The organism is Pseudomonas sp. rhizo25 (genome assembly GCF_031931935.1).
Lineage (GTDB): Bacteria > Pseudomonadota > Gammaproteobacteria > Pseudomonadales > Pseudomonadaceae > Aquipseudomonas > Aquipseudomonas synxantha.
The window spans coordinates 284,259-514,944 of the sequence record NZ_JAUJXA010000004.1; the positions used below are offsets into that span (position 1 = coordinate 284,259).

Here is a 230,686-nt window from a genome sequence, read left to right on the forward strand (position 1 = left end):
CGTTCGTTGAGGCCCTTGCCGCCCAGCAGCGAGAACACCGCTGCAGCGTCCGTGGAGCCGACGATGGCGCCGATCAGCAAGCCCTGGATGATATTGAGGTCGAACAGCCAGGCCGCGGCCATGCCCGTGAGGCCGGTGGTAATCAACACCCCCACCGTAGCCAGGGACAAGGCCGGCCACAGCGCCACACGGAAGCTCGCCACCCGTGTGCGCAACCCGCCGTCGAGCAGGATCACGGCCAGGGCGAGGTTGCCCACCAGGTAGGCGGTCGGGTAGTTATCGAAAATGATGCCGCCGCCATCGACGCCGGCGGTCATGCCCACGGCCAGGATGATCACCAAAATCGGGATACCCAGGCGGGACGAAAGGGAGCTCACCAGAATGCTCGCACTCACCAGCAACGCGCCGATCAAGAACAGGCTGTTGATGGTCGTCGCATTCAAAGGCAGTACTCCAGAGCAGGGAAGACGGGGCGCAAACTGACCATGCAGTCTGCGTGCCAGGGATTCTAACCTGTTGAAATGCTGCGCTGTCAAAAAGCTTTTTCTGATTTGCGCAAAAGCAAATGTGGAAGGTGTAGGAGCGAGCTTGCTCGCGAAAAACTCCCAGGCGCCACGTTTATTCAGGACGCGCGCGTTATCGTTGGCGTTTTTCGCGAGCAAGCTCGCTCCTAGAAAGGGGGGCGGGCTTCAGGGTTATAGACGGAAGCGGCCTACCATCCCGTTCAGGTCCACCGCCAGGCGCGACAATTCGCTGCTCGCGGCGCTGGTCTGGCCGGCGCCCGTAGCGGATTGCACCGACAGATCACGAATGTTCACCAGGTTACGGTCCACTTCCCGCGCCACTTGCGCCTGCTCTTCCGCCGCGCTGGCGATGACGAGGTTGCGCTCGTTGATCTCGACAATCGCGGTGTTGATGGTATCCAGCGACATGCCCGCGCCCTTGGCAATGTTCAGCGTCGACTCGGCCCGCTCGGTGCTGTTGCGCATCGAATCGACTGCGTGCTCAGTACCGGTCTGGATGCTGCCGATCATGCGCTCGATCTCGCTGGTGGATTGCTGGGTGCGATGGGCCAGGGCCCGCACTTCATCCGCCACTACGGCGAAACCGCGCCCGGCTTCCCCGGCCCGTGCGGCTTCAATTGCTGCGTTCAGGGCCAGCAGGTTGGTCTGGTCAGCCAGGCCGCGAATCACGTCCAGCACCTTGCCGATATCCCGCGATTCATTGGCCAGGTCGCCAATCAGCGAGGCGGTGGCTTGTACGTCGGCGCTCATGCGTTCGATGGCACTGACGGTTTCCTGCACCAGGTCACGACCATCACCGGCGGAGGTGGTGGCGTTGCGCGAGGCTTCGGAAGTGCTGACCGCATTGCGCGCGACTTCTTCCACGGCGCTGGTCATCTCATTGACGGCGGTGGCCGCCTGTTCGATTTCATTGTTTTGCTGGGTCAGGCCACGGGCGCTTTCGTCGGTGACGGCGTTCAGCTCCTCGGCAGCAGAGGCCAGTTGCGTGGCGGAGCCGGCGATGTGTTGCAGGGTGTCGCGCAGCTTGTTTTGCATCTTGGCCATGGCGGCCAGCAGGCGACCGGCTTCGTCGTTGCCGTCTACGGTGATCGGGCGCGTCAGGTTACCTTCGGCCACTTCTTCGGCGGCTTCAAGCGCTCGGGCGATGGGCAGGGTGATGCTGCGGGTCAGCAGCCAGGCGAACAACACGGTCAGCGCCGTGGCAACCACCAGCAGGCCCACTACCAGGTCAAAGGCCATTTCGTACTGGTCTTTGGCTTGCTGGTTGGTGGCGTTGGCGTCGTCGTTGTTGATATCCAGCAAACGGGTCAATACGGCGTTGACCTGCTCGGAGTTGCTCAGCAACTCGGTGTTCAGCAAGTTGCGCAGCTCGTCGATCTGATTGGCGCGCGACAGGCTCTTCATGCGCTCTTCAATCTGGTGGTACTGGCCCAGCAGGCGCACGTACTCGTCGTAGGCGTTGCGTTCTTGCGTACTGGTGATGAGTTTTTCGTAGACGCCCTGGGCCGTGCGAATCTGCTGATTGCGCAACTCAAAGGCTTCCAGGGTTTTTTGCTGCACCTCAGGCTCGCGGTTGGTCAGCAAACGGTACGACAACACGCGCAAGCGCAGGGTCAGCTGGGTGAACTCGTCGAGGGCACGAATGCTGGGTACGCTGGCCGAGGTGATGTCTTCGGTGGCTACGCGGATCTTGCTCATCTGGTTCAGGGCGAACACACCGAGCAACAACATCAGGGCGCCAATAAACGCGAAGCCGAGGAAGGCCCTCGGGGCGATATTCATATTACGAAGAGACATGCTGGAATCCTGGGGAGAAGCGCGATCCATGCGGCCATGGGACGAGGTGTGCCTGCCTTATCGGCCATGGGACTAAAGTCTTAAGGGGCCGCGCGCTTTTGTCGCATCTGACGAGGGGTTGGGACGATTCAGGAACCAGATCGGGTAAATGCAGTCACTAAGGCTCGAAAGTGCGGCCCGCCCCTGGATAATCGGGCCGCACGCCGGGGATAACCCTGGCATCCGAGGTGAATTTTCTTTATCGTCACCGCCCTTTTTAAATGCCCGAGAAATCAAAATGTTAGAAGCATCCCTCAGCCAATTGGAACAACTGGTCAGCGACCTCGTACAGCAGAATCAAGAGCTGCTGGGCAGCAACGAATCCCTCAAGGCCGAACTGGCCCGTGCCAAGGATGAAAACGACAGCCTGCAACTGAACCTGATGGAGCAGGAAGAAAAGCACGGCGCCACCGCCGCTCGCATCCAGGCACTGGTTGAGCGTGTGAGCGCAGGGCCTGTCAGCGCATGAATGAAGGGATAAAGGTCGTTTCGATTCTCGGAGAGGATTACTCGATCAAGGCACCGGCCGGCGAAGATCAGACCCTGATGCACGCTGTGACCATGCTCAAGGCTTCCCTGGCAGTGACCAAGAAAAAGTACCCGACCCTGATCGGTGACAAATTATTGGTATTGGCCGCGCTGAACCTGTGCGCCGAGCAGATCGAAATGCAGCAAGCGCACCAGCAGGAACTCGACCGTTACCAAGAGCAAGTCAGCGCCACGGTTGATGTGATTTCCAAGGTGATCGGGCAGCCCTAGAACCAGTCGTCTTGCATCCCCAGGCACGTATCGTCGCGTGCCTCCAGAATCGCCAGTTCATGATGGCAGCCTGGTACTTCCCACGTCAGAAAGTACCGGGCAGCCTGGAGCTTGCCCTTATAGAAGGCCACATCGGCTGCATTGCCTTTGACCAGCCCTTCTTCGGCGCGGATCGCCTGTTCCAGCCAGCGCCAGCCGATCACCGTATGCCCGAACACCTTCAAGTACAGTGCCGAGTTCGCCAGGCTGCGGTTGACCTTGCCCTGGGCGAGATCGGTCAGCAGGCCAATGGTGACGCTTTGCAGTCGATTAACCAGTTGCTCCAATGGCTCCCTTAGTGCCGTAAGTGACGGGTGCTGCTGCGCCCGTGCACCGGTCTCGGCGATCAAGCGAATCAACTGTTTCAAACCGGCTCCACCGTTCTGTGCCAATTTGCGCCCGAGCAAGTCGAGGGACTGGATACCGTGGGTGCCTTCGTGGATCGGGTTCAAGCGGTTATCGCGATAGTACTGCTCCACCGGGTATTCGCGGGTGTAGCCATGGCCGCCGAGGATCTGGATCGCCAGTTCGTTGGCCTTGAGGCAAAACTCCGACGGCCAGGATTTGACGATAGGCGTGAGCAGATCGAGCAGTTCGTGGGCTTGTTTGCGCTCGACGTCGGAGGGCAGGGTGGTGGTGTCATCGAACAGCCGCGCCGCGTACAGACCGAGGTCGAAGGCGCCTTCCACATAGGCTTTCTGGGTCAGCAGCATGCGCTTGATGTCGGCGTGCTGGATGATCGACACCGGCGCGGTGCTCGGGTCCTTGCTGTCCGGCAGACGGCCCTGTGGGCGTTCGCGGGCGTACTCCAGCGAGTAAAGGTAGCCGGCGTAACCGAGCATCACCGCGCCCATGCCCACGCCGATGCGCGCCTCATTCATCATTTGGAACATGCAACTCAAACCCTGGTGGGGTTTGCCCACCAGATAGCCGACACAGTCACCGTTATCCCCGAAGTTCAGCGCGGTGGACGTGGTGCCGCGCCAGCCCATCTTGTGAAACAGCCCGGCCAGCAACACATCGTTGCGAGCGCCCAGGCTACCGTCATCGTTGACCAGGAACTTAGGCACGATAAACAGCGAAATACCTTTCACGCCGGCAGGGGCATCGGGCAGCTTGGCCAGCACCATATGCACGATGTTTTCCGACAGCGAGTGGTCACCGCCGGAGATGAAGATCTTGTTGCCCTTGAGTCGATAACTGCCGTCAGCCGCAGGTTCAGCGCGGGTACGAATATCCGATAGGGATGAACCAGCATGGGGCTCGGTCAGGGCCATGGTTCCGAAGAAACGTCCTTCGATCATCGGTTGCAGAAAGCGTTGTTTCTGCTCTTCGGTGCCGAAGCTTTCGATCAGGTTGGCGGCGCCCATGGTCAGGAACGGGTAGGAGGTCGATGCGGCGTTGGCCGATTGGAAGTGGGCGAAGCACGCCTGGGACAACAGTGTCGGCAGTTGCATGCCACCGGCTTCGAAACTGCGTGCGGCGTTGAGGAAACCGGCTTCCAGGAAGGCATCTACGGCGGGTTTGACCTCCGGAATCAGGATGGCCTGGCCGTCTTCATAGCGCGGTTCGTTTTCATCATTCTTGCGGTTGTGGGGGGCGAAGTACTTTTCGGCGATGTTGCGTGCGGTGCTAATGGCTGCATCGAAGGTTTCGCGATTGTGTTCGGCAAACCGCTCGCGCTGGGTCAGGCCCTCGGCATCGAGGACTTCATACAGCTCGAAAGCCAGATTGCGGGAACTGAGCAGCGACTCGGACATGGCGGCTTACCTTTGGAGGAATTGGCCTGAGTCTAAGCGCGTGAATATAGGCTGGATAGCAAGATTGATCTGGGTGATGGAAGGGCAAAACGCAGGCAGGTAATTGAAGTGCAGTCAATGTGGGAGGGGGCTTGCTCCCGATAGCAGTGTGTCAGTGTCCAATGTGCTGACTGACACTCCGCTATCGGGAGCAAGCCCCCTCCCACAGGTTTTAACCGATAGTCATCAGGCTGGCGTTACCGCCTGCCGCTGCGGTGTTGACGCTCAACGCCCGCTCGATCACCAATCGCTCCAAGGCAATGGCCGTCTCACCCTGAGACATACCATGCACCCCAACAATCGCCCCACCACGCTGCGCCACTTGCTGGCATACCGCACGCAATTGGTCGGAATCGCCGTGGTGCAGGACGGCATCGAACACCACGTCGTCCTTGGTCCAGTCAGCCACGCGCTTGATCTTCGCCTGAATATCCTTCGGCAGGCGTGCGAACAACGCTTTGGTCAGCTCGGTTTCCGGCCATACCGCCGAGCCGCCTACCGCCAACACCGCCGCCAGTTGAGTGAGCAAGTCGCCTTCCACTTCAGCCAGGCACAGCACGTGCTCGCGCGGCAGGATGGCATAGCTGTTGCGCTCACCGGTCGGGCCGGCCAGTTGGCGGGTGATACCGCTTTGCGACTGCGCGGCAAACTGCGTGCACAGCGCGCTCAGTTCACTGAACTTATTGCTGTCGGCCCAGGACTTCAGAGAGGTCAGCGCTTGGCTCATGGCATCGCGCAGACGTACATCCGGCGCCGCCAACTTGTCACCCCGTACAAAGGATTGCTCGATCGCATCGGTAGGACGAGTCGACAGCAGGCGGTACAGGTACAGCGGGCCACCGGCTTTCGGGCCGGTGCCCGACAGGCCTTCGCCGCCGAACGGTTGCACGCCGACCACGGCACCCACGATGTTGCGGTTGACGTAGACGTTACCGGCATTGACGTTGTCGATCACCTTGGCGATGGTTTCGTCGATGCGGGTGTGCACGCCCAGGGTCAGGCCGTAGCCCGACGCGTTGATCTGGCCGATCAACTGGTCGATCTCTTTGCGCTTGTAGCGCACCACGTGCAGCACCGGGCCGAAGATTTCCCGTTGCAGCTCGTCGAAGCTTTCCAGTTCGATCAGGGTTGGCGTCACGAAGGTGCCGCGCTTGATCTCTTCACCGTCGGCAATCGCCACCTGGTACACCGTGCGGCCTTTATCGCGCATGGCCTGGATGTGTTTTTCGATGCCGGCCTTGGCTTCGGCGTCGATCACCGGGCCGATGTCCACCGACAGGCGCTCAGGGTTGCCCAGGCGGCATTCAGCCATGGCGCCCTTGAGCATTTCGATCACGCGGTCTGCCGAATCTTCCTGCAGGCACAGTACACGCAGGGCCGAGCAGCGTTGGCCGGCGCTGTCGAAGGCCGAGGACACCACGTCGATCACCACCTGTTCAGTGAGTGCCGACGAGTCAACGATCATTGCGTTCTGGCCACCGGTTTCGGCGATCAGTGGGATCGGGCGACCCTGGGCGTCCAGGCGCCCGGCAACATTGCGTTGCAGCAGGCGCGCAACCTCGGTGGAGCCGGTGAACATCACGCCTTTGACGCGATCATCACCCACCAGGCGGGCACCGACGCTTTCGCCCTGGCCCGGCAGCAGTTGCAGCACGCCTTCCGGAATACCGGCTTCGAGCAGGATGCGCACGGCTTGGGCGGCGACCAGCGGGGTTTGTTCGGCAGGTTTGGCCAGTACCGGGTTACCGGCGGCCAATGCTGCAGCAACCTGGCCGCTGAAGATGGCGAGCGGGAAGTTCCATGGGCTGATGCATACCACCGGGCCCAGTGGGCGATGGGCGTCATTGGTGAAATCGTTGCGCGCCTGCACCGCGTAGTACCGCAGGAAGTCCACGGCTTCACGCACTTCGGCGATGGCGTTGGCGAAGGTCTTGCCGGCTTCGCGGGCCAGCAGGCCCATCAGCGGCTGGATCTCGCCTTCCATCAGGTCGGCGGCACGCTCCAGGATCGCGGCGCGTTCGGCGGGCGGGGTGGCCTGCCAGATCGGTGCGGCGCTGATGGCGCACTGGATCGCGTTGTCGACGTCTTCGACAGTGGCTTCCTGTACGTGGCCGACCACATCACGCAGATCAGACGGGTTCAGCACCGGCTGGGCCGCTTCCTGGCTGGAGGCGCAACCGAGCATCGGCGCGGCTTTCCAGTTGTTGTGGGCGGTAGCCAGCAAGGCGCAGGACAGCGACGCCAGGCGGTGTTCGTTGGCCAGGTCGATACCGGCCGAGTTGGCGCGGTCGCTGCCATACAGGTCACGCGGCAGCGGAATACGCGGGTGCGGCAAGCCGAAGCCACCTTCCAGCGTAGCCATCTGCTCGATGCTGGCCACTGGATCGGCCACCAGCTCCTGGATCGAGATCGATTGGTCGGCGATACGGTTGACGAATGAGGTGTTGGCGCCGTTTTCCAGCAGGCGGCGTACCAGGTAGGCCAGCAGCGTTTCGTGGGTACCGACCGGCGCGTATACGCGGCACGGACGGTTCAGCTTGCCTTCGGAAACCTTGCCCACCACTTGTTCGTACAGCGGTTCACCCATGCCGTGCAGGCATTGGAACTCGTACTGGCCGGGGTAATAGTTCTGACCGGCGATATGGTAGATGGCCGACAGGGTATGGGCGTTGTGCGTGGCGAACTGCGGGTAGATGGCTTCCGGCACCGACAGCAGTTTGCGTGCGCAGGCAATGTAGGAAACGTCGGTGTACACCTTGCGGGTGTAGACCGGGTAGCCTTCCAGGCCCTCGACCTGGGCGCGTTTGATTTCGCTGTCCCAGTACGCGCCTTTTACCAGGCGGATCATCAGGCGATGGCGGCTGCGGCGGGCCAGGTCGATGACGTAGTCGATCACATACGGGCAACGCTTCTGGTAAGCCTGGATCACAAAGCCGATGCCGTTCCAGCCAGTCAGTTGCGGCTCGAAGCACAGGCGCTCGAGCAGGTCCAGGGACAGCTCCAGGCGGTCGGCTTCTTCGGCGTCGATGTTCAGGCCGATGTCGTATTGCTTGGCCAGCAAGGTCAGCGACAGCAGGCGCGGGTACAGCTCGTCCATCACACGCTCGTACTGTGCGCGGCTGTAGCGCGGGTGCAGGGCGGAAAGCTTGATGGAGATGCCCGGGCCTTCATAGATCCCGCGGCCATGGGAGGCTTTGCCGATGGAGTGAATGGCTTGTTCGTACGAGGCCAGGTACTTCTGGGCATCGTGTTCGGTGAGTGCGGCTTCACCGAGCATATCGTAGGAATAACGGAAGCCTTTGGCTTCGAACTTGCTCGCATTGGCCAGGGCTTCGGCGATGGTTTCGCCGGTGACGAACTGCTCGCCCATCAGGCGCATGGCCATGTCGACGCCCTTGCGGATCATCGGCTCGCCGCTTTTGCCGATGATACGGCTCAGGGACGAGGTCAAGCCCGCCTCATTATGGGTAGCGACCAATTTGCCGGTCAGCAGCAGGCCCCAGGTGGCGGCGTTGACGAACAGCGACGGGCTGTTACCCAGGTGCGGCTGCCAGTTACCGGTGCTGATCTTGTCGCGGATCAGCGCGTCACGAGTGCCTTTGTCCGGGATGCGCAGCAGCGCTTCGGCCAGGCACATCAGTGCCACGCCTTCCTGGGACGACAGGGAGAATTCTTGCAGCAGGCCTTGGACGATACCGGCACGGCCACCGGCGCTCTTCTGATTGCGCAGTTTTTCGGCAATCGAGGCGGCCAGTTTGTTGGTGGCTTCGGCCATTTCGACCGGCAGGCGCGCCTGCTCGATCAGCATCGGTACCACTTCCGGCTCTGGGCGGCGGTAAGCGGCGGTGATCGAGGCGCGCAGGACCGATTGCGGCAGGATGCTTTCGGCGAACTCCAGGAAGCATTGATGGGCGTGATCGGCCTGGATCTCGCCTGCGTCTTCGGCGTCCTTGCTGCCCGAACCATTGAGCTCGGACAGGGTTGCACCACCCTCGAGTTTCTCCAGGTAATTGAAAATCGCCTGTTTGATCAGCCAGTGCGGCGTGCGATCAATTGAGGTCGCAGCGGCCTTAAGGCGTTCGCGGGTCGGGTCATCGAGTTTGACCCCAAGGGTGGTCGTTGCCATCTTTTTATCCTCATGGGTGCCACTACCGAGTGGCATCTGCTGGCCGCAAGATTAGCTTTGCCCATGCGCAGGTGCAACCGGGTGCAACCCTTTTGTTCAGTAAATTTTCGACGGTTGATCGGAAAAAATATGGCCCACGGCCGAATCCGCTTTGCATTGGTGCATTTGCTTCTGAGATCCGCTGTTCTTGCTCCGAAAAGGAGCAAAAACAGGGCGTTTATCCAGAAACACACTTGGGTGCAACTTATTCGAAAGAAACTGGTTGCACCTTATTTGCTTTGTTGAATAGCATTCGCGCACCAAGGTGCAACCATCTCTAGGGGTGGTTCATCGGCTGGCGGCTTTCCTGGGGAAACGCCAGTCATAAATGCGCGGCATGCGGGCTCGTCTATCCGGTTACTGAACCGATGGTCGTCCGACTGACCGTCGCTACATAAAAACAAAGCCAGGGCGTCACTCCTATGAGCGTTAGCAATCCAACCCTGATCACGTTCGTGATCTACATCGCAGCAATGGTGCTGATCGGCCTGATGGCCTATCGCTCCACCAACAACCTTTCCGATTACATCCTCGGCGGTCGCAGCCTCGGTAGCGTGGTAACAGCCTTGTCAGCCGGTGCTTCCGACATGAGCGGCTGGTTGTTGATGGGCTTGCCGGGCGCGATCTACATGTCCGGCCTGTCGGAAAGCTGGATTGCCATTGGCCTGATCGTCGGTGCCTACCTCAACTGGTTGTTCGTGGCCGGCCGCCTGCGGGTGCAGACCGAACACAACGGCGACGCCCTGACCTTGCCGGATTACTTCTCCAGCCGCTTCGAAGACAAAAGCGGCCTGCTGCGGATCATCTCCGCCGTGGTGATCCTGGTGTTCTTCACCATTTACTGCGCTTCCGGCATCGTCGCCGGTGCCCGCCTGTTCGAAAGCACCTTCGGCATGTCCTATGAGACTGCGCTGTGGGCCGGTGCTGCGGCGACCATTGCCTACACCTTTATCGGTGGTTTCCTGGCGGTCAGCTGGACCGACACCGTACAAGCCACACTGATGATCTTCGCGCTGATCCTGACGCCGATCATCGTGCTGCTGGCGACCGGCGGTGTAGACACCACCTTCCTGGCTATCGAAGCCAAGGACCCGACCAACTTCGACATGCTGAAGAACACCACCTTCATCGGCATCATCTCGCTGATGGGCTGGGGCCTGGGTTACTTCGGCCAGCCGCACATCCTTGCGCGTTTCATGGCAGCGGATTCGGTGAAGTCGATCGCCAAGGCGCGTCGCATCTCCATGACCTGGATGATCCTGTGCCTGGGCGGCACCGTGGCAGTGGGCTTCTTCGGTATCGCCTACTTCTCGGCGCATCCGGAAGTGGCAGGCCCGGTGACTGAAAACCCTGAGCGTGTGTTTATCGAACTGGCCAAGCTCCTGTTCAACCCATGGATTGCCGGTGTATTGCTGTCTGCGATCCTGGCGGCGGTCATGAGTACTTTGAGCTGCCAGTTGTTGGTGTGCTCCAGCGCCCTGACTGAAGACTTTTACAAAGCGTTCCTGCGCAAAGGCGCTTCCCAGCTTGAGCTGGTATGGGTCGGCCGAATCATGGTGCTGGTAGTGGCCTTGATCGCCATCGCCATGGCCGCCAACCCGGAAAACCGCGTACTGGGCCTGGTCAGCTACGCCTGGGCAGGCTTCGGCGCTGCGTTCGGCCCTGTGGTGCTGATCTCGGTGATCTGGAAAAACATGACTCGCAACGGCGCACTGGCCGGCATTCTAGTCGGCGCGATCACCGTCATCGTGTGGAAGCACTTCGAACTGCTGGGGCTGTACGAAATCATCCCAGGCTTCATCTTCGCCAGCCTGGCGATCTACTTCGTGAGCAAGATGAGCGCACCGACTGCGGGTATGGTCGAGCGCTTTGATGCGGCGGAAAAAGACTACAACCTCAACAAGTAAATCCTTGGGCGTTTAACGCCTGTTGAACGAGTGAAAAAGGCCCGCGTCCTGAGGATGCCGGGCCTTTTTTTGTGCGAGCCTTCGGCTGCTGACGAATGAAGCCAAGGGTAGGACCTTACTGATTTGCCTGCGAGGAGTCCTGGCCGGCAACAAGCTGGTGCAGAATCGACCGCCCACCCTTCGCAGAGAAACACCGGATGTTCGCTCCTGCCAATCAAAGTGCATTTACCCTGGCCCTTGATGGGGTGCCCAGCGACTTAAAGGTGTTCAAGTTCAGCGGCACCGAGGCCATCAGCCAGCCTTACCGTTTTGAACTTGAGCTGGTCAGCGAGCAACCGGATCTTGATTTGGAGGGCTTGCTGCATCGCCAGGTGTACTTGAGTTTCAATGAGCAGGGCCATGGTGTTCACGGCTTGGTTTATCGGGTCGCCCAGGGCGATTCCGGGCGGCGTCTGACGCGTTACCAGCTCAGTCTGGTGCCGCACTTGGCGTACCTGGCGCATAGCAGTCAACAGCGTGTCTTCCAGCTTAAGACGGTGCCGCAGATCATTGTGCAGGTGTTGGTGGGGCAAGGGATTCACAGCGATCGTTTCGAGTTCCGGTTGAGCGGCCATTACCCTGAGCGCGAATATTGCGTGCAGTTCGGCGAGACCGACCTGGCGTTCATCCAGCGCCTGTGCGCCGAACTGGGCATTCACTATCACTTCCAGCATTCGCCCGAAGGGCACCTGCTGGTGTTCGGCGATGACCAGACGGTGTTTGCCCAGGCGGATCAGCCCACACCTTACCGACCCGGTTCGGGAATGGTTGCCGATACCCCTGCAATCAAGCGTTTTTCGCTGCAACTGGCGACCTGTGCCACGGCGGTGAACCTGCGCGATTACGATTTTCAAAAACCGCACCTCGAGATGCAAGCCACGGCCGCTGACACGCCGTCGCCGAAGCTTGAAACGCAGCAATTCCCCGGCGCTTTTTCCGACCGGGTCCATGGCAAATATCTTGCCCAGCGTAGCTTGGAGCGGCATCGCAGCGGCTACCGGATCGCACGCGGCCAGGGGGATGAGCCGGCGTTGGCCAGCGGTAGGTTCCTGCAGTTGAGGGAGCATCCGTGCGAGGGCTGGAATGACTTGTGGTTGGTAACGCACGTGACCCATGAGGGCAAGCAGCCCCAGGTGCTGGAAGAGGCGGTCACCGAGGTGGCTGGCGGGGAGTTCCGCCAGGGGTACTGCAATGCGTTTGTCGCCACACCCTGGGATGCGATCTTCCGCCCGCCCTTGCCTGAGCGTCCACGTCCCAGCGTATCGGGTTATCAAAGCGCAGTGGTCACAGGCCCGGTTGACAGTGAAATCCATTGCGACGAGTACGGCCGGGTCAAAGTGCAGTTGGCCTGGGATCGCGTCGGTGAGCACAACGAGCATTCCAGTTGCTGGTTGCGTGTCGCCAGCGCCTGGGCCCATGACCGCTATGGTGCGGTGCTGATCCCCAGGGTCGGTATGGAGGTGCTGGTAGGTTTCGTCAATGGTGACCTGGATATGCCGCTGGTGGTGGGGTGCCTGCCCAATGCCGCCAAGCGGGTGCCGCTGGATCTGCCGGCAGACAAGACCCGCAGTATCTTGCGTAGCCAGAGCAGCCCGGGCGGTGGAGGCTACAACGAACTGCGTATCGAGGATCGCAAGGGCGCCGAAGAGATCTACCTGCGGGCCCAGCGGGACTGGACCCAACATGTGCTGCACGACCAGCAAGTGCAGGTCGATAACCTGCGGCGCGTGCGAGTGGGCGGCGAGTCGCACCATGAGTTGCAGGGTGGGGAGCAGCGCATCACCCATGGCAATCGCCTGGTTGAACTCAAGCAGGATGACCATCTGGTGGTCGGCGGTTCACAGCATCTGCGTGCGGGGCAAACTGTCCAGTTGGGGGCGGGGCAAAGCATCGTCATTGATGCGGGGGCCAGCGTGACGATTCAGGCAGGCGGGCAGTCGATCACGCTGTCGGCGGGTGGGATCTTCAGCAGTGTGCCGATCCAGCTCGGCGGGGCGCCTGCTCCAGCGGTTGCACCGCTGATGCCAGGCGCGAAGGAAACGTTGCTGGCGGTGATACCTGCCCCGTTAAGCCGCGTGCAAGTGGCCAGCCTGACGCGCAGCGCGCCGTTTTGTGAAGAGTGTGAACGCTGCAAGAACGGGCAGTGTGATGTCAGCGCCCATGCACGGAGTTTGCCCTGATGACTTCGCCCTTGACGCCCAGCGCGTGGCTGGCGCACTACCCCTTGCAGCCCAATGAACAGGTGTATGCCGTGCTCGGCAGTGCCAGCGACGCCAGGCCGTTCGCTGCCTGGCACGCCATGGCAGCTGGAAAGCCACCACAAACGATCTGGGCCGGCACGGCCTATGGCGATTGGAGTGAGGTGATGCCTTACGTGGCTATCGTCGAGCCAGGCAGCGCCTTCCTCGATTGGGTCGCTACCACCCGGGCAGTGGATTGGGGTTGGCTGGCAGTATCGCCCTGGCCGCTGGAAACCGTGATCGAGCATTTGAAGGGCGTGACCCAGGTGTACCTACCTGAAAACCAGTCAGTATTTTTGCGCTTCTGGGATGGGGCGCAGTTTTTACCGATGTTGCAGCACTTGGGTGACGAGGCGGGGCGTGTGTTACCGGTGTTCCAGCGCTATCTGATCAACGGTCAGCCGTTGTCAGTGACGCCGCGCCCGATCACGCCGGCCAAGCCCAGCCCTTGGTGGCGAGTGCCGCCGCCATTGCTGGCATACCTGGCGCAGCAGTCACCGCTGGTATTGATCGACAACCTGCTGCAATGGCTCCAAGAGCAGCGCCCCGACCTGTACACCGCGTTTACGCCAGCCACTTTGCAGCACAAGGTCGCCTACTTCGTGCGCAGGCCGGATATCAGCCAGGCAGCACTGGCTGACTACCTGGCCGCGCAGTTGAGTTGAGCCTACGGCGATAGCGCGACTCGGTACCGCCCGCCATGCGGCCCTGCACCTTTACGCCGGTAAAAGGTAAACTCCGGCCCCTGCGCAGGAGCAACCATGAACTATCGTCACGCCTTTCACGCCGGCAACCACGCCGATGTCTTCAAACACCTGACCTTGACCCGCCTCATCGCCCTGATGTCGCGCAAGGAGCAGCCGTTCGCCTACCTCGACACCCACGCCGGCATTGGCCTGTACGACCTGCAGGGCGACCAGGCCAACCGCACGGGTGAATACCTGGAGGGCATCGCCCGCCTGTGGGGAGCAAGCGACCTGCCGCCGCTCACCGCTGACTACATGCGCGTGCTGCACGAGATGAACCCGGATGGCCAGTTGCGCTATTACCCGGGCTCGCCGGAGCTGGCCCGACGCCTGACGCGGCCACAGGACCGCGTGCTGCTTAACGAAAAGCACCCGGAAGACGGCGTGCTGCTCAAGGACAACATGAAGGGTGATCGCCGCGTCAAAGTGCACCTGGGCGAAGGCTGGCACGTGCCACGCGCCATGCTGCCAGTGCCGGAAAAGCGCGCGCTGATGCTGATCGACCCGCCGTTTGAACAGCTTGATGAAATGCAGCGTTGCGCGGCGTCCCTCAAGGAAGCGGTCAGCCGTATGCGCCAGACGGTCGCGGCGATCTGGTACCCGGTGAAGGACCAGCGCATGTTGCGCCGCTTCTACCAGGACCTAGCCGGCACCGGTGCGCCGAAGTTGCTGCGGGTGGAGTTGCTGGTGCATCCCCTGGACACCCCCAACACCCTGACCGGCTCGGGCCTGGCGATTGCCAACCCGCCGTGGGGTTTGGAAGAGGAGTTGCGTGAGCTGCTGCCGTGGCTGTCCAAGAAGCTTGGCCAGACCCAGGGTGGCTGGCAGATGGATTGGCTCATCGCCGAATAACTGTTCCCAAACCAAACACAGAACCAAATGTGGGAGGGGGCTTGCTCCCGATAGCGGAGTGTCAGTTACAGCTGTAATGGCTGGCACTCCGCTATCGGGAGCAAGCTCCCTCCCACATTTTCGATTTATGGTGACCTTAGATCGGGCAGATCACGCCAGTGCCGCCGATTCCGCAGTAACCCTGCGGATTCTTCGCCAGGTACTGCTGGTGATACGCCTCGGCGAAGTACACCGTCGGTGCTTCGTCGATTTCAGTGGTAATAGTACCCACGCCGGCTTTGGTCAATTCGGCTTGATAAGCCTCGGCGCTCTCTTTCGCCGCCGCCAATTGCTCTGGCGTGGTGGCATAAATCACCGAACGGTACTGGCTGCCGATGTCATTGCCCTGGCGCATGCCCTGGGTCGGGTTATGCAGTTCCCAGAACATCTTCAACAGGTCTTCATACTTGACCTTGGCCTGGTCATACACCACCAGCACCACTTCGCTGTGGCCGGTCAGGCCAGAGCAGACTTCTTCGTAGGTCGGGTTCGGCGTGAAGCCGCCGGCATAGCCGACCACTGTGCTGACCACGCCGTCGCGTTCCCAGAATTTACGTTCCGCACCCCAGAAACACCCCAGGCCGAAGATTGCAAAGCCGACGTCATCAATGAACGGGCCCAGCAGCGGGTTGCCGTTGACGAAGTGGGTCTCTGGCAGCGCCATTGGGGTTTCACGGCCAGGCAAAGCTTGTTCTTGAGTAGGCAGCACGTTTTTGTTCACCAGAATTTCCGAGCGCAAGACCATGATCAGTCCTCTCGTCAGGTTGAGTAGCAGTAAATTGTCAGACAGCCAGTGTGCCCGAGTGTTACAGCGCTGTCAGGCGATTGGCCCGCGGGGATAGCGTTTAAGCTTCTCCAGCAGCTCTGCACCGGGGATCGGCCGGTCGAACAGGTAGCCCTGGCCCACATCGCAGCGATGCCGGCGCAGGAACGCCAATTGCTCGGCAGTCTCGATGCCTTCGGCCACCACCTTGAGCTTAAGGTTGTGGGCCATGGCGATCACCGCCGAGGTGATCTCCATGTCGTCCTGGTTATCCGGGATTTCGTGGATAAAGCTGCGATCAATCTTAATGATGTCGATGGGGAATTTTTTCAAGTAGCTCAGCGACGAGTACCCGGTGCCAAAGTCATCCATGGCCAGGGTCAGGCCGAAGCTCTTGAGCTGGTCCAGTTGCAAGCGCGTGTCTTCGGTGGCCTCCAGCAGCAAGCCTTCGGTCAGCTCCAGCTCCAGCAGGTTGGCCGGCAGTTGTTCTTCCTTGAGGATCGTGGCGATCGAGGCCACCAGGTCCGGGTCGGAAAACTGCTTGGGCGACAGATTGATCGCCACCTGCAGATTGCCCATGCCTGCAGCGCTCAACTGTCGGCTCATGCGACAGGCCTGGCGGGCGATCCATTTGCCGATGGGGATGATCAACCCGGTCTCTTCGGCCACGCTGATGAACTGGTCGGGGCGGATCATGCCCTTTTCCGGGTGGTTCCAGCGCAGCAGCGCCTCCATGCCCAGCAGGCGACCGCTGCGCAGGCACAGCTTGGGCTGGTAGAACACGTCCAGCTCGTTCTGGGTCAGGGCGCGGCGCAGGTTGTTTTCCACGAACAGCTTGTAGCTGGCCTCGGCGTTCAAGGCTTCGGTAAATACCTGCACCTGGTGCTTGCCGTTGGCCTTGGCCTTGTGCAGGGCCAGCCCGGCGTTGCGCATCAGGGTCTGCGGGTCGCGGCCATGCAGCGGCGCGCAGGCCAGGCCTACGGAACCGGTGACGCTGATCAGCTGGTTGTCGACGAACATCGGCTTGTCGAGGGTGGCCAGCAACTGGCAGGCCACCTGTTGGCCAGTCTCCAGGTCAGCGTCGTCCAGCAGCACGGCGAATTCGTTACTGGCAAAGCGTGCCAGGCTGCCGCCGCTGCTCAAGCTGTTGCGCAGGCGGCGGGCCAGGCTGATCAGCAACTTGTCGCCGGTCTGGTGGCCGAGGCTGTCGTTAATGCGCTTGAAGTTGTCGATATCCACCAGCAGCAGGCTGATCGGGCTGTCGCTGTCGCGGGCAAAGCGCTCATCGAGGTTGCGGATAAACGCCGGGCGGTTGCCCAGGTTGGTCAGGTTGTCGGTGTAGGCCAAACGTTCAATGCGCTGTTGCGCCAGCTTGGTCTGGGTGATGTCTTCGTAGATGCCGATGTAGTGGGTCAGCTCGCGGTTGTCGCCGTACACCTTGGAAATCGACAGTTGGCCCCAGTAGGGTTCCAGGTTCTTGCGCCGGCTCTTGAACTCACCCTGCCAGCTGTTGCTTTTGGCCAGGGCCGACGGCGCGTCGAACAGCAATTCGCTGAGATTTTCCAGGGCCGGTAGTTGGGCCAGGCGATGGCCGTGGACTTCTTCGGCGCTGTACTGGGTGATCGCGGTGAAGCTGGGGTTGACGTACTCCACCACGCCGTCGCAGTTGACCAGCAGAAAGGCGTTGGCGCTTTGTTCCACTGCACGCTGGAACAGGTGCAGGGCGCTGGTGGCAGTGCGGCGGTTGTGATTGTTGATCACCTGGGCGAACTGGTCAGCCAACTCGCCGGCAAACGCGATCTCATCGGACTGCCACGCCCGCGAGCTGCCGCTTTGTTCCAGGCACAGCACGCCGACTACCTGGCCGTCGACCCGAATGCTGGCGTCGAGCATCGCGTGAATATCTTTGGCGCGCAGGCTTTCGGCCATTTCCCGGGTGCGCGGGTCGCGCAGGGCATGAGTGGCGTCGATGGCACGGCTGGAGTGCAGGGCTTCCAGGTAATCCGGGAAACCACTGGCGTCGATGGTGTCGGGCAGGCGGTGCTGCTGGTCGGCACGGTGGTACGCCGAGATCGGCACCAGGCGCTGACCTTCCAAGTTCCAGATGCTGGCGCAATCGATCTGGTAGATGTCGCAGGCGCTGCGGGTAATCAGCTCGGCGGCTTCTTGCAGCGAATTGGGCGTGGTGTAGCGCTGGCGGGCCAGCAGCAGGATCAACTCCTGCTGGGCGCGTACCCGCTCCAGGTGTTGCAGCTGTTCTTGCTGGGCACGCTGGTTGAGTTCCAGGGCGATCTGCAGGCGGCTGTTCTGGTTTTCCAGGTCTGCAGTCGGGGCGGGCGCGGTGGCATCACCGAACAGCCCGTCGACCACCATCAGGTAGCCGCGCAGCAGATGGCGGTTGTGTTGTTTGTAGGCCTCGCCCATTTCCAGCAGGCTCATCGGGCCGTCATGGGTGTGCAGGGTGTAGCGCACCAGGTAATGGGGGCTATGGGTCAGTTGCTGCTGGATCGCGTCGTGCAGCTGATAGCGGGCCTGGGGCTCCATCAGGCTGGCGTAGGGCGTGCCGATCAGGGCACAGAGCTCCACCGCGGGCAGGCCAAACTGGCGCTCGCAATTGGGATCGAGGTACAGCAGGGCCCAGCTTGCCTCATTAAGCCGCTCGAAACGCAGCATACCGAGGCGCGAAGGCACCGGTAATTGCGTCACTACCTCGGCCGCCATACGGGCGACATCGGGTTGGCTTTTCATGGGGAAACTCGCTTGGGAAAATGCGCGTGGCGCCCGGCTCACGCCCTCTTTACTGTCGCCTGCGGCAAGGTTGCATCATGCGGCACGCACTGACAAGAGAGGATGAAGGCTAAGTGCTATAAGGCGGTTATCGGCCGCGCGAAGGATTTCTGCAATCGAAGTGACAGAAGGTGTACAAACCTGTCCTGTGCGTACACCGAGCGCGCAAAAAAAGCCCCGCCAAGCGGCGGGGTTGAGGTACGAGCGTGGCGCTCGGAAATCGGTGCGGCAGGGGCCTTCCCGGTGAAGGGAAGGCCCTGCGGCTTACAGCAGGATGGTGCGGATGTCGTTCAGCAGCTGGCTCAGGCGCTGGGTGAAGCGCGCCGCCGCGGCGCCGTTGATCACACGGTGATCGTAGGACAGCGACAGTGGCAGCATCAGCTTCGGCTGGAACGCTTTGCCGTCCCACACAGGCTGGATGGTGGCCTTGGAAACACCCAGGATCGCCACTTCCGGCGCGTTGACGATTGGCGTGAAGCCAGTGCCGCCAATGTGACCGAGGCTGGAGATGGTGAAGCAGGCGCCCTGCATGTCGTCCGGGGTGAGCTTCTTGTCGCGGGCCTTTGCAGCCAGTGCAGCGGCTTCGGCAGCGAGTTGCAGCAGGCTCTTCTGGTCAACGTTCTTGATGACCGGCACCAGCAGGCCATCCGGGGTGTCGACCGCGAAACCGATGTGCACGTATTTCTTGCGGATGATCGCCTTGCCACTTGGCGCCAGCGAGGCGTTGAAGTCCGGCAGTTCCTTGAGCAGATGCGCGCACGCCTTGAGCAGCAGTGGCAGCACGGTCAGCTTCACGCCGGCCTTTTCGGCCACGGCTTTCTGCGCAACGCGGAAAGCTTCCAGGTCGGTGATGTCGGCCTGGTCGAACTGGGTCACGTGCGGGATGTTCAGCCAGCTCGCGTGCAGGCCGGCCGCGCCGATTTGCATCAGGCGGGTCATCGGCACTTCTTCGATTTCGCCGAAGCGGCTGAAGTCCACGGTACGGATCGGCGGAATGCCCGAACCACCGGTAGCGCCACCGGCAGCCGGCGCTTCCTTGGCTTTTTGCATCATGGCCTTGACGTAGACCTGCACGTCTTCTTTCAGCACGCGACCGTGAGGACCCGTGGCCGACACAGCATTGAGCTCAACGCCGAACTCACGGGCCAGTTGACGCACGGCAGGGCCAGCATGCACCTTGGCACCGCTTGGCGCAGGTGCGGCAGCAGCAGGGGCGGGTGCGGCCTCGGCTTTCGCAGCAGGTGCTGGGGCAGCAGCGGCCGGAGCTGCTTCAGCCTTGGCAGCCGGAGCAGCCGCTGGTGCTGGAGCGGCTGCCGGGGCAGCACCTTGTACTTTCAGCTTGAGGATGAAGTCGCCAGTGCCGACTTCGTCTTCCAGCTTGACCGCGATGCTTTCCACCACGCCGGCAGCCGGCGAAGGGATCTCCATGGAGGCCTTGTCGGACTCCAGGGTGATCAGCGACTGGTCGGCTTCGACGGTATCGCCGACCTTGACCAGCAACTCGATGATCTTGGCCTTGCCCGACGAACCGATGTCCGGGACGTGGATATCTTGAACGGTGGCGGCGGCAGGTTCAGCAGCCGCAGCGGCAGGCGCTTCGGCTGGCTTTTCAGCGGGTGCTGGGGCAGCAGCGGCAGCAGGAGCCGCCGCCGCAGGGGCTGCATCAGCAGCGCCTTCGATTTCCAGCTCCAGCAGTTCGTCGCCTTCTTTCAGGCGGTCGCCCAGCTTCACTTTCAGGCTCTTGACCACGCCGGCCTTGGGAGCAGGGATTTCCATGCTCGCCTTGTCCGATTCCAGGGTCAGGATGCTCTGGTCGGCTTCGACGGTGTCACCGACCTTCACAAACAGCTCGATTACTTCACCTTCACCGCTGCCGATGTCAGGTACGCGAATGAGTTCGCTCACAAAAAATCTCCTCAGCAGTCCAGTGGGTTGCGTTTTTCCGGGTTGATCCCGAACTTGACGATGGCGTCAGCCACCACCTTGGGTTCGATCTCACCACGGTCAGCCAAGGCTTCCAGGGCTGCCAACACCACGAAGTGACGGTCGACTTCGAAGAAGTGACGCAGCTTCTTGCGGCTGTCACTGCGGCCGAAACCATCGGTGCCCAGGACTTTGAATTCCTTGGACGGGACCCACTGGCGAATTTGTTCAGCAAACAGTTTCATGTAGTCGGTGGAGGCGATAACCGGACCCTTACGGCCGGCCAGGCACTCTTCGACGTAGCTCAGCGCAGGCTTCTGGCCAGGGTGCAGGCGGTTGCTGCGCTCTACGGCCAGGCCGTCGCGACGCAGTTCGTTGAAGCTGGTCACGCTCCACACGTCGGCGCCGACGTTGAACTCGTCACGCAGGATCTTGGCCGCTTCACGCACTTCGCGCAGGATGGTGCCGGAGCCCATCAGTTGCACGTGGTGCGCCGCTTCCTTGGTGTCTTCTTCGAGCAGGTACATGCCCTTGATGATGCCTTCTTCCACGCCGGCCGGCATGGCAGGCTGCTGGTAGGACTCGTTCATCACGGTGATGTAGTAGAAAACGTCCTGCTGCTCTTCGGTCATCTTCTTCATGCCGTCCTGGATGATCACCGCCAGCTCGTAGCCGTAGGTTGGATCAAAGGTGCGGCAGTTCGGGATGGTGGCAGCCAGGATGTGGCTGTGACCGTCTTCGTGTTGCAGGCCTTCGCCGTTCAGCGTGGTGCGGCCGGCGGTGCCGCCGATCAGGAAACCACGGGTACGGCTGTCGCCTGCTGCCCAAGCCAGGTCGCCGATACGCTGGAAGCCGAACATCGAGTAGAAGATGTAGAACGGCAGCATCGGCTGGTTGTGGCTGGAGTACGAAGTACCGGCAGCGATGAAGGAGCTCATGGCGCCCGCTTCGTTGATGCCTTCTTCGAGGATCTGGCCCTTCTTGTCTTCCTTGTAGAACATCACCTGGTCTTTATCGACTGGCTCGTAGAGCTGGCCGACGGAAGAGTAGATGCCCAACTGGCGGAACATGCCTTCCATACCGAAGGTACGGGCTTCGTCCGGGATGATCGGCACGATGCGCGGGCCGATTTCCTTGTCCTTGACCAGTTGCGCAAGGATGCGCACGAAGGCCATGGTGGTGGAGATCTCACGATCGCCCGAGCCGTCAAGGATGGCCTTGAGGGTGCTCAGGTCCGGTGTCGGTACGCTGAAGCTGTTGGCGCGGCGCTGTGGCACGAAACCGCCCAGTGCACTGCGACGCTCGCTCAGGTAGCGGGCTTCGGCGCTGTTTGGCTCAGGCTTGAAGAACGGCAGGTTCTCCAGCTCTTCGTCCTTGACCGGGATGTCGAAGCGGTCGCGGAACAACTTCAAGCTGTCGACATCGACTTTCTTGGTGTTGTGCGCGGTGTTCTTCGCCTCGCCGGCACCGGTGCCATAACCCTTGATGGTCTTGGCCAGGATGACGGTGGGTTGTTCTTTGTGGTTGACCGCCTGGTGATACGCCGCATAGACCTTGTACGGGTCGTGGCCGCCACGGTTGAGCTTCCAGATCTCGTCGTCGGACAAGTCGGCAACCATCGCCTTGAGTTCAGGCGTGTTGAAGAAGTGCTCGCGAACGAACGCGCCGTCTTTAGCCTTGTAGTTCTGGTACTCGCCGTCGATGACTTCGTCCATGCGACGTTGCAGGATACCGTCGACGTCCTTGGCCAGCAGTGGGTCCCAGAAACGGCCCCAGATGACTTTGGTCACGTTCCAGTGGGCGCCACGGAACACGCCTTCGAGTTCCTGGATGATCTTGCCGTTGCCGCGAACCGGGCCGTCAAGGCGCTGCAGGTTGCAGTTGATGACGAAGATCAGGTTGTCGAGCTTCTCGCGGCCGGCCAGGGAGATGGCACCCAGGGATTCCGGCTCGTCGCACTCGCCGTCACCCAGGAAGCACCAGACTTTCTGCTTGCCTTCGGGGATGAAGCCGCGGGCTTCCAGGTACTTCATGAAGCGTGCCTGGTAGATCGCCTGGATCGGGCCCAGGCCCATGGAAACGGTTGGGAACTGCCAGAAATCAGGCATCAGCCAAGGGTGCGGGTAGGACGACAGGCCCTGACCGTCGACTTCCTGGCGGAAGTTGTTCATTTGTTCTTCGCTGATGCGACCTTCCATGAACGCACGGGCGTAGACGCCTGGCGAGGTGTGGCCCTGGAAGTAGATCAGGTCGCCGCCGTGTTCGTCGGTCGGGGCCTGGAAGAAGTAGTTGAAGCCGATGTCATACAGGGTTGCGCTGGAAGCGAAGCTGGAGATGTGACCGCCCAGGTCAGAATCTTTCAAGTTCGTGCGCATTACCATCGCCATGGCGTTCCAACGTACCAGCGAGCGAATGCGGCGTTCCATGAACAGGTCGCCAGGCATGCGTGCTTCGTGGGTAACGGGGATGGTGTTGCGGTATGGCGTGGTGATGGCGTAGGGCAGTTGCGAGCCGCTGCGGGTCGCGAGTTCGCCCATACGGGTCATCAGGTAGTGAGCACGGTCTTCGCCTTCTTTGTCGAGAACCGATTCCAGGGCGTCCAGCCATTCCTGGGTTTCGACGGGATCGAGGTCTTGCATGGCTTGCTCCAGGGCGGAAAGGCTACCAGAATCGGTTGCCTGAAGTTTGCGACTGGCCTTGTGGGCAGACGACATAAATTCTTGGATGGCCGAAGGTTGCTTCGGCGTCCTGTAGTTTTACTACAAATCGTCGGCCATTTCAGCCTTTCGAATGTATATACGAGTAGTAAAACTACACAAGACTGAGCGTATGGCTCGGTCTGGCTGGTGAGCATAATCGTTATTGTTGATCTTTTGCGAACAAGAAAAGGTGAAAGTTTAATGCTGTCTGCCAAGATTGATTTAATTTCAGCTATTTATAACCTTTGTTCGACAGTCCATCACCGAGGGTGGTTCTTGCGTTCACAGCCACAGGCCATTTACGCGCCGATCAAGGATAGACCATGAGCCTTCCCACGCTGGCCGAACTACCAGCCATTCTCCTGCCTTACGCCAGCCGGGCCGAGCAGTCATTTCGTGACGCAGTGGCCGCGCTGGATGACGATCATGGCCTTTCTGCGTGGACGCCGCAACGCTGGGCCGACTTCGCCCGCGTGTGCGCAGCCAGTGATTTTGTCATTGAACAGAGTGTTCGTGACCCTTTGATGTTGCTCGAACTGGCGGCCTGGGGCGAGCTGGACCGCGGCTTTGCGCCCGGTGAGCTGTGCAGCCAGATTGCTGGCGCAGTGCAACAAGCCGAAACAGAAGATGAACTGGGCCGTGTGCTGCGCCGCCAGCGCACGCGCCAGCAAGTACGCATCATCTGGCGCGACCTGACTCGCCAGGCTGACCTGGTGCAAACCTGTCGCGATCTCTCTGACATGGCCGATGCCAGCATCGACCAGGCCTACCAATGGTTGTACCAGCGCCACTGCGCCCAGTTCGGCACGCCCACCGGGCGACGCAGCGGTGAAGCCCAGCACATGGTTATCCTCGGCATGGGCAAGCTCGGTGCGGTGGAATTGAACCTGTCGTCGGATATCGACCTGATTTTTGCCTACCCTGAAGGTGGCGAAACGGTGGGTGTGAAACGCTCCCTGGATAATCAGGAGTTTTTCATCCGCCTTGGTCAGAAATTGATCAAGGCCCTCGACCCGATGACCGTCGACGGCTTTGTCTTTCGCGTGGACATGCGCTTGCGTCCCTACGGCTCGTCCGGCGCCTTGGTGCTCAGCTTCAACGCGCTGGAGCAGTACTATCAGGATCAGGGCCGGGACTGGGAACGCTACGCGATGATCAAGGCGCGGGTGGTGGCCGGCGATCAGGTGGCGGGCGCGCAGTTGCTGGATATGCTGCGGCCGTTCGTCTACCGCCGCTACCTGGATTTCTCCGCCATCGAAGCGCTGCGCACCATGAAGCAGTTGATTCAGCAGGAAGTGCGGCGCAAGGGCATGGCCGACAATATCAAGCTGGGTGCGGGCGGCATCCGCGAGGTGGAATTTATCGCCCAGGCGTTCCAGTTGATCCACGGTGGTCGCGACCTCAGCCTGCAACAGCGTCCGTTGCTGAACGTGCTGGGCACCCTGGAAGGCCAGGGTTACCTGCCGCCGGCGGTGGTCACCGAGTTGCGCAATGGCTACGAATTCCTGCGCTACACCGAACACGCGATCCAGGCGATCGCCGATCGCCAGACGCAAATGCTCCCTGATAGCCCCGAAGACCAGGCGCGTATCGCCTTTATGCTGGGTTTCAGCGATTGGGCCGCGTTCCACGAACGCCTGATGTACTGGCGTGGTCGTGTGGACTGGCACTTCCGCCAAGTGATTGCCGACCCGGATGAAGAGGAAGGCGAAGAAAGCGAGCTGGTCGTCGGTGGCGAATGGTTGCCGCTGTGGGAAGAGTCCCAGGATGAAGACGCCGCTTGCCGCCAACTGGCCGAAGGTGGTTTCACCGATGCGCCCAAGGCCCTCAAGGCCCTGGCCGGCCTGCGCGGTAGCCCGCAATTGCGTGCCATGCAGCGCCTGGGGCGTGAACGCTTGGACGCGTTTATCCCGCGCCTGCTGGCCCAGGCCGTCGAGCACGCCAACCCTGACCTGGTGCTGGAGCGTGTGTTGCCGCTGGTGGAAGCGGTCGCCCGGCGTTCGGCTTATCTGGTGTTGCTCACGGAAAACCCCGACGCCCTGCGTCGCCTGCTGACCCTGTGCGCCGCCAGCCCGTGGATCGCCGAGCAGATCACCCGTTTCCCATTGTTGCTGGATGAGTTGCTCAACGAAGGCCGTCTGTTCAAGCCGCCGCTGGCGCCGGAACTGGCCGCCGAGCTGCGCGAACGCCTTACGCGCATTCCCGAAGATGACCTTGAGCAGCAGATGGAAGCCCTACGACATTTCAAGCTGGCGCACCGCTTGCGGGTAGCCGCCTCGGAAATCGCCGGCAGCCTGCCGTTGATGAAAGTCAGCGACTACCTCACCTGGCTGGCCGAGGCGATTCTTGAACAAGTGCTGGCCCTGGCCTGGCGCCAGACTGTCGCCCGCCACGGCGCGCCGCAGCGCCTGGACGGTACCCTGTGCGATCCTGGGTTCATCATTGTCGGTTATGGGAAAGTCGGCGGCATCGAACTGGGGCATGGTTCGGACCTGGACCTGGTGTTTATCCACGATGGCGACCCCCAGGCCGAGACCGATGGCGCCAAGCCGATTGACGGCGCGCAGTTCTTTACGCGCCTGGGCCAGCGGATCATTCACCTGCTGACCACCCAGACCAACTCGGGCCAGCTCTATGAAGTGGACATGCGCCTGCGGCCTTCCGGCGCATCCGGCCTGCTGGTGAGTTCTCTGGGCGCATTCGACCGCTATCAACAAAATGAAGCCTGGACCTGGGAACATCAGGCCCTGATACGCGCGCGGGTGCTGGTCGGCAGCCAGGATGTGGGTCAGGCATTCGAGCGGGTACGCGCTAAAGTGTTGGGACGTGAACGGGACTTGGCCAAGCTGCGCCAGGAGGTCAGTGAGATGCGTGCCAAGATGCGCGATAACCTCGGTACCCGGGCCACGGCGGCCGGCCGGGGCGCCAATGCCTTCGAGGCTGCGGCGGTGTTCGATCTCAAGCAGGACGCCGGAGGTATCGTCGATATTGAATTTATGGTGCAATACGCGGCTTTGGCGTGGTCTGCGCACCATCCATCGTTGCTGCGCTACACCGATAATATTCGCATTCTGGAGGGCCTGGAGCAGGTTGGGCTGATGCCCGCCGCCGATGCCCATTTGTTACGCGAGGTGTATAAGGCCTACCGGTCCGCCGCGCACCGCCAGGCCTTGCAGAATGAGGCCGGCACGGTCGCCGGGGATCAATTTGCAGACGAGCGGCGCCAGGTGATGCGAATCTGGCAGGCGTTGGGCTTGAGCTGAAACACTATTAGGGCGGGGAGGCATAAGCCTCCCCGCATCGTTTGTGGAAACTACATGAATATTCTGATCGTTGGGCCCAGTTGGGTCGGTGACATGGTGATGGCACAGACACTGTTCCAGTGCCTGCGGCAGCGCTATCCAGACTGCCAGATCGACGTGCTCGCCCCTGAGTGGAGCCGGCCGATCCTGGAGCGCATGCCCGAGGTGCGCAAGGCCTTGAGCTTTCCGCTCGGCCACGGCGCCCTGGAACTGGCGACCCGTCGGCGCATCGGCAAGTCCATGGCCGGCCAGTACGACCAGGCGATCCTGTTGCCCAACTCGCTCAAGTCGGCGCTGGTGCCGTATTTCGCCGGCATCCCCAAGCGCACCGGCTGGCGCGGCGAGTTTCGCTATGTGCTGCTCAATGACGTGCGCACCCTGGATAAAGCCCGCTACCCGCTGATGATTGAGCGTTTCATGGCCCTGGCGTATGAGCCGGGCGCCGAGTTGCCCAAGCCCTATCCGCGCCCCAGCCTGCAGATCGACCCCGTCACCCGCGATGCGGCGCTGGCCAAGTTCGGCCTGGCTCTGGATCGGCCGGTGTTGGCCTTGTGCCCAGGCGCCGAGTTTGGCGAGTCCAAGCGCTGGCCGTCGGAGCATTACGCCAAGGTCGCCGAGACCAAGATCCGCGAAGGCTGGCAGGTGTGGCTGTTTGGTTCGAAGAACGATCATTCGGTCGGTGAAGATATTCGCCAGCGCCTGATTCCTGGCCTGCGAGAGGAAGCGACGAACCTCAGTGGCGACACGTCCCTGGCCGAGGCTATCGACCTGCTGTCCTGCGCCGACTCGGTGGTGTCCAACGACTCCGGCCTGATGCATGTGGCGGCAGCGCTGAACCGCCCGCTGGTGGCGGTGTACGGCTCCACCTCCCCAGGGTTTACCCCGCCCTTGGCCGACAAGGTCGAAGTGGTGCGCCTGGGCCTGGATTGTAGCCCCTGCTTTGACCGTACCTGCCGTTTCGGTCACTACAACTGCCTGCGCCAATTATTGCCGCAGCCGGTAACCGATGCCTTGCAGCGGTTGCAGGGCGACGTGGTCGAGGTTCGCTGAGTTGCGGGTACTGGTAGTCAAGACCTCATCCCTGGGCGATGTGATCCACGCCTTGCCGGCATTGACCGATGCAGCGCGGGCGATCCCCGGCATACGCTTTGATTGGGTGGTGGAAGAAGGCTTTGCCGAAATCCCTGCCTGGCACCCGGCGGTGGACCAGGTGATCCCGGTAGCGATCCGCCGCTGGCGCAAGAATCTCTGGCAAACCTTCAAGAGCGGCGAGTGGCGGCGCTTCAAGCAGCGTGTGCAGTCGACCAAATATGACTTGGTGATCGACGCCCAGGGTCTGCTGAAAAGCGCCTGGCTGACCCGTTATGTGCGGGCACCCGTGGCCGGGTTTGACAAGCACTCGGCCCGCGAACCGATAGCGGCACACTTCTACTCGCGGCGCCTGGCCGTGGCCCGTGGGCAACACGCGGTAGAGCGCCTGCGCCAGTTGTTCGCGGTGGCCTTGGGCTACGACCTGCCCAAAGGCCTTGGCGACTATGGCCTGAGCACCGAGAAGCTGCTTGGGCTGCCGCCAAAGAAGCCTTTTGTATTGCTGTTGCACGGCACCACCTGGGACACCAAGCACTGGCCCGAAGCCTACTGGCGCGAACTGGCCGAACGCATGGGCCGCCTGGGGGTGGACGTGAAGCTGCCCTGGGGCAACCCCGCCGAAAAGGCCCGGGCCGAACGCCTGGCCCAGGGCCTGCCCAACGCCGAAGTGCTGCCCAAGCTCAACCTGGCGGGGGTGGCCGGTGTATTGGCCAGCGCCCGGGCCTGTGTGGCCGTGGACACCGGGCTCGGCCACCTGGCTGCTGCATTGGATGTGCCGACCATTTCCCTGTTCGGTCCCACCAACCCTGGCCTGACCGGTGCCTATGGCAAGGGCCAGGTTCATCTGGCCAGCGATTGGCCGTGTGCGCCATGCCTGCAAAAAAACTGCACCTATCAACCAACGGCCGACGACCTGCGTCGGTTCGACATCCAGCGTGAGTCGCCCCTGTGTTTCACGCGCTTGAATCCTGAGCGTGTAGCAAGCCGGCTGAGCACGTTGTTACTGGCTGAGGAGCAGCACTGATGCAACTGGCTTTTGTTTTGTACAAGTACTTCCCCTTCGGTGGCTTGCAGCGCGACTTCATGCGCATCGCCCTGGAGTGCCAGCGGCGCGGCCACCAGATTCGTGTGTACACCTTGATCTGGGAGGGCGATATCCCGCCGGGCTTTGAGGTGCTGGTGGCACCGGTCAAGGCGCTGGTCAATCACCGTCGTAACGAAAAGCTGTATGCCTGGATCCAGGCTGACCTGGCCAAGCGCCCGGTGGACCGCGTGGTGGGATTCAACAAAATGCCCGGGCTGGATGTGTACTTCGCCGCCGACGGGGTGTTCGAGGACAAGGCGCAAAACCTGCGCAACCCCATGTACCGCTGGTTCGGGCGCTACAGGCACTTCGCCGAATACGAGCGTGCGGTATTCGACAAAAACGCCAAGACCCAGATCATGGTGTTGTCCGAGCATCAGCAGCAGCTCTTCACCCAGTATTACGGCACCCAGGCTGAGCGTTTCCACCTGCTGCCGCCTGGCATCGCGCGCGACCGGCGCGCCCCGCCGAACGCCGCCGAAATCCGCGCCGAGTTTCGCGGTGAATTTGGCCTGGCCGAGGATGACCTGTTGCTGGTGCAGATCGGCTCGGGCTTCAAGACCAAGGGCGTCGACCGCAGCCTCAAGGCCTTGGCCGCATTGCCTTCGAAGCTGAAGAAACGCACCCGGCTGTTTGTAATCGGCCAGGACGACCCCAAGGTATTCCAATTGCAGAGTGCAGCATTGGGACTTGGCGACCAGGTGCAGTTCTTCAAGGGCCGCAGTGATATTCCGCGCTTCCTGCTGGGTGCCGACTTGCTGATCCACCCTGCTTATAACGAGGCGGCCGGCATGGTGCTGGTCGAAGCGGTGGTCGCCGGCCTCCCGGTACTGGTGAGCCGGGTGTGTGGCTACGCGTTCTACATCGACAAGGCCCAGAGCGGTCGGGTGTTGGACGAGCCGTTCGAGCAAGCCCAGCTCAACCAGTACCTGGTGGATATGCTCGACGATCCACACGCACGCGCGACCTGGAGTCGCAATGGTCTGGCCTTCGCCGAGACGGCCGACCTCTATAGCATGCCGCAGTACGCTGCGGACCTGATTCTGGCGGAGCCAAACCGATGAAGTTGATTCTTGCCGAACCCTTCAAGACCCTCTGGGCCGGGCGCGATGCGTTCGCCGAGGTCGAGAAGCTGGACGGCCAGGTGTTCCGCGAGCTGGCCGCTCGCCGTACGTTGCGTACGGTGGTCGAAGGCCAGCCTTATTTTGTGAAGATCCACCGTGGCATCGGCTGGGGCGAAATCCTCAAGAACCTGATTACGGCCAAGTTGCCGGTATTGGGCGCGGGCCAGGAGTGGCTGGCGATCCAGCGCTTGCAGGAACTCGGCGTGCCGACCATGACCGCCGTGGCGTTTGGCGAAAAAGGCAGCAACCCGGCCGACCAGCATTCGTTTATCGTCACCCGGGAACTGACCCCGATTATCAGCCTGGAAGACTTGACCCTCGACTGGGTCAAGCAACCGCCCGTGCCAGCCATCAAGCATGCCTTGACCCTTGAGCTGGCGCGTACCGTCGGCGCGATGCACCGCGGCGGGGTCAATCATCGCGATTGCTACCTCTGCCATTTCCTGTTGCACACCGACCAGCCCATCAGCGTCGACAACCTCAAGCTGTCGGTGATCGACCTGCACCGCGCCCAGGTGCGTGCGACGATACCCATGCGTTGGCGTAATAAAGACCTGGCCGGCCTGTATTACTCCGCCCTGGAAATCGGCTTGACCCAGCGCGACAAACTGCGCTTCCTGAAGGCTTACTTCCAGCAGCCACTGCGCCAGATCCTGGCCGAGCAAACCGCGCTGTTGGCCGAATTGGAGCGCATGGCGGCAAAGCTCTATGCGCGTAAGCAGCGATACGGGGATGCGCTCTGATGGCGGGTTGGAACCTGGAACCTGCCTACGCCGCCCTGGCGGATGACTTTGGAAGCCTGGACGCGGTCTTCGCCCTGCAAGGCGAGCGGCTGACCCGCGACCCGCTGTCGGAAGTGATCCGGGTGGAGCGGGGTGGGGTCAATTATTACGTCAAGCGCTATGTGGGCGCCGGCAAAGGCTTACGCCGCTATTTGGGCCGGCCGCGGGTGAAATCCGAATGGCAGAACCTCAAGCGTTTCGCCAAATGGGGCATCCCTACGGCTGACGTAGTTGCCTGGGGCCTGGACCGCAAGGGCCTGGCCTACAACCGCGGCGCCATGATCACCCGTGAATTGCCCAGGACCGAAGACCTGTCGGTGTTGGCCGAGCGTAATGACGAACGCCTGAAGGACCCCCGTTGGGTAGATGGCATCAGCCGTCAGCTCGCCGAATACACGCGGACCATGCACGACCATCGCTTCACCCACAACGACTTGAAGTGGCGAAACCTGTTGGTGGACGACCAGCGCACCCTGTACCTGATCGACTGCCCCAACGGCGATTTCTGGCGCGGTTTCTGGCTCAAGTATCGCATCACCAAGGACCTGGCCTGCCTGGACAAAGTCGCCAAGTATCACTTGTCGGCCACCCAGCGCCTGCGCTTCTACCTGCAATATCGCCAACGTGCGCACCTGACGGCGTCGGACAAACAACGGATTCGCCACGTGGTGAAGTTTTTCGAGGGACGCGAATGAGTGACTTCCTGGCGGCCGAAGACCGCGCTTTGCTTGAGCGCAACGGCCTCGCGACGTTCGACGCCCTGTGGGCCAAGCAACTGGACGCGGTGGACGAGCCCAATACCAGCCAAGGCGGCTGGAGCAGCGTGTATCGCCTGGAACTTGAGGGTCAGGGTTACTACCTCAAGCGCCAGAGCAACTACCTGACCCGCACCTTGCACCGGCCGTTGGGCGAACCCAGTTTCGCCCGCGAGTTTCGTAACATCAGCCTGTATCGAAAGCTGGGGATCCCGGCGTTGCAGGCGGCTTTCTTCGGCGAGCGCAAGGTCGCAGGCGAACGCCGGGCGATGCTGCTTACCCGCGCCCTGGATGGTTGGAACGACCTGGATTCGTTGCTGGAACAATGGCCGCAATTGAGCGATACCCAGCAGCGCGCAATCCTGCTGGCGTGCGGCAAGCTGGCGCGGCACCTGCACGGCGTGGGTCAGGTGCACGGCTGTTTTTACCCCAAGCATATTTTCCTGCAGGCCACCGCGCAGGGTTACGCCGCGCAGTTGATCGACCTGGAGAAAACCCGCCCGCTGTTGTTCGGCTGGCGTGACCGGGTCAAGGACCTGGAACCGCTGCTGCGCCGCGCACCGCAATGGTCTGATGCGCAAGTGCGCCAACTGCTGGCGGCATACCTTGAACAGCCCGAGGACAGTGCCTTGGTATCCACTTGGCTCCAACGCTTGACCGCACGCCGCAGCCACAAGGAGAACCGCTGATGCGTCTATCCGAGCTGAAAAATGTCGGCCGTTCCCCCAGCCTGCCGTTGACTGTCGACTTGGCAGATGCCGCAGGCCCGGGGCAGTTGCAACTGCTGAGCCTATTGCGGGTGTTGCCGGGGCAGCGCTACGTGGGCGCGGCGGTTTGGCGCGGTCGCCCGGTGTTGGCCAAGCTGCTGGTGGGCAGCAAGGCGGCGCGGCATTTTCAGCGTGAGCTCAAGGGTGTGCGCTTGTTGGCCGAGCAAGGCCTGACCACGCCGTTGTTGCTGGCCGATGGCTTGCAGGAAGGCGAGGGCGGCTGGCTGCTGTTTGAATTTATCGAGGGCGCCCAAAGCCTGGCCGACGCCTGGCTCGCCGTCGAGAGCCTGCCGCCGTTGGCGGACGAACAAACCGCGGTGCTCGCCGAAGCGCTGGGCGCGATTGCCCAGATGCACGCCAAAGGCCTATGGCAGGAAGACCTGCACTTGGACAATCTGCTGCGCCAGGACGGCAAGCTGTATTTGATCGATGGCGCCGGTATTCGTGTCGAAGAGCCGGGCAAGCCGCTGTCGCGCAATCGTGTGCTGGAAAACCTCGGGGTGTTTTTTGCCCAGTTGCCGAAAAACCTCGAACCCTATACCGAAGAATTGCTGGTGTATTACCTGCTCGGCAATGGCGAGCATGCCTTGCCCCTGGAAGCCCTGGAAAAGCAGGTACGCAAAGTCAGCGCCTGGCGTTTGAAAGATTTCCTCGACAAGACCGGTCGCGAGTGCACGCTGTTCAGCGTGGTACGTGGCGCTTTTGCCCTGCGTGCGATCCGACGCGAAGAAGAGGCAGCCATGCTGCCGGTGCTGGAACAGGCGGATGCGTTGCTCGATCAGGGCCACCTGTATAAGACCGGCGGCGCGGCCAGCGTGGGCAAGGTCGAGGTGGCCGGTCGACCGCTGGTGATCAAGCGCTACAACATCAAGGGCTTTGCCCACTGGCTCAAGCGCTTCTGGCGCCCGAGCCGCGCCTGGCATTCCTGGCGCGAAGGCAACCGCCTGGCGTTCCTCGGTATTGCCACGCCCAAGCCGCTGGCGGTATTGGAGAAGCGCTTTTTATGGTTGCGCAGTGGTGCCTACCTGATCACGGAGTTCCTGCCTGGGCCGGACATCATCGAGCGCTTCGCGCCCTATGTCGAAGGCGGGGATGCGCCTGAAAACGAGCTGCTGGCGCTGGACCATCTGTTTGCCGAGCTGATTCGCGAGCGCATCAGCCACGGCGACTTCAAGGGGCATAACCTGTTTTGGAGTAACGGCCGCTGGGCGATGATCGACTTGGACGCGATGTGTCAGCACAGCTCCATCGCCAGCTTCGCTGCGGCCTATGCCAAGGATCGTGCGCGGTTTATGCGCAATTGGCCGCAGGGCAGCGCGTTGTATCAAGTGATTGATCAGCGTTTGCCTAAAGAGACGGATGTTTTGGCGGGCCTGGTTTAAGAGCACGCTTGAAGTCCAAATGTGGGAGGGGGCTTGCCCCCGATGCGGGGCGTCAGTGAATGTTTCTGTAACTGATCCACCGCTATCGGGAGCAAGCCCCCTCCCACATTAGAATTGATATTCAGCCCCACCCCCCGCGTACCACGATCGCCCCGCCGGCGTTGCTGACATACCGGCAGGTCGAGCGTCGGGCTGGCGCTGCGCGAGCCGGTGATCACGCTGGGGTCGAGGGTCAGCGTTGCGTCGCCGGCCAGGGCTGTGGTGCACGAGCCCAGTGCAAGCAGGGCGGCGGGATCGGACGGTTCCTACACAAAATTGCGCCCAGCAGAGCCTGTGGATAACGGTTCGGAGTGTTAGCTTTCAGCCCCTCAACTGGAGAAGCAAGCATGAAGACTGGAATGGCGAGGCGGTGGGCGCTGGTAGGCAGCCTGTTGCTGCTGGCCGGCTGCGGGACCGTGACAACATTGTTACGTGACGATGGTGTCGCAATCCGGGAGCTCAAGGCGAAAAAAACCTACTGCCAGTCCGTTCCACGTGTCTACAGTGGCGTGGCTTATGACTTGTGCGTATTGCATGCACCGCCCAATTCCGCAGGTGGCCTCGCGCTGGACGGTATTCCCTGGGCCTTTATCGATGTGCCGATCTCTGCCGTGCTGGACACCCTTGCCTTGCCTTACACCCTCTACCGACAAAACGCCGACGGTAGCCTCGAACTGCGGTAGCCCAGCGAGCCTGGCGCGTGCCGCTAACAGCTTCCCCCTGCTTTTAAGCTATAATCCCGCCCTTTAGCTGTTTCTCGCCCAGGCGAGAGGCACACTTTTTTCAGGCGCGACCCGCCTGCATGCAGACTAAAAGAGGCTAGACCCCTGTGGCATTGACGATTCTTGGCCTGTCCGGCGCCCTTAGCCATGATCCTTCCGCAGCCCTGTATATCGACGGCAAGCTGATTGCGGCCGCCGAAGAAGAGCGCTTCGTACGCGACAAACATGCAAAGAACCGCATGCCTTACGAGTCGGCGAAGTTCTGCCTGGAACAGGCCGGCATCAAGCCTTCCGACGTTGACGTGGTGGCGATCCCGTTCGCCCCGATCAGCCTGTTCGGCGAGGCGCGCTGGCACTACGCCAAGCGTTACTGGTATGCCCCGGACCGTGCCCTCGACGCGATCCTGATGGGCAACCGTCGCTACAAGCGCTATCGCAACAAGATCGTCTGGTGCCTGGAGCAATTGGGTTTCGACCCGAAGAAAATCAAGATCGAACCGGTTGAACACCACCTGGCCCACGCTTCCAGTGCCTACCACTGCTCGGGCTTCCAGGAAAAAACCGCGATCCTCGGCATCGACGGCAAGGGTGAATACGCCACTACCTTCTTCGGCTACGGCGAAAACGGCAAGATCCACAAGATCAAGGAATTCTACGACCCGGACTCCCTCGGCGGCCTGTACGGCGCGATCACCGAGTTCCTCGGTTTCGAGATGCTCGACGGTGAGTTCAAGGTCATGGGAATGGCGCCCTATGGCGACGCCAGCAAGTACGATTTCTCGCGCCTGGCCTCGTTTGAAAACGGCGAGCTGGTGATCAACACCGACTACGCCAACGTCATTGGCCTGCGTCGTTATAAAGAGAAGGGCAAGGGTTTCTACTTTTCGCCAAAACTGATCGAGTGGCTGGGGCCCAAGCGCGAAGGCGATATCGCCGACGAGCCTTACATCCACTACGCGGCCAGCATGCAGGCGCTGTTCGAAAAGCTGGCCCTGCAGATGATCGATTACTACCTGGGTGACATCCTCAAGGACACCGGCAAACTGGCCTTCGCCGGTGGCTGTGCGCTGAACGTCAAGCTCAACCAGAAGATCATCGCCCGTGACGACGTGAAAGAGCTGTTCGTACAGCCCGCTTCCGGCGATGCCGGTACAGCAGTCGGTGCGGCGGCCTACGTTTCTCACGCCCGTGGTGTACCGGTTGAGAAGATGGAACACGTCTACCTCGGCCCGTCCTACAGCAACGAAGATGTAATTGCCGCCTGCGCCAAGCACGCGAGCAAGCCGAACTGGCGCAAGATCGAGAACATGCCGCAGCGCATCGCCAGGATCATGGTCGACGGCAACCCCGTGGCCTGGTTCCAGGGGCGCATGGAGTTCGGCCCGCGTGCCCTGGGTGGTCGTTCGATCATCGGTTGCCCGAGCGCCACCGGCGTGGCTGACCGCATCAACCACCAGATCAAGTTCCGCGAGCGCTGGAGGCCCTTCTGCCCGTCGATGCTCGACACCGTGGCCCCGCAGATGATCAAGGTCGATCACCCGGCGCCGTTCATGACCTTCACCTTTGAAGTCGCCGAAGAGTGGAAGACCCGCGTGCCGGAAGTGGTGCATGAAGATGGCACGTCCCGCGCCCAGGTACTCAAGCGCGAATACAACCCGCGCTACTACGACATGATGAAAGAGCTGGAAGTGCTGACCGGTAATGGTGTGTCGCTGAACACCTCGCTCAACCGTCGTGGCGAAGCGATGATCTGCTCGCCGACCGACGCGCTGAACATGTTCTTCGGCTCCGACCTGCAGTACCTGATCATGGAAGACATCCTCGTGGTCAAGGACGGCGTGGACCCTTATGACGCCGTGGTTTAAATGCTGAACCGCTTCCAGGGCTGGCGTGAACGTGGCTGGGCGCCTGTCGAGGCCGAGGTTTACGCCCAGGCCTGGCAGCGTTATGGCGGCAGCGTGGCGACTCATCCACAGGTGATCGAACGGATGGCCGGGCTGGCGCAGATCCCGGTGCGATACCTGGGTTGGGAGCAAGGCGGTGAACTCAAGGGGGCGATAGCCACCTGGGGGCGCGACCTGGCCCTGTCCAAGGAGGTGCTCAAGCGCAGCGGCAAGAAAGGCCTCTTTGACCTGGGCAATGCCGAGATCATCTTGCCGATTGCCGCCGATGCGCAGGTGCCGTTGCGGCATCGTGCGCGCTACCTGTCGGCGCTGAACGAGGGGCGCGTCAGCACCCTCAAGCCCCAGGCCGAGCAATTGGCCATGGCGCGCACGCCCGAAGAACTGTCGAAGAAGTTTCGCTACAACCAGCGGCGTGAATTGCGTTTGCTGGAGGAAGCGGGCGGCGTAGCGCGGGCGGTCAGTGAGTTTTCCAGCGTGGAGCTGGCGGCGATTTATTGCGACCTGTTCCAGCGTCGCTGGGGCTTTCCCGCAGCAGGCGCGGCGCGCCTGGCCGAGGTGCTGGAGCTGCTCAAGGAGTTCCTGTTCGGCTCAGTACTGTTTCTCAATGACGCCGCGATTGCGGTGCAGTTGGTGTATCAGGTGCAGTCAAATGAGTGGTTCAGTGCCGAGTACGTCAACGGTGGCGTCGACCCGGAAAACCGCGCATTCAGCCCCGGCAGCGTGCTGAGTTTCCTCAATACCCAAAGCGCGTGGGAACAGGCGCGGGCGGCGAACAAGTCGCTGCGTTTTTCCTTCGGGCGTTCCGACCGTGAGTATAAGGAGCGCTGGTGCAACCCGGTGCCGGTGTTCAGCGTATGAGTCGCAAGCAGCAACTGCTCAAGCGCCATCGGCGCAACAAGCGCATCGCGCTGTTGATCGGCTTGCTGGTGTTGGTGGCAGCCGGCGTCCTGGTGGCTTGGTGGTTGCCGCTGCTGCTGGCGGTGCTGCTGTGGGCGGCCCATGAAGCCTGGTTTGCCGATCACCTGTTTTACTCGCCCAAAGACAGCTACGGCTATGCGTTCCCGGCCCGCAATGAACAGCCCGGCCTGCGCCTGGAGGCGGGGCGGCTGCTGTTGGACACGCCTCTGGCTGGCGATGAAACCCTGATCGTGGCTGTCGAATTGAAAAGCGCCTGGCTTGGGCGGTTCCTCGACCCTGCGGTGGACGTCTTGGGCCTGGAGGTGCCGGATCGGCAAGTCTTCGAACGCGGCGTCGCCGGACGGCGTTACCTGAACCTGACCGGCGCCGCCGAAGCCTTGGCGGCGGGCAATGTCAGGCTGCGCGGGCGTTTCTGCCGGATCAAGGGCCAGCCGACACTCTGGCGTTTTCGCCAACCGGACTATCGCCAGCAACGGGTGATGGTTATCGCGCCCCACGCCGACGATGCCGAGCTGGCGGCGTTCAGCCTTTACAGCCAGGCGCCCGAAAGCTGGATCGTGACCCTGACCGCCGGTGAAATTGAAGCCGAACATTACCAGCAAATGGGGCTGCCCAAGGCTGAAGCCGCTCGCCTCAAGGGCCGCCTGCGTGCCTGGGACAGCGTCGCCGTGCCGCGCTGGGCTGGCGTTCCCGAGACGCAGTGTGTGCAACTGGGCTACTTCTGCATGCAGTTGCAGGCCATGCAGGCTGCGCCGGATCAACCTATGGCGTCCCGCGAAGCCGACTTAAGCGATACGCGGTTGTTTCGCCAGTTCAACGGCTTTGCGCTACCGGGGGATGTGGACGGCGCACCGACCTGGCATAACCTGATTGCCGACCTGCGGGCGCTTTTGCTCAAGGCGCGGCCACAGGTAATCGTGTTGCCCACTCCATTGCTCGACCCCCACGCGGACCACATCTGCGCCCATGCGGCGATCCTTGAAGCCTTGCAAGGCCTGGAGTGGCAGCCCGACACATTGCTCGGCTACGCCAATCACCTGCATGATAATGACCGTTGGCCCATGGGTGATTCCGGGGCCGGGGTGGCGCTGCCGCCGCGTTTCGATACCACGATAGAGATGGTGCCTTGCAGCTTTGCGCTCGGCTTGAGCCAGCAGCAGGACAAGGCCATGGCCTTGGGCATGATGCATGACCTGCAGCCGCCCGCGCCGTTCAAGCGCCGGATGCGCAGGTGGTTGCAGCAACTGCTGGCGGGCCGCAAGCCGTCGCCCTACGGCGAAAACGAATTCTTCCGCAAGGCCGTGCGCCGTCACGAGTTGTTGTGGGTCCTGAAGCAGGACTGAAAGCCTATTGAAGGCAGGTCGGTATTCGCCTGTCGCCTTTTTTACCGGGCTGCGTGCCCGTAGCCAGATCGCTGCATGGAGAGTTATGAAGCCGCGTTTCAAGGTTTTGCAGTTACAGCCGGACTACAACGTCAAGACCAATGATTTCGCCGACCTGGGTGAGCAAATCGTCAAGTCCTTGCCGGCTGAGCGTTTCGAGGTGACATCCGGATTTCTCAGCGGCCGCCCGCTGCCCGGCCAGCCCCTGAGCGTGGCTGAACACTCCCATTATTTCGAGCTGCCGGAGAAGTCCCTCAAGGGCATTCGCTTCGGTGCCATGTGGCAGATCTACAAGTATTGCCGCGAGCAGAAATTCGATGTGGTCATCTGTAACCGCTTCAAGTCGGTAAACATGATGCTCTCGCTCAATCGCTGGCTGAAAATTCCGCTGTGCATCGGCATCTCCCACGGTTTCGGCGAGTACGCCCGTGGTTACCGTCGACGCCAGACCCAGCGCTGGGTCAGTCCGGCATGGCGGTTTGTCGGGGTGTCGGAGGCGGTGAAGGACTACCTGGTGAACCTCAACTGCGGCTTTACCCGCGACAACACCACCTATGTCACCAACGCCATCGACATTCCCCAGGCCGAAGCCTTGCAGTTGACCCGCGAGGACGCCCGCAAGGCCCTGGGCCTGCCAATGGACGCACGGATGATCGGCGCCCTGGGCCGCCTGGTACCGATCAAGGGCCACACCCATCTGCTGCAGGCCTTTGCCACCCTCAAGGACAAGTATCCTGAGGCGCAGGTAGGCATCATCGGCTCCGGTCGCGCCGAAGCCGACTTGCGTGCCGACATCGAGCGCCTGGGCCTGACTGGTCGCGCGCACTTGCTGGGCTTTCGCGAAGACGGCATGAAGTACGTGCGCGGCTTCGATATCTGGACCATGCCGTCGTTGTTCGAGGGCCTGGGGCTGGCGCTTCTGGAAGGCATGAGCGGCCATCTGCCGGTGATTGCCTCCAATGGCCCGGCGATGCTGCCGCTGGTGCAAGGCGCGGGTGGCCTGTCCCATGACCCGGGTAACGTTGAGCAACTGGCCGCGGCCCTGGATACCTACCTGGCGTTGAGCGATGAACAATTGCGCGCCAAGGGTGAAGAAGTGTTCCGCTACCTGCAGGCCAATCACACCCTTGACGAGTTCAAGCACAAGTACCTGACCCTGATTGAAACCGGTTTGCGTGAAGTAGGTAGAGCATGAATCAGCCACAACCCCTGGTCTCGGTGATTATCGCCTCCTATAACCACGGCCAGTACATCGAACAGAGCATCCTCAGCGTATTGGGGCAGACTTACCCCAATATCGAATTGCTGGTGGTGGATGATGGCTCCAAGGATGATAGCGTCGAACGTATCCTGCGCTTGCAGGCCGAGCACGGCTTTGATTTCCAGGTGCAACAGAACCAAGGCCTCAGCGCCACCCTGAATGGTGCGATCGCGCGCGCCAAGGGCAGCCTGATCGCACCGTTTGGCTCGGATGACATCATGCTGCCTGACCGTATAGCCACCCAGGTGGCGTATATGGATGGCAAGCCGAAGGTGGGAATGTGTGCCGGCAACATCGAGCTAATCGATGGTGATGGCAACCTGCATCCGGAGAAAAAACAACGTCGTGACCTGCCGTTTCGCAGCCTCGACTTCGACGATATTTTCATGGACCGCAAGCCGTTCCCACCGGCGCCGACCATGCTGATTCGTCGGGAAGTGCTGGAGCAAGTCGGTGGCTTCGACCCGCAGATTCCCCTGGAGGACCTGCTGATCCAGTTGAAGATCACGGCAGCGGGCTACACCATCGACGCCCTTGGCGTGGTGATGGCCAAGTATCGCCAGCACGCGAGCAACACGTACAAGAACCATCGCTACATGATCCAGAATATTCTCAAGACCTATGCCAAGTTCAGCGACCATCCTGCTTATGATGCGGTTCGCTATAACTTCCTGAACTCTATGTTCCTCAAGACCGCCGACCGCGACCGCCCACTGGCGCGGGAGATTCTCAAGCAGATCCCGTTGAAGTTCTGGGGGCGCAAGACGTTGCGCGGTTTGGTGCGTTTGTATCTGGCGCCGCTCAAGAACTGAAACGGCGCCTCACCCTGTAGGAGCGAGCTTGCTCGCGAAAAAACGGAGAACACCGCGGGCAACTTGAATGCCCGCGTCATTGTTCACGATTTTCGCGAGCAAGCTCGCTCCTACAGATGTTTAAAGGCTCTGGACCTGCTCGCGGATTTTCGCAGTGGCGGCTGGGCTTGCCACCGAGGCGTACCCTTTGACCAGTTGCTCGAAGTGCGTTTCGAACAGCCAGTTACGGTCCTGCGGATAACGCTGCATATGGCGCAGGTTACGCTGGCGCAGCGCGTAGCGCAGTGAGGACGGGTAGATGCGCAGGTCGGCCACGTCGATCAGGCCGAACTCACCGTCGTCCATCAACAGCACGTTACCCAGGTGCAGCGAGCGGAAGTACACGCCACGCTCGTGCAGTTGCGCCATGAACCGGCCAAAACGCTCCACCAGCGATTCGCGCAAGCTGCTGTCCAGGCTTTGCAAGGCCTGGCGCAGGGTGAGGCCGGGCAATGGCGTATAGGTCACGGCGCTGCTGGCATCGCTCAGGCGATAGAGCCCCAGGATTTCCGGCGTGGGGATGCCCAGGGTGCGCAACTGCTCGCTGTTGCTGGCAAAACGCTCCGAATACGGGTTGAAGCTGCCGGAGGTGTACCAGCGGCGTGGGCGGAATATCTTTAGGAAGCTGCCGTCTTCCAGGCGTAGAACTTTAGGTCCCAGGCCATCGGCTTCAATGACATGGGCATTGCTGCACATCTGCTCGAAGGCTGCGGTCTTCAGGTTTTGCACCGGCATACGCAACAGGCTGCGATGGCGCTGGGCGATGCTCAGACCGGTGATAATCGCCAGGGGAATCCACAGCAGGAACCAGTGTTCCTTGGGTCGCGAAAGAATGCCGCCGCCTTCGGTCAGGCCGGCGCCGATGCCATAAGCCAGCAGCGACGAGGCCAGGATGAACAGCGGCTGCGCGCGTTCCTTGAGGCTCTTGTACAGGGCCCAACCGAGCATGCATATCCAAGGGATAAAGCCGATGACGCCGACATAATAGAGCACGCCTAAGGCAAAGCTGTGGGGTTCGCGCAGCTCGTAGCCACTAGCCAATGTCAGATACAGCTCGGAGTCGTAGCTATGACCGATCCAGGGGTGTTCGGCGATAAGCTGCAGCGACATGCTCCATAGTTCAAGGCGGAACGAGCTGCCACGCATGATGATTGATTCAGGGTAGAAAAGTATGAGTGTGGCAACGCCCGAGGCCGCGCCGGCGATAAGCAGTATCGAACGGCGGTTACGACTGACAAAGCTCATCCACAGGATAGCCAGCCCCAACGCCACTAGAGGCGTGCGTGAGCCGGTCGCCAGCACGGCCATGGTCATGATCGCCAAGGCCGGTACGCTGAACCACAACACCTTCATGCGCTGGGTCGTCATGCAGACGTACAGCCAGTACACAGTGAAAAAACCAAAAAGGTGGGAGCTGAGCAAAGGGTTATCGAGGGCGCCAAGGCCGCCGATCATGCGCATGCCTGGTTGAAAGCCTTTGGCGAACGCCACCAGGTTGCCCAGGCTGACCGCCAGCGCAATGACAGCGGCGCTGAAGAAGATCGGCTTGAACAATTCATTGCGATAATGCAGCAACAGCCCGCACCCGCCAAACAGCATGAAAGTGTTCAGCGGTCGCTTGAACAGGTCGGTGTCGGTGCTGTGTTCCGGGCTCCAGAGCAGGCTGGTCAGCGCCCAGGCGGAAAATGCCAGGAAGGCGATCGCCAGCGGCTCGCGCAACAGATCCTTGAATTCCCTGGGGCGCATGCACAACAGAAACAAAGTCGGTACGCTGAACAGGATGTAGAAAATCCGGTGCAGTACATTACGATTGCCGACAAAGAACAGTGCACTCAGGAGCAGCAATAAGCCAACAGGCAAAATCCATAGGACCAGGAAGTCGAAAACGCGATTTGAGCCATAGTTAAGGCGCTTGGAGTGCATACAGTAGAGCCATTCCAGAAAGAGAAAGCCAACCATCTTAAGCTAGTGGCCATGTAATGTCGCCGGTCGGATCCAACCGGGCCGCGGGTTACACCGGGTGCAAGTACAACAGAGAAGCTGTGCTAAAGTCAGCCTCCTTTTTCAAAACGCCGCGTGATATGACCGACTCCAGTCCGAGCGCAAGCCCTTCGAGCTTGAAAATATACTTCCGTCTGCTCAGTTACGTTAAGCCCTATATGGGCTTGTTCGCCTTGAGTATCCTCGGATTTCTGATTTTCGCGTCGACTCAGCCGATGCTGGGTTACATCCTCAAGTACTTTGTCGACGGCCTCTCCAACCCGGAAGCCGTGCTGTTCCCGACCGTGCCATTCCTGCGCGACCTGCAACTGCTGCAGGCCGTGCCGCTGCTGATCATCCTGATCGCGGCCTGGCAGGGCCTGGGTTCGTTCCTGGGCAACTATCTGCTGGCCAAGGTTTCCCTGGGCCTGGTCCACGACCTGCGGGTGCAGTTGTTCAACAACTTGCTGACGCTGCCCAACCGTTATTTCGATAACCACAACTCCGGGCACCTGATTTCCCGCATCACCTTCAACGTGACCATGGTCACGGGGGCGGCGACCGACGCCATCAAGGTGGTAATCCGCGAAGGCATGACGGTGATCTTCCTGTTCGCCTCCCTGCTGTACATGAACTGGCGCCTGACGCTGGTGATGATCGCGATCCTGCCGTTGATTGCCGTGATGGTCAGCACCGCCAGCAAGAAATTCCGCAAGCAGAGCAAGAAGATCCAGGTGGCCATGGGCGACGTCACCCACGTGGCCTCGGAGACCATCCAGGGCTATCGCGTGGTGCGCAGCTTCGGTGGTGAAGTCTATGAAGAGAAGCGCTTCCTCAAGGCCAGCCAGAGCAACACCAACAAGCAACTGCGCATGACCCGCACCGGGGCGATCTACACCCCGGCGCTGCAGTTGGTGATCTACTCCGCCATGGCTGTGCTGATGTTCCTGGTCCTGTACCTGCGTGGCGACGCCTCTGCCGGTGACATGGTGGCCTACATCACCCTGGCCGGTTTGTTGCCCAAGCCGATCCGCCAACTGTCGGAGGTCAGCTCCACCATCCAGAAAGGTGTGGCGGGCGCCGAAAGCATTTTCGAACAACTGGACGAAGACGTTGAGGTCGACCACGGCACCATCGAGCGTGACAAGGTCAGCGGTCGCCTGGAAGTGCGCAATCTGAACTTCACCTACCCTGGCACCGAACGCCATGTGCTCAAGGACATCAGCTTCACCGCCGAGCCTGGGCAGATGATCGCCCTGGTGGGACGTTCGGGCAGCGGCAAATCAACCCTGGCCAGCCTGATCCCGCGTTTCTACCACCATGAAAGCGGCGAAATCCTGCTCGACGGCGTAGAGATCGAAGACTACAAGCTGCTCAACCTGCGCAAGCACATTGCCCAGGTCACCCAGCACGTGACCCTGTTCAGCGACACCGTCACCAACAACATCGCCTACGGCGATCTGGCCGGTGCACCTCGCGCCGACGTTGAAGCGGCGGCGGCGGATGCCAACGCCAAGGACTTCATCGACCAGTTACCCAAGGGCTTCGATACCCAGGTTGGCGAGAACGGCGTGCTGTTGTCCGGCGGCCAGCGCCAGCGCCTGGCAATTGCCCGGGCCTTGCTCAAGAATGCGCCGCTGCTGATTCTCGACGAGGCCACCTCGGCCCTCGACACCGAGTCCGAGCGGCATATCCAGGCGGCACTGGACAAGGTCATGCAAGGCCGCACGACCCTGGTGATCGCACACCGCTTGTCGACCATCGAGAAGGCTGACCTGATCCTGGTGATGGACGACGGCCGAATTGTCGAACGCGGCACCCACGGCGAGTTGCTGGCGCAGAACGGTTATTACGCTCGCCTGCATGCCATGGGGCTGGATGCGCCGGTAGCGGCTGACATCACCTGATCAACAGGCGTCACGGCTCGAATGTGGGAGGGGCTTGTCCGAAGGTTTTTTTGTAGGAGCGAGCTTGCTCGCGAAAAACGTCAACGATTACGCGTGCTTCCTGAATAAACGCGGCGCCTGTGAGTTTTTCGCGAGCAAGCTCGCTCCTACAGAGGGTAGCCCCCTCTCACATTTGCCCCTGCAGTGCGCGCAAGCGACCGCAAACCCTGTGCTAATATCGCGCCCCTGTTCATTTTGTATGTGGGTTGCTCCATGAAGTTGTCCATGCCGCGATTCAATCAAGCCGCTGTCTTGGTGGTCGGCGATGTCATGCTCGACCGTTACTGGCATGGCGGTACCTCACGGATTTCCCCTGAGGCACCGGTACCGGTAGTCAAGGTCGAGCAAATCGAAGACCGCCCAGGTGGCGCTGCCAACGTCGCCCTCAATATTGCCGCCCTCGGCGCCCCGGCCTCCCTGGTGGGGGTGACCGGTGACGACGAAGCTGCCGACAGCCTGGCCAACAGCTTGCAGGGTGCCGGCGTGCGTGCGCTGTTCCAGCGCATCGCCCATCAGCCGACTATCGTCAAGCTGCGGGTCATGAGCCGTCACCAGCAATTGCTGCGTATCGATTTCGAAGAACCCTTCGCCACCAATGCCCTGGCCCTCAGCGACCAGGTCGATGCGTGGCTCGAAGGTGTCAAGGTGCTGGTGTTGTCCGACTACGGCAAAGGCGCCTTGCAGAATCACCAGGTGTTGATCCAGGCCGCCAAGGCCCGCAACATTCCGGTGCTGGCCGACCCCAAGGGCAAGGACTTCTCGATTTATCGAGGCGCGAGCCTGCTGACGCCAAACCTCAGCGAGTTCGAGACCATCGTCGGCGGTTGCGTCGATGAACACGAGCTGGTGAGCAAGGGCGCCGCTCTGATGGCTGAACTCGACCTGGGCGCCTTGCTGGTGACCCGTGGCGAGCACGGCATGACCCTGCTGCGACCTGACCATCCGGCCATGCACCTGCCGGCGCGGGCCCGTGAAGTGTTCGACGTTACCGGTGCCGGTGACACCGTGATTTCCACCCTGGCGGCTTCTATCGCGGCCGGTGAAGAGTTGCCCCACGCCGTGGCCTTGGCCAACCTGGCGGCGGGTATTGTGGTGGGCAAGCTGGGTACCGCCGCCATCAGCGCGCCGGAATTGCGCCGTGCGATCCAACGCTCCGAAGGCTCGGAGCGCGGCGTGCTGGGCCTGGAGCAATTGCTGCTGGCGATTGACGATGCCCGCGCCCACAACGAGAGCATAGTCTTCACCAACGGCTGCTTTGACATCCTGCACGCCGGGCATGTGACTTACCTGGAGCAGGCGAGTGCCCAAGGCGATCGCCTGATCGTCGCGGTCAACGACGATGCGTCGGTCAGCCGCCTGAAAGGCCCGGGCCGTCCGATCAACAGTGTCGACCGACGCATGGCGGTGCTGGCGGGGTTGGGCGCGGTGGACTGGGTGATCAGCTTCTCCGAAGATACCCCGGAGAACCTGCTGGCCCAGGTCAAGCCCGACGTGCTGGTCAAGGGCGGTGACTATACCGTCGATAAGGTGGTCGGTGCGGATATCGTGAGTGCCTATGGCGGCACGGTCAAAGTGCTGGGGCTGGTTGAAAACAGCTCTACCACTGCTATCGTCGAAAAGATCCGCAACAACGAGTAACACCCGTGACGCCCGGGGCGAGCCTGCTCGCCCTTAGCTCTTCTTCGGCACGATCTTGCGCAGCATCTGCCGCGCCTTGCCGGTCAGACGCTTGAGTTTCGAGTCCTTTTCCGGTTCTGCCAGGCCCTGCTGCCTTAGCCAATCCTTCCAGCGAATCCGCTCATCGCGCACCAGCCAGCCTTCCTGCCGGGCGAAGCTTTCCGCTAGGTACAAACCGCGTGTGCTGGCCGGGTACAGCTGGTCTTTCTTTACGGTGTACAGCTCGGCGAGCGGCTCGCCGTCTTTCAATGGCATCAGGTACAGGTCCGGGCGCTGGCGGTCCAGGCGCGCCACCAGTTGGTCGCCTTCGAGGCGTTCATCCACATGGAACAAGCTGAGGGACTTGGCTTCCTTCGGCACTTCCAGGCGCAGGTCATAAATCAACTGCAGTGACGCCGTCGGCAGGTGCACGTAGGCCCGCGGGCGCTCGATCAATTGAGTGGTGGCGCAGCGTACCGGGCGAGCGGCACCGGACAAGGGGCTCAGGCGAAACGGCAGGGCTTCGCGGTAATGCAGGGCGGCGGAGTAGGGCGCCGGCAGCCAAGTGTCGTTGAAACGCCCGCCGAGCCAGCCTTCCGGGGTTTCGAGCAAGCATTCCTCGGCAATTTCCTGGATGGCGGTGTGCAGTGGCAGGTTCAGTTCATGGGCCGGGACGTAGCCGGAAATCAACTTGAGCACCACGTCGCCGCGGTCCTGGCGGCGTTGGCGCACCAATACCCAGTAATCCTTGTTCTGCCAATGCAGGGTCAGGCGTACCGAAACACCGAGGTTCGCCAGTTCGAGGGCGAAGCGCTCGGCGTCCGGAACCTCTACCGGCTTGCGCCGTTGCAGGGTCTGGGCAAAGTTGAGCGGCATGCCGACGCTCTGGTAGCTCAGGCCCTCGGGGGTGGCTTCGACGTGCAGCGGCAGTGTCTTGAAGTTACTCGGGTTTTTTCGAATCAGCGTTCGCGGCATGTCGGCTCCTTCTTGCGACGGGGTCGGCCGCGTCGGCGGCATCAGAGTTGACGGATGACCCGGGCAGCGGTTGCCGCATTATGGGCCAGGTGCAGCGGATTAATGGTCCCGACAATAGCACTGGCGACGCCCGTTTGCGCAAACAACAGCTTGAAACTGGCATCAATTGGATCCATTCCTGGCTCCAGGCACACGTGGCCGCTGGCCAGGGCCTTTTTCACCAGGATGCCTTTGCCATGGGCTGCTGCATAATCGATCACGGCTTTTTCGGCCTGCTCGTTGAGGTTGTAGGTCACCATCGCGCAATCACCCTGTTCCAACGCTTTTATGCCGCCTTCGACGGTCTTGCCGGAAAAACCGAAAGCGCGAATCTTGCCGTCTTTTTTCAGCTCTGCCAGGGTCTGGTAAACCTCGCAATCGTTGAGGATATGCAAGTCGTTGCCATCGGAATGCACCAGCACCAGGTCGATAAAATCCGTTTCAAGGCGTTTCAGGCTGCGTTCAATCGACATCCGCGTATGGTCCGCGCTGAAATCGTGCTGGGACACGCCATTGGCAAACTCTTCGCCGACCTTGCTGACGATTACCCAGTCCTTGCGTTGCCCGCGCAATAACGGGCCCAGGCGCTCTTCGCTCATGCCGTAGGCCGGTGCGGTGTCGATCAGGTTGATGCCCAGCGAGCGGGCCAGGAGCAGTAGCCTGCGTGCCGCTTCGTCGCTGGGGATCTGAAAGCCGCTGGGGTATTTCACCCCCTGGTCGCGGCCCAGCTTGACGGTACCCAGGCCCAGTGGCGACACCCGCAGGCCGGTGTTGCCCAAGGGTCGATGAAAGTCGTGCAGGGTTAGCATGCTCATGGCAACAGTTGCTCCCAGGCAGGTTGGCCGATAGTCGGTTTTGGCAGGTCGGGCAGCGCCTCGCCGGCGCCAGGGCGGATGCCGTCGCGCTCCAGGGCGTGCAGGACCCGGTCGGCGAAGTCCGGCGCCAGGGCCAGCTTGGTCGGCCAACCAACCAGCAGGCGGCCGTCTTCGGCGAGGAAGGCGTTATCGGGGCGGGTCAGCCCAGATTGCAGCGGTTCGGCGCGATCCACCCGCAGGGTTGCCCACCGGGTTTGGCTCATGTCGATCCAGGGCAGCAATTGCGCCAGCTCTTTCTGTGCGGTGGCGATCTGTTCCTCTGGTGTGCGTGCCACGCCATCAGCCTCGGCGATATCGCCGCCCATGTACCACACCCAGTTGCCGTCGGCAGCCGGGTGGGTGGTCACGGTGATGCGCGGCTTGGTGCCGCCGCCCAGGCAATGGGCATACAGGGGTTTGAGGCCCGGACCTTTGGCGATGATCATGTGCAGCGGGCGTTTTTGCATGGCCGGCTGGCTCAGACCCAGGGCCGTGAGCACATCGGCGGTACCGCCGCCGGCACTCAATACGATGCGCTGGGCACGGATCTCGCGGCCGTCGACTTTCAAACCCACCAGGGTGCCGTCTTCGAGCAGGGGCTCGATGTGCTGGCCGGCAAGCAAGCCGTCACCCGCCAGTTGCGCCAGGTGTTCAATCAGACTTGGCACGTCGACCACCAATTCCGCCAGGCGATAAACCTTGCCCTTGAAACGGCGGTCTTGCAGGGCTGCGGGCAACTCGTCGCCCTTGACCTGATCGACGCGGCCGCGCACGGCCTTGCTGGCGAAGAAACTGGTGAGGTTGCCGGCGAGGGTGCCCGGTGACCACAGGTAATGGGCTTGGGACAGTACGCGTACGCCGGACAGGTCGAGCTCACCGTCACCCGCCAGGGCTTCACGCCAGCGGCGCGGCATGTCGGCAATGGCTTCGGAGGCGCCGGTGAGGGCGCCGTGCAAGGCATATTTCGCGCCGCCGTGGATGATGCCCTGGGACTTCACGCTTTGCCCGCCACCCAGGGTGGCGCTTTCCACCACTACCGTGGAAAACCCCTGGCGGCGCAGGCGTGCGTTGAGCCAGAGGCCGGCAACCCCGGCGCCGACAATCAGAACGTCGGTGGAAATAACGGATGGCATCGGCGACCTCAGTGTTCAAGACAAGAGGCGCAGTATACAGGCTGTTGAGTGGTGGTCAGTGCCCCACGGTTTTCGAGAACAGCTGAATCACCACCACGCCCAGCACAATCATGCCCATGCCCAGCATCGCCGGGACATCCAGCTTCTGCCCATAGATGAACAACGCTGCGACGCTGACCATCACAATCCCCAGCCCTGCCCAGACCGCATAGGCTATGCCCACTGGCACGGTGCGCACCACCAGGGTGAGCATCCAGAATGCGACGCCATAGCCCACAATCATCAACAACAACGGGATCGGTGTGCTCAAGCCCTTGACGGCTTTCATGGAGACGGTCGCAACCACTTCCGAGCAAATGGCAATGGCCAGGTAAACGTAGGCGGCATTCATGGGGAAATCCTCGGTAGTTTCAAAATCTGTAGGAGCGAGCTTGCTCGCGAAAAACGTCAACGATTACGCGGGCTTCCTGAATAAACGCGGCGCCTGTGCGTTTTTCGCGAGCAAGCTCGCTCCTGCAGTGGTCGGCATTCTAGTTGTTTGCCAGATGCGGTAAAGTCATTACCTATCTGGATTGGAGATAGGTTGAGCCATGAGCGTGCAGTGGAACCTGGAACAGATGCGCCTGTTCGTCAGCGTCGCTGAGCGGCGTTCGTTTTCGGCCGTCGCCCGCGATCAGCGCAAGGCCCAATCGGCAATCAGCAATGGTATTGCGCTGCTGGAAGCGGACTTGGGCGTGAGCCTGTTTGAACGTAGCAGCGGCCGTCAGCCGAGTTTGACCGAGGCCGGCGCCGTATTACTGGAGGAAGCCCGTGAAGTGCTGCGCCAATGTGAGCGGCTCAACGGCCGGGCGCTGTCCTTGACCCGCGGCGAGGAAGCCTGCCTGCGGCTGGCCCAGGATGAGGCGATGTTGTTCCAGCCGGTGCTCGACAGCCTCGAGGCGCTGGCGGTGCACTACCCGCTGCTGGAAGTGCAGCTGTCCAGCGCCGCCCAGGGCGACGTGGCGCGCAAGCTGGTGGAGCGCAAGGCGGACCTGGGGCTGTTGTTCTATCACGATCAGATCCCCGAGGCCCTGGAGCGACGTGTGGTAGGCAGTGTGGAAATGGTCACGGTGTGCGGTGTGAATCACCCGCTGGCCAAGGAAAAGTACGTGACGTGCCAGCATTTGGCTCAGTTTCGGCAGTTGCTGATGTCGACCCAGACTAGCGTCTACCCTGGCAGCGAGGCGGCGAGCCCGCTGGTGTGGCGCGCCGACAGCTTCTACGTACTCGCCGAATGGCTGATGAGTGGCCTGGGCTGGGCCTGGCTGCCTCGGCATATCGTGCAATACCCAACCTATCAACAACAGATGGTCGAGTTGACCAGCGAATGGACGCCGCCGGCGCTGGTGGTCGAGTTGGTGTGGCGCCGCGATGAACATCTGGGGCCCGCCGCCCGCTTCCTCGCCAAACGTTTTGCCGAGTGCTTACAGGCGATCGACTGAAAAAGCCGATAAACTCCGCCGCCATGAATAGAACTCTCTATAGCTGTCTGTTTTACCTGGCGCTGCCGTTGGTGGCCTTGCGTTTGTGGTTGCGTGCGCGCAAGGCGCCGGCCTATGCCAAGCGTGTGGGCGAACGGTTTTCCTATGGCTTGCCGGCGATGCGTCCCGGCGGGATCTGGGTGCATGCCGTGTCGGTGGGCGAAAGCATTGCCGCCGCGCCGATGGTTCGTGGTTTGTTGGAGCGTTATCCACAGCTGCCGATCACCGTCACCTGCATGACGCCCACCGGTTCCGAGCGGATCCAGGCACTGTTCGCCAACGAGCCGCGCATCCAGCACTGCTACTTGCCTTACGACTTGCCTTGCGCCGCCAAGCGATTTCTTGATCGCGTGCAGCCCAAGCTGGCGGTGATCATGGAAACGGAGCTTTGGCCTAACCATATCCATGCCTGCGCCCAGCGCGGTATCCCGGTGGCGCTGGCCAATGCGCGATTGTCGGCGCGTTCGGCCAAGGGGTATGCGCGTTTCGCCAAGCTGACTGCGCCGATGCTCTCGCAAATGAGCCTGTTCGCTGTGCAGACTGAAACCGAGGCCGAGCGATTTCGCAGTCTTGGTGCGCGTCCTGAAACCGTGGAGGTTACCGGTTCGATCAAATTCGACCTGAGCATCGATCCGCAATTGCCGGAACGCGCCGCCGCGTTGCGTGAACAATGGGGCGCCAGTGAGCGGCCTGTGTGGATCGCTGCCAGTACCCACGAAGGCGAAGATGAAGTGGTGCTTGCGGCGCATCGCCAATTGCTCGCCAGCTACCCCAATGCGTTGCTGATTCTGGTACCGCGTCACCAGGAACGCTTTAGCCCGGTGTTTGAGCGTTGCGTTCAGCAGGGCTATGCCACGGTGCGCCGCTCCAGTGGCGAGCCGGTCAGCGCGCAAACCTCGATTTTGCTTGGCGACACCATGGGCGAATTACTGTTCCTCTACGCCTTGGCCGACAGTGCCTTTGTCGGCGGTAGCCTGGTGCCGACGGGGGGGCACAATCCGCTGGAGCCGGCGGCTTTGGGTAAGCCGGTGATCATGGGGCCCCATGTATTCAACTTCCTCGACATCACCGCGATGATGCGCGACGCCGGGGCGTTGCGCGAGGTGGATGACGCAGAAGGTTTGGCCGAAGCCGTGAGGCAACTGTTCGAACTGCCGCAGGATGCGCACAGGATGGCGCAGGCGGGGTTGAAAGTGATGCAGGCCAACCAGGGGGCGTTAAAACGCCTTTTGGACGGTTTGGAAAGATTGATCGCTCACTGACCCAACACCCATCAAATGTGGGAGGAAGCAAGCCCCCTCCCACTTTGGTTTTGCAGTGTGATCAATAACCCGGACGGGCCTTGAGCTGCTCGGCGGCGGCTTTGGCCAAATCCGGTGGCAGGAAGTCCTTGTCCGGGTTGTAGTCGGCCTTGAGGTAGCGCGCCAGGTCTTGCAAGTCCCCTGGGTTCAGGGTGCCCGCCGCTTGTTTCAAGCGCAGGTTGTCGAGGATGTAGTCGTAGCGGCTGTTGTTGTAGTTGCGCACCGAGGAGTACAGCTGGCGCTGTGCATCCAGCACGTCAACGATATTGCGCGTGCCCACCTGATAGCCGATTTCCGTGGCTTCCACCGCGCTCTGGTTGGAGATGATCGACTGGCGGCGTGCTTGTACCTGTTCTACATCGGTGTTCACAGCACGGTGCAGGTTGCGGGTGTTTTCCACCACCTGGCGGCGCAGGCCCTCGCGTTGTTGCTCGGTCTGGTCCAGGCGTGAATAGGATTCGCGCACTTGCGAGCTGGTAAGCCCGCCGCTGTAGATCGGGATGTTCAAACGCAGCCCAATTGTGCGTTGGGAGACATCACCGCCGTACGGGATGGGCAACTGATTCGGGTTGCTGAAACCCAGGGCGTCGTTGTCGCCTTTTTCGTATTGCGCGACGGCATCGAGCGTCGGCAAGTGCCCGGCCTTGCGTTGGCGCAGGGTTTCTTCGGCGGCGGTCACCGCGTAGTTGCTGGCCAGCAGGTTGAGGTTCTGGCGACCGGCCGTTTCGACCCAGGCTTTGGCGTCGTTCGGTGCCGGCGGCAGCACGGGCAGGGTGTGGACGATGCCCTGGATAGAATTGTATTGGCGATTGGTCAGGGTGATCAGCGCTTGGAAGGCGTCATCTACCTGGCGCTGGGCAACGATGCGGTTGGCCCGGGCCGTGTCATAGCTGGCCTGGGATTGCAGGACGTCGGTCTTGTCTGACAGGCCCACGTCAAAACGTTCGTTGGACTGGTCGAGCTGGCGCTTGAAGGCATTTTCTTCGGCCTTGGTCGAGGCCAGGTTGTCCTGGGCGCGCAGCACGGCGAAGTAGCTCTCGGCGCTTTGCAGGATCAGGTTCTGCTCGGTGGCCGACAGTTGCAGCGAGGCTTGTTCGTTGACGGCTTCGGCGGCTTGCAGTTGGAACCAGCGATCGGCGCGGAACAGCGGCTGGCTCAGTGTGGCGCGCCAGGAGTGGGCGTCGCGGTTGGCCGTGGCGGCCGGCTGATCGATCTGGGTGCGCACGTTATTGCTGTCGGCACCGGCCGACAGGTTTGGCAGCAAGCCGGCACGAGCCTGGGGCACTACTTCTTTTTGCGCGCCATATTGGGCGCGGGCAGCGGCCAGGTCGGCGTTGTTGTGCGCCGCTTCCTGATAGACGCTGACCAGGTCGGTGTTGGTGGACAAGGGCGCTTCAGCTGCCCAGACCATTCCATTGGTCGCACAAGACACGGCAACAGCCAGTGAGAGTTTGCGCAGCATGAGGCGATCCCTAGTTTAAATATTACGGCGATAATTTAGCGCTCAAGGCTAAGGCTGGCCATTCCTGGCGTCAAGTCCTGGGCAGTGCCCGAGTGTAGTGGCCGGATCACGGCACAACAATCCCACGATCACGCCATTCATCACGCTGAATGCACCGCTATTGGCAATTTGCCCGCGCCATGGTCTAGACTGGCCGAGTTCTTGTCGGGGTGCCTTGTTGGAAGGCTGAGATCGGTAAATACCGGATCCCGTTGAACCTGATCAGGTTAACGCCTGCGTAGGGAACAAGATTTCTCGTCACCCGGCGAGTCCTCTTGTGCTTCGTCCGGGATGTAGTTCGACCATCGAACGGCCCTCGAGTACCAAGCACAGCACTGGTTTCAGTGCGTCCATCCGTCACAGGTTCGCTCCGACAAAAATCCACCGCCTGGATAAGTTGGAGAGCCCGTGATGACGACAAAACTAAAAAATACCGTGCACCTGAGTGAATCGGCCAAGGTCGACTCCGGCTCCGTGCAGCCGTTTACCCGCTCGCAAAAAATCTACGTACAGGGCTCGCGCCCCGATATCCGCGTACCCATGCGGGAAATCAGCCTGGATGTGACTCCCACTGAGTTCGGTGGCGAAATCAACGCCCCCGTGGTGGTCTACGACACCTCCGGCCCCTACACAGACCCCAATGTTGTCATCGACGTGCGCAAGGGCCTGGCTGATGTGCGCTCGCCCTGGATCGAGGAGCGGGGCGATACGGAGCGCCTTTCCTGCCTGAGTTCCAAATACGGCCAGGAACGCCTGGATAACCCGGACCTGGCCTACCTGCGCTTTGCCCACCTGCAAAACCCGCGTCGTGCCAAGGCCGGCGCTAACGTCAGCCAGATGCACTACGCGCGCAAAGGCATCATTACGCCTGAGATGGAGTTTGTGGCCATCCGCGAAAACATGAAGCTCGAAGAAGCCCGTGCCGCCGGCCTGCTCAAGCAACAACATGCCGGGCACAGCTTTGGCGCGAGCATTCCAAAAATCATCACGCCTGAATTCGTGCGCGAAGAAATCGCCCGCGGCCGCGCAATCATCCCGGCCAACATCAACCACACCGAGCTGGAACCGATGATCATCGGCCGTAATTTCCTGGTGAAGATCAACGGCAACATCGGCAACAGCGCCCTGGGTTCGTCCATTGAAGAAGAAGTGGCGAAGATGACCTGGGGCATTCGCTGGGGCTCGGACAACATCATGGACTTGTCTACCGGCAAGCACATCCATGAAACCCGTGAATGGATCATCCGTAACTCGCCGGTGCCGATCGGTACCGTGCCGATCTACCAGGCCCTGGAAAAAGTCGACGGCGTTGCCGAGGACCTGACCTGGGAGCTGTTCCGCGACACCCTGATCGAACAGGCCGAGCAAGGTGTGGACTATTTCACCATCCATGCCGGCGTGTTGCTGCGCTATGTGCCGCTGACCGCCAACCGCGTTACCGGTATCGTCAGTCGTGGCGGCGCGATCATGGCCAAGTGGTGCCTGGCCCACCACAAGGAAAACTTCGCCTACACGCATTTCGAAGAAATCTGCGAAATCATGAAGGCTTATGACGTCAGCTTCTCCCTGGGTGACGGCCTGCGCCCGGGCTCGGTCGCCGATGCCAACGATGCCGCTCAGTTCGGCGAACTGGAAACCCTGGGCGAGCTGACCAAGATCGCCTGGAAGCACGACGTGCAAACCATGATCGAAGGCCCTGGCCACGTGCCGATGCAACTGATCAAGGAGAACATGGACAAGCAGCTGGAGTGCTGCGACGAGGCGCCGTTCTACACCCTCGGCCCGCTGACCACCGACATAGCACCGGGCTATGACCACATCACCTCGGGTATCGGTGCGGCCATGATCGGCTGGTTCGGTTGCGCCATGCTCTGCTATGTCACGCCCAAGGAGCACCTGGGTTTGCCGAACAAGGATGACGTGAAGACCGGGATCATCACCTACAAGATCGCCGCCCACGCAGCGGATCTCGCCAAAGGCCATCCGGGTGCGCAGATTCGCGATAACGCCTTGAGCAAGGCGCGCTTCGAGTTCCGCTGGGAAGACCAGTTCAACCTGGGCCTGGACCCGGACACCGCACGGGCATTCCACGACGAAACGCTGCCGAAAGAATCGGCCAAGGTCGCGCATTTCTGCTCGATGTGCGGGCCGAAATTCTGTTCGATGAAGGTGACTCACGAAGTGCGTGAGTATGCGGCCAACCAGCGTATTGAGGCGGTGGATGTGGACGTGGCCAAGGGCTTGGCTGAGCAGGCTGAGCGGTTCAAGCGCGAAGGCAGCCAGCTCTACCAAAAGGTCTGATCCGGGATTTCAGGCGCCTGTAAGGGCCTCATCGGAAGCAAGCCCCCACATTTGACTGTGTTCACAAATTCAAATGTGGGAGGGGGCTTGCCCCCGATAGCCATCTGTCAAATAACAAATGCCCCTCAGAGATAGCACCCTTGAGCTTTCAACCCAGTACTTATTCTCCCGGCACCGCGGTGCCTGCTGACAAGCGCGTCTTCGGCGCCCGCGACCTGTTCTCCCTGTGGTTCTCCCTCGGCATCGGCCTGATGGTCCTGCAAACCGGCGCTTTGCTGGCGCCGGGTCTGGGGCTGTCGGGTTCGTTACTGGCCATTTTTCTCGGCACCCTGGTCGGCGTGCTGCTGCTGGCTGCCGTTGGCGTGATCGGCAGCGACACGGGGCTGTCTGCCATGGCTGCGCTCAAACTTAGCCTCGGTAGCCGGGGCGCCAGCCTGCCGGCGCTGCTGAACCTGCTGCAACTGATCGGCTGGGGCTCGTTTGAGATCATTGTGATGCGCGACGCCGCCAGCTTGCTCGGCACGCGGGCGTTCAGCGAGGGTAGCCTGCTGGCGAACCCCTTGCTGTGGACGCTGTTTTTTGGTGGCCTGGCGACCTTGCTGGCGGTCAGCGGGCCGCTGGCGTTTGTGCGGCAGATCCTGCGCAAATGGGGCATCTGGCTGTTGCTCGCCGCCTGCCTGTGGCTGACCTGGAACCTGTTCGCCAAGGCTGACTTAGCTGCCCTCTGGGCCCAGGCCGGTGACGGTTCGATGCCGTTTGCAGTGGGGTTCGATATTGCCATCGCCATGCCGTTGTCCTGGTTGCCGCTGATTGCCGATTACTCGCGCTTCGGCAAGCGCGCAAAAAGCGTATTCGGCGGCACGGCGCTGGGGTTCTTCATCGGTAATTTCTGGCTGATGAGCCTGGGCGTGGCCTACACCCTGGCGTTTGCGCCGAGCGGTGAAGTGAATGCGTTGCTGCTGGCCCTGGCTGGCGCGGGCCTGGGGATTCCACTGCTATTGATCCTGTTGGATGAATCGGAAAACGCCTTTGCCGATATTCACTCGGCGGCGGTGTCCAGCGGGATGCTGGTGCGCTTGAAGGTCGAGCACTTGGCGTTGGCCATTGGCGTAATCTGCACCTTGATTGCCTGCCTGGCGCCCTTGGCGCAGTACCAGAACTTCCTGTTGCTGATCGGCTCAGTGTTCGCGCCGTTGTTCGGCGTAGTGCTGGTGGATCACTTCATCCTGCGTCGCCGTGCCCCTGGCGCCATCACGGCATTGCGCTGGACGGCATTGTTGGCCTGGCTGGGAGGTATCGCCACTTACCATCTGCTGGCCAACCTGTATCCGCAGGTTGGCGCAACCCTGCCGGCACTGTTGCTGGCAGGGCTGTTGCAGCTGATCCTGGGTCGGGCGTTCAGTGGCGAGCCGGCACCAGGTCAGGCTTGATCACACCGCTGAGGCGCGCATAGGGGATGGTCATTTCGATCAGCCCCATGGCGTATGGGGCGATGGTGGCGACGTTGTACTTGAGTACCACGCCGCTGCTGGTCAGGGCCACGTTCGGGGTTTTCTGGAACGGCCAGTTCTTCACGAACTCTGGGTCGCGATCCATCTGCGAGTTGATCAGCCAGGTGTTGTGGGCGACCTTCGCGGTGTTCCAGAACGCCTGTTCCTGGCCGGGCAGCAGCATGTCGGCCAGGTTCAGTTCCTTATGCAGCAGGCGTGAATAATTAATGAAGCCGCGCCCCGGCTCGCCGTGGGCAACGCCGGTGTCCAGGTAGCTGGACACTTCAATGATCACCAGTCCGTCATGCTGCTCGCGTACCTTGGCCTGCAAATACATGCTGTGGCGGTTCGGCGATTCACGCAGGAACTTGTCACGATAGGCATTCAAGGTGGCCGGTACGGCAGCACCCGGGGTGGTGCGGGTCATTTGCAGCAGGCGTTGCTCTACCAGGGTGTCGAGCTGTGGCTCGGCCGGGAAGTGCAGGGTATCGATGTTCACCAGCGGGCAGTCAGGGCTGTCGCAGCCGGGCTTGATCTGCTCCGTTTTGTCGGGGGTGGTGTCCAGTGGCTTGAGATGGCCGGGTTGGAACAGGCTTTGGCAGGCACCCAGGGTCAAGGCAATACAGGCCACGGAGGCGATTCTTAAAAGCGACATGTGTGTCCTTCGTAAATCGGTGGAAAGCGAAAAAGAGTAGCGCTTGGACTGCCGACGAGGCCGTCAGTTCGCCACTAGACTGATAAGGGTGAGTTTGACGTCCGCCGCCTGTCCCGGCAACCGGAAAGGGGCTGCATCAACGGGCATTGGCGCGTTAGGATGGCGCGAATTGCACGCAGACATTGAGGAAAAATATGACGGACATTGCCAAGTCCACGCCGAACAGGATCGAGATCGTTCAGCGCGACAATGCCTACCAGGGTTTCTACAAGCTTGATCGTGTGCAATTGCGCCACGAGAAGTTCGATGGCGGCATGAGCCGGGTGATCAACCGCGAAGTCTTCGTGCGTCATGATGCTGTGTGCGTGCTGCCCTACGACCCACAACGTGATGAGGTGGTGTTGATCGAACAGTTCCGCATCGGCGCCATGGGGCGCGCCGGCAACCCGTGGCTGGTGGAGATGGTCGCCGGCCTGATTGACAAGGATGAACAACCGGAGGAAGTTGCACACCGCGAGGCCGAGGAGGAAGCTGGGCTGACATTCTCCGCACTGTGGCCGATCACCAAGTATTTCCCGTCGCCCGGCGGCAGTACCGAATTTGTCCACCTGTACCTGGGCCGTTGCGACAGCTCGGGCGCTGGCGGCGTCCATGGACTGGAAGAAGAAGCAGAAGATATCCGCGTTACCGCCTGGGCATTCGAAGACGCCTTGCAAGCGGTGCGCGACGGCAAGATTTCCAATGCAGCCAGCATCATTGCCCTGCAGTGGCTTGCGCTTAATCGCGCGGAAGTGAGGGGGTTATGGCAGTAAAGGCACGGGAACGTTACCGAGTTGACCTGATCGGGCTGCAAGCCGCCTGCGAGGCCAACTATGCGCGGCTGATGCGCCTGCTCCCCGACATGCGCCACACCCCCGAGGCGCGGCGTATCGCGGTGACCCATGGCGACCAGATGCTCGGCGTGCTGGCCCTGGAAGTCATCCTCACCTGCCCGTACACCACGACGCTGCGCGTGCGCCAGGAGCACAGCCTGCCTTGGCTGCCGGTGCCGCAATTGGAAGTGCAGGTGTACCACGATGCGCGTATGGCCGAAGTGATCAGCGCCGAGCATGCGCGACGCTTTCGCAGCATCTATCCTTACCCGAATGTGTTCATGCACCAACCCGACGAAAAAGCACAGCTCAATGTGTTCCTCGGGGAATGGCTGAGCCACTGCCTGGCCTTGGGCCATGAGTTTGAAGTCGTGCGGTAGATGTGAACTGCGTCTGCTTACCCTGCTTTCCTCTTTGTGTCCTGCCCTAGCATAATCGCGCCACCTATCCATTCCAGTGATTGCCTTGGGAGAGCGCCTTGTCGAGCGTATCCAACGTGAACCCCGATGCCAGCGCGTTGTTGGTGCAGCTGTCCGACAGCCATTTGTTCGCCGAGGCGGACACTGCCCTGCTGGGCATGAATACCCGTGCCAGCTTGCAGCGGGTGATCGAACTGGTGTGCGAGCAACAGCCGCGGATCGATCTGGTGCTGGCCACCGGTGACTTGTCCCAGGATGGCACGCTCGAGTCATACCAGCAGTTTCGTGACATGACCCGGCCGATTGGCGCCCCGGCGCGCTGGATCCCGGGCAACCACGACGAACCGCAGGTCATGGCCCAGGCGGCCGTACACAGTGATTTACTCGAGCCGGTGGTGGATATCGGCAACTGGCGCATTACCCTGCTGGACTCTGCCGTACCTGGTTCGGTGCCGGGCTACTTGCAGGACCAGCAACTGCAGCTGCTCGCTCAGGCCCTGAGCGAAGCGCCGAGCCGCCACCACCTGGTGTGCTTGCACCATCATCCGGTGCCCATCGGTTGTGCGTGGATGGAGCCTATCGGCCTGCGCAATCCCGAGGCGCTGTTTGCTGTGCTTGACCGCTTCCCGCAAGCGCGGGCGCTGCTCTGGGGGCATGTGCACCAGGAGATCGACCGCGAGCGCAACGGGCTGCGGTTGCTGGCGTCGCCGTCCACCTGTATCCAGTTCGCGCCGGGCAGCGAGGACTTCCAGGTCAGCGAGCAAGCGCCGGGGTATCGCTGGCTGCGCTTGCATGCCGACGGACGGTTGGAGACTGGGGTGGAGCGGCTTCGGGACTTCGCGTTTACCGTCGACTACGGCAGCAACGGCTATTAAGACCTGCAAACACTGATCAAATGTGGGAGGGGGCTTGCTCCCGATGGCGGTGGGTCAGTCACAGCTATTGGGGCTGACGCACCGCCATCGGGAGCAAGCCCCCCTCCCACATGGGTTCTGCGGTGTCTGGAAGATCGGGTGCTCACACCTCACTCCGATCCCTGTAAACTGCGCCTCTTTGGCCCAAGCACGGAGAGCCCGGCATGTCCGCTTCGATCCTGTATATCCACGGTTTCAACAGTGCTCCGGCCTCCAACAAGGCCAGTCAGCTGATTACCGTGATGGGCGCCCTCGGTCTGGCCGAGCAACTGCGTGTGCCGGCTCTGCATCACCACCCGCGTCAGGCTATTCCGCAATTGGAGCAGGCCATTGACCAACTGGGACGGCCGCTGCTGGTCGGCAGCTCACTCGGCGGCTACTATGCAACCCATCTTGCCGAACGCCATGGCCTCAAGGCGCTGCTGGTCAACCCGGCGGTCAGCCCCCATCGGATGTTCGACGGCTACCTGGGCACCCAGAAGAACCTCTACACCGATGAGACCTGGGAGTTGACCCACGATCATGTCGCGGCGCTGGCCGAACTTGAAGTCCCGGCACCCCAGGATGCCGCGCGTTATCAGGTGTGGTTGCAGACCGGGGATGAAACCCTGGACTATCGCCTCGCCCAGCAGTATTACCGGGCCTGTGCATTGCGCATCCAGGCCGGTGGCGACCATGGTTACCAGGGGTTCGCCGAGCAATTGCCGGCACTGTTGAGCTTTGCCGGCATTGGCGCAGATCAGTATCAATCCTTCGATTTTTCGTCACTGTAGAAAATCGCAGGTCACTTTTTAATCGAACGACTCACGACGAGACCCCATGGCCACTCCCAGCGCTAGCTCTTATAACGCCGACGCCATCGAAGTCCTCTCGGGCCTCGACCCGGTGCGCAAACGTCCCGGTATGTACACCGACACCAGTCGGCCGAACCACCTTGCCCAGGAAGTCATCGACAACAGCGTCGACGAAGCCTTGGCCGGGCACGCGAAGTCGGTGCAAGTCATCCTTCATGCCGACCACTCCCTTGAAGTGTCCGACGATGGTCGCGGCATGCCGGTGGACATTCACCCGGAAGAGGGCGTGTCGGGCGTCGAGCTGATCCTCACCAAACTGCACGCCGGCGGCAAGTTCTCCAACAAGAACTACCAGTTCTCCGGTGGTTTGCACGGTGTGGGTATTTCGGTGGTCAACGCCCTGTCGACGCAAGTGCGGGTCAAGGTCAAGCGCGACGGCAACGAGTACCAGATGACCTTCGCCGATGGCTATAAAGCCACCGAGCTGGAAGTGGTTGGCACCGTTGGCAAGCGCAACACCGGCACCAGCGTGTACTTCGCCCCGGACCCGAAATACTTCGATTCGCCGAAATTCTCCATCAGCCGCCTCAAGCATGTGCTCAAGGCCAAGGCTGTGTTGTGCCCGGGTCTATTGGTCAGCTTTGAAGACAAGGGCACCGGCGAGAAGGTCGAGTGGCACTACGAAGACGGCCTGCGCTCGTATCTCGAAGACTCTGTCAGCGACTTCGAACGCCTGCCCAACGAGCCGTTCTGCGGCAGCCTGGCCGGTAATAAGGAAGCCGTCGACTGGGCGTTGCTGTGGTTGCCCGAAGGTGGCGACAGCGTACAGGAAAGCTACGTCAACCTGATCCCCACCGCCCAGGGCGGCACCCATGTCAACGGTTTGCGCCAGGGCTTGCTGGACGCCATGCGCGAATTCTGCGAATACCGCAGCCTGTTGCCGCGTGGTGTGAAGCTGGCGCCGGAAGACGTATGGGAGCGCATCGCGTTCGTGCTGTCGATGAAGATGCAGGAGCCGCAATTTTCCGGCCAGACCAAGGAGCGCCTGTCGTCCCGTGAAGCGGCAGCGTTTGTCTCCGGTGTGGTCAAGGACGCTTTCAGCCTGTGGCTCAACGAGCACCCGGAGCTGGGCCTGGCCCTGGCCGAATTGGCGATCAACAACGCCGGTCGGCGCTTGAAGGCCAGCAAAAAGGTTGAGCGCAAGCGCATCACCCAAGGCCCGGCATTGCCGGGCAAGCTGGCCGATTGCGCCGGGCAGGACCCGATGCGCTCCGAGCTGTTCCTGGTCGAAGGTGATTCCGCCGGCGGTTCCGCCAAGCAAGCGCGGGACAAGGAGTTCCAGGCGATCCTGCCGCTGCGCGGCAAGATCCTCAACACCTGGGAAGTCGACGGCAGCGAAGTGCTGGCCAGTCAGGAAGTGCATAACATCGCCGTGGCCATCGGGGTCGACCCGGGTGCGGCGGACATGAGCCAGCTGCGCTACGGCAAGATCTGTATCCTCGCCGACGCCGACTCCGACGGCCTGCACATCGCCACCTTGCTGTGCGCGTTGTTCGTGCAGCATTTCCGCCCGTTGGTGGATGCCGGTCACGTCTACGTCGCCATGCCGCCGCTGTATCGCATCGACCTGGGCAAGGAGATTTTCTACGCTCTGGACGAAGCTGAGCGCGATGGCATCCTTGATCGCCTGGTGGCCGAGAAGAAACGCGGTAAGCCTCAGGTCACGCGATTCAAGGGCCTGGGTGAGATGAACCCGCCCCAACTGCGCGAAACCACCATGGACCCGAACACCCGGCGCCTGGTGCAGTTGACCCTGGAAGACTTCGCCGGCACGTCGGAAATGATGGACATGCTGCTGGCGAAGAAGCGTGCGCCGGATCGCAAGGCCTGGCTGGAATCCAAAGGCAACCTGGCCGAGGTTCTGGGCTGATGCGCACAGGCTTCGCCCTGGCAATCCTGATGTTGAGCGGGCTGGCGGCCACCCAGGTGGTTGCCGCGCCCGTGGCGGAGCTCAAGCTGGTGTCCGAGCACCCTGTGGACGGCATGCGCGGCGGTAACCTTTCGGGCCTGGCGTTGTGTGGCAAGGAACTGTGGACGGTTTCTGATCGGGATGACGATCAGATCTACCGGCTGGATACCGGCGCGCCTACCTGGAACGCCGAAGCGGTGCAGATCGATGTGCCGCCCGTGCCCGAGTCCGGTCTGCCTTGGGGGTTGCGTTCGCGCACCAAGGCTGCTTCGTTCATTCGCGGCGGTGACCTGGATTTTGAAGGCATTAGCTGTGATGCCGTGGGTAATCGCTACATTGTCAGCGAAGCCCATGCGGCGGTGTTGCAGGTCCCGGCGACTGGCGCGCCCGAATGGTTGAAAATTGCCCCCGGCATGGTGCGCGAAGCCCGGGCCAGTGGCATGTTGCTGCACTTCAATGCCTTGTTCGAAGGCCTGGCGGTAAACCCCGAAGGCAATCAGATCTGGCTGGCCGCCGAGCGTGAACGCCGTGGCTTGATCTCGATCAAGCGTGGCCAGAGCGTATGGGATTGCGACGGCGCCTGTGTGTTGTTGAGTGAGGCCGGCCAGGAGGTGCAGCCGGCGCAGTTCACCAACGCCAAGGCGGTATCCAAGGACTTTGCCGACCTGGCGCTGTTCAACGGCAAGCTGTTTACTCTGGAGCGCAATGCGTTCCAGATTTGCCGGCGCGATACGCTCACGGCCAAGATCGAGCTGTGCTGGTCGTTTGCCGACCAGATGCTCACGCCGCCGCGACGTTATGCACAGGCTTATGGACTGGCCGAAGCCCTGGTGGTGGATGCCGACGGCGCGTGGATCGGTATCGACAATAATTTTGGCCCCCGCGCCGATGGTGAAAAACGCCCCATGGTCTATCGTTTCGCCGCCCCCGACGGTGGCTGGAGCGCCCAGCCATGAGCCCGCAGTTTTTTCAAATGACCCGACGCAGCGGCAGTTCCGCTGCGCGTTACCCAACAATGATGAGGCCCGCATGAGTGACATCCTCGCAGACAGCTTAGATGGCGTAGAACGCCGGTCGCTGGCTGACTTCACCGAAAATGCCTACCTCAACTACTCCATGTACGTGATCATGGACCGTGCCTTGCCGCATATCGGCGACGGCCTGAAGCCCGTGCAACGGCGCATCATCTATGCCATGAGTGAGTTGGGCCTGGACGCCGATTCCAAGCACAAGAAGTCGGCGCGTACCGTCGGTGACGTGCTCGGTAAGTTCCACCCCCACGGCGATTCGGCGTGCTATGAGGCCATGGTGCTGATGGCCCAGCCGTTCAGCTACCGCTACACCCTGGTGGACGGCCAGGGCAACTGGGGGGCGCCGGATGATCCCAAGTCCTTCGCTGCCATGCGTTATACCGAGGCGCGGTTGTCGCGTTACTCCGAAGTACTGCTCAGCGAATTGGGCCAGGGCACTGCGAACTGGGGCCCGAACTTTGACGGAACCCTCGACGAACCTTTGGTATTGCCGGCACGTTTGCCGAATATCCTGCTCAATGGCACCACGGGTATCGCGGTCGGCATGGCCACCGACGTACCGCCGCACAACCTGCGCGAAGTCGCCACTGCCTGCGTGCGCTTGCTGGATGAGCCCAAGGCTACGGTCGAGCAGCTTTGCGAGCATATCCAGGGCCCGGATTACCCGACCGAAGCGGAAATCATCACGCCCCGTGCCGACCTGTTGAAGATGTACGAAACCGGCAAGGGCTCGGTGCGCATGCGCGCCGTGTACCACATCGAAGACGGCGACATCATTGTCACCGCGCTGCCGCACCAGGTGTCCGGTGCCAAGGTGCTGGAGCAGATCGCCGCATTGATGCAGGCCAAGCCATCGAAACTGCCCCAAGTGACCGACCTGCGTGACGAGTCTGACCATGAGAACCCGTGCCGCATCGTGATCATCCCGACCAATAGCCGGGTGGATCATGAAGTGTTGATGCAGCATTTGTTTGCCAGCACTGACCTGGAGTCCAGCTACCGGGTCAACGTCAATATCATCGGCCTGGACGGCAAGCCGCAGTTGAAGAACCTGCGCAATCTGCTGGTGGAGTGGCTGGAGTTCCGCGTACAGACTGTGCGCCGCCGCCTGCAATTTCGCCTCGACAAGGTTGAGCGCCGTCTGCACCTGTTGGACGGTTTGCTGATTGCCTACCTCAACCTGGATGAAGTGATTCATATCATCCGTACCGCCGAGCACCCGAAGGCCGAGCTGATCGCGCGTTTCGAGCTGAGCGAAATCCAGGCTGACTACATCCTCGACACCCGCTTGCGCCAGTTGGCACGCCTGGAAGAAATGAAGCTGCGCGACGAGCAAGACGCGCTGCTCAAGGAGCAAGCCAAGCTGCAGGCGCTGCTGGGCAGCGAAGCCAAGCTCAAGAAGTTGGTGCGCAGTGAGCTGATCAAAGACGCCGAAACCTACGGCGATGACCGTCGTTCGCCTATCGTTGAGCGTGCTGAAGCGAAGGCGCTGACAGAAACCGAGCTGTTGCCTAACGAGAAAATTACCGTCGTTCTGTCGGAAAAGGGTTGGGTTCGTTCCGCCAAAGGGCATGATATTGACGCCACCGGCCTTTCGTACAAAGCTGGTGATGGCTTCAAGACCGCTGCGGCCGGGCGTTCCAACCAGTTCGCGGTGTTTATCGACTCGACCGGGCGCAGTTATTCGGTGCCGGCCCACACCCTGCCATCTGCACGAGGGCAGGGCGAGCCGTTGACCGGGCGCCTCACGCCACCACCGGGGGCAAATTTCGAGTGCGTGCTGCTGCCGGACGATGATGCGCTGTACGTCATCGCCTCCGACGCCGGTTACGGTTTCGTGGTCAAGGGCGAAGACCTGCAGGCCAAGAACAAGGCGGGCAAGGCACTGTTGAGCCTGCCGAACAACGCCAAGGTGATCCTGCCAAGGCCGGTGGATGATCGTGAGAGCAATTGGCTGGCCTCGGTGACCACCGAGGGGCGTTTGCTGGTGTTCAAGATCAGCGATTTGCCGCAGCTGGGCAAAGGCAAGGGCAACAAGATTATCGGGATTCCCGGCGACCGGGTGGCCAGTCGCGAAGAGTACGTGACCGACATCGCGGTGGTCCCGGAAGGCTCTACCCTGGTGCTCCAGGCTGGCAAGCGCACGTTGTCATTGCGCCCTGACGACCTGGAACACTACAAGGGCGAACGCGGGCGGCGTGGTAATAAACTGCCTCGCGGCTTCCAGCGAGTGGACGCCTTGCTGGTGGAAACGCCGGTTTAAGCTGTACTAGAGGCCTCGATCTACGATTTAACGCGTAGATCGACGCTTTCGCGCTGGAGTCATGGCGCATATTCACGGATGATATGGCCTTTCCAGCGCCGGCGTGGCCGAGCGTGTCAGGTTATTTTTAGTATTACATTGTGGTTCGCCTTGTGGCAGCCACCTGGATGGGATGATGACTGCTCCACGCCTTCCTCTATTTTTGATGCTCGCTGGCCTTTTGGGGCTGGCGGGTTGCAGCACGCACCAGCCAGTGTCGCTGTACCAGCTGGACAGCGGAAGTCCGGCTCAACCAGCCCAGACAGCGGGCATGGCGGTATTGCTTGGCCCGGTAGTCGTTGCCGATTACCTGCAACGTGAAACCCTGCTACAACGTCAGAACGACGGCAGCCTGCAAGGTTCCACCGATGGTCGTTGGGCGGGCAGCCTGTCGTCCGATATCAATCAACTGATGTTGCGCCAGGTGGCCGGCCAACTGGACAGCCAGCGCGTAGTGCTGGCACCAGGGCCATCCGGGTTTACTCCGGATGTGCAGGTGCTGTTGACGATCACGCGGCTTGACTCCGGCAAGTCGCAACCTGCAATCCTGGATGCACAGTGGCGCCTGATAGACCGTCGTGGGCAGGTGCGGGATAACCGCATCGTACATCTGCAGGAAGAGCATGCCGGCACCACCGCCTCTCAGGTCCAGGCCCAGGGTGTGCTGTTGCAGCACTTGGCACAGCAGTTGTCGGTGGCGCTCAAGCCACTGGCCAATCAGCCGCCGGTCGCTGCCGAGACACCTCGCAAACAGGCTTCCCAGCCTAAGCCTGCCGCCCCGGAAAAGCCGAAGATGCCGATGGCTACCCCGATTCGTACCGATCTGGAAGTATTCAGGTTCTGACCTGCGTCGCAGACAAACAAAAAGGCCCGCTGAATAAGCGGGCCTTTTTGTTGGGCTGTTCTGTAGGAGCGAGCTTGCTCGCGAAAAGCGTCAACGATAACGCGTGTTTTCTGAATAAGCGCGGCGTCTGTGAGTTTTTCGCGAGCAAGCTCGCTCCTACAAAAAGCCTTAGCCTCAGGGTTTGCGGGTCTCATGCATGCGCGCCAACTGGCGCTCGAGCATCGACGGATACGGCTCCATCAACCGCTCCACGCAGCTTGCCCCTTCAGGGCTGGCAATCGGGCGAATACGGGCGCGTTGGCGGATCAGCGTGTCTTCACTAATCTTGCGCTCCACCAGCAGCAGGTTACGGCTGTGTTGGGACAACGCCAGGGCGTCCTGGGCGATTTCGGTCAGCAGCAGGTCGATCTGGCTCATGCCAAACAGGTCATCGCCTACCGTCAAGCCCAGCTGCAGTTGCAGGGTGATGCCGCTGTCGGCCACTTCGATCTGCAGGGCGTGGCCCAGGGCGCGCAACAGCTCGCCACAGCAGATTGCATTGGTCAGGTAGTCTTCGCCGCTGTCTTCACTATGGAACAGCATCAGTGTGCTGCCATCGTTCAGGGTGTGCAGTTCGCTCTGGTAGAGCGAGGCGGCCTGGTCGAGGCAGTCGCGGTAGCGTTCGAGCAGCTCGGTCAGGCGCGCACGCGGCAGGCGCCGCAATTGCTCCTGCGCACCCAGTTGAACGGCGAGTACGGCGCTGTGCTGCGGCTCGGTGTTCCTTTCCACCGCAACCGGCTTCGGCGCAGCAGCTGGGGCTACGGCCGAGGTATCGCGCAGGTCGGCGAACGGATCTTCGTCGTCCAGCTCGTCTTCTTCGGCCTTTATCACATGGCGCGGCGCTGGCTTCAGGCCGGCTACCGGCGCGCTTTCGTCGAAGCCCGGGTCGCGCAGGTCGCGTACTTCAAACTCAGGCTCGTCGTTGTAGTCGTCGGTGTCGTCGTGCTCTGGCTCAGGTTCGACTTCCGGCACTTTAGGTTCCGGTGCAAAGCTGGCGTGAAGCTGGCGTGCGAGGTCGCCGATTTCGTCCTGGCGATCAGTGGCCGGGGTGTGTTCGTCGATATCCCGCAGCCAGATGCGCAGTTGCATCAGCGGCGTGGAGATATGCCGCCCGAGGCGCAAGCTCAAGGCCAAGGCCAGAGCCAGCAGGATTGCGCTCAAGATGCCCATGCTCTGCAGGCTGATGGTCATCGGTTGCTGGAACTGCTGCATATCAAGGCTGATACGCAGTTGGCCGGCCTTCACATCCTGAAAGGTGATATTGCTCTGGTACAGGCCCTCGGCTTCGCCCAACAGGCCGTTCTTCGGGCGCTGCCCGGCCTCGGCCATAATCCGGTTGTCCACGCTGTAGATAGCGGCATGGGCCACCAGCGGGTTCTTGGTCAGGTTATTGAGCAGCACGTTGAGGCTGAGGATGTCGTTGGACACCAGCAACTCAGTCGCCGACGTGGCGGTCTGGGTCGTCAGGCTCTCGCCCAGGGCATCGGCTTGCTCATGCATGGCCTGCTTGAACTGCAAACCCATCACGCAGGCATAGATCACCAGGGCCAAAGCGACCAGGATCACGTTATGGCTGGCGATGCGTAATGCGATCGGTACACGGCGGTGGCGCAGTGCCCGGAAGATCAGCAGGAAGAAGTTATCGGTTTTTACTGGCGTGGGCCGGTTCACTTGCGCTCGGCTCTTGGTCCGTGAAGTTGACGCGCAGTATAGCGACAGGCCCATGGCCGGCAAAGCGTTGGCTGTGCCCGATGGTCACTGAAAGTGGGTAGAATGCGGTTTTTTTCCAGCCTGGGGGTGCGCTTTGCGCGAAATTGTCCTGATCAACATCACAGGTCTTGACCGACCGGGTCTCACCGCGGCCATTACCGGCGTCCTGGCCCAGGGTGGTGTGAACATTCTCGACATCGGCCAGGCGGTGATCCACGACACCCTGTCGTTCGGCATCCTGGTGGAAATTCCCAGCACCGAGCAGGCCTCTTCGGTACTCAAGGACATCCTGTTTACGGCCTATAAGCTGGATCAACAGGTGCGTTTCACCCCGGTGTCCGAAGCGGACTACCAGCACTGGGTGCAAGGCCAGGGCAAAAAACGCCATATCGTCACCCTGTTGACGCGCAAGGTCACGGCCGAGCAGTTGCAACGCGTCAGCTCCATTACTGCGCAATACGGTTTGAATATCGACCATATCGACCGTCTGTCGGGTCGTATGCCATTGGACACTCCTGCCGACAAGGGCAAGGGCTGCATCGAGTTCTCCGTGCGCGGCGAACCGGCGGATGCGCAAGCGCTACGTGCCGAATTCCTCAGCGTCGCCCAGGAGCTGAATGTCGATATCGCCTTCCAGGAGGATTCGCTGTTCCGTCGCAACCGTCGCCTGGCGGTGTTCGACATGGATTCCACCCTGATCGAAGCCGAGGTCATCGACGAGTTGGCCAAGGCGGCCGGTGTGGGCGAGCAAGTGTCCGCGATTACCGAGCGGGCGATGGCGGGTGAACTGGATTTCCGGGCCAGCTTCAAGGAGCGTCTTGCGTTGCTCAAGGGCCTGGACGTGAGTGTGCTGGACTCCATCGGCGCGTCACTGCGCCTGACCGAGGGCGCCGAGGTTCTGTTCGCCGAACTCAAGCGCCTGGGCTACAAGACCGCCATCCTGTCGGGCGGCTTCACCTACTTCGCCAAGCAGTTGCAGGCGAAGTTGGGCATTGACTATGTATTTGCCAACGAGCTGGAAGTAGTGGATGGCAAGGTGACCGGCGTGGCCGTCGAGCCGATTGTCGATGCGCAGCGCAAGGCGGATCTGCTCAAGGAACTGGCCCACAAGGAAGGCTTGCGGCTGGAGCAGACCATTGCGGTCGGCGATGGCGCCAACGACCTGCCGATGCTGGCGATTGCCGGGCTGGGTGTGGCGTTCCGTGCAAAGCCGTTGGTCAAGCAATCGGCCAAGCAGGCGATCTCGACCTTGGGGCTGGATGGCGTGCTGTACCTGCTGGGCTTGCGCGACCGCGACGGTCAGCTCTAACGACGAAATGCGGTCAAAAATGTGGGAGGGGGCTTGCTCCCGATGGTGGTGGAACAGTCTATACATCTCTGACTGGAATACCGCCATCGGGAGCAAGCCCCCTCCCACATTTGATCTTTGCAGTTTTCAGATCAGGCTTTAGGCAGTGCGATAGCCTGGCCCATCTGCACTGGCGAACCTGCCAACAACGCTTCGGTCCACTTCACCTGGTCCGGCCCGAACAGCACGATGGCGGTCGAGCCCAGCTTGAAGCGACCCATCTCCGCACCCTTTTCCAGGTGAATCGGCGCGCGGGCAGCTTCGTCGTAGTGGAAGGTTTTCAGCTCACGCTTGGGCGGAGTCACCAGGCCGGCCCACACAGTTTCAATCGACGCCACGATCATCGCACCCACCAACACCACCGCCATCGGGCCGCGTTCGGTGTCGAACAGGCAGACCGCCCGCTCGTTGCGCGCAAACAGCTCCGGCACGTTTTCGGCGGTGGTCTGGTTGACCGAGAAAATCCGCCCGGGCACGTACACCATCTCGCGCAAGGTACCGGCCAGTGGCATGTGCACCCGGTGGTAGTCCTTCGGCGACAGATAAATAGTGGCGAAGTCGCCACCCATGAACGGTGCAGCCAGCGCCGCATCGCCACCGAGCAATTCCAGCACGCTGAAGCTGTGGCCCTTGGCCTGGAAGATGCGGCCATGCTCGATCGGGCCTACCTGGCTGACGGCGCCGTCGGCCGGGCTGAGTACCGCGCCTGGGGTCGGGTCCAGCGGGCGGGCGTCGTCTTTCAAGGCGCGGGTGAAGAAGGCGTTGAAATGCTCATAGGCGGTCAGGTCTTCCACCAGGGCCTGGGACATGTCCACCTGATAGCGCTTGGCGAACCAGGCGGTGAAGGCGTTCTTGAACCAGCGCACGCGGCACTCGGCAACGCAGCCGGCCAAGCGTGAGAGCAAGTGGTGCGGCAGCAAGTACTGGCTGAGGATAAACAACTGCTTTTTCATAACTGTCCTTAAACCTTAAATCTCAACGGGGGTGTCGGGGTGGTTGCCCCATTCGCCCCAGGAACCGGCATAACCTTTGACTCGCGGATAACCGAGCGCCTTGGCCACCAGGTAGGTGAAGCCAGAGCGGTGGTGAGTCTGGCAGTGGGTGATGATTTCTTTATCGCGGGTCAGCCCGAGGTCTTCGAGTATCTGCGGCATGTCACGGCGGATACGCAGGTTGCGCGCCTTGTCCATGCCGGCGGTCCATTCGAAATTCACCGCGCCGGGGATGTGACCGCCCTTGGCCGCGAGCACTTTTTCACCGGAGTATTCCAGCGGGCCGCGGGCGTCCCAGATGCCCAGGTCGGCGGCGCCGAGACGGCTTTGCAGGTATTCGCGGGTGGCGGTGGGGCCATCGTGCAGCGTGAGGCTGACCGGGCCGGCGACGGGGGCGGGGGCTTTGGTGGAGAGGGGGAGCTTTTCCTCGAGCCATGCCAGCAGGCCGCCGTCGAGGTAGTGGTATTTCTGATGGCCGATCACGTCGAGCATCCAGATAAAGCGCCCGGCCCAGCCGCCGCCTTCGTCGTCATAGACCACGTAGGTCGCGTCCGGGGTGTGGCCCAGTTCGCCGAACAGTTTTTCCAGGTCGGCTTGGCTGGGCAACAGGCCGGGTGCCGGGGGCTGGCCCAGTTGGGTGCGCTTGGGGTCAACGAAATGCGCGCCGGGGATATGCCCTGCGGCGTAGCGGGCGTCACTGGTGAGGTCCACGACAATCAGGTGTTCGGCATCAAGGCGGCCAAGCAGATCGCTGGATTCGATCACCAGCGGCAAGCCAGAGAAGTCAGGCATGTGAGGTCTCCTGGGCACAAATGTTGGCGATTAAAGACGGCGATTGTAGCGCAAGCATCAGGTGCTGCGGTTGGTAAAGCTGTGCAAGGCCTTTTCGATGCATTGGGCGGTTTTGCCGAACGCCTGCACGGTGGTTTCCGAGAACGGGCCCCCGCCCTGGTCCGCGACGATCAGCATCACCACGCGGCCGTTGCAACTCAAAGAGCGCAACAGCAAGTGCTCGCCGGTGAACAAGCGACGCACGACCGGCGGTAGCAAGGCCGAGAACTGCGCATGGTTGTCGGGGCTGAGCCGCACCTGTGCGGATTTTTCCAGCAGGCGTTGCAGCAATGTGCTGTTGACCACATCCAGGCTCAGGTGCGCGGCGTCCTTGGGCAACCCGTCGGCCTGATGCACGCGTAAGGTACTCAAGGCGCGATCGGCCATGAACAGCAAAACCCGCTGCATACCGCTGGCTACCAAGGCGTTCTTGGCGCAGGTGGTCAAGTGCATGGCATTGGCGAAGCGATTTGGCTCGACGAGCAGCTCGGTGCAGTGCTTGCGCCACACAGCCAGAGACTCGGCGGTGGGCGGCGGCGCGGGCAGCAGGCCGCGATGGACCTTCTGCACATGCCACGGCCAGATCAGCGACAGCGCCGGGTGCCAGAGGTCAGGCATCAAGGTGGTGCGGGCACTGGTCACCGCCTGCTGATGCACCTGCTGCTGCACGTCACTCAATGGCACCTGCAGGTACAGCGCGGTCAGGTATTGCCAACGCTCGGTGTGCGGGCAGGTCCAGGATTCCTGGGCCGACATCGCCAGGCCGTTGGCCAGCAGCACGGTGTTGGCCGGCTGGTTCAGCCAGCGGCGCAGGCTGGGCTCGGCATCGAGCAGTTGCTGGTGACGCAGGGCATCGTCTTCGCGGGCAATGTGCAGCGCCTTGACCAGCAAACGCTGCTCCGCTAACAACAGCTTGTAGCCCTGTGACACCCAGATCGGCAGGTGCCAGGCGTGGGTCAACTCCAGGCAAAGGTCCAGCAAGCGCACGCCGAACAACTCTTGCTCGACCTGGCGCGCCGACTGGCCTTTATGGATCACCCGCAGCTCCCATTCCTCCAGGAGCTTGGGGAAGGCGACGGCCATCGGCCACAGCGGTGACAGAAACAGCAGGCTGCCCCAGTGGATGTCCTGCCACAACCGCGCCAAGCGGCTGCCGAACAAACCGTTGGCTTGCTGGGACGCGTGCTGGCTCACCAGTAGCAGTTGGCGCAATGCCACGGGGATTTCCCGGGCTGGCACTGAGGGCAGGCGCGTCAGCAGTTCTTCGGCGCGCTCGAGGCCGAGGCGGTTAAGCGCGACTTCGAGGTTTTCCGCGGGTTCGGCCAGGCTGCCATGGGTTTGACTGTTGGCTTCGCGCATGACGCTTAGCACCAAGGCCGGACTGTCTTGCATCAGCTCGGCAATATCTCGCAATGAACTGCGACTATCGCGAATGGCCTTGCATACGCGTTCATGGCTGGCCTGGGGCACGGGCAGCAACACATCGTCCAGGCGCTTGATCCAAGCGGCGAGGGTGGTGGGTTTTGCATTGGATACGGTCGTTTCGTTTGCCATGATTGGGGCGCGATCATCACTTGCGTTTAACACGCCCGGAACGGGCCGAATTGGCTTTTCGCCTTAACGGGCTATAGTCTGGCGCAGTTTTGCCGATAAGTAGAACAAGAGTTTTCCGCAACACCCAATATGTCCATGAACCCGACGGCGCAAGTACCCATCTCCTATGGCTAAAATTATCGGCATCATTGTCGTCATCGCAAGTGTGCTCGGAGGGTACGTCCTCTCCCACGGTAAAATCGCCGCGTTGATTCAACCTTTCGAAGTGCTGATTATCGGCGGTGCGGCGTTTGGCGCATTCTTGCAGGCCAACCCCGGCTACATGACCATGCATGTGATCAAGAAGTCGCTGGGCATGTTCAGTTCGCGCTTCTCTCACACCTTCTATCTGGAAGTGCTGGGGCTGGTGTACGAGATCCTCAACAAGAGCCGCCGTGAAGGCATGATGGCGATCGAAGGCGATATCGAAGACGCCGCCGCCAGCCCGATTTTCGCCAAGTACCCGGCGGTGCTCAAAGACGAGCGCATGACCGCGTATATCTGTGATTACCTGCGCATCATGTCCTCCGGCAATATGGCGCCCCACGAGCTGGAAGGCCTGTTCGACATGGAATTGTTCAGCCTCAAGGAAGAGCTGGAGCATCCGTCCCACGCCGTGACCGGCATCGCCGACGGCATGCCGGGCTTTGGTATTGTCGCGGCTGTACTGGGTATCGTGGTGACCATGGCCTCCCTTGGCGAGGGCGACCAGGCGGCCATCGGCATGCACGTCGGCGCGGCGCTGGTGGGGACCTTCTTCGGTATTCTTGCGGCCTATGGTTTCTTTGGGCCGCTTGCCACATCCCTGGCCCACGATGCCAAGGAAGAGGTCAACCTCTATGAAGCGATCAAGGCATGCCTGGTAGCGTCCGCGTCGGGCATGCCGCCGTCGTTGGCCGTGGAGTTCGGGCGCAAGGTGCTCTACCCGAAGCATCGCCCAAGTTTCTCCGAGCTGGAACAAGCGGTTCGCGGTCGCTAAGCCATGGAAAACAACCAGCCAATCATCATCAAGCGCGTCAAGCGCTTCGCTGCGGGGCACCATGGTGGTGCCTGGAAAATCGCCTTCGCAGACTTCGCCACGGCAATGATGGCGTTCTTTCTGGTGCTGTGGCTGATGTCTACCGCCACGCCGGAGCAGAAAATCGCCATCGCCGGTTACTTCAAAGACCCGATTGGCTTTTCGGAAAGCGGCACGCCCTTCGTGATCGACCTGGGCGGCTCTCCGCAGTTGGCGCCTGAACGCACCATCAACCCGGAAGTGCAGACCGAATCGCCCCAGGAAAAAATCCCTATCGAGCGCGATACGGTTGAAACCATGGCCGAGCAGGTCGAGCAGGAGCGCCTGGAGCTGTTGCTGCAGGAATTGCAGAATAAAGTTGAGGAAAATCCGCAGCTGCTGAAATTCAAGGACCAGATTTCCTTCGAGATCACCCCCGAGGGGCTGCGCATCCAGATTACCGACGCCGCCAACCGGCCGATGTTCGACTCCGGCAGCGCGCGCTTGAAACCGTACTTTGAAGACATTCTGCTGGCCATGGCCGACACCATCAAGGCGGTGCCGAACAAGATCAGCATCAGCGGCCATACCGATGCCAAGCCTTACGCGGGCCAGGGCGACTTCGGCAACTGGGAACTCTCGGCCAACCGCGCCAACGCCGCCCGCCGTGCGCTGGTGGCCGGCAGCTATCCAGACCCGCAAGTGGCACGGGTGGTGGGCTTTGCCTCATCGCAGTTATTTGATCCCAAAGACCCGTTCAACCCGGTCAACCGCCGTATCGATATCGTGGTGCTGACCAAAAAAGCCCAGCGTGCGATTGAAGGCGATCAACCACCGCCACCGGTACCGACTCAGGGCGATGGTGCCCCTGGCGAAGTGCCGGCCGACCCCAACGCACTGCCGCCTGAGCAGGAACCACTGCCGGCTCATGAGTTGCGGCAGAAGCTGAACCTGTTTGATGATGGCGGGATGAAGGATCCTACGGTGCCTGCGCCGGCCTCCTAAGCTCCAGATACAACAAGGCCGCGATGATCGCGGCCTTGTTGTATCTACCGTTTCACTGTAGGAGCGAGCTTGCTCGCGAAAAACGTCAACGATAACGTGTGTATTCAGGATGCCCGTGTTGCTCTTGGGGTCTTCGCGAGCAAGCTCGCTCCTACAGAGGCTGGCGGTTTAGTAGCTGCTCTCAGGCAAGCTCGCAATAATCGACCGATAGCTGTTCATCCGCTGCTGTTGCACGCGGCCATCTTCCAGGGCCTTGAGCAATGCACAGCCCGGTTCGCGGTCGTGTTTGCAGTCGCGGAAGCGGCAGGTGCCGATCAGGTCGTTGAACTCGATAAAGCCCGCTTCCACATCGCTGCGGCTGACGTGGCCCAAGCCGAATTCACGAATACCCGGGGAGTCGATCAATTCGCCGCCGCCGGGGAAGTGGAACAACCGCGCGGTGGTGGTGGTGTGAGTGCCCTGGCCGGACAGTTCCGACAGTGGCCCCACGCGGGTATCGACTTCCGGCAACAGGCTGTTGACCAGCGATGACTTGCCCACGCCAGACTGGCCGACAAACACGCTGATCCGTCCGTCCAGCTGCTGTTGCAGCTGTTCCATGCCGTTGCCGTGATGGGCCGACACTTCCAGCACCGGGTAGCCCAGGGTGCGATAGACCGCCAGCAACGCATTGAGCGCCGGGGCGTTCTGCTCGTCGATCAGGTCGAATTTGTTCAACAGCAACAGCGGGCGGATGCCGGCGTGTTCGGCCGCGACCAGGTAGCGGTCGATCAGGTTGGCATGGGGCTCGGGCAGCGGCGCGAACACGATCACGATCATGTCGACGTTGGCGGCTACCGGCTTGAGCTGGCCACGGCTGTCGGGGCGGCGCAGTTCGGTGCTGCGTGGCAATTGGGCGACGATCACGCCGATGCCCTGGTTGCCGGCACGCCACACGACTTTGTCGCCGGTGACCAGCGCAGGCAGGTTGGCGCGCAGGTGGCAACGGGATACTGAGCCTGCGAGCTCGCCTTCCAGCGCCTCGACCTCGACCTGCACACCGAAGTGCGCGATCACCAGGCCGGTTTGTTCTGGGCCGAGGTCGCCGCCCTCGAGTGCTTCCACGGCGGAGGATTCACGTTTGGCGGCGCGTGCGGCGCGTTCACCTTGAATCTTTTCGATGCGCCAGTTTTGGCGACGATTGAGCTGGCGTTTGGCCATTGGTGTTCCGTGTCGATAATGCAAAGGTTAGGTAAAACGGTCGCGAGTCTAGCACGCCCCCGCCTGCTAAACTGCCTGGCTACGCCAAGGTGCCAAGAGAATCAAGCCATGCAAAACCCACAGAACCTGATTTGGATCGATCTGGAAATGACCGGTCTGAACCCTGACACCGACGTCATTATCGAGATGGCGACCATTGTCACCGACAGCAACCTCAACACCTTGGCCGAAGGTCCGGTGATCGCCATCCACCATAGTGACGCCGTGCTCGCCACCATGGACGAGTGGAACACCCGCACCCACGGTAACTCCGGCCTGACCCAACGCGTGCGCAACAGCCGCATCAGCATGGCCGAAGCCGAGGCTGAAACCATCGCCTTCCTGGAAAAGTGGGTACCCAAGGGCAAGTCGCCGATCTGCGGCAACAGCATCTGCCAGGACCGACGCTTCCTTTATACGCATATGAAGGCGCTGGAGAGCTACTTCCACTATCGCAACCTCGACGTGTCGACGTTAAAAGAGCTTGCTGCGCGTTGGGCGCCGGAGGTCAAGGACAGCTTCCATAAAGGCAGCACGCACCTGGCGCTGGATGATATTCGCGAGTCGATTGCCGAGTTGCAGCATTACCGCAAGCATTTCATCAAGGCTTGAAAAAGGGGCGACTGCTGAACATGTGGGAGGGGGCTTTAATGGGTTTGCAAATCCAAGTGTTGGAGAGCGTTTGCCCTCTTTTGGTGCCATCAGCAAATGATTAGACTGCCGGCCTCTCTGCAAGGATCGCCATCATGCTGCTGATGCTCTACCTCATTGCCATCACCGCTGAAGCCATGACCGGCGCGCTGTCCGCCGGCCGGCGCGGCATGGACTGGTTTGGCGTGGTGCTGATCGCCTGCGTGACGGCTTTGGGCGGTGGTTCGGTGCGTGATGTATTGCTTGGTCACTACCCGCTGACGTGGGTAAAACACCCGGAATATCTGGTGCTCACCTCCGTCGCGGCGTTGGTGACGATCTTTATCGCACCGCTGATGCGCCGCCTTCGCTCGCTGTTCCTGGCGCTGGACGCCTTGGGCTTGGTGGCATTTACCCTGATCGGCTGCATGACCGCCCTGGAAATGGGCCACGGCATGCTAGTGGCATCGGTCAGCGGGGTGATCACCGGGGTGTTTGGCGGCATTCTGCGGGATATCTTCTGTAACGACATTCCGCTGATTTTTCGCCGGGAGCTGTACGCCAGCGTGTCATTCCTGGCCGCGTGGTTCTATCTACTGTGCCTGTATCTGGAACTGCCGAGCGAACAAGCAATTCTGCTGACGTTATTCAGCGGCTTTCTATTGCGCCTGCTGGCGATCCGTTTTCACTGGGAAATGCCCAAGTTCGTCTACAACGACGACGTACACTAGCGGGCCGCGTGCTGGTTCAGCGCCCATTCCACATGCTCGCGCACCAACTCCGAAGGGTAATCCCGCCGCGCCTTCAAGGCTTCCAGCACCGGTATGCTCGACGGCGCATTACCCAGGCCTACCGCCAGGTTGCGCAACCAGCGCTCGTACCCGGCACGGCGCAAGGGTGAGCCTTCGGTGCTGCTGAGGAATTTATCCTCGTCCCACATAAACAGTTCGGCAAGCTCCGCGTTATCCAGATTGTGCCGTGGCTTGAAATCGCTTTCGGCGGTGGGTCGTGCGAAACGATTCCACGGGCAAACGATCTGACAGTCATCGCAGCCAAATACGCGGTTGCCGATTAACGGGCGCAGGTCCTCGGGGATGGCGCTCTTGAGTTCGATGGTCAGGTAGGAAATGCAGCGCCGGGCGTCCAATACATAAGGGCCGACGAAGGCATTGGTGGGGCAGATGTCCAGGCAGGCGGTGCAGCGGCCGCAGTGTTCGGTGGCGTGGGGTGGGTCCACCGGCAGCGGCAGATCCACAAACAGTTCGCTCAAGAAGAAATAACTGCCGGCCTTGCGATTGAGTACCAGGGTGTTTTTACCGATCCAGCCCAGTCCGGCTTGTTCGGCGATGGCTTTTTCCAATACGGGGGCGCTGTCGACAAAGGCGCGAAAGCCGAAGGGGCCGATCTGTGCCTGGATGCGATCGGCCAATTGCTGCACGCGCTTGCGGATCAGCTTGTGGTAGTCGCGGCCCAGGGCGTAGCGCGAGATGTAGGCTTTTTCCGGCTTGGCCAGCTGTTGTGCCATCTGGGTATCGCCGGGCAGGTAGTCCATGCGCAGCGACACCACCCGCAAGGTGCCGGGCACCAGTTCGTCGGGGTGTGAACGTTTGCTGCCGTGGGCGCCCATGTAGTCCATCTCGCCGTGGTAGCCCGCGTCGAGCCAGCGTTGCAGGTGCTGTTCATGCTCAGCCAGGTCGAGGCCGCTGATGCCGACTTGTTGGAAACCCAGCTCGCGGCCCCAGTCTTTGATCGATTGGGCGAGGGCGGGCAGATCGGAGGTAATAGCAGGCATGAGACACAGGAAACCACGGGTTAGATGCGTATAATTCTGCCAGACATCGGAGCTTGAAGACGCATGCCTCAGACAAAACACCCAATAACCGACGTTCAGCCCCTGTTGCCCGGCCATTTGCCGCAACTGGCTGCGCGTTCCCCGGATGCCCATAAAGGCCAGTTCGGCCATGTATTAGTCATCGGTGGCGACCGCGGCTTTGGTGGCGCGGCGTTACTGAGTACCGAAAGTGCCCTGCGCAGCGGTGCCGGCATGGTGTCCCTGGCGACCCGCCCTGAGCATGTGCCGGCGGCGCTGGCACGGCTGCCGGAAGTGATGACGGTGGGCGTCAGCTCTGCGAACCAGTTGATGAGCCTGCTGGAAAAAACCTCGGTCATCGTAATTGGCCCTGGCTTGGGCGCCGCGGCGTGGGGCAAAAGCCTGTTGTCCGTGGCGGCCAATGCCCAGCAGCCGCAGGTCTGGGATGCTGACGCCTTGAATCAGCTGGCCACAGGCAGCGTCAGTCTTCCTGCCAATAGCGTGATCACCCCGCATCCAGGTGAAGCCGCGCGGTTGTTGGGCATTTCGACAGCCGAGGTTCAGGCAGACCGCCTTAAGGTGGCGCGCGCGTTGAGCCATACATTCAATGCAGTGGCTATCCTCAAGGGTGCTGGCAGTTTGATTGCCAGCCCTGACGGGCGGGTTGCTCGCTGTGATCAAGGCCACCCGGCCATGGCGACGGCGGGGCTCGGTGATGTCCTGGCGGGCCTGGTCGGTGCCTTGTTGGCCCAGGGCATGCCCGCGTATGACGCAAGCTGCCTGGCCGTGTGGTTGCACGCCACGGCGGGGGATCGCCAAGGCAGTTTTGGTCGCGGTCTGGCGGCCAGCGACCTGATACCTGCCATTCGTCAATTGCTGGAGGAGCAATCGCCGTGCCTGAATTAGTGCTTTTCCTGGCGAATGAAGACGCCATGGTTGCGTTCGGTCAACGCATCTCGCAGGTCACCGCCGGGGCAGGATTGATTTTTCTCGAGGGTGACCTTGGGGCCGGCAAGACCACACTGTCGCGAGGAATTATTCGCGGTCTGGGCCATACGGGCGCGGTGAAAAGCCCGACGTTCACTTTGGTAGAGCCCTACGAGATCGGCGACGTGCGTGCCTTCCACTTCGACCTCTATCGCCTGGTAGACCCCGAAGAGCTTGAATTCATGGGCATCCGTGATTATTTCGACGAAGATGCGCTATGCCTGATCGAATGGCCAGATAAAGGCACAGGCTTTTTGCCAAAGCCAGACATGACCATTACCATTACGCCGCATGAGCACGGACGTCAGCTGAAGTTGTTGCCCCAGAGCGAGCGCGCTAAAGCTTGGTGCGCCATTCTGGCATTGGAATTCAAATAAAATTGGTGGGGTTAGGTATGCGCTTTCGCGCGTTGGTTGCTGTCGTGGGGGTGTTGCTTGCGGCAATGACTGTCAATGCTCTGGCTGCTTCACAGGTAAAGAGTGTTCGCCTGTGGCGAGCGCCGGATAACACGCGACTGGTGTTCGACCTGTCTGGCCCGGTCCAGCACAGCGTCTTTACCCTGACGGCGCCTGATCGCCTGGTGATCGACATCAACGGTGCGAGCCTGGCCGCGCCGCTGAAGGTGTCTACCGCCAACACGCCAATTACCGCCATGCGCTCGGCCCAGCGTACGCCGACCGACCTGCGCGTGGTCATCGACCTGAAAAAGGCCGTGACCCCCAAAAGTTTTTCGCTGGCACCCAACGCCCAATACGGCAACCGCCTGGTGGTCGACCTGTTCGACAACCCTGCCGACGCCGCACCGCCGCCTGCGCCGACGCCAAGCGTGGCGACGGTACCGGCGGTGCCGGTCAACCCTTCGCAACCCCAGGTCAAGCTGCCACCTCCGCCGCCCGCACCGGCTGGCAAGCGCGACATCATCGTGGTGATCGACGCCGGCCACGGTGGCGAAGACCCGGGTGCCTCCGGCTCCCGCGGCCAGCATGAGAAGGACGTGGTACTGGCGATCGCCCGCGAGCTGCAGCGCCAGATCAACGGCATGAAGGGCTACCGCGCCGAGCTGACGCGCACCGGTGACTACTTCATTCCTTTGCGTGGCCGTACCGAAATCGCCCGTAAGAAGGGTGCTGACCTGTTCGTGTCGATCCATGCCGACGCCGCGCCGTCCACTGCCGCCTTTGGTGCTTCGGTGTTTGCCCTGTCGGATCGCGGCGCCACCTCCGAGACCGCCCGCTGGCTGGCTGACAGTGAAAACCGTTCCGACTTGATCGGCGGGGCCGGCAACGTGTCCCTCGACGATAAGGACAAGATGCTCGCCGGCGTGCTGCTCGACCTGTCGATGACCGCCTCGCTGACCTCCAGCCTGAACGTCGGCCAGAAAGTCCTGAGCAACATCGGTCGCGTCACCTCGCTGCACAAACAGCGCGTGGAACAGGCCGGGTTCATGGTGTTGAAGTCGCCGGATATCCCGTCGATCCTGGTGGAAACCGGGTTTATCTCCAACGCCAACGAGGCGTCGAAACTGGCCAGCGCCAGCCACCAGCAGGCGTTGGCACGCTCGATCAGCGCCGGCGTGCGCCAGTTCTTCCAGCAGAACCCGCCGCCGGGCACCTATATCGCCTGGCTGCGCGACTCCGGCAAGATCGCCCAGGGCCCGCGTGACCATCGCGTGCAGCCCGGTGATACCGTCGCCATGCTGGCAGTACGTTTCCAAGTCACGCCTGCGGCCTTGCGCAGCGCCAATAACCTGAAAAGCGATGAATTGAAGATCGGCCAGGTGTTGACCATTCCCGGCACTGAATTGGCGGCGCAGTAATGAGCGAATCCATCTTGAACAGCGGCTCGCGCATTGAATTGCTCAGCCCGCGTCTTGCCAACCAGATCGCCGCCGGTGAGGTCGTTGAACGCCCGGCTTCGGTGATCAAGGAGTTGCTGGAAAACAGCATCGACTCGGGCGCCAAGCGCATCGATGTCGACGTGGAGCAGGGCGGTGTCAAGCTGCTGCGGGTGCGCGACGACGGCAGTGGCATCTCCGCCGATGACCTGCCGCTGGCCCTGGCCCGCCACGCCACCAGCAAGATACGCGACCTGGAAGACCTGGAGCGGGTCATGAGCCTGGGCTTTCGCGGTGAGGCCCTGGCCTCCATCAGTTCCGTGGCCCGCCTGACTCTCACTTCCCGCACACGCAGTGCCGAGCAAGCCTGGCAAGTGGAAACCGAAGGTCGCGACATGGCGCCTCGGGTTCAGCCGGCGGCGCACCCGGTGGGCACTTCGGTGGAAGTACGCGACCTGTTCTTCAACACCCCGGCACGGCGCAAATTCCTCAAGGCCGAGAAAACCGAATTCGACCACCTGCAAGAAGTCATCAAGCGCCTGGCCCTGGCCCGCTTCGATGTGGCGTTTCATCTGCGCCACAACGGCAAGACCATCCTCAGCCTGCACGAAGCCCACGACGACGCCGCACGCGCTCGCCGGGTGGCGGCAGTGTGCGGTAGCGGGTTCCTGGAGCAGGCACTGCCGATTGAGATCGAACGCAATGGCCTGAGGCTGTGGGGCTGGGTCGGGTTGCCGACGTTTTCCCGTAGCCAGGCCGACTTGCAGTATTTCTTTGTGAACGGCCGTGCGGTACGCGACAAGCTGGTGGCCCACGCGGTGCGCCAGGCCTACCGCGACGTGCTGTTCAACGGGCGGCACCCGACGTTTGTGCTGTTCTTTGAGGTCGACCCGTCGGTGGTCGACGTCAACGTGCACCCGACCAAGCACGAAGTGCGCTTCCGTGATGGGCGCATGGTGCATGACTTCCTGTATGGCACGCTGCACCGCGCCTTGGGCGATGTGCGTCCGGATGACCAACTGTCAGCGCCGATTGTCACGGCCGTGGTACGGCCAACTGGCCCGGAAGCCGGAGAGTTCGGCCCCCAGGGTGAAATGAGCCTGGCCGCCAACCTGCTGCAATCGCCACAGTCGCAACCGACCTACACGGCGCCGAACTCGGGTGCCGGTGCGGGCTATCAGTATCAATACACGCCGCGCCCGCAATCGACAGTGCCGGTGGCCGAGGCCCAGGCGGCGTACCGTGAGTTTTTCGCGCCGCTGCCGGGCGCCGAGCCGGGTATTGCTCCTTCACTGCCGGAAGGCGGCGGTGATATTCCGCCACTGGGCTATGCCCTGGCGCAGCTCAAGGGCATCTACATTCTTGCGGAAAATGCCCATGGCCTGGTGCTGGTGGACATGCACGCCGCCCACGAACGAATCATGTACGAGCGCCTGAAAGTTGCCATGGCCAGCGAAGGCCTCAGCGGCCAGCCGCTGCTGGTGCCGGAGTCCCTGGCGGTGAGCCAGCGCGAGGCCGATTGCGCCGAAGAGCATCACAGTGTGTTCCAGAAACTTGGCTTCGAATTGCAGCGCCTGGGCCCGGAAACCCTGGCGATCCGTCAGATACCCGCATTGCTCAAGCAGGCCGAGGCCAACCGCCTGGTGGCCGACGTGCTGGCAGACCTGATGGAATACGGCACCAGTGACCGTATCCAGGCGCATATCAATGAGCTGCTTGGCACCATGGCCTGCCACGGTGCCATTCGCGCCAATCGCCGCCTGGCCCTGCCGGAAATGAACGGCCTGCTGCGCGACATGGAAAACACCGAGCGCAGCGGCCAATGCAACCATGGCCGACCGACCTGGACCCAGATGGGACTGGACGATCTGGACAAACTCTTCTTGCGCGGCCGTTGATGAGCGCCTTGCCCCCCGCGATTTTCCTGATGGGCCCCACGGCCGCCGGCAAGACCGACCTGGCCATCGAGCTGACCAAGGTGTTGCCCTGCGAGCTGATCAGCGTTGACTCTGCCCTGGTTTACCGGGACATGGACATTGGTACGGCCAAGCCGTCGAAAGCGTTGTTGGCCCAGTATCCGCACCGTTTGATCGACATCATCGACCCGGCCGAGAGCTATTCGGCCGCGGATTTTCGTACCGACGCCCTGGCGGCCATGGCTGAGATCACCGCGCGGGGCAATATTCCGCTGCTGGTGGGCGGTACGATGCTCTACTACAAGGCTTTGCAGGAAGGCCTGGCCGATATGCCGCCTGCTGACGCCCAAGTGCGCGCCGAACTCGAAGAAGAGGCTGCACGCCTCGGCTGGCAAGCCCTACACGACCAATTGGCGGCGGTGGACCCGGTGTCCGCGGCGCGCATTCACCCCAATGACCCCCAGCGCCTCACCCGTGCCTTGGAAGTCTGGCGTGTGAGTGGCCGGACCATGACTGAACACAGGCTGAAACAAAGTGCGCAAAGTGCTGATGCCGGCGCATCTGGACAGTCACAATTGCCCTATACTGTGGCGAACCTGGCCATCGCTCCGGCAAATCGCCAGGTGCTGCATGAACGAATTGCACAAAGATTCACAATTATGTTGGAACAGGGGTTTGTGGAGGAGGTCGTAGCACTGCGTTCAAGAGGTGACCTGCATCCCGGGCTGCCTTCGATACGTGCTGTAGGCTACCGCCAAGTCTGGGATCATCTGGATGGCAAGCTGACGTCAGCCGAAATGCAGGAGCGCGGCATCATTGCCACGCGCCAATTGGCGAAGCGCCAGTTCACCTGGCTGCGCAGCTGGAGCGATTTGCACTGGTTGGACAGCCTGGACAGCGACAATCTGTCACGCGCCTTGAAATACTTGGGAACGGTCTCCATATTGAGCTGAGTCCTTGCAATTGCCGTCTATCCTTGGGGGTGTGGCGGCCATAAGCTATCTATTTTCCGATTTTTATTATTGATCCTTAAAGGAGTGCGGCACATGTCAAAAGGGCATTCGCTACAAGACCCTTACTTGAATACTTTACGTAAAGAGAAAGTGGGGGTTTCCATCTACCTGGTCAACGGTATCAAGCTGCAAGGTACGATCGAGTCGTTCGACCAGTTCGTGATCCTGCTGAAAAACACCGTCAGCCAGATGGTCTACAAGCACGCTATCTCGACAGTCGTTCCAGTTCGTCCAATCCGTCTGCCTAGCGCAGCAGGTGACGAACAGGGTGACGCTGAGCCAGGTAACGCCTGATAGGAGCCTCCTTTGTTCTTTGAGCGCCACGGTGGTGGTGAGCGAGTAATCCTCGTTCACTTGGATGGACAGGACCCTGAGGCGCGCGAAGATCCGCAGGAGTTTCAGGAGTTGGCAAATTCGGCCGGCGCCGAGACCGTTGCGTTTTTTAACGTGCCGCGTCATCGGCCAACCGCCAAATACCTGATAGGCAGCGGCAAGGTCGAGGAATTGCGCGACCTGGTCCACGCCGAAGAAGCCGATCTGGTGATCTTCAATCACATTCTCACGCCCAGTCAGGAACGTAACCTCGAACGTGTTTTCGAGTGTCGCGTGATTGACCGTACCGGCCTCATCCTCGATATTTTTGCCCAGCGCGCCCGTACCCATGAAGGCAAGCTCCAGGTCGAACTGGCCCAGCTTGACCACATGAGCACCCGCCTGGTTCGCGGCTGGACTCACCTTGAGCGCCAGGGTGGTGGTATCGGTATGCGAGGCCCGGGTGAAACCCAGCTGGAAACCGACCGGCGCCTGCTGCGGGTTCGCCTGCGCCAGATCAAGGGCCGCCTCGAGAAAGTGCGCAGCCAACGCGAGCAATCGCGACGTGGGCGTACCCGCGCGGATATCCCGACCGTTTCCCTGGTGGGTTATACCAACGCCGGCAAATCCACGCTGTTCAACAACGTGACGAAATCGGACGTGTACGCGGCCGACCAACTGTTCGCAACCCTCGACCCGACCCTGCGCCGCCTGGATATCGACGACCTGGGGCCGATTGTCCTGGCCGACACCGTGGGTTTCATTCGTCACCTGCCGCACAAGCTGGTCGAGGCATTTCGGTCTACGCTCGAAGAGTCGAGCAATTCCGACCTGCTCTTGCACGTGATCGATGCGGCCGAACCGGATCGCATGCTGCAAATTGAACAGGTCATGGTGGTGCTGGGCGAGATTGGTGCCCAGGACTTGCCGATCCTCGAGGTCTATAACAAACTCGATTTGCTCGAAGGCGTTGAGCCACAGATCCAGCGCGACGAAAACGGCAAGCCCCAACGGGTCTGGTTGTCGGCGCGTGATGGCAGTGGCCTGGAGCTGCTTGAACAAGCCATTGCCGAATTGCTCGGCAGCGATTTGTTCGTCGGTACCTTGCGCTTGCCTCAGCGTTTTGCTCGACTGCGTGCACAGTTTTTCGAGTTGGGCGCGGTACAGAAAGAAGAACACGACGAAGAAGGTGTCAGCTTGCTGGCCGTTCGATTGCCGCGCTCGGAGCTCAATCGACTGGTCAGTCGCGAGGGTGTTGTACCGGCAGAGTTCATCGAACAACACACTTTGCAATAAAAGCCTCCTAAAGCGGTTGTGCCGCGGTAGCAGGCATTCTGTAGCATTGGTCGGCGCGCCGTGGGTGCGTCTTTGCTTTATCAGATGGAGAGCGCTATGGCTTGGAATGAGCCGGGTGGCAACTCGAATAATCAGGATCCTTGGGGTGGTAAGCGCCGTAATAATGGCGACCGCAAGGGGCCACCGGATCTCGACGAGGCCTTCCGAAAGCTGCAGGAAAGCCTGAATGGGTTGTTCGGTGGTGGAAAAAAACGTGGTGGTGACGACGGCGGTCGCACAAGCAAGGGCGGTGGCTATGGCCTGTTGGGCCTGGGTCTTGTCGTGCTGGCGGCCGTGTGGCTCTACAGTGCGGTATACGTCGTGGACGAGCAGGAGCAGGCCGTGGTGCTGCGCTTCGGCAAGTACTACGAGACTGTCGGCCCGGGCCTGAATATCTATTTCCCGCCGATCGACAAGAAGTACATGGAGAACGTCACGCGTGAGCGGGCGTACACCAAGCAGGGCCAGATGCTGACCGAAGACGAGAACATCGTCGAAGTGCCGCTGACCGTGCAGTACAAGATCAGCAACCTGCAGGACTTCGTTCTGAACGTCGACCAGCCGGAAATCAGCCTGCAACACGCAACCGAAAGTGCCCTGCGCCACGTGGTGGGTTCCACCGCCATGGACCAGGTGCTCACCGAAGGTCGTGAATTGATGGCAAGCGAAATCAAGGAGCGTCTGCAACGCTTCCTCGACACCTATCGCACCGGTATCACCGTCACCCAGGTGAACGTACAGAGCGCAGCGGCACCGCGTGAAGTGCAGGAAGCCTTTGACGACGTGATCCGCGCCCGTGAAGACGAGCAGCGTTCGCGCAACCAGGCTGAAACCTACGCCAACGGCGTCGTGCCGGAAGCCCGCGGCCAGGCCCAGCGTATCATCGAGGATGCCAACGGCTATCGCGATGAGGTGGTCTCCCGTGCCAAGGGTGAGGCAGATCGCTTTACCAAGCTGGTAGCCGAGTACCGCAAGGCGCCGGAAGTCACCCGTGAGCGTCTGTACCTGGACACCATGCAGGAAGTCTTCAGCAACACCAGCAAGGTTCTCGTGACTGGCAGCAAGGGTGGGCAGAACAACCTGCTGTACCTGCCGCTGGACAAGATGATCGAAGGTGGTCGTAGTGGCACCAGCGCACCGTCTACCGGTTCCAGTGCCGCTGCCAACGAAGCGAGCGCCCGTGCGGCCGCTGACTTGCTGCAACAGCAAACACGTACCAGGGAGAGTCGTTGATGAGCAATAAATCGCTGACCGCCCTGATTGTGGGCGTCGTCGTGGTCATCGCTGCCTGGAACTGCTTCTACATCGTGGCTCAGACCGAGCGTGCGGTGCTGCTGCAATTCGGTCGTGTGGTCCAGGCGGATGTCCAGCCGGGCCTGCATGTGAAAGTCCCCTACGTCAACCAGGTGCGCAAGTTCGACGCCCGCCTGATGACCCTGGATGCACCGACACAGCGCTTCCTGACCCTGGAAAAGAAAGCCGTGATGGTTGACGCCTACGCCAAGTGGCGCGTCAAGGATGCCGAGCGCTTCTACACAGCGACCTCCGGCCTCAAGCAGATTGCTGACGAGCGTCTGTCGCGTCGTCTGGAATCGGGCCTGCGTGACCAGTTTGGTAAACGCACCCTGCACGAGGTGGTATCCGGTGAGCGGGATGCGCTGATGGCTGACATCACGCGTTCGCTGAACACCATGGCGGAAAAAGAGCTGGGTATCGAAGTGGTCGATGTCCGGGTCAAGGCCATTGACCTGCCCAAGGAAGTCAACCGCAGCGTGTTCGAGCGCATGAGCACCGAGCGTGAGCGCGAGGCCCGTGAGCACCGCGCCAAGGGTAACGAGCTGGCAGAGGGGATCCGTGCGGATGCCGACCGTCAGCGCCGTGTCCTGCTGGCAGAAGCCTATCGCGAGTCTGAAGAGGCCCGTGGTGATGGTGATGCCCAAGCCGCGGCGATCTACGCCAAGGCCTACGGCCAGGACCAGGAGTTCTACGCGTTCTACCGTAGCCTGCGCGCCTACCGTGAAAGCTTCGCGAACAAAACCGACGTCATGGTGCTGGACCCAAGCAGCGACTTCTTCCGCTACCTGGAAAAGTCCAAGTAACCAGCCTGTAATTCTGTAGGACGCACTCCGTCGGGCGGCTAAAATGCCTGGCGGGGTGCTCCTTTCAGAAAACGGGTGTATGATGCGGCAGCCGGGAAATTCCCGGCTTTTTTGCGTCTGCATGTTTGATTCGGCAGGCGTGACAGGTTTTTCGAGGAAAGTGCCCGACGAGGCCGGTTACAGGCCGTTCGTCACGTCGCTCTTGCGCGTGGTTTATGCAAGAGGCGGGTATTTTCTGCTTCACTCAAGGTTCGGCCGAGGGCTGGCCGCCCGGATCAAAGGGGAATGGCGTAATGGCAACGGTAGACCGCTGGCTGCTGCCAGATGGCATCGAAGAAGTACTGCCACCAGAAGCTGCGCGCATTGAAATAGCGCGTCGCCAGGTGTTGGATCTGTTCCAGAGCTGGGGTTACGAGTTTGTCGTGACTCCCCATATCGAGTACCTGGAATCCCTGCTGACCGGCGCGGGCCAGGACCTGGATCTGCGCACCTTCAAGGTCATCGACCCGCAATCGGGTCGGCAAATGGGTTTCCGTGCCGACATCACGCCGCAAGTGGCGCGCATCGATGCGCACACTCTGCGCCGCGAAGGTCCTAGCCGCCTGTGCTACGCCGGCAGCGTGCTACATGCCCAGCCGCGTGCCTTGTCGTCTTCCCGGAGCCCGATCCAGTTGGGCGCCGAGTTGTACGGCGATGCCAGCCCGAGCAGCGATGTTGAAGTGATCAGCCTGATGCTGGCCATGCTGCAACTGGCGGATGTGCCGGATGTGCACATGGATCTGGGGCATGTCGGTATCTACCGCGGCCTGGCCCGTGCGGCCGGGTTGTCCGGCGAAGTAGAGCAGCAATTGTTCGATGCCCTGCAACGCAAGGCCATCGATGAAGTGGTCGCCCTTACAGAGGGTGTACCTGCGGATCTGGCCGGCATGCTGCGTGCGCTGGTGGATCTGTGCGGTGGCCGTGAAGTGCTGTCGGCTGCACGTGAGCGCCTGGCCAAGGCGCCAGCGCCGGTATTGGCCGCGCTGGATGACGTGCTGGCAATCGCCGAGCGCCTGTCGGCGCGGTTCCCGCAGCTGCCGCTGTATTTTGATCTGGGTGAGTTGCGCGGCTACCACTACCACACCGGTGTGGTGTTCGCGGTATTTGTCCCGGGTGTTGGCCAAGCCATCGCCCAGGGTGGTCGTTATGACGATATCGGCGCTGACTTCGGTCGTGCGCGTCCGGCCACTGGTTTTTCCACCGATTTGAAAACCCTGGTGACCCTGGGGCGTGCTGAGGTCGAGCTGCCGTCTGGTGGCATCTGGATGCCCGACAGTACGGACGCAGCGCTCTGGCAGCAGGTTTGCCAGTTACGCAGTGAGGGTCAGCGTGTAGTCCAGGCCTTGCCTGGGCAGCCATTGGCCGCCGCCCGTGAAGCGGACTGCGACCGGCAATTGATTCAGCAGAACGGGCTTTGGCAAGTATCGCCACTGGCTTCTTGAGTTTTCCTGCCGGCCATCGCCGGCACCAAGTTTGCGCGAATGAGGACAAGTGTTATGGGTAAGAATGTCGTAGTCCTGGGCACCCAATGGGGTGATGAGGGCAAAGGCAAGATCGTTGATCTGCTGACCGAACATGCTGCCGCCGTAGTGCGCTACCAAGGTGGCCACAACGCTGGCCACACCCTGGTCATCGATGGCGAAAAAACCGTCTTGCACCTGATCCCATCGGGCGTACTGCGCGAAGGCGTGCAGTGCCTGATCGGCAACGGTGTGGTGGTTGCACCGGATGCCCTGCTGCGCGAGATCATCAAGCTGGAAGAGAAAGGCGTACCGGTGCGCGAGCGCCTGCGTATCAGCCCGTCCTGCCCGCTGATCCTGTCCTTCCACGTTGCGCTGGACCAGGCTCGTGAAAAGGCCCGTGGCGAGCTGAAGATCGGTACTACCGGTCGCGGTATCGGTCCGGCCTACGAAGACAAGGTTGCACGTCGTGGCCTGCGTGTGGGCGACCTGCTCAACATGCCGCGCTTTGAAGATAAGCTGCGTGAACTGGTGGATTACCACAACTTCATGCTGGTGGGTTACTACAAAGAGCCGGCCATCGAGTTCGAAAAGACCCTGGCCGAGTGCAAGGAATACGCTGAGCTGCTCAAGCCGCTGATGCTGGACGTGACCGCCGAGCTGCACGACCTGCGTCGCGCTGGCAAAGACATCATGTTCGAAGGCGCCCAGGGTTCGTTGCTGGACATCGACCACGGTACCTACCCGTACGTGACCAGCTCCAACACCACCGCTGGCGGCGTTGCCACCGGTTCCGGCGTTGGCCCGATGTTCCTGGACTACATCCTGGGCATCACCAAGGCCTACACCACCCGTGTCGGTTCGGGTCCATTCCCGACTGAGCTGTTCGACGACGTCGGTGCGCACCTGGCCAAGCAAGGTCACGAGTTCGGCGCAACTACCGGCCGTGCTCGCCGTTGTGGTTGGTTCGACGCCGTTATCCTGCGTCGCGCTATCGATGTGAACAGCATTTCGGGCATCTGCCTGACCAAGCTGGACGTCCTCGACGGTCTGGAAACCATCAACATCTGCATCGGCTACAAAGATGCAGAAGGCAACGATGTTGCTCCGACCGACGCCGACAGCTACGTAGGCCTGCAGCCTGTGTACGAAGAAGTGCCTGGCTGGACCGAGTCGACCGTGGGTGCCAAGACCCTGGAAGAACTGCCAGCCAACGCCCGTGCCTACATCAAGCGTGTTGAAGCGTTGATCGGCGCACCGATCGACATTATTTCGACGGGCCCGGACCGCAACGAGACCATCGTACTGCGTCACCCGTTCGCTTAATAAGCTGTTGATGTAAAAAGCAAAGGGCTCCTTGGGGAGCCCTTTGTCGTATCTGCAGGCCAGGCGGCACGACCCTTGCTGTGTTTCTCTCTTTCGCGGTGCTATCAATTTAATGGCACCCGTGGTGGAGGGATTCCCGATGTCTGCCGTTCTCTCATTGTTACAAAGCCGGCTGTTGCGGCCGGTCTTCGTTACCCTTGGTATCGCTCTTTTGGTGCAAGTGCTGGTCGCCGTCGCTCTGACCCGGAGCACGGTCACTGCACTGGAGGCCGATTTGAGCAATCGCCTGGGTATCGACAGCCAGAAGCTGTCTGGCGAATTGGCCCAGGCGGGTAAGGAAGTCACCTCCAGCCTGGACAGCCTGTCTACCAGCACCCGCCAGCGTCTGACGGCGGGGCTATCTACGCGCTTGCAGGAAGAACAGAAGCAGCTGCGTGCGACCCTGGAAAAAGACTTGCAGGACTCCGCCAATGATATGGCGCAGTTGTTGGCCTCTGTGGCCCCTCGCGCCATGTGGGACAGTGATGTGCCGACGCTGTCGGAGTTCGCCCGGCGTGCCCAGCGCAATCCCAACGTATTGTTTGTGGTTTACGACGATGCAGCGGGGGAGCACCTGACCCGTTATTTGAACCGTGAAAACCCAATCAACCAGGCCCTGCTGGCAAAAGGCGCAGGTGAGCGTGCCCTGGACAAAGTCCTGGATGCGGCGAAGACAGATCCTTCTGTGTATTACGTCGAAGCGTCCATCAGCCCCAATGGCGTGGAAATCGGCAAGGTACGCATGGGGGTGTCGACCGCTGCGGTCGAGGCTGATCTACAGGCTTTGGATAAGCGCTTTGCCGCGCTGATCGCCAGTGGCGATCAATTGGTAGGCGACAGCCTCAAGGGCGCTGCGGCTGATAGTGCCGCCGCCATGGGCGCAAGGTTGCAATCGGCACAAGCCACTGCCACCCAGATGACCGCCAACACCGCCAGTGCCGTGCAGGAAGCTGCGGGCACCCTGCGCTGGCGTATCGGCATGGGCCTGGCCTTGGTGGGGCTTGGCGTATTGCTGCTGATCGCCATCGTACTCGGTCGGCGCGTGGTCAACCGCTTGAAGCTGCTGATCGCGGCCATGGATGACCTGGCGGCGGGCGAGGGCGATCTCACCAAGCGCGTGCAGATCAACAGCAAGGACGAAATCGGTGACATGGCCTCGGCGGTCAATCGCTTTGTGGATAAGTTGCAACCCATCGTGCGCGAAGCAGGCGATGTGGCCCAGCGCACCGGTGTGGAGATCGGTGCAATGACGTTGCGCAATGCCGGCGCCGATGCTGCCGCTGGCTTGCAGCGTGACGAAGTGGCGGAGAGTTTGCGCGCACTCTCGCAAATGGCTGACGAGGCCCAGGCCGAAAGCCATGCGATGCAGGCGGCGTTGCAACAGGTGGTGGATATTCGCCAGGCCACGGATGAAAACTCGCGCACTTCCGCCGAAGTCGGCAACTTGATCGAAGCGTTGGCAGGGCAGGTCCAGGCCGGTTCCCAGGTCATCGAGCGTCTGGCCCAGCAAAGCGAGCAGATCGAAGTCGTGCTGACTGTGATCCACGGCATCGCCGAGCAAACCAACCTGCTGGCCCTTAACGCGGCCATCGAAGCGGCACGGGCCGGCGAGACCGGTCGCGGCTTTGCGGTAGTGGCGGACGAAGTACGGGCGCTGGCCAGCAAGACCCAAAGCTCCACAGGCGATATCCAGGCGCATATCGTGGCGTTGCAACAGGGCGCGCGTGAGGCGGTGGAAACCATCGGCAAGGCTGGGCGCCAGGCCAGTGAAGGTTTGCTGGTGTTACGCGACAGCGTGCGCTTGCAGCAGACGGTACAGGCGTCAGTGGAGCAGGTGCACGCAGCCATTGGCCTGGCGACGCGTGCAGCCGAGCATCAGGCCCAGGGCGCCCATGCGGTGCGTGGGCGGGTCGAGGTGATCCATGCCCAGGCCGAACGTGCGGCACAGGCGGTGGTGGAGACGACGGCCAGTGGCAAGGTGCTGGATGGGTTGGCGGCGCAGTTGAAGGCGAGCCTGGGGCAGTTCAGGGCTTAGCCTCGCCTGTGCCGGCCTCATCGGGGGCAAGCCCCCTCCCACATTGGAACGCATTCCAAATGTTGGAGGGGGCTTGCCCCCGATAGCGATCTCAGCGACTCAGATACATCCGAGTCGTGAGCAAATACACCGGCAACCCCGACACCAGAATCAGCAGTGCCGCATAAGGCGCCGCCGCCGCAAACTCCACATTCGAAGTATGTGCCCAAACGGCAGTCGCCAGGGTATTCAGCCCGGTCGGACTGAGCAGCAACGTCGCGGTCAACTCCTTCATCGCATCCAGGAACACCAGTGCAAACGCCGCTCCCAGCGCCGGGAAGATAATCGGCAACGTCACCCGGCAAAACGCACTGAACGACGAAGCGCCCAACGTGCGTGCTGCCTCTTCCAATTGCGGTGCGGCCTTGTTCAGCGCGGTGCGAATCGGCGCCTGGGCCAATGGCAAGAACAGCAGCGCATAAGCGATCAACAGCAACGCCGAGGTCTGGTACAGCAGCGGCACATAATGCAGGGCGAAATACACCAGCGTCAGCGCAATCACCAAGCCGGGCAGAGCATGCAGTAGATAGGGCAGGCGTTCGGCCCAGATCGCCAGTTGACCTTTGTAGCGCACCACCAGCAGTCCCACCGGCACCGCCAGCACCAGGCACAGAGCTGCGCCGCCCAGTGACAGTGCCAGGGAGGACAGCAGCGCCTCACCTATCTCTGCCATCGGAAACGCTGCAGATGAGCCTACGGCCAGCCAGTAACCGAGCATCCCCAGGGGAATGCCGCTGCCGATGATCGCCAGCCCAAGGCAATACACCTGGCCCAAAGGCGCCCATTTGCCCAACCGGACCTGTGCGGCATGTCGCGCCGCCCCTTGGCCTATGCGCACATGCCGGCCTTTGCCGCGCACGCGCAGCTCCAGCCACAGCAAGGTCAGGCACATCACCAGCAACACCGCCGAGAGCATTGCGGCATTGGCATTGCTGAATTCCAGTTCGAATTGCTGGTAGATCGCCGTGGTAAAGGTCTGCAAGCCAATGATCGACAACGCGCCGAACTCCACCAGCATATGCAGGGCGATCAGCAGCGCGCCGGCCAGCAACGACGGCCACAGCAACGGCAAGGTGATGCGCAGGAACACGCCCCAGCGGTTCAGCCCCAATGTGCGGGCGGATTCTTCCAGGGACGGGTCAAGGTTGCGCAAGGTCGCCGCCACCGGCAGGAATACCAGCGGGTACTTGGACAGGCTCATCACCAGGATCGCGCCGCCCAGCCCTTCGAAGTTGGCGCTCAGCGACACCCAGGTAAAGCTGCTGACAAACGCCGGCACGGCAAACGGCAGGCACAGGATCACGCCCCAGATGCGCCGTCCTGGCAGGTTGCTGCGTTCCAGTAGCCAAGCCAGGGACAGGCCGATCACGCCGCAGGTCACGGTCACGCCGACCATCAGCGCGAGGGTGTTGCGCAGCAGGCCGAAGACATACGGCCGCCATAACAGATGCACCGCCTCTGCCCAGCCCGCCTGCCAGGCCTTGAGCCCGACATACGCCAGTGGCAGCAGGCTCATGCCGACCAGCAACAGCACCGGCAACAACAGCCAGATCGAAGGGCGTTTGCGCCGGGGGCTGAACGCTGCGGCAGGTAGCGATGGGTTCATCAGTTCAAGCCAACGTCACGTTCCAGTTCCAAGGCTTCTTCGGCGTTGCCAAGGTCGGCCGGGGTGACTTTCGGCGGTTGCAACTCGCTAAATGGCTTGAGGCCGCGGTTGGATTCCATGCCTTTACGCAGTGGGTACTCGGCCGAAGTGTTAGTGATCACGCGCTGGCCTTCTTCACTGGCCATGAATGCCAGCAGTTGCTGGGCTTCCTTGGGGTGCTTGCTGGATTTCAGTGCGGCAGCGGAGGACACGGTAATCAGGCCGCCGGCATCGCCATCAGTGAAGTAGTGCAGTTGGGAGTCCAGGTTGGTTTTCTCCTTCTTCAGGGCAAACCAGTAGTAGTTGTTCACCAGTACGGTGGCCACTTCGCCGTTTTCCACGGCCTTGAGGGCGACCATATTGTTGCTGTACACCTTGCCGAAGGCGCGCAGGCCGGTCAGCCATTCTTCCGCGGCTTCACGGCCGTGCAGCTTGATGATTGCCACCGCTTGTTCCTGGAACGCGCCGCTGGTGGGTACGAAGCCGACCTTGCCTTGCCACTCGGGGCCGGCGAAGTCCAATACCGACTTGGGCAGGTCTTTTTCAGCAATCAGTTTTGGGTTGAAAGCCACGACGCGGGTGCGGGCGGTCACGCCCATCCAATCGCCGTTACGGCCAACGTAATCCTTGGGTAGTACATCGAGGGTGCTGGTATCGATCTTCGCCAGCAGGCCTTGCTCGCCGAGTTTGTTCAGTGGCGGCGACTCTTCGGTATAGATCACGTCGGCAGGGGAACGGTCACCTTCTTCGACGACCTGGCTGGCCAACTGATTGCTGCTGCCTTTACGCACGTTAACGTGAATGCCAGTCTTGGCTTCAAAGGCTTTGGCGAGTTCATCGCCGACTTCCTTGTGCTGGCCGTTGTACAAGGTCAGGGCGATCTTGTCGGCGGAGTAGGCGGTGGGCGAGAGCAGGGTCAGGCCAAGCAGGGTGAGGCTCAGGCCACGCAGAAGGGATGTCTTGAGTCGGTTATCGCGGATCATCATCCGAAGTGTTCCTCGCTATATGCAACAAATCATTGCAAGGATAAACGATAAAACTTCTCAAGTGCGGATGAGGGGGAAATCACTGGGGAGTTTTTCTGGCGTCAGAAACGAAAAAACCCGCTTTCGCGGGTTTGATCTGAATTTGGTGCCCAGGAGAAGACTCGAACTTCCACGACCTTGCGATCACCAGCACCTGAAGCTGGCGTGTCTACCAATTTCACCACCTGGGCATTATCGAACAACGTTGCCGCTGTTGATGGGGCGAACTATACGGCGGGCTTTTTGTTCTGTAAACCCCTGATTCGAAAAATATAAATCAATTTTCCCGTTAAAAATCAAAGGCCTGAAACGAAAAAACCCGCTTTCGCGGGTTTGATCTGAATTTGGTGCCCAGGAGAAGACTCGAACTTCCACGACCTTGCGATCACCAGCACCTGAAGCTGGCGTGTCTACCAATTTCACCACCTGGGCATTATCTGACAACGTTGCCGTCGTCGATGGCGCGCACTATACGGAGCGATATTTACGCTGTAAACCCCTGCCATGAAAAAAGCCTGGAAAATTTCGCCAGTGGTCGTGCAAGGTGCGCGCCGGGGGTCGCAAAGGGCTTTTAAACGCTTGTTGATACCTGAAATTTCCCGTTTCAATACGCGTATGCCAAACTAACCCGCATATAGACAAGGTGAAAACTCTCTAATGGCCGATTGGCAGTCCCTCGATCCCGAGGCCGCTCGTGAAGCGGAAAAATATGAAAACCCTATTCCTAGCCGCGAACTGATCCTGGCGCACCTCGCCGATCGTGGTTCGCCTGCTAGCCGCGAGCAGTTGGTCGAAGAATTCGGTCTGACCACCGAAGACCAGCTCGAAGCCCTGCGCCGCCGCCTGCGCGCCATGGAGCGCGACGCGCAACTGATCTACACCCGCCGCGGCACCTACGCGCCGGTGGACAAGCTCGACCTGATCCTTGGCCGCATCGCCGGCCACCGTGACGGATTTGGCTTCCTGATCCCGGACGATGGCAGCGACGACCTGTTCATGAGCCCCGCGCAAATGCGCCTGGTGTTCGACGGCGATCGTGCCCTGGCGCGGGTTTCCGGCCTGGACCGTCGCGGTCGCCGTGAAGGCGTGATCGTCGAAGTGGTGTCCCGTGCCCACGAGTCCATCGTCGGCCGTTACTTCGAAGAAGGCGGCATCGGCTTTGTGGTACCGGATAACCCGAAGGTCCAGCAGGAAGTACTGATCACGCCAGGCCGCAATGGCGCCGCCAAGGTCGGCCAGTTCGTCGAGGTGAAGATCACCCATTGGCCGACTGCACGCTTCCAGCCCCAGGGCGATATCGTTGAAGTGGTCGGCAACTACATGGCGCCGGGCATGGAAATCGACGTCGCGCTGCGCACCTACGATATTCCTCACGTCTGGCCTGATGCGGTGCTCAAGGAAGCCGCCAAGCTCAAGCCGGAAGTCGAAGACAAAGACAAAGAAAAACGCATCGACCTGCGTCACCTGCCGTTCGTCACCATTGACGGCGAAGATGCCCGCGACTTCGACGATGCGGTCTACTGCGAAGCCAAGCCGGGCAAGCTGCGCCTGTTCTCCGGCGGCTGGAAGCTGTTCGTCGCGATTGCCGACGTCTCCAGCTACGTGAAGATCGGTTCGGCCCTGGATAACGAAGCCCAGGTGCGCGGCAACTCCGTGTACTTCCCTGAGCGCGTGATCCCGATGCTGCCTGAGCAGCTGTCCAACGGCCTGTGCTCCCTGAACCCGAAAGTCGACCGCTTGGCCATGGTGTGCGAGATGACCATCTCGAAAACCGGCGAGATGACCGACTATCAATTCTACGAAGCGGTGATCCACTCCCAGGCACGCCTGACCTACAACAAAGTCAGCACCATCCTGGAAACACCGAAGACCAGCGAAGCCAAGGCCCTGCGCAGCGAATACGCCGACGTGGTGCCGCACCTCAAGCAGTTGTACGCGCTGTACAAGGTCTTGCTGGGCGCCCGCCATACCCGTGGCGCGATCGATTTTGAAACCCAGGAAACCCGGATTGTCTTCGGTTCCGAGCGCAAGATCGCCGCAATCACGCCGACCACCCGTAACGACGCGCACAAGCTGATCGAGGAATGCATGCTGGCGGCCAACGTGGCCACTGCCGAGTTCCTGAAGAAGCATGAAATTCCAGCGTTGTACCGGGTGCACGACGGTCCGCCGCCGGAGCGCCTTGAAAAGCTGCGTGCGTTCCTCGGTGAGCTTGGCCTGTCCCTGCACAAAGGCAAGGACGGCCCGACGCCGAAGGATTACCAGGCGCTGCTGGCCAGCATCAAGGACCGTCCGGATTACCACGTGATCCAGACCGTGATGCTGCGTTCCCTGAGTCAGGCGGTATACAGCGCCGACAACCAGGGCCATTTCGGCTTGAATTACGAGGCGTACACCCACTTCACCTCGCCGATTCGTCGCTACCCGGACCTGCTCACGCATCGGGCGATCCGCAGCGTGATCCACTCCAAGCAGAACACCCCGCACGTCAAGCGCGCCGGTGCCATGACCATTCCGAAGGCACGGATCTATCCGTACGACGAGGCGGCCCTGGAACAACTGGGCGAGCAGTGCTCCATGAGTGAGCGCCGCGCCGACGAAGCCACCCGCGACGTGGTGAACTGGCTCAAGTGCGAGTTCATGAAGGATCGCGTTGGCGAGACGTTCCCGGGTGTGATCACCGCCGTGACCGGTTTTGGCCTGTTCGTCGAGCTGACCGACATCTACGTCGAGGGCCTGGTGCACGTCACCGCCTTGCCGGGTGACTACTACCACTTCGACCCTGTGCATCACCGCCTGGCGGGCGAGCGCACCGGGCGCAGCTTCCGCCTGGGCGATACCGTGGAAGTGCAGGTCATGCGCGTCGATCTCGACGAGCGCAAGATCGACTTCGGCATGCCTGACAAGCCCGCAGAGCCGACTGGCCGTAAGAAACGTGGCAGCGAAACCGCGGCGCCGACTGCCAAGGGCAAAGGGGCTCCTGCGAAAGCGGCAGTCGCCGAGCCTGCACCGGCCAAGGCCGGTCGTCGTTCTTCTGCCAAGGACAAGGCTCCTGAAGCCTACCGCCCAAGCGATGCCGCGGCGAAAAACGCCGAGTTGCGCAAGAGTCGCGAGTTGAAGCAGCAGTTGCTCAACGAAGCCAAAAGCGGTGGTAAAGCGGCGCCTGGGGGAAAGTCCCAAGGGGCGGAAAAACCGTCGAGCAAGCCGAGTAAACACCGTAAAGGCCCGCCCAAAGCGGGTTCGGCCCCCGCGAAGAGCGGCGGGTCGCGCAAACCTAAGGCCAAGTCATGAGTCTGGAAAAAATCTACGGCGTGCACGCCGTAGAAGCACTGCTGCGTCACCATCCCAAGCGCGTCAAGCAGGTGTGGTTGGCCGAAGGCCGCAGCGAGCCGCGTGTACAGGCGCTTGTCGAGCTGGCCACGCAAAACAAGGTGGCCATCGGCCAGGCCGAGCGTCGTGAAATGGACGTCTGGGTCGAAGGCGTACACCAGGGCGTGGTGGCGGACGTCAGCCCAAGCCAGGTCTGGGGCGAAGCGATGCTCGACGAGTTGCTCGACCGTACCGAAGGCGCGCCACTGCTGCTGGTGCTGGACGGCGTGACCGACCCGCACAACCTCGGCGCCTGCCTGCGTTCGGCGGACGCTGCCGGTGCGCTGGCGGTGATCGTGCCCAAGGACAAGTCAGCGACCCTTACGCCAGTCGTGCGTAAAGTCGCCTGCGGCGCGGCGGAAGTGATTCCGCTGGTGGCCGTGACCAACCTGGCGCGTACCCTGGAGAAACTCCAGCAGCGTGGCTTGTGGGTCGTGGGTACGGCAGGCGAGGCCGAGGTCAGCATTTATGACCAGGACCTTACCGGCCCGACCATCCTGATCATGGGCGCCGAAGGTAAAGGCATGCGTCGCCTGACCCGTGAGCATTGCGATTACCTGGTGCATTTGCCGATGGCCGGTAGTGTCAGCAGTCTTAACGTATCGGTAGCGACGGGTGTTTGCTTGTTTGAAGCTCAGCGCCAGCGCGGTGCCAAGGTCAAGGCCAAGAAGTAATTCTGAGCCTGGCACAGAATCAAAATGTGGGAGGGGGCTTGCTCCCGATTGCGGTGTATCAGTCAGCTGATGTTTGGCTGACACACTGCTATCGGGAGCAAGCTCCCTCCCACATTGGCTTCCGGTGTCAGTAACCATTGTTCAAATAATCACCAATCACCTTGCGCCGCTTCTCCCCCTTCTCTACAATTGCGCCCCTTGCCTTACTGGCAGGCACGCATGTGCCTCCCCTGCGGCAAGATCCATAAGTGTCATTCACTCCTTGTCTGACCGTTTTTGAGCGGCAGGCTACAACCCGTAAGGAGCATTCATGCGTCATTACGAAATCATCTTTTTGGTCCACCCGGATCAAAGCGAGCAAGTCGGCGGCATGGTTGAGCGTTACACCAAGCTGATCGAAGAAGACGGCGGCAAAATCCACCGTCTGGAAGATTGGGGCCGTCGTCAACTGGCCTACGCAATCAACAATGTTCACAAGGCTCACTACGTGATGCTGAACGTTGAGTGCACTGGCAAGGCCCTGGCCGAGCTGGAAGACAACTTCCGCTACAACGATGCAGTGATCCGTAACCTGGTCATCCGTCGCGAAGAAGCCGTTACCGGCCAATCCGAGATGCTCAAGGCTGAAGAAAACCGCAGTGAGCGCCGTGAGCGTCGCGACCGTCCTGAGCACGAAGGCGCTGATAGCGCTGATAGTGATGACAGCGACAACAGCGATAACGCTGACGAGTAATCCACGGACCTTTTAAGGAGCCTATCAAATGGCACGTTTCTTCCGTCGTCGTAAATTCTGCCGCTTCACCGCTGAAGACGTGAAAGAGATCGATTACAAAGATCTCAACACTCTGAAAGCCTACGTATCCGAGACCGGCAAAATCGTTCCAAGCCGTATCACCGGTACCAAAGCACGTTATCAGCGTCAGCTGGCCACCGCTATCAAGCGCGCCCGCTTCCTGGCCCTGCTGGCCTACACCGACAGCCACGGCCGCTGAGACCGGGCAGTCGACAAGTAGTAAGGGATTGAATGCATGCGCGCCTTAGCTGAGTTCATCATGCGCGGTCGTGTGCAGGCCACTCTGGTAGTGGCTGGCTGTGCGGCATTGCCGTTGCTTTATTGGTTGGGTGCTGCCGCGGGTTGCCTTGTGCTGCTGCGGCGCGGTTTGAAGGACGCCCTTGGCGTTCTTGCCCTGGGTTTGTTGCCGGCCTTGATCTGGTGGCTGCAAATGGGTGATCCACGGGTACTTCTGGTACTGCTGGGGTCATCGAGCCTTGCGTTGGTTCTGCGCGCAAGTGAGTCCTGGGTCCGCACGCTGCTGGTCAGCGTGGCATTGGGGTTGGTGTACTCAGTGATGCTTGGCGCGGCTTTCCGCCCGCAAATCGAGGCGCTGTCGCAGGAAATCGTCAAGATCCTGCCGCTGGCCCTCGGGGATCTCTACCAGCAGTTGTCGGTAGATGAGCGAGCGCGGTTTGCGTCACTGATTGCCCCGGTCCTGACCGGCCTGATTGCGGCATTGTTGCAGGTCGTCAGCGTGCTGAGCCTGATTCTTGGGCGTTATTGGCAGGCGTTGTTGTACAACCCGGGTGGTTTTGGTCGCGAGTTTCGCAGTATCAGAATCCCAGCGGGGCCGGCGATGTTGCTGCTGGCGTGCATGGTTGTCGGGCCGAACTTCGGCCCACAGATGGCCTTGCTGGCGCCGATTTGCAGCGTACCGCTGGTGTTTGCCGGGCTGGCCCTGATCCATGGGCTGGTTGCGCGCAAGCGCCTGGCCAGGTTCTGGCTGGTGGGGTTGTACGTCACGCTGTTGCTGTTCATGCAGCTGATCTATCCGTTACTCGTGGTCTTGGCCATTGTCGACGGCCTGATTGATTTTCGCGGTCGTCTGGCATCGAAAGACGCCGATAACGCGAACGGTGAAGGTTAAAAGTTAGAGGATTTTCACATGCAACTGATCCTTCTGGAAAAAGTCGCCAACCTGGGCAACCTGGGCGACAAAGTGAACGTTAAGGCCGGCTACGGTCGTAACTACCTGCTGCCATACGGCAAAGCCACCGCTGCAACCGCTGCCAACCTGGCTGCGTTTGAAGAGCGTCGCGCTGAGCTGGAAAAAGCCGCAGCAGACAAAAAAGCTTCGGCCGAAACTCGCGCTGCCCAACTGGCTGAGCTGGAAGTGACTATCACTGCCACCGCCGGTGACGAAGGCAAGCTGTTCGGTTCGATCGGCACCCACGACATCGCTGATGCACTGACCGCCTCCGGCGTTGAAGTGCAGAAGAGCGAAGTTCGTCTGCCGAACGGCACCATCCGCAACGTAGGCGAATTCGACGTAGCCGTGCACCTGCACGCCGAAGTTGAAGCCACCGTACGCGTTGTCGTGGTAGCAGCTTAAGTCGCACCTAACTGACTGGCACCTCGCGTGTCAGCCGGTTAACATCGGGCACGATCCTGTTTACAGGTCGTGCCTTTTGTTTTTCTACACACCCCCAAATTTCAAGTGGCCATGAACGAAATCTCCGCTCCTGAGCAATACGATCTGCAAACCGCTGCCCTGAAGGTGCCGCCGCATTCCATCGAGGCCGAACAGGCCGTGCTCGGTGGCTTGATGCTGGACAACAACGCCTGGGAACGCGTGCTGGATCAAGTCTCGGACGGCGACTTCTATCGTCATGACCACCGCCTGATCTTCCGCGCCATCGCCAAGCTGGCCGACCAGAACTCACCGATCGACGTGGTGACCCTGGCCGAGCAGTTGGACAAGGAAGGCCAGACCTCCCAGGTTGGCGGCCTGGGCTACCTCGGTGAACTGGCGAAAAACACCCCGTCCGTCGCCAACATCAAAGCTTATGCGCAGATCGTCCGCGAGCGCGCCACCCTGCGCCAGTTGATCGGCATCAGTACCGAGATCGCCGACAGCGCCTTTAACCCCGAAGGCCGCACCGCCGCCGAGATTCTTGACGAGGCCGAGCGCCAGATCTTCCAGATCGCCGAGGCACGGCCCAAGACCGGTGGCCCGGTCAGCGTCAACGACCTGTTGACCAAGGCCATCGACCGCATCGACACCTTGTTCAACACCGATGCCGCCATTACCGGTATTTCCACCGGCTACACCGACCTCGACGAAAAGACCAGCGGCCTGCAGCCGTCCGACTTGATTATCGTCGCCGGCCGTCCGTCCATGGGTAAAACCACCTTTGCGATGAACCTGGTGGAAAACGCCGTACTGCGCAGCGACAAGGCGGTGCTGGTGTACTCCCTCGAGATGCCAGGCGAATCGCTGATCATGCGTATGCTTTCGTCCCTGGGGCGCATCGACCAGACCAAGGTGCGTTCCGGCCAATTGGAAGACGACGACTGGCCGCGCCTGACCTCGGCGGTCAACCTGCTCAACGACCGCAAGCTGTTCATCGATGACACCGCCGGTATCAGCCCATCCGAGATGCGTGCGCGTACCCGCCGCCTGGTGCGTGAACACGGCGACATCGCGCTGATCATGATTGACTACCTGCAGTTGATGCAGATCCCGGGTTCCAGCGGTGACAACCGCACCAACGAAATTTCCGAAATCTCCCGGTCCCTCAAAGCCCTGGCCAAGGAATTCAACTGCCCGGTGGTGGCGCTGTCCCAGCTCAACCGCTCCCTGGAACAACGGCCCAACAAGCGCCCGGTAAACTCCGACTTGCGCGAATCCGGAGCGATCGAGCAGGACGCCGACGTGATCATGTTCGTGTACCGCGACGAGGTGTATCACCCCGAGACCGAGCACAAAGGCATTGCCGAGATCATTATCGGCAAGCAGCGGAACGGGCCCATCGGCTTTATCCGCCTGGCGTTCATTGGTAAGTACACCCGTTTCGAGAACCTGGCACCGGGCAGCTACAACTTCGACGACGATGAGTAGCCCGCCGTCAATTTGCCTTGCTGAACAGCTGTTTGATCATTTTTTCGTCATAACCGTAGTCCCAGCGTAACTCCGTGCCGGCTGCCAAATCCTCGGTGGCAAAGAAGGCGCTCAGGCGCAGGCGCATCCGCGACTGGTCGGCGGTCAGCACATCGACGATAAACCTGGCGTCTTCGACGTTGTAGCCGGTCTTGGCTTGCCTGACCGGTGTACCGTTGCTGTACTCGAACATCGTGTTAATCCGCGACAGTACGTTATCGCCGGAAAAACTGAGAAAGGCGCTGACCATTTTCGGTGTCTGCGTGCTGCCTACTTGCGCGCCAGGCTGCGCCCATGTGTGCACATCCAGCAAATAGGGATCGCGACGCTGTTGGGCGATTCGCGAGGGCACCAGCTCGCCGCCGTACACCCCCAGCGCTTCGCCCTTGGCAATCGCCTTGGTGGTCACCACTGTGGACTGGCCGAGCAGGCTGGCTTCTTCGGGAAACTTCTGATGTGCGGCGGTGAAGGGCGTTACCGTTAATTTTTCGTCATATAACGCCGCGACTTTCTCAAAGCCTTCCCACTCAATGAACGGCATGATCAGGGCCTTGCTGTAGGCCTTGCCGCTTCTCGTGCGGCCGGTGGCCTGGATCGATTTGATCCGCAGCGGCTGTCCCTCGGTATCGCGCAAGGGGTAGCGGCCATTGTTGGCGCGTTCGAAACTGCGGAGATGATTGGCACTTTGCTGGTAGCTGGCGGATGAGCGCATGTGCTGCAATTCGTCCGCCGTATACACGATGGCGCCTTCGTCGGCCGACTCATAGTCAGTGGCGGGTTCGGCGGATACAAAGGTTTCGCTGGAGTCGCTTGGCGCCGTGCCTTCGAAGTCAGGTCTTGGCACGCCACCGAATGGCGTGGCGACGGTGCCGTCCAGTTCCCAGCCGCTCTCGCTGTGCTTGCGCAGATACGGCTGGTACGCCCTGAAGTGGCTGCGTGCGTCGATCAGTCGCCAACCACTGTCATCGGCCTGCACCCGGTAGTATCGGGCGTTATCCAGGATGTAATAGCGATAGCTGCCGTCGGGCAGGACGGGCGCCTGATAGATGCCGTCCGCCCTCAGCGTGAGCCCCGCAGGCGGGGCTGGGTCGGCAAATGCGGGTTCGATGCGGTGCCGCTTGGGAAACGAATCGCTGCGTTTGAACGGTGCACGCTTAGCGATTAAACCCTGCGCCATACTTTTTTGGCTGGATTTACGCATGGCCTCCTTGAGGGTGCTTTCCTGGGCTTGGCGCAGCACGGCGTCGAGCTCTGTGGGCGGCAGTACATGGCTGATGGCAGTGGGCAGGTCACTGGGTTCGGCCAGCGTCCGGCCCTGGCTATCCCGTGGGCGATAGTGCTGGCCTTCACGGATGATCAGCAAGCGCTGGCTGGCGTCGCCTGTGCCGCTGCTGCATAACAGCGGGCCGCTGGTGCCGATGTCGCGCACTTCCAGGCGGCGGGAGAGGGGCCAACCGGGCAATTGTTCCAGGGCTGCGAGCATCATTTCCGGCGTTTGCGGCGTGGACATTGACTCCAGGTGCAGGCTGGCGAGCAGCCGGCTGGCCTCGGCTTGTTGCAGGTACTGGTCGGCTTCCCAGTGTTGTTGCCGGGTCAGGCTTTTCTCACGCAGTAACCTGCCACGCTGTTCGGGGCTGAGTACCGAGGCCATTTCTTCGACCTGGCTTGCCGGCAAGTCCGGGACCAGCTTACCGATCTCCTGCTCGACGCCGCTGCCGGGTTGCTTCAAGGTCTGCTCCAGCCAAGTAAACAGACGGTGCGAATGTTCAGGTACCGTTTGGCTCAAACGCTGGGCAAGGTTCTCGACATGGGTCCGGTGCGGGGCGGGCTCAGCGGGCAGCAGCTCGTTAAATTCGATTGTGGGCAGTGCGCTCTCCAGGCAATACAGCAACTCACCTTTCCTGAAACGCGCCAGCGGTACCTTGATGGCTTGTGTGCCACCGCCCAGGCTGATCAAGGTCTTGCCCTGCTCATCGACAATATTCACCATCCGTCCGCTGGGCCATTCGGGGAGTGAGCAGACCTCATGGAGCTGGATATAAGGTGTGCAGGGCGTAAGCGTCGAACCTTCGGCGCGATCGGCGTCGAAACTGTTGATCTCCTCTTCCAGGTTGAACTGCTTGAGTGTTTCGCGCAGCTGCGGTGGTGGGCGCAGCGATTCCTGGTGCGCCCGGCGCAGGGTGCTGCTGTTGGCCCCCCCCACCAGCAGCAGTGGCTCGACCTGGGCCTGGGTGATGTTGGCGGCGTCTGGCCCAAGGCGTTTGATCAGCTTGAGGTCGTCCCAGGCCCGTGGTGTCTCGTGGGCATGCCGCCAACCACCGGTGCCGTTACCGTGCAGTGGTGGGGTGTAGGCGTCGGGATCGCTGGGATGCTGCAGTTGCCATTGCTGGCTGCCCGGGTCGCGCTTGACCGCATGCAGGCGGTCGTCGAGTTTCACATAGGCTTGCCCTGCGTGGTTATACACACCCTCGGCATCGGCGGGTAACCCGCCGGGCAAGGTGCTCTCCAGATGACGGTAAGGCGCAAGGTCCGGGTTCCACAGGCGTTCACGTCCGCCGCGCAGCCTGACCTTGACCAAACCGGCGGAAAACCCCACCGCCTTGACCGCGCCAGCGGTGATGACGGCGGTAGTGGCCGCGTCCACCACATCCATCAGGTCCTCGAGGGCTTCGTCGCTGTCGCCCCGGCTCCAGGCGGCAAACCCGTTATAGACAGTGCCGAGCAACTGCGCCGCACTGACCGCCAGTAAGACCTCGCCTACGACCGGCACGAATGAGGCGGCAAAGAACAGCACCGACTTTCCCAGCTCCAGATAGGACTGCAAGCGCTTTTGCCGGCTGGCCAGGTCCGCATCCGCGGTGGGCACTACCAGTGCGCGTGCGTCTTGTTTGATTTGCTCGATGCGATGGCGGGTAATGGCCAGGAACACATGGCCGCGGATGGCGCTATACGTCATGGGTTTTGCCAGGCTGGCCGGTATCAGTCTGCCGGTAGCCCCTACGGAGAACCAGTCTCGCCAGGCGGGTCGCACCTCGAGCAGGGTTTCTCGGTGACGCAAGGGCACCAGGTGCTTGAAAAACGCCAGGTAGGCGGGCGTGTTGCTCAGCCGATCAGCCAGTTGCTGGTTCAAGTCTTCTGCGTCCGTGTGCAAGCGCAAGGGGGCCGCCGGATCCTCCGGTACGTAGAGCAACTGTTGCGGGTTTTCACTGCCCCATTCGAACACCAGCACATTGGGCAGCACGACCGCATCGAGAGTGAGGTGACTGCAGCGCACCTGCGGATGGCTGCCGGTGCGCGCCAGCGCGAGCAACTGCTCATAGCGTTCTTGGGTAAGCACATTGTTCAGCCGCGCCACGTGCAGTGACACCGCGAGGCTATGCCTTTCTTTTTCGACAAACAGCCTGCGCACGTACGAGGTCATGGTCAGGGTATGGGTGGGGCCCAGTACCTGTTCGACGTGGTACTGGTAATACCGGCCAATATCCAGGTCGCGGCACAGTTTGGCCAATTGCTGCGGCGTCACGGAGCTAAGCTTGCGGTCACCTCCGGCTTGGGTATAGATACCCGAGCCGGCCTCGATGCCCTTGCCTTCGGCCTCGTCTGCTTCGAAGTTTTGTAGCGCCACCTCCAACAGGCTCTGCTCCGTGGTACCTGCGGCAGTCTTGACCAGGCCCAGCACGTGGTGGTGCTTCCATTTGCGCACCAGGAGCGCGGACTCATCGATCCGCTGGCCGGGAAACTTGCGTTGCAGGGCTTGCCTGAGCATGGGCCGCGCATAGGCTTCCGGGCTTTTGAGGCTGCGCAGATATTCCTTGAAATCATGCCTGGCCTGATTGCTCTTGAGCAGGCTTTCGCGCAGCGCCTTGCGTATCTCCTCGGGCGCCAGTGTCAGCCAGGCCGGCAGTTGGGCGCGGATAAAGCCTGCGTGAGTCGAAAACGCAGGTGTGGGATTGCTGGTCATCAGGGGCTCCAAATGCATCGTTATTTGGGGCCAGCCTATCCACGGTTTTCGCCGCTGGAGGTTATCTACTTGTTACCCGTGCGTGCGCAAAAGCTGGGCGCCTGGCGGGGTAGGAGACGGCCAGGATTAAAGCCGACCATTGCCGTCGGAATTGGTCAAAATTTGTGCTATATTCCGCGCCCGCGATTTTTCATCTCAACACCGGTCACCGTCATGCAAACAGCCAAGCCGTTATTTGACTATCCCAAGTACTGGGCCGAATGTTTCGGTCCTGCGCCATTCCTGCCGATGAGCAGGGAGGAGATGGATCAGCTTGGCTGGGATTCCTGCGACATCATCATCGTCACCGGTGATGCCTACGTTGACCATCCGTCGTTCGGCATGGCAATCATCGGCCGGCTGCTGGAGGCCCAGGGCTTCCGCGTCGGGATCATTGCCCAGCCGAACTGGCAGTCCAAAGACGATTTCATGAAGCTCGGCGAGCCGAACCTGTTCTTCGGTGTCGCGGCCGGCAACATGGACTCGATGATCAACCGCTACACCGCCGACAAGAAAATCCGCTCCGACGACGCCTACACCCCCGGTGGCATGGCCGGCAAACGCCCGGACCGCGCCAGCCTGGTGTACAGCCAGCGTTGCAAGGAAGCCTATAAGAACGTACCGATCGTACTGGGCGGCATCGAAGCCTCCCTGCGCCGCATCGCCCACTACGACTACTGGCAGGACCGTGTGCGCAACTCGATCCTGATCGACGCCACCGCCGATATCCTGCTGTACGGCAACGCCGAGCGTGCCATCGTCGAGGTGGCCCAGCGCCTGTCGTGGGGCCACAAGATCGAAGACATCACCGATGTGCGCGGCACCGCGTTCATTCGCCGCGACACACCGGCGGGCTGGTACGAAGTGGACTCCACGCGCATCGACCGTCCGGGCAAGGTCGACAAGATCATCAACCCGTATGTGAATACCCAAGACACCCAGGCCTGCGCCATCGAGCAAGAGAAAGGCCCGGTGGACGATCCGGAAGAAGCCAAGGTTGTGCAGATCCTGGCCAGCCCGCGCATGACCCGCGACAAGACCGTTATCCGCCTGCCCTCGGTGGAAAAAGTCCGCGGCGACGCTGTGCTCTACGCCCACGCCAACCGGGTGTTGCACCTGGAAACCAACCCAGGCAATGCCCGCGCCCTGGTGCAGAAGCATGGTGAAGTGGATGTGTGGTTCAACCCGCCGCCCATTCCTATGACCACCGAAGAAATGGACTACGTGTTTGGCATGCCTTACGCCCGCGTACCGCACCCGGCGTACGGCAAGGAGAAAATCCCGGCCTACGACATGATCCGCTTCTCGGTGAACATCATGCGTGGCTGCTTCGGCGGCTGCACCTTCTGCTCGATCACCGAGCACGAAGGCCGCATCATCCAGAACCGTTCCGAAGAGTCGATCATCCGCGAGATCGAAGAGATCCGCGACAAGGTCCCGGGTTTCACCGGTGTGATTTCCGACCTCGGCGGCCCGACCGCGAACATGTACCGCATCGCCTGCAAGAGCCCGGAAATCGAATCCGCGTGCCGCAAGCCATCCTGCGTGTTCCCTGGCATCTGCCCGAACCTGAACACCGACCACTCGTCGTTGATCCAGCTGTATCGCAGCGCCCGTGCTTTGCCGGGTGTGAAGAAGATCCTGATCGCTTCCGGCCTGCGCTACGACCTGGCCGTCGAGTCGCCTGAATATGTCAAAGAGCTGGTGACCCACCACGTGGGTGGCTACTTGAAGATCGCCCCGGAACACACCGAGGAAGGTCCGCTCAACCAGATGATGAAGCCGGGCATTGGCAGCTATGACAAGTTCAAGCGCATGTTCGAGAAGTACACCAAGGAAGCGGGCAAGGAGCAGTACCTGATCCCGTACTTCATCGCCGCCCACCCGGGCACCACCGATGAAGACATGATGAACCTGGCCCTGTGGCTCAAGGGCAACGGCTTCCGTGCCGACCAGGTGCAGGCGTTCTACCCCTCGCCAATGGCTACCGCCACGGCGATGTACCACTCGGGCAAGAACCCGCTGCGCAAGGTCACCTACAAGAGCGACGCGGTGACTATCGTCAAGAGCGAAGAGCAGCGCCGTCTGCACAAGGCGTTCCTGCGCTACCACGACCCGAAGGGCTGGCCGATGCTGCGTGAAGCGCTGACCCGCATGGGCCGTGCCGACCTGATCGGGCCGGGCAAGGACCAGTTGATCCCGCTGCACCAGCCGGCTACCGACAGCTACCAGAGCGCCCGTCGCAAGAACTCGACGCCGGCCGGCAGTCACAAGGTCGCCAAGGAAACCACGACCAAAATCCTCACCCAGCACACTGGCCTGCCACCCCGTGGCAGCGACGGCAGCAACCCGTGGGACAAGCGTGAGCAAGCCAAGGCAGCGGCCCAGGCGCGTAACAAGCAAGCGGCGAAGGAACGCACCGATGCGGCCAAGGGCAAAGGCGGCAAGCCTGCGCGCAAGCCGGTGGTACCGCGTTGATCGCTGCTTGAACCTACAAAACGCCAGCTTCGTGCTGGCGTTTTGCTTTCTGGTCGGTGGTGAGTCTGTTTGGTAAGGTGGCGCCCATTAGATCGCTATCGGGAGCAAGCCCCCTCCCACATTTTGAATGTATTCACACATTAAAGTGTGGGAGGGGGCTTGCTCCCGATAGCGTCAGTCCAGTCTCCACCCTTTCAAGGAAGAACACCCCATGGGCAACCCCCTGGCCGGCATCGGCATGGACTCCAACCGCTCCCAGTTCATGGCGCGCCAGCGCATCGAAAGCCAGATCAACCTGCCGCGGCTGTTTGCGGCCATTGACGCCGATCCAGGTATCGTTGGCGCAGGCGTCGTATACATCGACGCCGACTTCAACGTCATTACCCTGCGCGAATTCAAGCCCATCTGCAGCATCAAGCCCAAGCGCATCATTTTGCGTGAAGCGCAGAAGTACATTGCGCCAACGCAGTTTGCTCAACATGTCGTGAACAATCCTCGAGAATCGCGACTGATTGGCGAAGCCGTGAATACCGGAATCTCCTGTTTTGGGGCTGTCATCAGTTGGGCTGCGATCGCCAGTGGAACAATTCTGGTGCCTTTCAGTGCCGGCGCCAGTTCCGTCATCGTCGTGGTGGGGTATGCGGCTGCCGGCGCAAGTTCGCTTCAGTGTTTCAACGGCATTGCCCGGACAGCGCTGGAGGTCGCCAAGCCTGAGGTAAAGGATTGGCTCGACAGTGAGGGCTGGTACCAGAATGCTTCCATTGTGCTGGACGCAGTATCACTGGTAGGCGTGAGCGCTTCGGCCCTGACGACGGTCAAGCTGGTCAGGGCCGCCAAAGCATCGACGGGCAAGAGTCTGCGTGACGTGCTTCGCGGGTTGAATCGCCAGGAAAGAGCCAAACTCACGAAAGAGCTACTCAGCATCAACCATCCCAGCTTGACTGCGAAGATGCTCAAATTGAAGCAGGCGTCGGGTGAACTCACCAAGCGTTTCACCCCTACGCAGCTCAAGCACAGCACCACTACCCAGATCAAAGACGTCCTGGGCGCAAGCATAGGGTTTGGCGGAAGTGCGTACTCCGGAAACGTCAATACCATAGCGATAGGGTTGTACGAGGAAATAAACGAATGAACGAGTTAATGACGCTACGCGACTTTTTCAGGCAATACTTTCTGACGTTTATGGGCGGCGTATTTGCTGCGTATTTTTCTTTGGCATTGGCTGTGGCGCTGGCGTTCGTCACTTATTTTCGTGATGTGCCGCTGGCTCAAGTGGGGCTCAAGATCATGTTGGTCGGGGCGCTGCTCATTCTGTTGACGGTCCATAGTAACTTTATGATGTTGCGGGGCCGACCTTCCTGGGTGTGGGTAATGGTCGGTATCTATGTCGCCTGTCTACTGTTTGTCGTTCCGATGGTTCAATTCCGGCCTCACAAAGTTCTTTATGGGTTGGCGCTGTTATTCCCATTGCTCGGATTATTGACACTCAATAGCAAGGTTCAACGAGAGATGCGCACGAAACTCGTGGAAATCCGTCGCATTCGGCAGTCTGTCAAATCAACCGTCAGATCGAGTAGTCGCATGTGAAGGAGCCGCCTTCGTTAAACAGATTCCTGGCGCGCTATTTCCCCGTATTCATGGGGACGATTTTCATGGCGATCTTCTCCGGCTCAGCCGCGGTTTCCATGGCTGGCGTGACCTATTTGCGCTGTTGGGGTTACTGCTGCTCAACAGCAAACGCCACCGCGAAATGCGCAAAAAACTGTCCGAGATACGCCATCTGCGCCAAACCGCAATCGCAAAGCGCAAAGCCCGTTGATTGGGTAGATTCACCATCCATCCTCACACTGACGCCACAAATGTGTGCGGCTCTTGCACCGTGGTACGTATGTTGGCGCCGTTTTGGTGCTGTACTGCACCGGGTCCCACGATAAAGCGCAATGACCGACGCCCTGGCATAAGTCTTGCGCGCGTTGTGCTTATGCCCTGGCTCGCAGGAGGCCGCCGTGTCGATTCATGTTGCGTTGCACCACGTTACGCACTACCGCTACGACCGCGCTGTCGAACTCGGCCCTCAGATCGTGCGTTTGCGCCCGGCAGCCCATAGCCGTACGCGGATCTTGTCCTACGCGTTGAAAGTGCTGCCCGAGCAGCATTTTATTAATTGGCAGCAAGACCCCCAGGGCAATTACCTGGCGCGTCTGGTCTTTCCGGAAAAGACGGACGAACTGCGCATCGAAGTCGACCTGGTCGCCGAGATGGCGGTGTTCAACCCGTTCGATTTTTTCCTTGAACCGTATGCCGAAAAAATCCCGTTCAGCTACGCCGCCGATGAGCAACGCGAACTGGCGCCGTACCTGGAAACTTTGCCGCTAACGCCAAGATTCGCCGCGTACCTGGCCGGTATCGACCGTACGCCATTACCTGCGGTGGATTTCCTGGTTGGGCTGAACCAGCGTCTGGCCGCCGATATCGGCTACCTGATCCGCATGGAACCGGGCGTGCAAACCCCGGAATTCACCCTGGAAAACGCCTCCGGCTCCTGCCGCGACTCGGCCTGGCTGCTGGTGCAATTGCTGCGCAACCTGGGGCTGGCGGCGCGGTTTGTCTCGGGTTACCTGATCCAGCTCACCGCCGACGTTAAGGCCCTCGACGGCCCTTCGGGCACCGAAGTCGATTTCACCGACCTGCATGCCTGGTGTGAAGTGTATTTGCCCGGCGCCGGCTGGATCGGCCTTGACGCGACTTCCGGGCTGTTCGCCGGTGAAGGGCATATCCCATTGGCCTGTAGCCCCGATCCATCTTCTGCCGCGCCGATCAGCGGGTTGGTGGAGCCATGCGAGTGCGAATTTGCCCACGAGATGTCGGTGGAACGCATCTGGGAAGCACCACGGGTGACCCAGCCCTACACCGAAGAGCAATGGCTGGCGATCCAGGCCCTGGGCCGACAGATCGACGCTGACCTGCTCAAGCACGACGTGCGCCTGACCATGGGCGGCGAGCCGACCTTCGTCTCTATCGACGACCCTGACGGCGCCGAATGGAACACGGCCGCCCTGGGGCCGGACAAGCGTCGCCTGTCCGCCGAGCTGTTCCAACGCCTGCGCCGGCACTATGCGCCCACGGGCCTGGTGCATTTCGGCCAGGGCAAGTGGTACCCCGGCGAGCAACTGCCGCGTTGGTCGCTTAACTGTTACTGGCGCCGAGATGGAGTGCCGATCTGGCACAACAGTGCGTTGATCGCCGATGAACAAGAGGATTATGGTGCTGACGGCGCGATGGCAGGGCGCTTCCTGGCCAGCATCGCCGAACGCCTGAAACTGCCGGCGCGCTTTGTGTTCCCGGCCTTTGAAGACTACGTCTACTACCTGTGGCGCGAGGGCGCGTTGCCGCATAACGTCAGCGCCCAGGACCCGCGCTTGAGCGACGAACTGGAGCGCGAACGCCTGCGCAAAGTCTTCGCTCAGGGCCTGGGTAACGTCATCGGCCACGTGCTGCCCCTGGCGCGCACCGCGGCCAATGACCGCTGGCAGAGTGGTCGCTGGTACCTGCGCGATAATCACTGCCGCCTGGTGCCGGGCGATTCGCCGCTGGGCTATCGCCTGCCTTTGGCTTCCCAACCGTGGGTGACGGCGGCGGAGTATCCGTTCGTGCACCCGACCGACCCGAATCAGGATCAACCTGACCTGCCGACCACCGAACAACTGCATAGCCACGGCGAGCCGGCCCCGAGCGATGAGCGTGTGCCGAAGGTCGATGAGTCCGCTGACTGGCTGACTCGCACCGCGCTGTGCGCCGAGGCGCGGGAAGGGCGCCTGTACCTGTTTATGCCGCCGATGGAACGCGTCGAGGATTACCTGGAACTGGTGGCCGCCATCGAGGCCACCGCCGAAGAGTTGCATTGCCCGGTGCTGCTGGAAGGTTACGAGCCGCCCGCGGATACGCGTTTGAGCAACTTGCGGGTCACGCCGGACCCTGGTGTGATCGAAGTTAACGTACAGCCGTCCGCCACCTGGGACGAGTTGGTGGAGCGCACCGAATTCCTCTATGAAGAGGCCCGGCAAACCCGGCTGACCACCGAGAAATTCATGATCGACGGGCGCCACACCGGCACCGGTGGCGGCAACCATTTTGTGCTGGGCGGCGCGACGCCCAAGGACTCACCCTTCCTGCGCCGCCCTGACCTGCTGCGCAGCCTGATCAGCTACTGGCATAACCACCCGTCGCTGTCCTACTTGTTCTCCGGTCTGTTCATCGGCCCGACCTCCCAGGCGCCAAGGGTGGACGAGGCACGCAACGATGCGCTGTATGAACTGGAAATCGCCTTCGCGCAGATGCCTGCACCGGGCGAGGAATGCCCGCCGTGGTTAGTGGATCGCCTGCTGCGCAACTTGCTGATCGATGTGACCGGCAACACCCATCGCGCCGAATTCTGTATCGACAAACTCTACTCCCCCGACGGCGCCACCGGCCGCCTGGGCTTGCTCGAATTACGCGCCTTTGAAATGCCGCCCCATGCACGCATGAGCCTGACCCAGCAGTTGCTACTGCGCGCGCTGGCCGCACGGTTCTGGCGCGAGCCTTACGCGCCGCCGAAACTGGCGCGCTGGGGCACCGAGTTGCATGACCGTTTCCTGTTGCCGCATTTTATCGAGCAAGACTTTGCCGACGTGATCGTCGAACTGAATGCGGCCGGCTACCCGTTGCGTGCCGAATGGTTCGCTGCGCACCTGGAGTTCCGCTTCCCCAAGGTGGGCGACTACGCCGTCAGCGGTATCGAACTGGAACTGCGCCAGGCCTTGGAGCCCTGGCATGTGCTGGGCGAAGAGGGCGCGGTGGGCGGTACGGTACGCTACGTGGATTCGTCCCTGGAGCGCCTGCAAGTGAAGTTGACTGGCCTGCCAGCGCAACGCTACCTGCTGACCTGCAATGGCATCCCGGTGCCGCTGCAACCGACCGGCCGCGTCGGCGAGTTTGTCGCTGGCGTGCGCTACCGCGCCTGGCAACCGGCCAACTGCCTGCAACCGACCATCGCGGTGCATGCACCCTTGGTATTCGACCTGCTCGACACCTGGATGCAGCGCTCGCTGGGCGGCTGCCAATACCACGTGGCGCATCCGGGTGGACGCAATTACGACAGCTTGCCGGTGAATGCCAACGAGGCAGAGAGCCGGCGGATGGCGCGGTTTTTCCGCTTGGGGCATAGCCCGGGCAAGCGACCGGTGCCGGTTGTAGAGGTGAACGATGAAATGCCAATGACCCTGGATTTACGCCGTTTTCCAACAAATAAGGAATGAATGCGAGCCAACTGTGGAAGGGGGCTTGCTCCCGATAGCAGAGTGCAGTCAGCACATTTGTCACTGATGCACCGCCATCGGGAGCAAGCCCCCTCCCACATTGGATCGTAGTGAATTTGAGTTAACCTGACTTCCCTTGCCCCTGCCGAGCGTTCCATGTCCGATTTGCTCGACCGTTACCCGCTCACCGCGGGCACCTACCACGAACTGCTGGACGCCAGCGGCGCGGTGCGTGCCCATTGGCAGCGTTTGCTCGATCACCTGCAACGCAGCACGCCCACGCAACTGGCCCAGCGCCAGGCGCTGCTGACCCGGCAAATCCAGGAAAACGGTGTGACTTACAACGTCTACGCCGACCCCAAGGGCGCTGATCGCCCCTGGGAGCTGGACCTGCTGCCCCATGTGCTGGCCGTCGATGAGTGGCGGCAGCTGTCGGCCGGCATTGCCCAGCGTGCGCGCTTGCTCAACGCGGTGCTGGCCGACCTGTATGGCCCGCAGCGCCTGATCAAGGAAGGCTTGCTGCCCGCTGAACTGGTCTTCGGGCATAACAACTTCCTGTGGCCATGCCAGGGCATCCAGCCGCCCGACGGTGCATTCCTGCACTTGTACGCCGTGGACCTGGCGCGCACTCCGGATGGCCGCTGGTGGGTCACCGCCGACCGTACCCAAGCACCGTCGGGCGCCGGCTACGCCCTGGAAAACCGCACCATCGTGTCCCGCGCGTTCCCGGACTTGTACCGTGATTTGCAGGTGCAGCACCTCACCGGTTTCTTTCGCACGCTCCAGGAAACCCTGGCCCGCCAGGCACCGGGCGACGACCAGCCACCGCTGATCGTGCTGCTCACGCCGGGCCGTTTCAACGAGAGCTATTTCGAACACCTGTACCTGGCGCGCCAACTCGGGTACCCGTTGGTAGAAGGCGGCGATCTCACCGTGCGCGACAGCACAGTGTTCCTGAAAACCCTCAGCGGCCTGCGTCGGGTCCACGCGATCATGCGCCGCCTCGACGACGATTTCTGCGACCCGCTGGAGCTGCGTACCGACTCGGCCCTTGGCGTGCCTGGCCTGCTCGGCGCCGTGCGCCAAGGCAACGTGCTGGTGGCCAATGCCCTGGGTAGCGGCGTGTTGGAGTCCCCAGGCTTGCTGGGTTTCTTGCCAAAGATCAACGAATTCCTGTTCGATGAAGCGCTGATCCTGCCGTCCATTGCCACCTGGTGGTGCGGTGAAGCGCCGGTGCTGGCCGAAGCCCTGGAAAAACTCCCGGAGCTGCTGATCAGGCCGGCATTTGCTTCGCAAAGTTTCGCCCCGGTGTTTGGTCGCGACTTGAACGATGAGCAACGCCAGGCCCTGGCCGAGCGTATGTGTGCTCGGCCTTACGCCTACGTTGCCCAGGAGCTGGCGCAGTTGTCCCAGGCGCCGGTGTGGCATACCGAGGAAGACCATCTGCAACACCGCGCCATCGGCATGCGCGTGTACGCGGTGGCCAGTGATGAGGGATATCGCGTGCTGCCCGGTGGCCTGACCCGTGTGGCCGCCGAGGCCGATGCCGAAGTGGTATCGATGCAGCGCGGCGGCGCCAGCAAGGACACCTGGGTGTTGGGTGAACGTGCCAGTGTCGGCGAACAGTGGCGTGCCCAGCGTGCGATTGGCGCCCACGACCTGGTACGTCGCGACCCTTATTTGCCGTCGCGGGTGGTGGAAAACCTGTTCTGGTTTGGCCGCTATTGCGAACGCTGCGATGACAGTGCGCGCTGGCTGCGCATCGTGCTGGCGCGTTATGTGGATGGCGATGATCCGTTGGCGTTGCAGGCAGCGGTCGAACTGGGAGAAAGCCTGCGCCTGCTGCCGGAGGAGGGGGAGCTGCCCGAGCGCCTGCTCGCCGCCTTGCTCGGTGATGATTGGCCTTCGAGCCTGCGCGCCAACTTGCAGCGCTTGCAGTGGGCGGCGTCCCAGGTACGCGGCAAGCTGTCCCGGGAAAACTGGCAGGCGCTGGTGGAGCTGCAACGCGAAGCCATGGAGCTGGAAAGCCAAACCCCTGATTTTGGCGAGCTGCTGGATTTCCTCAACCGCCTGGTGATGTCCCTGGCGGCGCTGTCCGGGTTTGCTCTGGACGACATGACCCGTGATGAAGGCTGGCGTTTCTTGATGATGGGCCGGCGTATCGAGCGCCTGCAGTTTCTCAGCAGCAGCCTGGCAGCGTTCCTGCGTGGTGTGGCGGTGTTCGATCAGGCCGGGCTGGAGTGGTTGCTGGAACTGGGCAACAGCAGCATCACCTATCGCTCGCGCTACCTGGCGGTACCACAGTTGATCCCGGTGCTCGACCTGTTGTTGCTCGATGAGCAGAACCCCCATGCGGTGCTGTTCCAGTTGAAACTGGTGAGCCGCACCCTGCGTCGCCTCAATGATGATTTCGGTGTGCCGCGGGAAACCGGCCTGGCGCCGTTGGTGGAGCGCCTGGCGCGCTTCGACCTGGGCTGCCTGGAGAACCCGTTGTTCGGCGAGGCCAGCGTGCGTGCTGCGCTGGACGGCCTGGCCGACCTGTTGCAAAGGGTCGCCGATGAAAGTGGGCAAGTATCCGATCGCCTGGCGCTGCGCCATTTTGCCCATGTGGACGATGTCAGCCAGCAGACGGTGTCGGTGTGATGAGCGCGCGTTATCAGATTTTCCACGATACCCATTACCACTACGACAGCCCGGTGTCCCTGGCCCAGCAACTGGCGCATTTATGGCCACGACCGTGTGCCTGGCAACGTTGTACCTGGCAACAGCTGGAGATCAGCCCGCAGCCGTCTTCGCGTCGCGATGAGCTGGATGTGTTCGGCAACCCGATCACCCGCCTGGCGTTCGAACGGCCCCATGATGAATTGCTGGTGAATGCGGCGCTGACCGTGGAAGTGCTGGCGCGGCCTGCGCTGGATTTCCAGCAATCGCCGGCCTGGGACCAGACTCGCGACAGCTTGACCTACAGCAGCCAGCCCATGGCAGAGCAACTGATCGAAGCCTGTCGATATCGCTTCGAATCGCCCTACGTGCATTTGAAGAAAACCTTCGTCGAGTTCTCCGAAAGCTGCTTCCCGCCCGGCGAGCCCTTGCTGCTGGGCACACAGGCGTTGATGCAGAAGATTTTCAGCGAGTTCACTTTCGATGCCGAAGCCACTCAGGTCGCCACGCCGCTGGTGGAGGTGTTGGAGCGGCGGCGAGGGGTGTGTCAGGACTTCGCCCACTTGATGCTCGCCTGCCTGCGCTCGCGCGGGCTGGCGGCACGCTATATCAGCGGTTACCTGCTGACCCAGCCACCGCCCGGCCAGCCACGGTTGATCGGCGCCGACGCGTCCCATGCCTGGGTCTCGGTGTTTTGCCCGGAGTCAGGCTGGGTGGATTTTGATCCGACGAATAATGTACAGCCGGCACTGGAGCACATCACCCTGGCCTGGGGCCGGGATTTCTCTGATGTGTCGCCGTTGCGGGGGGTGATTCTGGGGGGAGGTAGCCATGACCCGGAGGTGCGGGTGACGGTGATGCCGTTGTAGGAGCGAGCTTGCTCGCGAAGAACCTGAGGGCGCCGCGGTGAGTCAGGCACCCCGCGTTATCGTTAACGCCTTTCGCGAGCAAGCTCGCTCCTACAGTAATGCTTATTCCGCCGGGTCTTTCGGGGTTTCGGTCTCGTCAGTCGCCACTTCACCTTCCGCATCCGGGTTCAGTGCGCCTGCTTCTTCGTCTGCAGCGGCTTTCTTGCGTTGCAGTTTTTCCTCTTTCTTCTGTTCCTTGGCCAAGTCTCTCTGACGTTTGGCGAAGGAGTAATTAGGTTTGGCCATGGGCGATCCTCTAGGGTCGAAGGTGAGGGTGGGCGGCGCGCAGCTGCCTTGGGTCGTCATGGTAGCAGCTTCAAGGTGACTTTCGCCTTCACTTACCGCAGGCGTAGGCGGCCAGCAGGCCGTTGAACAGGTGATTGAGGTGCATGGCGCGGACTCCAGTGGGCAATGGAGCGATCTTAGGCAGCCTGCGGCACTTTGGCTGGTTGATTGTGTTGATCAAGCTGATAGCCTAAAGTTGTATACAATCTGTTGATGCAGATCATAAGAACTTAAGCCTGCTTGAGGCACCCTTGTCGCAATACGCGTTTTTTAACCCTGCCTTGGAGATTCACATGTTTGCCAAACTCGTTGCTGTTTCCCTGCTGACTCTGGCGAGCGGCCAGTTGCTTGCCGCAGAGTGCAAGGTCACCGTCGACTCTACCGACCAGATGTCCTTCAACACCAAAGAAATCACCATCGACAAGAGCTGCAAGCAGTTCACCGTTGAGTTGACACACTCCGGCAACCTGCCGAAGAACGTCATGGGGCATAACTGGGTGCTGACCACTGAAGCCAACATGCAGCCTGTGGCTACTGACGGAATGGCTGCGGGTATCGATAAGGATTATCTGAAGGCCGGTGATGACCGCATCATCGCCCACACCAAGATCATTGGCGCTGGCGAGAAAGACTCGGTGACCTTCGACGTCTCCAAGCTCAAGGCCGATGAGAAGTACAACTTCTTCTGCTCGTTCCCTGGCCACATTTCGATGATGAAAGGTGCCGTGGTCCTGAAGTAACACCGCGTTATCGTTCATCGGGGGCAAGCCCCCTCCCACATTCGACCGCATTCTCATGCTGGAACGCGGTCAAGTGTGGGAGGTGGCTTGCCCCCGATGGCATTCTGGCAATCACTGCAAAACCAGCTGGCTCACCTCAAGGCGCAAACGGCATCACCCGCTTGTGCTCCGTCTTGCGGTACGTCTCGCAGATAATCCTGAACGCCTCTTCACGCACGGGCTCACCGTGCAGGAACGCATCGATTTCGGCATAGGTCACCCCGTGTGACGCTTCGTCCGGCTTACCCGGCGACAGGTCTTCCAGGTCGGCGGTCGGGACTTTCTCCACCAACGATTCCGGCGCGCCAAAGTGCCGGGCAATCGCACGCACCTGGTTCTTCACCAGCCCGCTCAACGGGGCCAGATCGCAGGCGCCGTCACCGAACTTGGTGAAAAAGCCCATCACCGCTTCCGCCGCGTGATCAGTGCCGATCACTAAGCCGCCGGCTGCGCCGGCGATGGTGTACTGCGCCACCATGCGCATGCGCGCCTTGGTGTTGCCCAGTACGAAGTCGCGGGACACCGCTGCCTTGCCTTCAAACGCCGCGACTTCATTGGCCAGGGCTTTCACTGCCGGGCCGATATTCACGGTGTGGCGTTCGTCCGGCTCGATGAATTCCACCGCGGCCTGGGCGTCGTGTTCGTCGAACTGGGTGTCGTAGGGCAGGCGCACGGCGATAAAACGATAAGACTCGTCGCCGCTGCTGGCACGCAGCTCCTGCACCGCCCGTTGGGCCAGCAGGCCGGCGGTCAGGGAGTCGACGCCGCCGCTGATGCCCAGCACCAGGGTTTTGAGCCCGGAATTGCGCAGGCAGTCCTGGATAAAGGCTACGCGTCGGGCGATCTCGGCTTCAAGGCTGGCCTGGTCGTTGAACGGCGCTTGGACCTTGAGCTGCTGCGCAATCTCACGCTGTACGGCTTGCATGATTCACTCCTTGCTGGAAAGGGCAGGTACTTTGAAAACGTGACGCAAATAGGCGACAAAATTCGGGTCGGTGCAATGGGTCTTGCCCGCTTCATCGGAGATCTTGGCGACGGGCTGGCCATTGCAGGCGGTCATTTTAAGCACGATGCTCATCGGTTCCACCCCTGGAATATCGCAGGTCAGGTTGGTGCCGATGCCAAAGCTGACATTAATGCGGCCACGCAGCGCACGGAAAATCTCCAGGGCCTTGGGCAGCGTCAGGCTGTCGGAGAACACCAGAGTCTTGCTCATCGGTTCGATGCCAAGCTTGTGGTAGTGGGCGATGGCTTTTTCCGCCCACTGGATGGGGTCGCCGGAGTCGTGGCGCAACCCGTCGAACAGCTTGGCAAAGTACAAATCAAAGTCGCCGAGGAAGGCGTCTGTGGTAATGCAGTCGGTCAGGGCAATACCCAGCAGGCCACGGTATTCACGCACCCAGCAATCGAGGGCGGCGATCTGGCTGTCGATCAGGCGCGGGCCGAGTTGCTGGTGGGCCATGATCCATTCGTGGGCCATGGTGCCCAGGGGCTTCATATCGAACTCGCGGGCCAGGTGTACGTTGCTGGTGCCGACAAAGCGCCCGGGGAAGTCGTGCTTGAGCACGCTCACTACTTCTTCCTGCACACGGTAAGAGAAGCGCCGGCGCGTACCGAAGTCCGCCACTTGCAGTTCCGAGAGCTCGTCGCTGCTGGCATTCGCCGTCAGCCAATCGAACTTGCGGTACAGCTGCTCGCGCGCCTGTTCAAGGATCACGGTCTGGTAGCGGTAGCGGTTACGCACTTCGCTGACGATGGCCAGCATCGGCACTTCAAACAGGATCACATGCAGCCACGGCCCTCGCAGGCGGATAAACAACTCGCCGTTCTCGATACCGGTCTGTACGTAGCGCAGGTTGAAGCGGAACAGCCCGAGAAAACGCAGGAAGTCCGGCTTCATGAAGCTGATACGTTCAAGGAAACCCAACTGGTCGGGGCTCAGGCTCAGCTCGGCCAGGCGCTCGATCTGGTAGCGGATCTCCGCCAGGTATGGGCGCAGGTCTTCGCTGTTACGGCAGCGGAACTCCCATTCAACTTCCACGTTGGGGTAGTTGTGCAGCACCGCCTGCATCATGGTCAGCTTGTAGAAGTCGGTGTCGAGCAAGTTCTGCACGATGCGATCGGCAAACACACTCTCGCTCATAACGGGAATCTCCAGACGGGTCGGCGATGGGCGCCGACCTTTACGCACAATTAAAGAAGGGGGCTAGTGGCGCATAGACGTGGGTCGGTTTGCCAGTGATTTTTTGCCAGGGCCACCGGCGCCATCGAGAGCAAGCCCCCTCCCACAGGTTGAAATGCGTTTCAAATGTGGGAGGGGGCTTGCCCCCGATGGCGGTATTCCAGGCACTAAATAACCTGCTCAAGCATCCATTTCACAAACTCCCTGACCTTCGGCACCTCCGCCGAATGCTCAGGATAAGCCAGGTAATATGCATCCTGGCTCGGCATCGCATGCTGCCAAGGAATCACCAGCTTGCCCTCGGCCAGTTCCTCCTCCACCAGAAAGCGCGGCAGCAACGCCACGCCACAACCCACCTGCGCGGCGCGGATGCACATATAGAAGGTGTCGAAACGCGGCCCGTGGTAGCTGTGCTCGGTATGCATGTCCTGGCTGGCAAACCAGTCATGCCAGCCCTGGGGCCGCGAGGCGTTTTGCAGCAGCACCAGGTTGCTCAATTGCGTGGGGTCGGTGAAGGGCAGGGCGGGCAGGCTGTCGGGCGCACAGACAGGTACCAGCTCTTCGCTGAACAGCTTCAAACTCTCGGTGCCGGGGCGCGAACCCTGGCCGAAGTAGAAGGCCATGTCGGCCTTGCCTTGCAGCAACTCGTCAGGTTCCTGCTCGTTGCACAGGTCCAGGTGGATCTGCGGGTGGCGCAGGCGCCAACCCTTGAGGCGCGGCACCAGCCAGCGCGCGCCGAAGGTGTAGGGCGTGGATACCCGCAGCACTTCGGTCTCGCCGCCGTAGGAGCGCAGGTAATGGGTAGACATCTCCACCTGGGTGAGGATCTTGCGCACTTCCACCAAGTACAGATCACCCGCCGGGGTCATCTGCAAGCGGCGACGCACTCGGCGAAACAGCAGGTGTTGCAGCAGCTCTTCCAACTGTGCCACCTGTTTGCTCACCGCGCTTTGCGTAAGGTTCAGCTCCTCGGCTGCACGGGTAAAGCTCAGGTGGCGGGTGGCGGCTTCGAAACACTGCAGGGCGGTGATCGAGGGCAAATGTCTTTTGTTCAGCACGGCATGCCTCTTTTTATTCTTTGCATGAATAAACGGAATGATATCTCGCCTAATCGTCGTTTGTTGGCAAGTCTTGGGCCAGCTACAAATAAGCGCTGGATCGCCGTGTCGGTGGCGGCGCGAATTTTCTGTTTGAGATTGAAGGAGTGACCCATGGTTGCCGCATTGCTTGATCGTCTCGGGGTAAACCCGGCGCTGTACCAATCGGGCAAGCAGCCCGTGCATTCGCCGATCGATGGTAGCCAGATCGGCAGTGTGCACTGGGAAGGCGCCGCCGAGGTGGAGCAACAGGTCAGTCGCGCCGAGCATGCATTCGAGGCCTGGCGCAAGGTGCCGGCGCCGCGACGCGGCGAGCTGGTACGCCAGTTCGGCGACGTGCTGCGCCAATACAAGGCCGACCTCGGCGAACTGGTGTCATGGGAAGCCGGCAAGATTACCCAGGAAGGCTTGGGCGAAGTACAGGAGATGATTGACATCTGCGACTTCGCCGTCGGCCTGTCGCGCCAGCTGTATGGCTTGACCATCGCCTCCGAGCGCCCCGGCCACCATATGCGTGAAACCTGGCACCCGCTGGGCGTGGTCGGTGTGATCAGCGCCTTCAATTTTCCGGTGGCCGTGTGGGCGTGGAATACCACCCTGGCCCTGGTGTGCGGTAACGCGGTGATCTGGAAACCCTCGGAAAAGACCCCCCTCACCGCACTGGCCTGCCAGGCGCTGTTCGAGCGCGTGTTGAAGACATTCGACGGTGCCCCCGAGTACCTCAGCCAGGTGATCATTGGCGGTCGCGACGCCGGCGCCGCGCTGGTGGATGACCCGCGCGTCGCCCTGATCAGTGCCACTGGCAGCACGCGCATGGGCCGTGAAGTGGCGCCGAAAGTCGCCGCCCGCTTCGCCCGCAGCATCCTCGAGTTGGGCGGCAACAACGCCATGATCCTCGGCCCGAGCGCCGACCTGGACATGGCCGTGCGCGCCATCCTGTTCAGCGCCGTCGGCACTGCCGGCCAGCGCTGCACCACCCTGCGCCGTCTGATTGCCCATGAGTCGGTCAAGGACGAAATTGTCACTCGCCTCAAGGCCGCCTACGCCAAGGTGCGCATCGGCCACCCGCTGGAAGGCAACCTGATCGGCCCGCTGATCGACAAGCAGGGCTTCGACAACATGCAGGATGCCCTTGAGCAAGCCTTGAGCGAAGGCGGCAAGGTGTTCGGCGGCAAGCGCCAGCTGCAAGACCAATTCCCCCACGCCTATTACGTGTCACCGGCCATCGTGGAAATGCCCGAGCAGAGCGACGTGGTGTGTACCGAGACGTTCGCGCCGATTCTCTACGTGGTCGGCTACACCGATTTCGCCGAAGCCTTGCGCTTGAACAACGCCGTGCCCCAGGGTTTGTCGTCATGCATTTTCACCACCGATGTGCGCGAAGCCGAGCAATTCATGTCGGCCGTGGGCAGCGATTGCGGCATTGCCAACGTCAACATCGGCCCGAGCGGCGCGGAGATTGGTGGCGCGTTTGGCGGTGAGAAAGAGACCGGCGGCGGCCGCGAGTCGGGGTCGGATGCATGGCGCGGGTATATGCGCCGGCAGACCAATACCGTGAACTACTCGCTGGAGCTGCCGTTGGCGCAGGGCATCACATTCGACTAAGTCCTCAAGTCGAAGTGAGGTCAAAATGTGGGAGGGGGCTTGCTCCCGATTGCGGTGGATCAGTTGTATATCTGCTGACTGACACGCCGCCATCGGGAGCAAGCCCCCTCCCACATTTGATTGGGTTCATAACTTAAAAAACTAGCTGTTTGTTAGGTCCTCTACGGAGTCTGGCAATGTCTTTACGCGAAACATGCTTATGGGAACAACTCACCCCCAGCCGACCGGATCGCGCCGCGCTCAAGGGCGCGGTCAAGGTGGATGTATGCGTGATCGGCGCCGGCATCACCGGCTTGTCGGCCGCTATTCACTTGCTGGAACAGGGCAAAAGCGTTGCCGTGCTTGAAGCACATCGCACCGGCCATGGTGGCTCGGGGCGCAACGTCGGGCTGGTGAATGCCGGCATGTGGATCCCACCGGACGAGATCGAAGCCGGTTTCGGGACGGCGGTGGGCAGCCAGCTCAATCGCATGTTGGGCGCGGCGCCGTCCCTGGTGTTCGGCCTGGTCGACAAGTACCGCATCGATTGCCAATTGCGCCGCGAGGGCACTTTGCACATGGCCCACAATGCCCGTGGCGAGGCGGATTTGCGCAGCCGTGAAGAGCAGTGGAAACGCCGTGGTGCGCCGGTTGAGTTACTGACCGGGCAAGCATGCGAGCAAGCCACCGGGACCAAGAAAATCGCTGCCGCGTTGCTGGATCGGCGCGCCGGCACCTTGAACCCCATGGCTTACACGACGGGCTTGGCGAATGCCGCCGTGGGGCTGGGCGGGCAGCTGTTTGACCATTCACCGGTCACCCAGCTGGAGCGCCAAGGTGCCGATTGGTCAGTGCAGACCGCCGAGGGCGCGGTGCAGGCCGCACAGGTGGTGATCGCCTCCAACGCCTACACCGAGGGCGAATGGACCGAGTTGCGGCGCAATTTCTTCCCCGGCTATTACTACCAAGTGGCGTCGACGCCGTTGACCGACGATGCCGCCCAGCAGATCCTCCCCGGCGGCCAGGGCTCATGGGACACGCGCCAGGTACTGAGTAGCATCCGTCGTGATGCCGATGGCCGCCTGTTGCTTGGCAGTCTGGGCAACGGCAACCAGAAACCAGCCTGGTTCCTCAAGGCGTGGGCTGATCGGGTGCAGCAGCACTACTTCCCCTACCTCAAATCGGTGCAGTGGGAATGCACCTGGACCGGTTGCATCGCCTTCACGCCAGACCATCTGATGCGCCTGTTCGAGCCGGCGCCAGGGCTGGTGGCGGTCACCGGCTATAACGGCCGTGGCGTGACCACCGGCAGCGTGGTGGGCAAGGCGTTTGCCGACTATCTGTGTCACCAGGATCCCCAGGCCCTGCCGATCCCGTTTGCGCCCATGCAACCCTTGACCGGGGCAAGCCTGCGCAGCTGCTTGTATGAAGCTGGATTCTCGCTGTATCACGCCGGGCAATGCCTGAGGATCGTGATCTGATCAGCGAAATACCGCTCAAAAGCCTGCGTTTTCTTAGCAGGCTACCCATCTGTATTGGTGCAAGGCGTAGCAATCACGCACTGTAAATGTGCAGTTCCGTTACGCACGTTGTTACAGCTGTAGGAACTGTCGTTTATCCCTCTGGTTGCAGCTGCGACCTGGCAGGGTTGTACTTTTTTGGCTCGTTGGTTGCACCTATCGGTGCTAGACGGTTGCACGTCCTGGCAAAAGGCGTCGAAACGCCTGTAATAACAATGACACCGTGTCTTTTTGAAGAATAAAAACGTAATGGCACGCGGCTTGCTCTGAGCTTTCGGTGAAAGGTTTGAATGCAAGTTGTCGTGCCAAAAATCAAAAATATCGGAGCACCACTCATGTCCCAGACGTTTTACAAGAAAGGTTTTCTGGCCCTCGCCGTTGCAGCGGCGCTGGGTGTTTCTACGTTTGTTCAAGCCGATGTGAAGATTGGTGTGGCGGGCCCGATGACGGGCGCCAACGCCGCTTTCGGTGAGCAGTACATGAAGGGTGCCCAGGCGGCAGCCGACGTTATCAACAAGGCCGGCGGCATCAACGGCGAGCAGATCAAGCTGATTGCCGGCGATGACGCCTGTGAACCCAAGCAAGCCGTGGCCGTTGCCAACCGCCTCGCGGACCAGGACAAAGTCATCGGCGTGGTCGGACACTTCTGCTCCTCGAACACTATTCCGGCATCTGAGGTCTACGACGAAGCCGGCATCATCGCCATCACCCCGGGCTCCACCAACCCCCAAGTCACCGAGCGCGGCTTGAGTGCGATGTTCCGCATGTGCGGGCGTGACGACCAGCAAGGCATCGTCGCCGGCGACTACATCGTCGACGTGCTCAAGGGCAAGAAAGTCGCGGTGATCAACGACAAGGACACCTACGGCAAGGGCCTGGCCGACGCTACCGCTGCGCAGTTGACCAAGCGTGGCGTCAAGCCGGTGCTGGAAGAGGGCCTGACCCGTGGCGAGAAAGACTTCAGCGCCCTGGTCACCAAGATCCGTTCCCTGGGCGCCGACGTGGTGTACTTCGGCGGCTTGCATCCGGAAGCCGGTCCGTTGGTGCGCCAGATCCGTGAAGCCGGTTTGAAAGACGTCAAGTTCATGTCCGATGACGGCGTGGTGACCGATGAACTGGTGGCGACTGCCGGTGGTGCGCAGTACGTCGATGGCGTGTACATGACCTTCGGCGCCGATCCGCGCCTGCTGCCGGACAGCAAGACCGTGGTGGAAGAATTCCGCAAAAACGGCACCGAGCCCGAAGGCTACACGCTGTACGCCTACGCCTCGATCCAGGCCCTGGCTGCCGGCTTCAACGGTGCCAAGTCCAACAAGGGCGAAGACGCTGCCAAGTGGCTCAAGGCCAACCCGGTTAAAACCGTCATGGGCGAAAAAGCCTGGGATGCCAAGGGCGACCTGAAAGTCTCTGACTACGTGGTTTACCAGTGGGACAAGGACGGCAAATACCATCAGTTGGAAAAGCAGAAGTAAGCCTGAGCACCACAGTACCAATGTGGGAGGGGGCTTGCTCCCGATAGCGCAGTGTCAGCCAATACATGCATGACTGACCCACCGCAATCGGGAGCAAGCCCTCTCCCACAGGAGAGTGGCGTTGTTATTGAGATCTGTTTTTTCCTCCAGAAGCGCCGCACACCCACTGGTGTGCAGGTGCTCACCGCGTGAGATTGCGTTATGGATGGTATTTTCCTGCAGCAACTGGTCAACGGCCTGACCCTCGGGTCGGTCTATGGCCTGATCGCCATCGGCTACACAATGGTCTATGGCATCATTGGCATGATCAACTTCGCCCACGGCGAGGTTTATATGATTTCCGCTTACCTCGCGGCGATCAGTCTGGCACTGCTGGCTTACTTCGGCATCGAATCCTTCCCGCTGCTCATTCTCGGCACCTTGATCTTCACCGTGGTCGTCACCGGCGTTTATGGTTGGGTGATTGAGCGTGTCGCCTATAAGCCGCTGCGTAACTCCACTCGACTGGCCCCGCTGATCAGCGCCATCGGTATCTCACTGATCTTGCAGAACTACGCCCAGATCGCCCAGGGCGCCAAGCAACAAGGCATCCCGACCCTGCTGGCCGGCGCCTGGCGCGTCGATATCGGCACTGGCTTCGTGCAACTGACCTACACCAAAGTGTTCATTCTCGTGGCGGCGTTCGCCGGCATGGCATTGCTCACCTACATCATCAAATACACCAAGCTGGGCCGCATGTGCCGCGCCACCCAGCAAGACCGCAAGATGGCCTCGATCCTGGGCATCAACACCGACCGGGTGATCTCCTACGTGTTCGTCATCGGCGCGGCCATGGCCGCCCTGGCCGGCGTGCTCATCACCCTCAACTATGGCACCTTCGACTTCTATGCCGGCTTCATCATCGGCATCAAGGCATTTACCGCAGCGGTACTCGGCGGCATCGGCTCCCTGCCTGGGGCGATGCTCGGCGGGATCATCCTCGGTATCTCTGAGTCGCTGTTCTCGGGGTTGATCAACTCTGACTACAAAGACGTGTTCAGTTTCTCCCTGCTGGTGGTGATTCTGATTTTCCGTCCCCAGGGCCTGCTTGGTCGCCCACTTGTGGCGAAGGTGTAAACATGTCTGCTGCCAAATCCATTGATATCAAGAAAAGTGTGGTCGATACGGTCCTCGCCGGGCTGATTTCGCTGATCGTGTTCGGCCCCATCGTCGGCGTGGTGCTCGACGGCTACAGCTTCAACCTGGAGCCGATGCGCGTTGCCACATTGGTCGCCATTGTGATGGCCGGACGTTTTGCCTTGAGCCTGTTCCTGCAAACCCCCAAGGGTGTGAAGATTCTGCAGGGCTTCGAAAGCAGCGGCTCGGGTGTGCACGTGCTGCCACCGGACTACAAGTCGCGGTTGCGCTGGATCATCCCGGCGTTGATCGTGATCGCCATCGTGTTCCCGATCTTCGCCAACAAATACTTGCTCACCGTGGTTATCCTCGGGCTGATCTACGTGTTGCTCGGCCTGGGGCTGAACATTGTGGTGGGCCTGGCCGGCTTGCTCGACCTGGGCTACGTGGCGTTCTACGCCATCGGTGCCTATGGCTTGGCGCTGGGTTATCAATACCTCGGCCTCGGCTTCTGGACGGTGCTGCCATTGGCGGCCATTGCGGCGGCATTGGCGGGGTGCATACTCGGCTTCCCGGTGCTACGAATGCACGGTGACTACCTGGCCATCGTGACCCTGGGTTTTGGTGAAATCATTCGCCTGGTGCTCAACAACTGGCTGTCGTTCACCGGCGGCCCCAACGGTATGCCAGTACCTTCCCCAACCTTCCTGGGCCTGGAATTCGGCAAGCGGGCGAAGGATGGCGGCGTCCCGTTCCACGAGTTCTTTGGCATCGATTACAACCCCAACATCAAGTTCATGTTCATCTACATCGTGCTGTTCCTGGTGGTGCTGGCGGTGCTGTACATCAAGCATCGCCTGACCCGCATGCCGGTGGGCCGCGCCTGGGAAGCCTTGCGCGAAGATGAAATCGCCTGCCGCTCCATGGGCCTGAACCATGTGCTGGTCAAGCTCTCGGCGTTCACCATCGGCGCATCCACCGCCGGGTTGGCCGGGGTGTTTTTTGCCAGCTACCAGGGCTTCGTCAACCCGTCGTCGTTTACCTTCTTCGAGTCGGCATTGATCCTCGCCATTGTGGTGCTAGGCGGCATGGGCTCGACGGTGGGAGTGGTGATCGCGGCGTTCGTACTGACTGTTGCGCCTGAACTGCTGCGCAGTTTCTCCGAGTACCGCGTCCTGCTGTTTGGGGTGCTGATGGTGGTGATGATGATCTGGCGACCCCGTGGCTTGATTCGAATCAGCCGTACCGGTGTGACGCCACGTAAAGGAGTCGCGCCATGAGCAAGGAAGTCGTGCTCTCTGTGGAACACCTGATGATGCACTTCGGTGGCATCAAGGCCTTGAGCGATGTGAGCCTCAAGGTCGAACGCAACTCGATCTTCGCTCTGATCGGCCCCAACGGCGCCGGCAAGACCACGGTGTTCAACTGCCTCACCGGCTTCTACAAAGCCAGCGGCGGCAAGATCGAACTCAATGTGCGAGGCCAGCAGACCAACGTGATCCAGTTGCTCGGCGAGCGCTTCAAGGCGGTGGACTTCGTGTCGCCGAAAAGCTTCCTCAGCCGCGTGTACTACAAGATGTTCGGCGGCACCCACCTGGTAAACCGCGCCGGCCTGGCACGGACCTTCCAGAACATTCGCCTGTTCAAGGAAATGTCGGTGCTGGAAAACCTGCTGGTGGCCCAACACATGTGGGTCAACCGCAATATGCTGGCCGGCATCCTCAATACCAAGGGCTATCGCAAGGCCGAAAGCGATGCCCTCGACCATGCCTTCTATTGGCTGGAAGTGGTCGACCTGGTGGACTGTGCCAACCGCCTGGCCGGCGAGCTCTCCTACGGCCAGCAGCGCCGCCTGGAAATTGCTCGCGCCATGTGCACGCGGCCGCAGATCATCTGCCTGGACGAACCCGCTGCGGGTCTCAATCCCCAGGAAACCGAAGCCCTCAGCGCGATGATTCGCCTGCTGCGCGACGAACACGACCTCACGGTGGTGCTGATCGAACACGACATGGGCATGGTGATGAGTATTTCCGACCACATCGTGGTACTGGACCACGGCAACGTTATCGCCGAAGGCGGCCCGGAGGCGATCCGCAACGACCCGAAAGTGATTGCCGCCTACCTGGGCGCGGACGAAGAGGAGCTGGTATGAGTGCGCCTATCCTCGAAATGAAGGATCTGGACGTGTATTACGGCCCGATCCAGGCCCTGAAAAAAGTCTCGCTGTACATCAACGAAGGCGAAACCGTCAGCCTGATCGGCTCCAATGGCGCGGGTAAATCCACGCTGCTGATGTCGATCTTTGGCCAGCCACGGGCCGAGTCGGGGCAGATCCTCTACAACGGCGTCGATATTACCCACAAGTCGTCCCACTACATCGCTTCCAACGGCATTGCGCAGTCGCCGGAAGGGCGGCGGGTGTTCCCCGACATGACCGTCGAGGAAAACCTGCTGATGGGCACCATCCCCATTGGCGACAAGTTTGCCGGCGAGGACATGCAACGCATGTTCGAGCTGTTCCCACGCCTCAAGGAGCGGCGCAACCAGCGGGCCATGACCATGTCTGGCGGCGAACAGCAAATGCTCGCCATCGCCCGTGCATTGATGAGTAGGCCCAAGCTGTTGCTGCTGGATGAGCCGAGCCTGGGATTGGCGCCGATTGTAGTGAAGCAGATCTTCTCAACCCTGCGTGAACTGGCCTCCACCGGGATGACCATCTTCCTGGTGGAGCAGAACGCCAACCATGCGCTGCGCTTGTCGGATCGGGCGTATGTGATGGTCAATGGTGAGATTCGCCTCACGGGGACCGGTAAAGAGCTGCTGGTGAATGAGGAAGTTCGCAACGCTTACCTAGGCGGTCACTAACTGTTACTCAGTACCCTGTGGGAGGGGGCTTGCTCCCGATAGCGGTGTGTCAGTTTAAGAAGTGCTGACTGACAAATCGCTATCGGGAGCAAGCCCCCTCCCACATTTGATTGTGGGGTCCATAAGGCCTTTCTCCAAATTGTGGAAAACAAATCCAGCGACCCTCCAAAGCGCGACATATAGCCGCCGCAAATCCCTGTTTTGTCACAGTTTTGACTTGTCCCCATCCACTGTGGAACCGGCTGTGGGTAACGTGGGAGTAGCTGGCTGAAAGCCTTTAAACACGTGGCTTACAGCCTCGTGGTTGTTTTTTGATCAGTCGGTTTTTTGCGGCCGTCCGAGGGTTTTGTCAACCTGTTTAAAGACACAGTTATATGACCGGAATGTGACCGTCCAGCCTGTGGATAAGTCTGTGACTAAACTCTGGAAAGACCCCCGAAGGGGCCGGAATGACTGGCCTGGAGCCATCGTATGCTTTGCCGCATATGTCAGCGGCTACATACGCTTGCATCCAGGTCAAGCAAAAAACTTTCCAGACCCGCCTGAAAGCCTTGTATACAGCGGCTTCAAGCAGTTTGCACTTGCCCCCAAAGACTGTGGGCGCAGTTGTGGATAACCTGCGCGCATATGGCTGCAAGCCACGGTTTATAAGGCTCTGCTCAATATGGTTAAAAAATGATCAGTCATGTATGAAGGTGTGTGCATAGCGGTTGCCGCAAGGGCGGCGTAAGGGCATTCTGCTGGCTGCTTTTTTCCCCGATGCCCGCAAGGAGAACACCATGTCCGACACGCTATTTATCACTGGCGCCACTTCAGGTTTCGGCGAAGCCTGTGCTCGTCGTTTTGCCGAAGCCGGCTGGAAACTGGTGCTCACCGGTCGCCGTGCCGAGCGCTTGAGTGCGCTGGTTGAAGAGCTTTCCAAGCAGACCGAAGTGCATGGCCTGGTGGTAGATGTGCGTGACCGCAAGGGCATGGAAGACGCCATTGCCAACCTGCCACCGTCGTTCGCCAAGCTGCGCGGGCTGATCAACAACGCCGGCCTGGCCGTGGGTACCGACCCTGCGCCCAAGTGCAACCTCGACGATTGGGAAACCATGGTCGACACCAATATCAAAGGCCTGCTGACCACTACCAATCTGTTGCTGCCGCGCCTGATCGCCCATGGTCGCGGCGCAGGGATCATCAACCTGGGTTCTATCGCCGGCAACTATCCTTACCCGGGCAGCCACGTATATGGCGGCTCCAAGGCGTTCGTGAAACAGTTTTCGCTGAACCTGCGTTGCGACCTGCAAGGCACCGGTGTACGCGTAACCAACATCGAGCCGGGGCTCTGTGAGAGCGAGTTCTCCCTGGTACGGTTTGGCGGCGACCAAGCGCGTTATGACGCCACCTATGCAGGTGCCGAGCCGATTCAGCCGCAGGATATTGCCGATACGATTTTCTGGGTGATGAATACGCCGGCGCACGTGAATATCAACCGCTTGGAGCTGATGCCGGTGAGCCAGACCTGGGCTGGGTTTGCGATTGAGCGTGGGACTAAGTAAGGCTTTAGACCGCGTCGCTGCCATCGGGGGCAAGCCCCCTCCCACAATGGATCGGGTTCATAGATCTTGATTTGTTAACCCATTCAAGTGTGGGAGGGGGCTTGCCCCCGATGGCGTCAAATCGGCCAAAACAGGACATAAGGTACACTCCGCTCCTGAAAGCCCTCCGCACTGTGCGGTTTAAAGGTTTTGACAGGAGGAAATGTGAGTAACCGAGGTGAGCAGGCACTGCTCAAACAATCGACGATCCTGATGTTCGCTGTAGCGATCGCCGGGATTGTCACGGGCGTGATATCCGGCGCCCAGTCCATTCTATTCGACGGCTTTTTCTCGCTGATCGCCACCGCCATCAAGGTGCTGATGCTGATCACGGCCAAGCTGATCGCCAAGAAAAGCAACGAGCGTTTCCAGTTCGGCTATTGGCACCTGGAGCCGATGGTGCTGTTGATCGAAGGCAGTTTCCTGCTGTTGATCGCCATCTACGCGTTCCTCAATGGTGTGTTCGGCATTATCAATGGCGGGCGCGAGATCGAGTTGGGGTTGGTGATCGTTTATGCGGCGGTGTTTACCGTCGTGGAGTTCGCCTACTTCTTCTATGTGCGCTACCGCAACCGCAGGCTCAAATCATCGCTGATCCAGTTCGACAACATCAGTTGGCTGGTAGACGCGATGCTCTCGGTGGGCTTGCTGATCAGCTTCCTTGCCGCGCTGTTGCTCAAGTCCCAGGGCTATGGCGAGTGGGCGGTGTATGTCGACCCGTTGATCCTGATCCTGCTGGCCCTGAGTATGCTGGCGCCAGCATTCAAGATCCTGCGCCCGGCGTTGCGCGAGGTATTGGGAATCGCCCCGGACCATCTGGACGACAAAGTGCGCGAAGTAATGGACGCGGCGCAGGCCAAGCACGGTTTCGACGATTACGTGTCCTACGTGCAGAAGCACGGGCGGGCGCGGTTTATCGAGATTCATGTGGTGTTGCCGGCGGATTACCCATTGGATAACGTCGCCACCCTCGACGGGCTGCGTGAAGAGATATCCACAGGGCTGGGCACGCCGGATGCGGCGCGTTGGCTGACGATCAGTTTTACGGGCGACCGCAAGTGGATTGCGTGAGGTCAGTCAGACCGAGTTGAGGCCATCGGGAGCAAGCCCCCTCCCACATTAGACCGAGTTCCCACATGAAAACGCGGACAAAGGTGGGGGGGGGCTTCCCCCCCGGTGAGGCCCTGAAGATCACCCAAGCTGCTTGATCAAACCCTGGTAGCAGGTCGCCAAGTGATACGGCGTAGTCGACGGCATATCCCGTCGGCTCACGGAGCCCTGGGCATCCAGGCATTCATGCCAGCCCTTGGCATGCAGAAAATGCTCTTGCAGCGCCAGCAATTGGCGCTGCAGCACCGCCTCACTGCCTGGTCGTAACGTCAGCGCACGCAAGTACTCGGCCTGAGCCCAGATACGTTGGGTGCCGTCGCGCACCGTGCCATCCAGCGCAAGCATGCCACTGACCGCACCGCTCGATTTATCCACACCCATTTCTTCGGCATAGGCAAACGCCCGTGTCAGTGACGCATGCAGCGGTGTGCCGCGCAGCACCTCTGACGATTCCAGCAAAAAGAACCATTCGAACTGGTGCCCTGGCTCAAACCAGTTATCCACAGCCCCCAACGGTTTTTCCATCATCACGCCATGCTCGCGGTCGATGAAGCGTTGCTGCATGGCCGTCGCCAACGCCAGCAGGGCCGCCTGGACGTCGGCATCCTCACGCACTGCGAGAGTCGCAAGGAAGCCTTCGGCCAGGTGCATTAACGGGTTCTGCAATGGCCCTGAACCCAGCGAGGCCCAGTTACGCTCCAGCACTGCCTCATACAGGCCATCGCCCGTGGCAAAGCGCTGGGCGACGACTTCCAAGGCGGCATTGAGCACCGATTCCACCAGCGGTTCACGCACCTTGGCCCAGTAATGGGCGCAGGCAAAGATGATGAAGGCATGGGTGTAGAGGTCTTTGCGTTTGTCCTGCGGTTGGCCGGCGGGGTCGATGCTGTAGAACCAGCCACCGTGCTCGGCATCGTGGAAGTGCCTTTGCAGGGAGCGGAACAGCGCCGCTGCACGCTCTTCGGCAAAGGCCGCGCCGGGCTCACCGATCAGGTTGGCGAACAGGTACAACTGCCGGGCACAGGCCATGGCGCGGTAGCGTTGCGGGGGCAGCGGCTGGTGATCGGCGTCCAGCGCCTCGAAGGGCAGTGCCAGGTCGGCATTCCAGCCTGGGCCTTGCCAGAGGGGCACGATCAGGTCGTGGAAGTGCGTGAGCACGGTGTTCAGGGAAGGGGGGGAAGCGATGGGCATTGGCTGGCGTCGTCACGGCAGGGGTGTAGGCGCGCATGGTAGCAGGCTTGGCAACTGTGGTGTCTGCACCAGCGCTATCGGGGGCTTGCCCCCAATGGCGCCTTCAGCCGCGCCGCAAATCACCCCGCCAACAACCAAACCCCAGTTGCCGCCGAAGCCGCCCCGGCCACTCGCACCAAGGGCGCCGCCGCAACCGGCAGAAAGCGCACCACCGCATAACCTGCGGCATGCAACACCGCAGTCGCCCCCACAAACCCAGCGGCATACGCCCAAGGGCTGGTCATGTCCGGCAATTCCAAACCATGGGCTACACCATGGAACAACGCAAACAACGCCGTGGCACCCACGGCCACAAAAAGCGGCGGCCGCACTGCCAACGCTACAGCCAGGCCCAACGCCAGCACCGACGCCGCAATCCCGCTCTCCAGCGCCGGCAATTGCAGCCCTTCAAAACCCAGCACGCCGCCAATCAACATGGTGCCAACGAAAGCACAAGGCAGCGCCCAGCGTGCGTTGCCTTTTTGCTGCGCCGCCCATAGACCGACCGCTACCATGGCCAGCAAGTGATCGAGGCCACCCAACGGGTGGCTGATGCCGGCCACCAGGCCATTGTCGCCGTGGCCCGGATGGGCGAAGGCCAGGGCAGGGACGAGCAGCAGCGCGGCCGCGGCGAAGAGTTTGTTGAGGCTCATGGACAGGTTCCTTATAGGTTGATCAGGCGGCGGTCAGCAGGCCCTGGCGTTCGATAAAGGCGACGATTTCTTCCAGGCCGACCCCGGTTTTCTGGTTGCTGAACACAAAGGGCTTACCGTTGCGCATGCGCTGGGTGTCGCTGTTCATCAATTCCAGCGAGGCGCCCACCAGCGCGGCCAGGTCGATCTTGTTGATCACCAGCAAGTCGGATTTGCAAATTCCGGGCCCGCCCTTGCGTGGCAGCTTGTCGCCGGCGGACACATCGATCACATAGATGGTCAGGTCCGACAGTTCCGGGCTGAAAGTGGCCGACAGGTTGTCACCGCCGGACTCCACCAGGATCAGGTCCAGGCCCGGGAAGCGGCGGTTGAGCTGGTCGACGGCCTCCAGGTTGATCGAGGCGTCTTCGCGAATCGCCGTGTGCGGGCAACCACCGGTTTCCACGCCGATGATGCGCTCGGGCGCCAGGGCCTGGTTGCGCACCAGAAAGTCGGCGTCTTCGCGGGTGTAGATGTCGTTGGTGACCACCGCCAGGTTGTAGCGATCACGCAGGGCCAGGCACAGGGCCAGGGTCAGGGCGGTCTTGCCGGAGCCCACCGGGCCGCCGATGCCGACGCGCAGGGGTTGGGTGTTCATATCTGATTCTCCAAAAAAACTAGGAACGGAACAGGCGGCTGTATTGGCGCTCGTGGGCCATGCACGCCAGGGACAGGCCAAAGGCGGCGCTGCCCAAATGCTTGGGGTCGATGCGCTCGGCGTTTTGCTGGGCTTGTTGCAGCAGCGGCAACAGTTCGCTGGTCAGGCGTTGTGCGGCTTGCTGGCCGAGGGGCAGGGTTTTCATCAGCACGGCCAGTTGGTTTTCCAGCCAGCTCCACAGCCAGGCGGCGAGGGCGCCCTCGGGGCTGATATTCCAGGCGCGGGCGGCGAGGGCCCAGCCGAGGGCCAGGTGCGGTTCGTCGCGTTGTGCAAGGAACTCACGGGCGGCGCTGTCCAGTTCCGGCAAGCCGTTGAGCAGTTGTTGCAAGGAATAGCCCATTTGCCGGCTCTCCTGATAAAGCTCGCGGGTCTCGCGGCTGGCACGGTGTTCTTCACACAGCTGCGCCAGCCTCGCCCATTCCTGATCGACAGCCGCGCGGCAGTGAGCGAGCAGCAGTGGCGCTTCGAAACGTGCCAGGTTGAGCAGCAATTGGTCGCTGATCCAGCGCCGGGCACTCGCGGCGTCCTGTACGCGGCCATTGTCCACGGCCATTTCCAGGCCTTGGGAATAGCTGTAGCCGCCAATCGGCAATTGCGGACTGGCCAGGCGCAACAGCGCCCAGGCTGGGTTCATGCGCGCACGCCGAACTGGTGCAGCTTGGGCGCGTAGTTGAAGTCTTCGTCGCCATGCCGCGAATGATGATGGCCACCGCCGTACGCACCATGTTCCGGCTGGAACGGCGCTTCGATGGTCTGCGCGTCGGCACCCAGCTGTTCAAGCATGGCCTTGAGCACGTAGTCATCGAGCAGACGCAGCCAGCCGTCGCCGACTTGCAGGGCCACATGGCGGTTACCCAGGTGGTAGGCCGCACGGGTCAGTTCAAACGCGTTGCGGCAAGTGACGTGCAGCAGCTGTTCAGGTCTGGCGCGAACGCGTACGACACGTCCGTCTTCGGCTTGTAGGAATTCGCCATCGTGCAGCGGCGGCTGACCACGCTCCAGAAACAGGCCGACGTCTTCACCCTCGGCACTGAAACAGCGCAGGCGGCTTTTGCTGCGGGCTTCGAAGTTCAGCAGCAATTCGGCGGCCCAGAGGGCTTGCGGGGCGATTCGGCGGTGTATCACCAGCATCAGGAGGCTTCCAGCTATGAGCGATGGATGAGCTAGAGCAAGGGGCTTGCCAATCCGCAGATTGAGTAGGAATTCCCTGTAGGTAGGCATGGGCATGCTGCCCAATAGGGCGTCAGGGAGTTCTCCAAGTGTATCGATTTGGTGCGTGACGGGATTTATAGCACCGGTGAGGGGCGTTTTACGTTTAAGTCGGTGCGGACTTTGATGAAGTTTCTTTCATCATTTTCTTGTTGGTGTTTTTTCGGATTTGTCCTACGCGTTATCAGGATTTGGAGTTCATGACATTACTCGCGGCTTATTTAGGCTGTGCGCCGTGTTTAATTCCACCGCGACGTTCATCATGTTTAGATCAATTTTATTCGTATGCCTTGCCAGTCTGACCTTTGTCATTTCATCGGCCTCGGCCAGTCTTCAACCACGCGCTACTCTCGGTACTTCCCTGCAGGCCATCAAGCCTGCGTCCATCGACGGCGTGATCGATCGCGCCCATGAGTTGTTGGGCACGCCTTATAAATGGGGCGGCACGTCGGCGGAACAAGGCTTCGATTGCAGCAGCTTCCTGGTGTATCTGTTCAAGACTGAAGCCAATGTGCTGATACCCCGCACTACCGCGGCCATGCACCGGTCCTCGGCGGCGACTATCAAGCGCAATGCCTTGAAGCCTGGGGATGCAGTATTTTTCAAAGGCAACGGGCGTGGCCAGGTCAGCCATGTCGGCCTGTATATTGGTGAAGGCAAATTCATCCATTCGCCGCGCACCGGCAAAAAGATCCGTATCGATTCACTGAGCAACAGCTATTGGAATAAAAACTACACCACTGCCAAGCGCTTCCACACGGCGGGCTGACCGGCTTATTCGGTGCTGCCCAGCCCCTGCCAATGCTTGAGGCCGATAAAGATAAAGCGCAGTTGCTGGGTTATTTTCGCCTGGGGCGTGAGGTGAGGCGGCAGGGCATGGGCCGGTGGGTCGATGATGTCGGGCAGGGTGGCGAACACACTTTTGACGATCAGGTCGGCCATTACATGCAAACCCTCTGGGTCCAGGTGCTGCAACTTCGGCATCAGCGTCAGATCGGCCGCCAGGTCGCGGGTGATGTCTTCGCGCAGGGCCGCGATGGCTTGGCGTACCGCCAGGCAACCGCCGTACTGTTCACGGGCCAGGAACAGGAATTGTGAGCGGTTGGCCGAGACCACATCGAGAAAGATCCGTACGGAGGCATCGATAATGCCACCCATCACGAACTCGTTATGGCGCACCAGGCGAATCGTGGCGCGGAAGGTCTGGCCGACTTCGCTGACCAACACCAGCCCCAACTGGTCCATGTCGGCAAAATGGCGATAGAAACCGGTAGGCACGATACCGGCGGTCTTGGCCACTTCGCGCAGGCTCAGGCTGCCAAACCCACGGCCACACTCCATCAGATGGCGGGCTGCGTCCATCAAGGCGAGGCGGGTCTGTTGCTTCTGTTCGGCACGGGGCAGCATGAGCGAATGGGCTTTGTCGGCGAGTACAGCGACGCACTCTAGCAAAAGCGCTTTGCCGGCGTCGAACTTGGCGGGGGCGAGGCGTGACGCGGTCTATATAAAAGCAAAAGCCCGATCGGCGGATCGGGCTTTTTTCTGGGCCACCACGGGCTTAGCTCTGTGCTTGATGCAGTTCTTGCAGACGGTCGGCACCGCCTTCAGCAACACCTTCGGTGTAGGCGCGTTTGTTGGCTTGTTCAGCACCGCCTTCTACCAAGCCTTTTTCTTGCAGACGGTTATAGCCATTTTCAGCCACGGCACCTTTGGCATAGTCGCGGTTTTCGTCTTCTTGCGAACCGCTGCGGGCCACGGTCTGGCTGGTTTGCACGGATCGGGCTTTATTTTGTGGGGTGGCCTGTTCGGCAGCTGGCAGGGCAAAAGCGCTGGAAGCCAGGACAGATAACAGGACGGTAGCGAGTAATTGACGTTTCATGATGGTTGCTCCTCGGGAGGGCGTTAAAGTGGGTACAGGGCTAATGCTACTCTTGATAAGTCGATATAAAAGTTCATAAACACAATGGTAATAATCAACAGAATTGATTGTTCCCTGCGGAGGCTCTAGATCGAGCCTCTCAAGCACGCGGTTTTGCACCGAGGTGGGTATTTTCGACACGAACATGGGTAACAATGGTGCGCCAGTGATGATCGAAATCTGTCTGTTCGATCAGGAAAGTGGCTTTTTGCGACTAAATTACGCGTCGGGTTAAACCCCCGGGCGGTTTGCCAGTCGTAGTCTTATAGGCTGCTCTAGAGGGGTAGCTCTGCCAGTCGTATTCAGGAGTCCTGTGCAATGACGCGCACTCGTAAAATCGTCGCTTGGAGCTGCGCCAGCTTCGTTCTGTTAATTGCCATCGTGGTGCTGATCCTGGTGTTCTTCGACTGGAATCGCATCAAACCGCCACTCAATGCCAAGGTCTCCGAAGAACTGCATCGCCCGTTCGCTATCAACGGCAACCTCGCGGTGGTGTGGCAGCGTGAGCCCGATGAAGGCGGCTGGCGCGCCTGGGTGCCGTGGCCCCATGTGATTGCCGAAGACTTGACCCTGGGCAACCCCGACTGGTCGAAACAACCGCAGATGGTCACGCTCAAGAAGGTCGAGCTGCGTATTTCGCCCCTTGCCTTGCTGGTGCAGCGCGTGGTGATCCCGCGCATCGACCTCACCGAACCGAGTGCCCAGTTGCAGCGCCTGGCCGACGGCCGCGCCAACTGGACCTTCAAGTTCGATCCGAAGGACCCCGACGCCGAACCCTCCAGCTGGGTAGTGGATATCGGTGCCATCGGCTTCGACAAGGGCCATGTGACCCTCGACGATCAAACCCTCAAGACCCAGCTCGATGTGATCATCGACCCGTTGGGCAAACCGATCCCTTTCGGCGAGATCGTCGGCGATGCCGATGCGAAGAAGGCCTTGGAAAAAGGCTCGGCACCCCAGGACTACGCGTTCGGCCTCAAGGTCAAAGGCCAATACCACGGCCAGCAGCTCGCCGGTACCGGCAAGATCGGCGGCCTTCTGGCTTTGCAGGACGCGGCCAAACCGTTCCCTCTGCAAGCCCAGGTGAAAGTCGCCGACACCAGCATCGCCCTGGCCGGCACCCTGACCGACCCGCTGAACCTCGGCGCCCTGGACCTGCGCCTGAAACTCTCGGGCAGCAGCCTGGGCAACCTGTACCCGCTGACCGGCGTCACGCTGCCGGACTCGCCGGCCTACTCCACCGATGGCCACCTGATCGCCAAGCTGCATGAAGCCAGCGGCGCCTCATTCCGCTACGAAAAATTCAATGGCAAGATCGGCAACAGCGATATCCACGGCGACCTGGCCTATGTCGCCAGCCAGCCGCGGCCCAAGCTCAGCGGCGCGCTGGTGTCCAACCAGTTACTCATGGATGACCTGGCGCCCTTGATCGGCGCTGATTCCAATGCCAAGCAAAAGGCTCGAGGCGGGGAGAGCAAGCAACCGGCGACCAAGGTGTTGCCGGTGGAAGAGTTCCGCACCGAGCGCTGGAGTGCCATGGATGCCGATGTGGAGTTCACCGGCAAGCGCATCGTGCACAGCGCCGACCTGCCCTTCACCGACCTCTATACGCACCTGGTGCTCAACGACGGCCAACTGAGCCTCGAACCGCTGCGCTTCGGCGTGGCCGGTGGCAAGCTCGATGCGCAGATTCGCTTGAACGGCCGCACCACGCCGATGGAAGGCCGCGCCAAGTTGACGGCGCGTAACTTCAAGCTCAAGCAGTTGTTCCCGACCTTCGAACCGATGAAAACCAGCTTCGGTGAACTCAACGGCGACGCCGATATATCCGGACGTGGTAATTCCGTGGCCGCGCTGCTGGGCACCTCAAACGGTGACCTGAAGATGTTGATCAACGACGGCGCCATCAGCCGAGGCCTGATGGAAATCGCCGGGCTCAATGTGGGCAACTACGTGGTGGGCCGCCTGTTCGGCGACAAGGAAGTGAAGATCAACTGCGCGGCGGCGGACTTCGGCATCAAGACGGGGTTGGCGACCACGCGGTTGTTTGTGTTCGATACCGAGAACGCCATCATCTACATCGATGGCACCGCGAACATGGCCACGGAGCAGTTGGACCTGACCATCACGCCGGAGTCCAAGGGCTTTCGCTTGTTTTCGCTGCGCTCGCCGCTGTACGTCAATGGGCCGTTTATCAAGCCCAATGCTGGCGTGAAAGCCATTCCCCTGGCCCTGCGCGGCGCCGGCATGGTGGCCCTGGGCGTTATTGCCGGCCCGGCTGCCGGGTTGCTGGCGCTGGTGGCACCGAGCGGCGATGAGCCGAATCAGTGCGCACCACTGCTGCAACAGATGAAAGAGGGCAAAGCGCCGAAAACCGTGAAATAACTGACTACACCTGAAACCAAATGTGGGAGGGGGCTCGCCCCCGATAGCAGCGGTTCAGTCAATATCTAATTCGACTGACACTCCGCTATCGGGAGCAAGCCCCCTCCCACAGGGGGACTGCTGTGTTGCTGATTACAGGTCCTGCAGAATATCCGCCATGTCATCGGCGTGTTCTTCTTCCTGGGCCAGGATGTCTTCGAAGATACGGCGGGTGGTCGGATCCTTATCACCGATGTACTGGATGATTTCACGGTAGCTGTCCACCGCGATACGCTCGGCCACCAGGTCCTCGTAGACCATCTCTTTGAGCGAGTTGCCTGCCACGTATTGGGCGTGGGAGTTCTTCGACAGCAGGTCGGGGTTGAACTCCGGCTCGCCGCCCAGTTGCACAATGCGCTCGGCCAGTTTATCGGCGTGCTCGGCTTCCTGGGTGGCATGTTCGAGGAACTCATCGGCGGCGACGCTGGCTTTCAGGCCGCTGGCCATGAAGTAGTGACGCTTGTAGCGCAACACGCAGACCAGCTCAGTGGCCAGCGACTCGTTGAGCAGGCGGATGATCTCCTGACGGTCGGCGTCGTAGCCTTCGGTCACGGCACCGTTTTCGACATTCTGGCGGGCGCGGCTGCGCAGGGTCGCAATGTCAGTCAAGTGTGCTTCAGTCATTTCAATCTCCTGGGGCTAATCCGGTTGTACGCCACGCTCTGCCGGCGTGATCGCTATAGGTTGTGAGTCCCGGGCCAGGCGAAAAGTTTTATCGGATTTAACAGGATGTGTCATGAGTGGCTCTGACCGGCGTGATCCAGCGCTCCGAGAGGATCACCCCACCCAAGGTCAGCAAGCCGCCCACCAAGTGATACGGCGCTAACTCTTCCTTGAGGACTACCGCTGCAATCAGTGCGGTAATCAACGGCAGTAGATTGAAGAACAGCGTGGTACGGCTCGGCCCAAGCGTCTTCACCGAGTGCATCCACGCCAGCGGCGCCAGCATCGAGGCCAGCAGGCAGGCGTACAGCACCAGCGGAATATTCGCCCAGCCCAGGCCCGCCTTGGCCGAGAACAGATACAGCGGGAACAGCACCACCACCGCCACCAGCACCTGTAGATACAAGAGCACCAACGGTGGCAGGCGCAACTGCCATTTTTTCAGCAGGGTGCTGTAGACCGCGTAGGCCAGTGTGGCGACGAGCATCATGCCGTCGCCCAGGTTGACCCCGTGTTGCAGCAGCGCACCGAGGCTACCGGACGACACCACCACCACTACGCCGGCGAATGACAGCACTGCGCCGGTCAGCGCGCCATAGGTCAGGCGTTGGCCCAGGCTGATAATGGCGGCAGTCAGGGCCATCAGCGGCATCAGCGACAGGATGATGCCCATATTGGTGGCGCTGGTCAGCGTGGCCGCGTAATAGGCCAGGCTTTGATACACCGCCATGCCCAGCACGCCGAGGATGAAGATCTTGCCCAGGTTCGGACGGATGAGCGCCCAGTTGGCAACGACCGGCTTGAGCATGAATGGGGTGAACAGCAGCGCGGCGAACAGCCAGCGGTAAAAGCCGATTTCAGCCGGGAAGATCGAGCCCACGGCCAATTTGTTGACCACGGTGTTGCCGGCCCAGATAAGGATGGCCAGCAGCGGATACGCGTATTGCATCGAAATAATCCAGTGTGTTGACGAGGCGGGATTATCCCCTGTCTGGATCGAAGCCTATACTGCGAACCAGACAACCGACCTCTGAATCCAGACAACATGCCCAGACATACCGTACGCCTCGCGGATTTCGCCAGCCTGCCCAGCCCTGTGTACTTCCGCTACTCCGAGTTCGCCCCGGATACCGAGTGCACCCCGCACCGGCATGGCTGGGGCTCGCTGGACTATTCGGCCAATGGCGTGATGCGCATGGAGGTCGCCGGCAACCGTTTTATGTCGCCACCGCAGTACGCGGTATGGATCCCACCGGATACCGAGCACAGCTCCTATAACGCCCAGGCGATCGTGTATCGCTCGGTGGGCTTGGCGCCGACGCTCTGCGAGCAACTGCCGCAAACCCCATGCACCCTGGCGATCAGCGACATTCTCAAGGCTATCCTCAGCGATTTTGCCCAGCGTGACGTGAATATCCCGCAAACGGACGCCGATATTCGCCTGGCCCAGGTGCTGGTGGACCAGCTCAAACAGGCGCCGATTCACGACGGCTTCTTGCCCTACGCTCGCCACCCAGGGCTGCTCGGTGTCCTGGAAGGCATGCAAGCGCAACCGAGCGACAATCGCCCGCTGGTGCAATGGGCGGAGCAAGTGCATGTCAGCGAGCGCACCCTGGCGCGCCAGTTTGTGCGCGAACTGGGCATGAGCTTTGGCGAATGGCGCCAGCGCTTGCGCTACCTGGCGGCCATTGAAGCGCTGGACAGTGAACGCAGCGTGCAGCATGTGGCGTTTGATTTGGGTTACAGCACCGCCTCGGCGTTTATCGCCATGTTCCAGCGTCACGCCGGTTGCACGCCGGAGCAGTACCGGCGTTCGAACATACGTGGTCGCTGAAGTTGTAACAGGTTTTGACTACACTGGCAGGTAGGCCGTGCCCGTCGGCACGGTAACAGGGAGAAAACTCCATGAAGATGCTGCGTATTCCGTTGTTGATGATGGGCCTGCTGCTGTGTTCCCAGGGCTTTGCCGCTACCGCCCAGCAGAACAAAATGACCACCTGCAATGCCGAGGCCACCACCAAGACGCTTAAAGGCGATGAGCGCAAGGCCTTCATGAAGACCTGCCTGTCCGCCCCTGCCGCCAACGACGCCAAGACCCTGACGCCGCAGCAGCAGAAGATGAAAGATTGTAATGCGTCGGCTAAAACCAAAGCGTTGACCGGCGATGCGCGTAAAACATTCATGAGCACCTGCCTCAAAGGTTAATCACGATTTCGCAGGCGCCGCAAAACAAATGTGGGAGGGGGCTTGCTCCCGATAGCGGCAGGTCAGCTACAGATAAGTTGACTGACATAATGCAATCGGGGGCAAGCCCCCTCCCACACTGATCGCATTCGCAACCAACCTCCTCGCTTGATTGCCGCAAGGCTGGCAGACTGCCCATCCTTTAACGCCGTTCGTTTTGAGGCTGTATGCCAACGTTTTCTCAGCGTCATGTGTTGTTGCTGTCCAGCTACATCATCATTTTCGGCGGGTTGCTGCTGGTGCTGCCGCTCAAATTGCTGCCCAGCCTGCTGGCCGGCCTGTTGGTCTATGAACTGGTCAACATGCTCACCCCGCAACTGCAACGCCTGATCGAAGGCCGGCGTGCGCGTTGGCTGGCGGTGGCCTTGCTGGGTACCCTGATCGTCAGCGTGCTGACCCTGATCTTCGCCGGCGCCATCAGCTTCCTGCTCCACGAAGCGGAAAACCCCGGGGCGTCCCTCGACAAATTCATGGGCGTGGTCGACCGCGCACGCGGCCAATTGCCGCCGTTTATCGACGCCTACCTGCCCGCCAGCGCCGCCGAGTTCCGCGTCGCCATCGGCGATTGGCTGAGCAAGCACCTGAGCGAACTGCAGTTGGTGGGCAAAGACGCTGCGCACATGTTCGTCACCTTGCTGATCGGCATGGTCCTCGGCGCCATCATCGCGCTGCAGCGCGTGCCGGACCTGACCAAACGCAAACCCTTGGCCGCCGCGTTGTTCGACCGCCTGCACCTGCTGGTCCAGGCGTTTCGCAACATCGTCTTCGCCCAGATCAAGATCGCTGCGCTCAATACCGCTTTCACTGCGATTTTCCTCGCGGTGGTGCTGCCGTTGTGCGGCATCCACTTGCCGTTGACCAAGACCCTGATCGTGCTGACCTTCCTGCTCGGCCTGTTGCCGGTGATCGGCAACCTGATGTCGAACACCCTGATCACCATCGTTGCGCTGTCGCTGTCGATCTGGGTGGCGGTGGCGGCGTTGGGGTATCTGATCGTGATCCACAAGGTCGAGTACTTCCTCAACGCACGCATCGTTGGCGGGCAGATCAGTGCCAAGTCGTGGGAGTTGTTGTTGGCGATGCTGGTGTTTGAGGCGGCGTTTGGTTTGCCGGGAGTGGTGGCGGGGCCGATTTATTATGCGTACTTGAAGAGTGAGTTGAAGTTGGGGGGGATGGTTTGACCATCTTCAGGCAGGGCGACTGAAAAGCCGCCCCGTTCTAGCTTACGACGCTTGCGGACTTAGTCTGCGTCCAATTACATCCATCAGATCACACCCATCCCGCAAGGGAATGGCCAGCAGTTGTGCAAAGTCGTGGAGCACCACGGCATCGCTGCTGATTTCTTCTCGGAATGCGAGATTTTCAAGTAATTGCGTCACTGCGCGAATGCGGTACGCGGCGGCTTCGTGTAGGACGTCGAGAGGTGCCTGTGTATCGATGATTAGAGCGGGGATGGTGCAGTCGTTGCCAGTCAAAGTGATGTAGCGATTCATAAGTGAAACTCCGTGGACTAATAAGAAGGAGCTCCCACTCGATTGTCGCCAAACAATTGGGTGGCAGCTGTACGCAGGTTGGCGAACCGGTCCACGGGCCCGGCAGACCCAAAGGTCTCCCGCGCACAGCCGCCATAATGCGGCTTTGCGGGTACAAAAATGCCTGCCAACGAAGCAGGCATTTTTGAACGTGGATGCAGGTCGCCAAACCTGATCGCCATGAGGGCGACGGCCGGACTATAAGCGTCATCACGCAAATCGTGCAAGGTTGGTTACAACATTCATCCGGTAGGGCGGTGGTGCACAAGGTATTGAGTGCGCGCAGGCCAACATGTGGGAGGGGGCTTGCTCCCGATTGCGGTATGGCAGTCAGCTTATCTGTAGCTGACCCGCCGCTATCGGGGGCAAGTCGAATCGTCGCACCGCCCCTCCCACATTGGGTTTGCAGCGCCTGCGAGATTGGGGCAGGTCAGCTGCCGTAGCGCTTGCTGGCCTCAATCGCCAGACCGCTGCCGATACTGCCGAAGATATTGCCTTCCACATGCCGCGCATTCGGCAGCATTGCCGAGATGCTGTGGCGCAGTGCCGGGATGCCGCTGGAACCACCGGTAAAGAACACGGTGTCCACCTGGGCCACGTCTACCGAAGCATCATTCAGCAACTGGGTCACGCTGTTGCGCACACGCTCGAGCAGGCCGTCGATGGCGGATTCGAACAAGGTGCGACTCAGGTCCACGCTCAAGCCCGGCTCGACCCGATCCAACAGCACATGGCGGCTGTCTTCGTGGGTCAGTTGGATCTTGGTTTCTTCCACTTCCATCGCCAACCAGTGCCCGGCGCGCTGTTCGATCAGCTTGAACAGGCGGTCGATGCCGCCGGTGTCTTCGATGTCGTAGCGCATGCTGCCCAGGGCCAGCTGGGATTTCTGCGAGTACACCGAGTTGATGGTGTGCCAGGTGGCCAGGTTCATGTGGTGGCTGGTGGGCATGTAGGCACCGCTTTTCATGCGGCTGCCATAGCCGAACAGCGGCATTATGCCGGCCAGGGACAGTTGCTTGTCGAAGTCGGTGCCGCCGATGTGCACGCCGCCGGTGGCGAGGATGTCGCTCTGGCGGTTGTCGTTGTGACGGCGGTCCGGTGACAGGCGCACCAGAGAGAAGTCGGAGGTACCGCCGCCGATGTCGACAATGAGCACCAGCTCTTCTTTCTCGATGGTGGACTCGTAATCGAACGCCGCCGCAATCGGTTCGTACTGGAACGAGATGTCCTTGAAGCCGATCTTGCGCGCCACGTCCACCAGGGTGTTCTCGGCTTCCTGGTCGGCCATCGGGTCGTCATCGACGAAGAACACCGGGCGGCCCAGTACCACTTCCTCGAACTCACGGCCAGCGGTGGCCTCGGCGCGGCTCTTGAGCTGGCCGATAAACAGCGCCAGCAGGTCGGTAAACGGCATGGCCGTGCCCAGCACGCTGGTGTCGTGCTTGATCAACTTGGAACCCAGCAGGCTCTTGAGCGAGCGCATCAGCCGGCCTTCGTAGTTTTCCAGGTATTCGTGCAGGGCCAGGCGGCCATACACCGGGCGACGCTCCTCGAAGTTGAAGAACACCACCGACGGCAAGGTGATCTTGTCGTCCTCCAGCACGATAAGCGTCTCCTCGCCGGGGCGGATCCAGCCGACGGTGGAGTTGGACGTGCCGAAGTCGATACCGCAGGCACGGGCTGGGGATGGGTTTTTCATGTCTATCGGGTTCCGGTTGAAAAACGGCCGCGCAGTGTATGTCAGTCGCAGGCGCTTGCGTAGGCCGACTATCCGTTAAATCACGCTTGAAAGTGCGGGATTTGCCCCCACATCTGGTGCATACGGCTGATGCCGATAACACTTTGACGTACCCCCCAGGCCACCACCCTCAACAGGTGCAAACCAGCGCACGTGGTGCCCCGGGCAGTGCGATCTCGATAAAGGATGGTGAACCGCCGATGGATTTCAAAGATTACTACAAGATTCTGGGTGTAGAGCCGACGGCCGATGATAAGGAAATCAAGGCGGCCTATCGCAAGCTCGCACGCAAATATCACCCCGATGTCAGCAAGGAAAAAGACGCCGAAGCGAAATTCAAGGACGCGTCCGAAGCCTATGAGGCGCTTAAAAGTGCTGACAAGCGCGCCGAGTACGACGAGCTGCGCAAATACGGCCAGCACGGCCAACCGTTCCAGGGGCCACCGGGCTGGCAGAGCCGTGGTGGGTTCGGCGGTGGCGGCGCGGGTACCGAGGACTTTTCCGATTTCTTCAGCTCGATCTTCGGTGGTCGTGGCGACGCTTTCGGTGGCGGCCAGCGCCGTCCTGCGGGGCGCAAGGGCCAGGACGTGGAGATGCAACTGACGGTGCACCTCGAGGAAACGCTGTCCACCGAGTCCAAGCAGATCAACTTCCAGGTGCCGCAATACGACGCCTCGGGCCGTCACGTCAGCAACACCACCAAAAGCCTGAATGTGAAGATCCCCGCCGGCGTGGCCGACGGCGAGCGCATCCGCCTCAAAGGGCAGGGCGCACCGGGCATTGGTGGGGGCGCCAATGGCGACCTGTACCTGATCATCAAGTTTGCGCCGCACCCCAAGTTTGAAGTGGACGGCGAAAACCTGATCATCCATTTGCCCCTGGCGCCTTGGGAACTGGCATTGGGCGCGGAAGTCGCAGTGCCGACGCTCACCGGCAAGATCAACCTCAAGGTGCCCGCCGGCAGCCAGAACGGCCAGCGCATGCGCGCCAAGGGCCATGGCTTGTCGAACAAGGCCGGGCAGCGCGGTTATCTGTTCGTGCAGCTCAAGGCGGTCATGCCCAAGACCAGCGACGAAGAGGTCAAGGCATTGTGGCAAGCGCTGGCGCAGAAGGCCGCGTTCAACCCGCGTGAGCATTTTTGAGCGGCGATACATAGCTAGGGCTTGCCAGGCCGGGCGATTCGATAGGTTGGTGTTTTCGCAACCCGTCATGGATGGCCCGCTATGTCAGAGCAACCCGTCACGCCTCCCCCCGAAGGTATGTTCAACGTTGACCTTCGGGGTGTGCACTACGACTTCCTCAAGGAACGTGTGCCCGCCTGGTTCAACCAGGCCACTGCCCAGCGTCAGCAAGAGCTCGCCGATCACGAACTGGAACTGCCCGGCTGGTACTTGATTGCCACGGCCCAGCAAAAGGCCGACCTGGCCGACAACCATCGTCGCTATCGCGAGACCTTGAACCAGGTAGAAGAGCACCTGGGCCAGATCGAGGATGTACTGGCCTTTGCCGAACAGCCGCTCAAGGACGCGATCAAGACCCGCTTCAAAATGGAACTGGACGTCAGGAACGTCTACTTCGCACGCAAGTACGGGTTCAAAAGTCGCGACGACTTGTACGGCGCCTTTGTCTTCGATCAGCAAGGTGACCCGGCGCAGCGCTATGAATACCGCGGCGTTTCCCTGCTGGAAGCGGCCCTGGCCAACTTCGCGCCTGACGAAGAGCGGGCCGGTGCCTGCGCCGATTGCCAGGTGATTACCACCTGGAGGGGCTTCGACAGCGACATCATCCCGACCCCCAGCGTGATCCAGGCGCATGCCCTGGCCATCCCTGGCCATGAATTTGCCCGACTGTGCCGCAGCCTGGACTTAGGCAAGCGGTATCAGCAACACATCAAAGACATCGTCCAACCCACGGACGACACCCAGCGCAGCGCGCTTGAACGCCAGCTGGAAGAGCATCACCGCCAGCAGTTGGCGTTGAGTGCCGAGGTGGCGGTGCAAACGCGGGAGTGGGGGATCGGTGCCGACGTCTACCGCATGCTCAAACACGTCATCACCGACCCCGGCAGCGCCAGGCTTGACGGTAAACCGGTGACGTTTGCGGCGCTGAAGATCTTTGGCTGCGTATTGGTCGGGCCCTTGCTGATCGGCCCTGGACGCAAAGACAGTGATCGGGTCGAGCGGCTGGTGGTGTTCATCCCCAACGACCCCCAGCAGCCGCTCAAGGAATATGCCTCCAGCGGCGATTTCATGGCTGACCTGCGGACCCGCTTGCACAGCCTTTCCTACCGGCGTTTTTTCAGCCGCTTCGTGCCTCAGCGCGAACAGGGCATGTTCTTTCAACAGTTCGATCGGTTGTACAAGCCCGCCAACGGCAATGGCGCGGCCGGTGACTACCCATTGGCCGCCAAGCCGGCGCGCTTACCTCTGGATGAGCTGGCGATCGGCGCAAGCCTGTGGCAAGCGTTGCGCGAGGCCCAGGTGCGCAAGATCCTCGCCGATGCTCGCGCCGTGGCGGTGCCCACCGGTGACGAAGACCGCCAGGCCCGCCTCGACCGGCTGGCCAGCTACCTGGATGCCGTGATCAGCGCGTTCAACCTCGCGGCCTTTGTGGTGCCGGGTCTGGGGCCGACCATGCTCGCGGTGGCGGTGCTGCAGATGTGCGCCGAAGGGTTCGAAGGGATCGAGGCTTACGAGCAAGGCGACCTGAAGACGATGTGGGCACACTTTTCCAGCGTGGCCCTCAATGCGGCCTTTATCGGCACCGGGGCCAAGGTACTGCCCGAGGTCAAGCTGTCGAGTGTGGTCGACAACCTCAAGCCGGTCACCCTGTCCACCGGTAAACAGGTGCTGTGGAACCCCGATCTGACCCCCTACAAGATATCGGTCCAATTGCCCGCAGACACCCAGCCTGACGCCCTTGGCCTCTACCACCACAATGGGCAGGCGTTGTTGCCCCATGAAGGTGATCACTATCAGGTCCGCCAGGAACCGGAGACCGGGCGATACCGCATCCAGCACCCTAGCCGCCCGGGCGCCTATGAACCGCTGCTGGAGCACAACCACGCCGGGGCCTGGAGCCATGAAGTCGAGGAGCCGCTGACCTGGGACCTGCCGACCCTGATCCGTCGCCTCGGCCTGCAACAGCGCGGGTTCGACAGCGATACCCTGGAGCAGGCGCGCCTTGCCAGTGGCGTCGAGGAAGACACCTTACGGCAAAGCTTCGTCGAGCATGAACCGGTGCCATTGGTGCTCGAAGACACCCTCCAACACTTCAAGGCCCATCAACACCTGAGCACCTTCGTCGAGCAAATGCGCAGCATCGAGCCGGCACTGCAGGCCCAGGCTGACCCGGTGCTGCAACTGCAGATCATGCGGCGTGGCGGCATGTTGCCGGTGGATATCGCGCTGCGGGTGGTGAGCGATGGCGCCAGGGTGGTATGGGAGGAACCGCTCTGGGCAGGTGCGTCCCGGCACGTGGTCGTGGTCACTGAAAACCAGTTGGCCGGTGGTCAATTGCTCAAGGAAGTCCTGCACACCCTGCAAGGCGTCGACCCGAACCTGGAGACGATCCCCGGCAGCCCTGAAGAGTCGTTGGCCGTGCGGGCCGACAAGGTGCGGGAGTCCATTGCCACTATTGTCGATACATTCAAGGGTTCACTGGTGGAAGAACGCTACAAAACGCTGACCGCGAGCGATGACCCTGACGTGAGACTGGTCCAGGGTACTTACCCGAAACTGCCGACGTCGATGGCCGCCGAGTTGCTCACCAGCCTGACCGATGAGCAATTGCAGGCGTTTCGCAACAGCGGGATTTTGCCCGAGGCGCAGCGCGAACAGGCGCGTTGGTTCGAGCAGGAAATTCGCGTTTCGAGGGCCTATGAAGGGCTGCACCTGGACACCCTGACCGACCTCGACAGCCAGCGCCTGGCCCTGCGCACCCTGGAGACCTTGTCCGGCTGGCGGCGGGGCACGCGGGTCGAACTACGTCAGTATTCAGCCGAAGGCAGCCTGCTCGACGCCATCGGCTCGCCGGACTCGACGCAGCGCAAGACCCTGGTGCTCAAGGCCAACGGCGTGTTCGACGCACCCATGCCGAGGGATTTCTACACCGCGACCTGGGCCCAGTTGTCCAGCGTGGAGCGCCAGGCCCTGGGCTTCACTGATGCCCTGCAAATGAAAGCCGCAATCCGGCATGCGCCGCTGTCGCGCCAGCCGTTGCGCACGGTGTTGCTGGAGCACCCGCTGCGCAAGCCGACCGTTGAGCCGGGGTTACGCCTGCTCGGTGGCGGGCGCGGTTTTCGCCGGCTGCTGGAGCGTATGACGGGGCCTTCACAAGCCTCGGCAAAAGCCCGGGCCAAAGTGTTATTCCCCTCCATGGGCGATGATGAACTGGACACGTTTATCCTGTCGTTGGGCAGTGATGTGCGTGGCGGGCTGGCTCGCTACAAAGCCCAGCTACAGACGCTGCAGACGGAGTTGGCGACGTGGGTGCAAGCCAATGCATCGTCGGCGACCGCGCATGATCAAACCCCTGCCTACCGCGTATCCCAGGAGATTGAGAGGGCCTGGCGCCGCATGGGGTCAGGCACCCTGCGCCTGCTGATGAGGGATCTGGAACTGCCGCCATTGAGCGCTGACTTCAGCCATGTGCAGAGGCTTGACCTGTATGGGGTCAAGTGGTCGAGTCAGGCGGACACTTTCCTTCAAACATTTACCGGGCTCAAAGACCTGAGCGTTCGCAAAAGTGGCCTCACCGAGTTGCCCGCTGCCATCGGCAACATGCCCGACCTGACCTCGCTGGACCTGAGTGCCAACAACATTCGCCTCACCGCTCAAAGTGCTCGGATGCTCAGTGGCCTGGGCAAGCTTGAAACGCTGCGGCTCACTGGCAACCGCTTGGGCATTGCCCCGGATTTCAGTGCGATGCCGCGCTTGAAGCAACTGAACCTCAGGGGCGCGCAACTGGAGCAGTGGCCTGCGGGCCTGACCGCGTGCCCCGAGCTGGAGGTGGTCGATTTGAGCCATAACCAGTTGCGTGAGGTGCCCGTGCAATACCTCAACCCGGCTCCCGAGCAGCTTGAAGAGACTGCCCGAGTCAACGGGGTCACCTTGCTTGAGGGCAACCCATTCCCGCCCGGTTACTGGAAGCAATTCGATAACTATTGGAAACGCCTGGCGGAGGCTCGATCGCCAGTGGTGACAAGCGCTCGTGAAGGCGCGTTTGACAGTGGCAACCCCAGGCTTGCAAAGGTGCGGCGTATGTATCCGAACAAGCGCACGCACGAAGCCAGGGCGTGGGTGTGGCTGATGGGCGAGGAAGCCGATGTGACGCTGGCCAGGCTTGAAGGGGAATTCAATACCCTGGAGCGACAGTTGAACGCCTGGACGTTTTCGGGCGGCGCAGAACGCCAGCGCTACGTACGGGCAGGCGAGCGGCGAGCCAACACCGAAAACCTGGATGATCGTTTCCAGGCTCAGCAACGGATCCTCGCCTGCTGGCGTGGGGAGACTCCGCAAAAGCTCAGCAATGACGGACAACCGATTGGCCTGGAGCTGGACTTGAGTGGGTTGACACTGCCGAGCTTGCCGGACCTGGACGTGGATTTCAGCCAGGTAGGCTCGCTAAAGCTGAGCAACATGCAACTCAGTGCGTCGCCGGAAGGGTTCCTGGCGCGCTTCCGGCATCTGCGCTGGCTGGACCTGTCCAGCAACCAGTTGCGCGAACTGCCGCCGGCCCTGGGTGAAATGCCCAACCTGACCCGCCTGTTCCTGAATAACAACCAGATCCGCCTGACGCCCGACACGGCGCAGATACTGTCTGAACGGGTGACGTTGCGTGCGATATGGCTGCACGACAATGCGTTGGGCATTGCGCCGGACTTCAGCCGCATAACCGATTTGCGCACCCTCAGCATGAACCACGCAGGTCTTGAACATTGGCCCGCCGGCTTGGCGCAGCAGCCGGACCTGGGCCAGGTGGACCTGAGAAACAACAACATTACGACCATCCCAGCCTCGGTCACCGTACCGGCAATGGAGCGGGTCAATAATGTCACCACGGTGTCCGGTAACCCTTTGACTGAGGACACTCTGCGGCAGGTGAGGGATTACAGCCAGCAACTGGGCGGGCGGCGCAATCTTCTGGTGTACACGGCATTGGTCACCCGGGTCCCAATCGGCCCTGACTTGGCCACCCGCCAGGCATTTGGGCGCTGGGTCCAAGACCTGCCTGCCACGCAGCTGCCGGCCAGAATGACTCAATGGGTCAGGCTCGGCCGCGAGGAAGGGGCGCGCCCATTCTTCGACATCCTCAACCGCCTGGAACCGGCGGGCGCTGGCCACGCCGACCTGCAACGGCGGGTCTGGGAGGTGATTGACAGCGTCACTGAAAACACCGCGCAATCGGACAGCCACCGCAAGGAAGTGTTCGACCGGGCTGGCGCGCCGGGTTGCTGTGACCTGGCGGCGTTCTCCTTCAGCAACCTGGAAACCCTCACGCTGGTCTACAGAGCCCGTGCCCAGGCCGCAGGGCAGATGCAAGTGGCACAGCTGGCAAGCCTCTCCAAGGGCCTGTTGCGTCTGCACGAAGTTGACAAGATCGCTTCTGCGGATATCCAGCGCAGCGAGGCTATCGTCAATGATCCCTCGATGTCGATGACCGATAAGTTGCCCCATACCCAACGCCTGGCCGAAGAGGTGGAGATCCGGCTGGCCTATCGCTTCGGCCTCAAGGACCGGTTGCAATTGCCGGGGCAGCCGCAGAAGGTCAGGTTCACCAGTATGGGCGGGGTTACCCCGGCGATGCTGGATGCCGCCTACGAAAAAGTCATCGCCCTGGACAACTCCGCCGAGGAGTTCCAGGCCCTGTTGTCCCGTGAGTTCTGGCAGGACTATGTGACGCATAAATACAGGGCGCAATTTGACCGGCTCAGCGAGCCCTACCAGCAGCAGTTGGCTGCCCTGCATGATCAGAGGGTGGCCGAGGCATTGTCCGACGCCCTGTATGAGGCCAGGGCCGATGAACTACAGGCTCGGCTGGTGATCGAGGAAAGCGGGTTGATCGAGACTCTGAGCCGGCGGGAAATCGCTGAGGCGTTGTTGCCCCGTGGTCCGCTCGAAGGGTTGGTCGAGCCCGGCGTTGGCCCTGCCGCCGGGTTGCAGCTCAACCAGGCGCAAGCCATTGATCTGGACGGCAAGCAATATTTTATCGCGAGCATGCCCGATGCCCGGGATGGCGAGTACTACGTATTGTGGGTGCAGGCAGCGCAGAATCCATTTGCCCTGGTCAGCAGCGGTATCGTTGCCAGGCCCGATCTCGACGGCGTGTGGAAGCGCAGGGGCTCGGCGGGTGGCATGCGCTCCGGCAGCTCCAGCGATGAGCTTGAAGAGGCCTCCGAGTCCATGCCGGTGGAGCCCTACACCGGGCTCGAACTGAGTGCCATGAAGCGCGAAGTGCATTTCACCCAACTGCGCAACGTACCCGGCAGTTATGACCGCGTTAACAACGGCAGGTACCCGCTGAGGAACCTGCAAGGCAAACCGATGCGTATCCGAAAACTGCAGAGAGAAGTCGTGACCGACTCGGGCGTCAAGTACAGCTCAGAGCAGATCAAGCCTTACATCCAGTTTGAAGGCTACGAAAAGGTGGCAGCGCGCTATGACGAGAAGCTGCAGCGGCGCGTGTTCACTGCCCAGGACATGCAAGTGCCCGAGGAAAAAGTGCTGATCGGACAGTCCATGGTGGTCGCCAACCGGCGTATTGCCAAAGGTGAAATCCTCGGCGTCTACGGCGGCACCGTGCTGCCCTCTCAGGTCGCAAGCCCAGGTGGGCAGACCTATATCATGCTTGCAGGCGCCAGGCCGACCCCTGGAAAACTCGGCATGGAGCCGATCGAAATCTCGGGGGATAACATCCTCTCCAGGATCAATACCCACTTTGAATATGACGCCAACGGCAAGCCCGTACGCCAGGCCGCCAGCGGCTACAACGTTGAAGGGGTAGGGTTCGACGTCGAAGTGGAGGAGGGGCAGGGTGCCAAGAGCACCAGGAGCACTATGATCCTGACGGCGATATTTGCCATTGAAGATATCCCGGCGGGCGTCGAGCTGCGCATGGATTACCAATACAGCGAAGGCATGATCGCGACGTTGTTTGCGTAGTCTCCACTCCCTGCAGGCGCGAGCTTGCCCGCGCCTGCAGGGGCGGGTTCAAAACAGGAAGTAACGCTGGGCCATCGGCAGTACATCCGCCGGCTCGCACCACAGCAACTGGCCGTCGGCCTTGACCTGATAGGTCTGTGGGTCAACCTCGATCTCGGGCAGGTAGTCGTTGTGGATCAAGTCGGTTTTCTGCACATCGCGACAGCCCTTGACCACCGCAATCTGCTTCTTCAGGCCCAGGGCCTCGGGCAACCCGGCGTCCTGGGCGGCCTGGCTGATAAAGGTCAGGCTGGTGGCGTGCAACGCGCTGCCGAAGCTGGCGAACATCGGGCGGTAGTGCACCGGTTGCGGCGTGGGGATCGAGGCGTTGGCGTCGCCCATGAGGCTTGAGGCAATCGCACCGCCCTTGAGGATCAACGTCGGCTTGATGCCGAAGAACGCCGGGCGCCACAGTACCAGGTCGGCCCACTTGCCCACTTCGATGGAACCGACGATATGGCTGATGCCGTGGGTGATTGCCGGGTTGATGGTGTACTTGGCGATGTAGCGCTTGGCGCGGAAATTGTCGTTGCCGGGGCCATCGCCGGGCAGGGCGCCGCGCTGTTTTTTCATCTTGTCGGCGGTCTGCCAGGTGCGCGTGATCACTTCACCGACGCGGCCCATGGCCTGGCTGTCGGAGCTGATCATCGAGAACGCGCCGAGGTCGTGCAGGATGTCTTCGGCGGCGATGGTCTCGCGGCGGATGCGGCTTTCGGCGAAGGCCACGTCTTCGGCAATGCTCGGGTCCAGATGATGGCAGACCATCAGCATGTCCAGGTGTTCATCGATGGTGTTGCGCGTGAACGGCCGCGTCGGGTTGGTAGAGCTGGGCAGCACGTTGGGGTAACCGCAGGCCTTGATGATGTCCGGCGCATGACCGCCACCGGCGCCTTCGGTGTGGTAGGTGTGGATGGTGCGGCCCTTGAGGGCAGCGAGGGTGGTCTCGACGAAGCCGGACTCGTTGAGGGTGTCGCTGTGGATCGCCACCTGCACATCGTATTGGTCGGCCACGCTCAGGCAGTTATCAATGCTTGCCGGCGTCGTGCCCCAGTCCTCATGCAGCTTCAAACCAATGGCGCCGGCCTTGACCTGCTCGATCAGCGGCTCGGGCAAGCTGGCGTTGCCCTTGCCGGTGAAGCCTATGTTCATCGGGAACGAATCGCTGGCTTGCAGCATGCGCGCCAGATGCCATGGGCCGGAGGTGCAAGTGGTGGCATTGGTGCCGGTGGCCGGCCCGGTGCCGCCGCCGATCATGGTGGTGACGCCGCTGGTCAACGCCTCTTCGATCTGCTGCGGGCAGATGAAATGCACATGGGAGTCGATGCCGCCGGCGGTGAGGATCATGCCTTCGCCAGCAATTACCTCGGTGCTGGCGCCGATGGCCATGGTCACGCCGGGCTGGATATCCGGGTTGCCGGCCTTGCCGATCGCATGGATGCGGCCGTTCTTGAGGCCGACGTCAGCCTTGACGATGCCCCAGTGGTCGATGATCAATGCGTTGGTGATCAGGGTGTCCACCACCTCATGGGCGAGCAACTGGCTCTGGCCCTGGCCGTCGCGGATCACTTTGCCGCCGCCGAATTTGACTTCTTCGCCGTAGACGGTGAAGTCCTGTTCCACTTCGATGAACAGGTCGGTGTCGGCCAGGCGGACCTTGTCACCGACGGTGGGGCCGTACATGTCGGCGTAGGCTTGGCGGCTGATTTTCATGTGTGGTTGCCCTGATAAAGATGTGTTGAATGTGCGATCGCTATCGGGTGCAAGCCCCCTCCCACACTTAGAATGCATTCCCCTGTGGGAGAGGGCTTGCCCCCGATGAGGCCCTAAAGGTCACCCATGACCCGCCCTGCAAACCCAAATACCCGCCGCCCCCCGCTTAAATCCACCAACTCTACCTCCCGCCGTTGCCCCGGCTCAAACCGCACTGCCGTGCCCGCCGGAATATTCAGGCGCATGCCACGGCTTGCGGCACGGTCAAACTCCAGCGCGTCATTGGTCTCGAAAAAATGGTAATGCGAACCCACCTGAATCGGTCGGTCACCGCTGTTGGCCACGTCGAGGGTAAGGGTACGGCGGCCGACATTCAGTTCGATGTCGCCCGGCTGGATCTGGTATTCGCCAGGAATCATGCAGGTTGCCCCAGGGTCTTGAAGTAGATGGCGGTCGGGCTGTAGCGCCCGTCCGGGCTTTGGCAGTAGTCGGGCAGCTCACCGACCTTGGTGTAGCGCAGCGACTGGTAGAAGGCTTCGGCGCCGGAGCCGGCCTCGGTGTCCAGGTACAGCAGGCCGCGCTTGTGCTGGCGTGCGGCGAGCTCCAGGGTGTTCATCAATTGCTGGCCCAGGCCGTGGCGGCGGGCGCTGCTGTGCACCAGCAGCTTTTGCACTTCAGCGCGGTTGAGGCCATTGGCTTTTTGGCACAGCGCCAACTGCACGCTGGCGATCACCTGCTCGTCACGCACCACCACCCACAGCAGCAGGCTGGCGTCTTCGATGCTGGCTTGCACGCCGCTCAAATAGGTGCGGGCCTGGGCTTCGTCGAAGTCGTCCATGAAGCCCACCGAAGCGCCATGCTGCACCGCATCCAGCAACAGCTCGATCAAGCCCAGGCGGTAATGGGCAAAACTTTCAGCATTGACTCGACGCAGTTGTGCAGCGTTCATCGATCTTACTCCTTGGGCGGTTCGGCGCCCGGGTTCAAGGTCAGTTGCATAAAGGTCAGGTCCAGCCAGCGGCCGAACTTAATGCCCACTTGCGGCATATGCCCGGTGGTGATGAAACCCAGGCGCTCATGCAGGTGGATGGACGCCTGGTTGGCGCTTTCGATGGCTGCGACCATTACGTGCTTGCCGCCGCTGCGCGCACGCTCGACCAGCGCTTGCATCAGGCGTGGGCCAAGGCCCTTGCCACGTTGATCGTTGCGCACGTACACCGAGTGTTCGACGCTGTAGCGAAAGCCTTCGAAAGGCCGCCAGTCGCCGAATGAGGCGTAGCCGATGACTTCGTCGTGTTCCACCGCCACCAGGATCGGATACTGCTGGGCCTGGCGCGCACTGAACCAGGCTTGGCGGTTGGCCAGGTCCACCGGTTGTTCGTTCCAGATCGCCGTGGTGTTGAGCACGGCGTCGTTGTAGATGTCGCGGATCGCCGGCAGGTCGTGTTCGGTTGCATCACGAATCATCACAGTGCCTCACGCAATGGGCTGGTGGACGGTGACCAGCTTGGTGCCGTCGGGAAAGGTGGCCTCCACCTGGATATCCGGAATCATCTCCGGGATGCCTTCCATCACCTGTTCGCGGCTGAGCAGCGTGGTGCCGTAGTGCATCAGGTCGGCTACCGTGCGGCCATCGCGGGCGCCTTCCATCAGGGCGGCGGAGATGTAGGCGATGGTTTCCGGGTAGTTGAGCTTCACCCCGCGTGCCAGGCGGCGCTCGGCGACGAGGCCTGCGGTGAAGATCAGCAGTTTGTCTTTTTCCCGTGGGGTCAGGTCCATGGTTCAAGGTCCTTCAAAGAATGCATTCTTGAATTTGACAGAGATCAAGTGTGGGAGGGAGCAAGCCCCCTCCCACATTTTGATCTTCATGTGCTCCAGATTCTTGGTGATATTGCTTCTCTGCCGAGTATGGCCGGGCGCAGCAATCGCCATAGATCTATCAACCATCCTCGCGCCAGCAGTGCTTCACTGGCCAGGCAGCGGGCGACCAGCAAGCCCGGCAATTGGGTCAAATCGCCGCGCACTGCGTGGGGCAGCGAGCGGCAACGCTCAAGCAATTCAGGCTCAACCTCACCCGTCACCAGCAATGTGGCAAACACCGGCTGCCCATCCAGCCCGATGGGCGAATCCAGCAGCCCATCGGCGCCCACGATGCGCTGGCGCTCATGCCAGAGCAACTGCCCGTCGCGGCGGATATCCAGGTGTGATTGAAAGTGGCCGAGGTCGAACCGTTCGCCGCTGGCCGGGCGCCCCAGGGCGACCACATCCCAATAGAACAACCGCGCATCGCCCAAGAGCTCGATGCGCGTAGTGAGTTCGGCCTGGGCGGCGCTGAACACGATGGTTTCCTGGGGCAGCCATTCCAGCGTCGCGCCGGCCTCGACGGTCAACTCGACTTGCTGAAACGCCGGGCCGCTGGCGCGGTACCACTTGGCGGCGCCGGGGCTGGTCAGTTGCGCCCAGGCCCCAGTGCCGACATGGGCGCTGATGTCCAGGCGATCACCGCCGGCAATTCCGCCGGGCGGGTGCACGATGATGTGCTGGCACACCCCGGGGCCTTCGGCGTACAGGTGCTTTTGCACCCGCAGCGGGCCAAGGTGGCGGCGCAATACCGGGCGGGTGGTGTCGCCGAAACGTGCATAGCCGAGTTCCAGCTCGGCGTGCCAGCTGGGGGTGAACAGGGCAGGGGATATGGGCAGGTTCATGGCCGGGTGCTTATCGTCAGGAGGCTACAGATTAGATGGTTACCAACCCACGCACACCTTCGTTTTCCATATTTTCACCGCGGCCCTGCTGCACGATTTCACCCCGGGACATCACCAGGTACTGGTCCGCCAGCTCGGCGGCGAAGTCGTAGAACTGCTCCACCAGCAGGATCGCCATATCGCCGCGTTCCGCGAGCTTCTTTATCACCGCGCCGATTTCCTTGATCACCGACGGTTGGATGCCTTCGGTGGGCTCATCGAGGATCAGCAGGCGCGGGCGGCTGGCCAGGGCGCGACCAATCGCCAATTGCTGTTGCTGGCCGCCGGACAGATCGCCGCCACGGCGATGCTTCATTTGCAGCAACACCGGGAACAGCTCGTAGATGAAGGCGGGCACTTCCTTGGCTTCGGCGCCGGGGAAGCGCGACAGGCCCATCAGCAGGTTTTCTTCCACCGTCAGTCGGCCGAAAATCTCCCGACCCTGGGGCACATAAGCGATGCCAGCATGCACACGCTGGTGAGGCTTGAGTGTGGTGATGGCCTTGCCTTCCCAATTCATCGCGCCTTCCTTGGCCGGCAGCAAACCCATCAGGCACTTGAGCAGGGTGGTCTTGCCCACGCCGTTACGCCCGAGCAGGCAGGTGACTTCGCCGATCTTCACGTCGAAGGACAGCCCGCGCAGGATGTGGCTACCGCCGTAGTACTGGTGCAGCTTGTCGACTTGCAGCATTCTCAAAACCTCCTCAATCCCCTGTAGGAGCGAGCTTGCTCGCGAAAAACCTGAGGGCGCCACGTGCATTCAGGATGCCCGCGTTAGCGTTAACGATCTTCGCGAGCAAGCTCGCTCCTACAGGAAAACCATCTTAGCGACCGAGGTAGACCTCGATCACCCGCTCGTTTTCCTGCACCTGTTCCAGCGACCCTTCGGCCAATACGCTGCCCTGGTGCAACACGGTGACGTGGTCGGCAATCGAGCCCACAAAGCCCATGTCATGCTCCACCACCATCAAAGAATGCTTGCCCGCCAGGCGCTTGAACAACTCGGCGGTGAACTCGGTTTCGGCGTCGGTCATGCCCGCCACCGGTTCGTCCAGCAGCAACAGTTGTGGGTCTTGCATCAGCAGCATGCCGATTTCCAGGAACTGCTTCTGGCCGTGGGACAGCAAGCCGGCGGGCCGCTGCACCGAGGTGGTGAGGCGGATGGTCTCGAGTATTTCGTCGATACGGTCCTTCTGCTCGCCGCTCAGGCGTGCGCGCAGGCTGGCCCAGACCGACTTGTCGGCCTTCTGCGCCAGCTCGAGGTTTTCGAACACGCTGAGGGCTTCGAACACCGTAGGTTTCTGGAACTTGCGGCCGATGCCGGCCTGGGCGATCTGCACTTCGCTCATGCTGGTCAGGTCCAGGGTTTCGCCGAACCAGGCCTTGCCGTGGCTGGGCCGGGTCTTGCCGGTGATCACGTCCATCAGCGTGGTCTTGCCCGCGCCGTTGGGGCCGATGATGCAGCGCAATTCACCGACGCCGATGTAGAGATTCAGGTCATTGAGGGCCTTGAAACCGTCGAAGCTGACGCTGATGTCTTCCAGGGTCAGGATGGTGCCGTGGCGGGTGTTGAGCCCTTTGCCTGCCGCCTGGCCGATACCGATCGCATCGCGGCCGCTGCCGGCATCGAAAATAGGTTCAAGCATGACGTTCCTCATTTTTTCAGCAGGCCGATAACGCCCTTGGGCAGGTACAGGGTGACGATGATGAACAGCGCACCGAGGAAGAACAGCCAGTACTCCGGGAAGGCTACGGTGAACCAGCTCTTCATGCCATTGACCACGCCCGCGCCGAGCAACGGCCCGATCAGCGTGCCGCGCCCGCCCAAGGCCACCCACACGGCGGCTTCGATGGAATTGGTCGGCGACATTTCGCTGGGGTTGATGATGCCCACCTGCGGCACATACAGCGCGCCGGCAAGCCCGCACAACACCGCACTCAACACCCATACGAACAGCTTGAAGCCACGTGGGTCGTAACCACAGAACATCAGGCGGTTCTCGGCGTCACGCAGCGCCGTCAGCACCCGGCCGAACTTGCTCTGCGCCAAGCGCCAGCCGATGTACAGGCTCGCCACCAGCAACAGCACTGTCGCCACGAACAACACCGCCCGCGTAGCGGGTTCGGTGATGCCAAACCCGAGGATGCTGCGGAAATTGGTAAAGCCGTTATTGCCGCCAAACCCGGTCTCGTTGCGAAAGAACAACAGCATCCCGGCAAAGGTCAGGGCCTGGGTCATGATCGAGAAATACACACCCTTGATCCGCGAGCGGAAGGCGAAGAAGCCGAACACCAATGCCAACAGTCCAGGCGCCAAGATCACCAGGCACAAAGCCCAGAGGAAGTGGTCGGTGCCGGCCCAGTACCAGGGCAATTCGGTCCAGGACAAAAAGGTCATGAACGCCGGCAACTGATCCCCTGACGCCTGGCGCATCAGGTACATGCCCATGGCATAGCCGCCCAGGGCAAAGAACAAACCGTGACCCAGGGACAGCATGCCGGCGTAGCCCCATACCAGGTCCAAAGCCAGGGCGACGATGGCATAGCAGAGTATCTTGCCCACCAGCGTCAGGGTGTAGGCGGAGACATGCAAGGTACTCTCCGCCGGCAGCAGCGACAGCAGCGGCAATGCCAGCAGCACGGTGAGGATCACCACGCCGACGGCAATCGTCACCTTGGGGCCGGCCTTTTGCGTGGCCGTGAGCATCAATGGCTGATTCATCAGTCGATCACCCGTCCTTTCAGTGCGAAGAGTCCTTGCGGGCGTTTCTGGATAAACAGAATGATCAGCGCGAGGATCAGGATCTTGCCGAGCACGGCGCCGATCTGCGGTTCGAGAATCTTGTTGGCAATACCCAGGCCGAACGCCGCCATGACGCTACCGGCCAGTTGGCCGACACCGCCGAGCACCACCACCAGGAACGAGTCGATGATGTAGCCCTGGCCCAGGTCCGGGCCGACGTTGCCGATCTGGCTCAGCGCCACGCCACCAAGGCCCGCGATGCCGGAGCCGAGGCCAAAGGCGAGCATGTCCACCCGTCCGGTGGGCACGCCGCAGCAGGCGGCCATGTTGCGGTTCTGGGTGACGGCGCGCACGTTCAGGCCCAGGCGCGTCTTGTTCAGCAGCAGCCAGGTGAGCACTACCACGAACAGCGCGAAGGCGATGATAACGATGCGGTTGTACGGCAGCACCAAGTTGGGCAGTACCTGGATGCCCCCGGACAACCAGGCAGGGTTGGACACTTCGACGTTCTGCGCGCCGAACACCAGGCGCACCAGTTGGATCAGCATCAGGCTGATGCCCCAGGTGGCGAGCAGGGTTTCCAGCGGTCGGCCATACAGGTGGCGAATCACTGTGCGCTCCAGAAACATGCCGATGGCGGCGGTGACGAAGAACGCCACCGGCAGCGCGATCAACGGGTAGAACTCGATAGCAGCAGGCACATAGCGCTGCATCATCAGCTGCACCACATACGTCGAATAGGCGCCGAGCATCAGCATCTCGCCATGGGCCATATTGATCACCCCGAGCAGACCGAAGGTGATCGCCAAGCCCAGCGCCGCCAGCAACAGGATCGACCCCAGGGACATGCCGCTGAACGCCTGGCCGAGGATCTCGCCCATCATCAGTTTGCGCTTGACCTGGGCCAGGCTGGTTTCGGCGGCGGTGTGCACGGCGGCGTCGGCTTCCACCCCTGGCGCGAGCAGCGCTTCAAGACGGGTGCGGGCCAGCGGGTCGCCGGTGCTGCCGAGCAAGCGCACGGCAGCCAGACGCACCACCGGGTCACTGTCCACCAGTTGCAGGTTGGCCAGGGCCAGGCTCAGGGCGGTGTGCACACCCTCATCGGTCTCGGCGGCGACCTGCTGGTCGAGGAATTTCAACTGCGCAGGTACGGCGCTTTTTTGCAGGGTACGGGCTGCTGCCAGGCGCACCTTGGGGTCGGCGGCGAGCAACTGCTGGCTGGCCTGGACGTTATTGATCAAGCCGCGCAGGCGGTTGTTCAGGCGTACGGTCCTGGTCTCGCCGTTGAGCGTGAGCTGGCCTTGTTGCAGGGCGTCCACCAGCTCGATGCGCGCCGGGTCGGGCTGGGCGGCCCAGTCCTGGAGCAGCTTGGCTTGTTGCGTCGGGTTGGCGGCGAGGAAGTCTTCTGCGTCGCCTGCATATGCCGCCAAAGGCAGCAACAGCAGCAATGCCAACAAGCAGCGTGGGAGGGCAGTAGGCATAACACAATGTCCTAGTCATGCGCGGTCAACACTGTGGGAGGGGGCTTGCTCCCGATGGCGGTGTGTCAGGCAATGCATGTATCACTGACCCGCCGCTATCGGGAGCAAGCCCACTCCCACATTTTTGATCTGTGGTGGGCTTTAGTTGCTCTTCACGGCATAGTCCGGCTTTTTGTCATTGCCCGGAATGTAGGGGCTCCACGGCTGCGCCCGAATCGGCGCTTCGGTTTGCCACACCACCGAGAACTGCCCGTCGGCCTGGATCTCACCGATCATCACCGGCTTGTGCAGGTGGTGGTTGGTCTTGTCCATGGTCAGGGTGAAGCCCGACGGTGCGGCGAAGGTCTGGCCGCCCAGGGCTTCACGCACTTTGTCGACGTCGGTGGACTTGGCTTGTTCTGCGGCCTGGGCCCACATATGGATGCCTACGTAGGTGGCTTCCATCGGGTCGTTGGTCACGGCTTTGTCCGCCCCCGGCAGGTTGTGTTTCTTGGCGTAGGCTTTCCAATCGGCGACGAACTTCTGGTTCACCGGGTTTTCCACGGACTGGAAGTAGTTCCACGCCGCAAGGTTGCCCACCAGCGGCTTGGTGTCGATGCCGCGCAGTTCTTCTTCGCCCACCGAAAACGCCACCACCGGTACGTCGGTGGCCTTCAGGCCCTGGTTGGCCAGCTCCTTGTAGAACGGCACGTTGGAGTCGCCATTGACGGTGGAGACCACCGCGGTCTTGCCGCCAGCGGAGAACTTCTTGATGTTGGCAACGATGGTCTGGTAGTCGGCATGGCCGAACGGGGTGTAGACCTCTTCGATGTCTTTGTCGGCCACGCCCTTGGCATGCAGGAACGCTCGCAGGATCTTGTTGGTGGTGCGTGGGTACACATAGTCGGTGCCGAGCAGGAAGAAACGCTTGGCGCCGCCGCCTTCTTCGCTCATCAGGTACTCCACCGCCGGGATCGCCTGCTGGTTCGGTGCCGCACCGGTATAGAACACGTTGGGCGACATCTCTTCGCCTTCGTACTGCACCGGGTAGAACAGCAGGCCGTTGAGTTCCTCGAACACCGGCAATACCGATTTACGCGACACCGAGGTCCAGCAGCCGAACACCACGGCCACCTTGTCCTGGGTCAGCAGTTGCCGGCCTTTCTCGGCGAACAGCGGCCAGTTGGAGGCAGGGTCCACCACCACCGGTTCGAGCATCTTGCCGTTCACACCGCCCTTGGCGTTGATCTCGTCGATGGTCATCAGCGCCATGTCTTTAAGCGAGGTTTCGGAAATCGCCATGGTCCCGGACAACGAGTGCAGGATGCCGACCTTGATGGTCTCGGCGGCCTGTACGGTCCAGGTCAAGCCCATGGCAACCAGGGATGCCGACAAAGTAAAAGCCTTGATCAAGCTACGACGCTGCATGGTGCGATCTCCGTAAACCGATATTTTTATGAGGGCAGATACACAGGACTTTGCAAAGGCTGTGCCTGCGGCGCAAACCACCGGTGTCGTTGATCGATTGCTGCGGGCGTTGGCAAGGGCGTGCACTAGCTTGGCGCCGCAATACCCGCAAAGTGCATGCAGAGCGCTAAAACGGGGCATGGAGATAGATATGCAGCGCAAGCACCGTGCAGGGATGTTCCAGCATGAGGGTTCAGGTAAGGCGTACGCGATGCGCCTTCGCTCCTTTTTCGCGAGAGCTTTTATGGACAAGACCCCCGGTACAGCAGCCCACCCGTCAACCCAGGCCGTTCATTTGCCGCCTCTGAGCCCGCCTTTTATCAGTGCAGACGACGCCGTCTACTGGGCGCACCGTCAAATCCTCCATGGCCTGGAATGGGAATTCGGTGGTGTGATTTTGAAAGACAAAGAAGGTTATTTCCGCGCGACCGCCCCCAAACACGGTGAAGCGTTCATTTTCCGTTTCGAGGAGGTGCTGCCGGCAGACAAGGTTGGTTACCCTATCGCTCCTGCTGGGTTCGAGGTGGTTGCGATTTATCACTCTCATGCTGCGCGGCATGATCAAGTGCGCGCAACGGGGTTGGCAGATACCGAGACGCGCTTCCTCCTGGGGTCTTTCCTCCCCGAGGAAATGCTGTTTAACCTCAACCTGGGCGCCGGGGTGCCGGTCCATTATTTGTCGGGGCCGGACGGGTCTCTGATCAAGTATGTCTGCAGCGGTAGTGCCACCGAACATGCGTTGTTTGAGCGATTGTTGGAAGACATCCAGGGCACCGCGCGCGACGAATATGTACATACGTTAAGCCAGGAAAGTGCCGCTGCGGGCGAGCTGTGGGTGGTGGTGCCCAATCAAGAGTGGGGAGGCGTACGGGGCCGGGTCAAGCCTGGGTGGGAGATAGGTACTGCCGTGACCTCAAGGGTTGAGGCGTTACCTTTGTGTACCCGAGTGTTTGCACTGGCCGACAAAGCGGCCATGGCTGCTTTGGACAACCGCGCGCCAGCCGGGGCGGTGACCCATGGGTTTATTCTCAAAAGTACCCAGGGCTATGTAGCCACTTGGCCGGAGCCGGCAACTCAACCGTGGTTCTCGCCAGCTGTACTCTTTCCCGCCGATGATAACGGCAGTCTCAGGCTGCCTGAGCATTGCGTTCTACAAGGTGCCTACGCCGTGGTGCCAGATAAGGTGGGAGGGCTATCCAGCGTGCCCGAGCCCTGGTTATACAAGTCGATGTTTTCGGCGTTGCAACTGGCGGTGGGGATCGGGCAGCTAAAGGTCAATGCCGACTTGGGCGACCAGCATTCGCCGATGGACCTGTATTTCAAAACCAGCGACCGCGCCGTATTGCGTTACCGGCTTAGCGGGTCGGCCCAGGAGGCGACGCTGTTTACCGAGCCTGCACCTGGCCGCTTCAGTGATGACGGCAGCGAGCAGCGCATGGCCTCCGGTGCCCTGGCCTCGCGCGATTATGTCCTGCGCGTTGCCCAGGCCGGCCAGTTGGCGGTGATCCGCACCAGCCAGGTCTGGGACGAAAAAACCACGCTGACCCAGGACTGGCAACCGTATTCGATCAGGCAACAGCCATTGAGCCCGGCGTTTGTCACGGCGGACGATGCGGCGCGGTATGCCCATGCGCAAGTGGACTACGGACGCTTGAGCAACTACGCCGCATTGATCCTGCAGCGGGCCGACCAGCGCTTTATCGTCACGCAGCCTGTAAGTACTCAGCGGCCGCGTTTTGCCTTGGATGCGGTCTATCCGTTGGATGAACACGGTGCGCTGATCATGCTGACCCCAAGCTGTCGACTGCACGCGTTGTTCTGCTCCAGGGCTATGTCCGAGGCGCCGCAGGGCCTGAGTGCCAGCGAGGCCCAGGTTGCGCAGCAGATGTACATGGACACCGATATCCATGCCTTGCTCTCGAACCGCCAGGCGGTAGCTTGCGGGTACCTGTCTGGCTCGGTCGACAGCCTGCTGGCCTACACCACGCAAGACCTGCAGACCTATACCGAACGTGAGTTGCTGGAGCGGGTGACACCCGTGCAGGGCCACAGCCCGGTGGCCCGCGCCTTGTCGGGCGGTGAGCTGTTGCCCAGCGCCTTCGTGCGTGAACAAGCCTATCCCGGGCGACTGCGTGTTGTGGTTGCCGGACGCCTGTGGGGCGCCGTGGGACCCTTGCCCGAGGATTGGCAACCGGGTGACACCGTCGATATCACGCGACTGCCGCAAACCCCTTTGCTCAGTCAGGTTTTTGCCTCGGCGGTGGACGCCGTGCGTAATGCCCACAAGAGCATCCTGGATCGCTATGGTCGTCCCCCCAGCGGCCTGGGAGTGGTGCTAAGGCATCGCTCACTGGCGCAGTACGTGACCACACAACAGGTTGCCCCGCAATGGCTCGATCAACTGCTGCATACCTGCCGCTTTGCCGAGTCGCTGCAACAGGCTGGGTTTGAAGTCGACAGCTTTTACCTGTCCAGCGTGCGTGTGCCTGATTCGGCAACCGCTTCGGGAGGCTGGCTGGCGCGGCACTTTATCGGCCCTGGGGATTTGCAGGCGGCCATTTACGACAACGTTGGGGCCAGGCGCTTGCCGCTGGCGCAGCGATTAACGCTGCACATTGCGACACTTGAAGGCGCCTTGCTGGCGTATGACGCAGGTTCCGATGACCGGCTGTTCGGTGCCGATGCGCAAGCCGGCCAGGCGGCGCTCAAGCGCCGTCTCGACAGTGACGAGCTGTCCACCACTGATTTTGTCCGGCACGTAGCGAGCGCGGGCGCGTTACGCGTGATCGAGGCCAGTGAGTGCTGGGACCAACCCGGTCAGATTAACCCCAGCTGGGCGCCATTCTCTGGCATGACGCGTCGGCGCCTGAGCCCGGCGTTTTCCTGTGCCGATGATGCGGCGCGGTATGCCTCCACCCGCTTGGGCGACCGGCGTGACCAGGTGTATGGCGGGCTGATCCTGCGCTCGACCGCAGGCCTGTTTGTCGCCACCGAGCCTTTGGTGGTGCATGTGGAAAACTTTGACGTGCAGTGGGTCCGCTCCAGGGAGCTGGTGGATAAAGGGCTGTTTCTGGGGGGCAGTACCGTGGTCGCCTTTTATCATAGTTGCAGCGCGTATGAGCCGCAGTTTCCGACCACGGATACGCAATGGAATGTCTACCGCAACATGTACTCCACGGCGTTTGTGGCGGATGTGCTCAGGGACCCGTCGCAGCAGGCGGCGTCGCCGCGCACTGATTATCTGTTGTGCAACGATGGCGCGCTGCTGCGTTATCGCTTCACCGGCAATGCAGCGCAAAAGGCGTTGGCGGCGGAGCTCAACGTGGCTCCCGCTGAAGCACCATGGCACCTGTATAACCCGATCGAAGAGCAGATTCGGGCCGGCATCTTGCAACCGGCCGAATGGGTCAATCGTCTGGCCTACGCCGGGGAGTTGGCCGTCTTGCAGGGCAGCCAACTGTGGGGTAATCCGCGACCTGTGGTGTCGTTTTTACCCTATGAGGTGCGGTTGGACTTGTCGTCCGGCAGCCCTGTGCAAGCGGATACCGGCTTGACCCCCTTATTCACCCAGGCGGCGGACGCCGTGCGTTACGTGCATCGCCTGAGCCAAGAGCGGGAGCAGCACACGTGCGGGTTTATTTTCAAGGCGGCAAGTCATGCGCATTTCATGGCGAGCCTGCCGATGTCCATGGAGGTTGCCGCCGGGTTCTCGCTCAATCGTGTATTGCTTGATGGGCAGCAGCCCCAGGGGTTTGTAGTCAACGGCCTGTATTTGCGCGCGCGCATTGAGCCGTAGGCCAAGGGGCCGAGCTCGGTACACAGTGGCTTGCGGCCCCAGGACTTGGCGGCAGGGGCGGCGACTGCAGCCCACTATGGTCATGTATCGCTCTATGTCCTATGTGCCGACGGCACGCTTTTGCAACTCGATGGCTCAAGGCCCGCAAGCGAGCGGGATTCTGTTGAGGCGACCCTGCGCAGGGCGACCCCTGTGCCGGCTTCCAATGATCATCGTCTGGCGTTAAGCCCAGTCTTTGTGCATTCCGACGATGCCGCCCGTTACGCCCAGCGTCTTGTCGGGCCGTACCAGGGCGATGATTTCCTTGGAGCGATTCTTGAGGATCTGCAACGCCGCGCCTATGTGGCCGTCGAACCTCTGCCAGACAACGACCCCGACGCGGTGCCCAGCGCCGAGGAACGCTTGTTCTGGAAAGTCAGCAGGGCCTCGACCAGTGACCATGAAGTTCCGCTGCCTGAGTACCCCGAAGGCCATCGGGTGGTGATGACTCACCAGTTGTACAAATCCGACTTTGCCCAAGGCAAGGAGGACGCCGCCACGTCTCTGGGCGTCAACTTCATTTCCTGGAGCTACATCCATCGCTACACCCGGGGCCTGAGGGGCTATTTCGACATTCAGAACTATTACCTCTCGACCCGCGATGGTGCATTGCTCAGGTATACCCCGGACTACAGCGTCGATTCGCAGGAGGAGACGATGGTCCACCAGTTCAATCACATAGGTGTTTATGACGCCCGCGAGATGCTGCGGCTGATGGCACCCTACAAGACCTTGAATGTGGTGCTTGCCGGTCATTTCTGGAGGCGCAAAGGGCTGATCGGCGATGAGCTTGCGGCACCGGTCGCCAAGGCTTCACCTACGGTGCAGGATGCGCCGCCGGGGGACGGTTTTCATCGGGAGAAGGATGAGTTTTAACCGCAATAGTTGAGACTGGACAGCCTGTCGGCGGTATCGGTTTTTAAACCATGCGATAACTATGTTGTGCCTGTGCGTCTTGCTGACGGTTGAAAATTTCCAGCTTTCATTCAACCGTTTTCAGGGAGATCCGCCATGACGGATAGCACGCAATCAGCTGATCCACCGGCACCGCCGCCGCCGACGCTTACCTCTCTCAGCGCAGCTTTTATCAGTGCCGACGACGCCGCGTACTGGGTGCATGAGCAAATAGGCCGTCAGCGCGACAGAGAATATGGCGGGGTGATTCTCAAGCACAAGAACCGTTATTTCGCGACCACACCACAGCCGGGTAAGACCTCGTCATTTACCCTGAACGAGGTCTTCGATACGGCGGATGACGGCACGCTTATCTTGCCGCCGGGTTATACGTGCACGGCAATCTATCATTCCCATCCGCTTGATTACGCGGCGTATGAGGGCACGCACTTTACCGCTGATGAGCGCACGCTCCTGCTCGGGTTTTTTTCGCCTCCCGACATGAAAGTCATGATTGGCTTTCGTCACATCGCCGGCACCCATTATTTGTCCGGGCCCGAAGGCTCGCTGCTCAAGTACGTGGCCAGTGGTTCGCCCAAGGAGCTGGCGTTTTTAAAGCGCTTGGACGATGGCGACCCCAGGGATATGGATGTGCACGAAGACGTCATCCCACAGTTGGCCGAAGCGGGCGAGTTTTCAGTCCTGGTGGCCAACGCCGTTTGGGGCGGTGTACGCGGGCGTGTCGACAAAGACTGGCGCATGGGGGACCGTTTGGTCGGGGGGCAGGCACTGCACCCGTTGTTTACGTCGGTATTCCCAGGTCGGGACCTGGAAAAGCTGCTGCCGGTGAATACCGCCGCGTCGGCCCAGCCCGTGTTCGGGTATGTACTCAAGGCCATCGGCAAGGACGAATACATCGCCCCTGTTCCCGCCTGGGAACAGCAACGTCTCGTGGCACCCGAAGCGTTGTTTATGAAACGCGCCGAGGGCCGCGTACGCCTGCCGTCCAACTTTCGGATTGATAGGGTTTATTGTCGGATACAGCCGAAAGAAACGTGGCAGCATCGGTATTTTTTCACCCCCTCACTGTTGGCTGCCACCCTTGCCCAGTGGCGTGCCGACCCTGCGTTGTACGACTCGCACCGGCGTCTGACGCTGATGTTGCGAAGTGCCGATGACGCGTTATTGTCCTACACCTTTTCCGGTTCTGAGGCAGAAGCCCAGTTCCTTTCTGATGCCGGGGACGTGGTTGAAACGCGAATGAAAGAGGCCAGGTTTACCCCTGCCCAGTTTGTCGAGAAAATTGCCAGGTTGGGTGAGTTGACCGTGGTGCAAGCCGGGACAGTATGGAAACGGGCGGGACGGTTCGCTGTTGAGCCCCTGGCTGCTGAAACGCCGCCACCAAGCCTGAGCCCGGCCTTTATCAGTGCCGACGACGCCGCTCGCTGGGCACACGCAGCTATCGGCCAGCGTCGCGATGTCGAGTATGGCGGCGTCATTCTCAAGCGCGGCGACCGCTATTACGCTACCGATCCTGTGGCGGACCAACGCAACAGCTTTGATCATGGGCTAGTGTTGGCCAAGGACGATGAAGGCCACTTCATCGCCCCTGACGATTATGTCGCCGAGGCCTTCTACCATTCCCATCCTGCCGATGCCGCGCAAATCCAGGGTATGTTTCCCAGCTTCACGGCTGACCAGGTGCAGCTGTTCAACAACTACTATTCGGTGGCGGACCAACTCTTCAGCTTCAGGCAGCGGGCGTTCGCCAAGACTCACTATTTTTCCGGGCCGGATAACGTGTTGCTCAAATATGTCAGCAGCGGTTCTGCGACGGAAAAAAAACTGGAGCAGCAGTTGCGTGATGGGACGCTTGAGCCCAGCAGCGATTTCGAACATCTGATCTGGAAACTGGCCGAGGCCGGCGAACTCTGGGTGGTGATCGCGAACCCTGTGTGGGGCGGCGTTCGCGGCCGCATCAACCACGGCTGGCGGATCAGGACGGCGGCGATGACCGGGCAACAACTGCCGTTTTTCACCGCGGTGTTTCCAACCCCTGAAGCGGCCGTGTTGCGTGCACTGTTGCTCTCCGGTGCGACCGACCAAGGCACCAAGGTAGGGTTCGTGCTCAAGCACAGCCGTGAGGAGGCCTACGTTGCGACCTTGGCGTTGCCCAAGCGTCACCCGCTGTTCTCGCTCGACGGGGTGTTTCCTAAAGGCCCCGACGGCAAACTTCGATTGCCTTCCCACTACCGGCTGGAGGCCATCTACTTCACCAGTTTTTACGAGACCCATGAAGTCGCGGCGCGGGAAAAGTGGCTGGCCAGTACTTTCTTTACACCGGCGCAGGTGGTGGCGGCGACCCGTCAGGCGCGGGCGACCCTGGAGTTACAGAACACGGGCCGTGGATTGTCCCTGTATATGCAAGCCTCGGACGGTGCCCTGCTGGCATTCAAGGTGCCCGAGGCCACACCCGCCAGTGAGTTGGTCCGGCAGGGCAGCGGTGGCGAGTTGAACGACAACGGTGCACAGGCCGCGCTGCTCAGCGGCACCCTGAGCCCGCGCGACTATGTGCGCAGGGTCATTGCGGCAACCGAACTGTCGGTGGTGCAGGCCGGTGGCTTGTGGCGCAAGGTGGGCAGTGTGGATAACCGCTCCGACCTGTTGACGTCGTTCTACACGGCGACCTTGAGTCGCTCGTTTCTCTCGGCACGGGATGCGGCAGTGTATGCCCATGAGCAAATTGGTAACTGGCGTGATCGCTACTACGGTGGTTATGTGCTCAAGGGGGAAGACGGACGTTTTGTCATTACCGAACCCATCGCCAGCGCCGCCAACCCCTTTGCCTTTACGTTGTTTTTTCCTCTGGGCCACGCCGGGCCGTTGATCCCACCGGAACCCTATGTGCTGTATGCGCGCTACGGCTCGCACCTGGCGCTGTCTATGGCTGACCCGGTGGCGGTGGCACAGCGCGGCTGGACTCGCGATGAAGCGCAGATCAACCAGCAAGTGTTCAGCACTGCCGAAATCTACTCGATCATCCCGGCTGGCCGGCCCGCGTATCTGTCGGGGGCGCAGGACTGTCTGTTGGAATACACCCCGAACAACTCGTCCCAGGAAATGTTGCTGTTGGCCAACCTCAGCCCGCAGGCCGGTGAAGACAGCCTCGGTAAACGCCTCGACAGTGGGCGTATCAAACCTGCCGATTGGGTCTGGCGCCTGGCCGAGGCGGGAGACTTCAGGATTATTCAAGGCAATGCGTTGTGGGGGCCGCGCTCGGTGGTCTACAACGACTGGACGCCCAACTATACCTACGCCCCTCGATCGGGCCCACCTGACTACGTCACCTACGGTGCGGTGTTTGCCAGCGCCGATGAGGCCGCGCGCAACCTGCATGGGCGCGTGCACGGGCGCAATTTCGCCTATTCGGCCTGCTTTGCGTTCATCCTCAAGCACAAGGACCAGGAACAGTACATTGCGAGTGAGGTCGTGGGTGTCGCCGCTCAGACCAAGCTGTTCAATCTCAATCGCTTGTTTGAGCTCAAGGATGGCGGCGGCTATCGGCTGCCCGACGGGTTTGAAGTGCACGGGCTGTTTCGCTCGCAGCAGTGGTCGCCTTCCGGGTTGAACACGTCGAACGCATGGCTGACGCTGTTTTTTGTCACGCCGGATGTGCTGTATAGCGCGCTCTATGCCGCTGATCGAGCGGGTGCGAAAAAACCGTCGATGTATTTTTCGACTCTTGATGGTGCGTTGTTGCGGTATGTGCCCGCGCCCCTTGATGTAAGCAGCGGCGGCCCGGCAGATACGTTATTGACCCAGGCGCAGGAACTGTTGAACTCAGGTCGCAAGCTCCCCCTGGATTTCCTCAGGGAGTGGGCGCTCAAAGGCATGCTTGATGTGGTGCGTACCAGTCAGTATTGGGATAAAAAAGGCTTGGTCTCCATCACATGGAGCGGTTACGAAACTTTGATGCCGCGGCGTTTGAGCCCCTCCTTCGCCAATGCCGATGATGCGGCCCGCCACGCTGCGGCGAGGCTCGATAATGGCTATCGTCGGGCTTATGGCGGCGTGGTCCTCAGGCTGGTCAATGGGCTGTTCGCAGCGACGGAACCCCTGGCGCTGCCGCCCCAGGGGTTTGCGCTGAATTGGATCTACCCTGGGCAGGCGGTCGCGGCGGGGTTGTATCCGGGAGGCAGTACGATTGTGGCGCGGTATCGGTCCCTGGTGGACCAGGAGTTACCGCTGCTGCTGTCCGCGACTCAAAAAGCCATCTACCAAACCATGATACCGAGTGCAGTGCTGGGATCCTTCTTGCACCGTGAGCGCCATCTCAACCGGGAGTACGTATTCGGCGCAAGGGGCTCGATCCTCAGTTACCAACTGTCCAGCGCCGCCGAGGAGTCGTTACTCATGCAGCGTCTGGCACCCCTGAATCCGGTGAGGGCGGATTACGGCGATAACCTCATCGAACAGCAAATACGCAGCGGGGCACTCTTGCCGCAGGACTTTGTGACTGAGGTGGCAAAGGCTGGTCAATTGCGTGTGGTAGAGGGGGATCGGGTATGGGGGCCGCCAAGAACGATCATGGCGAGATTTTTACCGAATCAACTTCAAGTCAACGCCAGGGATATTCGCGCGGTGTTCCTCGATCCGCCCTGCGGTCCCCTCTTCACCCAGGCGTACGATGCTGTCCGTTACGCCCAGCGTTTGGGCAAACCGCACACAGACGTGGCGTTCGGTTACGTACTGAAGTCAGTGAACAAGCCGCTGTACATGACAACCTTGGCGCTGGTTCGAGAAAACTTTGCCGACTTCAGGCAGGTATTTGTCGACGGGAAATTGCCTCAGGGCTATGTGATTGATGGCCTGTATCTTTACGCTTCCAACGTTGCCATCGCCCCTGCGGATGATGAAATGGCGCACAGTTTCTTCCCACCCCATCGCATCGCCAGCGCGCTCAACTTCCTCACTTATGCACGCAACGGTAATATTTTGCCGCTTTATTTGTTGTGTGGTGACGGTGCGTTGCTCAAGTATGTGTTTCCCAAAAGTGCGCCATTGTATCCGGTGACCGGTGAGGCACATCTGGATCGCACGAAGCTGCTTGAAGGTACTCTCAAAGTGCGCGATTACGTGCGCCGCCTGGCGAGTGCCGGAGAGCTGGATATCCGAGTCACCAGTGAAATCTGGGGCAAGGCAGAGCGGGTCACTGGCGATTGGGAACCGAAGAAAGCCCCCCATGTGTTTGCCGATGCCCCCTATTTTCATTCGTTTTGCGGGCCGCTGTTTCTTTACCCCGATGACGCTGCCCGTTATGCCCAGAGCTTGGTGGCACCGTTCAAGGCCAAGCAGTACCTGGGCGCGGTATTGACGCCGGAGAGTACGCAGGGGTATGTGGCGATCGATCCGGTGGAGGACCAGGATGCAGGCGGTATAACGACCCTGGTGCGGTTATTCCGCGGCGCTCATGCCGGGTTGGAAGTACCTGTGGCCAATGTACTGAGCACCTACAAGATTGCCGCTGTGCAGTTCTTCTATCAGTCCATCCGTTCAGCTTCCAGCTTTGAACAGATAGACCAAGCGCTTTTGCAAAACTTCGTTTCCAAGGACGACCTGCGCAACGCTGTGTCGGTGATCAAGAATAATGTTCCCGATGCCAAGAGTTGTTATCTCTCCTGCCGGGGCGGTGCTTTGCTCAAATATGTACCGGCCTTTACCCAAGCTGAAACCACGCTGCTCAGCCCGGGTTTACCGCCGGACCCGAAAGTGCTGATCAGTCGGCTGAGGGCCCAAGGCAGTCTCTCTGTGCTGGTCACCGATTTTTTCTGGTCGCGGGCGGGCGTGCTGGGTGAGCACTGGAGCGTTAACGAGGAGCGGGTAGAGTCACAAATCGACGAGTTCTGGTATGCACGGGAAAAAGATGAGCTCTGATTTCAGCGCCTGCGCATCAGACCGATAAAAAACAGCCCGCCGATCGCTGCCGTCGCCACGCCAATCGGCAGGTCTTCAGGGGCGATCAGGGTGCGTGCCGCGACGTCGACCCACACCAGGAACACACTGCCCAGCAGTACACACACGGGTAGCAAGCGCCGATGCTCGGCACCCACCAGGCGCCGGGCGATGTGCGGCACCATCAGGCCGACAAAGCCGATGGAGCCGCTGATCGATACCAGTACGCCGGTCATCAGCGACGCGATCAGGAACACCTTGAGCCGCACGTTGCGTGCGTTCAGGCCCAGGGTCACGGCGGTCTGTTCGCCAGCCATCAAGGCATTGAGCGGGCGGGCCATACCCAGCAGCAGGGCCAGCCCCATGACTACCGTGGCGGCGGGAATCGACAGCAATTCCCAGCGTGCCAGACCCAGGCCGCCGAGCATCCAGAACATCACCGCCGAGGCGGCGCGGTGGTCGCCCATGAACAGCAGCAGGTTGGCCATCGCCATCATCACAAACGACACCGCTACACCGCACAACAGCAGGCGATCACTGTCCAGTCGGCCGTTGCGACTGGCCACCGCCAGCACCACCAACATGCTCAGCAGTGCACCGACGAACGCGGCAATGGGCAAGGTCAACAGGCCGATGATCTCACCCACATGCAGCACCACGATCACCGCGCCGAGGGTGGCGCCGGAGGTCACGCCGAGCAGGTGCGGGTCGGCCAGCGGGTTGCGCGTGACCGCCTGCAACACCGCGCCGATCAACGCCAGCCCGGCGCCCACCAGCGCCCCCAGCAGCATGCGCGGCACACGAATCAGCCACACGATATGTTCCTGGCCCATGCTCCAGTCTACGGCACCCATACCGAACGCCTTGTTCAGCAGAATCCGCCACACCATGTCCACCGGAACCCGCGCCGAGCCGAACCCCAGAGAGACTACGCAGGAGACCAGCAACAACGCGCCAAGGGCGCCCAATAACAGCAGGTAGCGACGGGTAATCATTCGCCGTGGAACCCCTTGGCCAGAGCTTTGACCGCCAGCACATTGTCGATACCTGGCGTGGCCTGCACGTAGGGGATCACGATAAAGCGCTGGTGTTTGATCGCGTCCACCGCTTGCAGGGCCGGGTTGTTCAGCAGGAACTGCTTTTTCTGCTCGGCAGTGATTTGGCTGTAGTCGACGATCACGATCACCTGCGGGTTGCGCTCCACCACGGTTTCCCAGTTGACCCGGGTCCAGCTGGCGTCGATGTCATCGAGGATGTTGCGCCCGCCAGCGGCGTCGATCAGCGCTTGTGGCATGCCCAGGCGGCCCGAGGTCATGGCGCGGTCTTCGCCGCTGTCATACAGGAACACCCGTGGCTTATCGGCGGGAAGGTTTTTTTGCACCTGTGCCACCTGTGCCTGCATCTGCGCGATCAAGGCATTGGCGCGCTCCTGCACGTCGAAAATCCTGCCCAGGTTGCGCAGATCGTTATAGGTATCGTCCAGGCTCGCAGCCGGGCGCTTCATCACGAACGCGCATGACTCGGTCAGCTCATACACATTGATGCCCAAGGGTTGCAGGGTGTGCGGCGTGAGATCGCCACCCACGCGCATGCCGTAGTCCCAGCCGGCGAAGAAGAAATCCACGTTGGCGTCGAGCAGGGTTTCCACCGACGGGTACTTGCTTGCCAGTTCCGGCAGGCCGTCGAGTATGGCTGCCATTTCCGGTGGCACCGACTTCCACCCGCTGACGCCGCTGTAGCCGGCCATGCGTGGCTTGAGCCCCAGGGCGAGCATCATCTGGGTCATGTTGATGTCGTGACTGACCGCATGTTGCGGGGCTTGCTGGAAGGTCACGTTGCGGTTGCAGCTCTGGATGGTCAGCGGGTAACGGGTGGCTTCGGCGAACGCTGGGGCAGTGGCGAACAGCAGGGTGAGCGACAGCAGGGCGCGCAAGATCATGGTTGGGTTATCCAGGTGATTCGGGGGTAGCCGGCCAAGGGGTGAGTGTCGATCAAGGCTTCGACGCCAAACACCTCGCGCAGCAAGGCGCTGGTCAGCACGTCGTGGGGCGTGCCGGCGGCGACGATGCGCCCGTGGTTGATCACGTATAGACGATCACAGAAGGCCGCCGCCAGGTTCAGGTCGTGGATGCTCGCCAGGGTGCCGATGTCCAGGCGCTTGACGAGTTTTAACAGCTCCAGCTGGTAGCGTGGGTCGAGGTGGTTGGTGGGTTCATCCAGGATCAACAGTTGGGGTTGCTGGGCCAGGGCGCGGGCGAGGATGACGCGCTGTTTTTCGCCGCCCGAGAGGGTGACGAAGGCATGGTCTGCGAAATCCAGCATGCCGACCGATTCCAGCGCGTGCCGGATCAGTTGCCCGTCGTGCAACGTGTCGCTGTCAAACAACCCCTTGTGGGGCGTGCGGCCCATGGCGACCACTTCATCCACCCGCAAGCCGAAGGCGTCAGGAAATTCCTGCAGCACTACGGCGATACGTTGTGCGCACCACTTTGCGCTTTGCTTCCAGACGTTCTGGTGTTCAAGCGACACATCGCCATGCTCCGGCCGGGTGAACCGGTAGGCGCAGCGCAGCAGGCTGGTCTTGCCACTGCCGTTGGGCCCGATCAGCCCGACAAACTCCCCGGCAGCGACGCGCAAGCTAGCGTCACGCAGTTGGAACTGGTGATGGCAGTGGTCGTGACCGGGAGGGGTCCAGCCAAGTTCGCTGAGGGTGAGTGAGGTCATCAGTATTCTCAAGTCCAACATAGATCAACATGTGGGAGGGGGCTTGCCCCCTTCCACATGGGGTTTGTGTTTTATTCAGTCAGAAGGTGTAGTCAGCAGTGACGAAGAACGAGCGCGGTTCACCCAGGATCCACTGCTGCCCATCGTTGTACTGGCTGGCCGCATACGTGCGATCGAACAAGTTATTGAGTTGCAGGCCCAAGGTGGTATTGCGCATGGCCTTCCACGACAGCGTGGCATCCACCACTGTGTAGCTCGGCAGTTCATTCTGGTTGGCCATGTCGGCATAGCGCGCGTCGACGTAACGTACACCGGCACCGGCACGAACGTTGTCTGTCACGGCCTTGCTCAGCCACAGGTTGGCGGTGCGGCGCGGCACGTCCACCGGGCGATTGCCATCACGGGAAACCGGCACACCGCCGACGTCCTGCTCGAAGTCGTCATACTGCGCCCGCACGATGGCGGCGTTGGCTTGCAGTTGCCAGGCGCCGGGCAGTTGCAGGTCGAGGCTGGCTTCCAGGCCGTCGGAGGATTGTTGACCAACTTGCTGCTTGACGTTCGGCTCGCCCGGCACGTCAGTCAGCAGTTTCTTCTTGACGATGTGGTAAGCCGCCAGGGTCCATTCACCGCGTGCGTCCCAGAACGCTTGTTTGATACCGATCTCGGTCTGCCTGGCAGTGGACAGGTCAAACTGCTGCTGGCTCTGGCTCAGGGAAATCAACCCGCCGACGCCATCGGTGCTGGTGGCGTACTGGCCGTAGACCGAGGTATTCGGGGTGATGGCGTAGACCAGGCCGGCTTTCCAGTTATTGCCGGTGAGGGTCTTGTCGGATTGGCTGCCGGTACGCAGGTCGTCGCGGTCGATGTGTGCGTAGTCGCGGCGGATGCCGGTGATCAGCGCGAGTTTATCCGTGAGCTGCAGGCGGTTTTCCGCAAAGCCGGCGACCGTCTTGGTAGTGGTGGCGAACACCGGTTTGAACGGGTCCTGGCTGGCAAACGGCGCAGGCGTGGGGTGATGCAGGTCGATGGGCTGGCCGTTTTCCAACACGTCATTGAACGGCGTATTGCTCGCCAGGCGGAAGCGGATGCGGTTGTATTCCACGCCCGCCACAGTCTGGCTGTCGAGGCCGAATAGGCTGTGCTTGAAGGTGAAGGTCTGTCGATCACCCACCTGTTCCTGATTGTGCTTGATGCCGAAGTTGCCGCTGCGGGTCAACTGGCCGTTGGCGAAGTTGTAGTTCTCGGCGTTCTGCCAGCGACGCTGGTTTTTCAGGTAGTACAGCTCGTTGGTGGCGCTGAGGTTATCGCTCAGTTGCCACTCGCTGGTCAGGCGCGTCCATTGATCGTTGTAGTGCTGGGTGTCGTTGCTGACGTTGTAGTTCTTGTCGCGCAGGCCCTTGTGCAACTGGCCATTGATCAGTGGCGTGCCGAAGTAGTTTTGCGGGCGCTGGTCGCCGTAGTCGCTGGCCAGGGTGAAACTCAGGTTGTCGGCTGGCTGCCAGCGCAGGGCGCCGCTGATGAAGTCGCTGCTGGACTCGCCACGGTCGATAAAACCGTTGCTGCGCAGGCGGTTGAGGTTCAGGCGGTAGCTTAAGGTGTCGGTCAGCGAACCGCCGCTGTCAAGGGCCTGCTGCTGGCGGTCGTAACTGCCGTAGCCGAGGCGGATATGGTTTTCGATCTCGCCTGCGAAGGGTTTTTTCGAGATCGTATTGACCACCGCGCCGGTAGCGCCTTCGCCGTACAACACCGAGGCCGGGCCGCGCAGTACGTCCACCCGTTCCACTGCCCAGGTGTCCACTGGAAAGGTCGAGGTGCCCATGCCGGTGTACATGCGGTTGCCGTCGTACAGCTGCATCACCGAGCTCTGGCCGGTAAAACCACGGGCTTGCAGCGAGGTGCCGCCATCCCCAGGCGTGCCGGTGCGGCTGATGCCGGTGGCGCGGGAAATGGCGTCCTGCACGCTGGCATCGCCCCGTTCGCGGATCTGCGCGCCGGTCTGGCTTTCCACGCTGCCGGGGGTTTGCAGTGCCGTCAGGTTCAGGCGCGATCCGGTGGTGGTTGGCGTGTTCAGGTCGACACGTTCGTCATCCACCGCCGGCGCGGTGATGGGGCTGGCGGGCAGGGTCAGGGCTTGGGCGTTGGCATGCAGGGCGAGCAGGCACAGGCCGCTCGCAAGGTAGTTGTTCATCGGTCGATCAATCGCTTCTTCGAGGCGGTGCTCGCCGCCGGGTGCGGCGAGCTGGAGTATGCAGAAAGTGTTATAAGTTAACATTTCCTGCGTCGTGGGCGAAAGCCCGCGTAAGACTACATAACGCCTCTATAGAGGGCATCTCACCTACTTCATGTCGAACCTGAGGCCGATTCACGTTGCGTGAACAGCCGCGAAAGTATCAGGCGGTCCAGCGCCCACACCACAATCAGCGACACGCCTACCAGCGGGAAAACAATCGCCAACCCCAGCATGATCACCATCGCGGTCTTCCACTTAGGCAAGTCATGACGCAGTGGCGGCACACCCAGCCCGCCCTGTGGCCGGCGCTTCCACCAGATCACCACGCCGCTGACAGCACTGAGCAGGATCATCAGGCAGATCAGCAGCACGATCAGTTGGTTGACCCAGCCGAACATCTTGCCTTCATGCAACATCACCCCGGTCTCGGTGGCGCGAGCGACCAGGTTGTAGTGTTGCCAACGCACATCGGCGAGGACCTTGCCGGTGTACTGGTCGATATGCAGGGTGGCGTCATTGCGCGGGTCGTTGGCGAACACCGCGACGGTGAACACGCCGGTGGCGGTGGTCGGGAAGGTGATGCTGTAGCCGGGCTCGACCTTGCGTGCGGTGGCCAGGTCGACCACCTGTTGCAGGCGTACGGCCGGTGCGGCAGGGCCCGAGTGCATGGCGCCATGGTTCATGTGTTCGGCGTGGTCGCCGGACATCGGCATCGGCGTGTTTTCCATGGCCCAGGGCACGGTTTGTTGGCTGGCGCTGTTGAGCATGCGCGCCTGCTGGTCGGATTGCGGCACGTCGGCCCACATCGCCGCCGGAAAAGTGTTCCACAGCGCAGCATATTGCTTGCCCCAGAAGCCGGTCCAGGTCATGCCGCTGAGCAGCATCACCAGCAAGAAAGCCGCGCCCCAGAAGCCGACGACAGCGTGCAGGTCGCGCCAGAGCAGTCGGCCCCGACTTTGCAAACGAGGCCACAGCACTCCGGCCGATGACTTGCCGCGTGGCCACCATAGGTACAGGCCGGAAACCACGAGCATCACGCCCCAGCCGGCGGCGAGTTCGATCAGGCGGTCACCGAGGGTGCCGATCATCAGCTCGCCATGCAGGGCGCGGGCGATGGCTTGCAGGTTGTATTGGGCGTCCTGTTCACCGAGTACGTTGCCGCGATAGGGGTCGATGAACAGCGTGACTTCGCGCCCGTTTTTTTGCATGACGAACTGCGCGCTGCTGTTAGCGTCGACCGGGGGCAGGTACTTGCTGATCGCCGCCTGGGGGTTAGCGGCCCTGGCCCGTTGCAGCAGCTCGTCGGCACTCAACGCGTGTTCTGCGGCAGGCACGTTGAGCAGGTCGGCGTACATCAGCGGGTCGAGCTGGGGCTTGAACAGGTAGATGATGCCGGTCAGGGCCAGCAGCGCCATGAAAGGGGCGACGAAGAGGCCGGCGTAGAAGTGCCAGCGCCAGGCCAGGTTGTAGAAGGAGATCTTTGGTGTGCTCATCAGGGGCTCCGCAAGGCTTTGGTTTTTTTGTGTCAGTTACACCGCCATCGGGGGCAAGTCGAATCGTCGCACCGCCCCTCCCACATCTGACTGTATTCACAAATCAGAGGGTGGGAGGGGGCTTGCCCTCGATGCTTTTAGAAGCTCATATCCACCTTGGTCCAGAGCGTACGCCCCGGCTCCTTGATGGCCTGCGGGTCGTTGGCCGGGTAGCCGAAGCCGGCATTACCTGCCAGGTTCAAATGCTCGGCGTAGGCTTTGCCGAACAGGTTGTCGACGCCCGTGCTGACCTTGAAGTTTTTATTGATGCGGTATGCGGCGTTCAGCGAGAACACGCCAAAGCCACCGCTCTTGTCGTAGTCCTTGCCGACCACGTTGCCCTTGTTCTGGTCGATGCGGGTTTGCGCCGCCACCACGCGCCATAAAGCTCCGGCACTCCAGTTGTCTTCGCTGTAGGTCAAGCCCAAACGTGCATCCAGCGGCGGCATCTGCGGCAGGGGCTTGCCATCGCTGCTGTTTTTGCCCCAGGCGTAGGCGAGACTGGCGTCGGCTTTCCAGTGGCGCGTCAGTTTGTACGCTGCGCCGAGTTCACCGCCCATGATGCGCGCGTCGACATTGCGCGCCTGGGAGGTGGTGCCCATCATGCCGGGCCGGTAATCGAACAGAATGAAGTCGCGCACCTGACCGATATAACCCGAGGCCCAGGCTTCGAGTTCGGCGGTTTTGTACTGCGCGCCGAAATCCAGCTGGGTGGTTTTCTCGGGCTTCACGCCGTCGAAGGCATTCGCCGAGCCGGCCGTACCAGTGTTGGGGGAAAACAATTCCCAGTAATCCGGGAAGCGTTCGGCGTGGCCCAGGCCGGCATAGACCGTGGTGGGCGTGTCCGCCAGGTCATGTTCGTAGCGCACGAAGCCCGATGGCAGGGTGTCGGCGCGGGTGTCGTCGGCGGTCGGATTGGGGCGCGACATCATCCCCGAGCCAGTGCGCTGACGAAAGTCCTTGGCCGAGGCGCGGTCCAGGCGCGCGCCGGTGATCAGGCGGTCATTGTCGGCGGCGTACCAGGTCAGTTCGCCGAACACGCCGTAGTTGTGGAAGTTGGCGTCTTTGTTGCGCGGCAGATCCTTATAGGTGTCGATGCCCATGCTGCTGCGTGCACGGTGTTCGTTGGTCTGTGCATCCAGGCCGCCGATCAGTTGCACATCGGCCCAGCGCCAGGTCGCCTTGATGCGCGCACCGAGGGTGCGGCGGTCGACGTTGGACGCCATGGGACCTGCCATCATGCCGGTGCCCGAGGGGACGCGCAGGCTGTAGTTGTCCATCACATGGTCGGCATAGTTGTAGTAGACCTGGGCCTCGACCTTATCCAGCACCTCGCCGATATTGGACTTCTCGAAACGCAGCCCGAGGCTTTCGCGCAGGAACTGCGAGCCATCCATGCCGCGGCCGGCGTAGCGTGCCTCACCATCGCCACGGCCAGCAGTGAGCTCCAGCAAAGTGTCGGCGTCAGGGGTGAAGCCCACGGCCACATCGCCGTTCCATTTGTCGTAGCGCGAGGCGACGGTGTCGTTATTGCCGTCCTTGTAGTCGTCGGCATGGGCCTGGTTGCCGATCACCCGCACGTAGCCCAATGGCCCACCGGCAGCGGCATCGATGACCTTGTCGAAACGCCCGTTGGAGCCCGCCAGCACACTGGCGTTGACCCGCGTACCCAGCTCGCCGAATTGCTCCGGCTCACGGTCGAACAGGATGGTGCCGGCTGACGCACCCGGGCCCCAGAGCACGGTTTGCGGGCCTTTGATCACGGTCAGCTTGTCGTAGGTTTCCGGCGAAATGTACGAGGTGGGTGCATCCATCCGCCCCGGGCAGGCGCCAAGCATCATGCTGCCGTTGGTAAGGATATTCAGGCGCGAGCCGAACATGCCGCGCAGCACCGGGTCGCCGTTGGTGCCGCCGTTGCGTACCAGGGCGAAGCCGGGGATGGTCTTGAGGTAGTCGCCGCCATCGCTGGCAGGCACCGGTTGGCGTGGGTCTTTGGGGTTGGTGACAACAGTGAGTGGCGAGCTGGGGGCGATCGCAGTGATTACCGTGGGGCTCAGCTCGTGTTCGTGCGCATGGGCGCAGGGGGTAAGCAGTGCGCCGCACAGAACGGCGAAAACAGGAGCAGCGCCCAAACGGGTGTCAGCAGAAAACCTGGACATGACAAATTCCATCAATCAATCGTAAACAACACGGCCAGCAGCCTGCGGCTGTCTTTCTAGAGTCGGCCGGGGTGAAGTAACGCTGTGAAAGTGTTTACGCAGTGATGGGTGGCGCGCGGCTGCGGGCGCCGGGGAAGATGCTCTGCCGGGCATGTCCCAGGCGGGTGGCGGGGGTGAGGGCATTGGCCGGCGGCGGGGTGCCGAGGCTGACGTAGGACACGCTGCCGGGCAGGGCCGGGCAGCTGAAGAGCAGGCTGCAATAGCCGCACTTTTCCCAGAGTACGTGATGCTCGTCGGGTGCTTTGCTGGGCTTGGGCTCGCCGTGGCACTCGGGCATGTCCATGGACATACCGGCGTGATGATCCATCGGCATCGCTTGGGAAATCAGCGGACCGATAAAGATCATCAGCATGGCGAACAGGCTGATCCAGCTGCCGCGCATCAGGCGGCGGTGTGGAGATAACCTGGCGCGAGGGGCGCCCATTGAATGGCGGCCTACTGAGCGTGCATGTGCTCGTGTTTAGCCATTGGCGGCGCCTTTTGCACCGATACTTCCACCTCGACCTTGCCGGCTTTCTCGAAAGTCAGGGTCAGTGGGAATTGCTTGCCATCGGTCAACAGGCTGCGGTCTTTAAGGCCCAGCAGCATCACGTGATAGGCCATTGGCGCGAAGGTCAGCTCACCCTTGGCGGGTACGGCCACGCTGGGCACTTGCTGCATCTTCATCAGGTCGCCTTGCATCACATGCTCATGCAGCTCGGCTTTGTCTGCCACTGGCGTCTCGACACTCAGCAGGCGATCCGGTGTGGCCCCGGTGTTATGAATCACAAAGTACGCCGCGACAGTCGGAGCATTGGGTGGCAACTCCTGGGACCAGGGTTCGCTCACCCTCAGGTCGCCGACCTTGTAGTCTTCGGCATTGGCAGCACCAAACACTGGCAGCAACAACGCAGCCAGAAGCAGGGAAGATTTGAGCATGGCAGTTCTCCAGAACGGTTCTAAACGCAGTTCACTTGCGAAGAAGATCAGGCCGTTGGAGACGCTCGGGGATTAAGACTTGGCCATTGCTGGCGCGGAGTTGGATTCTGCAATGAGGGGGGAGGCAGGCTTTGCACCGCGTCGAACCGCATCACATACAGCTGCGGCACATGCCCCGGCAGCGCCACCAACGGCGCCGAGCCCGAGCAACACCAGCAATGCTGCATGGCGGAGTGATCGTCTGGCGGTGCCGGAATCTCCAGCTTGCCCAAGGCAATCGTCTTCAGGCTGGCGCCATTGGATGAGCAGAAACTGCCCCATATCAGGCGCTTGACCGGGTCATCGGTCTGCTGCATCGCACTGGCCAATGGCATGGCAAACGCATTGAACAGCACTGCAAGGCAGGCGATCCAGGCAATTGCAAAGCGTTGACGGGCCATGGCGGATAATCCGTAGGGTTAAACGATCAGGGGGTATTTAGCCTGATCGAGGGTGATAAGTAAAAAAGGGCGGTGTGGTTTGGTGTCGCAGGGTTGAGGATAGACGGGGAATCGAGTGGATGCCGGATCTTCAAGGCAATGCATTCCAAATGTGGGAGGGGGCTTGCTCCCGATAGCGGCGTGTCAGCTACTCAATTGCTGGCTGAACCACTGCCATCGGGGGCAAGCCCCCTTCCACATTAGGTCCGTGTTGCTCAAAGGGTGTGTATTGCCTGTAGCGACGCAGCTACGGTGGTGAACTCTCGATCTACGGCAGGCAACACCGGCCGCTTCAACACCAGCACCGGCACCCCACGCTCCCGCGCCACTTCCAGCTTCGGCTCGGTGGCGGTGCTGCCGCTGTTCTTGCTGATCAGCACATCAATTGCGCGCCGTTCAAACAGTGCGCGCTCGTCCTCGATCAGAAACGGCCCGCGTGCGCCGATCACTTCACACCGGTCATTGCCCGGATACACATCCAGCGCTCGCAGCGTCCAGAATTGCTCGGCGGGAATCTCATCGAGATGCTGCAACGGTTCGCGACCCAGGGTGAACAATGGCCGTTTGAAGGGTTTCAACGCCTCGATCAGCCCGGCCCAGTCGGAAACTTCCCGCCAGTCATCCCCCACTTGCGGCTGCCATGCCGGACGCCGCAACGCCCAGCAAGGCACACCGCACAACCGTGCCGCCTGGGCAGCGTTGCGGCTGATCTGCGCCGCATACGGATGTGTGGCTTCGAGGATCAGGCTGATACGTTCATCGCGAACAAACTGCGCCAACCCCTCATGACCGCCGTAGCCGCCGACACGCACCTGGCAGGTAAGGTCGGTCGGCACACGGCCCACGCCGGCCAAGCTGTAGATGTGCTCTGGCCCCAAGGTACGGGCAATGGCCAGCGCTTCCGTTACGCCACCGAGCAGCAGAATCCGTTTCATAGCGGCTTGACCACTTCCAGCAGGGTGATCGGCAGCGCCTGGCGCCAGGTATCGAACTCGCCCAATGGCTGCGCCTGGGCTACATGGATGCGGGTCAGCTCGCCGCCATGCTCGGCGCGCCAATTCATCAAGGTCATTTCGCTTTGCAGGGTCACGGCATTGGCAACCAGTCGGCCGCCGGGGCGCAGGTGTTGCCAGCAGGTGTCGAGCACGCCGTCGCGGGTGACGCCGCCACCGATGAAGATGGCGTCCGGGGCTTCCAGGCCAAGCAACGCATCCGGGGCCTTGCCGCGAATCAGTTGCAGGCCGGGCACGCCGAGGGCGTCGCGGTTGTGTTCGATCAGGTTTTGGCGGCCCGCATCCGCTTCAATCGCCAAGGCGCGGCAGCTGGGGTGGGCGCGCATCCATTCGATGCCGATGGAACCGCTGCCCGCACCCACATCCCACAGCAGCTCACCGGGCATGGGGGCAAGGCGGGCGAGGGTCATGGCGCGCACATCGCGTTTGGTCAGTTGGCCGTCGTGCTTGAAGGCCGAGTCGGGCAAACCTGCAAGGCGCGACAGACGCGGTGCGTTGGCATCCGCCAGGCAGTCGATGGCGACCAGGTTCAAGTCGGCCACCGAAGCCTGCTCCCACGACTGCGCCAACCCGTCGATACGCCGTTCGTGCTCGCCACCCAGGTGTTCAAACACGCTCAATCGGCTGGGCCCATACCCAGCCTCAAGCAATAGCGACGCAATCGCAGCCGGGCTGCTGCCGTCATTGCTCAACACCAGCAAACGCACACCACTGGCCAGATGCGCATTGATCGCCGCGATTGGCCGGGCCACCACCGATAACGTCACCACCTCCTGCAACGGCCAGCCCAAACGCGCCGCCGCCAGCGACACCGAAGACGGCGCGGGCAAGATCAACAGTTCCTGCGTCGACACCTGCCGCGCCAGGCTGGCGCCCACGCCATAGAACATCGGATCGCCGCTGGCCAGCACGCACACAGCCTCGCCACGTCGCGACAGCACCGGTTCCAGGGAAAACGGGCTCGGCCACAATTGGCGCTCGCCACGGATACACACCGGCAACAGGTCCAATTGACGCTGCCCGCCTATAATCCGCGAGGCGCGCAACAGGGCATGCCGGGCATTCCTGCCCAGGCCCTTGAAGCCGTCTTCACCAATGCCTACAACCGTCAGCCAGGGCGACATATCAATTCCTTGAACGACATCCGACGGGCAGGCTTTTCATGCCGCCGGACAAAGCAGGCATAATACCGCGCCTTTACCCGTCAACCGGTAGCCCCGTGAACCCAACGCCCGCTGTGAATACCTTGCGCCCCTCGGCTTGTCCGGGGTTGCTGCGTATTGTCCAGGCGTTGGATGGCGGCATTTGCCGGATCAAATTGGCCGGTGGTTCGATCAGTGCCGCCCAGGCCCATGCCGTGGCGGACGCAGCCCAGGCCTATGCGGGCGGGGTGATCGAGGCGACCAACCGCGCCAACCTGCAGATCCGCGGCATCGGCTCCGAACAGGAAGCCCTGATCGCCATGCTGCTGGCGGCCGACCTTGGGCCGAGCAACGCCGCGGGTGACGACGTACGCAACCTGATGCTCAGTCCCAGCGCCGGTATCGACCCGCTGATGCTGTTCGATACCCGCCCGTTGGCCGCGCAGATCCTCGCCACCCTGCAAACCCATCCGCGCTTTCATCAACTGTCGGCCAAGTTCGCCGTACAGCTCGATGGTGGCGAAGCCCTGGCGATGCTTGAACATCACCATGACCTGTGGCTTTCGGCGTTCGTGCGCGATGGCCAGACGCTGTTGGCATTCGGCTTGGCTGGCTGCCCGGGGCTGGATGCGCCCGTGGCGGCGGTGCCGTTGGACCAGGGCCATGCCTTGGTGGTGGCGGTGCTGGAAGCCTTTCTCGACCTGGCGACGCCCGAGCAAACGCGCATGCGCCATCTGGCTGTGGATAACGTAGTGAGCCGCCTGGGCCTGCCGCTGCTGCCGGCGGAGGGCTTCCAGCGCCCGGCCAGTGGCGCGCTGCTGCACCTGGGAAGTTATCCACAGGCGCAGAAAAACCAGTTCTACGTCGCGGCCGTCGCACCATTGGGCCGCCTGGATCCGTTGATGCTCAAGGGCGTCGCGCAGCTGGCCAGCGAGTACGGCGACGGAACGTTGCGTTTCACGCCCTGGCAAGGGGTGTTGCTACCCAATATCGAACGCCCTGTCGCGGTGACCGAACGCTTGGCGCAGTTGGGCTTTCTCTGCTCTATCGACCAACCCTTGGCCCGCATGATCGCCTGTACCGGTTCCAGCGGCTGCGGCAAAGGCCTGGCCGATACCAAGGTCGATGCGGTGCAATTGTCGGCCCTGCAACCCGGCGTCGAGGTGCATCTGTCCGGCTGCCCGCGCTCCTGCGCCGCGGCGCACACCGCATCGGTCACATTGCTGGCGGTGAGTCCCGGCCACTACGACCTCTATTTTCGCGACGCAGCCCAACCCGGTTTCGGCCGGCTGCACGCGCGCACTCTTTCCATTGAAGCGGCGGGCGCCTTGCTGCGCGCTCGCCCACGGAGCAACACCGATGATTGATTACATCCGCGACGGTCAGGAGATCTATCGCAACTCCTTCGCCATTATTCGCGCGGAAGCCAAGTTGGAGCGCATTCCGGCTGACTTGGAAAAACTCGCGGTGCGGGTGATTCATGCGTGCGGCATGGTCGAGGCTATCGATGGCCTGCAATTCTCCGCAGGCGCAGGCAAGGCCGGGCGCGATGCATTGGCCGCTGGTGCACCGATTTTGTGTGATGCGCGGATGGTGTCCGAAGGCGTGACCCGTGCGCGCCTGCCGGCCAATAACGAGGTGATCTGCACCCTGCGTGACGATAGCGTGCCGGAGTTGGCACGCACACTGGGCAACACCCGCTCCGCCGCCGCCCTGGAACTGTGGCGACCGCACCTGGAAGGCAGTGTGGTGGTGATCGGCAACGCGCCGACCGCGTTGTTCTACCTGCTGGAAATGCTGGATGCCGGCGCGCCGAAACCGGCATTGATCCTGGGTTTTCCCGTGGGCTTCGTCGGTGCCGCCGAATCCAAGGCGATGCTGGCGGCGGATAGCCGGGGCGTCCCGTTCGTGATCATGCAGGGTCGCTTGGGCGGCAGTGCCATGGCCGCAGCGGCAGTCAATGCGCTCGCCACGGAGGTCGAATAATGCAGGCACGCGGACGTTTGATCGGCCTGGGGGTAGGCCCCGGCGACCCGGAACTGATTACCCTCAAGGCCCTGCGCCTGCTGCGTGAATCGCCAGTGGTGGCGTACTTCGTGGCCAAGGGCAAGAAGGGCAACGCCTTCGGCATCATCGAAGATCACCTGGTCGCGCAGCAAACCCTGATGCCGCTGGTGTACCCGGTGACCACCGAAGTGCTGCCGGCGCCGCTGTCCTATGAACAAGTGATCAGCGACTTCTACGACAATGCCAGCCTTGATGTGGCGGCGCACCTGGATGCGGGCCGCGATGTGGCGGTGATCTGCGAAGGCGACCCGTTCTTCTACGGCTCCTACATGTACCTGCATGATCGCCTCGCCGAGCGCTACGAAGCCCAGGTAATTCCGGGCGTGTGTTCGATGCTCGGGGGCGCCTCGGTGCTCGGTGCGCCGTTGGTGTATCGCAACCAGAGCTTGTCGGTACTATCGGGCGTATTACCCCATGATGACCTCAAGCGCCGCCTGGCGGATGCCGACGCCGCGGTGATCATGAAACTGGGGCGTAACTTCCCGAAGGTGCGCCAGGTGTTGGAAGAACTGGGCCTGGCCGGGCGTGCGCTGTATGTGGAGCGCGCCACCATGGTCAACCAGAAGATCGTGCCGCTGGATCAGGTCGATCCGGCGTCTTCGCCGTATTTCTCGCTGATCATCGTGCCCGGTGAAAGGTGGCAAGGTTGATGACTCCGGCGATTGTGATTCTGGGCCAAGGCAGCTTGGCCACCGCACGCAAGATCCAACAGGTTTACCCAGGCGCGTTGATCCACGGTCTGGCTGGAAGGGTGGACGGTGCAGACCAGGTTTACAGCGAGTTCGGCGCGACGTTGCGCCAGCTCTACCAGCAAGGCACGCCGCTGATTGCCTTGTGCGCCGCCGGTATTGTGATCCGTACCCTGGCCCCTCTGCTGCTGGAAAAAGGCGAGGAGCCCGGCGTGCTGGCCGTGGCTGAAGATGGCAGCGCTGTGGTGCCTTTACTGGGCGGCCTGGGTGGCGTGAATGTAATGGCACGGGACATCGCCGCGGCACTGGGGGTATCCGCCGCAATCACCACCAGTGGTGAGCTGCGTTTCGGCACCTGCCTGCTCAACCCGCCGGCGGGTTATCAGTTGGCCGACATTGAACTGGGCAAGGGCTTTGTCTCGGACCTGCTGGCTGGCGAAAGCGTGCGCATCGAAGGTGACGCGCCGTGGCTGGACCAGGCCAACCTGCCACAGGACCAGCAGGCGCGCCTGGCGATTCACGTGGGCAATGCCGAGCGCATCCCGGCGGCCAATGAACTGCTGATTTACCCGCGCAATGTCTACGTGACCTGCAAGCCCGGCGAGCAGTTGGTCGAACGTGTGCGTACGGCGTTGCATGAAGCGGGAATCGCCGTGCAAGCCCTGGCATGCCTGTTGGCCAGCGACCTGCAAATGGCCGAAGGCTCACTGCATGAGGCAGCGTTGGCGTTGGGTGTGCCGTTGCGTTTTACGCAGGTGACCCCAGTTGCGGATATCAGCATCACCGTGGCCGAGCAGCCCTTGGATCTGTCACAGGTGGGGCGCCCCCGTGGCCGTCTCGCCGTGATCGGCCTGGGCCCGGGGGCTGCCGAGCTGATGGTGCCGGCGGTCAAGGCCGAACTGGCGCGTTGCACTGACGTGCTGGGTTACGAAACCTACGTGCGCATGGCCGGGCCGTTCCGTGAAGATCAGGTGCAACACTGCACTGACAACCGCGAAGAAATGCAGCGCGCACGCCACGCCTTCGAGCTGGCCGCGCAGGGGCGTTCAGTGGTGGTGGTGTCGTCCGGCGACCCGGGCGTGTTCGCCATGGCCGCTGCGGTGATCGAGGCGCTGCACGAATCCGGCGACCCGGCCTGGCATCAGGTCGACCTGGAAATCCTGCCGGGGGTTTCCGCCTCCCTGGCCACCGCCGCCCAGGCCGGCGCTCCGCTGGGCCACGACTTCTGCGTGATGTCGCTGTCGGACAACCTCAAGCCCTGGTCGATCATTGAAAAGCGCCTGGACCTCGCGTCCCAGGCTGATCTGGCCCTGGCGTTCTACAACCCGATCTCGCGCTCGCGGCCCTGGCAACTGGGGCGTGCCCTGGAGATCGTCGCGCTGCATCGCACACCGCAAACCCCAGTGGTGCTGGGCCGCGACATCGGACGCCCCGGCCAGACGCTGCGCGTCACCACGTTGGGGCAATTGACGCCCGAGCAGGTGGACATGCGCACCATGGTGCTGGTCGGCTCGTCCACTACCTGCACATTCCCGCGTGCCGGTGGCGGTGAGTGGGTGTACACACCGCGCTGGTACGGCGAAAAACCCGTCAGCTGAAAACGCTCCATTGGCTGCCGGAAAGCTCCGAATGACCCAGGGATTTACCTGGCGTTGTCCGGAGCTTTTTCTTTTTTATGCGATGAAAACCGCAAGTCCCGTGCCCGCGCCCTGTCATTGCTGGTCGGTGGTTTTTAGTGGGTGCGGCCAAGGAATGTTTGTCCCATGGAAAACCCTCCCTGCACTGGACTAGGGTGCAAGTAAGCCCCATGTGGGGGTGCTTGTGGAGAACTGGAAATGGAGCGACGTCACAGAAGGATCAACAGTAAAAAAAGGCGCAAATTGATTGCCGCCTACAAGCTGCCGGGAGCCCCTGGCAAGCAGCTCGCTTCAAGGTTGGATCGCGAGGACGACTGCAATGCGGCGGTGGTCAACAACAGTGTGATTTCGTTTGCCGAGGGGCTGTCTGCGCTGAACCGCGAGTACATTCGCAAAAGCTACCTGCTGGCCAGCAGTTATGTGAGCGATGTGTTGAAGGTCCAACGGGGGACCGAGGCGTGGTACGACGAATTTATCAAGGTCATGGTCAGTCTGGGTTGGTTGCCGGTGCGCAGTCGTTTTGAGCGGGTCTCGCGTGCGGGCAAGGGCCTGACGGTGCAACTGGCGGCCCTGAATATCATCGCTGCGATGCTGGCGTCGACGTCGCTGTCGGGGCCATTGGTCAGCGCCTTGCCGAAGTTGGCTGCGGATGCACTGGAAGCGTTAAAGCAGCGGCCGGCGTGTTTCGATCTGTTCAAGCGCAACACGACGGTGCAGGAGGGCGGCGATTTTGGCCTGGCTTCCTGTACCGAAAACAACGGTGAACTGATGATGGTGCTGGTGACCTACAGCACCCACGGCGTGGATAAACACCTGGGCGTGCCCTTCCTGGAGTGGGACAGCTCGTCGTTCGAGGCATTCAGCGGGCAGACCTGCCTGGTACTGAATACCTCGGTGGTCAATGAAAAAACCATCCAGCTGATGCGTGAAAGCGCCGGCGACAAAGTGCAACTGGCCATTGCCAAGTACCGGATCTAAGGCACCAGGTAGCCGCGTACACCGGTAAAAATTATTTGTGCGGCCAGGGCGCAGACGAACAAGCCCATCAGGCGGCTGACAATCTGCAAGCCCTGGTCGCCGAGAATGCGTTCGATACGGTTGGACAGGTACAGCACCACGCCCACCGTGAGGCTGGCCAGGGCAATGCTGAGAATGGCGGTGAGCTTGTCATCCCAGTGCGGTTGGCTGACGCCCATCACCAGCAATGCGCCGATGGTGCCGGGGCCGACGGTGAGGGGGATGGTCAGCGGCACGATGGTTACATCCTGCTGCACGTTGTCGGTCTGCACCGCTGACTTGCCTTGGGCCATGCCCAGGGCGGAAATGAACAACACACTGCCGGCGCCGATGCGGAATGCGTCCACGGTAATGCCGAACACACTGAAAATCACCCGACCGAACAGGTAGAGCAGCACGCTCGATACCAGGGTCGCCAGGGCCACCTTCCAGGCCAGGCGCCGACGTTCCTTGCTGGAATAACCACGGGTCAGGCTGATAAAGCAGGACAGCACGAAGAACGGGCTGTAGAGCACCAGCATCTTCAGGTAAACGCTGAATAACACATGGAGCATGGGGGTGGCTCGCGGGCGGTGGAAGTGTGGGCAGTCTATCAGGCGGCAGAGATCAAATGTGGGAGTGGGCTTGCCCACGATAGCGCTGTGTCAGTAACAAATATGCTGACTGACCCACTGCTATCGGGAGCAAGCCCCCTCCCACATTTGATCGCATTTTAGATCATGAGGGCGCATGTTCCGGACGCTGTTGGCGCTGCGCTACCCAATAGTCCACCAGCTCACGCAACTGCGACAACTCCACCGGCTTGGCCATATGTCCGTCCATGCCGGCCTGGCGTGCGCGCTCCTTGTGTTCCGAGAGGATATGCGCGGTGAGCGCCACCACTGGCGTACGTACGCGTTGGTGGCTGACTTCCCACGCCCGCAGTTGCTGCGTGGCAGAGAAACCATCAAGGATCGGCATCTCACAGTCCATCAACACCAGGTCATAACGCTGGGCTTTCATCGCTTCGAGCGCTTCTTCACCATTGCTGGCGGTGTCCGGGTTGAGGTTGAGCTTGCCGAGCATGCCGCGTATCACTTTGGTGGAGATGCTGTTGTCTTCGGCCACCAGGATGCGGAAATCGCTGGGCACGCTCACGGCTGCCGGTGCGCTGGGGACGGGGCGTGGAAAGGCCGCGCCTTTGCTGCGCTGGGTCAGTTCGTCGGCCAGGGTGGTCTTGAGGGTATAACCGGCCACCGGCTTGGCGAGGATGCGCTTGATCCCGCAATTACGCGCAATGATTTTGCTCGGCGCGTTACTGATGCCGGTGAGCATGATCAGCAGGATGTCATGGTTCAGGCTCGGGTCTTCCTTGATCTTCGCCGCCAGTTGCATGCCGGTCATGCCGGGCATGTTCTGGTCGAGCAGCACCACGTCGAAGTAATCGCGCAGGTGCGCCTTGGTGCGCAACAGGGCCAGGGCCTCCTTGCCGGAAGGCACGGCGCTGACGTTCAGGCCCCAGGCGGTACATTGCTGTACCAGCACTTTGCGGCAGGTGTCGTTATCGTCCACCACCAGCACGCGCGCGTCCTTGAGTGGGCCGTCGAGGTCGGAGGTCGGGTGTTCCAGGCGTTCCGGGTCCAGCGGCAGGGTCAGCCACAAGGTGCTGCCCTGATGACTGCCGCTCTTGATACCGAACTCGCCGTTCATCAACAGGATCAGTTGACGAGCGATCACCAGGCCCAGGTGGCCGCTCAAGCGCGTCGCCGAGAGGAAGTTCTTGCTGTGCAGTTCACTGTGCAGCAGGGCGTCGCGTTCGGCGGCTTCCATGGGCAGGCCGCTGTCCTGCACGGCAATGCGCAGGCGTGGCTTGGTGCTGCGCTCGTCCAGGGCGACAACGATCAGTACTTCGCCTTCATCGGTCTTGTGCAGGGCGTTTTCCAGCAGGCTCAGCAACGCTTGGCGCAGGCGCGTCGGGTCACCGCTGATCACCCGCGGCACCTGGGGCTGGATAAAGCTGATCAGCTCGACATTCTGCTGCTCGGCCTTGGCGCGGAAGATACTCAGGCAGTCGTCGATCAACGCATTGAGGTCGAATTGCACATCATCCAGTTCGATCTGGCCGGACTCGAGCTTGGAGATATCCAGGATCTCGTTGATCAGGGTGAGCAATTCGTTACCGGCGCTGTGGATGGTCTGCACGTAGTCGCGTTGCTTGACCGACAACGGCGTGCCCAGCAGCAATTCGGTCATGCCCAGCACGCCGTTCATGGGCGTGCGGATCTCGTGGCTGATCTTCGCCAGGAACTCGGCCTTGGCGGCGATCTCGGCGTTGCTGGCTGCCAGGTCGCGGCTGAGGCTGAAGCGGGTTTCGACAATCGCGCGTTGGCGCTCGCCAAGGGCCAGGCTCATTAGCAGGCCGCTGATGCAGATAAAGCCCAGCAGGGTGACGATCAAGCCTTGCGGCGCCACCAGTGTCAGGCCGAGCAGGGCGGGCAGGATGATCAGCGTGCCGATGTTGAACACCACCATCGCCGCCACGAACAGGCGCGCCGGGCGGTAGCCTTGCTGCCAGTGGTAGGCCGAGACAAACAGCATGCTCAGGCCGGCCAGCGCCACAAGTGCATAGGTGATGATATTCAGTGGCAGGGTATTGACGAACAACAGCAGCAAGCCGGATAGCACGATCAGCAGTATGTCGGCCATCAGCAGTTTGTTCAGTGGGTGCGGGCCCAGGGGCATGAAGAAGCGGTAGGCAAACATCAAGCCGCAGGGGGCGGTCAGCAGCAGGGCAAGGTATGCGCCGGGTGTCTGGATCGCATGCCAGTTCGGCAGCCATGGCCCTACCAGGTTGAGGAGCAGCGCCAGGCTGAGCATCAACAGGAGTTCACAGGCGGCCAGCCACAGGCTGCTGCGCGAGCGATGGTAGGCGAAGCGCGTGAGGTTGTGCAGGATCAACATCAGCAGCACGCCGAACAGCAAGCCATAGATCAGTGTCTGGTTCTGGTTGGCGGCAGCCAGTACGGCCGGTTCCAGGGTGATGTAGGGGCGCAACTCGTGTTCCGAGACCAGCCGCAGGTACACCTCAAGGGGGCGCGGGCTCTGGGGCATCGGCAGCATGAAGTCGCTGCTGGGCAGCGGGCGTTCAGACTGGGGCTGGCGCGTGCCGGTGGTCTGTTGCTCTACCAGGGTGTCGCCGTCCAGCACATACAGGCTCAGGCTGGACAGGTCTGGCGCAAAGACCCGCAGCACTTGCTCGTGCTTGCCCGGTTGCAGCCTGAAGCGCACCCACAGCGCACCGTCCGGCTGCGCGGCAGTGATCCGGTCCAGTTCGATGGGGCTGAATTGATTGGTGTAGCGGGCGGAACGGATGTCGCTCAGTTGCAGGTCGGCCTGTTCGTCAAGCAATACTGCCCAACCACTGCCTTGCGCGGCGGCCTGGGCCGGGAACAAGCAGAGCAGGGTCAGCAGACTGACGGTGAAACCTATGGCGATCCTGAGCCAGCGCACGGCGAAATCCCTTCGTAGGTTGATTGCACGGGTTAACTATGCGCGGGGCGACATGTGTACGGCAAGGGCCAGAGGCCCTTACCTAACCGAACGGATAGCTACTTGAAGTGTAGCTGCTCAGCTGTTCTCACCACGTTCACGGGCAATGGCGCGGTAGCCAATGTCAGTGCGGTAGAAGCAGCCTTTCCAGTCGATTTTCGCGGCCAGCTTGTACGCCTGCTGTTGCGCGGCATCGACACTGGCACCCATCGCGGTGGCACACAACACTCTGCCACCTGCGGTTACAACTTTGCCGTCCTTGAGCACGGTGCCTGCATGGAACACTTTGCCTTCCAAGCCAGCGGCCGCGTCCAGGCCTTCGATCACATCGCCCTTGGCATAATCGGCAGGGTAACCGCCGGCAGCCAGCACGATGCCGACGCTGGGACGTGGGTCCCATTGCGCTTCGACCTTGTCCAGCGCCTGGGCCAGTGCAGCTTCCACCAGCAGCACCAGGCTCGATTGCAGGCGCAGCATCACCGGTTGGGTTTCCGGATCGCCGAAGCGGCAGTTGAACTCGATGACTTTCGGGTTACCGGCTTTATCGATCATCAAGCCGGCGTAGAGGAAGCCGGTGTAGACGTTACCTTCGTCGGCCATGCCGCGCACGGTCGGCCAGATCACCAGGTCCATGACGCGTTGGTGCACTTGGCTGGTCACCACCGGCGCCGGGGAGTAAGCGCCCATACCGCCGGTGTTCGGGCCGCTGTCGCCGTTACCGACGCGCTTGTGGTCCTGGCTGGTGGCCATTGGCAGCACGTTTTTGCCATCGACCATCACGATAAAGCTGGCTTCTTCGCCGTCGAGGAACTCCTCGATGACCACACGGGAACCGGCGTCACCAAAGGCATTGCCGGCGAGCATGTCGCGCACGGCGTCTTCGGCTTCCTGCAGGGTCATGGCGACGATCACGCCTTTACCGGCAGCCAGGCCATCGGCCTTGATCACAATCGGTGCGCCTTTTTCACGCAGGTAAGCCAGGGCAGGCTCGATCTCGGTGAAGTTCTGGTAGTCGGCGGTGGGGATCTTGTGACGCGCCAGGAAGTCCTTGGTGAAGGCTTTCGAGCCTTCCAGCTGGGCGGCACCGGCAGTGGGGCCGAAACAATCCAGGCCCCGACTGCGGAACAGGTCGACGACGCCGGCCACCAATGGCACTTCCGGGCCGACGATAGTCAGGGAAACGTTCTTCTCGGCAAAGTCTGCCAGTTGCTCCAGGGCCAATACGTCGATGGCGACGTTTTCGCACTTGGCTTCGATGGCGGTGCCGGCGTTCCCGGGGGCAACGAAGACTTTCTGGACCCGTGGGTCCTGGGCGACTTTCCAGGCCAGGGCGTGTTCACGGCCACCGCTGCCAATGATCAAAACATTCATTTCAAAAACCTCAGAGAAACGCTGTGCTTCTCTGTAGGAGCGAGCTTGCTCGCGAAGATCGCCAACGATGACGAGGGGAAACTGACACCCCGTGGCGTTTTTGAGTTTTTCGCGAGCAAGCTCGCTCCTACAGTAGAGAAGCGGTGCTGTTAGTGGCGGAAATGACGCATACCGGTGAAGACCATGGCGATGCCGGCTTCATCAGCCGCTGCAATCACCTCGGCATCACGCATCGAACCACCCGGTTGGATCACGGCGGTCACGCCAGCTTTTGCGGCATTGTCCAAACCATCGCGGAAGGGGAAGAACGCGTCGGAAGCCATGACCGAACCCACCACCTGCAAACCGGCGTGTTCAGCCTTGATCGCGGCGATACGCGCCGAGTTCACGCGGCTCATCTGGCCGGCACCGACACCGATGGTCTGGCGGTTCTTGGCATAGACAATGGCGTTGGACTTGACGTACTTGGCCACTTTCCAGGCGAAGATCAGGTCGTTGATCTCTTGCTCGGTCGGCGCGCGCTTGGTGACCACTTTCAGGTCCTGGCTGCCGATCATGCCGATGTCGCGGCTCTGTACCAGCAGGCCGCCGTTGACGCGCTTGTAGTCCCAGGCAGCTGCGCGCTCGGCTGACCACTCGCCGCAGGCCAGCAGGCGCACATTGGCCTTGGCGGCGACGATGGCGCGGGCTTCTTCACTGACGCTTGGGGCGATGATCACTTCGACGAACTGGCGCTCGACGATGGCCTTGGCGGTCTCGGCGTCCAGCTCGCGGTTGAAGGCGATGATGCCACCGAACGCAGATTCGGTGTCGGTGGCGTAGGCCAGTTCATACGCCTGGCGGATACCGCCCTCAGCGTCCGGGCTGACGGCGACGCCGCACGGGTTGGCATGCTTGACGATCACGCAGGCCGGCTTGACGAAGCTCTTCACGCATTCCAACGCAGCGTCGGTGTCGGCCACGTTGTTGTAGGAAAGTTCTTTGCCTTGCAGCTGGGTCGCGGTGGCGATGCCCACTTCGGCAGGCTTGGCTTCCACGTAGAACGCCGCGCTCTGGTGCGGGTTCTCGCCGTAGCGCATTTCCTGGGCCTTGATGAACTGGCTGTTGAAGGTGCGCGGGAACTGGCTGCGATCTTCTGTGCTCAGGGTGTCAGCCGCCTGGTTCACGGTGCCCATGTAGTTGGCGATCATGCCGTCATAGGCGGCGGTGTGTTCGAACGCCTTGAGCATCAGGTCGAAGCGCTGGGCGTAGGTCAGGCCACCGGCCTTGAGGCTTTCCAGAACCTGGGCGTAGTCGCCGGCGTTGACCACGATGGCCACGTCCTTATGGTTCTTAGCAGCCGAGCGAACCATGGTCGGGCCACCGATATCGATGTTTTCGATGGCGGTCGGCAGGTCGCAGCCTGGCTTGTTGATAGTGGCTTCGAACGGGTAGAGGTTGACGGCCACCAGATCGATCGGCTTGATGCCGTGCTCGTTCATGATGGCGTCGTCGATGCCGCGACGGCCGAGGATGCCGCCGTGGATTTTCGGGTGCAGGGTCTTGACGCGACCGTCCATCATTTCTGCGAAACCGGTGTAGTCCGCCACTTCTACTGCGGCCACGCCGTTGTCCTGCAGCAGTTTGAAGGTCCCGCCCGTGGAGAGAATTTCCACACCCAGGGCTTCCAGCTCCCGGGCAAATTCGAGGATCCCGGTCTTGTCGGAAACACTGATCAAGGCGCGGCGGATCGGCAGGCGGGTAGTCTGGTCGGTCATTTCAATTTCCATCAAAAGCAAAGGAGTCAGCAAAAAAGGCGACCGGTTTTACGCGGGCGCCTTTCTGGTTTGATTGAATGCTTACAGCAAATCGTACTGCTTGAGCTTTTTGCGCAAGGTCCCACGGTTGAGGCCCAGCAGCTCACTGGCTTTGGTCTGGTTGCCCTTGACGTAGTTCATCACGCTTTCGAGCAAGGGCGCCTCGACTTCGGAGAGCACCAGGTTGTACACGTCCGTGACGGAAGCGCCCTCAAGGTGGGCGAAATAATTGTGCAGCGCCTTCTCGACACTCCCGCGAAGGGTCTGGCCTTCTTCGCTAGGCGTATTGAGGTGCTGTTTCAAATTGACGTTGTCGCTCACGGGTGTTGTTCCACTCACTAAAGTCTCGGTCATCGTCGTCATGCGGCCACCCCTTCTCCATCCCCTGTTCCCAGGCTCTTGTCACGTTCGGCAAAAAACTCACGAACGGTGGCGACCTGTGCCTGCGTTTCATCCAAACGATTGAACTGGGCGCGGAATTCCTTGGCGCCCGGCAAGGTGGCGAGATACCAGCCGACATGCTTGCGAGCAATGCGAACCCCCATCACATCCCCATAGAAGGCGTGCAGGGCGGCCAGATGCTCTAGCAGAATATGTTCCACCTCGTTCAGTCCCGGTGCCGGCAATACTTCGCCAGTACGCAGGAAATGCTCGATCTCACGAAAAATCCACGGTCGCCCCTGGGCGGCCCGGCCAATCAACAAACCATCGGCGCCGGTCGCGTGCAGTACGCGCCGGGCTTTCTCGGCGGAGTCGATGTCGCCATTGGCAAATACCGGCATCGACACGGCCTGCTTGATCGCGGCAATGGTGTCGTACTCGGCTTCACCGGTGTAAAGGTCGGCGCGGGTGCGGCCATGCACCGCCAGCGCTGTAATACCTGCCTGTTCAGCGATCTTCGCCACGGTCAGGCCATTCTTGTTGTCCCGGTCCCAACCGGTACGAATCTTCAGGGTCACCGGCACATCCACTGCGGCGACAACGGCCTGCAGGATCTCGGCGACCAACTGCTCATCCTTCAACAAGGCGGAACCGGCGGCCTTGTTGCAGACCTTCTTGGCCGGGCAGCCCATGTTGATATCAATAATTTGCGCACCCAACTCCACATTGGCGCGGGCGGCCTCCGCCAGCATCTGCGCGTCACCCCCGGCGATCTGCACCGAGCGTGGCTCGGGATCACCTTCGTGGATCATGCGCATCCGCGACTTGCGGGTGTTCCACAGACTCATGTCGCTGGTAACCATTTCAGAGACTACTAGACCCGCGCCCAAACGTTTGCACAGCTGACGAAAGGGCTGGTCGGTGACGCCCGCCATCGGGGCGAGGATCAAGCCGTTCTGCAATGTGTATGGGCCGATGCGTACCGCCGACATAGGACTTCCCTGTTGTGGGGCCGGATCATTAGAGTTCGAAAAAGGGTTGGCATGATACCCGCTCTCGATGACTGGTTAAAGGCTGAATTGGATAAAATCTGAACAGTTGCTTTTTTATTGCCATCGGTTTGGTCGATGGCGCAAAAGTCAATAATCCGCCGTCAAACCTCGACATATGCGCCGGTTCACTCGGGCGAATGGAAGCTCAGGCTGTAGTTCACGGCCTTGTTACCTGGGTCGAGTATGTCCAGGGAGATGTGGATCGGCGTCTGCGAAGGCATTTCGCTGACGCCGGCCAACTCACCGCTGAGGTATTCGGCAGGTTTGAAACGACGACTGGCAATCAGGCTGCCGTTCAAGTCCGCAAAGCGTAGTTCCAGCAGTGGGAAGGGCTGGGAGAAGGTCGCACGGTTGTAGATGATCGCATCCACCACCAGCGCCCCGGCGAACTCCGGATGGCTGCGTACCACCAGGTTGCTGCTCTTGATATGGGCAATATCGACCCGCGATGGCACGGTACAGCCCAGTTTCGGGCACAGTTCCTGGAACCACGGACGGTAGGCGTCCTGACGAGCCAGTTCGTCGAATTGGTAGGCAATGTACTGGCCTGCCAGGGCTGCGGCGGCGAGCACTACCAGCAGTATCCAGATCAAGCGGCGGCCCCAGCCCGACGGACGTTTCTGCGCATACAAGTGCAGCGGATCGTCTTCCAGGTCCTGGAGCAGGTCGTCGTGTAAGGCGACTTCTGGGCGCGGGCGTTTGCGGCGTGACTGTGGGCGCTCGTCGGATTCAGGCTCACCTTCCACATCGGTGACAGGTGTCAGCGGCGGGTCGCGGTCGTCATCGCCAGGGGCGGCGTCCAGCCGCGGCTGGTCGCCGAGGTCGTCGGTATGGGCCGACATGGATGGTTCTGTGCGCTGTTTGGATGCGGGTGCCCTGGTCGGCTCTGCCAGGTCTTCAGGTACCTGGGCCCGCTCCTCGGGTGGTTCGCTGAACAGGCTGGCAGCCCATTTTTCTTCTTCCGCCTTGACCGTATTGCGGCTGGCACTGAAGGACTCTTCCTTTTGCCGACGCTCGGCGCCTGGTTGGCGACGTTCCGCACCCAATGCCTGGGTGTGCTGGATCTCGCGACGCTCCAGCTTGGCCAGTTCCTGGTCAAGGTCCAGGTTGTCCAGGTCCAGCGCTTGGGCCGCCCATTGCTTCTGGCTGATTGCCTGCGCTGGCTCGGGTGTCGCTTCGACAGTCGATCTATCGGCTGGCTCGTCGTCAGCCGGCAGCTCCGGTTGCGGTGCAGGCGCATGGGCGCGTTGCTCGAGCAACTGGCGAGCGGCGTTGAACACTTGCAGGCACGAGCCGCAGCGCACCACGCCACGGGCCACGCTCAACTGGGCATGGTTGACGCGGAAACGGGCTTGGCAGTGCGGGCACTGGGTGACGAAGCTGTCGGTCATGCGGTCATCCGATTCAGGCAAGCGCTCATTCTAGCGCCGACGACCACTGATGCGTACCCAGCCATCACGGTTGGCGATCGGGTCCAGTTCGAAGTCCTGGGCGTAGGCTGCCGCGACGTCTTCACCTTGTTCGGCGAGGATACCCGACAGCGCCAGGCGGCCGCCGGGCTTGACCAGGCTGAACAATTGCGGCGCCAGGGCAACCAATGGCCCGGCGAGGATATTGGCAACCAGCACATCGGCCTGTACCTGCGGCAGATCTTCCGGCAGGTAGAGTGGGAATTTGCCTTCGGGGATTTGATTGCGCCCGGCGTTATCGCGGGAGGCTTCCAGGGCCTGCACATCGATATCGGTGCCCACGGCCTCCTTGGCGCCCAGCAGCAGGGCGGCGATCGCCAGGATGCCCGAGCCACAGCCGAAATCCAGCACATTGCAGTCGGTCAGGTCCTGGCCGTCCAGCCATTCCAGGCACAGGGCAGTGGTGGGATGGGTGCCGGTGCCGAACGCCAGGCCTGGATCCAGCAGCAGGTTGACCGCCTCGGGTTCAGGAGCGGCGTGCCAGCTTGGCACGATCCACAGGCGCTGGCCGAAGCGCATGGGCTGGAAGTTATCCATCCAGCTGCGTTCCCAGTCCTGGTCTTCGATGACTTCGCTGTGATGCTCTGGCAGCGGCGCGCCGGTGAGCAGCTCCATATGGGCCAGAACGCTGGCGGCTTCGGTGCCGTCTTCGAACAGGGCCAGCAAATGGGTGTGGGACCACAGCGGCGTGGTGTTGAGTTCAGGTTCGAAGATCGGCTGGTCTTCGGCGTCCATGAAGGTCACCGATACGGCGCCCACTTCGAGGAACGCGTCTTCGTAGGTTTCGGCTTGTTCTGGGCTGATGGCGAGACGGACTTGCAGCCAAGGCATGGCGGGCACCTTTGAAAAAAATGAATGTGCAGCGAGTAGGCCGCGAAAGCGCGCAAGTTTACGCGAGCGGACGGCAGAAGACGACATTACTGAATGAGCGCGGACCAAATGTGGGAGGGGGCTTGCTCCCGATAGCGGTGGATCAGTTACAGATACTGAGGCTGACACACTGCAATCGGGAGCAAGCCCCCTCCCACATTTGGACAGTGTCCATCCTGGAAAACAGGTGTGCAGAAACAACAAAACCGCCCGAAGGCGGCTTTGTTGGGTGGAGCACTTACTGGTTGGCCAGCTTGTGTTCCAGGTAGTGAATGTTCACACCACCTTCGCAGAAGCCTTCATCGCGTACCAGGTCCCGGTGCAGCGGGATGTTGGTCTTGATGCCGTCGACCACGATTTCGTCCAGGGCGTTGCGCATACGGGCCATGGCCTCGTCGCGGGTGGCGCCCCAGGTGATCAGCTTGCCGATCAACGAGTCGTAGTTGGACGGAACCTTGTAGCCGCTGTACAGGTGCGAATCCACACGTACGCCGTTGCCGCCTGGCGCGTGGAAATGCTTGACCAGGCCAGGGCTTGGGATAAAGGTTTTCGGGTCTTCGGCATTGATGCGGCACTCCAGGGAGTGACCGTGCATCTTCACGTCGTCCTGGGTGAAGGACAGCACGTTACCGGCGGCGATGCTCAGCATCTCCTTGACGATATCGATACCGGTGACCATCTCCGAAACCGGATGCTCCACCTGCACACGAGTGTTCATCTCGATGAAGTAGAAACGACCGTTCTCGTAAAGGAACTCGAAGGTACCGGCGCCACGGTAGTTGATGTCGATGCACGCCTTGACGCAGCGTGCCAGAACTTCCTGGCGGGCTTTTTCGTCGAGGCCCGGTGCCGGGGCTTCTTCCAACACTTTCTGGTGACGACGTTGCAGCGAGCAATCGCGGTCGCCCAGGTGGATGGCGTGGCCCTGGCCGTCGGACAGTACCTGGACTTCCACGTGACGTGGGTTGGTCAGGTATTTTTCCAGGTAGACCATCGGGTTGCCGAACCAGGCGCCCGCTTCAGAGCGGGTTTGCTTGGCGGCTTCGATCAGGTCTTCTTCCTTGTGTACCACGCGCATGCCGCGACCACCACCGCCACCGGCGGCCTTGATGATCACCGGATAACCGACTTCACGACCAATGCGCAGGGCGGTTGCCTCGTCTTCCGGCAGCGGGCCGTCGGAGCCAGGCACGGTGGGTACACCAGCAGCGATCATAGCGTCCTTGGCCGATACCTTGTCGCCCATCAGGCGAATGGTTTCGGCTTTCGGGCCGATGAAGGCAAACCCGGATTTTTCCACCTGTTCGGCGAAATCGGCGTTTTCCGCGAGGAAGCCGTAGCCTGGGTGGATGCCATCGGCGCCGGTCACTTCGGCCGCGGCGATGATGTTCGAGACTTTCAGGTACGAGTTCGCGGCCAGTGGCGGGCCGATGCAGATGCTTTCGTCCGCCAGTTTCACGTGCATCAATTCGGTATCGGCCGTCGAGTAAACAGCGACGGTCTTGATGCCCTCTTCCTTACAGGCGCGCAGGATACGCAGCGCGATCTCGCCGCGGTTGGCGATCAGGACTTTTTGCAGTTTCTTCGCAGGTTTCAACATCGAAGGCGCTCCGCGGTTCAAACGATGGTGAACAGCGGCTGGTCGTACTCAACCGGCTGACCGTTTTCCACCAGGATGGATTCGATGACGCCGGCTTTTTCGGCCGTGATGTGGTTCATCATCTTCATCGCTTCAACGATGCAGATGGTGTCGCCCACTTTCACGGTCTTGCCCACTTCAACGAAGGCTGGCGAGGTCGGTGCCGGGGTGCGGTAGAACGTACCGACCATGGGCGACTTGACCACGAAACCGTTCAGCGCAGGTGCGGCCGGAGCGGCAGGTGCAGCAGCGGCGGGTGCGGCGGCAGCAGGGGCGGCAGCGGCTGGAGCCGGTGCTTGCATCTGCGGCGCGTAGAACTGTTGGGCCGGGGTCTTGCTGTGACGGCTGATCCGTACGGACTCTTCGCCTTCCTTGATTTCCAGCTCGTCGATACCGGATTCTTCCAGCAGTTCGATCAGTTTCTTAACTTTACGGATATCCATGAATCATCAACTCCCAAGGGTCGGTCAGGGGCGCTTGGCCTGTTCTTCAAGCTGTTCCAGGGCGGCCTCCAGGGCCAGTCGGTAACCGCTGGCGCCAAGGCCGCAGATCACTCCTACCGCTACGTCGGAGAAGTAAGAGTGATGGCGGAAAGGTTCGCGTTTGTACACGTTGGACAAATGCACTTCGATGAATGGGATGCTCACCGCCAGCAACGCGTCACGTAATGCAACGCTTGTGTGTGTAAAAGCGGCGGGATTGATCAGAATAAAGTCCACACCTTCGCCACGCGCGGCATGGATGCGATCAATCAATTCGTACTCGGCATTGCTTTGCAGGTAGAGCAAATGGTGGCCGGCTTCACGGGCCCGTTTTTCCAGGTCAAGGTTGATCTGGTCGAGGGTCACTGCCCCGTAGACGCCCGGTTCGCGGGTGCCAAGCAGGTTCAGGTTGGGTCCGTGAAGAACCAGTAAGGTCGCCATCGGCTGTTCCTTGTTATGGGTGTGGGTGCGGCAGAACCCGGCGACTATGCCGCAAAGCCTTTGTGACTGTCCAGTTCTATGCAGTAGGCAGCACGATTAGCGAGGATTGCGCAAAATTTGTGACTGCGGCCCAAGATGCAGTCATGCCTGACACGGTCTTGAATCCACTGAAGATCAAATGTGGGAGGGGGCTTGCTCCCGATAGCGGTGGATCAGCTACGGGTATTGAGACTGACACACTGTAATCGGGAGCAAGCCCCCTCCCACATTTGATCTCCATAGGGCGGGAGAGCGGGTCAGACGCGGAAGGCTTGTACGGCAGTGTTGAGCTGCCCACCCAGCACCAGCAGGTGTTCACCCTGGCTGCGCCCCTGCCCGATACGTAGCAGGTTGTCCTCACCTAACTGATGAATCCGCTCACTGTTATCGCGAATCTCACTCACGGCCCCACTCTGCTGCGCGGTCACATCGGCGATGCGCACCGCAGTCTCGGAAATCGTCTGGATCGCCCCGACGATTTCATCCAGCGCGCCATCCGCCGCCTGGGCTTGCTGGGCGGTGGCTTCGGCGTGTTCGACCTGGGCACGCATGCCTTGCACCGATTGATGGGCGGCGGTTTGCAGGCCGGCGATCAGGCCCTGGATTTCGGCGGTGGCGCCGGCGGTGCGTTGGGCCAGGGAGCGAACCTCGTCGGCCACCACGGCGAAACCACGCCCGGCTTCACCGGCACGGGCGGCTTCGATGGCGGCGTTAAGGGCCAGCAGGTTGGTCTGGTCGGCAATCGAGCGAATCACCGTAAGCACACCGCCGATGGTGGCGGATTCTTCTGCGAGTTTCTCGATCATCTGCGCATTTTGCTGCACTTCACCCACCAGGGCATGCAGCCCGGTCAGGCTCAGGCCGATCACCCGCTGGCCTTGCTCCACCGCCTGGCCGGCGCTGCGACTGGCGCCGGCGGCCTGGCTGGCATCACCGGCTACCTGCTGGATGGTGGCTTCCAGTTCGCCCAGGGAATCACGGATCTGCGCGGTGTCGCCGGCCTGGCGTTCGGCGCCGTCGTGCAGGCCGCTGCTCAGTTCGGCCAGGGCGCGGCTGCTGCCGGCGACTTCTTCGGCGTTGCCACGAATGGTGCCCACCAGGTCCACCAGGTAGGCGCGCAAACGGTTGAGGGAGGCTTCAATAGCGTGCAGTTCACGGTTGGTCCTGCCCAAGGCAATGGGCTGGCTGAAGTCGCCTTCGGCCCAGGTAGACAAGGCCGGTGCCAGGTTGGTCAGTACGCGAGCCAGGCGGCGTTGCAGGGTGTCGATCAGCAGGGCGATTAGCAGGATCAGGCCAATCATAACGCCCTGGATGACGCGTACTTCGCCCTGGATCCTGGCGTGTTGCGCGCGCACCACCGGCTCCAGGCCGGCGATGGCTTGCTGCACGCTGGCGATTTTCAGCTGGGTGCCGGCGGCGAGGTCGGCGCGTTGCTGGATCTGCTCGCGGGTGCGCTGGAGTTCGGCAGGGTAGCGGGTCAGCAGGCTGTTGAGTTCGCGCTTGAGGTCGACGCCAGTGTCCTGGGCTTCGGTTTTTTCGGTGTTTTCCAGGCCCATCAGTGCAGAGAAATCGTCGGTGTTGGATTCGGCGCTGGCCTTTACCCCAAGCAACGGCAATTGCCCCAGCAGGTCGGCTTGGGTGCGGATATTGGCGATCTCTCGTTCCACCTCATCGGCCAGCTCGGCGCGGCCACTGCTCACCAGCTTGTCCCGGGCCAGGGACAGCTTGCCCAGATGCTGCGAGGCGGCGAGCAGCGCTGGCAGGTAGCGCGCTGCATCGGCGCTATTGACGCTGCTGGCGTATTGGCTCAGTTGCTCCAGGTTTGCCCCCAGTTCGCGTTCGGCCTGCAACAGCAGCGCTTGCGGGTCGCCGGCCAGTTTGCCGGCGGCCAGAAGGTCTGTCTTGCTGAAGGTTTCCAGGTCCGCCAGGCTGGGGCGCAGGGTTTGCGCCAGCTCGGCCGGCAGCTCGGCGAGTTGCTGCAACAGGCATTCCAGGCTCTGGCTGGCAGCGCTCAGGCGCAGGGCATCGCCGCTGGCCAGGTAGTCGTCGATATTACGTGCAGCCTGGTTTTGAAACACCTGGGACAGGCCCAGGTAGCGCTCCATCAATAAATACGGACGCTCCAGCGCCCGTTGCGACCACCAAAGCGTCGCGCCGAGGGCCAGGCAAACGGCGACCAGCAGAAGGGTATTGAGATTGGTCAGCAGCTTGAGGCGCATGCAGGGTTTCAACCGACGGCAAAAGATAAGTGCCTGAAGTTATTGCGCCTGCGTTACAGAGTTATGACCGATTCGGTGGATTCTGGTGAAAAGATGGCACTTTGCTTTGATGTGCGAGCCGCTTGTACACGGTTACGCCCGGCGCCCTTGGCGCGGTACAGCGCTTCATCGGCCTGAGCGGCCATCATCAGGCTGTCGGAGTCGTCGCACAGCTCCACCAGGCCGGCGCTGAAGGTGCACCACAAATCCTGGGGTTGGGCGGGGTAGTGGATTTCTGCAAAGCGCCCGCGGATATCGTCCAGCACCTTGCAGGCCGATTCCAGGTCGGTGTCGGGCATGACGATGGCGAATTCTTCACCGCCATAACGGCCTATATAGTCGGTCTTGCGCAGACGCTGCTTGAGAAACAGCGCCAGGCTCTTGATCACGCGATCGCCCATGGGGTGGCCGTGGCTGTCATTGACCCGCTTGAAATGGTCGATATCCAGCATGGCAAAGCTCAGCGGCTTGTTTTCGCGGCGGGCGCGGAAGCTGCAGTCTTCGAGCAATTGCAGGATATGCGTATGGTTGTATAGCCCGGTCAGGCTGTCGCGTACCATCCGTGCCTTCAAGTTACGCGCGCGCGCTGCGCGGTTGCGCACGGTGGTGATCAGGTGGCGCGGCTTGATCGGTTTGGTGAGGAAGTCGTCGCCGCCTTCACTCATCGCGTCCAGTTGTTTATCCAGGTCGTCTTCGGCCGACAGGTAGATGATCGGCACGCTGACATAGCGGTCGTTATGGCGGATCACCTTGGCCAGTTCGGTGCCGGTACAGGCAGGCATATACATGTCGAGGATGATCAGGTCGGGCTGGAAATCCGCCAGCTCGGCCATGGCCTGGATCGGTTCGATCAAGGTGCGGGTGACAATGCCGGCGCTGTTGAGCAGGCGTTCTGTATGCAGCGCCTGGGCCCGCGAGTCATCAATGATCAGCACCTTGTACGGCTCGTACTGGGCAATGCACGTGAGCACTTCGATCTTTTCCAGCAGGCTGGAGGCTTCCAGGGTGCCGGTGAGGAATTCCTCGCCGCCAGCGCGCACGGCGGCCAGGCGTGTCGGGGTGTCGGTTTCGTGCAGGCTGAAAAACAGCAGCGGCAGCTTTTGTTCCAGGCCCTCCTGGGCTTCGGCCGCGAGCTTGAGGCCCAGGCCAGTGCCGCAGAAGTCCACATCCATGACAATCGCTGACGGCAGGCGCTCGGCCATGGAAGCGCGAAAGGCCGCGACACTGTCCAGGGACTGGGCGCTCATGCCAAAGAATTCCAGCTGCTTGGCCAGGCGCTCGGCGCGATCATAGTCAGCGAGCATCACGTAGATGGGCTTGCGCATCGGCGGCAGGAAGGTTTGCTCAAGTTGATCTCCCTGGCGCAGGCCGGTGCGCGACAAGCGCTGCATCAAGCGGTTGAGCTCGGTAATCAACTGGCTGCTCAGGCGGCCGCGGTTTTCGTCCACGGCTTGCAGGGATTCACCGATATGCCGGGCCAGCTGGCTGTGTTCGGGCTGTTCGAAACGCTCGGCAAAGCGCAGCAGGCGCAGGTTGGCTTCGCTGAGCTCGGAGAAATCGGCGTTGGACCATTCGCTACGCTGCAGGCGCTGCCAGATCTCAAGAATTTGACGTGCCTGATGAATTACCCGCTGGGCAAAATGCTGCTTGAGCCGCTCGCGGCTGGGGTCTTCTGGCTCGGTCATATCCTGACTACTGTGAGGGTGCATGCTGAGGTCGACTGATGGCTCTATGCTAGCACCTCTTGTCTATTGCATGAGTGTCATACGTCAATTAAGTACGTGCGCCCGGCATTCGGTTATCGACCTGCTGGTCGCACAGCGTAAAAAGCGTGCATCCTTTATAGTCGAATCGCCGTTGTGCGCCACTTTCGCGGAAAAGCCCCGCACCGATGGGCACGATGGGGTAGGGTTGTGGTCGGAGTGTGTGAACGCACCCGGACAATTGACGTGCATGAACTCAAGTGATTGAAAGGATATCGCCATGCTGGACTGGAAAAACCGTGCAGGCAGTGCCAAAGGCCCCGCCCCTGAGCCCAAGTCGGCCAACCGCAGCTATTTTCGCAACCTGCTGATGAGCCGAGCCTTGCTCAGCGTGATCTGCTTGTACCTGCTGGTCACCGGTGGCCTGGGTTGGTACTGGAGCCAGGAGCCGGCGCTGTTTCCGGTCCAGCAAAACGCCCAGCTTGCCGCCGAGAAGGAAGGCAAGCAGATGGTGGTGGGCTACACCACCGTCGAGACCCTCAAGACCGTGGTCGGCACTCTGCTGAACAAGCCTGGCGGCTACATTTCCAATGATCGTTTCCCACCTGGCCTGTGGATGGACAACATGCCGAGCTGGGAATATGGCGTGCTGGTGCAGGTCCGTGACCTGACCCGTGCCCTGCGTAAAGATTTTGCCCGCTCACAGTCGCAGTCGGCTGAAGACGCCGATCTGGCCAAGGCTGAGCCGCGCTTCAACTTTGATAACAAGAGCTGGGTGCTGCCATCCAGTGAGTCGGAATACCAGGAAGGCATCAATTCCTTGAGCCGCTACGAAGCGCGCCTGTCTGACCCGAACCAGCGCGGCGCGCTGTTTTATGCGCGTGCCGATAACCTGAACAACTGGTTGGGCGATGTCGCCACCCGTTTGGGCTCCTTATCCCAACGCCTGTCGGCCAGCGTGGGTCGGGTCAAGCTGAACACTGCACTGAAAACCGAGGCGCTGGCGCCGGGCGAAGTGCCGCAGGTCGATGAGGAAGTGGTGGAAACCCCATGGATGCAGATCGACAACGTGTTCTACGAAGCCCGTGGCCAGGCGTGGGCCCTGTCCCATCTGCTGCGCGCCATCGAAGTCGACTTTGCTGACGTGCTGGCCAAGAAAAACGCCACCGTCAGCGTGCGCCAGATCATTCGTGAGCTGGAGGCCTCGCAGGAACCGGTTTGGAGTCCTATGATTCTCAATGGCAGTGGCTTCGGTGTACTGGCGAACCATTCGCTGGTGATGGCCAACTATATTTCCCGGGCAAACGCTGCAGTGATCGATTTGCGTCAGCTCCTCAACCAGGGTTGATGATGGATGCTTCCTCCAGGGAAGCCGCACACCGTGCGGCTTCCGACGCTGAACTGATCTGCTGGGTCGACGAGCAGGACAATCTGCTTGGCCACCGCGTCAGGTCTGACCTTCGTAAGCTCGGCCTGATCGGCCGTTGCACCTTTATCTTCCTGTTCAATTCCCAAGGCGAGCTGTGCGTGCATCGGCGCACCTTGAGCAAGGCGTTGTATCCCGGGTTCTGGGATACGGCGGCGGGCGGCATGGTGGCGGCCGGTGAGTCTTACGCGTTGTCGGCAGCCCGAGAGCTGGAAGAAGAGCTGGGTGTCAGCGGTGTGCCATTGATCGAGCATGACCACTTCTATTTCGAAGATGGTGACAGCCGGCTTTGGTGCAAATCTTACTCCGCGGTGTGGGATGGGCCTCTGCGGTTGCAGCCCGAAGAGGTGATGGAAGCACGGTTTTTAACCATCGAAACCATCCAGCAGGAGGCCGCACAAAAGCCCTACTGCCCGGACGCCCAAGAAGGTCTGCGGCGCTATCTGGCCTCGCGTCGCTAAAGTTGCATAAATTGGCGCCATTTGGCTCTTAGCAACCGGGCTTTTTGTCGTTACACTGCGCGCCTTTTCACCCGAACCATTTTGCGGTTCGGTAGCGCTGCCCCTGCCTGAGTGGGGCTTCGCGGTCGGTCACCGTCTTGTGCGGCGCCGATCAGTCTTCATCCTCCGAAGAGGATTGCCGGTGGCCAAAAAAGCCGCATCCTTCGCCGCCCTGGGTGGCCTGGTATTTTCCACCGACGCAGGTCGACACTGCCCGGACTGTCGTCAGCCCGTGGACGCCTGCATCTGCAAACAGACCCTGATCCCCGAAGGCGACGGTATTGCCCGTGTGCGCCGCGAGAGCAAAGGCCGTGGCGGCAAGACGGTGACTACCATCACCGGCGTGCCCCTGGCTGAAGATGCGCTCAAGGAGCTGGCCACCACGCTGAAAAAGCGCTGTGGCACCGGTGGCGCGTTGAAAGACGGGGTTATCGAGATCCAGGGTGACCACGTCGAACTGCTGTTGGCCGAGTTGATCAAGCTCGGGTACAAGGCCAAGAAGTCCGGCGGCTGAAAGCCTCTTCCCAACCTGTATCTAAACTCTGTCCGGGGAGTGGGGTCTACCCTGCTCACAGGCAAATCGTCATTTTCATTCTTTAGACTGCGCCAGCCTCCGTGAGAGGTGGCGCCTTCGCCTTCATTTATAGGGGACTTCGATGTCCGTACGACGCACACGCAAAGACGATGGCAGCCAATGGACAGTTGCGGACAGCCGCAGTGTTTACGGGATTCGCCATTGGGGGGCCGGGTATTTCGCGATCAATGAAGCCGGTCGCGTAGAAGTCCGTCCGAACGGCCCGAACAGCACGCCCGTCGACCTCTATGAGCAGGTCGATGAGCTGCGCAAGAGCGGCCTGTCATTGCCGCTGCTGGTGCGCTTCCCCGATATCCTGCAAGACCGCGTGCGCCAGTTGACCGGCGCCTTCGATGCCAACATCGAGCGCTTGGAATACCAGAGCAAGTACACCGCGCTGTATCCGATCAAGGTGAACCAGCAGGAAGCGGTGATCGAGAACATCATCGCCACCCAGAACGTCTCCATCGGCCTGGAAGCCGGCTCCAAGCCTGAGCTGCTGGCGGTGCTGGCCCTGGCGCCGAAGGGCGGCACCATCGTCTGCAACGGTTATAAAGACCGCGAGTTCATCCGCCTGGCGCTGATGGGCCAGAAGCTCGGCCACAATGTGTTCATCGTGATCGAGAAGGAATCCGAAGTTGAACTGGTGATCGAAGAGGCGGCGAGCCTCAAGGTCAAGCCCCAGGTCGGCCTGCGCGTGCGCTTGTCGTCCCTGGCGTCGAGCAAATGGGCGGACACCGGTGGCGAGAAATCCAAGTTCGGTCTGTCGGCGGCACAGCTGCTGTCGGTGGTCGAGCGCTTCCGCGCCGCCGGCCTGGACCAGGGCATCCGCCTGCTGCACTTCCACATGGGCTCGCAGATCGCCAACCTGGCCGACTACCAGCACGGGTTCAAGGAAGCCATCCGTTACTACGGCGAACTGCGCAATCTTGGACTGCCGGTGGACCATATCGACGTCGGCGGCGGCCTGGGTGTGGACTACGACGGTACCCACTCGCGTAACGCCAGCTCGATCAACTACGACATGGACGACTACGCCGGCGTGGTCGTGGGCATGCTCAAGGAATTCTGCGATGCGCAGAGCCTGCCGCACCCGAACATCTTCTCCGAAAGCGGCCGCTCCCTGACCGCTCACCACGCCATGCTGGTGGTGCAGGTGACGGACGTCGAGAAACACAACGACGAAATCCCGCTCATCGAAAACAAGGAAAGCCTGCCGGAAACCGTGCAATGGCTGGTGGACCTACTGGGCCCGACCGACATCGAGATGGTCACCGAAACCTACTGGCGCGCCACCCACTACATGAGCGACGTGGCCACCCAGTACGCCGATGGCAAGCTGACCCTGGCGGAAAAAGCCCTGGCCGAACAGTGCTACTTCGCCGTGTGCCGCCGCCTGCACAACTCGCTGAAAGCCCGCCAGCGCTCGCACCGCCAGGTGCTGGACGAACTCAACGACAAGCTGGCCGACAAGTACATCTGCAACTTCTCGGTGTTCCAGAGCCTGCCGGATACCTGGGCCATCGGCCAGGTCCTGCCGATCCTGCCGCTGCATCGCCTCGACGAAGAGCCGCTGCGCCGTGCGGTATTGCAGGACTTGACCTGCGACTCCGACGGCAAGATCAAGCAATACGTCGACGAGCAGAGCATCGAGACCAGCTTGCCGGTGCACGCCTTGAACGAAGGCGAGGACTACCTGCTGGGCATCTTCCTGGTGGGCGCTTACCAGGAAATCCTCGGTGACATGCACAACCTGTTCGGTGACACCGACTCGGTGAACATCTACCAGCGTGAAGACGGCTCGGTGTACAGCGCCGGGATCGAGACCCACGACACCATCGAAGACATGCTGCGCTATGTGCATTTGTCGCCGGAAGAGTTGATGACCCATTACCGTGACAAGTGTGCGAGTGCGAAGATCTCCGCGTCTGAGCGTACCCAGTTCCTGGATGCGTTGCGCCTGGGCTTGACCCGTTCTTCGTACCTGTCCTCGTAATATAAGTGGGAGGGGGCTTGCTCCCGATAGCGGTGGATCAGTCAATGAATCTGTTGACTGACACTCAGCTATCGGGAGCAAGCCCCCTCCCACATTTGGATCTGCATTCCTTCAGTTTGCTCCCAGCCACAGCCCTTGCCGATTCAAGCGCCAGGCTATCGCCCAGAGTGTCAGGCTGCGCACCGCCATGAACAGCAGGAAGGTTACCCACAACCCGTGGTTACCCAACCCCTGCAACGCCCAGGCAACCGGCAGCACCAACACCACCGTCAGCAACATCCCATTGCGCATCTCCCGCGCACGCGTTGCGCCGATAAACAGGCCATCGAGCAAGTAACTCCACACCGCAATCAACGGCAGTATCGCCAGGTAAGGCAGGTAGATGTCGGCCGTTTCGCGCACGCTGGGAATGTCTGTTTGCATGGCGATAAACAGATGGCCGCCGAAGGTGAACAGCAGGGCGAAGCCGATGCTGGCGATCAGTGACCAGCCGCAGGCAACCACCAGCGAGCGGCGCAATGCCTGGCGGTCATGGGCGCCAATGGCGTGGCCGCACAGGGCTTCGACGGCGTGAGCCAGGCCATCCAGCGCATGGGCCGTCAGCAACAGGCCATTGAGCAGCAGCGCATTGGCTGCAACGGTGGCGTCCCCCAGCCGTGCACCTTGCACCGTGATCATGAAGAACACCGACTGCAAGGCCAGGCTGCGGATGAAGATGTCGCGGTTGACCGCCAGCAACGGCCGCCAGCTTTGCCAGCGTTTGAGCGCGGCCCAGGCGATATGACCGGGGTAGGCGCGCAGGGCTTTTTGCGTGAGGGCCAGGCCAAGCAGGGCGCCGGTCCATTCAGCGATCACCGAGGCGCGGGCAGAGCCGACCACGCCCCAGTCCAGGCCGAGTACAAACCACAGGTTAAGCGCAATGTTCACCAGGTTGGTGGTCAGCAGAATCGCCAACGGCGCGCGGGCGTTTTGGGTGCCGAGGAACCAGCCGACCAGTGCGTAGCTGGCCAGGGCTGCCGGCAGGCCGAACAGGCGGGTGTGGAAGAATTCGCGGGTCAGTTGGTTCAGTTCAGGGGAGGGCTGCATCCATTCCAAAGCCAGATGGCTCAGTGGAACACCTACCGTACCCAGCAACGTCGCCAACCCCAGCGCCAGCAGCAAGCCTTGCAACAGGATTTGCCGCAGCGCCGCCCCATCATTGCGCCCGGCGGCCTGGGCGGCGAACCCGGTGGAACCCATGCGCAGAAAACCCATGGCCCACGCCAGGAAGGTATACAGGCTGGCGCCGACGGCCACGGCGCCCAGTTGATGGGCGTGGGGCAGGTGGCCGATGACCATGCTGTCGACCAGGGCCACCAGCGGCACGGAGATATTCGACAGGATCATCGGCGCGGCCAGAGCCCAAACGCGACGATGGGTGGGGCGGTGGCGCCAGTCGGCGAGCAGGGCGGTCATGAAGGCTCCTTGGTGGAGCGGGCATTGTACCTGCCCACCAGATTCAATGTGGGAGGGGGCTTGCTCCCGATAGCGGTGTGTCAGTCACTAATATTCTGACTGATCCACTGCCATCGGGAGCAAGCCCCCTCCCACATTTTGATCTCCAGTGGCTGTGGGGTTTGGTTTAGTCTGGAAGGCACTCAGAACCAACCCTCCCTCCGTCGGTCAATGTGATCAGCGCCACAGCGGCTTGGCCTGCGCTGATATATAGTTCACCCCTCGGTTCCCTCTGACTATGAGTGCCCCATGCTTAACAAAGGACTGTTCCTCGCTTGCGCGCTGGCCCTGCTGAGCGCCTGTGATTCTTCCGATAAACCGGCTGCACCGACGGCTCCCCCCGCGCCAAGCGTAGCGCCTGCACCTGCCAAGGCGGTGGTGGACGTAGCGGCGTTGAAGCAGCGCTATGCCGGGCGTGAGCTGAGTGTGGTGGACGTGTCTGAAGTGCAACTGGATGGGGCCAGCACTTTATCGGTGAGCTTTTCCATTCCCCTGGACCCGGAGCAGAAATTCGCCGATAAATTGCACTTGGTGGACAGCAAGTCCGGCAAGGTCGATGGCGCCTGGGAGCTCTCGGATAACCTCATGGAGCTGCGCCTGCGCCACCTGGAACCGCAGCGCAAGCTGGTGCTGACAGTGGACGCCGGGTTGAAGGCGGTCAACGACAACCAGCTCGCCGCCGAATACACCGCCCGCCTGGAAACCCGCGACCTGCAAGCCACCGTCGGCTTCGCCAGCCGAGGTACGCTGCTGCCGACGCGCCTGGCCGAGGGCCTGCCGGTGATCGCGCTGAATGTCGATAAGATCGACGTCGAATTCTTCCGTATCAAGCCTGAATCCCTGCCGTCGTTCCTGGCGCAGTGGGGGCGCAATACCAGCCTGCAAAGCTATGAGTCCCGGGAACTGCTGCCGATGGCCGACCTGGTCTACGGCGGGCGCTTCGACTTGAACCCGGCGCGCAATACCCGCGAAACCTTATTGCTGCCGATTGCCGGCCTCAAGCAGTTGCAGCAGCCGGGCGTGTACCTGGCGGTGATGCGTGCTTCGGGCACTTACAACTATTCGCAACCGGCCACGTTGTTTACCTTGAGCGATATTGGCCTGTCGGTGCACCGCTACGCCAACCGCCTGGATGTGTTTACCCAGGCGTTGGAAGGCGGCAAGGCGCTGAACGACGTTGAGCTGGAAATCCTCGATGCCGAAGGCCGCGTGCTTGGCCAGGGCAAGACCGAAGACGGTGGCCACGCCGAGCTGGCGCTGCCGAAAAAAGCCCAGGTGCTGCTGGCAAAACTGGGTGAACAGACCAGCCTGTTGCGCCTGGATAGCGCCGCGCTGGACCTCGCCGAGTTCGATATCGGTGGGCAACCGTCCCACCCGTTGCAATTCTTTGTGTTCGGCCCGCGTGACCTGTATCGCCCCGGCGAAACCGTGCTGCTCAATGCGTTGTTGCGCGACAAGGATGGCAACGCGGTCAAGCCGCAGCCGGTGAGTGTCGAAGTCCGCCGTCCAGATGAACAGGTGAGCCGCAAATTCGTATGGGAGGCCGATGCCTCCGGCTTGTATCAATACCCGCTGCAACTGGCCGGCGAAGCGCCGACCGGGCGCTGGCAGTTGGTGTTCGACCTGGGCGATGGCAAACCGCAGCTCTATGAGTTCCTCGTCGAAGACTTCCTGCCCGAACGCCTGGCACTGGAACTCAAAGGCAGTGACACGGCACTGAGCCCGGCGGATAACGCGGTTATCCAGGTCAACGGCCGCTATCTGTATGGCGCGCCGGCATCCGGCAATCGGGTCAGTGGCCAGGTCTATGTGCGCCCGCTGCGTGAAGCGGTCAAATCCCTGCCTGGCTATCAGTTCGGCTCCGTCACCGAAGAAGAACTGAGCCAGGATTTCGAATTGGACGAAAGCGTACTCGACGCCAACGGCGAGGAGGCGCTGACCCTGGAAAGCAAATGGGCCGAGGCCAAGTCGCCGCTGCAATTGATTGTTCAGGCCAGCCTGCAAGAGTCGGGCGGGCGGCCGATCACTCGGCGCCTGGTGCAGCCGATCTGGCCGGCCGAGCAATTGCCGGGCCTGCGCGGGCTGTTTGATGGCAAGGAAACCAATGGCGATGGCCCGGTGGAATTCGAAGTGCTGGTGGCCAACCAGGACGGGCAGAAACTCGCCGCCCAAGGCCTCAAGGTGCGCCTGGTGCGCGAGCGCCGTGACTACTACTGGAACTACTCCGACAACGACGGCTGGAGCTACCACTACAACGAGAAATTCCTCAACCTCGACGAGCAGACCCTGGACATCAAGGCCGGTGACACCGCCAAGGTCAGCTTCCAGGTGGAGTGGGGCCCTTACCGGGTTGAAGTTGAAGACCCGCAGACCGGACTGGTCAGCAGCGTGCGTTTCTGGGCCGGCTACCAGGCCCAGGACAACACCGAAGGCGGCGCCGTGCGCCCCGACCAGGTCAAGCTGGCACTGGATAAACCCGCCTATGGCGACGGCGATACCGCCAACGTCACTGTCACCCCGCCGGCTGCCGGTAAGGGCTACCTGCTGGTGGAATCTGCCGAAGGCCCGCTGTGGTGGCAGGAAATCGACGTGCCGGCCGAAGGCAAGAGCTTTGCGGTCAAGCTCGACCCGAAATGGTCGCGCCATGATCTGTATGTGAGCGCCCTGGTGATCCGTCCCGGCGAGCGCAAAGCCAATATCACCCCCAAGCGCGCCGTGGGCCTGTTGCACCTGCCGCTGGACCGCACACAGCGCAAGCTCGGCCTGACCCTCACTGCGCCGGAAAAAATGCGCCCCAAACAACCGCTGACGGTGAAGATCGCCGCCAGGAATGCCGATGGCAGCGTACCGAAACAGGTGCATGTGCTGCTGGCGGCGGTGGACGTGGGCATTCTCAATATCACCGAATACCCCACGCCCGATCCCTACTCCAGCCTGTTCGGCCGCAAAGCCTATGGTGTCGATCAGTTCGACATCTACGGCCAACTGATCGAAGCCGGCCAGGGGCGCCTGGCCAGCCTGGCGTTTGGTGGTGACGCGGCATTGGCCAAGGGCGGCAAGCGCCCGGACACCAGCGTGACCATCGTCGCCCTGCAAAGCGCGCCGGTGACACTGAACGAAAAAGGCGAGGGCGAAGTCAGCGTCAACATCCCCGACTTCAACGGAGAACTGCGCCTGATGGCCCAGGCCTGGAGCGATGATCGCTACGGAATGGCCGAAGGCAAGACGGTGATCGCCGCACCGCTGATCGCCGAATTGTCGGCGCCGCGCTTCCTCGCGGGAGGCGACCAGACCACTTTGGCCCTGGACCTCTCCAACCTGTCGGGCAAGGCGCAGAAGCTCGATGTGCAATTGACCGCCGAAGGGCAGTTGGAGCTGGTCAACGGCGGCGCGCAAGCGGTTGAACTCAAGCAAGGCCAGCGCACCACCCTGCGCATCCCGGTGAAAGCCTGGGGCGGTCTGGGCCAGGGCAAAATCAAGGTCAGCGTGAACAGCCTGGACCTGCCGGGGGAAAACCTGCCGCCATTCAGTCGCGAATGGACCTTGGGCGTGCGCCCAGCGTATCCGGCGCTGCTCAAGCACTACCGCGCAGTGCTCAAGGATCAGCCATGGAGCCTGCCCGCCGGTACGCTGGACCAGTTCGATGCCTCCGGGCGCGAAGCGCTGTTGAGCCTGTCGAGCCGTCCACCGTTGAACCTGGGGGCACAGATCAGCGCACTCAAGGCCTACCCTTATGGTTGCCTGGAGCAAACCGCCAGTGGCCTGTACCCGTCGTTATATGCCGATGACGCACTGCTCAAGCGCCTGAGCATCAAGGGCGAGCCGGATGCCGAGCGCAAACGCAAGATCGAGCTGGGCATCGAACGCCTGCTGGGCATGCAGCGCTACAACGGTAGCTTTGGTTTGTGGGGCGCCGACGGCGAGGAAGAATATTGGCTGACCGCGTATGTCACCGACTTCCTGCTGCGTGCCCGCGACCAGGGTTTTGCCGTACCGCCTGAAGCCTTGAAGAAGGCCAGCGAGCGCCTGTTGCGTTATGTGCAGGAGCGCAACCTGATCGAAGTCGACTACAGCGACAACGCCGAGCACACGCGGTTTGCCGTGCAGGCTTACGCCGGCATGGTGCTGGCGCGCAGTCAGCAGGCGCCGTTGGGAGCGTTGCGCAGCCTGTTCGAGCGGCGCAGCGATGCGCGCTCCGGGTTGCCGCTGGTGCAGTTGGCCATCGCCCTGCAGAAAATGGGCGATCAACCGCGTGCGGATCAGGCGTTGTTGGCCGGTTTGGCGGCACAGCGCGGTAGCAAAGAATGGCTGGCCGACTATGGTAGCCCATTGCGTGACCAGGCGATGATCCTGGCATTGCTGGAAGAAAATGACTTGGCCAAGGGCCAACGTGAAGAGCGTTTGTTCACCCTGTCGGACCAGTTGGCCGCCAGCCCATACCTATCGACTCAGGAGCGTAACTCCCTGTTCCTCGCCGGGCGCCTCGGGTTTGCCAAGCCGGAAGCCAACTGGCAAGTGTCGCTCACCGGCAGCGGCGGGGCGCATGAGTTGAATAACCAGCAATCGACCCTGGCGTTGGACGGCAAGCTGCTGTCCAGCGACCTGGCCTTGAGCAATCAGGGCGAAGCGCCGGTGTATCAGCAATTGACGGTCTCGGGTTATCCACAAGTGCCGCCGGCTGCCGGTGGCGAAAACCTTAGTATCCGCCGCGAATACCTGGGCATGAACGGCCAGCCGCTCGACCTGCGTAGCCTCGCCAGCGGCGACCTGGTGCTGGTGCACCTGGCCGTCAGCGCCAAGCAGCGTGTGCCGGATGCCCTGGTGGTAGACCTGCTCCCCGCCGGCCTGGAACTGGAAAACCAGAACCTGGCCCAAAGCGCGGCCAGCCTGGAAAACGCCAGTAGCCAGGTGAAGCAGTGGCGCGAGTCGATGCAGAACGCATCGCTCAAGCATCAGGAGTTCAGGGATGATCGTTATGTGGCGGCCATGAGTCTGGACGGTTATGGCACCACGCACTTGCTGTACTTGGCGCGGGCGGTGACGCCGGGAATCTATCGCGTGCCGCCGCCGCAGGTGGAGTCGATGTATCGGCCGAACTGGCAGGCGGTGGGCGAGACGCCGGTGGATATGGTGATCAAGGGCCGCTGAATTGCTCAAGTTGAAATGGGGACTACTGTGGGAGGGGGCTTGCTCCCGATGGCAGTGGGTCAGTCAAAATGTCATTGGCTGACACTCAGCTATTGGGAGCAAGCCCCCTCCCACAAGGGATTGGGGCTGTCAGTTAAATCAGTGCACAACCCAACTGAGCAACCACAGGCCCAGCAGCAGCCAGATGATGCCCATGATGATCGAGGCGCGCATAAAGGCGCGTACCGCCGAGTACAGCAAGAGCAGGCCAACGATCAGGGTGATGATGCTGATGATCGAGGTGTCCATGCCCAAGGTGCGCGACAGGCCATCGATAAAGTTGCCGCCGGCGTGGGTCAAGGCCCCGAACAACCCACTGAGTCCGTCGACGATGAACCGGATGACGGAGCCGAGCGCCTGGCCCAACCATTCGAAAAAGCTTTCTACCTGCATGTGCGTGTCCTGAATAAGAAGGTGGGCGTGACTGTGCCTTTGGTCGTTATTGCCACAGGCTAGTTCCCTACAAGCATAGAGGTTTGCCCGCTTGAATTTGCGTTTTGTTGCCCGCTGGACCCTGGCGAGCCTGCTGTTGGTGATTGCCTTGCTGTGGCTGGCTGATCGGATCTGGCCATTGCCCTTGCCCCAGGACGACCTGGCCCGGGTGGTGTTGGCCGAGGATGGCACACCACTGTGGCGTTTTGCCGATGCCAATGGGGTGTGGCGCTATCCGGTGCATACCAGCGAAGTGTCGCCGTATTATCTCGATGCATTGCTCACTTACGAAGACCGCTGGTTCTACCAGCATCCCGGGGTCAACCCGTTGGCGCTGGTGCGGGCGACGTGGCAAAACCTTACAGGTGCGCGGGTGGTCTCCGGCGGCAGCACCTTATCGATGCAAGTGGCGCGTTTGCTCGACCCGCATTCGCGCACCCTGCACGGCAAGTTGCGTCAGCTGTGGCGCACTGCGCAGTTGGAGTGGCACCTCTCCAAGGACGAAATCCTCAACCTGTACCTGAACAGAGCGCCGTTCGGCGGTACGTTGCAGGGTGTGGCGGCGGCGAGTTGGGCGTACCTGGGCAAGTCGCCTGCACAACTGACTCACGCCGAAGCCGCCTTGCTCGCGGTATTGCCCCAGGCGCCCAGCCGTTTGCGCCCGGATCGTCATCCGCAGCGCGCCCAGGAGGCTCGCGACAAGGTGCTGCGCCGCCTCGCCGAGTTCAAGGTATGGCCGCAATCGGCGGTCGATGAAGCCCTGGAAGAACCGCTGCTGCTCGCTCCGCGCCTGGAGCCGAGCCTGGCGCCGTTGTTGGCGCGCCGCCTCAATCGCCCGGACAGTCCGCCGCTGATCCGCACCACCCTGGATGCCACCTTGCAACGACGTCTCGAAGACCTGCTGCTGGGCTGGCGCGCACGGCTGCCGGAACACACCTCGGCAGCGATCCTGGTGGTGGAGGAAGAAAGCATGGCGGTGCGTGCCTACCTGGGCTCGGTGGATATCAACGACACCAAGCGCTTTGGCCATGTGGACATGATCAGCGCGCTGCGTTCGCCCGGCTCCACGTTGAAACCCTTCCTGTATGGCATGGCCCTGGACGATGGCCTGATTCACTCCGAATCGCTGTTGCAGGACGTGCCTAGGCGTTATGGCGATTACCGGCCGGGCAATTTTTCCATGGGCTTTACCGGGGCGGTGCCGGCGAGCACGGCCCTGTCCAGCTCGTTGAACCTGCCGGCGGTGCAATTGCTGGAAGCGTACGGGCCCAAGCGCTTTGCCGCACAGATGCGCATCGGCGGCATGCCGCTGGCATTGCCGGCGCTGGCCGAGCCGAACCTGGCGCTGATCCTCGGCGGCGCGGGCAGTCGCCTGGAAGACCTGGTGAGCGGCTATAGCGCCTTGGCCCGCGACGGCAAGAGCGCCACCCTGCGACTGCAGCCGGACGATACCCTCAGGGAACGGCCACTGCTGTCACCCGGGGCGGCCTGGATTGTGCGGCGCATCCTCAGCGGCCAGGCACGGCCCGATCGCGACCCGCGTGCCGAGCTGGTGCAGCGCCCGGTGCTGGCGTGGAAAACCGGTACCAGCTATGGCTTTCGCGATGCCTGGGCAATTGGCGTAGGGCCACGTTATTTGATCGGTGTATGGATCGGCCGGCCGGATGGCACGCCCGTCCCCGGCCAGTTCGGCCTGGCGTCGGCGGCGCCGTTGATGTTGCAGGTACATGACGTACTGACCAACCGCGACAGTCAGCGCGGCATCAGCGCGCCGGTCAAACCGGTGCCGGCGAATATCGGCGTGGCGGCAATCTGTTGGCCGCTGGGCCAGCCCATGAGCCGCAGCGACCCCAACTGTCGGCGCCAGCGGTTTGCCTGGACCCTGGACAACACCACGCCGCCGACCTTGCAGGCACTGGACCAACCTTTGAGTGTGGGCTTGATGGAAAGCATCTGGGTCAACGTCAAGGGTTTGAGGGTCGACGCGCATTGCCCTGGCGCACAGGCCAAGCACATTGCCCTGTGGCCGGCGCCGCTGGAACCCTGGTTGCCAAGGATCGAGCGCCGTGAAGCACGCATCCCGGCCCCTGACCCGGACTGCCCGCCACCGGCGCTGGCTGCGTCGTCGCCGTTGTCCATCGTCGGCGTACGCGAAGGCGACCAACTGCGCTTGCCTGTTGCCAGCCAACAAACCCTGCGTCTGAAAATCTCCGCCTTGGGTGGCAGTGGTCGGCGTTGGTGGTTCCTTAACGGCGCGCCGTTGGGTGATAGCGCCAATCAGGACAGTATCAATGCCAGTTTCGAGCGGTTGGGCCGCTATCAGCTAAGCGTTCTGGATGAGGCTGGGCAGACCGCCAGGCTTGAGTTCAGCGTTGTTGATTAGGGCCTCATCGGGGGCAAGCCCCCGATGGCGGCCTTGAGCACATGACCGCTATTCACTTGCCTTCACTCCCCATCCCCCTGAAGCTATACCCATTCAGGAGTCCCCTAATGAACCTCGAACACCTCACCGAACGCCTGCACCGCATCCGCGATACCAACGATTGGAAGCAGTTCCACAGCCCGAAAAACCTGGCCATGGCCGCCAGTGTGGAAATGGCCGAACTGGTGGAAATCTTCCAGTGGCTTACCGAAGACCAGTCCCGCCAGCTTCCCGCCGATAAACTTGCCCATGCCGGCCAGGAAGTCGGCGATATCGTGTTGTACCTGCTGTTGTTGTGCAGTGAGCTGGGTCTGGACATGAACGAAGTCGTGCGTGCCAAGCTGGCCGACAGCGAGCGGCGGTTTGCCCATGAGTGATCGTCATTTCGACCAGTTGGCCACGCGTTTCGCCGAAAAAATCTACGGCGGGGCCAAGGGCGCGATTCGCCTGGCGGTGCTCCAGGCCGACCTGGCCGAGGCCTTGCCGCAGCGCCCGTTGCGCGTGCTGGATATCGGCGCGGGCCTGGGGCATATGTCGCTGTGGCTGGCCGAGCGCGGCCATCAGGTAACCTTGGCCGAGCCCGCCGCGCCGATGCTTGAAGGCGCGCGCCAGCGCTTTGCCGACGCCGGCCAGACCGCGACGTTTATCCATGCGCCGTGGCAAGACTTGCTCGGCCTACTCACCGAGCCTTACGATCTGGTGCTGTGTCATGCAGTGCTGGAATGGCTGGCCGAACCCCATGCCATTTTGCCGGTGCTGCACCAATTGACGCTGCCCGGCGGCTGCTTGTCCCTGGCGTTCTACAACCGTGATGCGTTGATCTACCGCAACCTGCTCAAAGGCCACTTCCGCAAAATGCGCAAGAACGACATGGCCGGTGAAAAGCAGAGCCTTACGCCGCAACAGCCCCTCGACCCACGGGAGTTGGCGGCGCAACTTGAAGGGATGTGGCAGGTCGAAAGCCAAAGTGGCGTGCGGGTGTTTCACGACTATATGCCGGTAGAATTCCAGGCCCGCGCCGATTTGCAGGACTTGTTGGAGATGGAGCTCGCTCACCGTCGTCACCCAAGCTTTGCCGGACTTGGGCGTTATTTGCACTGGGTCTGCCGTCCGGTTTAAGCGGACCAGCCTGCGGAGGTCGAAATGCGTCGTCTCTGTTTGATCCTGTTATCCCTCGGCCTGGGCGCGTGTTCCAGCCCCAACCCCTACGTCGCCTCGTCGGCACCGATGCCGCCGGCCCCGGCCCAGGCGGCCACCACTTTTGATGCCAGCGCTTACCCGGCGCCAGTGCGCGATTATGGCGCCTACCGCAGTTGGGGCTGGCTCAACGGCCAGTTGCCTGCGGGCACGGCCTGGGCCGATTCGGCGCAGATTGCCGAGGCGGTCAGCGGCGCCCTCGACCAGCGTGGCCTGCGGCCCTTGCATGACAAGCGTGCCCCCGACCTGTTGGTGAGCGCCGACGTACGCCTGGAGAAACGCCTGCGCCAGGTGCAGGATGACTATGGCTACGGTTACGGCGGTTATAACCGCTACGGCAACGGCTATGGCATGTACAACAGCGTGCCCGTAGTGCGCACCTATGAAGTGACGGTGGCAGTGGCGCGTATCAGCCTGTTCGACGCCCGCACCCGCCAGCCGGTGTGGAGCACCAGCGCGGAAACCACCAGCCAGGGCAGCTTGAGCGAGCGCGCCGATAGCTTGCGCAAGGCGATGCAGAAAGCAATGGCTGCCTATCCGCCCAGTTAGCAGCTATTCTCATTTCAGGCTCACGTTGTTTTTGGAGAAGTGCCATGTTTCGTCGTATCGCTGCACTTGCTGTCGTTGTGTTGCTGGGCGGTTGCCAGAGCAACCAGGTCAATCACGATTTCGACGCCAGCCGAGACTTCGGCGCCTACCGCAATTGGGCCTGGAAAGACCCGGCGTTGCAGTACCGCCCGGATGATCCGCGAATCAAGAGCGACCTTACCGAGCAACGCATCCGCCAAGCGGTGGGCGAACAGCTTGACCAGCGCGGCCTGCGCCCCGCAGCGGCCGGCACCAAGGCGGACCTGAATGTTCAGGCCTACCTGATCGTCGAAGACCGCCAGCAACAAGTCACCACCAACTATGGAGGTGCTTGGGGCGGCCCCTGGAATGGCTACTGGGGCGCGCCGATGTATAACGAAACGCGCAACATTACCTACAAAGTGGCAACCATCCAGATCGACTTGCTCGACGGCAAGGACGGCAAACTGGTATGGCGCGGCAGCGACGAGCAAATAATGGCCAGCACGCCTAATCCAGAGGATCGCAGCAAGGCTATCCGCAGCACTGTGACCAGGATCCTCTCCAACTACCCACCACACTGACCGGCGCCGCTGCACTCCTGTGGGAGGCGCGGTGCGACGATTCGACAAGCCCCCTTCCACATGTTCCAACATTCACGGGATCTCCGTCAGTCGCCAATGTGGCGAGTTGCCAGCAACCTGCCAAAGCCTTGTCTACACTCCAGTGCAACGCCGGAGAGTTAGCGCAGGAGTGCTTCGATGTCTCCCCGATTCGGTTCCAGGCAGCGTGGAGCAATTGGCTTGATGACGGCAGGCACCTTGGCGTTGGCCCTGGTGTTTACGTTGCTGGCGGTCGACAGCGGGCGTTTGTACCTGGAAAAACGCAAGCTGCAGTCCGTCGCCGATACGTCGGCGCTGGAAGCGGCTGGCCTGGGTGGCCAATGCGGCACCAGCACCACGGCCAACGCCTATGCCACGCAAAATGCCTCGCGTAACGGTTTCGTGGTCGGCAATGGCCGCACCCTGGTCGTGACGTGCGGCACCCTGGCGACCAATGCCGCCAACACTCGCGTGTTTACCGCCGATGCCACCAAGAGCGACGCGATTCGCGTGGTGGCCTCCCACACCGTGATGACCAGCATCGCTAACGGCTTGTGGAACCTGTTCAGTGGCGCGCCGATCACCCCGCAACTCAACCTGAGCGCCACTGCCGTAGCGGCTACACCGCCGCCGGTGGCGCAACTGACGATCCGCAGCAGCCTGGCCAGCGTCGACTCAAGTAAATCCCCCTTGCTTAATCTGGTGATGGGTAACCTGCTCGGTGGAAGCCTGTCGCTCACGGCGGCGAGTTGGAACGGTTTGTTGCAGACCAACGTCAACCTGCTCGGTTACCTCGACCAATTAGCGATCGACCTGAACGTGAAGGCCGGCGATTACGACGCGCTACTCAGCACGGCCGTCTCCGCCACCCAGTTGATCGACGCCGCGGTCAAGGTCTTGCAGAAAAATGGCGCGGCGGTCACCGCGGTTATCAATGACGTGATTTCGATTGAAGCCATTGCGCCGAACACCAAGCTGTTGACGGTGGGCGACCTGATTGATATCGCCACCGGCACCCCGACGGCGGCGCTGAATTCCAATGTGCAGCTGTTTCAATTGCTCGAAGCCGTGGCGCAGTTATCCAGCAGCAA

At 61.3% G+C, this 230,686-nt stretch carries 175 protein-coding genes, 2 tRNA genes, 3 pseudogenes and 1 riboswitch (2 of these 181 only partly in view); of the genes and pseudogenes, 101 read left to right on the forward strand and 79 right to left on the reverse strand.

Annotated elements, in window-relative coordinates:
* The 3 genes and pseudogenes from QZR30_RS11190 to QZR30_RS28025 form a co-directional block, all read right to left on the reverse strand.
* On the reverse strand, window positions 1-443 hold the 5' end (the start) of the coding sequence (locus QZR30_RS11190; protein ID WP_005784108.1) for a potassium/proton antiporter. The gene continues 1,300 nt to the left of window position 1, outside the view; the window shows 443 of its 1,743 coding nt (coding positions 1-443); its start codon is at window positions 441-443; the stop codon falls past the left edge of the window.
* Window positions 444-695: 252 nt separating this feature from the next.
* On the reverse strand, window positions 696-1,568 hold the full coding sequence (locus QZR30_RS28020) for a methyl-accepting chemotaxis protein (RefSeq protein WP_442967536.1): 873 nt from the start codon (window positions 1,566-1,568) through the stop codon (window positions 696-698).
* Window positions 1,569-1,598: 30 nt separating this feature from the next.
* Window positions 1,599-2,351, reverse strand: a pseudogene (locus QZR30_RS28025) (MCP four helix bundle domain-containing protein); the annotation flags it as partial.
* Window positions 2,352-2,598: 247 nt separating this feature from the next.
* Here QZR30_RS28025 and QZR30_RS11200 point away from each other — a divergent pair.
* Window positions 2,599-2,829 carry a hypothetical protein gene (locus tag QZR30_RS11200; protein ID WP_003187970.1) on the forward strand — a complete coding sequence of 77 codons (231 nt, stop codon included), beginning with the start codon at window positions 2,599-2,601 and terminating at the stop codon, window positions 2,827-2,829.
* Window positions 2,826-3,119, forward strand: a complete 294-nt coding sequence (locus tag QZR30_RS11205; RefSeq protein WP_043047201.1) for a cell division protein ZapA — start codon at window positions 2,826-2,828, stop codon at window positions 3,117-3,119. The genes QZR30_RS11200 and QZR30_RS11205 overlap by 4 nt, the downstream gene beginning before the upstream one ends.
* Here QZR30_RS11205 and QZR30_RS11210 read toward each other — a convergent pair.
* Entirely contained in the window at window positions 3,116-4,918 is a 1,803-nt protein-coding gene (locus QZR30_RS11210) for an acyl-CoA dehydrogenase (protein ID WP_311903308.1), read from the reverse strand. The two genes, QZR30_RS11205 and QZR30_RS11210, sit on opposite strands and share 4 nt — an antisense overlap.
* Window positions 4,919-5,129: 211 nt before the next feature.
* Window positions 5,130-9,083: a trifunctional transcriptional regulator/proline dehydrogenase/L-glutamate gamma-semialdehyde dehydrogenase gene (gene putA / locus QZR30_RS11215; protein WP_311903309.1), complete on the reverse strand. Its 3,954-nt coding sequence runs from the start codon at window positions 9,081-9,083 to the stop codon at window positions 5,130-5,132.
* 461 nt (window positions 9,084-9,544) lie between these two features.
* On the opposite strand from putA, the gene putP reads away from it, so the two are divergent.
* The 4 genes from putP (at window position 9,545) to QZR30_RS11235 (ending at window position 14,906) form a co-directional block, all read left to right on the forward strand.
* Window positions 9,545-11,029: a sodium/proline symporter PutP gene (gene putP / locus QZR30_RS11220; RefSeq protein WP_056847135.1), complete on the forward strand. Its 1,485-nt coding sequence runs from the start codon at window positions 9,545-9,547 to the stop codon at window positions 11,027-11,029.
* A 197-nt stretch (window positions 11,030-11,226) separates the two neighbouring features.
* A complete protein-coding gene (gene tssI / locus QZR30_RS11225) occupies window positions 11,227-13,248 on the forward strand; it encodes a type VI secretion system tip protein TssI/VgrG (RefSeq protein WP_068966027.1) in 2,022 nt (673 codons plus the stop codon).
* A complete protein-coding gene (locus QZR30_RS11230; protein ID WP_311903310.1) occupies window positions 13,248-13,973 on the forward strand; it encodes a DUF4123 domain-containing protein in 726 nt (241 codons plus the stop codon). The genes tssI and QZR30_RS11230 overlap by 1 nt, the downstream gene beginning before the upstream one ends.
* Before the next feature lie 96 nt (window positions 13,974-14,069).
* Window positions 14,070-14,906: a 23S rRNA (adenine(2030)-N(6))-methyltransferase RlmJ gene (locus QZR30_RS11235; RefSeq protein ID WP_046070598.1), complete on the forward strand. Its 837-nt coding sequence runs from the start codon at window positions 14,070-14,072 to the stop codon at window positions 14,904-14,906.
* A gap of 136 nt (window positions 14,907-15,042) precedes the next feature.
* Here QZR30_RS11235 and msrA read toward each other — a convergent pair whose 3' ends face one another.
* The 4 genes from msrA to aceE form a co-directional block, all read right to left on the reverse strand.
* Window positions 15,043-15,690 carry a peptide-methionine (S)-S-oxide reductase MsrA gene (gene msrA, locus QZR30_RS11240; protein WP_311903311.1) on the reverse strand — a complete coding sequence of 216 codons (648 nt, stop codon included), beginning with the start codon at window positions 15,688-15,690 and terminating at the stop codon, window positions 15,043-15,045.
* 72 nt (window positions 15,691-15,762) lie between these two features.
* Window positions 15,763-18,456 (reverse strand): putative bifunctional diguanylate cyclase/phosphodiesterase, encoded by a 2,694-nt coding sequence (locus QZR30_RS11245; RefSeq protein ID WP_311903312.1) that lies wholly within the window; start codon window positions 18,454-18,456, stop codon window positions 15,763-15,765.
* Between the two features lie 303 nt (window positions 18,457-18,759).
* A complete protein-coding gene (aceF, locus tag QZR30_RS11250) occupies window positions 18,760-20,400 on the reverse strand; it encodes a dihydrolipoyllysine-residue acetyltransferase (protein ID WP_311903313.1) in 1,641 nt (546 codons plus the stop codon).
* 11 nt (window positions 20,401-20,411) lie between these two features.
* Window positions 20,412-23,057, reverse strand: coding sequence for a pyruvate dehydrogenase (acetyl-transferring), homodimeric type (gene aceE / locus QZR30_RS11255; RefSeq protein WP_046070602.1), 2,646 nt, complete (start codon window positions 23,055-23,057; stop codon window positions 20,412-20,414).
* Window positions 23,058-23,440: 383 nt separating this feature from the next.
* Here aceE and glnE point away from each other — a divergent pair, with 383 nt between their 5' ends.
* The 14 genes from glnE to QZR30_RS11325 all read left to right on the forward strand — a co-directional run bounded on the left by glnE (window position 23,441) and on the right by QZR30_RS11325 (window position 40,440).
* Window positions 23,441-26,380, forward strand: a complete 2,940-nt coding sequence (gene glnE, locus QZR30_RS11260) for a bifunctional [glutamate--ammonia ligase]-adenylyl-L-tyrosine phosphorylase/[glutamate--ammonia-ligase] adenylyltransferase (RefSeq protein ID WP_311903314.1) — start codon at window positions 23,441-23,443, stop codon at window positions 26,378-26,380.
* Between the two features lie 54 nt (window positions 26,381-26,434).
* The gene (gene waaF, locus QZR30_RS11265) at window positions 26,435-27,469 is read left to right on the forward strand and encodes a lipopolysaccharide heptosyltransferase II (RefSeq protein ID WP_057023463.1); all 1,035 of its coding nucleotides are present in this window, start codon (window positions 26,435-26,437) and stop codon (window positions 27,467-27,469) included.
* A 1-nt stretch (window position 27,470) separates the two neighbouring features.
* Window positions 27,471-28,532, forward strand: coding sequence for a lipopolysaccharide heptosyltransferase I (waaC, locus tag QZR30_RS11270; protein WP_056847128.1), 1,062 nt, complete (start codon window positions 27,471-27,473; stop codon window positions 28,530-28,532).
* Window positions 28,532-29,656, forward strand: a complete 1,125-nt coding sequence (locus QZR30_RS11275; protein WP_056847127.1) for a glycosyltransferase family 4 protein — start codon at window positions 28,532-28,534, stop codon at window positions 29,654-29,656. The genes waaC and QZR30_RS11275 overlap by 1 nt, the downstream gene beginning before the upstream one ends.
* On the forward strand, window positions 29,653-30,459 hold the full coding sequence (gene rfaP, locus QZR30_RS11280; RefSeq protein ID WP_057023461.1) for a lipopolysaccharide core heptose(I) kinase RfaP: 807 nt from the start codon (window positions 29,653-29,655) through the stop codon (window positions 30,457-30,459). The genes QZR30_RS11275 and rfaP overlap by 4 nt, the downstream gene beginning before the upstream one ends.
* Complete coding sequence (locus QZR30_RS11285) at window positions 30,459-31,193, forward strand: lipopolysaccharide kinase InaA family protein (RefSeq protein WP_046070607.1); 735 nt, start codon at window positions 30,459-30,461, stop codon at window positions 31,191-31,193. Before rfaP ends, QZR30_RS11285 begins: the two co-directional genes overlap by 1 nt.
* Complete coding sequence (locus QZR30_RS11290; RefSeq protein ID WP_046070608.1) at window positions 31,190-31,942, forward strand: lipopolysaccharide kinase InaA family protein; 753 nt, start codon at window positions 31,190-31,192, stop codon at window positions 31,940-31,942. The genes QZR30_RS11285 and QZR30_RS11290 overlap by 4 nt, the downstream gene beginning before the upstream one ends.
* A complete protein-coding gene (locus QZR30_RS11295) occupies window positions 31,942-33,402 on the forward strand; it encodes a lipopolysaccharide kinase InaA family protein (protein ID WP_311903315.1) in 1,461 nt (486 codons plus the stop codon). Before QZR30_RS11290 ends, QZR30_RS11295 begins: the two co-directional genes overlap by 1 nt.
* A 386-nt stretch (window positions 33,403-33,788) precedes the next feature.
* A complete protein-coding gene (locus QZR30_RS11300; protein WP_046070610.1) occupies window positions 33,789-34,124 on the forward strand; it encodes a YceK/YidQ family lipoprotein in 336 nt (111 codons plus the stop codon).
* Window positions 34,125-34,270: 146 nt separating this feature from the next.
* Window positions 34,271-36,028, forward strand: a complete 1,758-nt coding sequence (locus tag QZR30_RS11305) for a carbamoyltransferase family protein (RefSeq protein WP_056847122.1) — start codon at window positions 34,271-34,273, stop codon at window positions 36,026-36,028.
* Window positions 36,029-36,925 carry a GNAT family N-acetyltransferase gene (locus QZR30_RS11310; protein WP_311903316.1) on the forward strand — a complete coding sequence of 299 codons (897 nt, stop codon included), beginning with the start codon at window positions 36,029-36,031 and terminating at the stop codon, window positions 36,923-36,925.
* Window positions 36,922-38,328: a PIG-L deacetylase family protein gene (locus QZR30_RS11315; protein WP_068966033.1), complete on the forward strand. Its 1,407-nt coding sequence runs from the start codon at window positions 36,922-36,924 to the stop codon at window positions 38,326-38,328. Before QZR30_RS11310 ends, QZR30_RS11315 begins: the two co-directional genes overlap by 4 nt.
* Window positions 38,329-38,413: 85 nt before the next feature.
* Window positions 38,414-39,562: a glycosyltransferase family 4 protein gene (locus tag QZR30_RS11320; protein ID WP_046070614.1), complete on the forward strand. Its 1,149-nt coding sequence runs from the start codon at window positions 38,414-38,416 to the stop codon at window positions 39,560-39,562.
* Entirely contained in the window at window positions 39,559-40,440 is an 882-nt protein-coding gene (locus tag QZR30_RS11325; protein ID WP_046070615.1) for a glycosyltransferase, read from the forward strand. Before QZR30_RS11320 ends, QZR30_RS11325 begins: the two co-directional genes overlap by 4 nt.
* Before the next feature lie 120 nt (window positions 40,441-40,560).
* On the opposite strand, the gene QZR30_RS11330 is transcribed toward QZR30_RS11325, so the two are convergent.
* Window positions 40,561-42,402, reverse strand: coding sequence for a bifunctional O-antigen ligase/aminoglycoside phosphotransferase family protein (locus QZR30_RS11330; RefSeq protein WP_059398357.1), 1,842 nt, complete (start codon window positions 42,400-42,402; stop codon window positions 40,561-40,563).
* A gap of 158 nt (window positions 42,403-42,560) precedes the next feature.
* On the opposite strand from QZR30_RS11330, the gene msbA reads away from it, so the two are divergent.
* Both msbA and hldE read left to right on the forward strand, forming a co-directional pair.
* The gene (gene msbA / locus QZR30_RS11335; RefSeq protein WP_043047927.1) at window positions 42,561-44,366 is read left to right on the forward strand and encodes a lipid A export permease/ATP-binding protein MsbA; all 1,806 of its coding nucleotides are present in this window, start codon (window positions 42,561-42,563) and stop codon (window positions 44,364-44,366) included.
* A gap of 252 nt (window positions 44,367-44,618) precedes the next feature.
* Window positions 44,619-46,043, forward strand: a complete 1,425-nt coding sequence (gene hldE, locus QZR30_RS11340) for a bifunctional D-glycero-beta-D-manno-heptose-7-phosphate kinase/D-glycero-beta-D-manno-heptose 1-phosphate adenylyltransferase HldE (protein ID WP_046070617.1) — start codon at window positions 44,619-44,621, stop codon at window positions 46,041-46,043.
* 33 nt (window positions 46,044-46,076) lie between these two features.
* On the opposite strand, the gene QZR30_RS11345 is transcribed toward hldE, so the two are convergent.
* The 4 genes from QZR30_RS11345 to QZR30_RS11360 are packed head-to-tail and all read right to left on the reverse strand — an operon-like array spanning window position 46,077 to window position 49,453.
* Window positions 46,077-47,036 (reverse strand): hypothetical protein, encoded by a 960-nt coding sequence (locus QZR30_RS11345; protein WP_043047922.1) that lies wholly within the window; start codon window positions 47,034-47,036, stop codon window positions 46,077-46,079.
* 41 nt (window positions 47,037-47,077) lie between these two features.
* On the reverse strand, window positions 47,078-47,890 hold the full coding sequence (locus QZR30_RS11350; protein ID WP_311903317.1) for an aldo/keto reductase: 813 nt from the start codon (window positions 47,888-47,890) through the stop codon (window positions 47,078-47,080).
* Entirely contained in the window at window positions 47,887-49,062 is a 1,176-nt protein-coding gene (locus QZR30_RS11355) for an NAD(P)/FAD-dependent oxidoreductase (RefSeq protein WP_046070619.1), read from the reverse strand. Before QZR30_RS11355 ends, QZR30_RS11350 begins: the two co-directional genes overlap by 4 nt.
* Before the next feature lie 55 nt (window positions 49,063-49,117).
* On the reverse strand, window positions 49,118-49,453 hold the full coding sequence (locus QZR30_RS11360) for a DMT family transporter (protein WP_046070620.1): 336 nt from the start codon (window positions 49,451-49,453) through the stop codon (window positions 49,118-49,120).
* 199 nt (window positions 49,454-49,652) lie between these two features.
* On the opposite strand from QZR30_RS11360, the gene QZR30_RS11365 reads away from it, so the two are divergent.
* Both QZR30_RS11365 and waaA read left to right on the forward strand, forming a co-directional pair.
* Window positions 49,653-50,543, forward strand: a complete 891-nt coding sequence (locus QZR30_RS11365) for a LysR family transcriptional regulator (RefSeq protein ID WP_046070621.1) — start codon at window positions 49,653-49,655, stop codon at window positions 50,541-50,543.
* A gap of 23 nt (window positions 50,544-50,566) precedes the next feature.
* On the forward strand, window positions 50,567-51,844 hold the full coding sequence (gene waaA, locus QZR30_RS11370) for a lipid IV(A) 3-deoxy-D-manno-octulosonic acid transferase (protein WP_046070622.1): 1,278 nt from the start codon (window positions 50,567-50,569) through the stop codon (window positions 51,842-51,844).
* Between the two features lie 61 nt (window positions 51,845-51,905).
* Here waaA and QZR30_RS11375 read toward each other — a convergent pair whose 3' ends face one another.
* Entirely contained in the window at window positions 51,906-53,345 is a 1,440-nt protein-coding gene (locus QZR30_RS11375) for a TolC family outer membrane protein (RefSeq protein WP_046070623.1), read from the reverse strand.
* A gap of 195 nt (window positions 53,346-53,540) precedes the next feature.
* Window positions 53,541-53,646, forward strand: a riboswitch (TPP riboswitch).
* Between the two features lie 149 nt (window positions 53,647-53,795).
* Between QZR30_RS11375 and thiC the strand changes: the two genes are divergently transcribed.
* Both thiC and cytX read left to right on the forward strand, forming a co-directional pair.
* Window positions 53,796-55,685 (forward strand): phosphomethylpyrimidine synthase ThiC, encoded by a 1,890-nt coding sequence (gene thiC / locus QZR30_RS11380; protein WP_046070624.1) that lies wholly within the window; start codon window positions 53,796-53,798, stop codon window positions 55,683-55,685.
* A 140-nt stretch (window positions 55,686-55,825) separates the two neighbouring features.
* Window positions 55,826-57,115 carry a putative hydroxymethylpyrimidine transporter CytX gene (gene cytX / locus QZR30_RS11385; RefSeq protein ID WP_056847113.1) on the forward strand — a complete coding sequence of 430 codons (1,290 nt, stop codon included), beginning with the start codon at window positions 55,826-55,828 and terminating at the stop codon, window positions 57,113-57,115.
* Here the strand turns inward: cytX and QZR30_RS11390 are convergent.
* Window positions 57,084-57,830: an RsiV family protein gene (locus QZR30_RS11390; protein ID WP_311903318.1), complete on the reverse strand. Its 747-nt coding sequence runs from the start codon at window positions 57,828-57,830 to the stop codon at window positions 57,084-57,086. The two genes, cytX and QZR30_RS11390, sit on opposite strands and share 32 nt — an antisense overlap.
* 194 nt (window positions 57,831-58,024) lie before the next feature.
* On the opposite strand from QZR30_RS11390, the gene QZR30_RS11395 reads away from it, so the two are divergent.
* From QZR30_RS11395 to QZR30_RS11430, 8 genes are all read left to right on the forward strand, one after another.
* On the forward strand, window positions 58,025-58,642 hold the full coding sequence (locus tag QZR30_RS11395; protein WP_046070627.1) for an NUDIX domain-containing protein: 618 nt from the start codon (window positions 58,025-58,027) through the stop codon (window positions 58,640-58,642).
* Window positions 58,633-59,082: a DUF1249 domain-containing protein gene (locus QZR30_RS11400; protein WP_043047907.1), complete on the forward strand. Its 450-nt coding sequence runs from the start codon at window positions 58,633-58,635 to the stop codon at window positions 59,080-59,082. Before QZR30_RS11395 ends, QZR30_RS11400 begins: the two co-directional genes overlap by 10 nt.
* Window positions 59,083-59,180: 98 nt before the next feature.
* Window positions 59,181-59,996, forward strand: a complete 816-nt coding sequence (gene cpdA, locus QZR30_RS11405) for a 3',5'-cyclic-AMP phosphodiesterase (RefSeq protein ID WP_311903319.1) — start codon at window positions 59,181-59,183, stop codon at window positions 59,994-59,996.
* A gap of 203 nt (window positions 59,997-60,199) precedes the next feature.
* Window positions 60,200-60,808, forward strand: coding sequence for a YqiA/YcfP family alpha/beta fold hydrolase (locus QZR30_RS11410; protein ID WP_043047904.1), 609 nt, complete (start codon window positions 60,200-60,202; stop codon window positions 60,806-60,808).
* A 46-nt stretch (window positions 60,809-60,854) separates the two neighbouring features.
* Window positions 60,855-62,759, forward strand: a complete 1,905-nt coding sequence (gene parE / locus QZR30_RS11415) for a DNA topoisomerase IV subunit B (protein ID WP_046070629.1) — start codon at window positions 60,855-60,857, stop codon at window positions 62,757-62,759.
* On the forward strand, window positions 62,759-63,754 hold the full coding sequence (locus QZR30_RS11420; protein WP_059398350.1) for an esterase-like activity of phytase family protein: 996 nt from the start codon (window positions 62,759-62,761) through the stop codon (window positions 63,752-63,754). The genes parE and QZR30_RS11420 overlap by 1 nt, the downstream gene beginning before the upstream one ends.
* A gap of 73 nt (window positions 63,755-63,827) precedes the next feature.
* The gene (parC, locus tag QZR30_RS11425) at window positions 63,828-66,092 is read left to right on the forward strand and encodes a DNA topoisomerase IV subunit A (protein ID WP_046070631.1); all 2,265 of its coding nucleotides are present in this window, start codon (window positions 63,828-63,830) and stop codon (window positions 66,090-66,092) included.
* Window positions 66,093-66,264: 172 nt separating this feature from the next.
* Entirely contained in the window at window positions 66,265-66,975 is a 711-nt protein-coding gene (locus tag QZR30_RS11430; protein ID WP_043047900.1) for a PqiC family protein, read from the forward strand.
* A gap of 174 nt (window positions 66,976-67,149) precedes the next feature.
* Here QZR30_RS11430 and QZR30_RS11435 read toward each other — a convergent pair whose 3' ends face one another.
* On the reverse strand, window positions 67,150-68,685 hold the full coding sequence (locus tag QZR30_RS11435) for an AhpA/YtjB family protein (protein ID WP_046070632.1): 1,536 nt from the start codon (window positions 68,683-68,685) through the stop codon (window positions 67,150-67,152).
* A gap of 133 nt (window positions 68,686-68,818) precedes the next feature.
* Here QZR30_RS11435 and serB point away from each other — a divergent pair, with 133 nt between their 5' ends.
* Window positions 68,819-70,033 carry a phosphoserine phosphatase SerB gene (gene serB / locus QZR30_RS11440; protein ID WP_056847110.1) on the forward strand — a complete coding sequence of 405 codons (1,215 nt, stop codon included), beginning with the start codon at window positions 68,819-68,821 and terminating at the stop codon, window positions 70,031-70,033.
* Window positions 70,034-70,164: 131 nt separating this feature from the next.
* Here serB and asd read toward each other — a convergent pair whose 3' ends face one another.
* From asd to QZR30_RS11455, 3 genes are read right to left on the reverse strand one after another with little or no spacing between them, the layout of a single operon-like run.
* Window positions 70,165-71,025: an archaetidylserine decarboxylase gene (gene asd, locus QZR30_RS11445; protein WP_056847109.1), complete on the reverse strand. Its 861-nt coding sequence runs from the start codon at window positions 71,023-71,025 to the stop codon at window positions 70,165-70,167.
* Window positions 71,026-71,040: 15 nt separating this feature from the next.
* Window positions 71,041-71,856 carry a rhodanese-like domain-containing protein gene (locus QZR30_RS11450; RefSeq protein WP_046070635.1) on the reverse strand — a complete coding sequence of 272 codons (816 nt, stop codon included), beginning with the start codon at window positions 71,854-71,856 and terminating at the stop codon, window positions 71,041-71,043.
* A gap of 57 nt (window positions 71,857-71,913) precedes the next feature.
* A complete protein-coding gene (locus tag QZR30_RS11455) occupies window positions 71,914-73,449 on the reverse strand; it encodes an HDOD domain-containing protein (protein ID WP_311903320.1) in 1,536 nt (511 codons plus the stop codon).
* 166 nt (window positions 73,450-73,615) lie between these two features.
* Between QZR30_RS11455 and motA the strand changes: the two genes are divergently transcribed.
* Entirely contained in the window at window positions 73,616-74,467 is an 852-nt protein-coding gene (motA, locus tag QZR30_RS11460; protein WP_043047893.1) for a flagellar motor stator protein MotA, read from the forward strand.
* A 3-nt stretch (window positions 74,468-74,470) separates the two neighbouring features.
* Window positions 74,471-75,490 carry a flagellar motor protein MotB gene (motB, locus tag QZR30_RS11465; protein ID WP_046070637.1) on the forward strand — a complete coding sequence of 340 codons (1,020 nt, stop codon included), beginning with the start codon at window positions 74,471-74,473 and terminating at the stop codon, window positions 75,488-75,490.
* Between the two features lie 168 nt (window positions 75,491-75,658).
* Here motB and rsgA read toward each other — a convergent pair whose 3' ends face one another.
* Window positions 75,659-76,690, reverse strand: a complete 1,032-nt coding sequence (gene rsgA, locus QZR30_RS11470; protein ID WP_005784215.1) for a small ribosomal subunit biogenesis GTPase RsgA — start codon at window positions 76,688-76,690, stop codon at window positions 75,659-75,661.
* A gap of 108 nt (window positions 76,691-76,798) precedes the next feature.
* Between rsgA and orn the strand changes: the two genes are divergently transcribed.
* Window positions 76,799-77,341, forward strand: coding sequence for an oligoribonuclease (gene orn, locus QZR30_RS11475; protein ID WP_068966050.1), 543 nt, complete (start codon window positions 76,799-76,801; stop codon window positions 77,339-77,341).
* A gap of 131 nt (window positions 77,342-77,472) precedes the next feature.
* Entirely contained in the window at window positions 77,473-78,090 is a 618-nt protein-coding gene (locus QZR30_RS11480; protein ID WP_172833454.1) for a trimeric intracellular cation channel family protein, read from the forward strand.
* Here the strand turns inward: QZR30_RS11480 and queG are convergent.
* The gene (gene queG, locus QZR30_RS11485; RefSeq protein ID WP_046070638.1) at window positions 78,087-79,151 is read right to left on the reverse strand and encodes a tRNA epoxyqueuosine(34) reductase QueG; all 1,065 of its coding nucleotides are present in this window, start codon (window positions 79,149-79,151) and stop codon (window positions 78,087-78,089) included. The two genes, QZR30_RS11480 and queG, sit on opposite strands and share 4 nt — an antisense overlap.
* A gap of 63 nt (window positions 79,152-79,214) precedes the next feature.
* Between queG and QZR30_RS11490 the strand changes: the two genes are divergently transcribed.
* From QZR30_RS11490 to QZR30_RS28035, 13 genes and pseudogenes are all read left to right on the forward strand, one after another.
* Window positions 79,215-80,075 (forward strand): NAD(P)H-hydrate dehydratase, encoded by an 861-nt coding sequence (locus QZR30_RS11490; RefSeq protein WP_046070639.1) that lies wholly within the window; start codon window positions 79,215-79,217, stop codon window positions 80,073-80,075.
* On the forward strand, window positions 80,063-80,533 hold the full coding sequence (gene tsaE, locus QZR30_RS11495) for a tRNA (adenosine(37)-N6)-threonylcarbamoyltransferase complex ATPase subunit type 1 TsaE (protein WP_068966055.1): 471 nt from the start codon (window positions 80,063-80,065) through the stop codon (window positions 80,531-80,533). Before QZR30_RS11490 ends, tsaE begins: the two co-directional genes overlap by 13 nt.
* 17 nt (window positions 80,534-80,550) lie before the next feature.
* Window positions 80,551-81,972, forward strand: a complete 1,422-nt coding sequence (locus QZR30_RS11500) for an N-acetylmuramoyl-L-alanine amidase (protein WP_056847107.1) — start codon at window positions 80,551-80,553, stop codon at window positions 81,970-81,972.
* Window positions 81,972-83,888: a DNA mismatch repair endonuclease MutL gene (gene mutL / locus QZR30_RS11505; protein ID WP_046070642.1), complete on the forward strand. Its 1,917-nt coding sequence runs from the start codon at window positions 81,972-81,974 to the stop codon at window positions 83,886-83,888. The genes QZR30_RS11500 and mutL overlap by 1 nt, the downstream gene beginning before the upstream one ends.
* A complete protein-coding gene (gene miaA, locus QZR30_RS11510; RefSeq protein ID WP_046070643.1) occupies window positions 83,888-84,859 on the forward strand; it encodes a tRNA (adenosine(37)-N6)-dimethylallyltransferase MiaA in 972 nt (323 codons plus the stop codon). The genes mutL and miaA overlap by 1 nt, the downstream gene beginning before the upstream one ends.
* A gap of 93 nt (window positions 84,860-84,952) precedes the next feature.
* Window positions 84,953-85,213 carry an RNA chaperone Hfq gene (gene hfq / locus QZR30_RS11515; protein WP_003188059.1) on the forward strand — a complete coding sequence of 87 codons (261 nt, stop codon included), beginning with the start codon at window positions 84,953-84,955 and terminating at the stop codon, window positions 85,211-85,213.
* 12 nt (window positions 85,214-85,225) lie between these two features.
* Entirely contained in the window at window positions 85,226-86,527 is a 1,302-nt protein-coding gene (hflX, locus tag QZR30_RS11520) for a ribosome rescue GTPase HflX (protein ID WP_043047876.1), read from the forward strand.
* A 96-nt stretch (window positions 86,528-86,623) separates the two neighbouring features.
* Entirely contained in the window at window positions 86,624-87,799 is a 1,176-nt protein-coding gene (gene hflK, locus QZR30_RS11525) for an FtsH protease activity modulator HflK (RefSeq protein ID WP_046070644.1), read from the forward strand.
* Window positions 87,799-88,665 (forward strand): protease modulator HflC, encoded by an 867-nt coding sequence (gene hflC / locus QZR30_RS11530; RefSeq protein ID WP_010213607.1) that lies wholly within the window; start codon window positions 87,799-87,801, stop codon window positions 88,663-88,665. The genes hflK and hflC overlap by 1 nt, the downstream gene beginning before the upstream one ends.
* Window positions 88,666-88,958: 293 nt before the next feature.
* On the forward strand, window positions 88,959-90,146 hold the full coding sequence (locus tag QZR30_RS11535) for an ATP phosphoribosyltransferase regulatory subunit (protein WP_056847106.1): 1,188 nt from the start codon (window positions 88,959-88,961) through the stop codon (window positions 90,144-90,146).
* Window positions 90,147-90,200: 54 nt separating this feature from the next.
* A complete protein-coding gene (locus tag QZR30_RS11540; RefSeq protein ID WP_043047871.1) occupies window positions 90,201-91,490 on the forward strand; it encodes an adenylosuccinate synthase in 1,290 nt (429 codons plus the stop codon).
* 1,114 nt (window positions 91,491-92,604) lie between these two features.
* Window positions 92,605-92,658: pseudogene (locus QZR30_RS28030) on the forward strand (hypothetical protein); the annotation flags it as partial.
* Between the two features lie 390 nt (window positions 92,659-93,048).
* A pseudogene (locus QZR30_RS28035) lies at window positions 93,049-93,564 on the forward strand (methyl-accepting chemotaxis protein); the annotation flags it as partial.
* Between the two features lie 91 nt (window positions 93,565-93,655).
* Here the strand turns inward: QZR30_RS28035 and QZR30_RS11550 are convergent.
* From QZR30_RS11550 to QZR30_RS11565, 4 genes are all read right to left on the reverse strand, one after another.
* The gene (locus QZR30_RS11550; RefSeq protein ID WP_311903321.1) at window positions 93,656-95,209 is read right to left on the reverse strand and encodes an ABC transporter permease; all 1,554 of its coding nucleotides are present in this window, start codon (window positions 95,207-95,209) and stop codon (window positions 93,656-93,658) included.
* Window positions 95,209-96,234: an iron ABC transporter substrate-binding protein gene (locus tag QZR30_RS11555; protein WP_056847103.1), complete on the reverse strand. Its 1,026-nt coding sequence runs from the start codon at window positions 96,232-96,234 to the stop codon at window positions 95,209-95,211. The genes QZR30_RS11550 and QZR30_RS11555 overlap by 1 nt, the downstream gene beginning before the upstream one ends.
* Window positions 96,235-96,377: 143 nt before the next feature.
* Window positions 96,378-96,464 (reverse strand) — tRNA-Leu (locus tag QZR30_RS11560).
* Between the two features lie 154 nt (window positions 96,465-96,618).
* Window positions 96,619-96,705, reverse strand: a tRNA-Leu gene (locus QZR30_RS11565).
* A gap of 225 nt (window positions 96,706-96,930) precedes the next feature.
* On the opposite strand from QZR30_RS11565, the gene rnr reads away from it, so the two are divergent.
* The 7 genes from rnr to dnaB all read left to right on the forward strand — a co-directional run bounded on the left by rnr (window position 96,931) and on the right by dnaB (window position 104,212).
* Window positions 96,931-99,564 (forward strand): ribonuclease R, encoded by a 2,634-nt coding sequence (gene rnr, locus QZR30_RS11570; protein WP_274357809.1) that lies wholly within the window; start codon window positions 96,931-96,933, stop codon window positions 99,562-99,564.
* Window positions 99,561-100,316, forward strand: coding sequence for a 23S rRNA (guanosine(2251)-2'-O)-methyltransferase RlmB (gene rlmB / locus QZR30_RS11575; protein ID WP_021493242.1), 756 nt, complete (start codon window positions 99,561-99,563; stop codon window positions 100,314-100,316). Before rnr ends, rlmB begins: the two co-directional genes overlap by 4 nt.
* A gap of 310 nt (window positions 100,317-100,626) precedes the next feature.
* Window positions 100,627-101,049 (forward strand): 30S ribosomal protein S6, encoded by a 423-nt coding sequence (rpsF, locus tag QZR30_RS11580; RefSeq protein ID WP_003236224.1) that lies wholly within the window; start codon window positions 100,627-100,629, stop codon window positions 101,047-101,049.
* 28 nt (window positions 101,050-101,077) lie between these two features.
* Entirely contained in the window at window positions 101,078-101,308 is a 231-nt protein-coding gene (rpsR, locus tag QZR30_RS11585; protein WP_002551829.1) for a 30S ribosomal protein S18, read from the forward strand.
* Between the two features lie 36 nt (window positions 101,309-101,344).
* The gene (locus QZR30_RS11590; RefSeq protein WP_043047864.1) at window positions 101,345-102,238 is read left to right on the forward strand and encodes a hypothetical protein; all 894 of its coding nucleotides are present in this window, start codon (window positions 101,345-101,347) and stop codon (window positions 102,236-102,238) included.
* A gap of 18 nt (window positions 102,239-102,256) precedes the next feature.
* The gene (rplI, locus tag QZR30_RS11595) at window positions 102,257-102,703 is read left to right on the forward strand and encodes a 50S ribosomal protein L9 (RefSeq protein WP_003171376.1); all 447 of its coding nucleotides are present in this window, start codon (window positions 102,257-102,259) and stop codon (window positions 102,701-102,703) included.
* Window positions 102,704-102,814: 111 nt separating this feature from the next.
* Window positions 102,815-104,212 carry a replicative DNA helicase gene (gene dnaB, locus QZR30_RS11600; protein ID WP_003188079.1) on the forward strand — a complete coding sequence of 466 codons (1,398 nt, stop codon included), beginning with the start codon at window positions 102,815-102,817 and terminating at the stop codon, window positions 104,210-104,212.
* A 7-nt stretch (window positions 104,213-104,219) separates the two neighbouring features.
* Here dnaB and QZR30_RS11605 read toward each other — a convergent pair whose 3' ends face one another.
* Entirely contained in the window at window positions 104,220-108,212 is a 3,993-nt protein-coding gene (locus QZR30_RS11605) for a dermonecrotic toxin domain-containing protein (protein ID WP_311903322.1), read from the reverse strand.
* A 213-nt stretch (window positions 108,213-108,425) separates the two neighbouring features.
* Between QZR30_RS11605 and QZR30_RS11610 the strand changes: the two genes are divergently transcribed.
* From QZR30_RS11610 to QZR30_RS11640, 6 genes are all read left to right on the forward strand, one after another.
* Entirely contained in the window at window positions 108,426-110,729 is a 2,304-nt protein-coding gene (locus tag QZR30_RS11610) for a YgiQ family radical SAM protein (protein WP_046070651.1), read from the forward strand.
* Window positions 110,730-110,940: 211 nt separating this feature from the next.
* Window positions 110,941-111,861 carry a hypothetical protein gene (locus QZR30_RS11615; protein WP_046070652.1) on the forward strand — a complete coding sequence of 307 codons (921 nt, stop codon included), beginning with the start codon at window positions 110,941-110,943 and terminating at the stop codon, window positions 111,859-111,861.
* Entirely contained in the window at window positions 111,858-112,316 is a 459-nt protein-coding gene (locus tag QZR30_RS11620; protein WP_046070653.1) for a hypothetical protein, read from the forward strand. Before QZR30_RS11615 ends, QZR30_RS11620 begins: the two co-directional genes overlap by 4 nt.
* A gap of 419 nt (window positions 112,317-112,735) precedes the next feature.
* Window positions 112,736-116,026, forward strand: a complete 3,291-nt coding sequence (locus tag QZR30_RS11630) for a transglutaminase family protein (RefSeq protein WP_311903323.1) — start codon at window positions 112,736-112,738, stop codon at window positions 116,024-116,026.
* A 156-nt stretch (window positions 116,027-116,182) separates the two neighbouring features.
* A complete protein-coding gene (locus QZR30_RS11635; protein ID WP_311903324.1) occupies window positions 116,183-118,669 on the forward strand; it encodes a circularly permuted type 2 ATP-grasp protein in 2,487 nt (828 codons plus the stop codon).
* Window positions 118,669-119,556 carry a transglutaminase family protein gene (locus QZR30_RS11640; RefSeq protein ID WP_046070656.1) on the forward strand — a complete coding sequence of 296 codons (888 nt, stop codon included), beginning with the start codon at window positions 118,669-118,671 and terminating at the stop codon, window positions 119,554-119,556. Before QZR30_RS11635 ends, QZR30_RS11640 begins: the two co-directional genes overlap by 1 nt.
* A 102-nt stretch (window positions 119,557-119,658) precedes the next feature.
* Here the strand turns inward: QZR30_RS11640 and QZR30_RS11650 are convergent, their stop codons facing one another.
* The gene (locus QZR30_RS11650) at window positions 119,659-119,841 is read right to left on the reverse strand and encodes a hypothetical protein (protein ID WP_034117461.1); all 183 of its coding nucleotides are present in this window, start codon (window positions 119,839-119,841) and stop codon (window positions 119,659-119,661) included.
* A 332-nt stretch (window positions 119,842-120,173) separates the two neighbouring features.
* On the opposite strand from QZR30_RS11650, the gene azu reads away from it, so the two are divergent.
* Window positions 120,174-120,620 carry an azurin gene (gene azu, locus QZR30_RS11655; protein ID WP_046070658.1) on the forward strand — a complete coding sequence of 149 codons (447 nt, stop codon included), beginning with the start codon at window positions 120,174-120,176 and terminating at the stop codon, window positions 120,618-120,620.
* A gap of 136 nt (window positions 120,621-120,756) precedes the next feature.
* Here azu and nadE read toward each other — a convergent pair whose 3' ends face one another.
* The 3 genes from nadE to QZR30_RS11670 form a co-directional block, all read right to left on the reverse strand.
* On the reverse strand, window positions 120,757-121,584 hold the full coding sequence (gene nadE / locus QZR30_RS11660; protein ID WP_311903325.1) for an ammonia-dependent NAD(+) synthetase: 828 nt from the start codon (window positions 121,582-121,584) through the stop codon (window positions 120,757-120,759).
* Between the two features lie 3 nt (window positions 121,585-121,587).
* A complete protein-coding gene (gene pncB / locus QZR30_RS11665) occupies window positions 121,588-122,802 on the reverse strand; it encodes a nicotinate phosphoribosyltransferase (protein WP_003188094.1) in 1,215 nt (404 codons plus the stop codon).
* Between the two features lie 206 nt (window positions 122,803-123,008).
* Window positions 123,009-123,899, reverse strand: coding sequence for a LysR family transcriptional regulator (locus QZR30_RS11670; RefSeq protein ID WP_311903326.1), 891 nt, complete (start codon window positions 123,897-123,899; stop codon window positions 123,009-123,011).
* A gap of 153 nt (window positions 123,900-124,052) precedes the next feature.
* Here QZR30_RS11670 and amaB point away from each other — a divergent pair, with 153 nt between their 5' ends.
* From amaB to QZR30_RS11715, 9 genes are all read left to right on the forward strand, one after another.
* A complete protein-coding gene (gene amaB / locus QZR30_RS11675; protein WP_311903327.1) occupies window positions 124,053-125,543 on the forward strand; it encodes an L-piperidine-6-carboxylate dehydrogenase in 1,491 nt (496 codons plus the stop codon).
* A gap of 176 nt (window positions 125,544-125,719) precedes the next feature.
* Complete coding sequence (amaA, locus tag QZR30_RS11680) at window positions 125,720-127,003, forward strand: L-pipecolate oxidase (RefSeq protein WP_059398414.1); 1,284 nt, start codon at window positions 125,720-125,722, stop codon at window positions 127,001-127,003.
* A 374-nt stretch (window positions 127,004-127,377) separates the two neighbouring features.
* Window positions 127,378-128,514, forward strand: coding sequence for a branched-chain amino acid ABC transporter substrate-binding protein (locus tag QZR30_RS11685; protein ID WP_046070664.1), 1,137 nt, complete (start codon window positions 127,378-127,380; stop codon window positions 128,512-128,514).
* A 201-nt stretch (window positions 128,515-128,715) separates the two neighbouring features.
* Window positions 128,716-129,630 (forward strand): ABC transporter permease subunit, encoded by a 915-nt coding sequence (locus QZR30_RS11690; RefSeq protein WP_003188099.1) that lies wholly within the window; start codon window positions 128,716-128,718, stop codon window positions 129,628-129,630.
* 2 nt (window positions 129,631-129,632) lie between these two features.
* Window positions 129,633-130,910 carry a high-affinity branched-chain amino acid ABC transporter permease LivM gene (gene livM / locus QZR30_RS11695; RefSeq protein WP_046070665.1) on the forward strand — a complete coding sequence of 426 codons (1,278 nt, stop codon included), beginning with the start codon at window positions 129,633-129,635 and terminating at the stop codon, window positions 130,908-130,910.
* Window positions 130,907-131,782 carry an ABC transporter ATP-binding protein gene (locus QZR30_RS11700; RefSeq protein WP_046070666.1) on the forward strand — a complete coding sequence of 292 codons (876 nt, stop codon included), beginning with the start codon at window positions 130,907-130,909 and terminating at the stop codon, window positions 131,780-131,782. The genes livM and QZR30_RS11700 overlap by 4 nt, the downstream gene beginning before the upstream one ends.
* Window positions 131,779-132,495: an ABC transporter ATP-binding protein gene (locus QZR30_RS11705; RefSeq protein WP_046070667.1), complete on the forward strand. Its 717-nt coding sequence runs from the start codon at window positions 131,779-131,781 to the stop codon at window positions 132,493-132,495. Before QZR30_RS11700 ends, QZR30_RS11705 begins: the two co-directional genes overlap by 4 nt.
* A 779-nt stretch (window positions 132,496-133,274) precedes the next feature.
* Window positions 133,275-134,039: an SDR family oxidoreductase gene (locus QZR30_RS11710; RefSeq protein ID WP_046070668.1), complete on the forward strand. Its 765-nt coding sequence runs from the start codon at window positions 133,275-133,277 to the stop codon at window positions 134,037-134,039.
* 204 nt (window positions 134,040-134,243) lie between these two features.
* Window positions 134,244-135,149: a cation diffusion facilitator family transporter gene (locus QZR30_RS11715; RefSeq protein ID WP_311903328.1), complete on the forward strand. Its 906-nt coding sequence runs from the start codon at window positions 134,244-134,246 to the stop codon at window positions 135,147-135,149.
* Window positions 135,150-135,269: 120 nt separating this feature from the next.
* On the opposite strand, the gene QZR30_RS11720 is transcribed toward QZR30_RS11715, so the two are convergent.
* The 5 genes from QZR30_RS11720 to ureE form a co-directional block, all read right to left on the reverse strand.
* Window positions 135,270-136,379 (reverse strand): AGE family epimerase/isomerase, encoded by a 1,110-nt coding sequence (locus QZR30_RS11720; protein WP_056847090.1) that lies wholly within the window; start codon window positions 136,377-136,379, stop codon window positions 135,270-135,272.
* A gap of 119 nt (window positions 136,380-136,498) precedes the next feature.
* Complete coding sequence (locus tag QZR30_RS11725) at window positions 136,499-137,071, reverse strand: HupE/UreJ family protein (RefSeq protein ID WP_046070671.1); 573 nt, start codon at window positions 137,069-137,071, stop codon at window positions 136,499-136,501.
* A 22-nt stretch (window positions 137,072-137,093) separates the two neighbouring features.
* The gene (gene ureG / locus QZR30_RS11730) at window positions 137,094-137,708 is read right to left on the reverse strand and encodes an urease accessory protein UreG (RefSeq protein ID WP_311903329.1); all 615 of its coding nucleotides are present in this window, start codon (window positions 137,706-137,708) and stop codon (window positions 137,094-137,096) included.
* Between the two features lie 19 nt (window positions 137,709-137,727).
* Window positions 137,728-138,402: an urease accessory protein UreF gene (locus QZR30_RS11735; protein ID WP_311903330.1), complete on the reverse strand. Its 675-nt coding sequence runs from the start codon at window positions 138,400-138,402 to the stop codon at window positions 137,728-137,730.
* On the reverse strand, window positions 138,399-138,899 hold the full coding sequence (gene ureE / locus QZR30_RS11740) for an urease accessory protein UreE (RefSeq protein ID WP_046070673.1): 501 nt from the start codon (window positions 138,897-138,899) through the stop codon (window positions 138,399-138,401). The genes QZR30_RS11735 and ureE overlap by 4 nt, the downstream gene beginning before the upstream one ends.
* 340 nt (window positions 138,900-139,239) lie before the next feature.
* Between ureE and QZR30_RS11745 the strand changes: the two genes are divergently transcribed.
* Complete coding sequence (locus QZR30_RS11745; RefSeq protein WP_046072638.1) at window positions 139,240-139,746, forward strand: C40 family peptidase; 507 nt, start codon at window positions 139,240-139,242, stop codon at window positions 139,744-139,746.
* 5 nt (window positions 139,747-139,751) lie between these two features.
* Here the strand turns inward: QZR30_RS11745 and QZR30_RS11750 are convergent, their stop codons facing one another.
* Both QZR30_RS11750 and QZR30_RS11755 read right to left on the reverse strand, forming a co-directional pair.
* Window positions 139,752-140,384, reverse strand: coding sequence for a TetR family transcriptional regulator (locus QZR30_RS11750; protein ID WP_046070674.1), 633 nt, complete (start codon window positions 140,382-140,384; stop codon window positions 139,752-139,754).
* 151 nt (window positions 140,385-140,535) lie between these two features.
* Entirely contained in the window at window positions 140,536-140,856 is a 321-nt protein-coding gene (locus QZR30_RS11755; protein ID WP_311903331.1) for a hypothetical protein, read from the reverse strand.
* A 357-nt stretch (window positions 140,857-141,213) separates the two neighbouring features.
* On the opposite strand from QZR30_RS11755, the gene QZR30_RS11760 reads away from it, so the two are divergent.
* Window positions 141,214-143,280, forward strand: a complete 2,067-nt coding sequence (locus tag QZR30_RS11760) for an AsmA family protein (RefSeq protein WP_056847088.1) — start codon at window positions 141,214-141,216, stop codon at window positions 143,278-143,280.
* A gap of 132 nt (window positions 143,281-143,412) precedes the next feature.
* Here the strand turns inward: QZR30_RS11760 and QZR30_RS11765 are convergent, their stop codons facing one another.
* Together QZR30_RS11765 and QZR30_RS11770 are read right to left on the reverse strand one after the other, a co-directional pair.
* Window positions 143,413-143,943: a ferritin-like domain-containing protein gene (locus QZR30_RS11765; protein ID WP_046070677.1), complete on the reverse strand. Its 531-nt coding sequence runs from the start codon at window positions 143,941-143,943 to the stop codon at window positions 143,413-143,415.
* A gap of 97 nt (window positions 143,944-144,040) precedes the next feature.
* A complete protein-coding gene (locus tag QZR30_RS11770; protein WP_046070678.1) occupies window positions 144,041-144,931 on the reverse strand; it encodes a DMT family transporter in 891 nt (296 codons plus the stop codon).
* Between the two features lie 96 nt (window positions 144,932-145,027).
* On the opposite strand from QZR30_RS11770, the gene QZR30_RS11775 reads away from it, so the two are divergent.
* From QZR30_RS11775 to QZR30_RS11785, 3 genes are all read left to right on the forward strand, one after another.
* A complete protein-coding gene (locus QZR30_RS11775; protein ID WP_046070679.1) occupies window positions 145,028-145,816 on the forward strand; it encodes an AraC family transcriptional regulator in 789 nt (262 codons plus the stop codon).
* A gap of 71 nt (window positions 145,817-145,887) precedes the next feature.
* Window positions 145,888-146,187, forward strand: coding sequence for a PsiF family protein (locus QZR30_RS11780; RefSeq protein ID WP_017849707.1), 300 nt, complete (start codon window positions 145,888-145,890; stop codon window positions 146,185-146,187).
* A 206-nt stretch (window positions 146,188-146,393) separates the two neighbouring features.
* The gene (locus QZR30_RS11785; RefSeq protein WP_046070680.1) at window positions 146,394-147,407 is read left to right on the forward strand and encodes an AI-2E family transporter; all 1,014 of its coding nucleotides are present in this window, start codon (window positions 146,394-146,396) and stop codon (window positions 147,405-147,407) included.
* Window positions 147,408-147,449: 42 nt separating this feature from the next.
* On the opposite strand, the gene QZR30_RS11790 is transcribed toward QZR30_RS11785, so the two are convergent.
* Window positions 147,450-147,719: a hypothetical protein gene (locus tag QZR30_RS11790; RefSeq protein ID WP_046070681.1), complete on the reverse strand. Its 270-nt coding sequence runs from the start codon at window positions 147,717-147,719 to the stop codon at window positions 147,450-147,452.
* A 469-nt stretch (window positions 147,720-148,188) separates the two neighbouring features.
* Window positions 148,189-149,457: an Hsp70 family protein gene (locus QZR30_RS11795; RefSeq protein ID WP_046070682.1), complete on the reverse strand. Its 1,269-nt coding sequence runs from the start codon at window positions 149,455-149,457 to the stop codon at window positions 148,189-148,191.
* Window positions 149,458-149,696: 239 nt separating this feature from the next.
* Here QZR30_RS11795 and QZR30_RS11800 point away from each other — a divergent pair, with 239 nt between their 5' ends.
* Both QZR30_RS11800 and QZR30_RS11805 read left to right on the forward strand, forming a co-directional pair.
* Window positions 149,697-150,638, forward strand: a complete 942-nt coding sequence (locus tag QZR30_RS11800; protein WP_046070683.1) for a DnaJ C-terminal domain-containing protein — start codon at window positions 149,697-149,699, stop codon at window positions 150,636-150,638.
* Between the two features lie 81 nt (window positions 150,639-150,719).
* Window positions 150,720-157,658, forward strand: a complete 6,939-nt coding sequence (locus tag QZR30_RS11805; RefSeq protein WP_311903332.1) for an NEL-type E3 ubiquitin ligase domain-containing protein — start codon at window positions 150,720-150,722, stop codon at window positions 157,656-157,658.
* A gap of 48 nt (window positions 157,659-157,706) precedes the next feature.
* Here the strand turns inward: QZR30_RS11805 and ureC are convergent, their stop codons facing one another.
* The 11 genes from ureC to urtA form a co-directional block, all read right to left on the reverse strand.
* A complete protein-coding gene (gene ureC, locus QZR30_RS11810; protein WP_046070685.1) occupies window positions 157,707-159,407 on the reverse strand; it encodes an urease subunit alpha in 1,701 nt (566 codons plus the stop codon).
* Between the two features lie 113 nt (window positions 159,408-159,520).
* Window positions 159,521-159,826, reverse strand: coding sequence for an urease subunit beta (locus QZR30_RS11815; protein ID WP_046070686.1), 306 nt, complete (start codon window positions 159,824-159,826; stop codon window positions 159,521-159,523).
* Window positions 159,823-160,356 (reverse strand): GNAT family N-acetyltransferase, encoded by a 534-nt coding sequence (locus QZR30_RS11820; protein WP_046070687.1) that lies wholly within the window; start codon window positions 160,354-160,356, stop codon window positions 159,823-159,825. The genes QZR30_RS11815 and QZR30_RS11820 overlap by 4 nt, the downstream gene beginning before the upstream one ends.
* 5 nt (window positions 160,357-160,361) lie before the next feature.
* Complete coding sequence (locus QZR30_RS11825) at window positions 160,362-160,874, reverse strand: GNAT family N-acetyltransferase (RefSeq protein ID WP_311903333.1); 513 nt, start codon at window positions 160,872-160,874, stop codon at window positions 160,362-160,364.
* Window positions 160,875-160,883: 9 nt separating this feature from the next.
* Window positions 160,884-161,186: an urease subunit gamma gene (gene ureA, locus QZR30_RS11830; protein ID WP_003171437.1), complete on the reverse strand. Its 303-nt coding sequence runs from the start codon at window positions 161,184-161,186 to the stop codon at window positions 160,884-160,886.
* A gap of 86 nt (window positions 161,187-161,272) precedes the next feature.
* Complete coding sequence (locus QZR30_RS11835) at window positions 161,273-162,112, reverse strand: urease accessory protein UreD (RefSeq protein ID WP_274357817.1); 840 nt, start codon at window positions 162,110-162,112, stop codon at window positions 161,273-161,275.
* A gap of 31 nt (window positions 162,113-162,143) precedes the next feature.
* A complete protein-coding gene (gene urtE / locus QZR30_RS11840) occupies window positions 162,144-162,842 on the reverse strand; it encodes an urea ABC transporter ATP-binding subunit UrtE (RefSeq protein ID WP_274357818.1) in 699 nt (232 codons plus the stop codon).
* A 133-nt stretch (window positions 162,843-162,975) separates the two neighbouring features.
* A complete protein-coding gene (gene urtD / locus QZR30_RS11850; protein ID WP_162252756.1) occupies window positions 162,976-163,809 on the reverse strand; it encodes an urea ABC transporter ATP-binding protein UrtD in 834 nt (277 codons plus the stop codon).
* A complete protein-coding gene (gene urtC, locus QZR30_RS11855) occupies window positions 163,806-164,873 on the reverse strand; it encodes an urea ABC transporter permease subunit UrtC (RefSeq protein WP_046070691.1) in 1,068 nt (355 codons plus the stop codon). Before urtC ends, urtD begins: the two co-directional genes overlap by 4 nt.
* Window positions 164,873-166,375, reverse strand: a complete 1,503-nt coding sequence (gene urtB, locus QZR30_RS11860; protein ID WP_046070692.1) for an urea ABC transporter permease subunit UrtB — start codon at window positions 166,373-166,375, stop codon at window positions 164,873-164,875. Before urtB ends, urtC begins: the two co-directional genes overlap by 1 nt.
* Window positions 166,376-166,516: 141 nt before the next feature.
* Window positions 166,517-167,782, reverse strand: coding sequence for an urea ABC transporter substrate-binding protein (gene urtA, locus QZR30_RS11865; protein WP_046070693.1), 1,266 nt, complete (start codon window positions 167,780-167,782; stop codon window positions 166,517-166,519).
* Window positions 167,783-168,065: 283 nt separating this feature from the next.
* On the opposite strand from urtA, the gene QZR30_RS11870 reads away from it, so the two are divergent.
* The 3 genes from QZR30_RS11870 (at window position 168,066) to QZR30_RS11880 (ending at window position 178,484) form a co-directional block, all read left to right on the forward strand.
* On the forward strand, window positions 168,066-171,617 hold the full coding sequence (locus QZR30_RS11870) for a DUF4329 domain-containing protein (RefSeq protein ID WP_311903334.1): 3,552 nt from the start codon (window positions 168,066-168,068) through the stop codon (window positions 171,615-171,617).
* Between the two features lie 192 nt (window positions 171,618-171,809).
* Complete coding sequence (locus tag QZR30_RS11875) at window positions 171,810-172,532, forward strand: hypothetical protein (RefSeq protein WP_311903335.1); 723 nt, start codon at window positions 171,810-171,812, stop codon at window positions 172,530-172,532.
* Window positions 172,533-172,667: 135 nt separating this feature from the next.
* Window positions 172,668-178,484, forward strand: a complete 5,817-nt coding sequence (locus QZR30_RS11880) for a DUF4329 domain-containing protein (RefSeq protein WP_311903336.1) — start codon at window positions 172,668-172,670, stop codon at window positions 178,482-178,484.
* 2 nt (window positions 178,485-178,486) lie between these two features.
* Here QZR30_RS11880 and QZR30_RS11885 read toward each other — a convergent pair whose 3' ends face one another.
* The 11 genes from QZR30_RS11885 to cbiE form a co-directional block, all read right to left on the reverse strand.
* Window positions 178,487-179,497, reverse strand: coding sequence for a FecCD family ABC transporter permease (locus QZR30_RS11885; protein WP_046070695.1), 1,011 nt, complete (start codon window positions 179,495-179,497; stop codon window positions 178,487-178,489).
* On the reverse strand, window positions 179,494-180,441 hold the full coding sequence (locus QZR30_RS11890) for an ABC transporter substrate-binding protein (RefSeq protein WP_274357823.1): 948 nt from the start codon (window positions 180,439-180,441) through the stop codon (window positions 179,494-179,496). Before QZR30_RS11890 ends, QZR30_RS11885 begins: the two co-directional genes overlap by 4 nt.
* A complete protein-coding gene (locus QZR30_RS11895; RefSeq protein ID WP_274357824.1) occupies window positions 180,438-181,226 on the reverse strand; it encodes an ABC transporter ATP-binding protein in 789 nt (262 codons plus the stop codon). Before QZR30_RS11895 ends, QZR30_RS11890 begins: the two co-directional genes overlap by 4 nt.
* A gap of 79 nt (window positions 181,227-181,305) precedes the next feature.
* A complete protein-coding gene (locus QZR30_RS11900; protein ID WP_311903355.1) occupies window positions 181,306-183,414 on the reverse strand; it encodes a TonB-dependent receptor in 2,109 nt (702 codons plus the stop codon).
* A gap of 152 nt (window positions 183,415-183,566) precedes the next feature.
* Entirely contained in the window at window positions 183,567-184,949 is a 1,383-nt protein-coding gene (locus QZR30_RS11905) for a PepSY-associated TM helix domain-containing protein (RefSeq protein ID WP_311903337.1), read from the reverse strand.
* A 137-nt stretch (window positions 184,950-185,086) separates the two neighbouring features.
* On the reverse strand, window positions 185,087-187,147 hold the full coding sequence (locus QZR30_RS11910) for a TonB-dependent copper receptor (RefSeq protein WP_311903338.1): 2,061 nt from the start codon (window positions 187,145-187,147) through the stop codon (window positions 185,087-185,089).
* Window positions 187,148-187,241: 94 nt separating this feature from the next.
* Window positions 187,242-187,631: a DUF2946 domain-containing protein gene (locus tag QZR30_RS11915; RefSeq protein ID WP_046070701.1), complete on the reverse strand. Its 390-nt coding sequence runs from the start codon at window positions 187,629-187,631 to the stop codon at window positions 187,242-187,244.
* An 11-nt stretch (window positions 187,632-187,642) separates the two neighbouring features.
* Complete coding sequence (locus tag QZR30_RS11920; protein WP_046070702.1) at window positions 187,643-188,125, reverse strand: copper chaperone PCu(A)C; 483 nt, start codon at window positions 188,123-188,125, stop codon at window positions 187,643-187,645.
* Window positions 188,126-188,172: 47 nt separating this feature from the next.
* On the reverse strand, window positions 188,173-188,565 hold the full coding sequence (locus QZR30_RS11925; protein ID WP_046070703.1) for a DUF2946 domain-containing protein: 393 nt from the start codon (window positions 188,563-188,565) through the stop codon (window positions 188,173-188,175).
* 254 nt (window positions 188,566-188,819) lie between these two features.
* Window positions 188,820-189,539: a cobalt-precorrin-6A reductase gene (locus QZR30_RS11930; RefSeq protein ID WP_311903339.1), complete on the reverse strand. Its 720-nt coding sequence runs from the start codon at window positions 189,537-189,539 to the stop codon at window positions 188,820-188,822.
* Window positions 189,536-190,741 carry a precorrin-6y C5,15-methyltransferase (decarboxylating) subunit CbiE gene (cbiE, locus tag QZR30_RS11935; protein ID WP_311903340.1) on the reverse strand — a complete coding sequence of 402 codons (1,206 nt, stop codon included), beginning with the start codon at window positions 190,739-190,741 and terminating at the stop codon, window positions 189,536-189,538. Before cbiE ends, QZR30_RS11930 begins: the two co-directional genes overlap by 4 nt.
* A 38-nt stretch (window positions 190,742-190,779) precedes the next feature.
* Here cbiE and cobG point away from each other — a divergent pair, with 38 nt between their 5' ends.
* From cobG to QZR30_RS11960, 5 genes are all read left to right on the forward strand, one after another.
* Complete coding sequence (cobG, locus tag QZR30_RS11940; RefSeq protein WP_311903341.1) at window positions 190,780-192,126, forward strand: precorrin-3B synthase; 1,347 nt, start codon at window positions 190,780-190,782, stop codon at window positions 192,124-192,126.
* Window positions 192,119-192,745, forward strand: coding sequence for a precorrin-8X methylmutase (locus QZR30_RS11945; protein ID WP_046070707.1), 627 nt, complete (start codon window positions 192,119-192,121; stop codon window positions 192,743-192,745). The genes cobG and QZR30_RS11945 overlap by 8 nt, the downstream gene beginning before the upstream one ends.
* Complete coding sequence (locus QZR30_RS11950; protein WP_046070708.1) at window positions 192,745-193,476, forward strand: precorrin-2 C(20)-methyltransferase; 732 nt, start codon at window positions 192,745-192,747, stop codon at window positions 193,474-193,476. The genes QZR30_RS11945 and QZR30_RS11950 overlap by 1 nt, the downstream gene beginning before the upstream one ends.
* Window positions 193,476-195,113, forward strand: coding sequence for a precorrin-3B C(17)-methyltransferase (cobJ, locus tag QZR30_RS11955; protein ID WP_068966096.1), 1,638 nt, complete (start codon window positions 193,476-193,478; stop codon window positions 195,111-195,113). Before QZR30_RS11950 ends, cobJ begins: the two co-directional genes overlap by 1 nt.
* A 237-nt stretch (window positions 195,114-195,350) precedes the next feature.
* Entirely contained in the window at window positions 195,351-196,130 is a 780-nt protein-coding gene (locus tag QZR30_RS11960; protein ID WP_056847069.1) for a hypothetical protein, read from the forward strand.
* Here QZR30_RS11960 and QZR30_RS11965 read toward each other — a convergent pair.
* From QZR30_RS11965 to QZR30_RS12030, 13 genes are all read right to left on the reverse strand, one after another.
* Entirely contained in the window at window positions 196,127-196,723 is a 597-nt protein-coding gene (locus QZR30_RS11965) for a MarC family protein (protein WP_003171467.1), read from the reverse strand. The two genes, QZR30_RS11960 and QZR30_RS11965, sit on opposite strands and share 4 nt — an antisense overlap.
* A 163-nt stretch (window positions 196,724-196,886) precedes the next feature.
* On the reverse strand, window positions 196,887-199,658 hold the full coding sequence (locus tag QZR30_RS11970; protein WP_046070711.1) for a hybrid sensor histidine kinase/response regulator: 2,772 nt from the start codon (window positions 199,656-199,658) through the stop codon (window positions 196,887-196,889).
* Window positions 199,659-199,775: 117 nt separating this feature from the next.
* A complete protein-coding gene (purD, locus tag QZR30_RS11975) occupies window positions 199,776-201,068 on the reverse strand; it encodes a phosphoribosylamine--glycine ligase (RefSeq protein WP_046070712.1) in 1,293 nt (430 codons plus the stop codon).
* Between the two features lie 149 nt (window positions 201,069-201,217).
* Entirely contained in the window at window positions 201,218-202,825 is a 1,608-nt protein-coding gene (gene purH, locus QZR30_RS11985; protein ID WP_046070713.1) for a bifunctional phosphoribosylaminoimidazolecarboxamide formyltransferase/IMP cyclohydrolase, read from the reverse strand.
* Between the two features lie 81 nt (window positions 202,826-202,906).
* Window positions 202,907-203,227 carry a DNA-binding transcriptional regulator Fis gene (gene fis, locus QZR30_RS11990; protein ID WP_043049474.1) on the reverse strand — a complete coding sequence of 107 codons (321 nt, stop codon included), beginning with the start codon at window positions 203,225-203,227 and terminating at the stop codon, window positions 202,907-202,909.
* On the reverse strand, window positions 203,224-204,237 hold the full coding sequence (gene dusB, locus QZR30_RS11995) for a tRNA dihydrouridine synthase DusB (protein WP_046070714.1): 1,014 nt from the start codon (window positions 204,235-204,237) through the stop codon (window positions 203,224-203,226). The genes fis and dusB overlap by 4 nt, the downstream gene beginning before the upstream one ends.
* Before the next feature lie 185 nt (window positions 204,238-204,422).
* Window positions 204,423-205,688 (reverse strand): DUF3426 domain-containing protein, encoded by a 1,266-nt coding sequence (locus tag QZR30_RS12000; protein ID WP_056847065.1) that lies wholly within the window; start codon window positions 205,686-205,688, stop codon window positions 204,423-204,425.
* Between the two features lie 30 nt (window positions 205,689-205,718).
* Complete coding sequence (gene prmA, locus QZR30_RS12005) at window positions 205,719-206,597, reverse strand: 50S ribosomal protein L11 methyltransferase (protein WP_311903342.1); 879 nt, start codon at window positions 206,595-206,597, stop codon at window positions 205,719-205,721.
* 277 nt (window positions 206,598-206,874) lie between these two features.
* A complete protein-coding gene (gene accC, locus QZR30_RS12010) occupies window positions 206,875-208,236 on the reverse strand; it encodes an acetyl-CoA carboxylase biotin carboxylase subunit (protein ID WP_046070717.1) in 1,362 nt (453 codons plus the stop codon).
* Between the two features lie 17 nt (window positions 208,237-208,253).
* A complete protein-coding gene (gene accB, locus QZR30_RS12015) occupies window positions 208,254-208,718 on the reverse strand; it encodes an acetyl-CoA carboxylase biotin carboxyl carrier protein (protein ID WP_056847064.1) in 465 nt (154 codons plus the stop codon).
* Window positions 208,719-208,742: 24 nt separating this feature from the next.
* The gene (aroQ, locus tag QZR30_RS12020; protein WP_046070719.1) at window positions 208,743-209,198 is read right to left on the reverse strand and encodes a type II 3-dehydroquinate dehydratase; all 456 of its coding nucleotides are present in this window, start codon (window positions 209,196-209,198) and stop codon (window positions 208,743-208,745) included.
* A gap of 296 nt (window positions 209,199-209,494) precedes the next feature.
* Window positions 209,495-211,456: a methyl-accepting chemotaxis protein gene (locus QZR30_RS12025; RefSeq protein ID WP_311903343.1), complete on the reverse strand. Its 1,962-nt coding sequence runs from the start codon at window positions 211,454-211,456 to the stop codon at window positions 209,495-209,497.
* A 53-nt stretch (window positions 211,457-211,509) separates the two neighbouring features.
* Window positions 211,510-213,180 (reverse strand): response regulator, encoded by a 1,671-nt coding sequence (locus QZR30_RS12030; RefSeq protein ID WP_046070721.1) that lies wholly within the window; start codon window positions 213,178-213,180, stop codon window positions 211,510-211,512.
* A 298-nt stretch (window positions 213,181-213,478) separates the two neighbouring features.
* On the opposite strand from QZR30_RS12030, the gene QZR30_RS12035 reads away from it, so the two are divergent.
* The 4 genes from QZR30_RS12035 to speA all read left to right on the forward strand — a co-directional run bounded on the left by QZR30_RS12035 (window position 213,479) and on the right by speA (window position 217,694).
* Window positions 213,479-214,546, forward strand: coding sequence for a DUF2333 family protein (locus QZR30_RS12035; protein WP_046070722.1), 1,068 nt, complete (start codon window positions 213,479-213,481; stop codon window positions 214,544-214,546).
* A 2-nt stretch (window positions 214,547-214,548) separates the two neighbouring features.
* Complete coding sequence (locus QZR30_RS12040) at window positions 214,549-215,085, forward strand: NUDIX hydrolase (protein WP_046070723.1); 537 nt, start codon at window positions 214,549-214,551, stop codon at window positions 215,083-215,085.
* A gap of 181 nt (window positions 215,086-215,266) precedes the next feature.
* On the forward strand, window positions 215,267-215,638 hold the full coding sequence (locus QZR30_RS12045) for a translation initiation factor Sui1 (protein WP_043049484.1): 372 nt from the start codon (window positions 215,267-215,269) through the stop codon (window positions 215,636-215,638).
* 142 nt (window positions 215,639-215,780) lie between these two features.
* The gene (gene speA / locus QZR30_RS12050; RefSeq protein ID WP_046070724.1) at window positions 215,781-217,694 is read left to right on the forward strand and encodes an arginine decarboxylase; all 1,914 of its coding nucleotides are present in this window, start codon (window positions 215,781-215,783) and stop codon (window positions 217,692-217,694) included.
* A 111-nt stretch (window positions 217,695-217,805) separates the two neighbouring features.
* Here speA and QZR30_RS12055 read toward each other — a convergent pair whose 3' ends face one another.
* Window positions 217,806-219,149: an MATE family efflux transporter gene (locus tag QZR30_RS12055; protein WP_046070725.1), complete on the reverse strand. Its 1,344-nt coding sequence runs from the start codon at window positions 219,147-219,149 to the stop codon at window positions 217,806-217,808.
* 288 nt (window positions 219,150-219,437) lie between these two features.
* On the opposite strand from QZR30_RS12055, the gene QZR30_RS12060 reads away from it, so the two are divergent.
* Window positions 219,438-224,336 (forward strand): alpha-2-macroglobulin family protein, encoded by a 4,899-nt coding sequence (locus QZR30_RS12060; protein ID WP_311903344.1) that lies wholly within the window; start codon window positions 219,438-219,440, stop codon window positions 224,334-224,336.
* A 138-nt stretch (window positions 224,337-224,474) separates the two neighbouring features.
* Here QZR30_RS12060 and QZR30_RS12065 read toward each other — a convergent pair whose 3' ends face one another.
* Complete coding sequence (locus tag QZR30_RS12065) at window positions 224,475-224,768, reverse strand: hypothetical protein (protein ID WP_043049487.1); 294 nt, start codon at window positions 224,766-224,768, stop codon at window positions 224,475-224,477.
* 91 nt (window positions 224,769-224,859) lie between these two features.
* Here QZR30_RS12065 and pbpC point away from each other — a divergent pair, with 91 nt between their 5' ends.
* The 6 genes from pbpC to QZR30_RS12095 form a co-directional block, all read left to right on the forward strand.
* A complete protein-coding gene (pbpC, locus tag QZR30_RS12070) occupies window positions 224,860-227,190 on the forward strand; it encodes a peptidoglycan glycosyltransferase PbpC (protein WP_046070727.1) in 2,331 nt (776 codons plus the stop codon).
* Window positions 227,191-227,297: 107 nt separating this feature from the next.
* A complete protein-coding gene (locus QZR30_RS12075) occupies window positions 227,298-227,606 on the forward strand; it encodes a MazG-like family protein (protein ID WP_003188211.1) in 309 nt (102 codons plus the stop codon).
* Window positions 227,599-228,348: a methyltransferase domain-containing protein gene (locus tag QZR30_RS12080; RefSeq protein ID WP_046070729.1), complete on the forward strand. Its 750-nt coding sequence runs from the start codon at window positions 227,599-227,601 to the stop codon at window positions 228,346-228,348. The genes QZR30_RS12075 and QZR30_RS12080 overlap by 8 nt, the downstream gene beginning before the upstream one ends.
* A gap of 24 nt (window positions 228,349-228,372) precedes the next feature.
* Window positions 228,373-228,975 carry a DUF4136 domain-containing protein gene (locus QZR30_RS12085; RefSeq protein ID WP_046070730.1) on the forward strand — a complete coding sequence of 201 codons (603 nt, stop codon included), beginning with the start codon at window positions 228,373-228,375 and terminating at the stop codon, window positions 228,973-228,975.
* 44 nt (window positions 228,976-229,019) lie between these two features.
* Complete coding sequence (locus QZR30_RS12090; RefSeq protein ID WP_274357838.1) at window positions 229,020-229,577, forward strand: DUF4136 domain-containing protein; 558 nt, start codon at window positions 229,020-229,022, stop codon at window positions 229,575-229,577.
* A gap of 177 nt (window positions 229,578-229,754) precedes the next feature.
* A protein-coding gene (locus QZR30_RS12095) for a pilus assembly protein TadG-related protein (RefSeq protein WP_059398434.1) crosses the window boundary here: on the forward strand, window positions 229,755-230,686 show its 5' portion. Its footprint extends 1,015 nt past the window's final position; 932 of the gene's 1,947 nt are visible here — the first part of the coding sequence; its start codon is at window positions 229,755-229,757; its stop codon lies off the right edge, out of view.

What these genes read in the sequence shown, in the direction of transcription:
- QZR30_RS28020 (WP_442967536.1), bottom strand. Translation starts at nt 1,568, where the DNA reads ATGGCCAAGATGCAAAACAAGCTGCGCGACACCCTGCAACACATCGCC.
- QZR30_RS11200 (WP_003187970.1), top strand. Translation starts at nt 2,599, where the DNA reads ATGTTAGAAGCATCCCTCAGCCAATTGGAACAACTGGTCAGCGACCTC.
- QZR30_RS11205 (WP_043047201.1), top strand. Translation starts at nt 2,826, where the DNA reads ATGAATGAAGGGATAAAGGTCGTTTCGATTCTCGGAGAGGATTACTCG.
- QZR30_RS11210 (WP_311903308.1), bottom strand. Translation starts at nt 4,918, where the DNA reads ATGTCCGAGTCGCTGCTCAGTTCCCGCAATCTGGCTTTCGAGCTGTAT.
- putA (WP_311903309.1), bottom strand. Translation starts at nt 9,083, where the DNA reads ATGGCAACGACCACCCTTGGGGTCAAACTCGATGACCCGACCCGCGAA.
- putP (WP_056847135.1), top strand. Translation starts at nt 9,545, where the DNA reads ATGAGCGTTAGCAATCCAACCCTGATCACGTTCGTGATCTACATCGCA.
- tssI (WP_068966027.1), top strand. Translation starts at nt 11,227, where the DNA reads ATGTTCGCTCCTGCCAATCAAAGTGCATTTACCCTGGCCCTTGATGGG.
- QZR30_RS11230 (WP_311903310.1), top strand. Translation starts at nt 13,248, where the DNA reads ATGACTTCGCCCTTGACGCCCAGCGCGTGGCTGGCGCACTACCCCTTG.
- QZR30_RS11235 (WP_046070598.1), top strand. Translation starts at nt 14,070, where the DNA reads ATGAACTATCGTCACGCCTTTCACGCCGGCAACCACGCCGATGTCTTC.
- msrA (WP_311903311.1), bottom strand. Translation starts at nt 15,690, where the DNA reads ATGGTCTTGCGCTCGGAAATTCTGGTGAACAAAAACGTGCTGCCTACT.
- QZR30_RS11245 (WP_311903312.1), bottom strand. Translation starts at nt 18,456, where the DNA reads ATGAAAAGCCAACCCGATGTCGCCCGTATGGCGGCCGAGGTAGTGACG.
- aceE (WP_046070602.1), bottom strand. Translation starts at nt 23,057, where the DNA reads ATGCAAGACCTCGATCCCGTCGAAACCCAGGAATGGCTGGACGCCCTG.
- glnE (WP_311903314.1), top strand. Translation starts at nt 23,441, where the DNA reads ATGAGCCTTCCCACGCTGGCCGAACTACCAGCCATTCTCCTGCCTTAC.
- waaF (WP_057023463.1), top strand. Translation starts at nt 26,435, where the DNA reads ATGAATATTCTGATCGTTGGGCCCAGTTGGGTCGGTGACATGGTGATG.
- QZR30_RS11275 (WP_056847127.1), top strand. Translation starts at nt 28,532, where the DNA reads ATGCAACTGGCTTTTGTTTTGTACAAGTACTTCCCCTTCGGTGGCTTG.
- rfaP (WP_057023461.1), top strand. Translation starts at nt 29,653, where the DNA reads ATGAAGTTGATTCTTGCCGAACCCTTCAAGACCCTCTGGGCCGGGCGC.
- QZR30_RS11285 (WP_046070607.1), top strand. Translation starts at nt 30,459, where the DNA reads ATGGCGGGTTGGAACCTGGAACCTGCCTACGCCGCCCTGGCGGATGAC.
- QZR30_RS11290 (WP_046070608.1), top strand. Translation starts at nt 31,190, where the DNA reads ATGAGTGACTTCCTGGCGGCCGAAGACCGCGCTTTGCTTGAGCGCAAC.
- QZR30_RS11295 (WP_311903315.1), top strand. Translation starts at nt 31,942, where the DNA reads ATGCGTCTATCCGAGCTGAAAAATGTCGGCCGTTCCCCCAGCCTGCCG.
- QZR30_RS11300 (WP_046070610.1), top strand. Translation starts at nt 33,789, where the DNA reads ATGAAGACTGGAATGGCGAGGCGGTGGGCGCTGGTAGGCAGCCTGTTG.
- QZR30_RS11310 (WP_311903316.1), top strand. Translation starts at nt 36,029, where the DNA reads ATGCTGAACCGCTTCCAGGGCTGGCGTGAACGTGGCTGGGCGCCTGTC.
- QZR30_RS11315 (WP_068966033.1), top strand. Translation starts at nt 36,922, where the DNA reads ATGAGTCGCAAGCAGCAACTGCTCAAGCGCCATCGGCGCAACAAGCGC.
- QZR30_RS11320 (WP_046070614.1), top strand. Translation starts at nt 38,414, where the DNA reads ATGAAGCCGCGTTTCAAGGTTTTGCAGTTACAGCCGGACTACAACGTC.
- QZR30_RS11325 (WP_046070615.1), top strand. Translation starts at nt 39,559, where the DNA reads ATGAATCAGCCACAACCCCTGGTCTCGGTGATTATCGCCTCCTATAAC.
- QZR30_RS11330 (WP_059398357.1), bottom strand. Translation starts at nt 42,402, where the DNA reads ATGCACTCCAAGCGCCTTAACTATGGCTCAAATCGCGTTTTCGACTTC.
- msbA (WP_043047927.1), top strand. Translation starts at nt 42,561, where the DNA reads ATGACCGACTCCAGTCCGAGCGCAAGCCCTTCGAGCTTGAAAATATAC.
- hldE (WP_046070617.1), top strand. Translation starts at nt 44,619, where the DNA reads ATGAAGTTGTCCATGCCGCGATTCAATCAAGCCGCTGTCTTGGTGGTC.
- QZR30_RS11345 (WP_043047922.1), bottom strand. Translation starts at nt 47,036, where the DNA reads ATGCCGCGAACGCTGATTCGAAAAAACCCGAGTAACTTCAAGACACTG.
- QZR30_RS11350 (WP_311903317.1), bottom strand. Translation starts at nt 47,890, where the DNA reads ATGAGCATGCTAACCCTGCACGACTTTCATCGACCCTTGGGCAACACC.
- QZR30_RS11355 (WP_046070619.1), bottom strand. Translation starts at nt 49,062, where the DNA reads ATGCCATCCGTTATTTCCACCGACGTTCTGATTGTCGGCGCCGGGGTT.
- QZR30_RS11360 (WP_046070620.1), bottom strand. Translation starts at nt 49,453, where the DNA reads ATGAATGCCGCCTACGTTTACCTGGCCATTGCCATTTGCTCGGAAGTG.
- QZR30_RS11365 (WP_046070621.1), top strand. Translation starts at nt 49,653, where the DNA reads ATGAGCGTGCAGTGGAACCTGGAACAGATGCGCCTGTTCGTCAGCGTC.
- waaA (WP_046070622.1), top strand. Translation starts at nt 50,567, where the DNA reads ATGAATAGAACTCTCTATAGCTGTCTGTTTTACCTGGCGCTGCCGTTG.
- QZR30_RS11375 (WP_046070623.1), bottom strand. Translation starts at nt 53,345, where the DNA reads ATGCTGCGCAAACTCTCACTGGCTGTTGCCGTGTCTTGTGCGACCAAT.
- thiC (WP_046070624.1), top strand. Translation starts at nt 53,796, where the DNA reads ATGACGACAAAACTAAAAAATACCGTGCACCTGAGTGAATCGGCCAAG.
- QZR30_RS11390 (WP_311903318.1), bottom strand. Translation starts at nt 57,830, where the DNA reads ATGTCGCTTTTAAGAATCGCCTCCGTGGCCTGTATTGCCTTGACCCTG.
- QZR30_RS11395 (WP_046070627.1), top strand. Translation starts at nt 58,025, where the DNA reads ATGACGGACATTGCCAAGTCCACGCCGAACAGGATCGAGATCGTTCAG.
- QZR30_RS11400 (WP_043047907.1), top strand. Translation starts at nt 58,633, where the DNA reads ATGGCAGTAAAGGCACGGGAACGTTACCGAGTTGACCTGATCGGGCTG.
- QZR30_RS11410 (WP_043047904.1), top strand. Translation starts at nt 60,200, where the DNA reads ATGTCCGCTTCGATCCTGTATATCCACGGTTTCAACAGTGCTCCGGCC.
- parE (WP_046070629.1), top strand. Translation starts at nt 60,855, where the DNA reads ATGGCCACTCCCAGCGCTAGCTCTTATAACGCCGACGCCATCGAAGTC.
- QZR30_RS11420 (WP_059398350.1), top strand. Translation starts at nt 62,759, where the DNA reads ATGCGCACAGGCTTCGCCCTGGCAATCCTGATGTTGAGCGGGCTGGCG.
- parC (WP_046070631.1), top strand. Translation starts at nt 63,828, where the DNA reads ATGAGTGACATCCTCGCAGACAGCTTAGATGGCGTAGAACGCCGGTCG.
- QZR30_RS11430 (WP_043047900.1), top strand. Translation starts at nt 66,265, where the DNA reads ATGATGACTGCTCCACGCCTTCCTCTATTTTTGATGCTCGCTGGCCTT.
- asd (WP_056847109.1), bottom strand. Translation starts at nt 71,025, where the DNA reads ATGAAAAAGCAGTTGTTTATCCTCAGCCAGTACTTGCTGCCGCACCAC.
- QZR30_RS11450 (WP_046070635.1), bottom strand. Translation starts at nt 71,856, where the DNA reads ATGCCTGACTTCTCTGGCTTGCCGCTGGTGATCGAATCCAGCGATCTG.
- QZR30_RS11455 (WP_311903320.1), bottom strand. Translation starts at nt 73,449, where the DNA reads ATGGCAAACGAAACGACCGTATCCAATGCAAAACCCACCACCCTCGCC.
- motA (WP_043047893.1), top strand. Translation starts at nt 73,616, where the DNA reads ATGGCTAAAATTATCGGCATCATTGTCGTCATCGCAAGTGTGCTCGGA.
- motB (WP_046070637.1), top strand. Translation starts at nt 74,471, where the DNA reads ATGGAAAACAACCAGCCAATCATCATCAAGCGCGTCAAGCGCTTCGCT.
- rsgA (WP_005784215.1), bottom strand. Translation starts at nt 76,690, where the DNA reads ATGGCCAAACGCCAGCTCAATCGTCGCCAAAACTGGCGCATCGAAAAG.
- orn (WP_068966050.1), top strand. Translation starts at nt 76,799, where the DNA reads ATGCAAAACCCACAGAACCTGATTTGGATCGATCTGGAAATGACCGGT.
- queG (WP_046070638.1), bottom strand. Translation starts at nt 79,151, where the DNA reads ATGCCTGCTATTACCTCCGATCTGCCCGCCCTCGCCCAATCGATCAAA.
- QZR30_RS11490 (WP_046070639.1), top strand. Translation starts at nt 79,215, where the DNA reads ATGCCTCAGACAAAACACCCAATAACCGACGTTCAGCCCCTGTTGCCC.
- QZR30_RS11500 (WP_056847107.1), top strand. Translation starts at nt 80,551, where the DNA reads ATGCGCTTTCGCGCGTTGGTTGCTGTCGTGGGGGTGTTGCTTGCGGCA.
- mutL (WP_046070642.1), top strand. Translation starts at nt 81,972, where the DNA reads ATGAGCGAATCCATCTTGAACAGCGGCTCGCGCATTGAATTGCTCAGC.
- miaA (WP_046070643.1), top strand. Translation starts at nt 83,888, where the DNA reads ATGAGCGCCTTGCCCCCCGCGATTTTCCTGATGGGCCCCACGGCCGCC.
- hfq (WP_003188059.1), top strand. Translation starts at nt 84,953, where the DNA reads ATGTCAAAAGGGCATTCGCTACAAGACCCTTACTTGAATACTTTACGT.
- hflK (WP_046070644.1), top strand. Translation starts at nt 86,624, where the DNA reads ATGGCTTGGAATGAGCCGGGTGGCAACTCGAATAATCAGGATCCTTGG.
- hflC (WP_010213607.1), top strand. Translation starts at nt 87,799, where the DNA reads ATGAGCAATAAATCGCTGACCGCCCTGATTGTGGGCGTCGTCGTGGTC.
- QZR30_RS11535 (WP_056847106.1), top strand. Translation starts at nt 88,959, where the DNA reads ATGGCAACGGTAGACCGCTGGCTGCTGCCAGATGGCATCGAAGAAGTA.
- QZR30_RS11540 (WP_043047871.1), top strand. Translation starts at nt 90,201, where the DNA reads ATGGGTAAGAATGTCGTAGTCCTGGGCACCCAATGGGGTGATGAGGGC.
- QZR30_RS11550 (WP_311903321.1), bottom strand. Translation starts at nt 95,209, where the DNA reads ATGAACCCATCGCTACCTGCCGCAGCGTTCAGCCCCCGGCGCAAACGC.
- QZR30_RS11555 (WP_056847103.1), bottom strand. Translation starts at nt 96,234, where the DNA reads ATGATGATCCGCGATAACCGACTCAAGACATCCCTTCTGCGTGGCCTG.
- rnr (WP_274357809.1), top strand. Translation starts at nt 96,931, where the DNA reads ATGGCCGATTGGCAGTCCCTCGATCCCGAGGCCGCTCGTGAAGCGGAA.
- rlmB (WP_021493242.1), top strand. Translation starts at nt 99,561, where the DNA reads ATGAGTCTGGAAAAAATCTACGGCGTGCACGCCGTAGAAGCACTGCTG.
- rpsF (WP_003236224.1), top strand. Translation starts at nt 100,627, where the DNA reads ATGCGTCATTACGAAATCATCTTTTTGGTCCACCCGGATCAAAGCGAG.
- rpsR (WP_002551829.1), top strand. Translation starts at nt 101,078, where the DNA reads ATGGCACGTTTCTTCCGTCGTCGTAAATTCTGCCGCTTCACCGCTGAA.
- QZR30_RS11590 (WP_043047864.1), top strand. Translation starts at nt 101,345, where the DNA reads ATGCGCGCCTTAGCTGAGTTCATCATGCGCGGTCGTGTGCAGGCCACT.
- rplI (WP_003171376.1), top strand. Translation starts at nt 102,257, where the DNA reads ATGCAACTGATCCTTCTGGAAAAAGTCGCCAACCTGGGCAACCTGGGC.
- dnaB (WP_003188079.1), top strand. Translation starts at nt 102,815, where the DNA reads ATGAACGAAATCTCCGCTCCTGAGCAATACGATCTGCAAACCGCTGCC.
- QZR30_RS11605 (WP_311903322.1), bottom strand. Translation starts at nt 108,212, where the DNA reads ATGACCAGCAATCCCACACCTGCGTTTTCGACTCACGCAGGCTTTATC.
- QZR30_RS11610 (WP_046070651.1), top strand. Translation starts at nt 108,426, where the DNA reads ATGCAAACAGCCAAGCCGTTATTTGACTATCCCAAGTACTGGGCCGAA.
- QZR30_RS11615 (WP_046070652.1), top strand. Translation starts at nt 110,941, where the DNA reads ATGGGCAACCCCCTGGCCGGCATCGGCATGGACTCCAACCGCTCCCAG.
- QZR30_RS11620 (WP_046070653.1), top strand. Translation starts at nt 111,858, where the DNA reads ATGAACGAGTTAATGACGCTACGCGACTTTTTCAGGCAATACTTTCTG.
- QZR30_RS11635 (WP_311903324.1), top strand. Translation starts at nt 116,183, where the DNA reads ATGTCCGATTTGCTCGACCGTTACCCGCTCACCGCGGGCACCTACCAC.
- QZR30_RS11640 (WP_046070656.1), top strand. Translation starts at nt 118,669, where the DNA reads ATGAGCGCGCGTTATCAGATTTTCCACGATACCCATTACCACTACGAC.
- QZR30_RS11650 (WP_034117461.1), bottom strand. Translation starts at nt 119,841, where the DNA reads ATGGCCAAACCTAATTACTCCTTCGCCAAACGTCAGAGAGACTTGGCC.
- azu (WP_046070658.1), top strand. Translation starts at nt 120,174, where the DNA reads ATGTTTGCCAAACTCGTTGCTGTTTCCCTGCTGACTCTGGCGAGCGGC.
- nadE (WP_311903325.1), bottom strand. Translation starts at nt 121,584, where the DNA reads ATGCAAGCCGTACAGCGTGAGATTGCGCAGCAGCTCAAGGTCCAAGCG.
- pncB (WP_003188094.1), bottom strand. Translation starts at nt 122,802, where the DNA reads ATGAGCGAGAGTGTGTTTGCCGATCGCATCGTGCAGAACTTGCTCGAC.
- amaB (WP_311903327.1), top strand. Translation starts at nt 124,053, where the DNA reads ATGGTTGCCGCATTGCTTGATCGTCTCGGGGTAAACCCGGCGCTGTAC.
- amaA (WP_059398414.1), top strand. Translation starts at nt 125,720, where the DNA reads ATGTCTTTACGCGAAACATGCTTATGGGAACAACTCACCCCCAGCCGA.
- QZR30_RS11685 (WP_046070664.1), top strand. Translation starts at nt 127,378, where the DNA reads ATGTCCCAGACGTTTTACAAGAAAGGTTTTCTGGCCCTCGCCGTTGCA.
- QZR30_RS11690 (WP_003188099.1), top strand. Translation starts at nt 128,716, where the DNA reads ATGGATGGTATTTTCCTGCAGCAACTGGTCAACGGCCTGACCCTCGGG.
- livM (WP_046070665.1), top strand. Translation starts at nt 129,633, where the DNA reads ATGTCTGCTGCCAAATCCATTGATATCAAGAAAAGTGTGGTCGATACG.
- QZR30_RS11700 (WP_046070666.1), top strand. Translation starts at nt 130,907, where the DNA reads ATGAGCAAGGAAGTCGTGCTCTCTGTGGAACACCTGATGATGCACTTC.
- QZR30_RS11705 (WP_046070667.1), top strand. Translation starts at nt 131,779, where the DNA reads ATGAGTGCGCCTATCCTCGAAATGAAGGATCTGGACGTGTATTACGGC.
- QZR30_RS11710 (WP_046070668.1), top strand. Translation starts at nt 133,275, where the DNA reads ATGTCCGACACGCTATTTATCACTGGCGCCACTTCAGGTTTCGGCGAA.
- QZR30_RS11720 (WP_056847090.1), bottom strand. Translation starts at nt 136,379, where the DNA reads ATGCCCATCGCTTCCCCCCCTTCCCTGAACACCGTGCTCACGCACTTC.
- QZR30_RS11725 (WP_046070671.1), bottom strand. Translation starts at nt 137,071, where the DNA reads ATGAGCCTCAACAAACTCTTCGCCGCGGCCGCGCTGCTGCTCGTCCCT.
- ureG (WP_311903329.1), bottom strand. Translation starts at nt 137,708, where the DNA reads ATGAACACCCAACCCCTGCGCGTCGGCATCGGCGGCCCGGTGGGCTCC.
- QZR30_RS11735 (WP_311903330.1), bottom strand. Translation starts at nt 138,402, where the DNA reads ATGAACCCAGCCTGGGCGCTGTTGCGCCTGGCCAGTCCGCAATTGCCG.
- ureE (WP_046070673.1), bottom strand. Translation starts at nt 138,899, where the DNA reads ATGCTGGTGATACACCGCCGAATCGCCCCGCAAGCCCTCTGGGCCGCC.
- QZR30_RS11745 (WP_046072638.1), top strand. Translation starts at nt 139,240, where the DNA reads ATGTTTAGATCAATTTTATTCGTATGCCTTGCCAGTCTGACCTTTGTC.
- QZR30_RS11750 (WP_046070674.1), bottom strand. Translation starts at nt 140,384, where the DNA reads ATGCTGCCCCGTGCCGAACAGAAGCAACAGACCCGCCTCGCCTTGATG.
- QZR30_RS11755 (WP_311903331.1), bottom strand. Translation starts at nt 140,856, where the DNA reads ATGAAACGTCAATTACTCGCTACCGTCCTGTTATCTGTCCTGGCTTCC.
- QZR30_RS11760 (WP_056847088.1), top strand. Translation starts at nt 141,214, where the DNA reads ATGACGCGCACTCGTAAAATCGTCGCTTGGAGCTGCGCCAGCTTCGTT.
- QZR30_RS11765 (WP_046070677.1), bottom strand. Translation starts at nt 143,943, where the DNA reads ATGACTGAAGCACACTTGACTGACATTGCGACCCTGCGCAGCCGCGCC.
- QZR30_RS11770 (WP_046070678.1), bottom strand. Translation starts at nt 144,931, where the DNA reads ATGCAATACGCGTATCCGCTGCTGGCCATCCTTATCTGGGCCGGCAAC.
- QZR30_RS11775 (WP_046070679.1), top strand. Translation starts at nt 145,028, where the DNA reads ATGCCCAGACATACCGTACGCCTCGCGGATTTCGCCAGCCTGCCCAGC.
- QZR30_RS11780 (WP_017849707.1), top strand. Translation starts at nt 145,888, where the DNA reads ATGAAGATGCTGCGTATTCCGTTGTTGATGATGGGCCTGCTGCTGTGT.
- QZR30_RS11785 (WP_046070680.1), top strand. Translation starts at nt 146,394, where the DNA reads ATGCCAACGTTTTCTCAGCGTCATGTGTTGTTGCTGTCCAGCTACATC.
- QZR30_RS11790 (WP_046070681.1), bottom strand. Translation starts at nt 147,719, where the DNA reads ATGAATCGCTACATCACTTTGACTGGCAACGACTGCACCATCCCCGCT.
- QZR30_RS11795 (WP_046070682.1), bottom strand. Translation starts at nt 149,457, where the DNA reads ATGAAAAACCCATCCCCAGCCCGTGCCTGCGGTATCGACTTCGGCACG.
- QZR30_RS11800 (WP_046070683.1), top strand. Translation starts at nt 149,697, where the DNA reads ATGGATTTCAAAGATTACTACAAGATTCTGGGTGTAGAGCCGACGGCC.
- QZR30_RS11805 (WP_311903332.1), top strand. Translation starts at nt 150,720, where the DNA reads ATGTCAGAGCAACCCGTCACGCCTCCCCCCGAAGGTATGTTCAACGTT.
- ureC (WP_046070685.1), bottom strand. Translation starts at nt 159,407, where the DNA reads ATGAAAATCAGCCGCCAAGCCTACGCCGACATGTACGGCCCCACCGTC.
- QZR30_RS11815 (WP_046070686.1), bottom strand. Translation starts at nt 159,826, where the DNA reads ATGATTCCTGGCGAATACCAGATCCAGCCGGGCGACATCGAACTGAAT.
- QZR30_RS11820 (WP_046070687.1), bottom strand. Translation starts at nt 160,356, where the DNA reads ATGAACGCTGCACAACTGCGTCGAGTCAATGCTGAAAGTTTTGCCCAT.
- QZR30_RS11825 (WP_311903333.1), bottom strand. Translation starts at nt 160,874, where the DNA reads ATGATTCGTGATGCAACCGAACACGACCTGCCGGCGATCCGCGACATC.
- ureA (WP_003171437.1), bottom strand. Translation starts at nt 161,186, where the DNA reads ATGGACCTGACCCCACGGGAAAAAGACAAACTGCTGATCTTCACCGCA.
- QZR30_RS11835 (WP_274357817.1), bottom strand. Translation starts at nt 162,112, where the DNA reads ATGAACCTGCCCATATCCCCTGCCCTGTTCACCCCCAGCTGGCACGCC.
- urtE (WP_274357818.1), bottom strand. Translation starts at nt 162,842, where the DNA reads ATGCTGCAAGTCGACAAGCTGCACCAGTACTACGGCGGTAGCCACATC.
- urtD (WP_162252756.1), bottom strand. Translation starts at nt 163,809, where the DNA reads ATGAGGAACGTCATGCTTGAACCTATTTTCGATGCCGGCAGCGGCCGC.
- urtC (WP_046070691.1), bottom strand. Translation starts at nt 164,873, where the DNA reads ATGAATCAGCCATTGATGCTCACGGCCACGCAAAAGGCCGGCCCCAAG.
- urtB (WP_046070692.1), bottom strand. Translation starts at nt 166,375, where the DNA reads ATGCCTACTGCCCTCCCACGCTGCTTGTTGGCATTGCTGCTGTTGCTG.
- urtA (WP_046070693.1), bottom strand. Translation starts at nt 167,782, where the DNA reads ATGCAGCGTCGTAGCTTGATCAAGGCTTTTACTTTGTCGGCATCCCTG.
- QZR30_RS11870 (WP_311903334.1), top strand. Translation starts at nt 168,066, where the DNA reads ATGGACAAGACCCCCGGTACAGCAGCCCACCCGTCAACCCAGGCCGTT.
- QZR30_RS11880 (WP_311903336.1), top strand. Translation starts at nt 172,668, where the DNA reads ATGACGGATAGCACGCAATCAGCTGATCCACCGGCACCGCCGCCGCCG.
- QZR30_RS11885 (WP_046070695.1), bottom strand. Translation starts at nt 179,497, where the DNA reads ATGATTACCCGTCGCTACCTGCTGTTATTGGGCGCCCTTGGCGCGTTG.
- QZR30_RS11890 (WP_274357823.1), bottom strand. Translation starts at nt 180,441, where the DNA reads ATGATCTTGCGCGCCCTGCTGTCGCTCACCCTGCTGTTCGCCACTGCC.
- QZR30_RS11895 (WP_274357824.1), bottom strand. Translation starts at nt 181,226, where the DNA reads ATGACCTCACTCACCCTCAGCGAACTTGGCTGGACCCCTCCCGGTCAC.
- QZR30_RS11900 (WP_311903355.1), bottom strand. Translation starts at nt 183,414, where the DNA reads ATGAACAACTACCTTGCGAGCGGCCTGTGCCTGCTCGCCCTGCATGCC.
- QZR30_RS11905 (WP_311903337.1), bottom strand. Translation starts at nt 184,949, where the DNA reads ATGAGCACACCAAAGATCTCCTTCTACAACCTGGCCTGGCGCTGGCAC.
- QZR30_RS11910 (WP_311903338.1), bottom strand. Translation starts at nt 187,147, where the DNA reads ATGTCCAGGTTTTCTGCTGACACCCGTTTGGGCGCTGCTCCTGTTTTC.
- QZR30_RS11915 (WP_046070701.1), bottom strand. Translation starts at nt 187,631, where the DNA reads ATGGGCGCCCCTCGCGCCAGGTTATCTCCACACCGCCGCCTGATGCGC.
- QZR30_RS11920 (WP_046070702.1), bottom strand. Translation starts at nt 188,125, where the DNA reads ATGCTCAAATCTTCCCTGCTTCTGGCTGCGTTGTTGCTGCCAGTGTTT.
- QZR30_RS11925 (WP_046070703.1), bottom strand. Translation starts at nt 188,565, where the DNA reads ATGGCCCGTCAACGCTTTGCAATTGCCTGGATCGCCTGCCTTGCAGTG.
- QZR30_RS11930 (WP_311903339.1), bottom strand. Translation starts at nt 189,539, where the DNA reads ATGAAACGGATTCTGCTGCTCGGTGGCGTAACGGAAGCGCTGGCCATT.
- cbiE (WP_311903340.1), bottom strand. Translation starts at nt 190,741, where the DNA reads ATGTCGCCCTGGCTGACGGTTGTAGGCATTGGTGAAGACGGCTTCAAG.
- cobG (WP_311903341.1), top strand. Translation starts at nt 190,780, where the DNA reads ATGCCGCCGGACAAAGCAGGCATAATACCGCGCCTTTACCCGTCAACC.
- QZR30_RS11945 (WP_046070707.1), top strand. Translation starts at nt 192,119, where the DNA reads ATGATTGATTACATCCGCGACGGTCAGGAGATCTATCGCAACTCCTTC.
- QZR30_RS11950 (WP_046070708.1), top strand. Translation starts at nt 192,745, where the DNA reads ATGCAGGCACGCGGACGTTTGATCGGCCTGGGGGTAGGCCCCGGCGAC.
- cobJ (WP_068966096.1), top strand. Translation starts at nt 193,476, where the DNA reads ATGACTCCGGCGATTGTGATTCTGGGCCAAGGCAGCTTGGCCACCGCA.
- QZR30_RS11960 (WP_056847069.1), top strand. Translation starts at nt 195,351, where the DNA reads ATGGAGCGACGTCACAGAAGGATCAACAGTAAAAAAAGGCGCAAATTG.
- QZR30_RS11965 (WP_003171467.1), bottom strand. Translation starts at nt 196,723, where the DNA reads ATGCTCCATGTGTTATTCAGCGTTTACCTGAAGATGCTGGTGCTCTAC.
- purD (WP_046070712.1), bottom strand. Translation starts at nt 201,068, where the DNA reads ATGAATGTTTTGATCATTGGCAGCGGTGGCCGTGAACACGCCCTGGCC.
- purH (WP_046070713.1), bottom strand. Translation starts at nt 202,825, where the DNA reads ATGACCGACCAGACTACCCGCCTGCCGATCCGCCGCGCCTTGATCAGT.
- fis (WP_043049474.1), bottom strand. Translation starts at nt 203,227, where the DNA reads ATGACGACGATGACCGAGACTTTAGTGAGTGGAACAACACCCGTGAGC.
- dusB (WP_046070714.1), bottom strand. Translation starts at nt 204,237, where the DNA reads ATGTCGGCGGTACGCATCGGCCCATACACATTGCAGAACGGCTTGATC.
- QZR30_RS12000 (WP_056847065.1), bottom strand. Translation starts at nt 205,688, where the DNA reads ATGACCGACAGCTTCGTCACCCAGTGCCCGCACTGCCAAGCCCGTTTC.
- prmA (WP_311903342.1), bottom strand. Translation starts at nt 206,597, where the DNA reads ATGCCTTGGCTGCAAGTCCGTCTCGCCATCAGCCCAGAACAAGCCGAA.
- accC (WP_046070717.1), bottom strand. Translation starts at nt 208,236, where the DNA reads ATGTTGAAACCTGCGAAGAAACTGCAAAAAGTCCTGATCGCCAACCGC.
- accB (WP_056847064.1), bottom strand. Translation starts at nt 208,718, where the DNA reads ATGGATATCCGTAAAGTTAAGAAACTGATCGAACTGCTGGAAGAATCC.
- aroQ (WP_046070719.1), bottom strand. Translation starts at nt 209,198, where the DNA reads ATGGCGACCTTACTGGTTCTTCACGGACCCAACCTGAACCTGCTTGGC.
- QZR30_RS12025 (WP_311903343.1), bottom strand. Translation starts at nt 211,456, where the DNA reads ATGCGCCTCAAGCTGCTGACCAATCTCAATACCCTTCTGCTGGTCGCC.
- QZR30_RS12030 (WP_046070721.1), bottom strand. Translation starts at nt 213,180, where the DNA reads ATGACCGAGCCAGAAGACCCCAGCCGCGAGCGGCTCAAGCAGCATTTT.
- QZR30_RS12035 (WP_046070722.1), top strand. Translation starts at nt 213,479, where the DNA reads ATGCTGGACTGGAAAAACCGTGCAGGCAGTGCCAAAGGCCCCGCCCCT.
- QZR30_RS12040 (WP_046070723.1), top strand. Translation starts at nt 214,549, where the DNA reads ATGGATGCTTCCTCCAGGGAAGCCGCACACCGTGCGGCTTCCGACGCT.
- speA (WP_046070724.1), top strand. Translation starts at nt 215,781, where the DNA reads ATGTCCGTACGACGCACACGCAAAGACGATGGCAGCCAATGGACAGTT.
- QZR30_RS12055 (WP_046070725.1), bottom strand. Translation starts at nt 219,149, where the DNA reads ATGACCGCCCTGCTCGCCGACTGGCGCCACCGCCCCACCCATCGTCGC.
- QZR30_RS12060 (WP_311903344.1), top strand. Translation starts at nt 219,438, where the DNA reads ATGCTTAACAAAGGACTGTTCCTCGCTTGCGCGCTGGCCCTGCTGAGC.
- QZR30_RS12065 (WP_043049487.1), bottom strand. Translation starts at nt 224,768, where the DNA reads ATGCAGGTAGAAAGCTTTTTCGAATGGTTGGGCCAGGCGCTCGGCTCC.
- QZR30_RS12075 (WP_003188211.1), top strand. Translation starts at nt 227,298, where the DNA reads ATGAACCTCGAACACCTCACCGAACGCCTGCACCGCATCCGCGATACC.
- QZR30_RS12080 (WP_046070729.1), top strand. Translation starts at nt 227,599, where the DNA reads ATGAGTGATCGTCATTTCGACCAGTTGGCCACGCGTTTCGCCGAAAAA.
- QZR30_RS12085 (WP_046070730.1), top strand. Translation starts at nt 228,373, where the DNA reads ATGCGTCGTCTCTGTTTGATCCTGTTATCCCTCGGCCTGGGCGCGTGT.
- QZR30_RS12090 (WP_274357838.1), top strand. Translation starts at nt 229,020, where the DNA reads ATGTTTCGTCGTATCGCTGCACTTGCTGTCGTTGTGTTGCTGGGCGGT.